At 41.9% G+C, this 230,686-nt stretch carries 210 protein-coding genes, 1 tRNA gene and 9 pseudogenes (1 of these 220 running past the window's edge); 120 read left to right on the forward strand and 100 right to left on the reverse strand.

Annotation, left to right across the window (positions count from 1 at the left end):
- A protein-coding gene (locus HC246_RS17360; protein WP_169364735.1) for a HEAT repeat domain-containing protein crosses the window boundary here: on the reverse strand, positions 1-415 show its 5' portion. Its footprint begins 2,624 nt before the window's first position; the window shows 415 of its 3,039 coding nt (coding positions 1-415); it begins with the start codon at positions 413-415; its stop codon lies beyond the left edge, outside the window.
- A gap of 24 nt (positions 416-439) precedes the next feature.
- On the opposite strand from HC246_RS17360, the gene HC246_RS17365 reads away from it, so the two are divergent.
- Positions 440-1,261: a PD-(D/E)XK nuclease family protein gene (locus HC246_RS17365; RefSeq protein WP_169364736.1), complete on the forward strand. Its 822-nt coding sequence runs from the start codon at positions 440-442 to the stop codon at positions 1,259-1,261.
- A 222-nt stretch (positions 1,262-1,483) separates the two neighbouring features.
- Here the strand turns inward: HC246_RS17365 and HC246_RS17370 are convergent, their stop codons facing one another.
- Both HC246_RS17370 and HC246_RS25985 read right to left on the reverse strand, forming a co-directional pair.
- Positions 1,484-1,918: a hypothetical protein gene (locus HC246_RS17370; protein WP_169364737.1), complete on the reverse strand. Its 435-nt coding sequence runs from the start codon at positions 1,916-1,918 to the stop codon at positions 1,484-1,486.
- A 183-nt stretch (positions 1,919-2,101) separates the two neighbouring features.
- Positions 2,102-3,393, reverse strand: a pseudogene (locus tag HC246_RS25985) (NF041680 family putative transposase).
- Between the two features lie 316 nt (positions 3,394-3,709).
- Between HC246_RS25985 and HC246_RS17380 the strand changes: the two are divergent.
- The 3 genes from HC246_RS17380 to HC246_RS25590 are packed head-to-tail and all read left to right on the forward strand — an operon-like array spanning position 3,710 to position 4,891.
- Positions 3,710-4,360: a hypothetical protein gene (locus HC246_RS17380; RefSeq protein ID WP_169364268.1), complete on the forward strand. Its 651-nt coding sequence runs from the start codon at positions 3,710-3,712 to the stop codon at positions 4,358-4,360.
- Entirely contained in the window at positions 4,357-4,662 is a 306-nt protein-coding gene (locus HC246_RS25585) for a hypothetical protein (protein ID WP_211167837.1), read from the forward strand. Before HC246_RS17380 ends, HC246_RS25585 begins: the two co-directional genes overlap by 4 nt.
- 16 nt (positions 4,663-4,678) lie before the next feature.
- Positions 4,679-4,891: a hypothetical protein gene (locus HC246_RS25590; protein ID WP_225903042.1), complete on the forward strand. Its 213-nt coding sequence runs from the start codon at positions 4,679-4,681 to the stop codon at positions 4,889-4,891.
- 11 nt (positions 4,892-4,902) lie between these two features.
- Here the strand turns inward: HC246_RS25590 and HC246_RS17390 are convergent, their stop codons facing one another.
- On the reverse strand, positions 4,903-5,091 hold the full coding sequence (locus HC246_RS17390; protein ID WP_169364738.1) for a hypothetical protein: 189 nt from the start codon (positions 5,089-5,091) through the stop codon (positions 4,903-4,905).
- A 3-nt stretch (positions 5,092-5,094) separates the two neighbouring features.
- Positions 5,095-5,241 (reverse strand): hypothetical protein, encoded by a 147-nt coding sequence (locus HC246_RS17395; protein ID WP_169363899.1) that lies wholly within the window; start codon positions 5,239-5,241, stop codon positions 5,095-5,097.
- Between the two features lie 51 nt (positions 5,242-5,292).
- Between HC246_RS17395 and HC246_RS17400 the strand changes: the two genes are divergently transcribed.
- Positions 5,293-6,435, forward strand: a complete 1,143-nt coding sequence (locus HC246_RS17400; RefSeq protein ID WP_225903043.1) for a transposase — start codon at positions 5,293-5,295, stop codon at positions 6,433-6,435.
- A 473-nt stretch (positions 6,436-6,908) separates the two neighbouring features.
- Here the strand turns inward: HC246_RS17400 and HC246_RS17405 are convergent, their stop codons facing one another.
- The 4 genes from HC246_RS17405 to HC246_RS17420 all read right to left on the reverse strand — a co-directional run bounded on the left by HC246_RS17405 (position 6,909) and on the right by HC246_RS17420 (position 11,152).
- Positions 6,909-7,970: an IS4 family transposase gene (locus HC246_RS17405; protein ID WP_169362074.1), complete on the reverse strand. Its 1,062-nt coding sequence runs from the start codon at positions 7,968-7,970 to the stop codon at positions 6,909-6,911.
- Between the two features lie 74 nt (positions 7,971-8,044).
- Positions 8,045-9,040 (reverse strand): hypothetical protein, encoded by a 996-nt coding sequence (locus tag HC246_RS17410; RefSeq protein ID WP_169364739.1) that lies wholly within the window; start codon positions 9,038-9,040, stop codon positions 8,045-8,047.
- 456 nt (positions 9,041-9,496) lie between these two features.
- Positions 9,497-10,753 carry a BaiN/RdsA family NAD(P)/FAD-dependent oxidoreductase gene (locus tag HC246_RS17415; RefSeq protein WP_169364740.1) on the reverse strand — a complete coding sequence of 419 codons (1,257 nt, stop codon included), beginning with the start codon at positions 10,751-10,753 and terminating at the stop codon, positions 9,497-9,499.
- Positions 10,754-10,837: 84 nt separating this feature from the next.
- The gene (locus HC246_RS17420) at positions 10,838-11,152 is read right to left on the reverse strand and encodes a hypothetical protein (RefSeq protein ID WP_169364741.1); all 315 of its coding nucleotides are present in this window, start codon (positions 11,150-11,152) and stop codon (positions 10,838-10,840) included.
- Positions 11,153-11,322: 170 nt separating this feature from the next.
- On the opposite strand from HC246_RS17420, the gene HC246_RS17425 reads away from it, so the two are divergent.
- Positions 11,323-12,414 carry a sensor histidine kinase gene (locus HC246_RS17425; protein WP_169364742.1) on the forward strand — a complete coding sequence of 364 codons (1,092 nt, stop codon included), beginning with the start codon at positions 11,323-11,325 and terminating at the stop codon, positions 12,412-12,414.
- 70 nt (positions 12,415-12,484) lie between these two features.
- Positions 12,485-13,051 carry a hypothetical protein gene (locus HC246_RS17430; protein ID WP_169364743.1) on the forward strand — a complete coding sequence of 189 codons (567 nt, stop codon included), beginning with the start codon at positions 12,485-12,487 and terminating at the stop codon, positions 13,049-13,051.
- A gap of 44 nt (positions 13,052-13,095) precedes the next feature.
- Here HC246_RS17430 and HC246_RS17435 read toward each other — a convergent pair whose 3' ends face one another.
- Positions 13,096-13,647, reverse strand: a complete 552-nt coding sequence (locus tag HC246_RS17435; RefSeq protein WP_169364744.1) for a hypothetical protein — start codon at positions 13,645-13,647, stop codon at positions 13,096-13,098.
- A 410-nt stretch (positions 13,648-14,057) separates the two neighbouring features.
- Here HC246_RS17435 and upp point away from each other — a divergent pair, with 410 nt between their 5' ends.
- Positions 14,058-14,708 carry a uracil phosphoribosyltransferase gene (gene upp / locus HC246_RS17440; RefSeq protein ID WP_169364745.1) on the forward strand — a complete coding sequence of 217 codons (651 nt, stop codon included), beginning with the start codon at positions 14,058-14,060 and terminating at the stop codon, positions 14,706-14,708.
- 26 nt (positions 14,709-14,734) lie between these two features.
- On the opposite strand, the gene HC246_RS17445 is transcribed toward upp, so the two are convergent.
- Together HC246_RS17445 and HC246_RS17450 are read right to left on the reverse strand one after the other, a co-directional pair.
- Positions 14,735-16,315 (reverse strand): diguanylate cyclase domain-containing protein, encoded by a 1,581-nt coding sequence (locus tag HC246_RS17445; protein WP_169364746.1) that lies wholly within the window; start codon positions 16,313-16,315, stop codon positions 14,735-14,737.
- A gap of 186 nt (positions 16,316-16,501) precedes the next feature.
- Positions 16,502-16,912, reverse strand: a complete 411-nt coding sequence (locus HC246_RS17450) for an EVE domain-containing protein (RefSeq protein WP_169364747.1) — start codon at positions 16,910-16,912, stop codon at positions 16,502-16,504.
- A 468-nt stretch (positions 16,913-17,380) separates the two neighbouring features.
- Between HC246_RS17450 and gltB the strand changes: the two genes are divergently transcribed.
- Positions 17,381-22,021 carry a glutamate synthase large subunit gene (gene gltB / locus HC246_RS17455; RefSeq protein WP_169364748.1) on the forward strand — a complete coding sequence of 1,547 codons (4,641 nt, stop codon included), beginning with the start codon at positions 17,381-17,383 and terminating at the stop codon, positions 22,019-22,021.
- Between the two features lie 56 nt (positions 22,022-22,077).
- Here the strand turns inward: gltB and HC246_RS17460 are convergent, their stop codons facing one another.
- Complete coding sequence (locus tag HC246_RS17460; RefSeq protein WP_169364749.1) at positions 22,078-23,316, reverse strand: adenylate/guanylate cyclase domain-containing protein; 1,239 nt, start codon at positions 23,314-23,316, stop codon at positions 22,078-22,080.
- A 171-nt stretch (positions 23,317-23,487) separates the two neighbouring features.
- Here HC246_RS17460 and HC246_RS17465 point away from each other — a divergent pair, with 171 nt between their 5' ends.
- The 11 genes from HC246_RS17465 to HC246_RS17515 all read left to right on the forward strand — a co-directional run bounded on the left by HC246_RS17465 (position 23,488) and on the right by HC246_RS17515 (position 32,759).
- Positions 23,488-23,973: an MEKHLA domain-containing protein gene (locus tag HC246_RS17465; RefSeq protein ID WP_169364750.1), complete on the forward strand. Its 486-nt coding sequence runs from the start codon at positions 23,488-23,490 to the stop codon at positions 23,971-23,973.
- 46 nt (positions 23,974-24,019) lie between these two features.
- A complete protein-coding gene (locus HC246_RS17470) occupies positions 24,020-24,154 on the forward strand; it encodes a DUF29 family protein (protein WP_225903044.1) in 135 nt (44 codons plus the stop codon).
- 619 nt (positions 24,155-24,773) lie between these two features.
- A complete protein-coding gene (locus tag HC246_RS17475) occupies positions 24,774-25,274 on the forward strand; it encodes a DUF2231 domain-containing protein (protein WP_169364751.1) in 501 nt (166 codons plus the stop codon).
- Complete coding sequence (locus HC246_RS17480) at positions 25,271-25,870, forward strand: DUF2231 domain-containing protein (RefSeq protein WP_169364752.1); 600 nt, start codon at positions 25,271-25,273, stop codon at positions 25,868-25,870. Before HC246_RS17475 ends, HC246_RS17480 begins: the two co-directional genes overlap by 4 nt.
- Positions 25,871-25,878: 8 nt before the next feature.
- Positions 25,879-26,787 carry a cytochrome c oxidase subunit II gene (locus HC246_RS17485; protein ID WP_169364753.1) on the forward strand — a complete coding sequence of 303 codons (909 nt, stop codon included), beginning with the start codon at positions 25,879-25,881 and terminating at the stop codon, positions 26,785-26,787.
- Positions 26,784-28,463: a cytochrome c oxidase subunit I gene (ctaD, locus tag HC246_RS17490; RefSeq protein WP_169364754.1), complete on the forward strand. Its 1,680-nt coding sequence runs from the start codon at positions 26,784-26,786 to the stop codon at positions 28,461-28,463. Before HC246_RS17485 ends, ctaD begins: the two co-directional genes overlap by 4 nt.
- Entirely contained in the window at positions 28,450-29,067 is a 618-nt protein-coding gene (locus HC246_RS17495) for a cytochrome c oxidase subunit 3 (RefSeq protein WP_169364755.1), read from the forward strand. Before ctaD ends, HC246_RS17495 begins: the two co-directional genes overlap by 14 nt.
- Positions 29,068-29,235: 168 nt before the next feature.
- Positions 29,236-30,747 carry a GMC oxidoreductase gene (locus tag HC246_RS17500; protein ID WP_169364756.1) on the forward strand — a complete coding sequence of 504 codons (1,512 nt, stop codon included), beginning with the start codon at positions 29,236-29,238 and terminating at the stop codon, positions 30,745-30,747.
- A 190-nt stretch (positions 30,748-30,937) separates the two neighbouring features.
- The gene (locus HC246_RS17505) at positions 30,938-31,909 is read left to right on the forward strand and encodes a hypothetical protein (protein ID WP_169364757.1); all 972 of its coding nucleotides are present in this window, start codon (positions 30,938-30,940) and stop codon (positions 31,907-31,909) included.
- Between the two features lie 152 nt (positions 31,910-32,061).
- Positions 32,062-32,355 (forward strand): AbrB/MazE/SpoVT family DNA-binding domain-containing protein, encoded by a 294-nt coding sequence (locus tag HC246_RS17510; RefSeq protein WP_263972526.1) that lies wholly within the window; start codon positions 32,062-32,064, stop codon positions 32,353-32,355.
- The gene (locus tag HC246_RS17515; protein ID WP_169364758.1) at positions 32,352-32,759 is read left to right on the forward strand and encodes a type II toxin-antitoxin system death-on-curing family toxin; all 408 of its coding nucleotides are present in this window, start codon (positions 32,352-32,354) and stop codon (positions 32,757-32,759) included. Before HC246_RS17510 ends, HC246_RS17515 begins: the two co-directional genes overlap by 4 nt.
- Before the next feature lie 142 nt (positions 32,760-32,901).
- Here the strand turns inward: HC246_RS17515 and HC246_RS17520 are convergent, their stop codons facing one another.
- Together HC246_RS17520 and HC246_RS17525 are read right to left on the reverse strand one after the other, a co-directional pair.
- Positions 32,902-33,231: a hypothetical protein gene (locus HC246_RS17520; RefSeq protein ID WP_169364759.1), complete on the reverse strand. Its 330-nt coding sequence runs from the start codon at positions 33,229-33,231 to the stop codon at positions 32,902-32,904.
- Positions 33,215-33,496, reverse strand: coding sequence for a hypothetical protein (locus HC246_RS17525; RefSeq protein ID WP_169364760.1), 282 nt, complete (start codon positions 33,494-33,496; stop codon positions 33,215-33,217). The genes HC246_RS17520 and HC246_RS17525 overlap by 17 nt, the downstream gene beginning before the upstream one ends.
- A 374-nt stretch (positions 33,497-33,870) precedes the next feature.
- Here HC246_RS17525 and lysS point away from each other — a divergent pair, with 374 nt between their 5' ends.
- Together lysS and HC246_RS17535 are read left to right on the forward strand one after the other, a co-directional pair.
- On the forward strand, positions 33,871-35,469 hold the full coding sequence (lysS, locus tag HC246_RS17530) for a lysine--tRNA ligase (protein ID WP_169365214.1): 1,599 nt from the start codon (positions 33,871-33,873) through the stop codon (positions 35,467-35,469).
- A gap of 227 nt (positions 35,470-35,696) precedes the next feature.
- On the forward strand, positions 35,697-36,968 hold the full coding sequence (locus HC246_RS17535; protein ID WP_169364761.1) for a serpin family protein: 1,272 nt from the start codon (positions 35,697-35,699) through the stop codon (positions 36,966-36,968).
- Positions 36,969-37,182: 214 nt separating this feature from the next.
- On the opposite strand, the gene bioU is transcribed toward HC246_RS17535, so the two are convergent.
- Complete coding sequence (gene bioU, locus HC246_RS17540) at positions 37,183-38,166, reverse strand: (S)-8-amino-7-oxononanoate synthase BioU (RefSeq protein ID WP_169364762.1); 984 nt, start codon at positions 38,164-38,166, stop codon at positions 37,183-37,185.
- Between the two features lie 216 nt (positions 38,167-38,382).
- On the opposite strand from bioU, the gene HC246_RS17545 reads away from it, so the two are divergent.
- The 6 genes from HC246_RS17545 (at position 38,383) to HC246_RS17570 (ending at position 46,626) form a co-directional block, all read left to right on the forward strand.
- A complete protein-coding gene (locus HC246_RS17545) occupies positions 38,383-39,663 on the forward strand; it encodes an ISNCY family transposase (protein WP_169365215.1) in 1,281 nt (426 codons plus the stop codon).
- Between the two features lie 1,293 nt (positions 39,664-40,956).
- Positions 40,957-42,120 (forward strand): septal ring lytic transglycosylase RlpA family protein, encoded by a 1,164-nt coding sequence (locus HC246_RS17550; RefSeq protein WP_169364763.1) that lies wholly within the window; start codon positions 40,957-40,959, stop codon positions 42,118-42,120.
- 260 nt (positions 42,121-42,380) lie between these two features.
- On the forward strand, positions 42,381-43,967 hold the full coding sequence (locus tag HC246_RS17555; RefSeq protein WP_169364764.1) for a bifunctional pantoate--beta-alanine ligase/(d)CMP kinase: 1,587 nt from the start codon (positions 42,381-42,383) through the stop codon (positions 43,965-43,967).
- Positions 43,964-44,539 (forward strand): LptA/OstA family protein, encoded by a 576-nt coding sequence (locus HC246_RS17560; protein ID WP_169364765.1) that lies wholly within the window; start codon positions 43,964-43,966, stop codon positions 44,537-44,539. Before HC246_RS17555 ends, HC246_RS17560 begins: the two co-directional genes overlap by 4 nt.
- A gap of 90 nt (positions 44,540-44,629) precedes the next feature.
- Positions 44,630-45,358, forward strand: coding sequence for an LPS export ABC transporter ATP-binding protein (lptB, locus tag HC246_RS17565; protein WP_169364766.1), 729 nt, complete (start codon positions 44,630-44,632; stop codon positions 45,356-45,358).
- Between the two features lie 80 nt (positions 45,359-45,438).
- On the forward strand, positions 45,439-46,626 hold the full coding sequence (locus tag HC246_RS17570) for an LptF/LptG family permease (RefSeq protein WP_169364767.1): 1,188 nt from the start codon (positions 45,439-45,441) through the stop codon (positions 46,624-46,626).
- 96 nt (positions 46,627-46,722) lie between these two features.
- On the opposite strand, the pseudogene HC246_RS27005 reads toward HC246_RS17570, so the two are convergent.
- Together HC246_RS27005 and HC246_RS27150 are read right to left on the reverse strand one after the other, a co-directional pair.
- Positions 46,723-46,968, reverse strand: a pseudogene (locus tag HC246_RS27005) (IS1 family transposase); the annotation flags it as partial.
- Between the two features lie 145 nt (positions 46,969-47,113).
- Positions 47,114-47,482: pseudogene (locus HC246_RS27150) on the reverse strand (transposase); the annotation flags it as partial.
- A 7-nt stretch (positions 47,483-47,489) separates the two neighbouring features.
- On the opposite strand from HC246_RS27150, the gene HC246_RS17590 reads away from it, so the two are divergent.
- Both HC246_RS17590 and HC246_RS17595 read left to right on the forward strand, forming a co-directional pair.
- Positions 47,490-48,650 (forward strand): IscS subfamily cysteine desulfurase, encoded by a 1,161-nt coding sequence (locus tag HC246_RS17590; RefSeq protein WP_169364769.1) that lies wholly within the window; start codon positions 47,490-47,492, stop codon positions 48,648-48,650.
- 231 nt (positions 48,651-48,881) lie between these two features.
- Positions 48,882-49,478: a hypothetical protein gene (locus HC246_RS17595; RefSeq protein WP_169364770.1), complete on the forward strand. Its 597-nt coding sequence runs from the start codon at positions 48,882-48,884 to the stop codon at positions 49,476-49,478.
- Positions 49,479-49,540: 62 nt separating this feature from the next.
- On the opposite strand, the gene trhO is transcribed toward HC246_RS17595, so the two are convergent.
- Positions 49,541-50,722 carry an oxygen-dependent tRNA uridine(34) hydroxylase TrhO gene (trhO, locus tag HC246_RS26000; protein WP_169364771.1) on the reverse strand — a complete coding sequence of 394 codons (1,182 nt, stop codon included), beginning with the start codon at positions 50,720-50,722 and terminating at the stop codon, positions 49,541-49,543.
- A gap of 28 nt (positions 50,723-50,750) precedes the next feature.
- On the opposite strand from trhO, the gene rlmD reads away from it, so the two are divergent.
- Positions 50,751-52,115 carry a 23S rRNA (uracil(1939)-C(5))-methyltransferase RlmD gene (gene rlmD, locus HC246_RS17605; RefSeq protein WP_169364772.1) on the forward strand — a complete coding sequence of 455 codons (1,365 nt, stop codon included), beginning with the start codon at positions 50,751-50,753 and terminating at the stop codon, positions 52,113-52,115.
- Positions 52,116-52,467: 352 nt separating this feature from the next.
- On the opposite strand, the gene HC246_RS17610 is transcribed toward rlmD, so the two are convergent.
- The 4 genes from HC246_RS17610 to HC246_RS17625 form a co-directional block, all read right to left on the reverse strand.
- Entirely contained in the window at positions 52,468-52,929 is a 462-nt protein-coding gene (locus HC246_RS17610) for a Spy/CpxP family protein refolding chaperone (RefSeq protein WP_169364773.1), read from the reverse strand.
- 111 nt (positions 52,930-53,040) lie between these two features.
- Positions 53,041-53,478: a hypothetical protein gene (locus HC246_RS17615; RefSeq protein WP_169364774.1), complete on the reverse strand. Its 438-nt coding sequence runs from the start codon at positions 53,476-53,478 to the stop codon at positions 53,041-53,043.
- A gap of 178 nt (positions 53,479-53,656) precedes the next feature.
- Positions 53,657-55,309 carry a protein kinase domain-containing protein gene (locus HC246_RS17620; RefSeq protein ID WP_169364775.1) on the reverse strand — a complete coding sequence of 551 codons (1,653 nt, stop codon included), beginning with the start codon at positions 55,307-55,309 and terminating at the stop codon, positions 53,657-53,659.
- A gap of 116 nt (positions 55,310-55,425) precedes the next feature.
- Positions 55,426-57,933 carry a GAF domain-containing protein gene (locus HC246_RS17625; RefSeq protein WP_169364776.1) on the reverse strand — a complete coding sequence of 836 codons (2,508 nt, stop codon included), beginning with the start codon at positions 57,931-57,933 and terminating at the stop codon, positions 55,426-55,428.
- A 234-nt stretch (positions 57,934-58,167) separates the two neighbouring features.
- Here HC246_RS17625 and HC246_RS17630 point away from each other — a divergent pair, with 234 nt between their 5' ends.
- Positions 58,168-58,803: a hypothetical protein gene (locus HC246_RS17630; protein WP_169364777.1), complete on the forward strand. Its 636-nt coding sequence runs from the start codon at positions 58,168-58,170 to the stop codon at positions 58,801-58,803.
- A gap of 308 nt (positions 58,804-59,111) precedes the next feature.
- Here HC246_RS17630 and HC246_RS17635 read toward each other — a convergent pair whose 3' ends face one another.
- Positions 59,112-60,548: a GTP-binding protein gene (locus HC246_RS17635; protein WP_169364778.1), complete on the reverse strand. Its 1,437-nt coding sequence runs from the start codon at positions 60,546-60,548 to the stop codon at positions 59,112-59,114.
- A gap of 238 nt (positions 60,549-60,786) precedes the next feature.
- Between HC246_RS17635 and HC246_RS17640 the strand changes: the two genes are divergently transcribed.
- Positions 60,787-61,608: a Tic22 family protein gene (locus tag HC246_RS17640; RefSeq protein WP_169364779.1), complete on the forward strand. Its 822-nt coding sequence runs from the start codon at positions 60,787-60,789 to the stop codon at positions 61,606-61,608.
- Positions 61,609-61,725: 117 nt separating this feature from the next.
- Here the strand turns inward: HC246_RS17640 and HC246_RS17645 are convergent, their stop codons facing one another.
- Positions 61,726-63,237 carry a DUF3086 domain-containing protein gene (locus HC246_RS17645; protein ID WP_225903045.1) on the reverse strand — a complete coding sequence of 504 codons (1,512 nt, stop codon included), beginning with the start codon at positions 63,235-63,237 and terminating at the stop codon, positions 61,726-61,728.
- Between the two features lie 605 nt (positions 63,238-63,842).
- On the opposite strand from HC246_RS17645, the gene HC246_RS17650 reads away from it, so the two are divergent.
- Positions 63,843-65,126: a two-component system response regulator gene (locus tag HC246_RS17650; protein ID WP_169364780.1), complete on the forward strand. Its 1,284-nt coding sequence runs from the start codon at positions 63,843-63,845 to the stop codon at positions 65,124-65,126.
- Positions 65,127-65,335: 209 nt separating this feature from the next.
- On the opposite strand, the gene HC246_RS17655 is transcribed toward HC246_RS17650, so the two are convergent.
- From HC246_RS17655 to HC246_RS17665, 3 genes are all read right to left on the reverse strand, one after another.
- On the reverse strand, positions 65,336-66,520 hold the full coding sequence (locus HC246_RS17655; protein WP_169364781.1) for a F420-0:Gamma-glutamyl ligase: 1,185 nt from the start codon (positions 66,518-66,520) through the stop codon (positions 65,336-65,338).
- Between the two features lie 131 nt (positions 66,521-66,651).
- Positions 66,652-67,446: a tryptophan synthase subunit alpha gene (trpA, locus tag HC246_RS17660; RefSeq protein ID WP_211167839.1), complete on the reverse strand. Its 795-nt coding sequence runs from the start codon at positions 67,444-67,446 to the stop codon at positions 66,652-66,654.
- Positions 67,447-67,612: 166 nt separating this feature from the next.
- The gene (locus HC246_RS17665; RefSeq protein WP_318655968.1) at positions 67,613-67,840 is read right to left on the reverse strand and encodes a DDE transposase family protein; all 228 of its coding nucleotides are present in this window, start codon (positions 67,838-67,840) and stop codon (positions 67,613-67,615) included.
- Positions 67,841-68,138: 298 nt separating this feature from the next.
- Here HC246_RS17665 and HC246_RS17670 point away from each other — a divergent pair, with 298 nt between their 5' ends.
- The gene (locus HC246_RS17670; RefSeq protein ID WP_169364782.1) at positions 68,139-68,714 is read left to right on the forward strand and encodes a slr1658 superfamily regulator; all 576 of its coding nucleotides are present in this window, start codon (positions 68,139-68,141) and stop codon (positions 68,712-68,714) included.
- 39 nt (positions 68,715-68,753) lie between these two features.
- Positions 68,754-69,098, forward strand: a complete 345-nt coding sequence (locus HC246_RS17675; RefSeq protein ID WP_169364783.1) for a slr1659 superfamily regulator — start codon at positions 68,754-68,756, stop codon at positions 69,096-69,098.
- A 49-nt stretch (positions 69,099-69,147) separates the two neighbouring features.
- Here HC246_RS17675 and HC246_RS17680 read toward each other — a convergent pair whose 3' ends face one another.
- Positions 69,148-69,633 carry an AbiTii domain-containing protein gene (locus HC246_RS17680; protein WP_169364784.1) on the reverse strand — a complete coding sequence of 162 codons (486 nt, stop codon included), beginning with the start codon at positions 69,631-69,633 and terminating at the stop codon, positions 69,148-69,150.
- Between the two features lie 156 nt (positions 69,634-69,789).
- Between HC246_RS17680 and HC246_RS17685 the strand changes: the two genes are divergently transcribed.
- A complete protein-coding gene (locus HC246_RS17685) occupies positions 69,790-70,887 on the forward strand; it encodes a CobW family GTP-binding protein (protein ID WP_169364785.1) in 1,098 nt (365 codons plus the stop codon).
- A gap of 47 nt (positions 70,888-70,934) precedes the next feature.
- On the opposite strand, the gene trxA is transcribed toward HC246_RS17685, so the two are convergent.
- A complete protein-coding gene (gene trxA, locus HC246_RS17690; protein WP_169364786.1) occupies positions 70,935-71,252 on the reverse strand; it encodes a thioredoxin in 318 nt (105 codons plus the stop codon).
- Positions 71,253-71,504: 252 nt separating this feature from the next.
- Here trxA and efp point away from each other — a divergent pair, with 252 nt between their 5' ends.
- The 4 genes from efp (at position 71,505) to HC246_RS17710 (ending at position 74,591) form a co-directional block, all read left to right on the forward strand.
- The gene (efp, locus tag HC246_RS17695; protein WP_169364787.1) at positions 71,505-72,065 is read left to right on the forward strand and encodes an elongation factor P; all 561 of its coding nucleotides are present in this window, start codon (positions 71,505-71,507) and stop codon (positions 72,063-72,065) included.
- Positions 72,066-72,551 (forward strand): acetyl-CoA carboxylase biotin carboxyl carrier protein, encoded by a 486-nt coding sequence (accB, locus tag HC246_RS17700; RefSeq protein ID WP_169364788.1) that lies wholly within the window; start codon positions 72,066-72,068, stop codon positions 72,549-72,551. It begins immediately after the preceding gene.
- A gap of 178 nt (positions 72,552-72,729) precedes the next feature.
- Positions 72,730-72,966 (forward strand): hypothetical protein, encoded by a 237-nt coding sequence (locus HC246_RS17705; protein ID WP_169364789.1) that lies wholly within the window; start codon positions 72,730-72,732, stop codon positions 72,964-72,966.
- 332 nt (positions 72,967-73,298) lie between these two features.
- Positions 73,299-74,591, forward strand: a complete 1,293-nt coding sequence (locus tag HC246_RS17710; RefSeq protein WP_169364407.1) for an NF041680 family putative transposase — start codon at positions 73,299-73,301, stop codon at positions 74,589-74,591.
- 210 nt (positions 74,592-74,801) lie between these two features.
- Here the strand turns inward: HC246_RS17710 and HC246_RS17715 are convergent, their stop codons facing one another.
- Both HC246_RS17715 and HC246_RS17720 read right to left on the reverse strand, forming a co-directional pair.
- Complete coding sequence (locus HC246_RS17715) at positions 74,802-75,338, reverse strand: cyclic nucleotide-binding domain-containing protein (RefSeq protein ID WP_169364790.1); 537 nt, start codon at positions 75,336-75,338, stop codon at positions 74,802-74,804.
- A gap of 214 nt (positions 75,339-75,552) precedes the next feature.
- Positions 75,553-77,142, reverse strand: a complete 1,590-nt coding sequence (locus HC246_RS17720) for a glucose-6-phosphate isomerase (protein ID WP_169364791.1) — start codon at positions 77,140-77,142, stop codon at positions 75,553-75,555.
- 443 nt (positions 77,143-77,585) lie between these two features.
- Between HC246_RS17720 and hpf the strand changes: the two genes are divergently transcribed.
- The 7 genes from hpf to ruvB all read left to right on the forward strand — a co-directional run bounded on the left by hpf (position 77,586) and on the right by ruvB (position 84,352).
- Positions 77,586-78,164: a ribosome hibernation-promoting factor, HPF/YfiA family gene (gene hpf, locus HC246_RS17725; protein ID WP_169364792.1), complete on the forward strand. Its 579-nt coding sequence runs from the start codon at positions 77,586-77,588 to the stop codon at positions 78,162-78,164.
- Positions 78,165-78,317: 153 nt separating this feature from the next.
- Positions 78,318-78,701, forward strand: a complete 384-nt coding sequence (queF, locus tag HC246_RS17730) for a preQ(1) synthase (protein ID WP_169364793.1) — start codon at positions 78,318-78,320, stop codon at positions 78,699-78,701.
- A 205-nt stretch (positions 78,702-78,906) separates the two neighbouring features.
- Positions 78,907-79,344 (forward strand): ExbD/TolR family protein, encoded by a 438-nt coding sequence (locus HC246_RS17735; protein WP_169364794.1) that lies wholly within the window; start codon positions 78,907-78,909, stop codon positions 79,342-79,344.
- A gap of 103 nt (positions 79,345-79,447) precedes the next feature.
- A complete protein-coding gene (locus tag HC246_RS17740; protein ID WP_169364795.1) occupies positions 79,448-80,482 on the forward strand; it encodes a hypothetical protein in 1,035 nt (344 codons plus the stop codon).
- Positions 80,483-80,666: 184 nt separating this feature from the next.
- Positions 80,667-82,295, forward strand: coding sequence for an ArnT family glycosyltransferase (locus tag HC246_RS17745; protein ID WP_169364796.1), 1,629 nt, complete (start codon positions 80,667-80,669; stop codon positions 82,293-82,295).
- A gap of 16 nt (positions 82,296-82,311) precedes the next feature.
- Positions 82,312-83,127: a creatininase family protein gene (locus HC246_RS17750; RefSeq protein ID WP_169364797.1), complete on the forward strand. Its 816-nt coding sequence runs from the start codon at positions 82,312-82,314 to the stop codon at positions 83,125-83,127.
- Complete coding sequence (gene ruvB, locus HC246_RS17755; protein WP_169364798.1) at positions 83,108-84,352, forward strand: Holliday junction branch migration DNA helicase RuvB; 1,245 nt, start codon at positions 83,108-83,110, stop codon at positions 84,350-84,352. The genes HC246_RS17750 and ruvB overlap by 20 nt, the downstream gene beginning before the upstream one ends.
- Before the next feature lie 75 nt (positions 84,353-84,427).
- Here the strand turns inward: ruvB and HC246_RS17760 are convergent, their stop codons facing one another.
- On the reverse strand, positions 84,428-86,371 hold the full coding sequence (locus tag HC246_RS17760) for a S9 family peptidase (RefSeq protein WP_169364799.1): 1,944 nt from the start codon (positions 86,369-86,371) through the stop codon (positions 84,428-84,430).
- Between the two features lie 184 nt (positions 86,372-86,555).
- Here HC246_RS17760 and HC246_RS17765 point away from each other — a divergent pair, with 184 nt between their 5' ends.
- The 5 genes from HC246_RS17765 to HC246_RS17785 all read left to right on the forward strand — a co-directional run bounded on the left by HC246_RS17765 (position 86,556) and on the right by HC246_RS17785 (position 90,843).
- Positions 86,556-87,131, forward strand: a complete 576-nt coding sequence (locus tag HC246_RS17765; protein ID WP_169364800.1) for a Uma2 family endonuclease — start codon at positions 86,556-86,558, stop codon at positions 87,129-87,131.
- 242 nt (positions 87,132-87,373) lie between these two features.
- Positions 87,374-87,796, forward strand: coding sequence for a Pepco domain-containing protein (locus tag HC246_RS17770; protein ID WP_169364801.1), 423 nt, complete (start codon positions 87,374-87,376; stop codon positions 87,794-87,796).
- A 4-nt stretch (positions 87,797-87,800) separates the two neighbouring features.
- Positions 87,801-89,393 carry a GUN4 domain-containing protein gene (locus HC246_RS17775; RefSeq protein WP_169364802.1) on the forward strand — a complete coding sequence of 531 codons (1,593 nt, stop codon included), beginning with the start codon at positions 87,801-87,803 and terminating at the stop codon, positions 89,391-89,393.
- A gap of 611 nt (positions 89,394-90,004) precedes the next feature.
- On the forward strand, positions 90,005-90,484 hold the full coding sequence (locus HC246_RS17780) for an REP-associated tyrosine transposase (protein WP_169364803.1): 480 nt from the start codon (positions 90,005-90,007) through the stop codon (positions 90,482-90,484).
- A gap of 53 nt (positions 90,485-90,537) precedes the next feature.
- On the forward strand, positions 90,538-90,843 hold the full coding sequence (locus tag HC246_RS17785; protein WP_169364804.1) for a hypothetical protein: 306 nt from the start codon (positions 90,538-90,540) through the stop codon (positions 90,841-90,843).
- 69 nt (positions 90,844-90,912) lie between these two features.
- Here HC246_RS17785 and HC246_RS17790 read toward each other — a convergent pair whose 3' ends face one another.
- Positions 90,913-92,175: a M16 family metallopeptidase gene (locus tag HC246_RS17790; RefSeq protein ID WP_211167841.1), complete on the reverse strand. Its 1,263-nt coding sequence runs from the start codon at positions 92,173-92,175 to the stop codon at positions 90,913-90,915.
- A gap of 58 nt (positions 92,176-92,233) precedes the next feature.
- On the reverse strand, positions 92,234-93,550 hold the full coding sequence (locus HC246_RS17795) for a M16 family metallopeptidase (RefSeq protein ID WP_169364805.1): 1,317 nt from the start codon (positions 93,548-93,550) through the stop codon (positions 92,234-92,236).
- A 237-nt stretch (positions 93,551-93,787) separates the two neighbouring features.
- Here HC246_RS17795 and HC246_RS17800 point away from each other — a divergent pair, with 237 nt between their 5' ends.
- Both HC246_RS17800 and HC246_RS17805 read left to right on the forward strand, forming a co-directional pair.
- Entirely contained in the window at positions 93,788-94,225 is a 438-nt protein-coding gene (locus tag HC246_RS17800; protein WP_169365219.1) for an NUDIX hydrolase, read from the forward strand.
- A 44-nt stretch (positions 94,226-94,269) separates the two neighbouring features.
- Positions 94,270-95,628, forward strand: a complete 1,359-nt coding sequence (locus tag HC246_RS17805; protein WP_169364806.1) for a hypothetical protein — start codon at positions 94,270-94,272, stop codon at positions 95,626-95,628.
- An 8-nt stretch (positions 95,629-95,636) separates the two neighbouring features.
- On the opposite strand, the gene HC246_RS17810 is transcribed toward HC246_RS17805, so the two are convergent.
- Positions 95,637-96,041 carry a (2Fe-2S) ferredoxin domain-containing protein gene (locus tag HC246_RS17810; protein WP_169364807.1) on the reverse strand — a complete coding sequence of 135 codons (405 nt, stop codon included), beginning with the start codon at positions 96,039-96,041 and terminating at the stop codon, positions 95,637-95,639.
- 107 nt (positions 96,042-96,148) lie between these two features.
- A complete protein-coding gene (locus HC246_RS17815; protein WP_169364808.1) occupies positions 96,149-96,730 on the reverse strand; it encodes a thylakoid membrane photosystem I accumulation factor in 582 nt (193 codons plus the stop codon).
- Positions 96,731-97,029: 299 nt separating this feature from the next.
- Here HC246_RS17815 and HC246_RS17820 point away from each other — a divergent pair, with 299 nt between their 5' ends.
- Both HC246_RS17820 and HC246_RS17825 read left to right on the forward strand, forming a co-directional pair.
- On the forward strand, positions 97,030-97,245 hold the full coding sequence (locus HC246_RS17820) for a hypothetical protein (RefSeq protein WP_169364809.1): 216 nt from the start codon (positions 97,030-97,032) through the stop codon (positions 97,243-97,245).
- Entirely contained in the window at positions 97,229-97,705 is a 477-nt protein-coding gene (locus tag HC246_RS17825; RefSeq protein ID WP_169364810.1) for a methyltransferase domain-containing protein, read from the forward strand. The genes HC246_RS17820 and HC246_RS17825 overlap by 17 nt, the downstream gene beginning before the upstream one ends.
- Before the next feature lie 71 nt (positions 97,706-97,776).
- Here the strand turns inward: HC246_RS17825 and folE are convergent, their stop codons facing one another.
- Complete coding sequence (folE, locus tag HC246_RS17830; protein WP_211167842.1) at positions 97,777-98,541, reverse strand: GTP cyclohydrolase I; 765 nt, start codon at positions 98,539-98,541, stop codon at positions 97,777-97,779.
- 778 nt (positions 98,542-99,319) lie between these two features.
- Positions 99,320-100,066, reverse strand: coding sequence for an SDR family oxidoreductase (locus HC246_RS17835; RefSeq protein ID WP_211167843.1), 747 nt, complete (start codon positions 100,064-100,066; stop codon positions 99,320-99,322).
- A gap of 38 nt (positions 100,067-100,104) precedes the next feature.
- Here HC246_RS17835 and HC246_RS17840 point away from each other — a divergent pair, with 38 nt between their 5' ends.
- On the forward strand, positions 100,105-100,677 hold the full coding sequence (locus HC246_RS17840; protein WP_169364811.1) for a hypothetical protein: 573 nt from the start codon (positions 100,105-100,107) through the stop codon (positions 100,675-100,677).
- A 39-nt stretch (positions 100,678-100,716) separates the two neighbouring features.
- Here HC246_RS17840 and HC246_RS17845 read toward each other — a convergent pair whose 3' ends face one another.
- Positions 100,717-101,241, reverse strand: coding sequence for a hypothetical protein (locus tag HC246_RS17845; protein WP_169364812.1), 525 nt, complete (start codon positions 101,239-101,241; stop codon positions 100,717-100,719).
- A gap of 117 nt (positions 101,242-101,358) precedes the next feature.
- On the opposite strand from HC246_RS17845, the gene HC246_RS17850 reads away from it, so the two are divergent.
- Both HC246_RS17850 and HC246_RS17855 read left to right on the forward strand, forming a co-directional pair.
- On the forward strand, positions 101,359-101,811 hold the full coding sequence (locus tag HC246_RS17850) for a peroxiredoxin (protein WP_169364813.1): 453 nt from the start codon (positions 101,359-101,361) through the stop codon (positions 101,809-101,811).
- Between the two features lie 65 nt (positions 101,812-101,876).
- The gene (locus tag HC246_RS17855) at positions 101,877-102,257 is read left to right on the forward strand and encodes an SH3 domain-containing protein (protein WP_169364814.1); all 381 of its coding nucleotides are present in this window, start codon (positions 101,877-101,879) and stop codon (positions 102,255-102,257) included.
- Between the two features lie 32 nt (positions 102,258-102,289).
- Here the strand turns inward: HC246_RS17855 and ispD are convergent, their stop codons facing one another.
- The 5 genes from ispD to HC246_RS17880 all read right to left on the reverse strand — a co-directional run bounded on the left by ispD (position 102,290) and on the right by HC246_RS17880 (position 107,455).
- Positions 102,290-102,976, reverse strand: a complete 687-nt coding sequence (gene ispD, locus HC246_RS17860; protein WP_169364815.1) for a 2-C-methyl-D-erythritol 4-phosphate cytidylyltransferase — start codon at positions 102,974-102,976, stop codon at positions 102,290-102,292.
- 3 nt (positions 102,977-102,979) lie between these two features.
- Positions 102,980-103,198, reverse strand: coding sequence for a DUF2839 domain-containing protein (locus HC246_RS17865; protein WP_169364816.1), 219 nt, complete (start codon positions 103,196-103,198; stop codon positions 102,980-102,982).
- 253 nt (positions 103,199-103,451) lie between these two features.
- On the reverse strand, positions 103,452-105,827 hold the full coding sequence (locus HC246_RS17870) for a DUF5682 family protein (RefSeq protein ID WP_169364817.1): 2,376 nt from the start codon (positions 105,825-105,827) through the stop codon (positions 103,452-103,454).
- A 2-nt stretch (positions 105,828-105,829) separates the two neighbouring features.
- The gene (locus tag HC246_RS17875; RefSeq protein WP_169364818.1) at positions 105,830-106,996 is read right to left on the reverse strand and encodes an ATP-binding protein; all 1,167 of its coding nucleotides are present in this window, start codon (positions 106,994-106,996) and stop codon (positions 105,830-105,832) included.
- A 183-nt stretch (positions 106,997-107,179) separates the two neighbouring features.
- Positions 107,180-107,455 carry a hypothetical protein gene (locus HC246_RS17880; protein ID WP_169364647.1) on the reverse strand — a complete coding sequence of 92 codons (276 nt, stop codon included), beginning with the start codon at positions 107,453-107,455 and terminating at the stop codon, positions 107,180-107,182.
- Positions 107,456-108,022: 567 nt separating this feature from the next.
- Here HC246_RS17880 and HC246_RS17885 point away from each other — a divergent pair.
- From HC246_RS17885 to HC246_RS17905, 5 genes and pseudogenes are all read left to right on the forward strand, one after another.
- A pseudogene (locus tag HC246_RS17885) lies at positions 108,023-109,301 on the forward strand (ISNCY family transposase).
- Positions 109,301-110,338: an IS4 family transposase gene (locus HC246_RS17890; protein WP_169365222.1), complete on the forward strand. Its 1,038-nt coding sequence runs from the start codon at positions 109,301-109,303 to the stop codon at positions 110,336-110,338. Before HC246_RS17885 ends, HC246_RS17890 begins: the two are co-directional and overlap by 1 nt.
- A complete protein-coding gene (locus tag HC246_RS17895) occupies positions 110,277-110,717 on the forward strand; it encodes a nuclease-related domain-containing protein (RefSeq protein ID WP_169364819.1) in 441 nt (146 codons plus the stop codon). The genes HC246_RS17890 and HC246_RS17895 overlap by 62 nt, the downstream gene beginning before the upstream one ends.
- Positions 110,718-110,816: 99 nt before the next feature.
- On the forward strand, positions 110,817-111,998 hold the full coding sequence (locus HC246_RS26005; RefSeq protein ID WP_169361634.1) for a transposase: 1,182 nt from the start codon (positions 110,817-110,819) through the stop codon (positions 111,996-111,998).
- A complete protein-coding gene (locus tag HC246_RS17905) occupies positions 111,988-113,121 on the forward strand; it encodes a DNA/RNA helicase domain-containing protein (RefSeq protein WP_169364820.1) in 1,134 nt (377 codons plus the stop codon). Before HC246_RS26005 ends, HC246_RS17905 begins: the two co-directional genes overlap by 11 nt.
- A 10-nt stretch (positions 113,122-113,131) precedes the next feature.
- Here HC246_RS17905 and HC246_RS17910 read toward each other — a convergent pair whose 3' ends face one another.
- Positions 113,132-114,856 carry an RNA-directed DNA polymerase gene (locus tag HC246_RS17910; protein ID WP_169364821.1) on the reverse strand — a complete coding sequence of 575 codons (1,725 nt, stop codon included), beginning with the start codon at positions 114,854-114,856 and terminating at the stop codon, positions 113,132-113,134.
- A gap of 64 nt (positions 114,857-114,920) precedes the next feature.
- On the opposite strand from HC246_RS17910, the gene HC246_RS17915 reads away from it, so the two are divergent.
- From HC246_RS17915 to HC246_RS17925, 3 genes are all read left to right on the forward strand, one after another.
- Complete coding sequence (locus HC246_RS17915) at positions 114,921-115,115, forward strand: hypothetical protein (RefSeq protein ID WP_169364822.1); 195 nt, start codon at positions 114,921-114,923, stop codon at positions 115,113-115,115.
- Between the two features lie 72 nt (positions 115,116-115,187).
- Positions 115,188-115,427, forward strand: a complete 240-nt coding sequence (locus tag HC246_RS17920) for a DUF2281 domain-containing protein (RefSeq protein WP_169364823.1) — start codon at positions 115,188-115,190, stop codon at positions 115,425-115,427.
- On the forward strand, positions 115,424-115,825 hold the full coding sequence (locus HC246_RS17925) for a type II toxin-antitoxin system VapC family toxin (RefSeq protein WP_211167844.1): 402 nt from the start codon (positions 115,424-115,426) through the stop codon (positions 115,823-115,825). The genes HC246_RS17920 and HC246_RS17925 overlap by 4 nt, the downstream gene beginning before the upstream one ends.
- A 47-nt stretch (positions 115,826-115,872) precedes the next feature.
- Here HC246_RS17925 and HC246_RS17930 read toward each other — a convergent pair whose 3' ends face one another.
- Positions 115,873-116,202 (reverse strand): helix-turn-helix domain-containing protein, encoded by a 330-nt coding sequence (locus HC246_RS17930; protein ID WP_142603691.1) that lies wholly within the window; start codon positions 116,200-116,202, stop codon positions 115,873-115,875.
- 13 nt (positions 116,203-116,215) lie between these two features.
- Positions 116,216-116,590 (reverse strand): type II toxin-antitoxin system RelE/ParE family toxin, encoded by a 375-nt coding sequence (locus tag HC246_RS17935; RefSeq protein ID WP_169364824.1) that lies wholly within the window; start codon positions 116,588-116,590, stop codon positions 116,216-116,218.
- A 9-nt stretch (positions 116,591-116,599) separates the two neighbouring features.
- On the opposite strand from HC246_RS17935, the gene HC246_RS17940 reads away from it, so the two are divergent.
- Complete coding sequence (locus tag HC246_RS17940) at positions 116,600-116,746, forward strand: hypothetical protein (protein WP_169364825.1); 147 nt, start codon at positions 116,600-116,602, stop codon at positions 116,744-116,746.
- A 56-nt stretch (positions 116,747-116,802) separates the two neighbouring features.
- Here HC246_RS17940 and tumA read toward each other — a convergent pair whose 3' ends face one another.
- The 3 genes and pseudogenes from tumA to HC246_RS17955 all read right to left on the reverse strand — a co-directional run.
- Positions 116,803-117,036 carry an antitoxin TumA gene (gene tumA / locus HC246_RS17945; RefSeq protein WP_169364826.1) on the reverse strand — a complete coding sequence of 78 codons (234 nt, stop codon included), beginning with the start codon at positions 117,034-117,036 and terminating at the stop codon, positions 116,803-116,805.
- A 40-nt stretch (positions 117,037-117,076) separates the two neighbouring features.
- Positions 117,077-117,325, reverse strand: coding sequence for a type II toxin-antitoxin system ParD family antitoxin (locus HC246_RS17950; protein WP_169364827.1), 249 nt, complete (start codon positions 117,323-117,325; stop codon positions 117,077-117,079).
- Positions 117,326-117,456: 131 nt separating this feature from the next.
- Positions 117,457-117,654: pseudogene (locus HC246_RS17955) on the reverse strand (helix-turn-helix domain-containing protein); the annotation flags it as partial.
- Positions 117,655-117,892: 238 nt separating this feature from the next.
- On the opposite strand from HC246_RS17955, the gene HC246_RS17960 reads away from it, so the two are divergent.
- Positions 117,893-118,183, forward strand: coding sequence for a DUF3181 family protein (locus tag HC246_RS17960; protein WP_169364829.1), 291 nt, complete (start codon positions 117,893-117,895; stop codon positions 118,181-118,183).
- A 40-nt stretch (positions 118,184-118,223) separates the two neighbouring features.
- Positions 118,224-119,507: a sensor histidine kinase gene (locus HC246_RS17965; RefSeq protein WP_169365224.1), complete on the forward strand. Its 1,284-nt coding sequence runs from the start codon at positions 118,224-118,226 to the stop codon at positions 119,505-119,507.
- Between the two features lie 36 nt (positions 119,508-119,543).
- On the opposite strand, the gene HC246_RS17970 is transcribed toward HC246_RS17965, so the two are convergent.
- Complete coding sequence (locus HC246_RS17970) at positions 119,544-120,194, reverse strand: rhomboid family intramembrane serine protease (protein ID WP_169364830.1); 651 nt, start codon at positions 120,192-120,194, stop codon at positions 119,544-119,546.
- 269 nt (positions 120,195-120,463) lie between these two features.
- On the opposite strand from HC246_RS17970, the gene HC246_RS17975 reads away from it, so the two are divergent.
- Positions 120,464-120,949: a hypothetical protein gene (locus HC246_RS17975; protein WP_169364648.1), complete on the forward strand. Its 486-nt coding sequence runs from the start codon at positions 120,464-120,466 to the stop codon at positions 120,947-120,949.
- Between the two features lie 113 nt (positions 120,950-121,062).
- Here the strand turns inward: HC246_RS17975 and HC246_RS17980 are convergent, their stop codons facing one another.
- Entirely contained in the window at positions 121,063-122,091 is a 1,029-nt protein-coding gene (locus HC246_RS17980; RefSeq protein WP_169364831.1) for an ABC transporter permease, read from the reverse strand.
- Between the two features lie 476 nt (positions 122,092-122,567).
- On the opposite strand from HC246_RS17980, the gene gloB reads away from it, so the two are divergent.
- On the forward strand, positions 122,568-123,344 hold the full coding sequence (gene gloB, locus HC246_RS17985; protein ID WP_169364832.1) for a hydroxyacylglutathione hydrolase: 777 nt from the start codon (positions 122,568-122,570) through the stop codon (positions 123,342-123,344).
- A gap of 45 nt (positions 123,345-123,389) precedes the next feature.
- Here gloB and HC246_RS17990 read toward each other — a convergent pair.
- Both HC246_RS17990 and HC246_RS17995 read right to left on the reverse strand, forming a co-directional pair.
- A tRNA-Gln gene (locus HC246_RS17990) sits at positions 123,390-123,461 on the reverse strand.
- Positions 123,462-123,669: 208 nt separating this feature from the next.
- Positions 123,670-126,228, reverse strand: a complete 2,559-nt coding sequence (locus tag HC246_RS17995) for a mannose-1-phosphate guanyltransferase (protein ID WP_169364833.1) — start codon at positions 126,226-126,228, stop codon at positions 123,670-123,672.
- Between the two features lie 66 nt (positions 126,229-126,294).
- Between HC246_RS17995 and pyrF the strand changes: the two genes are divergently transcribed.
- Together pyrF and HC246_RS18005 are read left to right on the forward strand one after the other, a co-directional pair.
- On the forward strand, positions 126,295-127,020 hold the full coding sequence (pyrF, locus tag HC246_RS18000) for an orotidine-5'-phosphate decarboxylase (RefSeq protein ID WP_169364834.1): 726 nt from the start codon (positions 126,295-126,297) through the stop codon (positions 127,018-127,020).
- 271 nt (positions 127,021-127,291) lie between these two features.
- Positions 127,292-127,729: a Spy/CpxP family protein refolding chaperone gene (locus HC246_RS18005; protein ID WP_169364835.1), complete on the forward strand. Its 438-nt coding sequence runs from the start codon at positions 127,292-127,294 to the stop codon at positions 127,727-127,729.
- A gap of 203 nt (positions 127,730-127,932) precedes the next feature.
- Here HC246_RS18005 and def read toward each other — a convergent pair whose 3' ends face one another.
- Together def and HC246_RS18015 are read right to left on the reverse strand one after the other, a co-directional pair.
- The gene (def, locus tag HC246_RS18010; protein WP_169364836.1) at positions 127,933-128,484 is read right to left on the reverse strand and encodes a peptide deformylase; all 552 of its coding nucleotides are present in this window, start codon (positions 128,482-128,484) and stop codon (positions 127,933-127,935) included.
- Positions 128,485-128,499: 15 nt separating this feature from the next.
- Complete coding sequence (locus tag HC246_RS18015) at positions 128,500-128,727, reverse strand: hypothetical protein (protein WP_169364837.1); 228 nt, start codon at positions 128,725-128,727, stop codon at positions 128,500-128,502.
- Between the two features lie 167 nt (positions 128,728-128,894).
- Between HC246_RS18015 and HC246_RS18020 the strand changes: the two genes are divergently transcribed.
- On the forward strand, positions 128,895-130,505 hold the full coding sequence (locus HC246_RS18020) for a DUF5691 domain-containing protein (protein WP_169364838.1): 1,611 nt from the start codon (positions 128,895-128,897) through the stop codon (positions 130,503-130,505).
- 218 nt (positions 130,506-130,723) lie between these two features.
- On the opposite strand, the gene HC246_RS18025 is transcribed toward HC246_RS18020, so the two are convergent.
- Positions 130,724-130,966 carry a 2TM domain-containing protein gene (locus HC246_RS18025; RefSeq protein ID WP_169364839.1) on the reverse strand — a complete coding sequence of 81 codons (243 nt, stop codon included), beginning with the start codon at positions 130,964-130,966 and terminating at the stop codon, positions 130,724-130,726.
- A 203-nt stretch (positions 130,967-131,169) separates the two neighbouring features.
- Here HC246_RS18025 and HC246_RS18030 point away from each other — a divergent pair, with 203 nt between their 5' ends.
- The 5 genes and pseudogenes from HC246_RS18030 to HC246_RS18050 all read left to right on the forward strand — a co-directional run.
- Positions 131,170-132,396, forward strand: coding sequence for an ABC transporter permease (locus tag HC246_RS18030; RefSeq protein WP_169364840.1), 1,227 nt, complete (start codon positions 131,170-131,172; stop codon positions 132,394-132,396).
- A 102-nt stretch (positions 132,397-132,498) separates the two neighbouring features.
- Positions 132,499-133,254, forward strand: a complete 756-nt coding sequence (locus HC246_RS18035) for an ABC transporter ATP-binding protein (RefSeq protein ID WP_169364841.1) — start codon at positions 132,499-132,501, stop codon at positions 133,252-133,254.
- Between the two features lie 293 nt (positions 133,255-133,547).
- Positions 133,548-134,939 (forward strand): argininosuccinate lyase, encoded by a 1,392-nt coding sequence (gene argH / locus HC246_RS18040; protein ID WP_169364842.1) that lies wholly within the window; start codon positions 133,548-133,550, stop codon positions 134,937-134,939.
- Between the two features lie 100 nt (positions 134,940-135,039).
- Positions 135,040-138,294, forward strand: a complete 3,255-nt coding sequence (locus tag HC246_RS18045) for a PAS domain S-box protein (protein ID WP_169364843.1) — start codon at positions 135,040-135,042, stop codon at positions 138,292-138,294.
- 112 nt (positions 138,295-138,406) lie between these two features.
- Positions 138,407-138,652: pseudogene (locus HC246_RS18050) on the forward strand (magnesium-protoporphyrin IX monomethyl ester anaerobic oxidative cyclase); the annotation flags it as partial.
- 21 nt (positions 138,653-138,673) lie between these two features.
- On the opposite strand, the gene HC246_RS18055 reads toward HC246_RS18050, so the two are convergent.
- From HC246_RS18055 to HC246_RS18065, 3 genes are all read right to left on the reverse strand, one after another.
- Positions 138,674-140,143, reverse strand: a complete 1,470-nt coding sequence (locus tag HC246_RS18055; RefSeq protein WP_169364844.1) for an ArnT family glycosyltransferase — start codon at positions 140,141-140,143, stop codon at positions 138,674-138,676.
- A gap of 113 nt (positions 140,144-140,256) precedes the next feature.
- The gene (locus HC246_RS18060; RefSeq protein ID WP_169364845.1) at positions 140,257-141,084 is read right to left on the reverse strand and encodes a RibD family protein; all 828 of its coding nucleotides are present in this window, start codon (positions 141,082-141,084) and stop codon (positions 140,257-140,259) included.
- Positions 141,085-141,132: 48 nt separating this feature from the next.
- Positions 141,133-141,717, reverse strand: a complete 585-nt coding sequence (locus tag HC246_RS18065; protein ID WP_169364846.1) for a hypothetical protein — start codon at positions 141,715-141,717, stop codon at positions 141,133-141,135.
- Positions 141,718-141,932: 215 nt separating this feature from the next.
- On the opposite strand from HC246_RS18065, the gene HC246_RS18070 reads away from it, so the two are divergent.
- Together HC246_RS18070 and HC246_RS18075 are read left to right on the forward strand one after the other, a co-directional pair.
- On the forward strand, positions 141,933-142,490 hold the full coding sequence (locus tag HC246_RS18070) for a photosystem I assembly protein Ycf4 (protein WP_169364847.1): 558 nt from the start codon (positions 141,933-141,935) through the stop codon (positions 142,488-142,490).
- A 163-nt stretch (positions 142,491-142,653) separates the two neighbouring features.
- Complete coding sequence (locus tag HC246_RS18075; protein WP_169364848.1) at positions 142,654-143,406, forward strand: peptidylprolyl isomerase; 753 nt, start codon at positions 142,654-142,656, stop codon at positions 143,404-143,406.
- A gap of 77 nt (positions 143,407-143,483) precedes the next feature.
- Here HC246_RS18075 and HC246_RS18080 read toward each other — a convergent pair whose 3' ends face one another.
- On the reverse strand, positions 143,484-143,846 hold the full coding sequence (locus tag HC246_RS18080; RefSeq protein ID WP_169364849.1) for a hypothetical protein: 363 nt from the start codon (positions 143,844-143,846) through the stop codon (positions 143,484-143,486).
- A gap of 168 nt (positions 143,847-144,014) precedes the next feature.
- Between HC246_RS18080 and HC246_RS18085 the strand changes: the two genes are divergently transcribed.
- On the forward strand, positions 144,015-144,536 hold the full coding sequence (locus HC246_RS18085; RefSeq protein ID WP_169364850.1) for an adenine phosphoribosyltransferase: 522 nt from the start codon (positions 144,015-144,017) through the stop codon (positions 144,534-144,536).
- Positions 144,537-144,722: 186 nt separating this feature from the next.
- On the opposite strand, the gene ureC is transcribed toward HC246_RS18085, so the two are convergent.
- From ureC to HC246_RS18110, 5 genes are all read right to left on the reverse strand, one after another.
- The gene (gene ureC / locus HC246_RS18090) at positions 144,723-146,435 is read right to left on the reverse strand and encodes an urease subunit alpha (protein ID WP_169364851.1); all 1,713 of its coding nucleotides are present in this window, start codon (positions 146,433-146,435) and stop codon (positions 144,723-144,725) included.
- Between the two features lie 4 nt (positions 146,436-146,439).
- Positions 146,440-146,751, reverse strand: coding sequence for an urease subunit beta (locus HC246_RS18095; RefSeq protein WP_169364852.1), 312 nt, complete (start codon positions 146,749-146,751; stop codon positions 146,440-146,442).
- Between the two features lie 44 nt (positions 146,752-146,795).
- Positions 146,796-147,416 carry a Uma2 family endonuclease gene (locus tag HC246_RS18100; protein WP_169364853.1) on the reverse strand — a complete coding sequence of 207 codons (621 nt, stop codon included), beginning with the start codon at positions 147,414-147,416 and terminating at the stop codon, positions 146,796-146,798.
- Between the two features lie 20 nt (positions 147,417-147,436).
- Positions 147,437-147,739 (reverse strand): urease subunit gamma, encoded by a 303-nt coding sequence (ureA, locus tag HC246_RS18105; protein ID WP_126386079.1) that lies wholly within the window; start codon positions 147,737-147,739, stop codon positions 147,437-147,439.
- A 121-nt stretch (positions 147,740-147,860) separates the two neighbouring features.
- The gene (locus HC246_RS18110; protein WP_169364854.1) at positions 147,861-148,685 is read right to left on the reverse strand and encodes an urease accessory protein UreD; all 825 of its coding nucleotides are present in this window, start codon (positions 148,683-148,685) and stop codon (positions 147,861-147,863) included.
- Between the two features lie 91 nt (positions 148,686-148,776).
- Here HC246_RS18110 and HC246_RS18115 point away from each other — a divergent pair.
- The 9 genes and pseudogenes from HC246_RS18115 to HC246_RS18155 all read left to right on the forward strand — a co-directional run.
- Positions 148,777-148,992 (forward strand): annotated as a pseudogene (locus HC246_RS18115) (transposase); the annotation flags it as partial.
- Between the two features lie 629 nt (positions 148,993-149,621).
- The gene (locus HC246_RS18120) at positions 149,622-150,608 is read left to right on the forward strand and encodes an NF038122 family metalloprotease (RefSeq protein WP_169364855.1); all 987 of its coding nucleotides are present in this window, start codon (positions 149,622-149,624) and stop codon (positions 150,606-150,608) included.
- Between the two features lie 397 nt (positions 150,609-151,005).
- Positions 151,006-151,446, forward strand: a complete 441-nt coding sequence (locus tag HC246_RS18125; protein ID WP_169364856.1) for a 2Fe-2S iron-sulfur cluster-binding protein — start codon at positions 151,006-151,008, stop codon at positions 151,444-151,446.
- A 408-nt stretch (positions 151,447-151,854) separates the two neighbouring features.
- The gene (locus HC246_RS18130; RefSeq protein ID WP_169364857.1) at positions 151,855-152,688 is read left to right on the forward strand and encodes a response regulator transcription factor; all 834 of its coding nucleotides are present in this window, start codon (positions 151,855-151,857) and stop codon (positions 152,686-152,688) included.
- A 7-nt stretch (positions 152,689-152,695) separates the two neighbouring features.
- Positions 152,696-153,202 carry a 2Fe-2S iron-sulfur cluster-binding protein gene (locus HC246_RS18135; RefSeq protein ID WP_169364858.1) on the forward strand — a complete coding sequence of 169 codons (507 nt, stop codon included), beginning with the start codon at positions 152,696-152,698 and terminating at the stop codon, positions 153,200-153,202.
- A 68-nt stretch (positions 153,203-153,270) separates the two neighbouring features.
- A complete protein-coding gene (locus HC246_RS18140) occupies positions 153,271-154,002 on the forward strand; it encodes a V4R domain-containing protein (protein WP_169364859.1) in 732 nt (243 codons plus the stop codon).
- 1 nt (position 154,003) lies between these two features.
- A complete protein-coding gene (locus HC246_RS18145) occupies positions 154,004-154,384 on the forward strand; it encodes a hypothetical protein (RefSeq protein WP_169364860.1) in 381 nt (126 codons plus the stop codon).
- A 111-nt stretch (positions 154,385-154,495) separates the two neighbouring features.
- Positions 154,496-154,966: a globin family protein gene (locus tag HC246_RS18150; protein WP_169364861.1), complete on the forward strand. Its 471-nt coding sequence runs from the start codon at positions 154,496-154,498 to the stop codon at positions 154,964-154,966.
- Positions 154,963-155,670 (forward strand): hypothetical protein, encoded by a 708-nt coding sequence (locus HC246_RS18155; RefSeq protein ID WP_169364862.1) that lies wholly within the window; start codon positions 154,963-154,965, stop codon positions 155,668-155,670. The genes HC246_RS18150 and HC246_RS18155 overlap by 4 nt, the downstream gene beginning before the upstream one ends.
- A 25-nt stretch (positions 155,671-155,695) precedes the next feature.
- Here the strand turns inward: HC246_RS18155 and HC246_RS18160 are convergent, their stop codons facing one another.
- On the reverse strand, positions 155,696-156,235 hold the full coding sequence (locus tag HC246_RS18160) for an RNA 2'-phosphotransferase (RefSeq protein WP_169365225.1): 540 nt from the start codon (positions 156,233-156,235) through the stop codon (positions 155,696-155,698).
- 231 nt (positions 156,236-156,466) lie between these two features.
- Between HC246_RS18160 and larE the strand changes: the two genes are divergently transcribed.
- Positions 156,467-157,297, forward strand: coding sequence for an ATP-dependent sacrificial sulfur transferase LarE (gene larE, locus HC246_RS18165; RefSeq protein WP_169364863.1), 831 nt, complete (start codon positions 156,467-156,469; stop codon positions 157,295-157,297).
- Between the two features lie 265 nt (positions 157,298-157,562).
- A complete protein-coding gene (locus HC246_RS18170) occupies positions 157,563-159,266 on the forward strand; it encodes an NAD(P)H-quinone oxidoreductase subunit 4 (protein WP_169364864.1) in 1,704 nt (567 codons plus the stop codon).
- Between the two features lie 89 nt (positions 159,267-159,355).
- Here the strand turns inward: HC246_RS18170 and HC246_RS18175 are convergent, their stop codons facing one another.
- Positions 159,356-160,150, reverse strand: a complete 795-nt coding sequence (locus HC246_RS18175) for a sulfite exporter TauE/SafE family protein (RefSeq protein ID WP_169364865.1) — start codon at positions 160,148-160,150, stop codon at positions 159,356-159,358.
- 58 nt (positions 160,151-160,208) lie between these two features.
- Positions 160,209-160,715 carry a hypothetical protein gene (locus tag HC246_RS18180; protein WP_225903046.1) on the reverse strand — a complete coding sequence of 169 codons (507 nt, stop codon included), beginning with the start codon at positions 160,713-160,715 and terminating at the stop codon, positions 160,209-160,211.
- A gap of 172 nt (positions 160,716-160,887) precedes the next feature.
- Here HC246_RS18180 and HC246_RS18185 point away from each other — a divergent pair, with 172 nt between their 5' ends.
- Positions 160,888-162,078 (forward strand): lipid-A-disaccharide synthase-related protein, encoded by a 1,191-nt coding sequence (locus HC246_RS18185; protein WP_169364866.1) that lies wholly within the window; start codon positions 160,888-160,890, stop codon positions 162,076-162,078.
- A gap of 57 nt (positions 162,079-162,135) precedes the next feature.
- Here the strand turns inward: HC246_RS18185 and HC246_RS18190 are convergent, their stop codons facing one another.
- The 8 genes from HC246_RS18190 to rpaB form a co-directional block, all read right to left on the reverse strand.
- Positions 162,136-162,870, reverse strand: a complete 735-nt coding sequence (locus HC246_RS18190; RefSeq protein WP_169364867.1) for an energy-coupling factor ABC transporter ATP-binding protein — start codon at positions 162,868-162,870, stop codon at positions 162,136-162,138.
- A gap of 34 nt (positions 162,871-162,904) precedes the next feature.
- Positions 162,905-163,717 (reverse strand): cobalt ECF transporter T component CbiQ, encoded by an 813-nt coding sequence (gene cbiQ, locus HC246_RS18195; RefSeq protein ID WP_169364868.1) that lies wholly within the window; start codon positions 163,715-163,717, stop codon positions 162,905-162,907.
- A gap of 43 nt (positions 163,718-163,760) precedes the next feature.
- The gene (locus tag HC246_RS18200; protein WP_169364869.1) at positions 163,761-164,090 is read right to left on the reverse strand and encodes a PDGLE domain-containing protein; all 330 of its coding nucleotides are present in this window, start codon (positions 164,088-164,090) and stop codon (positions 163,761-163,763) included.
- On the reverse strand, positions 164,091-164,798 hold the full coding sequence (locus HC246_RS18205) for an energy-coupling factor ABC transporter permease (RefSeq protein ID WP_169364870.1): 708 nt from the start codon (positions 164,796-164,798) through the stop codon (positions 164,091-164,093). It abuts the gene before it with no gap.
- A gap of 292 nt (positions 164,799-165,090) precedes the next feature.
- Positions 165,091-166,047 (reverse strand): ABC transporter ATP-binding protein, encoded by a 957-nt coding sequence (locus tag HC246_RS18210; RefSeq protein ID WP_169364871.1) that lies wholly within the window; start codon positions 166,045-166,047, stop codon positions 165,091-165,093.
- Between the two features lie 335 nt (positions 166,048-166,382).
- Positions 166,383-168,176: an aspartate--tRNA ligase gene (aspS, locus tag HC246_RS18215; RefSeq protein ID WP_169365227.1), complete on the reverse strand. Its 1,794-nt coding sequence runs from the start codon at positions 168,174-168,176 to the stop codon at positions 166,383-166,385.
- 250 nt (positions 168,177-168,426) lie between these two features.
- Positions 168,427-169,278, reverse strand: coding sequence for a pentapeptide repeat-containing protein (locus tag HC246_RS18220; protein ID WP_169364872.1), 852 nt, complete (start codon positions 169,276-169,278; stop codon positions 168,427-168,429).
- A gap of 79 nt (positions 169,279-169,357) precedes the next feature.
- The gene (gene rpaB / locus HC246_RS18225) at positions 169,358-170,095 is read right to left on the reverse strand and encodes a response regulator transcription factor RpaB (RefSeq protein ID WP_126387218.1); all 738 of its coding nucleotides are present in this window, start codon (positions 170,093-170,095) and stop codon (positions 169,358-169,360) included.
- Between the two features lie 262 nt (positions 170,096-170,357).
- Here rpaB and HC246_RS18230 point away from each other — a divergent pair, with 262 nt between their 5' ends.
- From HC246_RS18230 to HC246_RS18275, 10 genes are all read left to right on the forward strand, one after another.
- The gene (locus tag HC246_RS18230) at positions 170,358-170,531 is read left to right on the forward strand and encodes a hypothetical protein (protein WP_169364873.1); all 174 of its coding nucleotides are present in this window, start codon (positions 170,358-170,360) and stop codon (positions 170,529-170,531) included.
- Between the two features lie 74 nt (positions 170,532-170,605).
- The gene (lspA, locus tag HC246_RS18235) at positions 170,606-171,094 is read left to right on the forward strand and encodes a signal peptidase II (RefSeq protein WP_169364874.1); all 489 of its coding nucleotides are present in this window, start codon (positions 170,606-170,608) and stop codon (positions 171,092-171,094) included.
- 86 nt (positions 171,095-171,180) lie between these two features.
- On the forward strand, positions 171,181-171,834 hold the full coding sequence (locus tag HC246_RS18240) for a ParA family protein (RefSeq protein WP_169364875.1): 654 nt from the start codon (positions 171,181-171,183) through the stop codon (positions 171,832-171,834).
- A gap of 78 nt (positions 171,835-171,912) precedes the next feature.
- Entirely contained in the window at positions 171,913-172,542 is a 630-nt protein-coding gene (locus tag HC246_RS18245) for a hypothetical protein (RefSeq protein WP_169364876.1), read from the forward strand.
- 156 nt (positions 172,543-172,698) lie between these two features.
- Positions 172,699-175,434: a type I restriction endonuclease subunit R gene (locus HC246_RS18250; RefSeq protein ID WP_169364877.1), complete on the forward strand. Its 2,736-nt coding sequence runs from the start codon at positions 172,699-172,701 to the stop codon at positions 175,432-175,434.
- A gap of 20 nt (positions 175,435-175,454) precedes the next feature.
- Entirely contained in the window at positions 175,455-176,375 is a 921-nt protein-coding gene (locus HC246_RS18255) for a hypothetical protein (protein WP_169364878.1), read from the forward strand.
- Positions 176,365-178,134, forward strand: coding sequence for a type I restriction-modification system subunit M (locus tag HC246_RS18260; RefSeq protein ID WP_169364879.1), 1,770 nt, complete (start codon positions 176,365-176,367; stop codon positions 178,132-178,134). Before HC246_RS18255 ends, HC246_RS18260 begins: the two co-directional genes overlap by 11 nt.
- Positions 178,135-178,138: 4 nt before the next feature.
- Positions 178,139-178,510 (forward strand): hypothetical protein, encoded by a 372-nt coding sequence (locus HC246_RS18265; RefSeq protein WP_169364880.1) that lies wholly within the window; start codon positions 178,139-178,141, stop codon positions 178,508-178,510.
- Positions 178,511-178,535: 25 nt separating this feature from the next.
- Positions 178,536-178,808: a hypothetical protein gene (locus HC246_RS18270; RefSeq protein WP_318655979.1), complete on the forward strand. Its 273-nt coding sequence runs from the start codon at positions 178,536-178,538 to the stop codon at positions 178,806-178,808.
- Positions 178,783-179,979, forward strand: coding sequence for a restriction endonuclease subunit S (locus HC246_RS18275; protein ID WP_169364882.1), 1,197 nt, complete (start codon positions 178,783-178,785; stop codon positions 179,977-179,979). Before HC246_RS18270 ends, HC246_RS18275 begins: the two co-directional genes overlap by 26 nt.
- Before the next feature lie 21 nt (positions 179,980-180,000).
- Here HC246_RS18275 and HC246_RS18280 read toward each other — a convergent pair whose 3' ends face one another.
- The 5 genes and pseudogenes from HC246_RS18280 to HC246_RS18300 form a co-directional block, all read right to left on the reverse strand.
- Positions 180,001-181,767: a ShlB/FhaC/HecB family hemolysin secretion/activation protein gene (locus HC246_RS18280; RefSeq protein ID WP_169364883.1), complete on the reverse strand. Its 1,767-nt coding sequence runs from the start codon at positions 181,765-181,767 to the stop codon at positions 180,001-180,003.
- A 239-nt stretch (positions 181,768-182,006) separates the two neighbouring features.
- A complete protein-coding gene (locus HC246_RS18285; RefSeq protein WP_169364884.1) occupies positions 182,007-184,685 on the reverse strand; it encodes a CHAT domain-containing protein in 2,679 nt (892 codons plus the stop codon).
- A gap of 258 nt (positions 184,686-184,943) precedes the next feature.
- Positions 184,944-185,708: a hypothetical protein gene (locus HC246_RS18290; RefSeq protein WP_169364885.1), complete on the reverse strand. Its 765-nt coding sequence runs from the start codon at positions 185,706-185,708 to the stop codon at positions 184,944-184,946.
- Positions 185,709-186,184: 476 nt separating this feature from the next.
- Complete coding sequence (locus tag HC246_RS18295) at positions 186,185-189,982, reverse strand: two-partner secretion domain-containing protein (protein WP_169364886.1); 3,798 nt, start codon at positions 189,980-189,982, stop codon at positions 186,185-186,187.
- Positions 189,983-190,263: 281 nt separating this feature from the next.
- Positions 190,264-191,545 (reverse strand): annotated as a pseudogene (locus tag HC246_RS18300) (ISNCY family transposase).
- A 448-nt stretch (positions 191,546-191,993) separates the two neighbouring features.
- Between HC246_RS18300 and HC246_RS18305 the strand changes: the two are divergent.
- The 3 genes from HC246_RS18305 (at position 191,994) to HC246_RS18315 (ending at position 194,824) form a co-directional block, all read left to right on the forward strand.
- Positions 191,994-192,320: an RNA recognition motif domain-containing protein gene (locus HC246_RS18305; RefSeq protein WP_169364887.1), complete on the forward strand. Its 327-nt coding sequence runs from the start codon at positions 191,994-191,996 to the stop codon at positions 192,318-192,320.
- A 124-nt stretch (positions 192,321-192,444) separates the two neighbouring features.
- On the forward strand, positions 192,445-194,175 hold the full coding sequence (locus HC246_RS18310; RefSeq protein ID WP_169364888.1) for a helicase HerA domain-containing protein: 1,731 nt from the start codon (positions 192,445-192,447) through the stop codon (positions 194,173-194,175).
- A gap of 49 nt (positions 194,176-194,224) precedes the next feature.
- A complete protein-coding gene (locus tag HC246_RS18315) occupies positions 194,225-194,824 on the forward strand; it encodes a Uma2 family endonuclease (RefSeq protein WP_169364889.1) in 600 nt (199 codons plus the stop codon).
- On the opposite strand, the gene HC246_RS18320 is transcribed toward HC246_RS18315, so the two are convergent.
- From HC246_RS18320 to HC246_RS18335, 4 genes are all read right to left on the reverse strand, one after another.
- On the reverse strand, positions 194,821-195,960 hold the full coding sequence (locus HC246_RS18320; protein WP_211167846.1) for an esterase-like activity of phytase family protein: 1,140 nt from the start codon (positions 195,958-195,960) through the stop codon (positions 194,821-194,823). The genes HC246_RS18315 and HC246_RS18320 overlap by 4 nt on opposite strands.
- A gap of 58 nt (positions 195,961-196,018) precedes the next feature.
- Complete coding sequence (locus HC246_RS18325; protein WP_169365229.1) at positions 196,019-197,002, reverse strand: tRNA dihydrouridine synthase; 984 nt, start codon at positions 197,000-197,002, stop codon at positions 196,019-196,021.
- Between the two features lie 101 nt (positions 197,003-197,103).
- Positions 197,104-197,838 (reverse strand): RadC family protein, encoded by a 735-nt coding sequence (gene radC / locus HC246_RS18330; RefSeq protein WP_169364890.1) that lies wholly within the window; start codon positions 197,836-197,838, stop codon positions 197,104-197,106.
- A gap of 216 nt (positions 197,839-198,054) precedes the next feature.
- On the reverse strand, positions 198,055-199,695 hold the full coding sequence (locus HC246_RS18335) for a hypothetical protein (RefSeq protein WP_169364891.1): 1,641 nt from the start codon (positions 199,693-199,695) through the stop codon (positions 198,055-198,057).
- Between the two features lie 48 nt (positions 199,696-199,743).
- On the opposite strand from HC246_RS18335, the gene nblS reads away from it, so the two are divergent.
- Positions 199,744-201,720 carry a two-component system sensor histidine kinase NblS gene (gene nblS, locus HC246_RS18340; protein WP_169364892.1) on the forward strand — a complete coding sequence of 659 codons (1,977 nt, stop codon included), beginning with the start codon at positions 199,744-199,746 and terminating at the stop codon, positions 201,718-201,720.
- A 167-nt stretch (positions 201,721-201,887) separates the two neighbouring features.
- On the opposite strand, the gene HC246_RS18345 is transcribed toward nblS, so the two are convergent.
- The 3 genes from HC246_RS18345 to HC246_RS18355 form a co-directional block, all read right to left on the reverse strand.
- Positions 201,888-205,472 carry a response regulator gene (locus tag HC246_RS18345; RefSeq protein ID WP_169364893.1) on the reverse strand — a complete coding sequence of 1,195 codons (3,585 nt, stop codon included), beginning with the start codon at positions 205,470-205,472 and terminating at the stop codon, positions 201,888-201,890.
- A gap of 72 nt (positions 205,473-205,544) precedes the next feature.
- Positions 205,545-205,832 carry a DUF3288 family protein gene (locus tag HC246_RS18350; RefSeq protein WP_169364894.1) on the reverse strand — a complete coding sequence of 96 codons (288 nt, stop codon included), beginning with the start codon at positions 205,830-205,832 and terminating at the stop codon, positions 205,545-205,547.
- A gap of 119 nt (positions 205,833-205,951) precedes the next feature.
- Positions 205,952-207,139, reverse strand: coding sequence for a hypothetical protein (locus tag HC246_RS18355; RefSeq protein ID WP_169364895.1), 1,188 nt, complete (start codon positions 207,137-207,139; stop codon positions 205,952-205,954).
- Between the two features lie 469 nt (positions 207,140-207,608).
- Between HC246_RS18355 and HC246_RS18360 the strand changes: the two genes are divergently transcribed.
- Complete coding sequence (locus HC246_RS18360) at positions 207,609-208,796, forward strand: glycosyltransferase family 4 protein (RefSeq protein ID WP_169364896.1); 1,188 nt, start codon at positions 207,609-207,611, stop codon at positions 208,794-208,796.
- A gap of 85 nt (positions 208,797-208,881) precedes the next feature.
- Here HC246_RS18360 and HC246_RS18365 read toward each other — a convergent pair whose 3' ends face one another.
- From HC246_RS18365 to HC246_RS18405, 9 genes are all read right to left on the reverse strand, one after another.
- The gene (locus tag HC246_RS18365) at positions 208,882-209,088 is read right to left on the reverse strand and encodes a hypothetical protein (protein WP_169364897.1); all 207 of its coding nucleotides are present in this window, start codon (positions 209,086-209,088) and stop codon (positions 208,882-208,884) included.
- A 64-nt stretch (positions 209,089-209,152) separates the two neighbouring features.
- Positions 209,153-209,806: a GIY-YIG nuclease family protein gene (locus HC246_RS18370; protein ID WP_169364898.1), complete on the reverse strand. Its 654-nt coding sequence runs from the start codon at positions 209,804-209,806 to the stop codon at positions 209,153-209,155.
- 293 nt (positions 209,807-210,099) lie between these two features.
- Entirely contained in the window at positions 210,100-210,825 is a 726-nt protein-coding gene (locus HC246_RS27010) for a DNA alkylation repair protein (protein WP_225903061.1), read from the reverse strand.
- Between the two features lie 1,353 nt (positions 210,826-212,178).
- Positions 212,179-213,630: a WGR domain-containing protein gene (locus tag HC246_RS18380; RefSeq protein ID WP_169364900.1), complete on the reverse strand. Its 1,452-nt coding sequence runs from the start codon at positions 213,628-213,630 to the stop codon at positions 212,179-212,181.
- A gap of 171 nt (positions 213,631-213,801) precedes the next feature.
- Positions 213,802-214,437: a MotA/TolQ/ExbB proton channel family protein gene (locus HC246_RS18385; RefSeq protein WP_169364901.1), complete on the reverse strand. Its 636-nt coding sequence runs from the start codon at positions 214,435-214,437 to the stop codon at positions 213,802-213,804.
- On the reverse strand, positions 214,430-214,813 hold the full coding sequence (gene rbfA / locus HC246_RS18390; protein WP_169364902.1) for a 30S ribosome-binding factor RbfA: 384 nt from the start codon (positions 214,811-214,813) through the stop codon (positions 214,430-214,432). Before rbfA ends, HC246_RS18385 begins: the two co-directional genes overlap by 8 nt.
- A 116-nt stretch (positions 214,814-214,929) precedes the next feature.
- Positions 214,930-215,226, reverse strand: coding sequence for a DUF6464 family protein (locus tag HC246_RS18395; RefSeq protein WP_169364903.1), 297 nt, complete (start codon positions 215,224-215,226; stop codon positions 214,930-214,932).
- 129 nt (positions 215,227-215,355) lie between these two features.
- A complete protein-coding gene (locus HC246_RS18400) occupies positions 215,356-215,559 on the reverse strand; it encodes a DUF751 family protein (RefSeq protein ID WP_169364904.1) in 204 nt (67 codons plus the stop codon).
- A gap of 153 nt (positions 215,560-215,712) precedes the next feature.
- Positions 215,713-216,444, reverse strand: coding sequence for a DUF4337 domain-containing protein (locus tag HC246_RS18405; RefSeq protein WP_169364905.1), 732 nt, complete (start codon positions 216,442-216,444; stop codon positions 215,713-215,715).
- A 314-nt stretch (positions 216,445-216,758) separates the two neighbouring features.
- Here HC246_RS18405 and HC246_RS18410 point away from each other — a divergent pair, with 314 nt between their 5' ends.
- From HC246_RS18410 to HC246_RS18440, 7 genes and pseudogenes are all read left to right on the forward strand, one after another.
- Complete coding sequence (locus HC246_RS18410) at positions 216,759-220,004, forward strand: CHAT domain-containing protein (RefSeq protein ID WP_169364906.1); 3,246 nt, start codon at positions 216,759-216,761, stop codon at positions 220,002-220,004.
- A gap of 281 nt (positions 220,005-220,285) precedes the next feature.
- Positions 220,286-220,480, forward strand: a complete 195-nt coding sequence (locus HC246_RS18415) for an element excision factor XisH family protein (RefSeq protein ID WP_225903047.1) — start codon at positions 220,286-220,288, stop codon at positions 220,478-220,480.
- Positions 220,468-220,799, forward strand: a pseudogene (locus HC246_RS27020) (element excision factor XisI family protein). The gene HC246_RS18415 and the pseudogene HC246_RS27020 overlap by 13 nt, the downstream one beginning before the upstream one ends.
- A 34-nt stretch (positions 220,800-220,833) precedes the next feature.
- Positions 220,834-221,067 (forward strand): DUF433 domain-containing protein, encoded by a 234-nt coding sequence (locus tag HC246_RS18425; RefSeq protein ID WP_169364908.1) that lies wholly within the window; start codon positions 220,834-220,836, stop codon positions 221,065-221,067.
- A 39-nt stretch (positions 221,068-221,106) separates the two neighbouring features.
- Positions 221,107-221,439: a DUF433 domain-containing protein gene (locus HC246_RS18430; protein ID WP_169364909.1), complete on the forward strand. Its 333-nt coding sequence runs from the start codon at positions 221,107-221,109 to the stop codon at positions 221,437-221,439.
- Positions 221,411-221,746: a DUF5615 family PIN-like protein gene (locus HC246_RS18435; RefSeq protein ID WP_169364910.1), complete on the forward strand. Its 336-nt coding sequence runs from the start codon at positions 221,411-221,413 to the stop codon at positions 221,744-221,746. Before HC246_RS18430 ends, HC246_RS18435 begins: the two co-directional genes overlap by 29 nt.
- Before the next feature lie 97 nt (positions 221,747-221,843).
- Positions 221,844-225,563: a leucine-rich repeat domain-containing protein gene (locus HC246_RS18440; RefSeq protein ID WP_169364911.1), complete on the forward strand. Its 3,720-nt coding sequence runs from the start codon at positions 221,844-221,846 to the stop codon at positions 225,561-225,563.
- A 33-nt stretch (positions 225,564-225,596) separates the two neighbouring features.
- Here HC246_RS18440 and HC246_RS18445 read toward each other — a convergent pair whose 3' ends face one another.
- Positions 225,597-226,274 carry a DsbA family oxidoreductase gene (locus HC246_RS18445; protein WP_169364912.1) on the reverse strand — a complete coding sequence of 226 codons (678 nt, stop codon included), beginning with the start codon at positions 226,272-226,274 and terminating at the stop codon, positions 225,597-225,599.
- Between the two features lie 632 nt (positions 226,275-226,906).
- On the opposite strand from HC246_RS18445, the gene gcvP reads away from it, so the two are divergent.
- Positions 226,907-229,891 carry an aminomethyl-transferring glycine dehydrogenase gene (gene gcvP, locus HC246_RS18450; protein ID WP_169364913.1) on the forward strand — a complete coding sequence of 995 codons (2,985 nt, stop codon included), beginning with the start codon at positions 226,907-226,909 and terminating at the stop codon, positions 229,889-229,891.
- Positions 229,892-229,941: 50 nt separating this feature from the next.
- On the forward strand, positions 229,942-230,637 hold the full coding sequence (rppA, locus tag HC246_RS18455; protein ID WP_169364914.1) for a two-component system response regulator RppA: 696 nt from the start codon (positions 229,942-229,944) through the stop codon (positions 230,635-230,637).
- Positions 230,638-230,686: the final 49 nt, after the last annotated feature.

Genomic DNA, 230,686 nt, shown 5'->3' on the forward strand with positions numbered 1-230,686 from the left:
TAAGTACATAGATGCCCTCCACCCATAGGCGAATCCCAAATACAGATGCCATATATAAAAATGAGCCTTTTTGCATCAGTCCCATCCACACCAGTGGTAAGGGCAAGGCTAATAGGCAAGAGATCCCCAGCATTACCCAACGCAAGGGAAACAGTTTTTGCAGCCATGAGTAAAAAACGCCAAAGGTTGTTACCACAAATGCAGTGGCTATATATACCCAAGTCAGGTTTTCGGCTTTATAGGCTTCGAGAAATAGAGTAGAGCTAGAATACTCAAGCCATACTGCTCCGATCGATGTTGCACAATAAAATAAAAACATCAATAATGTGCGTTCAGCTTCATCTGGACGCAGATTGACGATTTTTAAAAAGCGGCGCATCGGTGAATTGGAGTCGGGAATGGCAGGTGCACTCATAGGTGATGGCGATCGTTTGACGATATGGTACTACAAGAACGCAAATCTGCAATGACAGCTATTTCTCCAATTACTTCAATTTCTCAAGGTCATCTCAATATCTGGGAAACTTGTCGGCGTAAGTATCAATATAGTTTTTTAGAGGTGCTGAGTTTACCAGAAGCCGATCTAGATCGCAAAGAAAAGTTGCAATTAGGTGCAAAGTTTCACTTGCTGATGCAGCAAAAAGAACTTGGGCTTGATGTATCGGCTTTGGCAGGCAGTGATGCTCAGTTACAAACATGGCTAAGTGCGTTTGAAAAATTGCCTCCTATGATGATTGCTGGTGATCGCCTTTGTGAGCATCGGCGGACTCTAGAGATATCTAGTGCAATATCGATGCATGATGATAGTGAGAATCGCGATCGCGATCAAGGTTATTTTGTCTTAACTGCAATTTACGACATGTTGATTCTGGGCGATCAACAAGCTCAAATCCTCGACTGGAAGACCCATCAAATAGCAATCCCTCCCCATACATTAAAAGCTAATTGGCAAACTCGCCTCTATTTATACCTATTAGCCCAAACGACAAAATACGACCCCGAGCAAATATCGATGACCTATTGGTTTGCTAATAGTGCTCAATCGGTAATTATTGAATATTCTCGATCTGAGCATGAGCGAACGGCAACCAAACTTCAACAAATTTTGCTTGAGATGTCCCAAGCACAGACATATCCCAAACTAGATTTGCATAGCCCTTCTTGTAAAAACTGTGAGTTTCGCGATCGTTGCGATCGCGGAGATTTCTTAACTGGCAATGTCCTCAATAATATTGAAGACATACCTGAGATTGCCATTTAGAATCGCTACTGTAATCACAAATTCGAAGGCAGAGAAGTCATTTTATGATTGCTTGATCTAAATACGCTTTTAGAGATAACAAGACCTAACAGGCAATCATTATTATTTGGCTTATTGGAAGTAATGGTAAAGATTCGAGATCGCCATATCAGACGATCGCTTGACTACATCTGCTTTTAAAGCTTTATGCCCTGAAGCTTGAGCGCCAATAAAAATATTGATTTAAGAACCTTGTAAATGGCTAATTATAGGTTCTAAATGACTTGGCAAATCGGGTGTAAAAATATCACTACACGGTTCTGTTACGAGTCCACTAAGATGTTCTACATCTCGAATTTTTCTTGTAAGTATCTGAATCAAAGATGCAGGCTTATCTAGTTCAAATATATCTTGTGCATCTAAGACAACTACTGTTTTACCAGTTCTGGCATGAAAAAGAGCTTGTCTTAGCCTTGCGTCACTAAGTTTTTGTTGCCTTTCTGTTTGACCTCTTTTAGGAAAACCTGTTGCACCATTCAAAGTAAAGAATATGCCTAGTCCAGTAGTGGTGAAAAGGTTAACCTCCATAAGACTACATAATCTTGCAAACTGCTGATCATTTACTTTTGCCTTAGTACACTTGGCTTCAACAACAATATCTCTTTGATTATCTTTCATATAAAGAAGTCTATAAAGCGGCTCCCATTCTTCTGTATCACCACTTACTAGAAGATCATACTGACAACTAGCCTGGAATTTAGACTAAGTTGATTAAGAGAATCAGAAAAAGAGCAGGAAAAAGTGACCCAGAAAACGGAGAACTGAGTAAAAGCAAGAGAGAGAAAAAGAGAATATTGAAAGTTAGGAATTAAGGTAGTCTTGATTGACCTTTTTCGAGCGAGAAGCTCGTTTTTTGACGACAGGAAAGCGAGAAAAAGGAGAACGCTTGCGTCCAGATTTCCAACCGAGAGACTTACCACGAGGTTGGGGAGAACAAGCAGGAGAGCCAATCCTGACCAAAAGTGCGGCAAAGCCCTGAGCGACTCGACCAAAATTAAGATTGGTTTGAGGTTTCTGCCAAGGCAAAGGAGTATCAATAACCAGTTGACGAGCCAACCACAATTGCCAAGAGAGTAAAGGCATAAGGTCACTCCAACGCAAAGCTTGCTGAGGAGTCAACAAATGGGGAAGAGTCCAATGTAATCTTTGTTTGGCAAAACGATACCAATGGTCGATGGCAAAACGACGTAAGTACAAGCGCCAAAGGGAGTCTAAAGTCGGCATCTGTTCACCCACCCAAGCTAACCACAAACCAGAGCAATGAGAATGTGTAACTCGAATAACTTGAATATGTCGTTGGGCTGCTTGCCGAAAGTGTAAGTTAGACCATTGCTGGATTTGCACCTGTCCAACCGTCTCATCTTCTAAGCTAAAAGTTGCCGATGGCTCTCCCCAACTATCAGCATTGGCAAGTTGGAATTTATCCCCATGCTTACGAGGACGACCATAACCACTGTAGGGCGCAGGGGCTTTGTATAAGCATCGGTTAGGACGTAGACGTATTAGTAAATCGGCAGGGATATCCTCAGTCAAATTCATAAAGACGGCACTGCCATATTCACTGTCGTAAGTAGCGATTGGTCTTACCGTTAAATCTCGACATACTTGACTCAGTTGGAATGCGGCTCTTTGCCCTGCTGTCTCAAAACTACTGATCCGCTCGTGACATAACGGGATTGCCCAACTCCCTGTCATCTCTGGTATCCATGCCAAGGTGCTGTAGTCATGCCCTAACACGATCGGTTTGTTCCCTTCTACCAAATTCGGTTGATGCACAAAACTCCTGTCTTTTAGCGTTTTGGCATGGGGTCTTCCCCATCCTGTATGGTCTCCTGCTAGCAAAGGGCGGATGTCTTTGGGTATTTGTTCCACACATAACCGTCTTATCTGCCTCGGTTGGGGCGACTGTCTTTTAATGATTCATACAGACTTGACCATTTTCTTCGATACACTGCGGATAACGATAATTCTACAAATGATTTCACTCTCGGACTGGTCAATACTGCATCCATCAAGTCAAATATTGCATCCCGTCCGTTCCCTAAAAATCTATATACCTGTTGACGAAAGTCTTGTAGTTTATCAATAATCATGGCTGTAGATGTCTCTTTACTTTTCATCTACTTTAGGCAGTTTGTATCTCTTTTACTCTGCCTTTTTTACCTTTTTTAGTCTAAACTCCAGAACTAGCAGAACAAAAACTTTTGATACTGGTTAAGCCTCTCAATCCACAGAATGTAAGAGCTACTATCTTCTCTAATAAATTGCCAGCATTTTTTCGTTGGGTATCTGTTGGAGCTGATTGACTGACAAAAGTGGTAAGAGAAGTTGCGAGAAAGTATACAGAGATTGAATTTGAGTAAAAAAGAGGCGTATGCTGTTTTTTGAAGAAAAAGGAGCATAGGACAAATGACCCAAAACGCCTCACGTATCTATAATGAACTAATAAAATTCGGGAGTCAATACAGCCAGTGGTCAGATGTGCGCCATTTGGGAGTAATGGCGTGGATGATGGTGGGAATGATCGCCACAGGGAGTGTGAATTTAACGAAGTGGTTAAGCCATATCAACACAAAAGCATTGATCGCCCAAAGCACGCAAAGACAACTATCAAGATGGCTGAACAATCCGCGCATAAATCCAGCTAAGCTATACAGTCCAGTAATCAAAGAGTTAATCGCTAAATGGAAAGAGCCAGAAATATATCTGAGTTTTGATACCAGTCAACTGTGGGAAGAATACAGCATGATCCGATTGTGTGTAGTTCATCAGGGAAGAGCTTTACCGTTATGTTGGCGTGTAATCAAACATCGCAGTAGTAGTGTGGAGATGAGTAGCTATCAAGACATGCTCAAACGCGCATCGAAACTGTTGCCCGTGAATGTCAAAGTAGTTTTATTAGCAGACCGAGCATTTGCTAATCCAGAACTGGTGCGCTATGTGTGGGAATTAAAATGGCAATGTCGGATTCGGATCAAGGGTAATTTCTGGATATATGCCCCAAGCATGGCTGGCAAACAGTCAAACAATTACATCTTCGTCTTGGTGAAGCTAAGTTGATCCACAATGTTAAAGTTCACAAAACTGAGTCCAAGCGTCTTACCGATGTGCATATTGCGGCGGCTTGGGAATCTGGGAGCCGAGAGTATTGGTATATTCTCAGTACTGAACCTACCACACTCCAAACTTTTTGGGAGTATGGTCTGAGATTCGATATTGAGGAGAATTTCTTGGATGATAAATCTAATGGCTTTGATTTAGAATCTTCGCGTTTACGTTCGGCTCCTGCCATTTCTCGCCTTTGTTTTGTGATAGCACTGACCACCTTGTTTTTTAACGGCTCAAGGACTGGCGGTTGCTGATTCTGGCTATCGTCGTTTGGTTGATCCTCATTGGTTTCGTGGGCTTAGTTATCTCAAGATTGGCTGGAACTGGATTCACACCGCTATCACTAAAAACTGGGCTTTCTTGCCTTTCTACTCTTTTACTTCTTATCTTGACTCTCACCCTGCTATTGCTTCTCGTCGAAAACATCTTCAGAAATTATTCCGCATTGAGTTCTATGCTTCTACTCTCGACTATGCTTCATAGACTTTTGTCAGTCAATCAGCTGTTGGAGATTTAATTAATATATAATCTTTAAGTTCTTGTAAATGTCCTGAGATCCTAGTGTCTGGTACATATAAATAAGATGCTATAGAATTTCTTGAAATTTCATCTTTTGGATTTAAAATCTTTATAGCCTTAAGTAAATTTACAATCAAGGCTCCTTGGTCTAAAGAATCTGACATATATTAAATAAATTCAATAGGTTCTTTGGCTATAGCAATTACATCAAAAGACATCTCGTCATAGTCTTCAATAGTTTCTCTACATTCAGGACAAGTCCAAGGTAAGGTAGGGAAACTGAGATCTTGCACCAATCTAAAAAAAGGTTGCAAAAAAAGTAGAGATGTGAAAAAAAGGGCGTAGTAGAAAATTCAATAACGATTATGGAAAGCATCGTTAAGTACGCCCAAGGGCTAGTGTATAGCCTAATTTGTCTGATGCCAAGTGTGTATCAAAAAGCAAGTCTGAATGCAATATTGGGACTATTCCTCGAAGCACAAGGGCATCCATATCCAGAACATACACAGATAAAATCAGCCAGTTCGTTAAGTCGATTTCTCAATCACTATAACTGGTCAACGAAAGGGTTGATTCGAGAAACAAGGCAGGCAGTTTTGGGACAAATCGCCAAGTATCGTCCATCGAAACAAGTGCCATTAAAGATACTGATAGACTTGACCACCCTAGAAAAAAGCGGCAAGTTTTTACATTTGAGTAATCCCCCTAAAGACGAACCTGACCCATGGGTGAGAATACTCAACGGCAAGCGAGGACTACATTTGGTTGTACTGTATCTGGTCTATGGAGAGTGGCGCGTACCGTGGAGTTTTAGAGTATGGCGAGGTAAAGGATACCCCAGTCCCTCTGACTTAGCCTGTAAATTATTGGGGACAGTCCCGAAGCAACTAACCCAAAACAGAACTGTGATTGTCCTTGCTGATACTGAGTTTAGTACCATCAAGTTTTTCAACTCTGTCCGAGTCAAGTCTTGGCGCATTGTTGTCGGTGTACGCAACAATCGTAAACTTCAAGATGGACGTACTGTCAAACAACTTTATCGCCATGGCAAACGTGGACAACAAGAGATGCTCGAAGGGCTAACTACGCCTTTGAGCATCTCTTGGTTCTGGCTCAAAAGAGCCGATAATAAACGTGAGTTACGCTTTGTTGTCTCTTCTCATCCTTATTCTGGTGCTTATCTGGTTATATTGGGGCGTAAGCGTTGGGCAATTGAGGGTTTCTTCAAAACCATCAAACATCGTTTTGGTTTGCATTGTTTTGGACAATCGACAAAACTTGGTGTTTACCGTTGGCTTATCCTCTCTCTCCTTGCTTATCTTTTGGCTCATTGGATTGATCAATGGTCGAGTCCTCCTATCTTGGATTGGAAAGCTACATCTGATTTAACTCTTTCAGTTTTATTCCCTTCTGTCCTTTGGTTGAAGCTTCTCCGATACATCCGAATTAATGCCGATATTGCTGCTCGTCATGGCTTTGAAATTGTTCTTAAACCTATTCCCATTTAGAATATTCAGGAATGGTGCAAGATCTGAGGAAACCTATCCCAAAGGGTATTGAACCTACAGAAGCTTCGCTGCAACTGTGATAAATAAGAAGACGATTACTGCATAGTCCCGAAGAGCCAAGGGCAATAACAACTGCATAAGCTTGAGGTAGTTTTAATCGGAGACTTATAACAAGCTCATGAGGCATTACTTTAGAATTTGGATTTCTAAACTTCTTACTCAGCTTTGTTTTTTGACTAGCGTCTAAGAAATTCAGTTTAGTCTCACAAGTAAATTGGTTCATACAAGCTACTCTAAATTGAGTTCCGCTAATAAAAACTTTAGCACTCCAGTACTACTTCCACATTCTTGATAACACTTTAGGTGCTGTAAAGAGTCTTGGTTATTAGAAAGTAGATCTAGTCCCAAATAGCAATGTACACGAAAAAGAGTTTCAACTTTTACTTTGTTTTCAACATCCTTATCAATATCAGCTAAGTACAGGACAAAAATTTAATGGAGTTAAAGAAGGCTTGAGAATTGAGATGTAAGTCAAAGATGATGTGACGAAGGAAATCAAAACCAAGGCGAAAAATGCTTTTAGGAAGACGACCGTGTTTTTTAGGCTTGAGGGGATTTAGTTGAGCCAACCAAAGCCCAGAAGAAAAAGCCCAACATAAAGCCAGAGTAAGCAAAGCAATTAGTTTGGAAAGACGTTCAGGATCTTGAAGATGAGTGGACTCCAAACAAAAGCCACGGGTTTTAAAGCACCCGAATAAAGTCTCAATAGCCCAACGCTTAGCATAGTCAGCAATAGCCGTATCAGGGTCATGAGTCGTCGCGACAATTAATAAATCGCCATCATCAAGACGCATAGCGGCTATACGAAGCCAATGGTTCCAAACCTTTCTGGGCTTGGACAATACTTTGGACTGACCAACTTGGAGGTCTTGAAAACAAATGTCGGCACGCAGTTTTTTCTGCCCGTCATTGAGCAAAGTATTTTTACGAATGCGGATACGAAAACGGTTACATGGTTCACACAACAAGTAATCTAACCAATCCTCACCGACAAACTCTCGGTCTGCACTCAAAAAGTCGATTTTGCGGTCTCCAAATATTTCCAGAAATCGATTACACAATTCACAGCGCTCACGGGTGTTTGAGTTACCTTTTTTGTCCAGCATCATCCATACCAACGGGAATGCAATACCGTAATGCACTATTCCCAATGTCAGCACATTAAACACGGTTTTACCGAATTCCCAATCGGTGCGGTCGATAGAAATTACCCAAGGTTCGGGGATTTGCATGACTTTGACGACCATGAGTGCGATCTTTTCATAGTCCACTTCAAAGTCTCGAAAAAATCTCTGTAACCTCTTATAGTGTGATTCGACTTTGGCATAACCACTAAATCCTGTGGCAATTTCAGCTAGGTTTACTGTCTTTACTCGCATTAGCGCGATCAAGAACATGGACACAAAGGCTAGTCTTGCTCTATTCCATTGCAGATGTTGCTGCAACTTTTCTCGGAATAGGTTAATCTCTTTCATAGGGGTTTTATTTACGATGTGGTTATCTTTTATAAAACCCCTCCCTGCCTACTTTTGCAACTTTTTGTCCTGTACTAAGCAATATCAGATGTATCTGCGATAGAGGTTTGTACATCTGATATCTTTTTAAGTCTAAACTCATAGGATTTAGTTCCCCATTCTCTAATAAGAGTATGTAAAATAGCTCTCTCAACTTGAAAAAGTTTTTGCGAATCATATGGAAAAGAATATTCCAATGAATCTAGAGCGGCTTCAGCCAAAGTCCGTGAAAGAGTCTTTAATCCTGAATCATCGATATCAACTTCATCATCATCCCCACTATGAGCATTTAAAGCTATACCTGATGATTTAGCTCTAACTCTTTTATGACTCCATTTGTATTGAGGTTTATCATACTTGTCCCAGAGTTTATAAAGAAGAAGATCTTCAAGTGCTGGATGCTCCCATTTAGCTCCAAGAATTGTTGCAAGATCTTTAAATAATCCTTGGATATATAGCCAAAAAGGAAATTGGCTTCTAGAATCCTTTTTCTCTTCACTTGTATTAGAGAATCCATCCCAGCTAAGTGCAACATATTTTTCGCCAACTTCAGCTATTACTGGCCAGCGTATATAAGCAATATCAAAGGTTTTAGTATTATCTTCTTCACCGCATTCTCTGGGAATGAAATGTTCTACACGACAGGTGTAGATGTACCAAACTTTAGAGCTTGCAGGCTCTCTAATTGGTCCATACCATCCTGACTCACCAAAAGAGAAAAGTAAATCTCTAGGATTTTTGAGTTGAGGTATCTCTGAATGCTTACCCTGCATAAGAGATAGCCAAACTCTTGGTTTCTGTACATATTTAATCAGCAAGTCGTTATAGTCTAGTTCTTTATGTTCGATTGCTCCAGCTATATTAATTGCATAACCTTCTTTCGTTTTTAAGTCACTTCTTCTAAAAACATTAAAGCTTTTTAGGAAGTCAACTGTAAATTCTGGACTAGATAAAAATTTTTGACAAAAAGGATAACCTTCTAAATAGCCCACATCAAGAAATGCATCTGGATTTTTTAGCTTTACAGTCATTTATTAACCACATATCTAAATTATTAGCTATATACTAGCTTCTAAGCAAATATTTGACTATAATGCAAGAGATTAATTCTTTAAAAATTTAGTTTTAATTTGCAAAATATTATTTTGGGGATTTAAACAAAATTAATCTCTCTGAGATTAAATATAATTTACTTAACCCAAATAGTTAGGAGTTACCAATAAAAGCAATTAGCAAACAATACCTTACGGAATTTGACTATTATCAAAAGATCCTTGTACGTCTAGAAGAACTAGAATAAATTTATGCCTTTGTCCTAGCCGAAGAATCACAAGATGAAGCTATCTCATTTGCTCAAGCGATCATCGCTTAGAACTTGAGGAGAGGAAGCAAAGCTCAGAAGGCGATCGCTTACGTTCTCTAATCTCTAGCAAAAAAAGAATTTGAAAGCACTTTAAGGAAATAAACAACCATTCTCAAAAGTTGTTTTACAAATCAGAAACTATACCCTGTGCTGCAATCCAAGCCGTAGTCCAAGCATTCTGAAAATTAAAACCACCCGTTACCCCATCAATATCTAAAATTTCTCCTGCAAAAAATAAACCAGAACAAATCTTACTTTCCATAGTCTGAAAATTCACATCCTGCAAGCGAATTCCGCCACAGGTGACAAACTCTTCCTTAAATACACCTTTACCCGCGATCGCATATTCACTCGCATTCAACACATTCACAATTTGCTGAAGCGCTTTATTAGAAATATCTGCCCAACGTTTTTCTAGTTCCACTTCCGCTTTATCAAGAAGATATTCCCAGAGTCGTAGGGAAATTTCAAAGGGACAGTAATTAGAAATAAATTTCTTGGGTTGATCGGCTTTCGCCGTGAGGAGGATTTGTTTAATCGCTTCTACTTTTAAAGATGGAATCCAATTGACGGCTAATTTTGCTTGATAGTTACATTCATGGAGTTCTCGCGCCGCCCATGCTGACAGCTTCAGGACTGCGGGACCACTAAGTCCCCAATGGGTGATTAATAAAGCCCCTGACTGCTCTAAGGGATTACGGCTTGATTTTTTCTTCTCAGAACTAGCAGCACTAATTAATTTAACGGTAGCAGGATTGACGCTGACTCCTGCAAGTTCATGCAGTTTAGAATCTTTGATATTAAAGGTAAATAGGGAAGGAACAGGCGGCTCAAGGTCATGACCTAGCGATCGCGCGATCGCATAGCCCGATGGACTACTACCTGTGGCAAGCAATAGGCGATCGCAGATTATATTTTCCCCATTTTTGAGGATCACATCAAACTTGCGATCGCCTAGATGTTCAATTTTTTGGACTACAACATTAGTACGAAGATTAACACCAGCCTTTTTGGCAGCAAACATCAAGGCTTCCACAATCGTTTCCGAATCATCGGTAATGGGAAACATCCTGCCATCGGCTTCTGTTTTAAGCTTCACTCCTTCATGATTAAACCAGCGCACGACATCTAAGGGTTGAAATTTGGAGAAGGCTCCTCGTAAGGCTTTACCACCTCTAGGATAGTTTTGGACTAATTGCGAAGGTTCAAAACAATGGTGGGTTACATTACAACGACCTCCTCCCGAAATCCTGACTTTTGCTAGAGGTTGCCGCCCTGCCTCCAAGAGGGTAACGCGAGTATGGGCAGCCTGCGCCGCATGGATTGCACCAAAAAATCCTGCTGCTCCACCACCGATTACTACAACTTCTGTACTTGCCATATTATTCTCTTTACAATTATCTAGAAGAAAGTGGTGCAAAGCACCACTTTCTTCTATTAATAGATGGTGCTTCGCGCCACTTTCTTAATCTTTCTTGGGACGACAGGACTGGAAAATATTGATTACTTCTTTGGGAACTTGCTTAGTTTCCCTCGCGGCAGTGTCGATTTTGAGAAATTCAGAAAAGGTATATTGCGATCGCAATTTATCTAAACTGCAAGTACAGAACTCCTTACTATTCGTAAATCCACAACCCTTCATAAAGGTTTTCACTACTTCTTGCGGATATTCATACTTTTCTTGTTTAGGAGTTTGAGTCTCTTGGGAATTTACCGCCGCCGAAATACCACCATTAATTAGTAAAAATGTGCTTAGAAAGAGAAATAGATGATGGCGCATATTTGAGTAGTAGCTTGCTTAATCCGTAGGGTCATTATATAGCCTTTGCCAATAAATCAAGGCGGCACAATGCGCCGCCTTGATCGTAATTTCTATCATCAGGATGACTGCATAGATCGCAATTTCGTGACAACATCTATATAGCCATCCTGTTTTGCCTGAGCGTTTGAATGAAATCTCCTGACCGTTTACTAATTGTTGATGATGTGCCAGACAATCTATTTCTTGTTCGCACAATTCTCGAAGAAGAGGGATACGAGATCATCGCAGCATCTAATGGTCATGAGGCATTAAAAATTATTGAATCTGAGCCAATTGACTTGGTATTGCTAGATGTGATGATGCCCCTCATGGATGGCTATGAGGTGACTCGCCGCATCAGAGCGATGAAGGACTTGCCATTCATTCCCATTTTATTAATTACGGCTTATGATCGCGCTAATGCTGTTAAGGGCTTAGACCTCGGCGCAGATGAATTTATTCGGAAACCGATTGAGGCGGATGAACTCTTGGCAAGGGTGCGATCGCTACTGCGGTTAAAACATAGTATTGCTGAACGCGATCGCATTGATCGCCAACGACAGGATTTTGTATCACGACTGACCCATGACTTGCGGACTCCACTTGTGGCGGCGGATCGGATGTTGGGACTGTTACAAGATGGTGTACTAGGGGAGATTTCGCCGCAAATTGGGGAAGCATTGACAATTATGGGGCGCAGCAATCGCAATTTGCTGGAAATGGTGAATAAGCTCCTTGATGTCTATCGCTACGAGTCAGGCAGTAAGACTATTAATTTACAGCCATTAAATTTGCAGGAATTACTTGAACAAGTGGTAGAGGAACTCAAGCCGATCGCCATTTCTAAAAACCTAGAACTCATTGCTGAGCTAAATCAAACAGCTACAGTCAAAGGCGATCGCCTCGAACTATTGCGAGTATTTAATAATTTAATTGGCAATGCCCTGAAATTTACCGAAGTGGGAAAAGTTCATGTTAGCCTAAAGCTAGCTCAAAATGAGGCGCATCAATCTGAGGCAATTATTGCGATCGCGGACACTGGTGCGGGTATTCCGATTGACGAGCAACCATTCTTGTTCCAAAGATTTCGCCAAGGCAACCATCAAAAACAAGGTAGCGGCTTAGGTCTATACCTATCGCACTATATTATTAGCGCCCATGATGGCAAAATTCTGGTCAAATCGCCCAATCTTGACACTCAGCAAGGTTCTACTTTCTTTGTGCATTTACCCATTATTTAAAAATTAAAATTTCAAAATCAAAAATTTTGGCAAAGCTGAAATTCTTTGGTTTTATATTTACCGATCAATCATGAGTACCCATCAAATTCAGTACGACACTCTCCTTAGCCATTACAGCAATCCTCTCGAATCAATTACGCTTTTACGGCAGTATCGCCCATATTTTGAGCTAATTCCTAGTCTGCGTCGTCCCATTGATAGTTTAATTTCAATTCCATTTCCAGTAGTCCAAATTACTAGTCCCAACCTGACCCAAAATCATGTTCGCTTAGAATGTGACCTAGCTTTGATTATGTGTGATCCTGACTGGAAAGTAAAAACTGGTCAAGAAATTTTTGTGTTCATCCATCGCCCTAACGAAGATTACTCATCACTTCTAAAACGTTGGCGACAAGTGGAAGTCATGCTGGGGGAAGAATATTACTGGCTTTTGCCTTGGAAACATCGCAGTATTATTAGCGATCGCGGCGAATCTCACTATCCGTTATTCGTGACCCTCGACTATTCCCCAAGTCGAATTAGTAAAGGTTTAGAAGGCGCATCTCTCCCTCATGTAAAGGTGTCCACTCCAGTTATCGAATTACCACCTGATACTGAAGAAAATCAAGAAGATCATATTTGCGATCCCACCGAATAAAAAATCAAATTAAAAAGAGGAGTGCTCTGCACTCCTCTTTTTGGCTATTTCAAGTTAATTGCAGGGGTTTTACAAACATCGATGGGATCTAACTCTGCACTCTTACCATCATCATATTCAGCTCTCACGTCAAATACACATCCTGCGTCAGCACCTTTAAAATCTGAACGCTTCCACTCAAAATCAGCTTTTTCGCGATCGGCAAGTGGTGCATCAAGCTCATTAGGTCCCCAATCTTGTTTGCTTGGTGCAGACATATAAATTGCTTTTAAGACTTTACCACTGTTGTTAACAACGGCAATCCGCACTGTATCAGGAGCCTTTTCAGTTTTAGAATCTGCATCTTTGGGACTAGCTGACGCGGAGGGACTAGCTGATGCGGAGGGACTAGCCGTAGGAGACGCAGATGCGGTTGCAGGGCTGGATGGAGAAGCAGAGGGAGATGCAGAGGGCTTGGCACTGCTACTAGGAGTGGCTGATGCCGATGGAGAAGTAGAAGTAGTAGTAGATGTGGTGGTAGTTGTAGGAGTACAAGAAACGGCAGCAACAGAGATACTTGCAGCGATCGCTAGGTTATACAACAAAAAATTTTTCATAAACATCCTCACAGCTTAAACGAAGAAACTATGTTAACAGCCGTAGATCCCATCATGGACAAGAATTAATGTTTATCCATAGATCTATGATCTTTTTCGGTTAAAAGATTATTTATAGCAAAATGAAACAAATAATGATGGGCGGTGCTTCGCGCCGCCCATCATTATTTGTTTGCACTACCGAAAAATGATCCTATTAAGAAGTACTAGAAGTAAATTAATCTATGCTCATTTCAAAACTTCTAGGCTGTAGCATTTTTGATTTTGCCGTAGGCAAAATCAAAAATGCTACAGCTGGTTTTTATCGCGATCGCCATAAACTGCAAACCAAATCATCGTAGGATGTTAAGACTAATGGTGCTTTGCACTACTTAATTTATTCAAGTTTATTCAAGTACTAGAACAAATTCATGGCTCCTCAATTGCGCGTATATGTTCCTCCCCATCCCATCATCCGCCACTGGCTCACCATTGCGCGGGAGAAACATACACCTGTTCCACTATTTCGCACAGCAATGAGCGAGCTTGGGAAATGGCTGACCTATGAGGCAATTCGTGAATTTTTGCCAGTGCAGGAAGTCGATATTGAAACTCCCATAGGAGCCGCCTCAGGACAGCTAATCGATGCTTCTATTCCTTTAGCGCTTGTGCCAATTTTACGGGCAGGATTAGCAATGCTAGAAGGAAGTCAAACCCTCTTGCCAACTGCCAATGTTTTCCATTTGGGATTAGTGCGTAATGAGGAAACCCTTGAGGCTAGCTGCTATCTCAATCGTTTGCCAGAAAGATTTGAGCCACAAACTCGTATTTTCATTGTTGAACCGATGATGGCAACGGGGGGATCGATTATCGCCACTTTGAAATTACTCACAGAGAGAGGAGCCGATCCTGCGTTCATTCGGATTATTAATGCCCTATGTGCGCCACCAGCTTTACAGCTAATCAATCAACAGTTCCCGTCAGTACAAATCTACTCTGCCTGTATTGATGAAGTTGTCAATGAGCAAGGATGGATTGTTCCCGGACTAGGCGATGCTGGCGATCGCTCTTTTGGCACATAGTTTAAAGCATCCCTAAAGGGGATGCTTTAAACCTGAAATATCCATTGACAGTTTCTGCCATTTTCTTTGGCTTGATATAGAGCTTGATCCGCTCTATCAATTAAGTCTTGGGGTAATTCGGAAGCTTGGGGAATAGTGCAGGCAATGCCAAAACTAAGGGTGACATAATCAGCTACCCTGCTATTGCCATGATGAATATTTAAATTTGTTAGCTCTTGACGGATATCTTCAACAATTTGCGAAGCACCTGCCTCATTGGTATTGGGAAGGATAATCACAAATTCCTCCCCGCCATAGCGTGCCACCATATCCGCAGGACGCTTAACCTGACACCGCAGCAACCCAGCTACCTGAAAAAGACAGCGATCGCCTGCGGGATGTCCATAGGTGTCATTGTAATTTTTGAAATAGTCAATATCGCAGAGAATCAAGGAAATGGGATTTTGCTCTCTCAACATTCTCTGCCATTCTTTATGGAAGTATTGATCAAAGCCGCGACGATTAACTATATGGGTTAGCGGATCGGTAATCGCAATTTTCTCTAACTCCTGATTTGCTTTTTGCAATTGTTGGTATAGATGGGATTGCTGAAGAGCGATCGCTACTTGATTGGCTAACTGTTGAATTAATTCAATTTCCGACTGTTGCCATTGCCGAGTTGAAAAACATTGATGAAAAACGAGTAATCCCCATAGCTCATCTTGGCTACTCAATTGGTTCTCAGAATGTCCATGAAAATTAGTCACAATGGGAACGACTAGTTTTGACTTCACGCCCAACCACTTCAAGGTATTAACTAAACAAGCTGACATATGGTCTTGCTCAATATCCACGACACTGCGAATTCGTCCTTGGAGGTATAGATCATGGTGCGATCGCGGAAAAATATCTGTGGGCAATGTATATTGCTGAAGATTTACCACATTTGGGGCATCGGATTCACTGACAATTACGCCTGCGGTGTCTGGCTCAGCCTTGTAGATAAGTGTGCGATCGCTTTGTAAAATTTGTCTCGCCTCAGTGACAGTTGTTAATAAAATTTCATCAAGATCAAGGGATTGCCGAATATGTCGAATTACTACAGCTAATAGTTTTTCCCGTTCTATTTGCTTTCTTAAAGTTAACTCTGCTTGCTGTCTACTTGCAATTTCGGCTTGGAGGATTTGATTTTGATCAATGAGTTTCTGCTTTTGTTTTTGGATCAGCAATTGATTCTTCACTCGCATCAAAACTTCCTGTTCTTGAAAGGGTTTTGTAATATAGTCAACTCCTCCTGCTTCAAAAGCTTTAACCTTGTTACCTAAGTGATCGATCGCGCTAATAAACACTACTGGAATATCACAGGTTTGAGGAGATTCTTTTAACTGTCTACATACCTGATAACCATTTAAGTCAGGCATATTAATATCTAGCAAAATGAGGTCAGGAGGCAATGCTGACACAAACTTTACAGCCATCTTGCCACTAGTAGTCTTACGCACCGAATATCCCTCATTAGTGAGCATACTTGCCAACAATTGCAAATTTTCAAGCGTATTATCAACGATCAAAATGTTGGGATAAGTCTTTATATTGGGATAATTCGTTTGGGCTATCTGTGGAGTCATATTTTTAATGATGATCTCTAGGTTTGTGTTAGTTCCCAAATAGCTTCAAATTAGTAGTTGCAGCACTTTGCGCCGCAACTCTCTTCTGGGTTTTGGTTTTGTCCTAACATAAGTGGCTACTGCTATAAAAACATAAGTGGCTACTGCTATAAAAAGACTTATAAAACGTCTTTAATCTGTATATTGCTATATTTTTTCCGCAAGTTTCAAAATTTTTTGCCAATGTATTTCTGATACAGGCACAACTGAGAGACGACTGATGCGAATGAGGTCAAAACCTTCAAAATCAGGGTCTTGTTTGATTTGGGCAAGGGTGACAGGTTGTTGTAGCGATCGCACTGCTTTGACATCAACGACAGCACGTTTAGGATCATCTAACTTTGGATCAACATAGGGAAGACTTATCACTTCAGCAATGCCCATCGCACGACGCTCATCCCCTGTGTGATAGATCAAGGCTAAATCCTTGGGTTGCATGGTGCGGATATGCTTGAGAGCCAGATTATTATTGACACCATCCCAAATAGTTTGGCGATCGCGTTCGAGATCGGCATAGGAATAGACGTGAGGTTCACTTTTGAGAAGCCAATAAGCCATGATGCCAGTGTTTGAAACTCCATCGCCATTATAAAGCCCCCAAAAACAAAAGAGAATGGTGTTGCAAAGTAACACCATTCTCTTTTGTCAGTCCCGTACGGTAAGCTGCGACATTAAAGTGTATTTAGTAAAACACAAGTAAAAGTTGTGTCGCTTATAATCAGGGATGCCCCATTTAAAATGTTTGATCTAAAACTTGGCATAAAATATTTGCTTAGCCCCTATGCACTGGTCTAAGTAACAAGTTATGCTTTAAGGTCTGCCTTCATGCAAAAAACTGAATGCAAGCTTAAATTTATGGAATGAGCAAAATTCTATCAAGCAGATATTAGCAGTTATCCCACTGTTACTAAGAAGCTTTATTTAGAATTAACAATATGCTGAAACAGTTGTGAGGCAGCGATCGCTTCATAAATCTCAAAAATCTCATAATTTCAACCTATTTTTTTGATAGCAATAAATAATCCGATGGAAGTGAGCCGCGTGAATACAAGTCAGTCTAATCAGTCTGGTCAGTCTGGAACTGCTAATCTTATCCAAGGTCCATCTTGGCTAGTGGAAGAGCGTGATGCCTGTGGAGTGGGCTTTATTGCTGACAAGGAAGGGCGGGCTAGTCATAAAATTCTCAGCAATGCGCTCAAAGCTTTGACTTGTATGGAACATCGTGGCGGCTGTAGTGCAGACCAAGATTCGGGCGACGGTGCTGGTATCATGACCGCAATTCCTTGGGCTTTGTTACAAAAGGAAATTCCCGAAATCGATCCTGCCCATACCGCAGTAGGGATGTTTTTCTTCCCGCAGGAAGGCGATCGCACCGCCACTTGTCGCGAAATTACTGAAAGAATTGCAGAGGAAGAAGGGCTGAAGCTTTTAAAATGGCGTGTTGTGCCTGTGAATCCAGAGGTATTAGGAATTCAGGCTCGCGAAAATCAGCCCCATATTGAGCAAGCTGCCTTTATTGCCGATGCCGATCATCAAAATACCGATCAACTCGAACGCGCCATCTATATCACTCGTCGTCGGATTAAGCTAGAAATTGAAAAGCTTTTCCCCACTGGCGGTAGTAACTTCTACATCGCGTCGCTATCAAATACCACGATTATCTACAAGGGCATGGTGCGATCGGCAATTCTGGATGCCTTTTATGCCGATCTCCAAAATCCTGATTATGTCTCGGCTTACGCCATCTATCACCGTCGCTTTAGCACCAATACTTTACCGAAATGGCCCCTTGCTCAGCCAATGCGGTTTCTCGGTCATAATGGCGAAATCAACACGATGCAGGGGAATACCAATTGGTTCTTAGCGCGTCAAGGCGATCTCTCCCATCCCAATTGGGTTGATGCTAAAGGCGATCGCATTAAGGATCTATTACCAGTTCTCAAGCCCAATGAGAGCGATTCCGCAACATTGGATCACGTTTTTGAGTTGCTGATTGAAACGGGTCATAGTCCCCTCGAAGCAATCATGATCCTTGTGCCAGAAGCCTATGAGAACCAACCAGATTTAAGCGATCGCCCCGAAATTATCGATTTCTATGAATATTACAGTGGCTTGCAAGAGGCTTGGGATGGTCCCGCCTTGCTCGCCTTTAGTGATGGCAAAATCGTTGGTGCAGCGCTGGATCGCAATGGCTTACGTCCTGCCCGTTATGTGATTACTAACGATGGCATGGTGATTGTTAGCTCTGAGGCAGGTACAGTTGATATTCCTGAAGCGGATATCGTCGAGAAGGGTCGTCTTGGTCCTGGACAAACGATCGCAGTTGATCTACAAAGCCATGAGATTTTACATAACTGGGATATTAAGCAACGGGTCGCGACTGCCCATCCCTACGGTGAATGGATTAAGCAGTACCGCAAGAATCTAGAAGCCAAGCCCTTTGCAGAATCCCCTGCCCTTGATGAGCAAACTGTGCTAACTCACCAAACCGCCTTCGGTTACACCCTTGAAGATGTGGAAATGGTGATCGAAGCGATGGCTCAAGACGGTAAGGAGCCAGTTTTCTGTATGGGGGATGATGTGCCACTTGCCTTTCTATCCCAACGTCCTCACCTGCTCTATGACTACTTCAAGCAGCGCTTTGCACAGGTGACGAATCCACCGATCGATCCTCTGCGTGAAGGAACGGTCATGTCCTTGTCCATGTATTTGGGCGAAAGAGCGAATTTACTGCTCGCCACTCCTGAAGCTGCCAATCAAATTAAGATCAGCAGTCCTGTCATTAATGAAACCGAGTTAGAGGAATTGCAGAACTTCGGTTTTGATAATGCCAAACTGGATATGCTCTTTCCTGTCGCTGCGGGCGCGAATGGACTCAAAGATGCGATCGCCAAGTTGACGAATAGTGCCGTTGCCGCAGTGCGTAGTGGAGCAAAGCTACTGATTTTAAGCGATCGCAACTTGAGTGCGGAAAACGCCTATATTCCGCCATTGCTAGCTGTGGGAGCCGTGCATCATCGCCTTTGCGCTGAAGGTATCCGCATGAAAGCTTCGATTGTGGTGGATACGGCTCAATGCTGGAGTACACACCACTTTGCTTGTCTGATTGGTTACGGAGCTAGTGCGATTTGTCCTTACATGGCTTTGGAAACTACACGCCAATGGTGGGGCAAAGCTAAGACCCAAACCCAGATGCAAACTGGTAAAATCAAGTCTTTGACAATTACCCAAGTTCAAGATAGCTACCGCAAGGCAGTTGAAGGTGGCTTATTGAAGATTCTCTCAAAAATGGGAATTTCGCTGCTGTCTAGCTATAGTGGCGCACAAATTTTTGAAGCGATCGGTATTGGCGCAGAAGTGATCGAAACTTCCTTTAAGGGAACGGTTTCCCGTGTCGGTGGTGTCAATTTTGCAGATATTGCTTCGGAATTGCTCAACTTCCATGCTCAAGCCTTCCCTGAATTAAAACAGAAGAAGCTAGAGAACTATGGCTTTGTGCAGTATCGCCCCACGGGTGAGTACCATATGAATAGCCCTGAAATGGCGAAGGCATTGCATAAAGCGGTGGCTGGTGATGGTTATGACCATTATGAGGTTTATCGAACTCAGCTACAGAATCGCACTCCTACAGCATTGCGTGACCTGCTCGAATTTAAGAGCGATCGCCCTAGCATTCCCCTCGACGAAGTAGAAGACGTTTCCGAAATCCTGAAACGCTTCTGTACTGGAGCTATGTCCCTTGGAGCCTTGAGCCGAGAAGCCCATGAAGTATTAGCGATCGCCATGAATCGTGTTGGTGGTAAATCGAACTGTGGTGAAGGCGGCGAAGATCCGATCCGTTATCTGCCAATTAATGATGTGGATGCTAATGGTATTTCGGCAACATTCCCCCACCTCAAGGGCTTGAAGAATGGCGATACGGCGAACTCAGCAATCAAACAGATTGCATCGGGACGCTTTGGTGTCACTCCTTCCTATTTAGTCAGTTCTGACCAATTGGAAATTAAAGTAGCTCAAGGTGCGAAACCAGGAGAAGGCGGACAGCTTCCAGGTCCTAAGGTCAGTAGCTATATTGCGATGTTGCGAAACTCCAAACCGGGGGTATCGCTAATCTCACCTCCTCCCCACCATGACATCTATTCCATCGAAGATCTTGCACAGCTAATTTACGATCTACATCAGATCAATCCCACTGCTAAGGTTTCCGTAAAGCTAGTATCGGAAATCGGCATCGGCACGATCGCAGCGGGTGTGGCTAAAGCTAATGCGGACATCATCCAAATCTCTGGTTACGATGGTGGTACAGGCGCATCACCCTTGAGTTCGATTAAGCACGCTGGCTCACCTTGGGAACTGGGTTTAGCGGAAGTACATACATCGCTAATGGTGAACAAATTGCGCGATCGCGTATTACTGCGCGTCGATGGAGGCTTTAAAACTGGTTGGGATGTGGCGATCGCGGCTCTCCTTGGTGGTGAAGAATACGGCTTTGGTACGGCGGCGATGATTGCTGAAGGTTGCATCATGGCTCGCGTTTGCCACACAAATAAATGTCCAGTCGGCGTAACTTCCCAATTAGAGCAGTTCCGCAAGCGCTTCCCCGGTACTCCTGAGCATGTGGTCAACTTCCTCTATTTCGTTGCCGAAGAAGTGCGCCAAATCCTTGCCAAACTCGGTTATAAATCCCTCAAAGAGATTATCGGACGCTCCGATCTCCTCGCTAAGCGGCAGGACTTGAAGCTAGCGAAACTTGACCTCAATCAAGTTGATCTCGGCTGTTTGATTAATCTGCCTGATACAAAGAGCGATCGCAGTTGGTTAGAGCATTCTCCAACTTCCCACAGTAACGGTGCAGTGCTTGATGACGAAATCTTGGCGGATTTAGCAGTGCAACAGGCGATCGCTAATCAAACTGACCTCAACAAAACCTACAAGATTGTCAATACCGATCGCTCTGTCGGTGCAAGAGTATCAGGAGCGATCGCCAAGAAATACGGTAATTCTGGGCTGGCAAGTCACCTCAATCTTGAATTCGTTGGCGCAGCAGGTCAGAGCTTTGGTGCATTCAACATCAATGGCGTAAATCTGTCAGTCATCGGTGAAGCCAACGACTACATCGGCAAAGGCATCAACGGCGGTACGATTAGCATCAAGCCTAGCCCTGAAAGTACCTTCAATCCTGCCGATAATTCCATCGTCGGTAACACCTGTCTCTATGGTGCAACGGGTGGCTATCTATTCGTAAATGGACGTGCTGGCGAACGCTTTGGTGTCCGTAACTCTGGAGCAAAGGCAGTTGTCGAAGGCACAGGCGATCACTGTTGCGAATATATGACTGGCGGCGTAATCGTGGTTCTCGGAACTACGGGTCGCAACGTTGGTGCAGGTATGACAGGTGGTATTGCCTACTTCCTCGATATCGACGGTAAGTTCAAAGAGCGCCTCAGCCAAGAAGTTCTCAAAGTCCAAAGAGTTAGCACTGCCGCAGGTGAAAATCAACTTAAGGAATTGATTCAATCTAGCTATGAGTATACTGGCAGTTCTAGAGCTAAGGAAATTCTCGATAACTGGTCAACCTATCTACCTAAGTTCTGGCAAGTTGTCCCTCCCTCAGAACAAAATAGCCCTGAAGCAACGGATGCAGTTCCTGTAGCCGCAACAGTTTAGTTCATGAAATTACAACCTGTGACGCAGGCTCAGCCTGCGTCACAGGTTGTAATTACTTATTTTAAAACGTAAGTAGTCATTTCCCCTTTGCCTTTGATGACGACCCGATCGCGTACTTCAAAATGATAGCGATCGCGTAAATATTGATAGGTACTTTCAGAAACTTGAATACAGCCTGCAATTCCGTGAGATTCCATGCGGCTAGCAGTATTGACGGTATCACCCCAAAGATCGTAAGTAAATTTTTTGATGCCAATTACACCAGCCACAACTGGCCCCGAACTAATACCAATGCGGATTTTGAGATTTTGGTGACATTCTTGATTGAAAAGATTTAATTCCTTTTGCATAGCGATCGCCATTTCTATAGCTGCTTGAGCATGATTATCCTGAGCAAAAGGTAGTCCTGCTACTGCCATATAGGCATCACCAATGGTTTTAATTTTTTCTAATCCATATTGCTCGGCAAGACGATCAAAGCGGGAAAATATTTGATTGAGAAAGCCTACGACTTCTTCAGGAGGTATTTGGCTCGAAAGTACTGTAAACCCAACAATATCGGCGAATAAAACGCTTACTTCTTGGAAGTTGTCAGCAATTAGATCAGATTCTAGTTTTAAACGATCGGCGATCGACTGTGGCAGAACATTGAGCAGTAAACGTTCCGAGCGTTCTTTCTGTTCTTCTAATTCCTTTTTAGCGATGAATTCACTCTGTTGTAAACGTTCGTATAAATAGACTGATAAATCCCCCATGATACAAATCCAGCCAATAAACATGAAAATCAGAGAAATGGGTAGGATCAATTTCCCTAAAGTGAGGTGATTGCTCAGTCCAAAAATATCGCTCACGCTATAGCCAAAGTAATTACTAATCAAAAAGTAGTTAACAAAGGTAAATAGCTGTATGGCTAAATGTAAATGCCAGCACACAGGTACAAGAGTGGCTTGGGCAACAAATACCAATACCCAAGGTATGAAAAATGGTGCAATAATCCCTGCTGATGACGCATTAATCTGCATCGTTAATGTAATCAGGGTCGGGACAATGAAGAAGATGGGATAAACGTAGTTATTAGCAAAGCGTGATCGCAATAGTAAGAACACTGCGATGAACACAATCTCAAGAGTTAAATCCAATGCAAGGCTAATGTCAGTTTTGAGCGGAATATCCCCTTTATTCCCTATTAGGGCAAATACCATAAAGCTCAAAATGCAAACTGCCGCGATCGCAGTGACAATCTGTAATCTCTTTCGCACAAATTGCGATCGCCACCGCAGATACTCAGCATTCATAGTTTTTAGATTATGGAATAGCAATCTATTTACACACTTTATTGCAAATTGGGAAAAGATGGGTGATGCAAAGCATCACCCATCTTTATCTCTATGAGTTGTATTACAAATTTATAATTTGCCGTAAGTGTAATTTGTCGTAAGCTTGAGAAGACTGCTTTAAGATAAATCGTGAATTTAGATAAATATCATCCTTGGTTGCAACCTGAACTAGTGCAACATATTCAGCGCCTCTGCTATAGCTTTCAGCATTGGGCTGGAACCCCATTAATCCTAACAACTAGCAATAATTCATCCTTAGAAATCGCCAATTTACTGTTTAATGCAGATTTTGTGGTAGTTTCTCACGGTACTCAAGCCGATCCAATTCTGAACTATGGAAATCAAAAGGCTCTCGAACTCTGGAAAATGGATTGGCAAACTTTCACATCTACACCATCACGCTATACGGCTGAGCCTGTCGAACGGAGTGAAAGAGAGAAACTTTTAGCACAGGCAAAGTCTCAAGGCTACATCAGCAACTATCGTGGTATTCGGATTGCTAGTAATGGCGATCGCTTTTATATTAATCAAGCAATTATCTGGAATATTGTCGATCAAGAGGGTAAACTCTGGGGACAAGCTGCAACTTTTCAAAATTGGGAAGCAATACAATAAAGATGCGATAATCGCGATAGCCCCAATAAAAAAGGAGCAAGAATAAATGACAATAGCGATCGCCCCAAAAACGACTCTATATGAGTGTGACCTTAATCTGTGGGTTGAAGATCAGATCACTAAGTTAAAAGCTGGCGATCTGCAAAATCTTGATATTGAACATTATAATAGAGGAACTTGAGGGTTTGGCTGAGAGGTTTCTTTTCCTGATACATGGCAGTTTAATCGTGACATTGACTCAATGCTAAGTGCTTATTTCTGGGAGTAGCGATTATTGTTTCTATTGAGAATAAAGTCAATAACTCATCGGTTTGTATCCTAATTGATTCTATTCTCAATTGTGATAGAACTCACTTAAGGATAACTAATTTACTGTTTTTGGGTAGATATGGCGCGGGCTTTGCCCGCGCCATATCTACTTGATGGGGAATTACTATATGAGTTGGATTTGTTTACATGATTAAGTTCCCAAAAAGATAAGTTCAGCTTGTTACAGAATGTACTTTTAACTTGTGTTTTCTATAGATATGATGATCGTTAATTGAAGCTTAGGGACTTGACAAGAAAAAAAGTACCATCGAGTTTGTATGGCTTCGACTTTGCTCAGCCAACTTTGGCTGAGCAAAGTCGAAGCCGTAGGTACTTTAATTAATCGCAAGTTCCTTATGGATTCCAGATCAACCTCATATTCTTAAATCTAGATAAATATTGAGCTAAGCTCGTTGTCATTGCTTTAGCTTAATAGAAACATTCAGAAACCCAAGACTTCGCTAAGTATCGAACAATACAGTGAAAACAATATGCTGGAATACCTTCCGCCATTAAATGAACATAACTTGCCATATCCCGACACAATTCATCCAATTGTGGTGCATTTTGTGATTGCGATGGTGTTATTTGCCGTAGTATGCGATGCGATCGGCTATTTCACGCGCAATCCTCGATTTTACGAAGTTAGCTGGTGGAATTTCTTCTTCGCTACCATTTCCATCTTTATTGCCATTGTTTTTGGACAAATTGAAGCAGGACTTGCCGAACCTTATAGTGTAGTAGAACCTACGTTAAACCTCCATACCATCATCGGTTGGTCACTTTCAGGAATCATTGCCGCGATTACAGGATGGAGATACGTCTTGCGTGTCCGTGATCCCAAGACTCTACCGATATCTTTCCTAGGTGTAGGTGTACTATTAACAGGAATAGTTCTATTTCAAGTTTATTTGGGTGATTTATTGGTTTGGGTCTATGGACTGCATACGATTCCAGTAGTGGAAGCATTTAGAGAAGGTGGTTTGAAATGATTGCAACATTAATTGATCAATTACATAGTCAATTGGGACTAAATGGCTTGCCCTATGCCATTCCGATACATCCGAATTTAGTGCATCTGACCTTGGGATTGTTTATTGTGGCGATCGGCTTCGATATTGTGGGCGTATTTTTCGTTTTGGAAAAGCCTCTATTCAAATTTATGGCAATTCCTGCGGCAAGGTCGAATTTTTTTGATGTTGGTTGGTACAACATGGTCGCGGCAGCGATCGTCACCTTCTTTACAGTTGCGGCTGGTTTTTACGAAATATTGCTTGCGTCACCTGATGAGAATGTCAAGAGCGCTTGGGGTTTACAAGCGATGGAGACAATGCTCTGGCATGGTGTTGGAGGCGTAATTTTATTAACTCTAATTGTGGGCATGACCGTTTGGCGTGGCTTTCAGCGTTTCCTCTGGCGCAAGGATATGGGTCAACAGGTGCAGTGGAGCTATTTGCTTGCAGGATTGGTGATTTTTGCGATCATGTTTGTGCATGGGACTTTGGGTGCACAGCTTGCCTCGGAGTTTGGGGTACATATCACCGCCGATCGCCTGTTACGTTTAGGTCAAGATCTGAATTCGTTATAGGGAGATCTATGAAACTACGCACGATTTTAATTTTAAGTGGGATTGCGATCGCGATCGCCCTGATTAGTCTCTGGATGGGACAGCAAGCCTACACTTGGTTTCCGCCGCAAGCTTCCGCCGAATCAATTTTAGTGGATAACCTATTTAGCTTTTTGGTGACCTTAGGTACTTTCATCTTTCTGGGGGTAATTGGCACTCTCAGCTACTCAGTTCTATTTCAACGCGCTGATAAATATGACTCTAGCGATGGCCCCCCTATCGAAGGGAATGTGAAGCTGGAAATCATCTGGACAGCGATTCCCATAGCCCTAGTGATTTGGATTGCGGGATATAGCTATCAAATCTATGACCAGATGTCAATTTTAGGACCAATGGAACATGTGCATATGATGGCGGCGGCTCAGGCAGCACCGATGGATCAAGATAAAGTTGCAACTACGGAAAATATTGATACAGAAAATATTGATGTAATTGCGCGGCAATGGTCATGGGAATTTCGCTACGGCAATGTTAATAGCACAGAATTACATTTACCCAATAATCGGCGGATTAAGCTCACCCTCCATTCCGAAGATGTCCTGCATGGCTTTTACGTTCCTGCCTTTCGGGTGAAGCAAGATGTAATTCCCGGACGGGATATTGATTTTGAATTTACGCCGATTCGGGAAGGGAAATATCGTCTGCGCGATTCTGAATATAGCGGTACTTACTTTGCATCCATGCAAACCGATGTCGTGGTGGAATCACCTGAAGCCTATCAACAATGGCTAGCAGATGCGGCAAAGCGATCGCCGATCGCTGCTTACAATCCAGCCTCTGCCGAATACAAAAAACGTAGCAACAACCAATGGAAGATAGTTGTGCCTGCGGCTCCCCCTGTAGTTAATTACTCTAATTCTCAAGCGAGTGCTTTATGACCAATATTTCTGTTGAGGCGATCGCCGATCTGCCACCACATTCTGAAAAACCTGAAGATTGGAAACGCTTTTTTGGTTTCAGTACCGATCATAAAGTGATTGGCATTCAGTATTTAGTTACTTCCTTCTTTTTCTTTTTAGTCGGTGGTTTGTTTGCGATGATCGTGCGCGGCGAACTGATTACTCCTGAAGCCGATCTACTTGATCGCGCAGTTTATAACGCCATGTTCACCATGCATGGCACGGTGATGTTGTTTCTCTGGACATTTCCCTCCCTCTTAGGACTATCCAATTATCTTGTGCCATTGATGATTGGAGCAAAGGATATGGCTTTTCCGCGTTTAAATGCGGTTGCCTTTTGGATGGTTCCTGTATTTGGGATTATTCTCATGGCAAGCTTTTTCGTGCCTGGAGGACCTTCGCAGTCAGGTTGGTGGGCTTATCCTCCCGTTAGTTTGCAAAATCCTACGGGTAATCTGATCAATGGTCAGTTTCTCTGGTTGTTAGCCGTTGCTCTTTCAGGTATCTCTTCGATTATGGGTGGGATCAACTTCGTGACCACCATTTTTAGAATGCGTGCCCCGGGCATGACTTGGTTTCGGATGCCATTGTTTGTATGGGCAGTACTGTCAGCACAGATCATTCAGCTATTTGGTTTACCTGCTCTAACCGCAGGGGCAGTCATGCTCTTATCCGATCTCACCTTTGGAACTAGCTTCTTTGATCCCGCCAAAGGTGGTGATCCCGTTCTCTTTCAACATTTTTTCTGGTTCTATTCTCACCCCGCAGTTTATGTAATCATCCTGCCCATCTTCGGCGTGTTTTCCGAAATATTCCCCGTCTATGCGCGGAAACCTCTATTTGGTTACAAAGTTGTCGCTGTTTCTTCCCTATTGATTACGGGATTAAGCGGCATCGTTTGGGTGCATCACATGTATGCAAGCGGTACGCCTAGCTGGATGAGGATGATCTTCATGGCAACGACGATGATGATTTCCGTTCCCACAGGAATTAAGGTATTCGCATGGGTGGCAACAATTTGGGGCGGCAAAATCAGGCTAAATACAGCGATGCTGTTTGGTCTAGGCGGCTTAACGATGTTCGTATTCGCAGGAATTACGGGAATCATGCTTGCTTCGGTTCCCGTTGATATTCACGTTAACAATACTTACTTCGTAGTCGGACATTTCCATTATGTAATCTATGGCGCAGTGGTCATGGGAATGTATGCCGCGATCTACCATTGGTTCCCGAAGATGACAGGAAGGATGTATTCCGAAGGTTTAGGAAAATTACATTTCATCCTCACCTTCATCGGTACGAATGCCTGTTTCTTCCCCATGCATCCCCTCGGTTTGCAGGGAATGCCCCGCCGTGTCGCTTCCTACGATCCCGAATTCGCCTTTTGGAATGTAATCGCCAGTTTAGGTGGCTTTCTCTTAGGAATTTCCACTTTGCCATTTTTGTTAAATATGATCGGCTCTTGGGTACAGGGCGAAAAGGCTCCCAAAAATCCTTGGCGGGCGATCGGTTTGGAATGGCTAGTTTCTTCGCCACCATCCCATGAGAACTTTGAAGAGTTACCGATTGTAATTTCGGAACCCTATGGCTATGGCAAAGATGAACCCTTAGTTTCTAATCCTGATGCATTGGAGGTAGCTCATGCAACCAATTAATCCTGCTGTCGATCCAGCGATCGCTAATCTAGAAGTTTCCCATAGCGCCGCGCACCAAGAACATCAAGACAATCGCCTATTCGGTTTTATTGTCTTTCTGCTCTCTGAAAGCGTCATCTTCTTGAGCTTTTTCGCTGCCTATATCGTTTACAAAACCACTTCCCTCGATTGGCTGCCAGTGGGAGTAACAGGCTTAGAAATTAAAGATCCTGCCATTAACACAGTGGTTCTAGTTTCCAGCAGTTTCACAATCTACCTCGCCGAAAAATTCCTCCATAAACAGAATCTCTGGGGCTTTCGCGCTTTTTGGTTATTAACGATCGCGATGGGTAGTTACTTCCTCTATGGTCAAGCTGTGGAGTGGAGTGGCTTAGCCTTTGGTTTTGGTGATGGCGTGTTTGGCGGTAGTTTCTATTTGCTAACTGGTTTTCACGGGCTGCACGTTTTAACGGGTGTACTGTTGCAGCTAATCATGTTAGTGCGATCGTTCCTTCCCAATGAATTTAGCAAGAGTTTGTATGGCATTGAGGCAACTTCGCTATTCTGGCATTTTGTCGATGTGATTTGGATTGCGTTGTTTACGTTGATTTATATCTGGCAATGATTATGGGCTATTGGCTGTTAGCGATTAGCTTTTAGCCTTTAGCTTTTTTAACTTGATTTAGTTCTCTCTACATTTTTTAAATAAATATCTATCTGCATTCCATAAAAAGCTAATAGCTAATAGCTAACAGCTATTAGCTATTAGCTTTTTCCAAACAAGGAGAAACCAATGATTATTGATGACCATTATTACGATGTGATTATTGTGGGAACTGGTGCAGGTGGTGGAACCCTTGCCTATAAACTCGCTTCCACAGGCAAGAAAATTCTGATTCTGGAACGTGGTGACTTTATGCCCCTCGAAGAACAGAATCGCAGTAATATCGATATTTTTCAGCGCGATCGCTACCATGCTCCTGAACAATGGTACGACCACACAGGCGAGCCATTTTCACCACAGACTAACTATGTGATCGGTGGCAATACCAAAATCTATGGTGCGGCTCTCTTGCGGCGGCGCGAAAAGGACTTTGAAGAAGTCACCCATCAAGCAGGAATTTCCCCCGCATGGTGCGTAAAGTATGACGAATTTGAGCCTTACTATACCGAAGCCGAAAATCTCTATAAGGTGCATGGCAAGGCAAATTCTGACAGCACCGAACCAACTCACAGCGCTGATTATCCCTATCCTGCGGTCAGTCATGAGCCTGAGATTCAGAAGATCTATGAGGCGATCGCTAATCAAGGTTTGCATCCATCGACAATTCCCCTCGGCTTGACCCGTCAAGAGGATGACCCCACTAGCGACTCTGAAGAAAGTTGCCTCGTCCCTTCCTTGAAATCGGCAAATGTCACCTTAAAAACCCAAGCCAAAGTAGTCAGTCTCCATACCAATCCATCAGGGCGATCGGTGAAGGGAGTAGAAGCAGAAGTGGGCGGACAGTCCTATCTCTTTTTAGGTGATATCATCGTGCTTGCCTGTGGCGCGATTAATTCGGCGGCGCTACTGTTGCGATCGGCAAATGATTCCCATCCCAAAGGGCTTGCCAATAGCTCCGATCAAGTGGGACGGAATTTGATGAAAAGCCTGTTGTCATCGGTAGTCCAACTCAGCACTAAGCCCAATAACGGCTCCTTCCAAAAGTCGATCTATGTAAATGATTTCTATTGGGGTGATGCGGATTTCCCCTATCCCATGGGGCATATTCAGAACTCTGGCGGACTACTCACCGACATCATTTTTGCAGAATCTCCGCCTGTATTCTCGATTGTGGCGAAGCTCATGCCCAACTTTGGACTGAAGCAGTTAGCCACCCATTCCATCGGCTGGTGGGTGCAAACGGAGGATTTGCCAGACTCAAATAATCGGGTGCGTTGGGAAAACAACAGAATCCATATCGATTACAATCCCAACAATATGGAAGCCCACGATCGCTTAATTTATCGCTGGACTGATGTGTTAAAAAACATCGAAAAGTCCCTAGATGGCTTCCGCACTGGCTTCCTGCATCCCCGTTCCGAATCGCCTTTGCAAGTGGTCGCCAATCAATGTGGAACCTGTCGCTTTGGTAATGATCCTGCAACTTCCGTTTTAGATCGCGATTGCCGCACCCACGATCTCGATAATCTCTATGTTGTCGATGGCAGTTTCTTTCCATCTAATGCGGCGGTGAGTCCTGCTTTGACGATTATTGCTAATGCTCTAAGAGTAGGCGATCGGTTAATCGAGCGATTGAAATAGTTAGATTGTTTATCTCAACAGGGTATTTATACAGAAAGTAAACAATCTGTCTATATACCCTAAAATCTATATAAGCAAGAAATTTAAGCCTATCTTGCGATAACGAAACTTTGCAGTTCATTCCTTGAGGTAAAAAATCAAAGTGTCATACTTGATTCCGACTATTCCTAACTTTGACTCATTAAATCTTGTGGACTTGCAAGAGAATAAACTTTCTAATAAAGACAAGAATTTATTTTATTCCTTTACACAACATTTAATAGATGTTTACAAGGAGGGAAATCTTGTGTTTATATATCGAGGTGAATCATTTAAGGGACTTCGCAAGAAACTATTCTCAAGTAATGGAGATTTCTCTAGGAGGAAATTATATGAGCGTCTATTTATTGTTGGAGATAAAGCAAGGCATTTTTTCATGGATAAATTTGAAGACTCTGATAATAGAAGATGTCTTACTAATATTAAAGATTGTTCTGATGACACATTTGACTTTATATTTGAGCGCATAGAAAAAGTTCTATCTGCTCCAAATCTAGAATCTAGAATTCATCAATCTTGTTCAACTAGATTTTTGCAGTATTTTCGTGATAGAAGTAACCATGATGAGTTTATAAAATCAATAAATTCTTGTACTAAACTTAATGCTAAAAATAGGTTGAATTTACGAGATTACTATTTGTTCTTTCTGCATATTGCAGGTTCTTCAGGGATACGTAAAGAAACAATGTTAGTTTCTTCAAGTTTATCCATTGAGGTTGCCGAAAGTTTTGCAAAAGATGACCCGATCATCATATACGGATTTATACCTCAGCCATATCATAATTTTGTAGTTTCTCCATGGTTAACTTCTGAATATCATAAGATTGCTTTAAGAAACAGCTTGCCAACATATCAAACATTTGGATTATTCCCAAAACAGATCGAAATTTCCGTTAAGGGTGCTTTATTTCCATGTTTTATACTAGGAGTCCAACAAATTGAGAATAAAAGTTTTGTTATTAATCCTCATATTCTTAATATTAAAAGTCCTAATAAAGCAAGTAAGTATGGTATTCCAGTTAAACAAAAAGATTTTATGAAAAGTATTTTAGCTTCAAAATACATGCGTTTTATTTCAACAGATATTCAAGGCAATTTTGAGCAAACCGAAATATACCGTTAAAAATTTCAAATAACTGATGGCAAATCGGATTGATTTTGGATGATTTGTTGATCTTGTTTTTGGTGAGTGGTGAGGCGATCGTGTCTTTTAGTGAGTGATTGGGCGATCTCGTTCATGATTAATGATTATTGCCAAAAAGGATTTAAAAAAAGTTGAATGTTGCAACATTTGTGGTAACATCAAGCCAAAAGATGATTAAACATAATCTACTTGAGAAAACAGCCATGCTTCTAAATGTCAAAAAAAGAGGAAACTCCCTAAGCGTTATCATTCCAAAAGAAATGGCAGTCAGCATGAATGTTGATGATGGCGATAATATTTTTGCAACTAAAACTCCCTCTGGATATGAGATTTCAGCATACGATCCTGATTTCGCAAAAAAGATGGAAGTAGCCCGACGGGGGATGGAGAAATATCACAACGCATTGATTGAGTTGGCTAAATGATCGAACCTTATTGGCTTGAAACTCATGACGTTTGCGCTATACATAATGAAATTATCGCCGAGTCGGGTGGTGCTGCGGGAATTTTGAATGAAGGCGCTTTGGAATCAACTTTATTCAAGCCCAGAAATATCTATCATTACGAAGAAGATGTAACTTTATACAAACTAGCTGCATCTTACGGCTATGGGCTAGTAAAAAATCATTGTTTTGTTGATGGTAATAAGAGAATTGCCCTGATCGCTGTTTATACATTCTTAGCAATTAATGGAATTGAACTTATAGCATCAGAGACTGATGCAGCAATCTTTTTTCTAGAATTAGCCGCAAGTTTTGGAAAACAAGAAGAAGATATGAATAGATTAGCAAATTGGCTGCAAATTAATAGCGAACCTATTAACGATTAGTGCGATTGTGTTGTTTTTAAGTGAGTGATTGGGCGATCGTGTTTTGGGTGAGGATGGTGATTTGGCGATCGCGTTTTTAGGTGGTTGGTTAGACGATCGCGTTTTTGGGGGTGGTTGTGCGATCGTGTTTATAAAATGAAACTCAACCCATCACCCTTTCTTTCGCTTTCTCATAAGCAGGATCATGAATATCAAAACTAATCATCCTTACCCTTTTCGGCGCAGGCTTCTCAAAAATCCGATAGACCAGCCTATACTCTGCTTCATCAAAAGGAATCTCTAAAGCATGATAACCACGCAAATCACCCTTTAACTTATGACAACGCAAAATCCCACCAGTATCAGGGCTTGACTGCAAAATAGGCTTGAACAAGTCCTCAAAATCAGTCCTCAAAACCATCGGCAAAATTGGCAAATCCTCTGATATTACAAGCGGATGCACCTGCAAAAAGTACTTAGCGCGTATAGCCACGCAGCTTAATCTCCCTATTCACCTGTTCCAAATCAAACTCTTCATCTAGAGTTCCCATCGTCACCCATTCATCTTCCTTAATGGGTTCAGCAATACGATCAATTGCCTTAGACTCAGCAGAAATCAAAACTAATCGATTTTCTCTTTGTAACTTCTCCGCGATCGCCTCACGCAACCAATTCATTCGCCCCTGTAAAGGCAAGCTATTAAAAATATCTGAGGGCAAAGACACTGTGATGCGCTTATTTATACTTTTTGCTTTCATTTCAGTACCTCTTCAAATCAATCCTCTTAAAAATTCTATAAACGGATACTTCAGAATGATTACCATCATTACACCTGCTTCTGTTGCTGGCGCTGCCGTGCTTTTGCCTTCACTGCCTGTATATCAAGAAGTGAAACTGATGTTCGATATTATGAAACTTTTGTGCAAGAGCAGATGTGAATAATTGATATACATCATCATAGCCCCTGATAGCCTTTGAGCGCTAATACATAAGCGGTTGCGCTAGTACTGCCTTTTTTGTTTTTGTGGTGACAGCGAGATTACTGTTAGACTAGTAAATGCGCGAAATTGTGTAACCCGTCAACTTTGCGTAACAAACTTAACTTTTGAAAGATTTTCGGATAATTACCACTATGTTCTGGGCGGATAAATTTGCAGCAGATGCAAGCGGCGATCGCATTATTGTTAACGATTCTAAAACCCCCTCTGGGCGCGTCCATGTCGGCTCATTGCGCGGGGTTGTGATTCACGATGCCATCTATCGCGCCCTTAAACACGCAGGCAAACCCGTCACCTTTACCTATGGTGTTGATGACTATGACGCTCTCGACACCGTACCCCATTATTTAGACAAGGAGAAATTTTCGCCCTATCTCGGCTATCCCCTTTGTAATGTACCTTCGCCTGAAGCGACAGCGACTGACTATGCCAAGTACTTTATGGGAGAATTTTTGGAAGTATTTGAGCATTTAGGCGTGCGTCCTGAAATCTATTACCTGCGCGATCTCTATCGTTCGGGCAAAATGAATCCCTACATTGATCTCTTCTTAAATAATGCTCATCTCGTCCGTGAAGCCTACAAAGAAGTCAGCAAAGCCGATCGCCCCTCAAATTGGTATCCTTTCCAGACCATTTGCGAAAACTGCGGCAAGATTGCGACTACCGTTGTCACTGACTACCAAGATGGCAAAGTTTTCTATACCTGCCAGCCCAATGCTATGGAATATGTCAAGGGTTGCGGTCATACAGGCTGGGTATCACCCTTTGATGGCAATGGTAAATTACCTTGGAAGGTAGAGTGGGTAGCGAAATGGGAAGTCGTCGGCGTATCGATCGAACTCGCTGGTAAGGATCACTCGCAGAAGGGTGGCTCCCGTGATGTGGCTAACTCCATCAGTCGCAAAGTCCTCAAAAAGAATCCCCCCACCCATGCTCCTTATGAGTTTATCTTGGTCAATGGAACGAAGATGAGTTCTTCTAAGGGAGTTGGTTCTAGTGCCAAGGAAATTGCGGATTTATTACCCCCTGAGCTACTGCGATTCCTGATGTTACGGACACAGCCTCGCAGTGTGATTAACTTCATGCCCAACTATGAGACCGTCACTCGACTCTTCCGTGACTATGATACTTTGATTGGCAAATATCAAGATGATGCACCAAAAGATGAAAAGGCTCAAGAAGAACTAGTTCCCCTCGTCTATTCGCAGTTGAATACAGAGGAAAAAGTGGAAGGTTATCAAGCCTTTGACTTCAGTACTTTAATTTCTTTGCTGCAAATTCCTCACCTCGATCTCGAAGCCGAAATTGCCGCTAGAAGTGACAATCCCCTTAGCGATCGCGATTGGGCGGTGGTACGCGATCGCATTCGTGTGGGCAAAAAGTGGCTACAAGACTATGCCGATGAAGAAGAGAAGTTAGTTTTGTATCTTGATTCCATTCCTGAAAAAGCCAAGACTCTTACTGCTGAGCAAATCACTTACCTTGAGGCATTGGCAGCTAACCTCGCAGGCGATGTTAGTTGGGATGGGGAAGAACTCCAAACTTTACTATTCAGTACTTCTAAGCAAGTAGAAGTTTCTCAAAAGAGTGCATTTGCGGCTGTTTACTATACCTTCTTAAATAAGGAGAGAGGACCCAAGGCAGGTAGTTTACTTTCTTATTTAGAAAAAGATTTTGTGATTCAACGCATTAAAGATGCGATCGCACTAAATCTTGTGGCAAGCAACTCTTAAAAAAATCATCTAAAAAGTAGGTGCTTTGCACCTACTTTTTTTGTTGCAGCAACCATAGCTGTCGCCAAAAGAAGAGAAAGGCGGCGCAAAGCGCCGCCTTTCTCTTCTTGGGTTTTATATTTTTTAATTGCGCCTAGCTACTTATGTAGAATGGAAAAGGGTAAAAGGCGATCGCAAACTATGTCTGCTAAAAATTTAGCAATCTTAGAGATTAGGGAATAAAGATTATGAAAACCTATTATCGTTCTACAGCCATTAGTTTGCTAACTTTTGCCATGATGAGTTTTCCATCTCTAGCTTCACCGATTAAGTCGATTCCAGCGCCTTCAAATCTTGCGGTTTCTCCTAATCCTATCCCTCCCAAGATTGCCATTAATAAAGTAGAGCTTGATTCGCGTTTAGTAAAAGCCAGCACTAAGTTTGGATTTAATTTATTCAATCAAATTTTTCAGCAAAATCCCCATAAAAATATTTTCATTTCCCCGTCAAGTGTCGCGATCGCTTTGGCAATGACCTATAACGGGGCGAATGGTCAAACTCAAAGCGCAATGGCAAGGACATTAGAACTAGAAGGAATTTCGACCAATGACATCAATAATTTTAATCAACTATTGCAAGTATCTCTGTTAGATAGTCAAAATGATACGGAGATCAGTATCGCTAACTCACTTTGGATAAATCAGAATATTGCCCTAGAACGTTCTTTTGTAGAAAAGTTAAAAACCTACTATCAAGCTACAATCAAAAACCTCAATTTTGACGATTCTAGTTCGACCCAAATTATTAATGATTGGGTAAAACAACAAACTAAAAATAAAATCCATCAGATCGTAAAGAGGGCAAGTAATGATACTGTCGTTATTTTGATTAATGCTATTTATTTCAAAGCTAATTGGGCAAATGCTTTTGATAAATCACTGACCAATCTCAAACCATTTACTTTAGAAAATGGTACGACAATTCAACATCCATCCATGTCTCGCTTAGGTGAATATCGCTATCTTGATAGACCAAAGTTTCAAGCGGTGAGGATTCCCTATCAAAATAGACGCTTTCGGATGGATATTTTCCTGCCTAAAAATACATCGAGCCTAGCAGAGTTTCAGCAGCAATTAACCTTGCAAAATTGGCAAGATTGGTCAGATAGTTTTCAAATTAATACAGGACTAGTTCAACTGCCCCGTTTTAAAGTCGAATATGAGTTGGAACTTAATCAAGTCTTGAAAAGCCTCGGTATGCAAATAGCCTTTAGTCCATCCGCAGACTTTCGCAATCTGACATCATCAGCATCTTCTATTAGTGAAGTGAGGCATAAAACCTTTGTTGACGTAAATGAAGAAGGTACTGAAGCCTCTGCCGCCACTTCAGTACGAGTATTTCGTGGTGCTAGTAGAACATTTCAGATGATCATTGATCGACCATTTTTCTTTGCAATTAGCGATCGCCAAACTGGCACAATTCTATTTATGGGCACAATTCAAAACCCAGCCTTAAAATAATACAAAAGCAGAAAATGGCTATGCCATTTTCTGCTTTTATAGCTGTCGCCATTCTTGTTAGGACATAAAACCTAAATAGTGTAAGGCGACGCGAAGCGCCGCCTTACACTATTTGGGCTTTGATTGACTATAGCTATAAAAGCAAAAAGGTAAGAATCGCTTGGGAATTCTTACCTAGATTATTTTTGACTTGCTTCGCAAGTCAAAAATGGAATTAACGAACGAAGGCAGGCATTACTTCAGCAGCGGTCATCAGACCATAAATACCGCGCTGATGAAATTGTTTCCCAGACTTGAGATAGCCAAAGGCGGGTCCACAAACATTGGCTGCCATGCTGGTTTCATCGCCAAGGGTGAAAGTATGAGTGGAGATTTTGCCTTCAAAGGTGCGTCCTGTCAGCTTCATATTTGTACTGAGAGGCTTCTTCGGATTACGAGTATCAACTACACCACCAACGGTAACGCGATCGCGATCGCAAATTCCGACACGCTCGAGCATAATGTCATCGGCATGTTCCATATTTTCCAGCGAGATTAAACCATTGGTCTTTTCTAGCAGAGCTTCTACTTCCGCATCTGTCATCGCTTGGGCAATATCAACTGTATAGCCCGACATATGGGCGATATCTTCGCGGATAGTAGCGCGGTAGGCATTCCAGTTCGCAATGCCTACCCCGAAAGTAATTTCGACCTTGTGGACTTCCGCAAAACTCTGAGCCGCGATCGCGGCAGCGGCTGTCAATAAACCGGGGGTTGCGCCACAGCCAGACATATAAGTAATGCCTGCGGCTTCTAGTTCAGGGGCAAGGGCAATCATTTGCTCAACGGCGCTAGTGCGTTTGATCGCATCAACTAGCACACCCTTCCAACCTGAAGCGATGAATTGCTTAGCCACGCTTGCCATGAAGGTATTGGGCAAGTTCGGCAATGCGAGGAAATAACCATCAACATCTTTTGCCGTAGCGATCGCCTCAGCAATACTGTCTTGAGTAAGAATACCCGATCCTTCGAGATAGCCCAGTGAGCCTTTGTTTTGGTAAGTGGCGATCGCTTTGTTAGCATCTAGCCCCTGTGGGTCATAGGCAAAGCCTTCTTTGTCGGCAGCTACGACTAGCTGCATTTCTTGCTTAGCGCTAAGCAATTTCGCCGCCGCTTGTCCTAATCCACCAAATCCTAAAATTCCAACTTTTAATGTCATTTAAGTTTAACTTCGTTTATCGCTATGGGAGTTTACAATTCTGATGCGATCCTTTAATGTGCCATATTTTCGGACGCAATGGCACATTAGAATTTAGGAGTCAGCAATTCTCATTATGAACGAAGGCTAGTCAAACCGTTGATATAGGGATATTGTAAATAACATGATGATTGATTTAGGGGAAGAGCTTTGAAAGCACAAGGCTCATTCGACAGAATTGTAGAAATTTTCCGACAACAACTAGAATCATTGCCAGACAAGCGGACAGGCAAAAATAGTCGCTATGGCATGGAAGATGCAGCCATGAGTGCATTCAGTGTATTTTTCACTCAAAGTCCATCATTCTTGTCTTACCAGCGGACAATGGAGCAGACAAAAGGGCGAAGCAACGCCCAAAGTTTATTTGGGGTGCATAAAATACCAACGGATAACCATATCCGAGACTTGCTAGACCCAGTGCAACCTAAAGAAATGTTTCCAGTGTTCGAGACAATCTTGGAGACGATAGAGCAAAAGGGGAAACTGCAAAGATTTCGAGGATTCGCCAACAATCTATTAATGGCGCTAGATGGGACAGAGTACTTTAGTTCAAAACAAATACACTGTCACCATTGTTCGAGTAGGAAAATGAAATCAGGAGAAATTCATTATTTTCATAGCGTAGTTACGCCAGTTATCGTCAGTCCACATCAATCGCAAGTGATTCCCCTAGTACCAGAATTTATTGTGCCGCAGGATGGAAATGACAAGCAAGACTGTGAGAATACAGCCGCCAAAAGATGGTTGTTACAACATGGCAGTAAGTACAGTGCATTCAAGGTAACTGTTTTGGGTGATGACCTTTATTCTCGCCAACCCCTCTGCCAAATGCTATTAGAGCAACAGTTCAACTTCATCTTAGTCTGCCGCCCCGAATCTCACCCCACTATCTATGAGCATATAGAAGGGATTGCTTTGCCAACGGTGGTTGTCAATAAGTGGACAGGGAAAGTTCAAGAGACCTATACCTACCAATATGTCAATGGGCTACCTATCAAAGATGGTGACGATGCTTTGCTGGTTAACTGGTGTGAACTAACTGTGACTAGACCTGATGGCAAGGTAGTTTACAAAAACTCTTTTGCCACCAATCACCTGATTACTGAGCAAACAGTGGTGGAAATCGTGCTGGCTGGTCGTACTCGTTGGAAAGTGGAAAATGAGAATAACAATACTCTCAAAACTAAGGGCTACAACCTAGAACACAACTTTGGACATGGCAAGGAGCATCTTGCTTCATTCCTAGCCACCCTCAATATTTTGTCCCTACTATTTCACACGTTATTGGAATTGGTCGATGACAAGTACCAGTTATTGCGCTCTCATTTGCCAACCCGCAAAACCTTTTTTAACGATTTACGCGCCTTGACTCGATATCTTGTTTTTGATAGTTGGGATCATCTTTTGACTTTTATGATTCAAGGTTTGGAGTTAGATCTCCCTCCCAACAGTAGTTAATTTTTCATAATGAGAATTGCTGTTTAGGAGTAGCTCAAAGTGATGATTCTGTAAGAGTTGCTATGATTTTTGTCGGTTGCTATTTTCAAAGCGGACAAAATTAGTAAGCAATAGTGTTCTAAGAACAAAGGATAGGGACATTAGGACGATATTCAGTCAAGTTAGCATCCAAGTCTAACAGGGAAATAAAACGCTCCTGTAAATGAAGATTTAGAGCAAGACGTTTGGAACTAGCTATAGAGAGAATAAAAAGTTTAGGGGATTGATGGAGTCGAAAACTTTTGTTGGGGTTTACTCAGTAGATTGGGTGATATTAAATTTGTGCTGCTATTTATAGCTTTTACCAGTCTAGTGAAGTAAAGGTTTATTTGCTCGCCTTCGGCGAGCAAATAAACCTTTTTACCTTGCTTGCTTGAAAAACGCTATATCTGGTGTAGTTGTTCAATAACCGTACCTTATTACGATGCAGGATTTTTCTATGTTTTTTGATTCTGCCCAAAGTATTGAGATAAGCCTGCAAAACAATTCATGTCCAAAGACTCACAAATCATCACTTTGAATATTTGTGGGGTAAGTTTCAGCGATCAGATCACAATTTCTTAGTGATTTTGGTAAGAATTTTACGATCTATGATTAGAAATTCTTATACTTTATCCGTAAATGTTTTGCTTAACTTCTTGATGATTTATATATAGATCCCAGCTTTTCTTACCAAAAAATCTAGATTCAGTTCACTACAAACATATTTAGTTGATTAATCCTAAATAGATTCTATAAATTCAATTTTTGTATCTATCTTGAGATTGATTTATCACTATTTTGGGCACTTTGTTTCCGAGATCATGTCTTCATAGGGTTTGTATACACGCAAAACTTACTTGATCTCCTTAATAAACCCGATATTTTCTTGGATATTGAATCGCTATGCACATAAAAAATTTTTGAGCGCAAAAACACCTATATCTAAAGGCATACTTTTACGGGGTGTTTTTAGTGATTTTGGGCACAAAGTTCCATTTTTATAAAGAATTCTAATGAGAAAGAAGCAAAATTTTGATTTTTAATGAGAAAGAATGGCTTAAAAACTCTTCTAGTAAGGGTTTAAGCTAAAAACTATTGCCATTCTGAATAACCATGTTAATCTGAACGACAAGAACAAAAGTATTAGTGCTTTGTTCCCAAATTACAAAACTATACGTTTCTGGTTTTGCTTGTCAGTAAGTCTGATACAAGCTCAATGAGGAAAATCTTAATTTGTAATTCAGTCGTTTATCTTCATTTTCTGCTTTACCTATGCTTAATTGGAACTGGAGCTATACTCTCTCTAACTCAGTAGTAGCTCTTGCTATCATCTCAAGTCTTGCTAGCCATAGTGCACAGGCACAAACAGGAACTCAATCAGAAGTCAAAGCTACTGATACATCTATTTCTTCTTCGCCACAATCTAATAACCTCAAGATAGGCGAAACAAGGTCGCAAGCTCTCACGAAGACTCAAGATGAAGCGATCGCTAAAATATATACTCATAAGCTAAATGGTAAGAATGCTGCAACCGTATATGTACGTGGCATCCCTGTAGTTACTTACATTGAATCTGAAAGCACCTCCTCTACATCAACAGAAGCATCTAAATCAGCTTCAGACAACACTCTTAAGGATAGTGCAAGCTCATTAAAGAATAAGAGCGAAATTAAGGGTGAAACGAAAAAGAACTCGGAGTTAGTTAAGTTACCATCTAATGACATTCAAACAACTGAAGTTCAAGCGCCAAAGGCTGAACTTAATAGTTCTAATAAGTCATCAAAGGTAACTGATAGTTCTGATTATCTGTTAGCTTCCCCTAATCCTGTAGAACGCGCCACGGCTGCTGCTGCAATGATTAATCAGCTTAATCGTGATGGACTGGATGCTAGCAAAATTGTACCTGCTTGGAATAATGGAAGCTATGTGATTAAATTTGGCGATCGCACAGTTTTAAAGTTTGATCAACATGCCATATTTACTGAATCTCAACAAGATAAATCTGAAGATGTTCTTGAATCCGCAAACTTGCTGCGACGCTTACTAGGTGATGCAAATCCCGTCTCAGAAGTTGCTAACGCTCCTAAGAAACGCATGGCTCCAACTTCTGTATTCAGTCCTACTTTGAATAGTCGGATCGTTGGCACAATGACGGGAATGGCTTCTTGGTATGGTCCAGGATTTGATGGTAACTACAGTGCTAGTGGTGAAATATTCAATGCTAGTGATTTAACGGCTGCTCATCCTAGCCTTCCATTTGGGACTCTTGTAAGGGTTGTGAATATGGATAATGGTCAGTCAGTAGTAGTACGCATTAATGATCGCGGTCCCTATGCACATGGTCGTGTGATCGATGTTTCTACTGCTGCAGCAAACATGATTGGCTTAATTTCTTCTGGGGTTGCGCCTGTAAGACTTGAAGTTTTGTCTAGATAAAAGAACGTAGGTCTGCAATTTGAGACAGGAGTTGGGTAACAACTCCTGTCTCAAATTGCAGGATTACAAATAAGTCTTTGTAATCCTGCAATTATAAAATTTGTAAGATTAGCCATAGTTTATTTACGCGCCTCAGGCGGGCAAATAAACTAATTTCATTAGATTAATAAGCGCTATAAATTGCAAATAGTACAAAAAGCATAGTCACTTCCTACAAGAGGCGGCTATGCTTTTTATAATGATTTCGTTGAGGTGATTACTTGACACAGTTATTTACCACGATCGCTTCTCTGCGTAATTATTTAAATACTCAAAGATCTAAACAAGCAATTGCACCAGCCCTTGCTAATGTCTCAGTAGGACTTGTGCCAACAATGGGGGCTTTGCACATTGGGCATTTAAGTTTGATCGATCGCGCCCGCACTGAAAATGCTTGTGTGGTGGTCAGTATTTTTGTCAATCCTTTACAATTTGGGGCAGGGGAAGATTTTGATCGATATCCACGCACGCTCGAAACGGATCTTCACGTTTGTGAAACCGCAGGCGTTGATGCAGTTTTTGCACCAAGCGCCGATGAAATGGGCGTAACCGCAGCAAAAGTGACTCAAGTAATCCCACCAGCAGAAATGACTGGTACTCTCTGTGGGCGATCACGCATCGGGCATTTTCAAGGGGTAGCCACTATCGTGACTAAGCTCTTAAACGTTGTTCAACCTGATCGCGCTTACTTTGGGAACAAAGATGGTCAGCAGGTGGCAATTATTCGCCAGTTGGTCAATGATTTGAATATCCCTGTAGAAATTATTGGTTGCCCGACATTACGTGAGCCTAGTGGATTGGCTTACAGTTCTCGAAATCAATATTTATCATCAAGCGATCGCATTTTGGCGGCGCATATTTATCAAAGTTTGCAGCAAGCCAAGCAGCAGTTTTTTTTGTGTCATGACCTTTGCTCACCCTCCCAAATCATCGAAGTTGCCCAGAATTATTTAGCCAAGCTACCTGAGATCAACCTAGAGTATATTGAATTAGTTGATGCAAAGACCTTGCAACCATGTAGCCAAATTACGTCTGAAGCAGAGTTAATGCTGGCGATCGCTGCTCGAATTGGAAATACACGCTTAATCGATAACATTTTGCTGAGTCACACTATTACCCCCCGAAAACCGATCATTGCGATCGATGGTCCCGCAGGTGCGGGCAAATCAACGGTTACGAAACAAGTTGCGAACAAACTAGGTTTATTATTTCTAGATACTGGGGCAATGTACCGTAGCATCACTCTAGCCGTACTCCAAGAAGGCATTGATTTACGCGATCAAGAAAAAGTAAAAGCGATCGCGGCTAACTCGAAAATTCAGCTATTTGCCAATCCCATCGTAGGGCAACCAATGCAAGTATTGCTCAATGGTGAGGATGTAACTACTGAGATTCGTACCCCCGAAGTCACGGCTAATGTTTCTACAATTGCGGCTCAACCCTCAGTCCGTGAAATTTTAGTCAAGCAACAGCAACTCATCGGTCAGTCAGGTGGTGTGGTCATGGAAGGTCGTGACATCGGAACCCATGTATTTCCTGATGCTGAAGTTAAGATCTTTTTAACTGCTTCGGCAAAAGAACGCGCCAAACGTCGTCATGCCGATCTCATTGCCCAAGGGCAAGTTGCCCCCGACCTCGCCACCCTTGAGCAGGAAATTGCTGAACGCGATCGCAAGGACTCTACTCGCGAATCTTCACCCTTGATTCAAGCAGAGGATGCAACTTTAGTGGATACAGATGGTCTAACTATAGAAGAAGTGGTCACTGCTATTGTAAATTTGTATGAAGCCAAGGTGCAAAATCTATGAAGACATCAATCACTTCACTTTTTCAAGGAAAAAGGAAAAAGGAAAAAGGAAAAACTAAGCGAGCATTGGCAATTAGTAAGTTATTCCTAATTGTGTTACCGCTTTTGGCGATCGCGACTAGCTCCTTGCCCCCTACTCAGGCTCAAACTACAAATACGGCGCTCACAATCCGTGCGGATATTCAAGAAGCGAATGCTAATACAGGTGTAGTGACTGCCACGGGTAACGTAAAAATGAGTTATCCCGCCCGACAGATCGATGCGATCGCTGAGCAAGCACAGTATTTTTCTAAGGAACAGCGTGTAGTTTTAACGGGAAATGTGGTTGTTACTCAAGAAGGTGTCAATAGCATCAAAGCGCAAACGATTACCTATCTCGTCAGTGAAGGTAAGTTTGTTGCCTCGCCGCCTAATAATCAACAGGTAGAAACGATTTATGTGGTTCCAGACCGCGAAGCAACCAATACCCCTGCAACCTCCGCTTCACCAGTGAATCAAATCAAGCCTGCATTTAAAAAGCAACAAGTTAGCCCACCCAGTTTAGAAAATAGTTCTGGTAAGTCTAAACCATAACTGACAAAAACAGCTTGGTGATCGCCACACTTCGTGTTAAGTTCCATACCTCTCAACACCCCAAAAACAATTGAGTAATGATATTGAGTAATGCAAATCACCCTCGACAACGTTAGTAAAAATTACAACGGTAGACAAGTTGTTCAGCAAGTGAGCCTTACCGTAAAACAGGGGGAAATTGTCGGTTTGCTAGGTCCCAATGGTGCTGGCAAGACCACCTCGTTTTATATGGCAACAGGGCTAGTCCAACCTGATAGCGGCAGTGTCTGGCTGGACAAACAAGATATTACTCGTTTACCAATTCATCAAAGGGCGCGGATGGGCATGGCATATCTAGCACAGGAAGCAACTATTTTTCGTCAGTTATCGGTACGTGACAATATTTTGCTAGTGATGCAGCAAACTAAAGTACCTCCGAAAAAGCAGATTCATCGCCTCCGTACTTTGTTAGAAGAATTTCGGTTGACGAAAATTGCGGATACGATGGGAATCCAAGTCTCAGGGGGAGAGCGTCGGCGTACTGAAATTGCGAGAGCTTTGGCTGTTGGTGAAGAGGGACCCAAATTTATTTTGCTGGATGAACCCTTTGCGGGGATCGATCCGATCGCTGTTAGCGAAATTCAGACCATTATCAGTAACCTGCGCGATCGCAATATGGGGGTTTTGATCACTGACCATAATGTTCGCGAAACACTGTCAATTACTGATCGTGCTTATATCATGCGTGATGGTGAAGTATTTGCTGATGGCTCTAGCCGAGAATTAGCTAACGATCCTGATGTTCGCAAGTACTATCTCGGCGAAAAATTTCATTTTTAGTGATTTTTTATTCCTAAATGGGATGAAAAAAAATAATCGACCCAAAAACCTGTAATCTCGAATAGAGTCATAATTCAGAAATGGCAACCTTACAAACGACGCATCCGAGGAAGAAAGCTACAAACGTGTCGCAGGGATGGCTACCGAAACTATCGATCATGGATCGCTATTTGTTCACACAAATGCTAACCCCATTTTTATTCGGGGTGGGGGCATTTTCCTCGGTGATTTTAGCGATCGGCTCACTATTTGAACTAATCCGCCTAATTACGGATTCGGGATTAAGTATTTGGACAGCATTTCAGATTTTTGGCTACCAAGTCCCCGGATTTATGGTTTACTCATTCCCGATGTCGATGTTACTCGCGACATTACTTTCCTATAGCCGTATGTCTGGGGACGGCGAAACAACAGCTTTACGCAGTTGCGGGGTGAGTGCATACCGATTAGTTTTACCTGCATTGGTACTGAGCCTCTTTGTCACGGGTATGACCTACGTGTTTAATGAGGCGATCGTCCCTGCGGCAAACTGGCAATCACGCAGTACATTACGAGCTGCTCTCAATCAAGAAAATCTCCAGTTTAAAAAGCAGGACATTGTCTATCAACAATATGGGGAAGTGCCGCAAGATGATGGCACAACTAGGCAGGGCTTAGTTCGTAGCTTTTATGCCCGTAGCTTTGATGGCAAGGAAATGCGTGGGTTAACAGTCTTAGACTTTTCACAAGGACAAATTCAGCAAATTTTGTCTGCGGAGTCAGCAGTTTGGTTACCCGATCAAAATGTTTGGAAATTTAGCAAAGGCACAACCTATCTCGTTGGCGCAGATGGCAATTATCGCAGTATTCTCCGCTTTGACGATCAAAATCTTAAATTACCTCGCGCACCCTTAGATTTGGCTCAAGAACAGCGTAGTGCTGAGGAAATGAATATCGAAGATATTCGCCGCAATATTGAACTCCTGAAACAGTCTGGCAATACTAAAGAGATCCGCAAGTTAGAGGTCAGACTAGAGCAAAAATATGCACTTCCCTTTATCTGTGTTGTATTTGCGATCGTTGGGGCATCTTTAGGAATGAGACCACAGCGAACTGGTGCAGCGATCGGGTTTGGCTTAAGCGTATTAATTATTTTTGGCTATTATTTACTACTCTTTATCTGCGGTGCGCTTGGTCAGGTCGAGTTTCTCTCACCAATTGCCGCCGCATGGATGCCAAATTTAATTGGTATTACCGCAGGTTTTATCATTCTGACCCGTGTCACATAAATCAAAAAGGATATTAGCAACTGAACAGCAATTCTCATTATGAAACATAATGAAAAAAGCTATGCAAAAAAGGGCGTTGCATAAATGAAAGATAAATCAAGAAAATGAAGGAATCAATTTGTGCTTAAGATAGTGAATTAACAAACGAATTGAATACCGCAACATTGCTTCCGATTTTGAATAACATAAAGTTTTTCTATGAAATTGGGCTAAATAATGTATCAGCCTTGTATTTTCACCCTCAATTCTAGTCATGTAGGTTTTGCTGATAATTTGATCATCCGAGTTGATAAACATTTTGTAGACGCAGTAGCCATCAGTAACCCAGAAATAGCATTACCAAACTTTAATCAATGTCTACAAGTTTTCAAAGGTTTGATGGTTACTGAGCCTGTCGAAGTACTACTCCTACTCAAGACCAAGCCGATATGCCTTGACTAAAATGATTCACCGCAGTCCATAACCAAATAAACGTCAGTTCGATTAGCTAAAAGCAATCAGGAGGAAGAGCAGGCAAGCCTTTGAAGAGAAGAGCTCTAAAGCAGGTTTAGACTCTCGATAGGTATAGGCAACTAACTCAGCAAGGAGATTAACGAGGAAATTGAAAAAACTGCGGTGTCTTGATACTTCGACAAGCTCAGTAATTATGCTCAATCTGATAAATGTTCTTGAGTTGGTCATTGATGGACGCAATAATTGCTCTCTTACGAAGTAGAATTTTGTCCATCAACTTGACCAGACAGTTTTTCATTTTTTTCTTGCGCTTGGTAATCAGTTGTAAACCTTGCTGATATAACTTCTCAAACAGCTTTTGGGAGATATAACCACGGTCACCAAATAATTGCCCAAAGAGGTCTATTTTCATGCAAAGACCGATTTATCTTGACTGTCATGCGACAACACCTGTCGATGAGAGGGTGTTAGAAGCAATGCTGCCTTATTTTCGTGAATCCTTTGGAAATCCTGCGAGTGTGGGGCACTTTTATGGATGGGAAGCAGAAGCTGCAGTTAAATTAGCGCGAGAGACGATCGCGAATTCGATCAATGCGACACCCGAAGAAATCATCTTTACCAGTGGTGCGACAGAAGCAAATAATCTTGCCATTAAAGGTGTAGCTGAGGCTTATCATCATAAGGGAAGACATATGATCACCGTACAAACTGAACATAATGCCGTTCTTGATCCCTTTGCCTATTTAGAATCCCTTGGATTTGAAGTTACCTATTTACCTGTTCAGTCCGATGGCTTAATTGATTTACAGCAATTTGAGGCAGCCATTCGTCCTGATACGATTTTAGTCTCGGTCATGGCAGCAAATAATGAGATTGGCGTGTTGCAGCCAATTACGGAAATTGGACAAATCTGTCGCGATCGCCAAATTCTATTTCATAGCGATGCAGCTCAAGCGATCGGCAAAATTCCCCTTGATGTAATGACGATGCATATTGATTTGCTCTCACTTACTGCCCATAAAATCTATGGGGCAAAGGGAATTGGTGCTTTATATGTCCGTCGTCGCAATCCACGAGTCAATCTTGCGCCCCAATTACATGGGGGAGGGCATGAGCGCGGTATGCGTTCGGGAACGCTCTATACACCGCAAATTGTGGGTTTTGCCAAGGCGATAGAAATAGCGATCGCCTCTCAAGTAGAAGAACAAAAACAAGCCCTAAATCTCCGTCAACATCTATGGCAGCGATTGCGTGAGCTAGACTACATTATCCTCAATGGACATCCGACACAAAGACTTGCTGGCAATCTCAATGTGAGTTTCTCAAATATTAACGGACAAGCTCTGATGCTAGCCTTACAGCCAATTGTTGCTATTTCCTCAGGGTCTGCTTGCACTTCTGCCAAAACTGCACCATCCCATGTGCTAATGGCTTTGGGGCATTCTAAAGAGTTAGCCTATGCTTCCATTCGTTTTGGGATCGGTAGATTTAATACTTTTGATGAGATTGAAACAGTTGCTAATCATGTTGTTATGACAGTGCGATCGCTACAGCACGACACTTTGAATTAACAACCAGAGAAATTTTTGAAAGTATCGCCTTCAAAAATTCCTTTTCACTATAGATAATTCAGATAAAAACTACAGCTTCGACTTCGCTCAGCTAGCTTACACCGATGGCTGAGCGAAGTCGAAGCCCCTCTGCAAATTATTTAAAACAACTATACTTAAAAATGCGATCGCTTGGAAACATTACTAAAAATTTAGCGTCATTTTGTTAAAAGTAATATTCTGTAGAAAAATATGCAAAATTTCACTAAATTTAAAAACAATACTCAACAAACTCCAATTACTGCCTCTTTAATCCTGATCTCAATCTTGTCTTTAGGTAGTGGCTTTATCCTCAATAGTCCTTCTGCTGCCTTTGCTGATTCAGATTCCATTCACACTGAGCACAACAGCAAAAAAAGTGAAATCCAACCCATATTAATACCTAAAAATCAGTTACCACCACCTTTAGATAGAGCAGTAATATTTCGAGAAATCTCCAGTGGTGGAATTACTGGCGCAACCTACCAAACAACTCTGCTCAATGATGGAACCCTAATTCGCGTGAAACTTAGCGATGCTAATGACTCTGAACGGAGCGTTCGCCGAGTTTCTGGAGAGCAATTGAAACAGTTTAAGAAATTGTTGCAAACCCACAATCTCACGAGATTTAATAGACTGAGTTATCCTGCGCCCAGAGGCGCTGCTGACTACATTACTTACACAATCACCAACAAAGAAGGAACCTTTCAATACAATGACATTTCTCGTGATGGACTGCCAAATAAGCTCCATAACGTAGTTTTAGCATGGAATCAACTGAAAACTAGTGCTAAACCTCTTACACAATAAGTAGAATTGGTGTGGGCAAAGCCCACACCGATTCTACTCAGAACCAAGTAAATTCGTTGTGCTTAACCCTTAGTCGCAATGCGATCATCAAAGACAAAACATTCTCCTTCCCAGAGACTTTCTTCGGGAGGAACTTCTGCTAAATATTTGAGAATACCTCCCTTGAGATGGTAAACCTCATCAAATCCTTGAGCCAACATATAAGCACTTGCTTTTTCGCAACGAATACCACCTGTGCAGAACATGGCGATTTTTTGCTGTTTGCGATCACTTAAGTTTTCCTCGACATATTTGGGGAACTCATGGAAAAAGTCTAAATTCGGATCGATCGCTCCTTTAAAAGTACCGAATTCCACTTCGTAAATATTGCGTGTATCAATAACGATTACTTCTGGGTCAGAGATTAACGCATTCCAATCCTTAGGATCGATATAGGTTCCCACCTCTTTACTAGGATCGATCCCTGATACTCCAAACTTCACCAATTCCTTTTTAAGTCTTACTCGCAGCTTGTTGTAAGGTATGACATCAGAAGTAGTTTCCTTATGTTCCAAATTTTGCAAACGCGGATCAGAACGTAAATAGCTTAATAAAGCATCAATACCTTCTCGACTACCTGCAATTGTGGAATTAATGCCCTCTTGTGCGAGTAAAATTACACCCTTGAGTTCATGGCGATTACAAAAATCCGTAATGGGCGATCTCATTTCTCGATAGTCAGTCAAATCAGCAAAGTGATAGAAAGTCGCCACCACAAATCGATCAGGGTTCTCTAGATATTTTGCTAGAGACTTCTCCATCACAAAGTTAGTGAGTTTTTCACCACGACAAGAAACTTGTTGCTCCTTGACGACATTAAAGCCACGACTTTTAAAAAATGCCCTCGCAGTAATGCTTACTTCCACAAATAGGCGATCAATTTTTAATTCCAGAGCCTTGGCTTCAATAGCACGATATAGCCGCGTTCCCACACCACAGCGCTGATAGTCCTTATGGCAAAAGAAGCAATCGATATGACCATTGGCTTCTAGTTGTGCAAAGCCAATAAGTTCGCCCTCTTCTTCCGCAACATAGGTAAAGTTGTTACTACAATCTTCTGTCCAGTTGGTGAAATACAAGTCATCAGGTGCCCAAGCCTTGACCTGCTCAGGTGAATAATCACGAATATTCACCTCGCGCACAGTATCATGGAATAGCTGTGCGATGCGATCGCTGTCTTGTTTTTGAAATAGTCGAATTAGCATAGCTATAAATCATATAATCTAGGAAACCATGCTGCAACAGGGACAAAAAATTACGCTCACCATTAATGACCTCGCTGATAGTGGCGATGGAGTGGGTCGTTATGAAAACATCGCCATCTTTGTCCCTAATACAGTCCCTGGAGATCGCATTGCTGCCAAGCTAGAGTTTGTGAAAAAGAATTTTGCCCATGCCAGCATTGAAAAAATTTTAACGCCATCAAGCGATCGCGTCCGTCCTAATTGCATTGTTGCGGATAAATGCGGTGGTTGTCAGTGGCAAGCCGTTAGCTATCCTGCCCAACTGCGAACCAAGCAAAACATCGTTCTCCAAGCATTACAAAGAATTGGCGGCTTTGACTCTGACCTTCTAGAAGAACTCATTTCTCCTATCGTTGGCGCGAAAGATAGCTTGCATTATCGCAATAAAGTTACCTATCCCCTAGCTACTGGAAAAGATGGCAATCTCAAAGCAGGCTACTACCAAAAAGGAAGCCATAAGATCGTCAATCTCAATCAATGCCCTGCTCAAGATGAACGCCTCGATCCGATGCTTGCTGAATTGAAAATGGATATCCATAATCAATGTTGGGAAATCTATGACGAGAATGCTCATACAGGCTTACTACGTCATTTAGGACTGCGTATCGGCAGACATACAGGTGAGATTCTGATTACTATTGTTGCCCGTGATTGGGATGTACCGAATTTAGGAGTATTTGCCCAGACATGGATAGAGCGCTACGACAAGGTGGTGGGTGTAATTCTCAATTGCAATCCTGATAAAACCAATGCTATTTTTGGACGTGAGAGCCGTTGCATTGCGGGTAAAGACTATCTCTTAGAAAAATTTGCGGGTCTAACCTTCCGTCTACGTGGGGATACCTTCTTTCAGGTTTACACAGAGCAAGCAGAGAAGATGTTCAACATTATCGAATCAGAATTGGAATTAGATGGAACAGAAGTTCTCTTAGATGCCTATGCTGGTATTGGCACGATCGCTTTACCCCTAGCCGAACAGGTCAAACAGGCGATCGCGATCGAAATCCAGCCACAGGCTACCGCCCAAGGCAAACTCAACGCGGAACTCAATGGCATTGATAACGTGGTTTTCCACACTGGTAAAGTCGAAGAATTGATCAGTACTCTTAATTTACAACCTGATATTGTGATCCTCGATCCTCCCCGCAAAGGTTGTGAACCTGAAGTAATTACTTTTCTCCGCGAAAATGCTCCTGAACGTATTGTCTATGTCAGTTGTAATCCCGCCACCCAATCTAGAGATCTCAAGTTGCTATGTGAAGGCGATCTCTATCAACTTACCCGCATTCAGCCGATTGACTTTTTCCCGCAAACCTCTCACGTCGAGGCGATCGCTTTTCTGACAAAGCCGTAAATGCTCTTAAGGTGCTATTGCTTACTAATATGTTTTCCGAGATATTGAGTTAAACAATACATCTCGACCTAGAGAATTGGGATACTTGTTCAACAAGCTTTCTGGCAATTGTCCTAACTATAGATAATTCAAATAAGAACTACAGCTTCGACTTCGCTCAGCTAGCTTACACCGATGGCTGAGCGGAGTCGAAGCCCCTCTGCAAATTATTTAAAACAACTATATCTCTTTCTTTGCGATACCTTATTGCTACGCTAAACCACAAAAGACTTTTTGAAAGTATTGCTTTGCAATACTTTCAAAAAGTCTTTTGTGATTAGTTTGCTAGGAGATTGCTATAAAGCGGATTTATCTAGCGATCACTGCGATTGTTATGTTGAGCTTTGCGATCTTGACGGAATTGAGCAAGTTGTTGTTTTTGTTCAGGAGTGAGAACATTGTCAACTTTAGTTTTCGTATCTTGAGAGATCGCTTTTAATTGTTGCTTTTGAGCATCAGTCAAGTTGAGTGACTTACGAACACCCTTACGCTCACCCGACTGGCGAGCTTGTTCCATAATGGCACGCTGTTCGGGCGTAAACACATTTTGGCGTTGTGTTTTGGCATTCTCATGAATTGTCTTGAGTTGAGCCTTTTGAGCATCAGTTAGGTTCAACTTTTTCCATGCACCACCATCATGAGGTTTACGTCTTTCTGGACGAGAAGTGGAATCTGGTGTAGAAGTCTGAGCGGAAACAAGATTAGGAACTGTAACTGCGCCAACTGCCATAGTTACACAAGCGATCGCCAAAACTTTTTTGATATTACGCAACATTTGATTTTCCCCTTTGTGGAAGGCTTAATTATCTGTACGAGGGTTTTGACAATCGCCAAGATCAAAAGGTTCAATAAAAAAATAATTAGGCAATATCTAATTATTTGGGGATTAGCCAGCGCAACTTCTTAAAATTACGCCGATCACTATACCAATGCCGACAAAGCGAACAACCTGCCAAAAAATTTCTCGAAAACTACTCCATGAAATTAGCCGACTTTCTAGCTCTGCTTCAATTTGCTCAAGGCGATTGTTGATTTCCTCTAACTGTTGATGTAGGGATTCTTGGAGAGGATGTACTGGCGATCGCCCATTTTGGGATTTAGGTTTACGACGAATTTTGGAATTACGCGAATTACTGCTGTTGCGGGGGGAAGCATCAGCAATTTCTTGAATCTGCGATCGCATCTGTTCCTGTTGGGCTTCCAATTCTTGCTTCTCACGCAAATCTCGACGCACTTGATGTAAGCGCTGTTCGATTTTTTCTAAGAATTCTCTAGTTTCTTGGAGTTGAATTTCGAGATCGCTCCAATCAGAAATTTCGGTCACAACGTCAATGTAGTAAATGGCAAATAAAGGTTTGGGGTAATACCTTTAATAAGTTGAATTTTACAGTGATTCGCTATCAAGAGCATAGCGACTTTCATTTTGCTGTAGGAAACAAATTTTTTGAGGCGCGGCGAAGCCGCGCCTCAAAAAATTTGTTTCTTTATGTGCATACATGTCCTTAAAGACATATCGGCTTAGTCCGATTAGCGGCGACCCAACCTGCGATCGGCTCAGAAATTTTTAACCAGCCTTGCTTTTCGCTCGTTACGGTAATTTGTGTCCCATTATAAAGAGTCCCCACAATCTCATAGTCAGTTCCTGCATCTTTGCGGACGTTAATCGGCGGATTCGGGTCAGACACTAGACGCTTGGTATAGTCACATTTAGCATCTTGCAAGTTGTTATTGCTAGATTTGGATAGGTTAGAATTTTGGACAAATCTGGCTTGAAAATCACGAATATATACAACATTCTTCATTTCCAATGGGGTTAGGAGCGCTTCAGGAAATTGATCAGGCTCAAATTTGGGTTGATACCAAGGCTGATTACGAAAATAAGCCTGCAATTCAGGATCTTGAAAGCGACGACCATACCTTGCAAAGATTTCATTACGCATGATGTCTAGCTCAAACGTACTTTTGTTTGCTAAATCACTATCAGCGATCGACCGTTCTGACAAAAACAAATATTTAGGATTTGGCGAGATAGCATTGATATTGACATCATTTTTATTGACATCATTTTTGAGGGTAGGGGCTGGACGAAGAAATAGGACAGCACTAGTTGCCGCAATCACGGCTATTACAGCGATCGCTGTCAGTCTTAGCCATTTCTTGTCCTTTTTTAAATAATCCCTTGGCGCAAATGTTGGAGAATCTTGCTCATCTAATTGGGCGATCGCCGTTAAGTCTTGAGTATTTGTCTGAGTATTAGCCTGAGCGTAATTAGGTAGCAGTGTTGGTGCAACAGGAATATATAACTGGCGTAAATCAGCTAAGGCTGCTTCGGCAGATTGATAGCGATCGCGAAAGTCATACTTCACTAACTTGTCGATTACCCTAGCCAAATCATCACTAATCTGAGTGCGATATTTGGTAGCCGCATAGGTCGGTGATTGTCGCCAATTTAGCTCTCCTGTTTCCATATTTTCAGATATTAAACTTGGAGGAACTCCTGTTAACCCTTGGATAGCGATCGCTCCAACCGCATAGAGATCGCTACAGGGGCGAGGTTTCCCGATCGCCTGCTCATTAGGCATATAACCATCAGTCCCAATCGCCACTGTCGAAGCAATGACTGTAGCTGTCTCCACCTGTTTAACTGCACCAAAATCAATCAGAACTAGCTTGCCATCGGAGCGTCGTCGCATGAGATTAGCAGGTTTGATATCACGATGAATTGTCCCCTGTGCATGGACAAACTCCAATATTTCCAAAATATCTAACAAAAAAGCGATCGCCTGTGGCTCATTCATCCGTCCCACAGGATATCCATCTTCTGATCGTTCTTTGGGTATTAGTTCGTTGGTGAGGTCATAGCCATCGATTAGCTCTTGGACTAGGTAAAACTCATGGGCTTCTTCAAAGTGAGCTAGTAAACGCGGAATGCGATCGTGATTACCTAATTTATGTAAAACCCTTGCCTCTGTTTCAAAAAGGCGACTAGCAATTTGTAATACGGACTCATCGCTAGTTGCAGGTTTTAGGCGTTTGACCACGCATTGAGGATGATCGGGCAGTTGTAAGTCCTTTGCCAAAAATGTTTGACCAAAACCGCCACTGCCAAGGTTCTGGATGATTTGATATCGCTGACTAATTACAGTGCCAATCATGCAGTTGGTGATAAGTCTGGTATAGGTCTAAAAAGGCATAATGCAACCTTACAATGCTTTGCCCTAAAGCACCAGACAGCCTACACCTAGTTGTGTTACAAAGTACCGCAACTGGATTATTCTACATAACGCGATCGCTCGATTCTTAAGGCTTCAGTAGCCCTTTGTGCCTCGATCGCTACCTGTGATAAGCAAGCATAAATCAACACGACATAATTAGCTCTCACCGCCGATTCAAGTTGACGACATTGATAAGCAAGAGCTAATGCTCCAACATATTCGCTACTTGCGCGCAATGTATTCAATGATTGCAACAATCGTGGATGATCGCTAAAGGATAAGGACTTGTCGATCGACTGTACGAGACGGGGAGTTTCTTCGAGATAGGAATCAATCACATCTAATAAGAATTTAATGCCCTTCTCGTCATTACCTGCGATCGATAAAATCGTTTCAATAAATTGTGGCTCAATGGCAGGATCGCGATCTTCATCATAAAGATTATGGTCTAACTCCTCTATGCCAGTTTGAGAATCATCTTGCTGAGTATTCGCATCCGTTGGTTCTATGAATAATTGCAGATCAGTATCTAATTGTAGATCGGTATCTTCATGGGGTTCCGAATCAGAAGGTGGTGAGACCTCATTCAGTGCAGTCGTCTCTTGTACGCTATTCTCTGTTTCCGAAGGCTGTATCTCATGATTTACAGGAACTACAGACTCAGATAATTCTAATGCAACCTCATCTTGAGTAGAATTTTCTAGCTGAGGATTTTCTATTTCTGATGAATGCGCCTCCACTATAGCTTCTGGAAATCTGATTTCTTGTTCTGCAACCTCCATAAATGGCGGCACAATAATTATTGTTTCTAGCTCTGCTGAGCTTATAGCGATCGCCTCTTGTGAAGAATTATCTGAATCAGGGTTTTCTGACTCAGATACCTGTGATGTAAATTGTGGTTCAGCTTGTGCTTCAATTAAGGAGTCTGAGCTTTTTTCTGCTTGTTCAACATTTGCTACAGCTAATGAGGATTCACTAGTTGTAACTTCAGATTGAGGATTGTCTAACTCACTATCTGTAGTTTCAGATAACTTAACTGATTCTACTTCATCTTCACTTACATCAGCAGATACTATATTTACTTCTTCTGAGATAGAAGACTCTACCTCAGCAACTATCATATTCGCATCTTCTGGAACAGAAGATTGAGAAGTCTCTACTTCAGAAATACTTTCAGTTTGCAGATTGTTGATGCTGTGCTCAATATTCCTGTCATCTATATCGGCATGTTGAATATCCGCTAAATTTTTTGAATCTGTAGTGGTTTCTTCTACTGGGTTAGGTGTAACTATTTCCTCATCTTGATCTGTGTTTTCCTCTACCACAGAAGTTGTGTTCTCTTCTATGTTCTCTGTATTAAGATTGTCATTTGTTTGATTAGAGGATTGTGAGGTGTCTGGAATTAAAAATAATCGCGGTACACCATTTTGAGATATTGATGAATAGTCAGAATCTGTCACCTCATCATCAAGATCTTCTTCGATTTCTTGTGATTCAATAACCTCTTCATCTTCTTGATCTGCAACTTCTTCTAAATCAACATCTGATGCGGTTGTTTCCTGATCTATTACCTGATCTAAATTTTCCTCTGTCTGCGCTATTTGCTCGATCGCTTCAGGATCTCTAGGCTCGCTGAGATTATCAATCGAATCATCAAGATCGCTAATCTGCTCTTGAGTATCATCTTCAGCAACATCTTGAGAAAACATCGCGATGATTGGCTCATTGTCATCTATTAATGAATTAACCTCATCAGTTAATTCATTGTCTGGAGTCTCAATTTTAGATTTAGATTCGATAATCTCGTTAACAGTTTCCTGCAAACTATTTAACTCAGTCTGGAGAGCTTGCAAGTCATCAGCCAATATCTGTGACTGTTGACGCATATTAGATAAGGATATGGCAATCCCGATCTGAGCAGCCACTAACGACAGAGAGGTGCGATCGCTTTCTGACCAAGTGTGATAGACACTGCCATGAAAAGCAACTAAGGTTCCCCAAGCTTCTTGCCCCGCATAGATTTTATTCGCGGCATAGGAGGAAATGCCAATCTGTTCTAGCAATGTGACAATATGCGAAGAAAAGCTGGAGCTACGGATACTATCTACAATTTGCGAGGATTGTTCCGATTGCATCGAATCCACCATATGCTTTGCTAGCAATAGCTGTCTTTCAGGCATATCGGCGATAGAGACGATCCCTGAGGCGATCGCATCGGTTGTAAATTCTCCTCGACCGTCACCATGACGACGAAAAATCGCGACCCGATCCACTTGGAGTAGTTTCTGAGCAACTTGGACGGCAACCTGTAAAACCAGCTCTAAGGATGGCGATCGCTGGATGGCATCCGCAAGTTGGGCGAGAGCTTTTTCCCTAGCAATGATATTGCTAAAAGTATTGGAAGCCTGAGTTTCTTCAACCTGTGCGGACATGAGCTTTTCGTACCGCTCTTGCCAGCTCAGTTGATGAACACGCTCCTGCTGTACCAAAATTGCTTTGAGGCGTTCATAGGCAGCGCGATCGCGGCATAGGTGGCGAATTTGATCTAAGAGGGTAGAATCCATGTGTGCAAATGACTATCCTCGATAGTATTCCAGTATTGTCCAGATATAGTCAGATTAGGGTTTACCTGATCTAGACAATGGATTTTAACTAACTTGATTTCGCGATCGCATGAGACACAAAGCGTAACTTTGCTAGGATTTTATTTTTGCTGTAAGGCTTGTCTAGGCAAGTTTTGACTGTAAAAACAAGTTAAGATCGTATTTTGTTTGCAAACCGACTTTAAGTTAAAAAATATGGTGCGCTATACGCTTGCCCAGAGTCCTGAAGTTGTCTTGACCGTTGCTGGCAAAGATTCGCCAAAAGCACGCGACAAGGCAATGGCAGAACTGATTGAATTAATGGACTCAGGCAAACTCGATACCGATCTTGCCGATGGCTTTAGTCCCGACCAATTTATCGAAGTGAGAGAACTTTCCATGTCTGAAGATCGTGAAGATCCCATTACCCAAGCGGTACAAATCCTCAATAATCTGGCAACCCTCAAAATTAAGGTTCAAGAATTACGCTCTGATGCGATGCAGGTGCGATCGCAAATTGACATTTTGTTTAGCGATGAAATTGTCTCTGAGGAACAAATCAATAGCATTAAAGAAGGTTTTAAAACCCTCAAAAACTTTGCTCAGCTTAATATGAAATTTCTCGATGCGCGATCGCAAGCTGAAAATGCCCGTCAAGTCCTCGATGAAGCTCTCAAGTCTCCCAACTCTGAAGCTAAAGCTCCCGAAGTTGTGGCTGAAGTTGATGCACCTTTAGAAGTTGCGGCTGATACCAATGAGTCTGATGATGCGGAAGTTACTAGTGAGCCTGTGACGGAAGTTGACAATGCCATCGTGGAAGTACCTGTAAGTAAATCCACCAAGAAAAAATAGCCTCAAAAAAGCAGCACGAAGTGCTGCTTTTTTATTACTCTAGTTGTTAGGATGGGCGGAGCTTTGCGCCGCCCATCCTAAACAAGCATAAATTATTTGTATAAACTCTAGAACTTACGCATTGATAAAAGGGAGAAAATAGGCTTTGAAATAGCCAGCAATAGCCGTTACTCACCATATGAACAATACATAATGTAGGCATAGTCTTGCATAGGAATCACCTAGTTGTTCCAGGATAGAAATTTAGCCCAGATTTTAATACTAACTTTTAGAGTGGCAGAGACTGAGAATAATTAAGTATTACAAATCTAAATTTTTCTCAGTCTTCTCAGATCGATTTTGGCGCGGAGTTCATCTTTGATTCTTGCTAATATCGAATCTTCATCAATGGTTTCCAAAATTCTTTTAACCACAGCTTTGGGGCCATCGGCTCCCCATGATGCTCCATTGGCGAGATATTCCTTCGTGACTAGTCCGAGGGCATAGGTGGAGAAACCCGCTACACCTGCTTGGGCGATCGCTACTGACACATAACCACCCATCGTGAGACCCCCCGTTACAGGGGCAGCGATACCGAGCAAACTTTTGAGAGAACTTAAGCCGAAAGTAGCTAGAAATTCACTTGCGCCGATGCCACCCATACCCAGTGCAATTTTTTGCATGAGGGAAATTGCGCCACGATTACTCATATTGATGCCATAGAGCTTTGATAGCGCCACGATCATCGATACATCGATAATTGCAGTGCTAATTACATCTATAACAGTAATCGGATTTACCGCGATCGCAACGGCTTGGGTAATTACGCAATTCCAGATGATGCGATTAGCTTGGCGATCGCGCACAAACATTTTGCGTTGGACTACCCGCTCCTGCACCATATCTGCAAACATCATTGTATTTAAAGCAATGAGAGATTTCCCTTCGCGATCAAGTACCTCAAGGATTTTCAGTTTTAAATCTTCGATCTGCGGTTTACCTGCTACCAACTCTGCTTCAAAGGAGCCATCGGGCTGACGGATCGCTTTAGCTACAAGAGGCGAAGCTGCGGTCATCACGATTTCATCTTGGGTTAATAGTTCCCGCACCCGTTCATCACGAATTTTGGCATAGATTGCCATCCGATCTTCAGGAGGATATTGGTCAATTTTGTTAAATACCAGCAAAATCGGTTTACTAGCGCCTCGCAATTCCGAAAGCGCATCATATTCAACTTTGGTAATATCTCCTGCAACGACAAACAAGATTAAATCTGCCTGTTGCGCGATTCGTTTGGCAAGTTCCGCACGACCTTCGCCGTCAACCTCATCAATTCCGGGGGTGTCGATTAATTCAATCCGTGCCTCGCCGCGTCCTTGAAATGAAGCTTTGAGAATAGTGCGATCGCCATTAGACTGCATCGCCTCACGGGAGATCTGCCATTCCGCCGCTTGCCGAGTCGTTGTCACCCCATGCAAGGGGCCAGTCTCAAAAACTTGCCCTCCCATCAAGGCATTCAGCACCGATGATTTACCACGACCGACCATCCCAAATACGGCTATTTGGAGAACTTGACGCTCTAATTTATCCAACATTTGTTGAAGTTCTTCGAGTGGCTCCTCTAGACCACGCCGTTCTCTCTCTGATAGGTCGAGCTTTGACACAATGTCTCGTAATGTCCGTTGCGCTTGACGATAATTTAGCTCCTCAAAAATCTCATCAAAGCTGAGAAAATTGTCATCTTGTGGCATAACTTCGCTAGGCATATATATTTGCAGGAACTATAATTATGTTATTCGAGTCTTAGAAAGTAGCAATTCAGTCGCAGAATTGCTATAAAACTGGTATAAAAAGGTTGTCTTTTGGAGCAAGATATTGTTAGAGTTGCGAGCGCGTAACTTCCAAGTAATTAATCTCTTTTGATTTTTACCTTTTGCCTCATTTACTTGTGTCTCACTCACTTTCCCAAACATATCCAATAAGCATATTGTAGCTAGGAGAAATATGTCCGTATTTAAGTCGTTGGTCAAGCTAGCAGCCACCGCAAGTGTCGCAGGGGCGATCGCTGTTAGTCCCATATTTACTCTCAAGGCTGAAGCTCTGACTGAGGCGCAAGTTTTAGAAAGGTTGGGGAGTATTCCTGTTTTCACGATTACCGATGATAAGGGGTCGCCACTTTTAGGGGCAATACCTCAGCAACCGAATGCTAAGACTGATGATAGTCAGCTTTTATTCTTCTTCCTTGGACCCGACGAAGCGCAGCAAATGCTAAGTCAGGTGCAGAAATCTAATCCTGAAGTTGGCAAGAAAGCGCAGATCATTGTGCGATCGATGAATGATGCTTACCAAGTGATCCGCCAAAACAAAGACAAGAAAGTTCTATTTCAGTTTATTCCTGCTAAATCTAGCATTGAATCCGCAAGAACCATATTGACAGCTCAAGGCGTTGCGGCTGATAAAATTCCTAACGTTCCTGTTTTCTTTGCGATCGGTGGACAAGCTAATAGTCAAGGCTTATTGACGATGAGCATCGATCAAAATGGTAAGAAGGAGCAAGTAGTTCCTTTCTTCCTCGACAAGTCTGATCTGCAAAACCTGCTCGATCGCGCTAGCAAGGATCAACCAGATATTACCAAAGCGACAAAAATTCAGGTTGCATCGTTGTTCCAAGTATTAGACTCGATGGTGACTAAGGATAACAAGCCCAATCCTGAAGTTGATCGCTTTCAGTTTGTGCCATCACGCACTTCGTTTGAGTATATTCTCAAAAATAGTAAGCAATCAGCTAATCCTCAGTTAGCACCTCAGACTGCTCCTAAGAAATAGCCAAAAAAGAGGGTGCAAAGCACCCTCTTTTTTGGCTCAAAAGTAAAAGCCTTGCTACGCAAGGCTTTTACTTTTGAGTTTTTAAAATTTTCCAGCTTACCCCAAACTGACGTTAGCTTACCAATCCCAATCAGAGTCTTGATTGTTACGACCACGACTGCCGCCGCCATAGCCAGCATCACGATTATCGCCATAATTACGGCTGGAATAGTCTCTTGAGCCATAGTCACGACTATCTCGTTCTCTCACTCCATAATCACGATTTGGCTCGCGATTTGCATCTCTATTGACATTACGTGAATAGTCTTGCTGTGGCTCACGATTGTAGTCACGATTATTTTGATTATCGCGGTAAACATCACGATTATTATCGCGGTTCATGTAAGCAGAAGGAGCAGCAGCCTTTACATCAGGTGCACCACCAAAAGCTATCAATAAAGGGAAGCGTAGTAAATCTACGGAAATAAGCTCTTCAGATTCATCAATCACGACTAAGGGGCTAAGTCCTTCTTTCACAAGGCGATCGCCTTTAGTAGCTAGAGGCTCAGGATCTTCAAATAGGGCAATGCCTTTGTCAGAACCAAAATGTTCTCTAGTCAATCCTAAACAATCTTGAAATCCACGTCGCCATTCACCTAGACGCTCTGGCGAGGTTGCCAAGACTAATACTCGTAATTTTTCACCATATACAGCCTTGAGGACGGAGATCGCCGCCGAGGTCACCAGAATATTCTGTAAGCGTGTTCCCATGGTACGAATTGCACCACGTCCTGACTGCTCAAAAAACCATTTAGATACGCGATCGGCATGAACTTGCTCAAAGGTACGCCGCAGTTTCCATGCGGGACCATAGTAATCAGGCAAAGTTCGATAACGCTCTAGCAACTGCTCTACCCGTTGCTTATATTCAGCAAAGGTTTGCTCTGATAGGAGTGGTGGCTCGACTTCCTTGGTGGGTTTCTTGTCATTAACCACCACGGTTTCGGCTTCAACTTTTGCAGGTGGGGCAATGAGATTGAGCTTTTCGGCGCTAGCTACTAAATCTTGCAAGCTACCTACTAAATAATCCTTAAAGCCTTGCACACGCACAGCAATATCCTGTGATACCCCCGCATAAGTACTAGTCATTTCCTTGTCGAGGCGCTCTTTACGCTTCTCCAGCACTGCGATCGCCGCTTGTAGTTCTTGTTTTTGATATTCTAATCTTGCTACATCGGCTTGAGCGAGGCGAATAATCCCTGCCTGTAGATCATCTATCTGATCTTGTAAAACCTTAGCTTTTGTAGTTTTAAGCTGATCTAACTCAGCCTTAAGAGATGCTTCTTCCTGCTTTAATTGGTCAATAACCGCCAACCTTTCTGATATTAGGGATGTTTCTTCATCATTTTCTACGCGATCAAGATTTTGTTCTGCTGTAGGCTCATTAGCCAATTCATTCTCAGAATTATCATTTTCATTAGCGATCATTGTAGCTATGGGCATACTATCATTGCTAGTATCAGCAGGCAAATTGGGAACATTGTCAGTTGTATGCTCATCTAAAATTTCGGATGAGGTGATTTCTTCGTAGGATTCTCCTTGGTCAGATGGATTTAAATTTTCTTCTACGGTCAATTGATCGGACTCCATAAAGTTCTCATCGCATCGGGTCTACCTATTTTATACTAATTTCTTAACATAGAGGTTCTGCCCCATGAAAACCTATAGCTGACAATAATCATTAGGTTGACAACTGTACTGATGCTGGTAAAAGCAGCAAGATGTTCATTTTATCGACAGTAAACTAAAAATTACTAAAAATATAGGTTCTGAATCTGGATATTGTCATCACTATGTAGTCCTTAGTAAATTCCAGATAACAAAAAATATATTTCGTTCAATAATTCATACTTTCCTGTCTCTAAATATATAGCAGTCCTAAATCATTTGTAGATTTTTGGGTTTGTGGAAGCGCACCCCGAAGGGGTGCGCTTCCACAAACCATTTAGATTGCTATATATCTTTAAAAACATAAAGAATTAATTGAGGAATCACTAAAGTTAATTCATGAAGAAAAAAATAGATAGAATATATAATAGTTTGATTATTATAGAGACTATTACAACTTTTATTTCTACTGACTATAGAACAATGGATAGATAAAAAATATCTTCATCCACCGTAACATCAGTTAATATTAGCGATTTTAGAAATGTTATATAATTTTTGATTAATATTTAAGTATCTGATTTCTGATGAGTAAAAGTAAGGCGACTATTCTTATTGTTGATGATACCCAATATAATATCCAAACTCTTTCAAATATTCTAATTAATCAAGGTTATGATGTTTTAGAAGCAACAGATGGAATTAGTGCGATTACTTGTGCAAAGACTCATATACCAAGTTTAATTTTACTTGATATCAGAATGCCAGATATGGATGGATATGAAGTTTGTCTCCATCTAAAAAATGACTCAACAACTCAGCATATTCCTATAATTTTTATTAGTGCTCTTGATAATGCCGAAGAAAAAGTTGAAGCTTTTGCAGTTGGTGGTGTTGATTTTATTAATAAACCCTTTCACTTAGTTGAAGTTTTAGCAAGGATCGAGACTCATCTTCGTATTAGTTCCTTACAAACGCAGCTTCTAGAACAAACTAAATTACTAGAGAGTCAAAATATTAGCTTAAAGACAGAGATTTCTAATCTCACTGGTTTTAATTGGGATTTATATGCTGACTTAAAAGAATCTATTGACAATCAAGAACTAAGGCTATTTTATCAGCCAATCATTAATTTAAAGACGGGGCTAATCACTGGATTTGAAGCTCTAATTCGTTGGCAGCACTCAAAGCATGGCATCCTATCGCCTATTGCTTTTGTTGATTTGATGGAGGCAACAAATTTAATATATCCCATTGGTTTATGGGTTATAGAAACTGCCTGTAAGCAGTTACAGTTTTGGCAAAAAAATTTTCATACCTATGGTAATTTAACAGTAAATGTTAATGTGTCTACGAAGCAATTAACAGAATTTAATTTGGTGGAAAACATCAGAAAAATTTTATCTGATTGCCAAATTAATCCTAATTGCCTAAAACTAGAAATAACTGAAATTACGGTGATGGGCGATCGCGATCGCACTTTACAGATTATCCACCAACTCAAAGATTTAGATATTCAATTTTGTATTGATGATTTTGGTACAGGCTACTCCTCACTAAGAAGGTTAACGGATTTTCCAATTGATGTTCTCAAAATAGATCGTTCCTTTATTCAAAATGAAGAATGGGTTATCGTCAAAGCCATTGGCTCTCTAGCATTTACTTTAGGTAAAAGCATTGTAGTTGAAGGTATAGAAACAACATCACAATTACAAATGCTGAGGGCGCTATTTTCTTCTTCCCTCGAGAAATGTTATGGACAAGGATATCTATTCTCTAAACCTCTGAATGCTGAAGATGCTTTTAAGCTTTTAGCAAATAGTCAACCATTTGTAATAGATAATGCTTCAATAGGCGATTCGGGCAGGTAAGTAAAGTAAAGAGTCCACCAGTAAATTAAATTACTTACGTCAGTTCGGTTTAAGCTGTCAAATTTGAAAAATCCAAAAGTAAAAGCTTTGCTATGCAAGACTTTTACTTTTGGATTTCGCCACAATCGGCGGATTCAGCAGTACAAAATTTTTAAGGTGATAGTGGCTCTTTGTAAGACATCATTACGTCTACATAATTTTTCTTTATACTATGCGCCTGTATTTGGACGAATCAACACAATCGGTGTTTGCTCGGCGGCATTACCCGCAGGATTCATAATCAGGGCTTGATTAAGCAATTCTTCAGAAGCTCCAGAAGTTGCTGCTAAAACCTTCACCCGACGTAAATCATTCACATCCACGATCGCCGCTTCGAGTCCCGTACCAGCCTTGATCTCATCGACTACAGCTTGCGGATTTTTGGGACCTAGCACAATGAATTGATCGTAGGGTGGCAAAGTACCAGTAACATCATCAATTAATCTCGCCTGTTCACCAGCCAACATATAGAATACTCCCGGAACACGGAAGATTGCCTTAGCAAGGGAACCGATGATAAATGCAAAAGCGACACGCCATGCTCCTGACTCATTAATTAAGGATTGCAAACCACATGCCGTGGCAAGACTGGAAGTACTCTTGAAGTAATAACAGAGACGTTTGGCTAACCATTTGGGATGAATATCGCTGGGATGATAGAAGTTACCCTGCATAATTGCGATCGGAGTTTCTGCGATCGTGACAATATCTCCTGCTTGAGCATGGCTCATCACATAGCGCTGCATCACATCTACAGGTGTATCCCCCGCCGAGAGAATGTGGGTGCGAATGGGTAATACATCTGCATCAGGAGTGGGTCGCCAACGTTCCCTTTGATTGGCATCGGGGAACTGTAGAGGAATGATGCAATGCTTGACCTTTTCTTCGCGTCCCGCAGGTCCATAGATCGTGTAATGGACTCGAACCCAAGCAGTTTTAAGTTCTTCGAGATTCTTTCCACTAATATCAATTTGAATCTCTACACCCGTACTTTTATTGGGAGTAACAATATAGGATTCCCAATAGTTATCGTTACGACTTGCCACATTGGGATGGCGCGATCGCAATTGCACTTGAGTATGAATACCATCAAGACTATCGCTAGATAGAAGTGATAGTTCAGGATTGACTTCGACGAGGAAAACATCAAGCTTACGAGTTTTGTTAGTTGCAGTTAGCAGCAGTTCCAGTCGATAATGATCTGGCTCATAGGTCAGAAACTGCCAAGCCCCATTATCAAATTCTAGTAAGTTGCCTTGTCTTGTTTTATATTGCCACTCAAATAGCAACCATAGTAGTAAAACTATGCCGCCAAGAATCGCGATCGCTATGGCCAAACCAATCAAAATATTCATGAGCCTTAATTCTTAATTCCTACTTTTTATACCAATTCACGAAAGTGTGACAACTCTTTTGTGAATTAAAAGCCAAATCCAGTGAGGTTTTTTAAAACTAAAAAATGGCACAGCCATTTTTAGTTTTGGTATTAGTCTCTACGAATAGATTGTTTGAGAGTTTTGCAAAGCTCGGCGATCGCGTGCAGCCCACCATCTGGCTCGGCTAATTTCTTCACCATCGCACTACCGACGATCGCGCCATCAGCACTCCAGTCAATTACCTGTTTTGCATGTTCAGGTTGCGAGATGCCAAAACCAACAGCGATCGGTTTGTCAGTAATCTCTCTGAGTTGTTCGATCATCGTCTTTACGCCTTTTGCGACTTCGGTACGCACACCCGTTACGCCCGTCGCACTAACCACATAGATAAAGCCCTGTGATTTCTCGGCGATCGCGGCAAAACGCTCAGGTGGGCTAGTGGGGGCAATTAATAAAATTACTTCAATACCTGCTTTTGCCGCAGGCTCTAGCAACACATGGGATTCTTCGAGGGGGAGGTCAGGTACAACTAAGCCACGTGCCCCTGCATCATAAATTTTTTGGAGAAACTTTTCGACCCCAATATTTAAAATCGGGTTGTAATAGGTGAACAGGATAATTGGCGATCGCAATTCTGGCGCAACTTCACGGACAATATCTAACACCTTGTCCAATGTCGTCCCATTTTGCAAAGCCCTTGTTGCCGCCGCCTGAATTACGGGTCCATCTGCCAAGGGATCGGAATAGGGTACACCTAACTCGATCAAATCCGCGCCGTTTTGATCTAAGACCCGCAAAGCTTTTGCTGTTGTCGCCAAGTTTGGATCGCCAGCCGTAATAAAAGGAATCAGAGCGGCTTGCCCTCTAGCTCGCAGTTCTTCAAATCGAGCGGAAACGGATATCATGACTTAAAAATTTCCAGAAAAAGTAGTCCCGTATTATAGTAGCGCTTCACGGTGACTTGTTACAGCTATAGCAATCCTAAATGGTTTGTGGAAGCGCACCCCCTTTGGGGTATGCTTCCACAAACCTAAAAATCTACAATTAAAGCTAGAGTTTTATGTCAACGCACTATAGTGGTTGACATTTGCCTGCACGGATAAGACCAACACGCTTAGCGATCGCCTCACCCTGAGAGCTAAATGCACCCCAAGTTTCTACAAAATCAGTGAGATCTTCTGGGCTATTACCTTTGACAATTTCACAGATACCCGTGTCAGCACGTTTACCTATAAACCAGCGCTCAGCAGCGATCGATTCTTGCGAATCTTTAGGACTATTCAGACTATCAGATGTCACTTACAGCACCTTACATAACTAAAAAATCCAGAGAAAGTTTTGAAAGCCCTACTTCATAGGGCTTTCAAAACTTTCTCTGGATTTTAATATAGTGCTTTTTAAGTACAAATGGTTGTTTCCTCACCGAAGGCGAGGAAACAAATCCGAGCATAAAACTCTATAAGTTCCACCCTGATGGGTAGGTTGCGTTGAGTCCCTAAACATAGTAAAAGAAATCATAGATTTGTGACTTAATTATTGCTTTATCGCAAAGTCCTGAACCATCCTCTCAACAATTAATATAAAAAATGGCGTTAATATGGCGCAAGTTTTTGGAGAATTTACAGAAAATTTTGCAGATAGAAGCGAATATTTAGTTTTAGGATTTTCGCCTTCCTCATTGCCAATTCAATTGCGTTGGAAGACTAATGGTCTTTCCGCGGATTTTCTTGGTGATTATGTCCGAAATTTCTTTCCTGGTGACACAAGTGCTAACTTAACTAAACAAGCAGAAATCGGTTCGGCAGTTAGTTTCATTGCTAATGAACTCTTAGAAAATGCAATGAAATATAGCGATGAAAGCGCAAATCAACCAGTTAACCTAGAAGTACATTTGTTTAATGATCACTTGATTTTTTTGTCTAAAAACAGTGTGTCTCCAAAAGCGATCACTAGTTTTCAATCTTATATCCAAGAAATTATTACAGGTGACATTGGTCAGATGTATATTGACCAAGTTGAAAAAAGTGTCACTAATCAAGAAGAAGAGAAATCTGGACTTGGCTATTTCACAATGATTATGGACTATGATGCAGTCTTAGGATGGAAGTTTGAAGAGTCTGAAAATGATAGCCATGTGACAATGGTAACGACAATGATACAGTTACCACTTTAGTAAATAATAGATCAAACTTTTATCAGGAGAATTGAAAGAATGGAAGTTAAAGGTGATGATTATAAAGTCTGGTATGACCCATCAGAATTCACTATTTATTGCCAAGGATCTTTGCGATTAGCAGGAACAGAGGAATACGCTCCTATAGTGCAGATTTTAGAATATGTGATTGATCAAGCACCACAAAACGTTGCTTTAAATCTCAGCCAGTTAGAGTTTTTAAATAGTTCAGGTATTAATGTCTTATCTAAATTTGTGATTAAAGTACGTCAGAAAGAGAAAATTAAAATCACTGTCAAAGGCTCTGAAATTATACCTTGGCAAGGTAAATCTCTTAAGAATTTACAGCGTTTAATGCCCGCTTTAAAATTGGAATGGAGCTAAGATTTTAGTCTTATATATTGATATGAATTGATATAAACTTGGCTAATATTTAAACAATAGATCGTAACTTTTTAGATACTAAACTTCTAATATTTTCTAATAGGTGATTAATTTCCGTAGGAGAGATATGTCCACTATCTACTTCACGTCCAGCCGCTTTCGATAGAAAAGCCAAAATTTGCTTTGGTAGCATCAAAGTTAAGCCATTTTTTAAATGTAGCTCTAACTTCCGAATCCCTGTACCTAAAGGATAGACACTGTACTGATCTAGACCTTTGACAATCTGACCACCATAATCGAAATAACGCAGTTGGACAGTACGATCGCTAGGTGGTTGACCATTGTATCCATCAAGCTCATGTTTAATAAATTGTGCCAATTCATGCAAGTGTTGTGCCTGAGCAAACAGTAAACATTTTTCTAGGGCTTGGGTTAGCGGCAATTTGGCGATCGCTTCTTCTGTTTCTAGGCGCACTTCCAATGCAGCCAACACATCATCAAGACTAAGTACAGTACAAGATTCGGAAACTGACATAATGCTCCGTACTAGGTTGTAATTTATACATTTGTAGGGTTTTGGGTTTGTGGAAGCGCACCCCTTCGGGGACACTTCTATAAACTATTCAGGATGGCTATACTAACGTGTGGTGACTGTTAAGATGAAGACTAAAGTTATTCTTGCATAAAGTCCATGCTCACTTCCGATCACAATGTTACAGAAGATCTTGACATTATTGATGTAGATGTACCCAAACGCGGGATGCCCGTGACCATCATCACAGGCTTTTTAGGCAGTGGTAAAACTACTCTGCTCAATCATATTTTACAAAACCAGCAGGATCTCAAGGTTGCGGTTTTGGTCAATGAGTTTGGTGATATTAATATCGATAGTCAGCTATTAGTTGCCGTTGATGAAAATATGATGGAACTGAGCAACGGTTGCATCTGCTGCACGATCAATGATGGCTTGGTTGACGCTGTTTACAACGTTCTCGAACGAAGCGATCGCATTGATTACATGATCGTCGAGACCACAGGTGTCGCTGATCCCCTACCCATTGCGCTTACTTTTTTAGGTACAGAGCTACAGCATTTAACGCGCCTCGACTCGATTTTGACTGTCGTTGATTCCGAAGCATTTACCTCAGATCATTTCAATAGTGATGCTGCCTATGCTCAAATCATGTATGGCGACATTATTATTCTCAACAAGACCGATCTTGTAACCGAAGAAAAACTCCAAGAGCTAGAGGCTTTCATTAATAAGACCAAAACCAAAGCGAGAATTTTGCGATCGCATTTGGGGATCGTGCCATTGCCCTTAATCCTTGATGTGAAGATCGACCAATCAGCCATCGCGTCTAGTCAAAAAGATGAAGATCATGCTCACCACGAACATGAACATCACGATCATGGCAACCCACACTCCCATGAACAATGCCACGATCCCGAATGTAACCATAAGCATCACCACCATGAGCATCATCATCATTCCGATCACCTAGAAAACGACGGATTTGTATCTATATCATTTCAAAGCGATCGCGCCTTTGATCTTGATAAATTTCAAAGCTTTTTAGACAAAAAATTGCCAATAGATGTCTTCCGAGCTAAAGGCATTTTGCACTTTGCAAATATTGATAATCGCTATGTATTCCAACTGAGTGGCAAACGTTATGAACTCAAAAATGATGATCGCGGCAAATCTTTAAATAATCAGCTAGTGATTATCGGACGCAATTTACACCGAGAAGAGTTATTTGCTGAACTTACCGATTGTCTCGTCTAATTCGTCTAATCGCTAGAGAGGCGGCGCATTGCGCCGCCTCTCTAGGTTTAAGCATGAACTGCTAAGCGATCGCATAATTGATCAGCTTGGATGACCCCCTCAACCCGATCAACAGGTGCTCCGTCCTTAAACAAAACTAAGGTTGGCAAAGCATAAACCTTATATTGCGAAGCAATTTCAGGATAATTGTCAGTATTGATCTTCACAATCTGCACCTTATCTTTCATTTTGTCGCTAACTTTGTCCAAGATCCCTGTCATTAGCTGACAAGGACCACACCAAGGGGCATAAAAATCTACAAGAACGGGCAATTCTGAACTTTCTAATAACTCGTTAAAACTACCAAATTGCTTTGTTACTGACATGGGGCGATCGCTCCTTTAAAAATTCAATTCTATAGCAATTCCCAAAAAAGTAGGAAGACGCTTCTCAGCAGTTATTGAATTTGCCTATGGACATAAAACCCAAAAGATGAGTAGCGGCGCATTGCGCCGCTACTCATCTTTTGGGTTTTGATTTGTGCTAGCTCTCTCTTGCGTTGCTATAGGTTTAAATTTTTTTGTCGCAAAGGTTACACCTCTAGGCTAGAATAAGCTCTGGCTATTACTCAATCCGCAATGATCTCTAGTAACGATTTTCGACCCGGCGTAACAATTGAACTCGATGGCGAAGTCTGGCGTGTAGTTGAATTTTTACACGTAAAGCCTGGCAAAGGTTCAGCTTTTGTACGCACCACGCTAAAAAGCGCCATGACAGGTAAAAACCTAGAAAGAACCTTCAGGGCTGGGGAAATGGTTCCTCAAGCTGTTCTTGAAAAAAGCTCCATGCAGCATACCTATAAAGACGGTGAAGATTATGTCTTTATGGACATGCAAAGCTATGAAGAAGCAACCTTGACCACTGCTCAAATCGGTAGCCGTGTCAAATACATCAAAGAAGGCATGGAAGTCAACGTTGTACGTTGGGGCGATCGGGTAATCGATGTGGAATTACCTAACACTGTCGTACTAGAAGTTATCGAAACCGATCCCGGCTTAAAAGGTGATACTGCTACGGGTGGTAGCAAGTCCGCTAAAGTGGAAACAGGCGCATCGATCAACGTTCCGCTATTTGTGAATATTGGCGATCGCATCAAAATTGATACTCGTGAAGACACGTATTTGGGGCGTGAAAATTAGGTGGAATTTAGCTTAGAGCAATTACGTGAACTAGTCACGATTCTAAACAAGACGGACATTACCGAACTCACTCTAGAATCAGGTGATTTACGTCTGAGCATCCGCAAAAGCGACACTAAGGTTGCGCCAACTGTGGTGCAAGCTGCTCCTGTTGTTTCTCCCTTGCCATCGGTAGCTGTAGTTGATAATGTACCGAGTAGTCCTGTAGCCCATACAACGATCGCTGATTCGATTCCTGCCAAAAAGCTTATCGAAATCACATCACCAATGGTTGGCACATTCTATCGCTCACCTGCACCCGATGAACCTCCATTTGTAGAGGTTGGCGATTCAATCAAGAAGGGTGGCACTGTCTGCATCATTGAGGCAATGAAGCTAATGAATGAGATTGAGTCTGATGCTGGCGGCAAAATCGTTGAGATTTTAGTGGATAATGCCCAGCCAGTCGAATATGGTCAAGTACTCATGCGAGTTGAACCTAATTAAATTTCGATCTACAACATAAAAAAAGGAGCGCTAAGCGCTCCTTTTTTTATGAGTATTACTTTAGGATTGTTTTGCGATCGCTACAAACACCACCGCAGAAAGATTGCGCTCAATTGTAAATAATTGTTAAGCTAATCACATCAAATATCAATTAGCTTCACACATTAAGGGGACAAAAATGGAAACCAAATTTGACTTTAGCGGACAAAATCTATTCATTCCAATCGTTTTTCGTGAAGATTTTAATCAATTTGCCAAATTGAGTGAAACCCAAGCTTGGTCACTATTTTTCACTGGTAGCCGCGAGGATAGTGCGCTAGGTTTTAGCAGAGCCTCAGGTAGATTCTGGACTGGTTTAGTAGTTGCTACAGTAATTGAATCTATTCTTGGTGCTTTTATATTTCACATCAACTAAACAACGTCAGTTCAGTTTAAACTGCAAATTTTATAAACTCAGAATCAAAAGCCTTGCTTGGCAAGGCTTTTGATTCTGTACTTTAAGAGATGGTCTCTCAAATCCTGTTTTATAGCAGTTTTCGCCCCAAAGAAACCTAAAGAAGCTTTTAAAGGAGATGCTTAAGCATCTCCTTTAAAAGCTTCTTTAGGTCGAGTTTGAGAGCAAAGCTCTATAAATTATCCTGCATCTCCATAAAGAACTGGAGTTTAGACTAAAAAAGGTAAAAAAGGCAGAGTAAAAGAGATACAAACTGCCTAAAGTAGATGAAAAGTAAAGAGACATCTACAGCCATGATTATTGATAAACTACAAGACTTTCGTCAACAGGTATATAGATTTTTAGGGAACGGACGGGATGCAATATTTGACTTGATGGATGCAGTATTGACCAGTCCGAGAGTGAAATCATTTGTAGAATTATCGTTATCCGCAGTGTATCGAAGAAAATGGTCAAGTCTGTATGAATCATTAAAAGACAGTCGCCCCAACCGAGGCAGGATAAGACGGTTATGTGTGGAACAAATACCCAAAGACATCCGCCCTTTGCTAGCAGGAGACCATACAGGATGGGGAAGACCCCATGCCAAAACGCTAAAAGACAGGAGTTTTGTGCATCAACCGAATTTGGTAGAAGGGAACAAACCGATCGTGTTAGGGCATGACTACAGCACCTTGGCATGGATACCAGAGATGACAGGGAGTTGGGCAATCCCGTTATGTCACGAGCGGATCAGTAGTTTTGAGACAGCAGGGCAAAGAGCCGCATTCCAACTGAGTCAAGTATGTCGAGATTTAACGGTAAGACCAATCGCTACTTACGACAGTGAATATGGCAGTGCCGTCTTTATGAATTTGACTGAGGATATCCCTGCCGATTTACTAATACGTCTACGTCCTAACCGATGCTTATACAAAGCCCCTGCGCCCTACAGTGGTTATGGTCGTCCTCGTAAGCATGGGGATAAATTCCAACTTGCCAATGCTGATAGTTGGGGAGAGCCATCGGCAACTTTTAGCTTAGAAGATGAGACGGTTGGACAGGTGCAAATCCAGCAATGGTCTAACTTACACTTTCGGCAAGCAGCCCAACGACATATTCAAGTTATTCGAGTTACACATTCTCATTGCTCTGGTTTGTGGTTAGCTTGGGTGGGTGAACAGATGCCGACTTTAGACTCCCTTTGGCGCTTGTACTTACGTCGTTTTGCCATCGACCATTGGTATCGTTTTGCCAAACAAAGATTACATTGGACTCTTCCCCATTTGTTGACTCCTCAGCAAGCTTTGCGTTGGAGTGACCTTATGCCTTTACTCTCTTGGCAATTGTGGTTGGCTCGTCAACTGGTTATTGATACTCCTTTGCCTTGGCAGAAACCTCAAACCAATCTTAATTTTGGTCGAGTCGCTCAGGGCTTTGCCGCACTTTTGGTCAGGATTGGCTCTCCTGCTTGTTCTCCCCAACCTCGTGGTAAGTCTCTCGGTTGGAAATCTGGACGCAAGCGTTCTCCTTTTTCTCGCTTTCCTGTCGTCAAAAAACGAGCTTCTCGCTCGAAAAAGGTCAATCAAGACTACCTTAATTCCTAACTTTCAATATTCTCTTTTTCTCTCTCTTGCTTTTACTCAGTTCTCCGTTTTCTGGGTCACTTTTTCCTGCTCTTTTTCTGATTCTCTTAATCAACTTAGTCTAAATTCCAGTAAATAACTAAAGGAGATGATTTGCTCACTTCATAAGCAAATCATCTCCTTTAGTTCTTAGTCATATCAAGACAAGGGGCTTAAGCCCCTTGCCAGAGACTAGGCTCCACGCACATTTTTTACTAACCAATTAAGTTTTGCTTCAGCCAGTTCTAGATTGCTAATCATGGACTGACCAAACTCTCCTAAATGAGCTTCTATATTATCAGCATCATTGCCATATCCTAGACGATTGACAGTTCCCCGGAGACGATCTGAAAGGCAAAGGCAAATAGCTCTATAAAAACGTGACGCAAAGTTAATATCCTGCTGTAGCTTAGCTAAAAGCTGCACCCTAGAAACTGATAGGACAACACTTTCTTCTAGCGATCGCACGCTAGCAAGTGGAGGACGAGTATCAATGAAGGAAACTTCTCCTACAATTTCTCCTTCCGCAATTCTGGCAAGTTCCTTGTGATCCTGTGACTCAATTGCCACACTAAATGAGCCACTCACAACAATATAAAGTGCTTCGCTTACATGACCTTCTCGGATTAAGAGTCGGTTAGGTGGAATTACTTCTTTTTTGCCTTTCTGGACAAACCAGTCAAGGTCGCTATTATTAAGTTCACTAAAGAAAAGTAAAATTTTCTTCACTTTCAACCTCTATAACTGGATTACACATAAGAAGACATATTTTTACAGATTCTCTTATGAAAACGATAATGATAATTCAAAAATTTAAGAAATTGTGATGTAAATATTTTGGTGTGATGTAAATATTGGGTTATTAAATATCAATTATAACTAGGGTGACAGGCTATTTAAAAAGCAAAGATGATAGTCCACCTCTGCTTTTTTTGAGTGAATTTTACTCAAGCAACATTATTCTTAGAGTGCTGGGTTGAGCAAGATCTCCTTCTAATAAGAGTTTACAGTTGGCATGAAGATGACGGGCAATGTGATACAAAGACTCAATTTCATCTGGAGCACCGATTTTGTCAGCAATCTCGCCTAGCGAAAGAGATATAGTAGATGACTTTAAGGCGCTCATCATTTTCTTTTGTAAGGCTAATACCTTGGCTCCTGCCTTTTTACCTGCTTCGACTCCAGGTTGGTGGTAGGCATTGATATTCACGAGCGACGCATAGAAACTGACAGCGCGTTCATACAGCGCAATTAATGCACCAATTGTGAGTTCAGAAACAATGGGTATTGTGACCGTAATCGAGTCGCGACCATTTTCGTAGAGGGCGCTCCTTGTACCTTGCAGGAAACCTAGTAAATAATCTCCTGTGACTACTCCTTCTTCTACCTCGGGGTGTGGTTTTGCCGAATCTTGCAGGACTTCGATAAAAGTAGCAAAGAAGTTCGGAACACCTTCACGGAGTTGCTGCACATAGGCATGTTGGTCGGTGGAACCTTTGTTGCCATAGACAGCAATCCCCTGATAAACCAAATTGCCGTCAAGATCTTTCTCTTTGCCGAGAGATTCCATGACTAGCTGTTGTAAATAGCGACTAAATAGCAAAAGCCGATCTTTGTAGGGCAGAATGACCATATCTTTTTCGCCTTTGCCATTGCTAGCAAAGTACCATGACATCGCGAGTAACGCCGCAGGGTTTTGGCGAAGGTTTTCTACACGAGTTGCGGCATCCATCAAGTTTGCCCCTCGTAACATTTCACGAATATTAATACCTTGCAGGGCAGCAGGCACTAAGCCCACTGCGGATAGTTCTGAAGTTCTACCACCGATCCAGTCATACATGGGGAAGGTGTCAAGCCAGCCATTGCCGATCGCATATTTTTCTAAAGCACTACCAACACCCGTAATCGCGATCGCTTGTTTCGCAAAATCTAAGCCTGCTTTTTGAAAGGCAAATTCTGCTTCTTTCATGCCATTGGCGGCTTCAGGTGTACCACCAGATTTAGAAATAACCAACACAAGAGTCGTACTGAGGCGATCGCCTAATAGATCAAGCACTAGGTCAATGCCATCGGGATCAGAGTTATCAATAAAGCTAATTTTGAGAGGGACATCAGCTTTAGCGAGAGCCTGAGCGACAAATTGGGGACCTAATGCTGATCCCCCGATACCAATCGATAAAATATCGGTAAATTTAGATGCAGTCGGTGGATGAATAGTCCCTGCATGAACTTTTTGGGTGAATTCCTCAATACGATCAAGGGTTTCGGTAATGTCTTTACGCAATTCCTCAGTGGGGGCAATTTCTGGCGATCTCAACCAATAATGCCCAACCATGCGTTGTTCGTCAGGGTTGGCGATCGCGCCAGATTCCAAAGCCTTCATATCCGCGAAAGCTTTAACAAATTTAGGTTGGATCTGTGTTACAAAGTCTGGCGTAAACCTTACCCGACTGATATCCAAGTATATACCTAGCTCTGAATGGTAATACAGCCAGTCTTGGTACCGTTGCCATAGATCCACAGCCGAATTCATACGAACCTCACATGCTTAAAACAGACGATGCACAATGCCAATCGTAAGCGATAAATAGCAACCTTGTTTGATCTTATTCATACAAAAAATAGAAGCGTCAGCAACTACCTTTTTACTTTTGCAAGTTGTAGCGACTTAGGGATGATGAGTGGCGGTGCTTCGCGCTACCCACCCTTACCTACCTTAGAGAAATAGGCTTTACTCGACTGAAAGAACGAAAAACATTGATTTACATTACCTTTCACTCGTCCTAGAGAGCTAAAGATGGCGATCGCTGTAAATCTACGTTAAGAAGTGCATCAAACCTTGCTTCATAACACCAGCAAAGTGTTATGGTGATCTCATAGCCAAATCAGCTATTCGGCGCAGTGGGGTAACAAAAACAAGATTGCGCGTTTCCTTTTTTATTAGCTGGTTTGGAGGTTAAAAGCGAGGTCATTGAGATGAAACTTGTAATTCAAGGCAAGAATATTGAAGTCACTGAAGCTATCCGCGAATATGTCGAGCAAAAGATTGACAAAGCGGTTAGCCATTTCCAATCGTTAACCACGGAGGTAGATGTACATCTATCTGTGGCTCGTAATCCTCGCATTGCGTCAAGTCAATCGGCGGAAGTAACAGTCTATGCCAATGGATCTGTAATCCGTGCCGAGGAAAAGACTGAGAATTTGTATGCCAGTATTGACCTAGTTGCTGACAAGATTTCACGCAAGTTGCGGAAATTTAAGGAGCGCAAGAATGATCGTGCTGCGGCAAAGACTAGCGTTGCCGTTATTGAGCAGCCTCCTGTACCACTTCCCAATGGTAATCGTGTGGTTGAACTGCCCAATCAGGTCGTGCGAAATAAATACTTCACAATGCCTGCCATGTCAGTGGATGAAGCACTGGAGCATTTGGAGTTGATTGATCATGATTTTTATGTTTTTCGCAATGCAGAAACAGGGGATATCAACGTTGTGTATGAACGCAATCATGGTGGCTATGGTGTAATTCAACCCCATGATGTCAACAAGAAACATTAAAAATAACCTGTAAAAAAGAAGGGGCGCTTTGCGCCCCTTCTTTTTTATGCAGTAAATCTTGCCCTTTTTGAGTCTGGATTTGTTACGCTAGAAGACTAGAACCCATCTGGCACTCAACTTTAATCAATTTTATCTTTTATCTTTAGAGCAGACATGACTGTTAAGTACGGCGAACAGGCGATCGCAGAAGCAACTCTCACAACTTTTCCAAACCCTAGAATTGGCAGAGACTATAGCGTTCAGATCACATTACCTGAATTCACTTGTAAATGCCCATTCTCAGGCTATCCCGACTTTGCCACCATTTACATTACCTATACCCCCAACCAAGTACTGGTTGAACTTAAAGCAATTAAGCTTTATATCAATAGCTATCGCGATCGCTTCATTTCCCACGAGGAATCAGTCAACCAAATTTTGGATGATTTTGTTAAAGCGGGTGATCCTCTTAGAATTAATGTCAAAGGTGACTTTAGTCCTCGTGGTAACGTGCATACAGTAGTAGAAGTCAATTACACAAAGCCAATTACTGACTAATAAATCTACAGCGATTGCCACAAATCATTAGGTAAATGCAATTAAACGTAGGATGTATTGTGGATGCGTGCCCCATTTTTTGACATCATGGGTTACGCTATTGCTAAAGCGTCCTACGGTTATTTATTAACATTGAATTGATTTGTTGATATAGGGAACCATCCTAGATATAGATACGTCACACTGATCTAGATGTAGTTAAATTATGAGAATTCGCAAGAAATATCAATCATCGGCTAGTGCAGAAATCAATCTGACAGCTTTGTTGGATGTGGTTTTCTCGATCTTGGCATTTTTTATCTTGCTATCATCAGCCCTAATCGTACCTAGCCGCATTGGCGTTGATTTGCCAGTTAGCGATCGCAATGGTAATACTGATCAAAACACATCTAATCTCAAATCTGAAGATATTTTTTTAATCACCCTTGATCCTAATGGTCAAATGCTCTCTAATGGCAAATTGATCGCTTCTCAAAAGTTAGAACAGGATATTCGGCAGTTCTTAGCAACATCTTCAAAGGGGGTCGTTGTCCTAAGTGCAGATAATGTTAATGTCTCCTACCAACTAGTAATTAATCGTCTTGCTGAGCTTAGAGGTATTGCAGGCAATCGTGTAGCGATCGCCACTTCTAAATCTTCATGATTAGTTAAGTCGTAAAATGAAAATAAATTAAAAACTTACTAATAAAACAATGTTACCGACCGAACCTGAAAGTCAACTAACTGTAAGTTCATCAAAGCAACCTATGACCTTTGTGCATAAAGCTTTGAATAAGGAAGCCATGCGTCAGGTTGCTAGCAAAGTAGGTAATTTCGTTATCAAAAATCCCTTTTGGGCATTAGTAGTTGGCTCTATTGGCTTGCATACAGCCTTTGTCCTACTTACTCCAAATCCGATTAAAAAAACAGAAAATCCCCCTGAAGTGATAGTGCCAACTGTTAAGTTGCCACCAACACAAATAACTACTCTCCCCAAAACGAATAAATCGATTTTCGATAATTTATTTGTCAAACCAGCAAATAATAAGTTCGATATATCTAATAATGCATTGCCAAATTCATCAAGCCTCTTAGACCGTGTAGACAACTTCCCGCTAGCAGACAATAATGCGACCTTTGATGATTCACTATTTTTAAATTCTCAAAACCCTACAACACCTACTGAAAATAACAAAACCCAAACTCCTACTAATAAATCTAAGACAACAACTCCATCTCGATTTACAGAATCGGGACAAATTGATAACACTACTAAAAAAACAGCCAGTAATAATATCAAGCCTGAAGTACAAGGGAATGGCTTAAAAAATGAGGCTAATCCTGACACTAAAAACAGCGAAAATTGGAAGCTATCCCCAAGTGGCAATGGGAAAACAGTATCGCCAGTGACAAATAGTTTCCCAGAGAAACAGTTTAAAGATGTTACGACTTTAATGTTTAGTGATCCTGATATTATCGAGTATAGAAGGCAAGGTAATCTGAAAGATACAGTAATTGCCCCTAGAGATAAACTAATCTCCTTTTCTGATGAGAAGAGAGAAAAAGGCGTTGAATGGATTCCCCCAAAAACAACAAAGGTTGCAGGCAAACGCGGCACTATTACCTATGCTTGGCTGTTAGAACCTGATGGCAAGATTGCAAAAACGTTTGTTGAGGCAAGTGCTGATCAAGACTTACTAAAAATTGTCAAAGAGACTGTTAAAGAATATAAATTCAAGCCTATTGATAATCCTACAAGTGGCAAACGTCGTTTTGTATATGTTCAGTATGTTTTTCAGTAGAAAATATATCTGTTATAAATAATTTATAGATCTTTTAGTTTATAGAAATTTACCCCTTCGGGTAGCACTTCTATAAATCGTTTAGGATTGATAAATATAAAATGCATTATGATACTTAACTTAATAAATTAGGAAGGTTTAATTAAATATAGGATATGTTAATGCAACTCAACGCATCAATTTTATGCAACTTAACATAAGCAAGTTAAATTTTTTATCAAATAAAAAGCCTTGGTTAGTATTTATATTTTTTACTCTGTTAGTTGTTGTTCTTCGCTGGTCTAGTTTTTATCGAACAGTTATTGATTGGGATGAAAGTTTATACCTATTGGTTGCAAAAGCTTGGGCTGATGGTAATCCTCCATACACAGCAATCTGGGATAACAAACCACCTGGGATTTATTTAATTTTTTTAGCTGCAATTACGACCTTAGGTCACTCTGTTATACCAATTAGAATTTTTGCTTGTGTGTTTATTGCAACTACAAGTTTTTTCTTAAGTAAAATAGGTAGTCTAGTAGAGAAAAATGGCAATATTATTGGATTACTAGCAGGCGTATTATATGCTATTGCAACTTTAAGTAATGGGGGGCTAGCAGCAAATACAGAAATATTTTTTACAACTTTTGTTGCGATCGCAATTTATATTTTTTTCTCTCATAACTTTTATGATGAAGAGATAACTCATACAAAATATACAACATTATTTGGAGTTGGATTTTTATTAGGGATTGCTTTTGAGATCAAGTATGTTGTTCTGTTTGACTTTATTGCACTGTCTTTGATTTTAATGTCTACACTGATCTTCAAAGTACAGTCACATAAAAAATACTGGTTAATAGTTAAAACATTTTCTGTTCTTATTTTAGGATTTACTCTACCTTTTATAGCTTTCTCTTTTTATTTCTGGGTGATTGGACATTTTGATGAATATTTTTATGCTAATTTTACGGCAAACAAACTAAGAACAATAGATATCCAATTCTCTTTCATAGAACCATTTAAAGCTATTTATCAAAAAAGCAGAATTGATATAATCATCTGGCTTTCTATGCCATTTTTAACTGTTATTTGCTTTTCGATCACTAAAAAAAACAACCATATTATATCGACAATATCAGTACGGGAGAAATGGCTATTATCTAGTTTGATGTTTTGGATGTTTACCATTTTGATGGGCATTTATATAACACTTAGAGGCTCTTTTTATGGTCATTACTTTATTCAGGTTTTACCAATTCTTTGCTTTGTGGTTGCTTATATTTTGATTAACCTGATCTTTGGTAGTAGAGAGATTGGTCAGATTACCATCAAGCAATATATGATCTTGGGATTCCTCTTAGCTTTGCTAATTGGTAATCCAGGAACATTTAGGGCTTTAGAATCTAGTGTTAAATATATATATTTTAGGAATATCCAAGGTTTTGAGGAATGGGGAGATACGGCAGCATTAATTTCTAAATATCTAAAGAACAAAGTTAATTCTAATGATTATATTTATGTTGTTAATGAAGTCCCGATAGTTTATTTCTTGACAAATACTAAAACACCTACTCGTTATGCCTTCCCACCTTTTTTGTTTATTCAATCTGACTTGCCTAATATTACAGGTGTTGAGCCTCATGAAGAACTTGATCTAATTTTGCAAAAGCGACCTTTATATATTATTAAATGGATGTCTTTTGGCGATAGTCATTATGTTGGCATAAACAAAATATTTTTAAATAAACTTGATCAAGCCCTTTCGGAGAATTACCAATTTGAGACTTCAATTGATAATCTTGGTTTATATCGATTAAAGAATCGGACTTAAAAATTAGTAGTTTGTTATGAATCACTTTCCAAATCATCGCTATTTTGCTTACCTTACTTCACCTGCGATCGCATCTATGACCAATAAAGAGAATGTAGTAATTATTCAGCCGATGGGAGCGATCGAGCAGCATGGCGCACATTTACCATTGATTGTTGATGCCGCAATTAGTATTGGGGTATTGGCAAGGGCTTTAGACAAGTTAGATCCCGCCATTCCTGCCTATGCTTTGCCACCTCTGTACTATGGCAAATCCAATGAGCATAGTACCTTTGCGGGAACGATTACGATGAGTACGCAGACCATGCTGGCGGTACTAACAGATATTGCTGAAAGTGTCTATCGGGCAGGCTTTCGGAAATTAGCTTTGATGAATTCTCATGGAGGGCAGCCGCAGATTTTGGAAATAGTCGCTCGCGATCTGCATGATAAATATTCAGATTTGATGATTTTTCCTCTCTTTACTTGGCGCGTTCCTAATGTGGCGAAGGATTTATTAACCGCAAAGGAATTGGAATTTGGAATTCATGGTGGGGATGCGGAAACTAGCTTGATGTTAGCGCTTTTGCCTGAACAGGTAGACATGGACAAAGCCGTAACAGAATATCCCTACGGATTACCTGAGCAAAGTATGCTGAGTATGGAGGGGGCAAATCCCTTTGCATGGGTGACGCGAGATTTGACTAAGAGTGGGGTTTTGGGTGATGCTAGGGTGGCAACTAGAGAAAAGGGAGAAAAGATTTTGGCTTCTTTAGTTGATGGTTGGACAGAATTGATCGAAGATATCTATAAATTTGAGCAACCTAAGGCTTATGGCAATCATCTCCTCTAAACCGAGTCCAAATCCTGATGGCGATCGTAATGGCAATCAGGTGGACGATCAAACTGCTCAAAATTCTGCGCCAATCCCTGAAAAATCTCTTGGAAAGGCTGCTACCCAAAAATCAACCCGTCGTAGTAAAAAAGCTACACCATCGCCCGAAATAGAACAGGCGTTGGATTTACTGCAAGCAGAGGCAACTCCAGAGGAGAAAATAGCAGATCAACTAGCGAAAGATGATTCGGCGGCGGCGGCTCAAGTTGGTGCGGATATCAATATCCGTCCTAAAAATCTGCAAGATTATATTGGACAAAAAGATTTAAAGGAATTGCTTCATATTGCGATCGCAGCAGCAAAGTCACGCTCATCAGCCCTCGATCATTTGTTACTCTATGGTCCCCCCGGATTAGGGAAAACTTCTCTGGCTCTGATCATTGCTCAGGAAATGGGCGTACAATGCAAAATTACTTCTGCTCCTGCCCTTGAGCGTCCCCGTGATGTCGCTGGCTTGTTGGTTTCTCTACAACAAGGCGATATTCTCTTTATTGATGAAATCCATCGTTTGCCCAATGTGACGGAAGAGATTCTCTATCCTGCGATGGAAGATTATCGCCTTGATATTACGATTGGCAAGGGGCAAGGGGCAAGGATTCGCAGTGTGCAGCTCAACAAATTTACACTGATTGGTGCGACTACTAGAATCGGTGCTTTGTCTTCCCCATTGCGCGATCGCTTTGGGTTTGTGCAACATTTCCGTTTCTATGAGCAGGATGAACTAACGCAAATTGTGTCGCGCAGTGCCAAGATTTTGTCAACACCAATTGATGATGATGGGGCTGTGGCGATCGCCGCAAGATCGAGGGGTACGCCTCGGATTGCCAATCGTCTCTTAAAACGAGTGCGGGACTATGCCGAAGTCAAGGCAAAGGGTGAACAAATTACAGGTGCGATCGCGGAATCGGCGCTGGAATTGTTTAATGTCGATCCCAAAGGATTAGATTGGATTGATCGCAAGTTGCTAACGGTATTAATCGAAAACTTTAATGGTGGTCCCGCAGGTTTGGATACCTTGGCGGCGGCGACGGGTGAGGATGCTCATACGATTGAAGAAGTGTATGAGCCATATCTATTGCAAATTGGCTATATCAATCGCACCCCACGAGGTCGAGTAGCCACAGCAGCAGCATGGAAGCATTTGGGCTATCCTGTGCAAACTGCGATCGCAGGTTTGTTATAAGTCTTACAGCGCTTGGCGCTGTAGCATTTAGAGTGATGAGCCACCCGCATAGCGGGTGGCTCATCACTCTAGATACTATTTAGCATTTTCAATTGCGATCGCCTCAATCTCATCGGCAGGGATAAATCCAAAGATCTGGGAATAGAAATAGAACTCACCATCAAGGGCGCGTTTGATATTTTCGGCTTTACGGAAGCCGTGCTGCTCACCTTCAAAGGGAACGTAGGCAACGGGCAAACCCTTTTTGCGTAAAGCCTCCACCATCATTTCCGCTTGATTGGGCGGGACAACTTTATCTTCTAAGCCTTGGAAAAAGGCGATCGCGCAGGATAGCTTATCGGTGAAATGAATGGGCGATCGCTGAATATATAAATCCTTTTGTTCGGGATATTTGCCGATCAGACTATCGAGATAGCGCGATTCAAATTTATGGGTGTCAGTGGCTAGAGCTTCCAAATCACAAATGCCGTAATGACTTGCCCCTGCTTTGAAATCATCGCGAAAAGTCAAGGCGCAAAGGGTGGTATAGCCGCCCGCACTACCGCCCGAAATTGCTAAGCGATCGCCATCGACTAAACCTTTATCCGCAAGGAATTTCGCCCCATTGGCGCAGTCATCCACATCGACAACGCCCCAATTACCCTTGAGGCGATCGCGATATTCGCGACCATAGCCTGTGCTGCCCCCATAGTTGACATCTAGTACCGCAAAGCCGCGACTTGTCCAATATTGAATACCGAGGCTCAAACTGCCTGAAGTGGATGCGGTCGGGCCTCCATGACTTTTGACTAGTAGTGGTGGTTTCTCATTAGGTTCTGCTTGGAAGTCTTTATTTTTGGGTGGATAGAATAAACCATGAGCCGTCTTTCCGTTCTCGGTAGGGAATTCCACAGGCTGAGCCGCCGAAATATAGTCGGAGTCAAGTTGCAAGTCGGAAGCAACTCGCACTTTTTGCCAAGTTCCCTTGGTAATATCTAGCAACACGATCGCTGTTGGTTCCGTTGCTGAGCCACCATGAAAGACAGCGCGATCGCCTTCGCACTGGATGCCTGAAATGGAAGTAAAGGGTAATGCAATTTCTTGTAAACCTGCTTCAAGATTCGCAGGATCGAGAATTGCTAAATGGGACTTGCCATGCTGTGTGTAAGAGCAGAGGATTTTCCCGTCGCCTGTAAAGTCATAGGTGGACATCCCGAAGACCCACTGTGGTAAGCCAAATTCGGCTTCCATTGGTGCAAGGGCTTGAATTGTCAGATCATCTGCGGCGCGATAGAGATTCCACCAACCCGTGCGATCGCTAACAAAATAGAGATTGCCATCGGGCGACCAGCGAGGCTGAAAGATCGATTCCTGTTCACTGCCAGCCACTAATTGTGCATTCTGAATGGCGATAACCCCTACTTCCGTTTCCACTAAATCGGCAACCCATAGTTCCGTTCCATCCCAAGGCATATTTGGATGATTCCAACTAATCCATGCCAGCTTGTCACCCATAGGATTCAAGCAAGGCGAAGCATAGAAATCTGCACCCGTAACTAAGACTTGAATATCTTCCCCATTGCTGGTATTTACCGCTACTAAGGTATTAATCGGTTCACCACCTGCGGTGTGGTCTTCGCGCACACAAATCAATTTGCCATAGAGCCGATTCCACACAAAATCTGCATAACGATAAGCACTCTCAGTGGTTAAAGGTTTGCAAGAGCTACCGCCAACTTTGCGATAGACACAGCGATCGCTAAAGTTCGAGAAATAGATTCTGCCATCATCTACCAAATATTCGCCGCCGCCATATTCGTGAACTAGTGATCGCACATTTAAGGTGGTAGGAGTCATCTCGCGATATTTACCTTCGCTGTCGTAGCGCATAATCACATTGCGCCCCCCTTCCGTTGGTCTGCCCTCATTCCAATAGACATAACCACCATCAATGGCGATCGCACCGAGGCGAATACTGCTCGAAACAATCAAATCAGAACTAATCGGCGATTTCCAAGAACCGTAGGGAGACATTACCATGAGTTTTACTAAAGTTTTTCTATCTATAAATGATTATATCGCGATCCGCAATTCTCATTATGTAACTGATTTTGGTGTTAACGCCAAAATTGTTTTTGAAAGCCCATCTGCGGTGGGCTTTCAAAAACATGACTCAGCGCTTGTGATAAAATCGGAATGTAGGCTCAAACCCTTACTGAGAACTATGAATGCTTTAACGATCAGCCTAGAGTCTGTAATCGATCTTACCGATGAACAGTTCTTTCAACTTTGTCGCAAAAATAGTGACCTTAGGTTCGAGCGCAATGCTCAAGGAGATATTACCGTCATGGCTCCAGAGGGTGGCGAAACAGGGATGCGTAGTGCTAGCATCACCACCGATTTAGGAATTTGGAATCGCCAAACTAAGTTAGGCGTTACTTTTGGCTCGTCCACAGGTTTTAAACTTCCTAATGGTAGCGATCGCTCTCCTGATGCCTCATGGATCTTGAAAGAGCGATGGGAAGCTTTAACGACCGAACAGCGATCACGATTTGCGCCAATTTGTCCAGACTTTGTGATTGAACTGATGTCGCCTAGTGATAACTTGAAGGTCACGCAAGCGAAGATGCAGGAATATCAAGACAATGGCGCAAGGCTAGGTTGGCTGATTAATCGCAAAGATCGCGAAGTGGAAATCTATCGTATTGGGAAGCCTAAGGACGTTTTGCAAAATCCGAGTTCTCTCTCTGGAGAAGATGTTTTACCTGAGTTTGTGTTGAGCCTTGCGGAAATTTGGTAACTGTCCCTGTCTTAAGTGATTTAGCTTCGACTTCGCTCAGCTAACGAGGCACTTAACAGTTAAAACTGTAGCTGTCCTAATTTAGCTTCGACTTCGCTCAGCTAATGAGGTGCTTAACATCAGTAACAATGTTGGCTGAGCGAAGTCGAAGCCATAATGACTTTAATCTTTAGTAAGCCCCTTAATTAAACATGAGAAAATAATGGATAATTACTAGAAATATGCAGTCTAGAGGCAAAAATATGCAAGAACAAAATTGGGGTGATGAGGAACTGTGGATTGTCACCGCTAGCTCACCAAATGTCCAAGAAAAACAAACAGGACAAAAAAGTCCAACTCGCGATTTTAATCCTTACGGTAGCTCCTCTAAAGCTACGGTATCAGGTGAGGAACTAAAAGAAAGTCGCGTCAAAGCAGAGACTTTAGCAGCACAAATGTCTCAGTTTGTGCGGGTAGTCAGTAAGGTGTTTGCAACTGTTGAGAAGCAGGTAGAGCCACAGGCGGGGCTGCAATTAGATGAGATTACCCTATCGGTGGAAATTAGTGGCGAGGGTGAATTTAAGTTACTGGGGACGGGTGGCAAGTTGGGTGGTAAAGGGGCGATCGAGTTAAAATTTAAGCGTGCTGAGTTACCCAAGGTTTCTAAGGCTTCGGAGACGGATTAAATCTATGGCGAGAAATTATGCGGTAATTGTTGGAATTAATGACTACGATGAGATTTCGCCTCTGAAGTATGCCAAAAGCGATGCTGAGAGGATGCGTGATTTTTTCATGCAGGATTTGGGCGTTAGTCCTGATGACCTGTACTTTTTTACTGATGATTCGCCGCGCAATGTTCAGGGGCGCAAGACTCAGCCGACCTATGGCACGCTTAAGTCTTTTTTAGGCGATCGCTTTGAAAACTCATTTCTATCCGCAGGGGATACGCTGTGGTTTTACTTTAGTGGTCATGGGATGCCCTGTGAGGGTCGGGATTATCTGTTGCCTAGTGATGGTAATCCGCGAACAATGCCTGCTTTGGGGATTGCGATTAGCGATGTGACGGAACGCTTGCGGCGGAGTGGGGCGGATAATGTGGTGATGTTGATTGATGCTTGTCGCAGTGATGGCGCGAAGAATGCGGGTATGGGCATCGGTGAGGAGAAGCAACAGGGTGTAATTACGTTCTTTTCTTGCAGTCCGTCGCAGGTTTCCTATGAGATTGATGAGATTGGGCAAGGGGCTTTTACGAATGTGTTGTTGGAGGCATTGAGGATTCAGGGTGAGGGGAATTGTGCGACGGTGGAGAGGTTTGCTAATTATTTGAAGGCGCGTGTGCCGCTGTTGACAAAAAGGTATAAGAATTATGTGCAGTCTCCCTATGTCAAGATTGAGCCTGAAACGAAGTTGCATTACATCCTATTGCCGAAGTTTGCGAATCTCTCGGATATTGCTTTGCTTAGAGAAAATGCACTTGAGGCTGAAAATGAGGGAGATTATGATTTAGCTTTTCAGTTATGGTTGCGGGTAAATGTTGCGGCAGGTGGGACGGATATTAAGGCTATTAAAGCTTTTCAGCGTTTGGCGAATAAGCAATCTGCTTCAAGTCCTCAGCCAAGGGACGCAGTTAGTTCTAGTGGTAGTAAAACTCCTTCATCACCGCAAGTTTCACCCCCTGCGGTTCCTAAAGAATTTCAGAGAGAAGTTATTGGCAGAAAAACTCCGCCAGTGTCACCAGTGCCAGAGGTCAAGAAAAATTCTGTGGAATTGGTGAGTGCGAAGGGGATTGACTATCGCGAGTTAGAGAAATTGCTGAAGGCAAAGGAATGGCGCAAAGCGGATGAACTGACGGCGAAACATATGCTGAAGGTGGCGAATCGAGAAAGTCAAGGTTATCTTGATGAGGCTTCAATTAATGCTTTTCCTTGCGAAGATTTGCGGACGATTGACCAATTGTGGGTGCATTACAGCAGTAGCAAATTTGGTTTTAGCATTCAGAAAAAACTCTGGCTGGAGTGCGGAGGCGAGATTGGGAAATATGACTATGAGGTATGGAAAAAATTTGCAGCAAAAGTTGGTTGGTATCATCCACAAAAAGATGACTGGAGGACGTATACTGAATTTATGAATGACACTAAGAATGCCCAAAACGCTCTCCCATCAAGCCTCCCGACGCTTGTGAGGAAAAATGTATATAGTGGTGAGTTTGTTGTTTGGGGGTGGGAGTGGGGTGCATGCGTGTTCTCTTCTCTCACATCGAGACTTGTGAAGTGTAACCCATAAGTCTTTTACACTTCTATTAAGATTTATAAACTGCCCTTTAGCTACGACATAATCAATATCCTAGAGATCCGTTACCTGTCACCAAACTCTTCTCCATTGCCACCGTCATTTTCCGAAAATTTCTGGCAAGCCACCTTGGGATCGTAACAATTTGCCATTACAAATTTTTCCGATAATTAATAATTAAGTGTAGGGGTAGAGCATTTGCGCCACTATCTCGCAACACTCCACCACAATCTTCATTCGCAAATGCTCTACCCTCTTCGCTATAAACAACAATTTATCCCTGAGGTTGAGATATGGTCAGTAAATGTTAGATATTTTGGGCAGTTCGAGATTTTTGGTAAATGGCGAAGGTTAAGGGCAGAGCATTCCCGATTTAGGCGGATCTAAGAATTCATAAATGGTTGCGGGAATGCTCTGCCCCTACGACCTACAAACAAATATTTTCCGTTCCTTGTGTCTTACCAACAATCCTCAAACCGCAGGGATAGGCGATATGTAACAGCGAAGAGGGTAGAGCATTTGCGTACAGAGATTTCCGTGATAATTTATAAATATTGGCGCAAATGCTCTACCCCTACATTTGGCATCTTTTCGGCATTTGATTTATGTCTTACAACCCCGAAATTCATCATCGGCGTTCTATCCGTTTACAAGGATATGACTATACAAACGCAGGAATCTATTTTGTAACCATCTGTTGCTATCAAAGACAGCATTTATTTGGAGAGATAGATAATGGAGAGATGAAAATAAATGCGATCGGTCAAATTGTCTCTAACCTGTGGCAAAAAATTCCTCAGCACTTTCCGAATGTAGAACTTGATGGATTTATTCTGATGCCCGATCATCTACATGGAATTATCATAATTTCCGAATCAAAGGAAAAATCCTCCTTAGCCAACATCATTCAAAACTTTAAATCTATTTCTTCTCGCAAAATCAACCGTATTAACAAAAGCTACGGCATATCAATTTGGCAACGCAACTATTACGAAAGGATTGTAAGGACTGAGCAGGAATTAAAAAACCTGCGTGAATACATTGAAAACAACCCAGCTAATTGGACAGATCGCGATACCGAATAAATCGAAATAATTCCCATAATTGCCGTAGGGGCAGAGCATTCCCACAGAAATTTATGATTTTGCAAATGTGTCTAAATTGGGAATGCTCTGCCCTAAACCTCCAACATACACCGAAAATCCCAAACCTCGTCCAAACCTTCAGCATTCACTCACAATCCCCAAACCGCAGGGATAATTTATCGATAAATGCCCAAAGGGTAGAGCATTTGCGTATTGAGATTTCGGTGGTAATTTGCGGACATTGCCGCAAATGCTCTACCCCTACGGCGATTGATTTCATAGTTCTCTCAGGGGCAGAGTATTCCTGTCACAATCTAGAAATTCTGCGATCGCCTCAAATTGGGAATGCTCTGCCCTAAGACTCCAAAATTTACTTCCCTAATGGGCTTTAAGAGAGTGTTTGATACGCAAACCCTAACTGACATGACTTACTGAATCTGTTTTAAAGCATCTTCAGAGCCAACCACAGAAATTGCGGGAGTCGTAAAATATTTTTGCGCCACATTTTGGACATCAGCCTCGGTTACTGCCTCGATCGCTTCGACAAATTTGCGATCGAATTCTAAGCCTAAGCCCATCACCTCGTACCAGCCGTATACTTGAGCAATTTGGCTATTAGTTTGCTTGCCGAGAGCATATTGTCCGAGTAACTTACTCTTGCAAGTGCTTAGTTCTTCAGTAGTAAGCGGAGTATGGGCTAAGCGTTCGCATTCATGGCGCAAACCTGCTAGAGCTGTACCTGTATTGTGAGAGGCAGTTCCCATATAGGCGACAAATTGCGAGGTTTCTAAACGGGTGGGATAAAATGCGGAAACTTCGTAGGCAAGTCCACGCTTTTCGCGCAATTCCACAAAGAGACGACTCGATAAACCATTACCTAAATAGGTGGAAATAATTTTGATAGCGGCATAGTCGGGGGAATGTACCGATGGTGCGGGATAGCCGATCATTACGATCGCCTGTTGGGTGTCCTGTTGATGGGTGACTAATAGGGGCTGAAAATTGGGGTTAGGGGTAGTAATTACAGTGGATTGGGGGGATTGCCAGTCACCAAAGGCTTCTTCGACAAGGGCGATCGCCTGTGCAGAGGAAATCTTACCAGCAATACTCACTACCATTTGATCGGGGCACAGATGCTGGTGGTGAAAGTCAACTAAATCTTCACGGGTAATGGCACTGACACTCGCCTCAGTACCTAAACTTGAAAACCCATAGGGATGATCGCCATACATCAAATGTTGCAAGCGATCGTAGGCAATTGTAAAGGGGCGCTCCTGCTGCGATCGGATTGATTGAATCGTCAAGCGCCTTTCAAGATCAAGTTCACTGCTGGGAAAACTTGGCGATCGCAAAATTTCCGAGCCTAAGAGCAACATGTCATGAAAATCTGAAGTAATGGTTTTCAATGACAGTACAAAATAATCGCTGGAAGCCTCAGTACCTAACGAAGCCCCGATAGATTCGACTTGCTCCGCAATTTCTAAGGAAGAATAGCGCTCTGTCCCGCGTGTCAGTAGTGAGGATGCTAAATGGGTAAGTCCAGATTTTGCTGGAGTTTCCACACGCTCACCACCTGCAAAAAAGCAACGCGCTGCAATAATGTCGGCAGTCGGATTTTCGGTGACTAAGACGACAATGCCATTAGATAGCACCAAGCGATCGCTAATTCGTTGTGAGACTGCTAGTGACAAAGTTCTCTCCCATAATATTAAAAGCGCTGCTTTGCAGCGCTTTTAATATTATCGATCATTAAGCAGGAACGGCACAGGTAACGATGTAATTTTCGAGGGAGAGATATTTTTTGACTAGATTTTGCAAATCCGATGGCTGTACCTTGCGAATGATGTCACAGTAGGCATTTGACCAATCCCTGCATAGCTCCTCGCAACCTAACAAGCTGTGATATCCCAAAAAATTAGCTAACTGACTTGGTGACTCCAACGCAAAGACAAATTGATTGCAGAGCGATCGCTTGGCTTTATTAAGTTCTGCCTCAGAGATCGGATGATTTTGTAAATCTTGCACCTGCTGGATAATTTTATGCTCCACCAATTCCAAATTTTCCGCATCCAGATATGCCGAAATTGTAAATAGTGCCGCCTCTTGTTGTAGAGCAAAGCTACCCGCAATGTCCTGCACCAAATCTGACTCCTCAAGCAATTCCCGCACTAAACGCGCCGATCTCCCCTCGGTCAAAATCATCGTCACCAACTCAAGCTGAATGGCATCCTCTAAATTGGCAACACTTGCGCCCATCCATGCCATATTCAGGCGGCTATGCTGCACCATCGGCAAGCTAATTGTGTCACGGCGCATAGTTGGTGTTGGCAAATTTTGAACAGGATTAGCATCATTAGAGATGTTTCTCAAAATATTTTTAGGAATATTGCGCGAAAAAGTATTCTGAGTAAAAGCTGAGTCTACAATTTTGATTACTTCCTCACGAGTTACGGCTCCCGAGATCGCCACAGTCATATTTTCAGGACGATAGTAGGTCTGATGATATTCCCGCATTTGATTAGCCGTGATCCCAGAAACTACTGCTTCAGATCCCAAGACCGAACGGCTATAAACGTGATCACCATAGGCAGTTTCCATGAGGTGCTGATAGGTAATCCAGTCGGGATCATCCATTGCTTGGCGCAATTCCTCAAGTACAACTAAACGCTCTTGCTCCAACTCCTGCTCATCGATCTTTGCCTCTAGCAACATTTGCGAGAGATAGGGCAAGGCGATCGCTAAACGATTAGCTGCCACCGTGAAGTTGTAATGGGCATAGTCGAGACTTGTCGCTGCGTTAGAAGTACCACCTTCAGACTCAATTACTAGATCAAATTCGCCCGCCGCGATCGCCTCAGTCCCCTTAAAAATCATATGCTCTAGGAAATGTGCCATCCCTAGACAGCTTGCGGGATCACTTGTTGCCCCTGCCTTTACCCACACATCAACGCTCACAACTGCGGATGCTGGCATCTCCTGATGCACGAGGGTAACTCCATTTCCCAATCTTAGAAAAGTCGCTTGAGACGATACTTTTGCTGCTAGGCGATCGCAGGTAATTGGCACAGTGATTAATTATTAAAAAATTCTTATGATTTCATTATGAAGCGTATCGATAAGTACATGGTATTCAATGCTACATAATTTCTTAAATAAAAATATCTAGCATTTTGCACCACAGCTTTTAATTATCGTCTTTAGGTGAAAAACTTGAGGATACACAAGCCAAAATGACGATATACACAATCTCCAACTTAATGAATTATGAGTAAAGAGATATCTTTACCTACTCCTGAGACAGATATGCGTTTAGTGGCGATCGCCATATTGCAATACCAAGATAAATTCTTAATGCAATTACGCGATGACATTCCTACCATCGTCCACCCTGGGGTTTGGACAATGTTTGGTGGACATCTAGAAGCAGGGGAAAATCCAGATCTAGGAATTTGCCGTGAACTACAGGAGGAAATTGGGTATATTCCCAAGCAGATTAGCTTTTTCCGAAGCTATTTAGGAGATCAGGTGCAACGTTACGTTTTTTACGGTGTTTTGGATGTAGGACTAGATCAGCTTGAACTCAATGAAGGCTGGGATATGGACTTTCTGTCGGCAGCAGAGATTGCTGGTGGTTCGCATTATTCACAACGAGCTTTACAAGAGCGTCCCCTTGCCCCCAGTCATCAACAGATCATGCTAGATTTTCTATCATCTTCAGAGAGCCGTATTAATATGTTGTAATGTGTGTGGTGCTTCGTGAAAGTTTTAAATGCGGAGAGGATTGGATGAGTATTGCAACGGATAAACAAAAATGCCTAGATTGCTTGGCAGAAGCAATCGCCGACCTGCAAGGTCAAGTTGACAAAGAGCAATTGACTAAAATCTCCAATTTGATCATTCAGACAATGACTGGTCCATGGCGATCGTTTCATACACCTAATCACATTTTTGAGGTAGGTGCTGGGGGAGATGCGATCGAAGTAATATCGGCATTATTTCACGATCTGGTTTATGTACAGGTCGATCAAGGCATCAGTGTTAATATCAGTCGTTATATTGCTCCCTACATCAAAGAAGATCGCGAGCAATTAGTAATCCTTGAGCCACCTGAACTCCAAGAAGATGCAGTTTTTCAAATGGTACTCATGCTATTTGGATTTAGTCATGGTCAGGCTTTACTCCCAATGTCTGGACAAAATGAGTTTCTCAGTGCACTCATTGCAGGAAAAGCTCTAGAAAACATTCTTCCTCTTCGCAGATTGACAGAGATTGCAGCTTGTATCGAAGCCACAATTCCATTCCGACCTCAACCAGCTTCAGGCTTAACTTCCTCTGATTTGCTTTTTGGACGATTAGTTAACGCGAATGAAGTATTTCAGTTGGGATGGGATGACGATGAAATTGCTGAAATCGTCAAACGTGCCGTGCGTCTGTCAAATCGAGATGTCGAGAACTTTGCCAGTCCTAATTCCTCGCATTTTCTCAACAATACTTGGAACCTAATTCCCGAAACCAATCACGATCTAAAAAATGTCAATTCCTATACGGTACATGGCTATCGAGTTTCCATGCAGAAAATGGAAGGATTTATGAACTTCCTTTCTCCTGAAATCGTGTTTCGCCGCTATCGCAATGAACCTGATGAGAAATCGTATTACAAGCTCCTTGCCCAAACTAAGCAAAATCTGGAAGTCTCTCGGCTGTACCTAGGCACGAAATTAACCTCGATCGCCATCTTAGAAGCCCTATCATTTCGGATTGGCGATGATATTCCCCTCTCAACAATGATGGGAGAGTTACCCCGCGAAGATAAGCCCGTGATTGGTTTAGAACAATTTCTGCCAGAGATTTCTGACCCCTATCTTCCTTCAACTCCCATCGAAGCAGAAGTGTTAGGACTATTGGAAAAAGGACGAACTGTTGATTCTAGCTACGATATCAAAAATTCCCCTGTTACTACTTTCATGGTCAAAGCGATCGGTTTTGCGGAAATGCAGCGCATGTTAGGACTTTCTAAGGAATTTTTTAAAGGTAACTTGACCCATGAGCAATTAATTGCCAATTGTGATAACTATGTGATCGAATCGATCAAGAATGCGGTAGTTCAGTTGTTTGACTCGCGTAAAGCTGCCCTTTCTCAATAGCGAATTCATCAACAGACAGGTGAATGTTCAATAAAGGCATAGTCAGTGACGACTTTGCCTTTAATTATATGCTCTTGCAATACTCGTTCTAATACCTCTGGAGTTGCAGAGTGATACCAAACACCATCGGGATAAACTAATAAAATGGGACCGCGATCGCATACTCGCAGACAATTAGCTTTAGTCCGAAAGATTTTTGTTTCTAGGTCAAGCTCTTTAAGACGACGTTTAAGATAGTCCCATGCTTGCAAACTTAATTCTTTTTGGCAGCAGATGGGTTTAGTTTGGTCTGCACAGAGAAATAAATGCTTTTCGATTTGAGGAATTGCTAAATTAGCCGCACGGATCGCGAGTTGCTGTTTGATAACCTCTAAATCTGTAATTACTTCTTCTGGATTAATATCTACATTCATGATTTCAGGCTCGCATTTACACACAATACTTGCAACAATTCTCTAACCAATGAAGATAGTCTGTGCTTTGCACAGACTATCTTCATTATTTGCATTAACGCAAATTCTTAGGGGTTTAGCTCGTTGATCACTTTGTCAGTTTTACGGAACTTCAGTTCAGGAGGAGCATCGGGTAAATCAAGCAAATCACGAATTGCTGAATCTAACTCTTCAAATCCGAAAATACCTTCGCGATCGAAGCTCACCTTACCATCACTACCAATTAAAACCGTTTGCGGAACTGTACCTCTATAGTAATAAGCCTCTTCATTTGGGCTATAGTTCTGCTTCTGCAAGTCCAAGCTATCCACAGGAATCGCAATTAAACTCAGACTTTTGCCGTAAAATCCTTGTGCGAGGTTAAGGATGGGCGAAAAACGCTTACAGTCAGCACTATCATCAACATAAAACACGACCATTGCAGGGCGACCTAGCTGAAGTGATTGGTCTAGGGTGATCCGAGGCGGCACAATTGAACCATTACCGCCATAAAGCGCAAATATATTGCCATCGTAGGTATCATCTGTGAGTTTCGCTTGGACAGGTTGAGCATTACCAAATACTGTTCCTAATAATATGCTGAGGCTTATACAACTCGCGATCGCTACACAAAGTCCTAAATAAAAAGATTTCTTCAGCCAGTTTTTCATCGTCTTTAAATATAAACTCTTTTTAAACCACTATATGAGGTTAGCGTAAAGCTCACCATAAATCACAGCTTTAGACTGATTCATAAGACAAATACTATGGACATTCATAAGCCCAAAACTATAAATTGTTGAATAATTACCATCTAATTTTTAGTTGATTATTTAGTCTAATAGTTTATTAAAGCTTAATAAGCTATTAGACTAATAACAAGGTAATTATAATATCAAGAACACTTTAATCAAGACTAGAGTTGCTTCATGATAGGATTATTTAGATTTAGTTTTTATTAGTTGAACCTATGAAATCGATTGTAGCTTTTTTAAACAAAATACTCTCTAAACTGCCCACACTAAGAGATTATGAAATTAAATTAAAATACTCTAGTTTTGACGACGAAAAATTTTATCAACAAACAAACGGGATTGAGATTCTTGACACTCACAAATTAACAAGAATTAACTATGCTTGTGGTTTAGATTACGTTAAAGGATGGCTAAATGTTGATTCAGTATGATCCACAATACAAGAGGGGAGGGGAGGATTGTCTATACCGTCAAGTCAATTTAATTGCTAAACATCCTTTTCCAGACAACTACTTTGAATTTGGTTTCGCCGAGGATTTTTTAGAACATATTCATCAAGATGATTCTATTGTTTTTTTAGCTGAATGCTATCGAACTTTAAAATTTGGAGGGGTACTACGTCTATCTTTCCCTGGTCTAGAGGGGGTTTTAGAGAAGCATTATACCGAAATTAATTATAGAAACATTTTAAAGGCAAAAAAAGAGGCATACACTATGTATGACCATCTACATTTTTATTCTAAAGATGAACTTAGATTAGTAGCTAAACATATTGGCTATCGAGAAGTAAATTTTGTAGAGTATGGAGTTTCAAAATTTTCAGATCTTAATGGGCTAGATAATAGAGATGGTCAAATTGGCTTGAACACGTACGTTGAGTTAATCAAGTAGTGTGTTTTAGTGATAGAGGAGAATTCTTGGATTCTCCTCTATCACTAATTAAGACAACCTAAGCAAACCAATTAGTTGCCAAAGCCATGGGCGCGAATGAGATCGAAAAATTCTTTTTTCATATGTGGGTCATTGCGGAATGAGCCACGGACGATTGAGTTTACCATCTGGGTTTCTGGTTCCTTGACTCCCCGCCATGTCATGCACATATGCTGAGCTTTGATTACAAAGGCTAGTCCCTTAGGCTTGATCAGTTGTTCAATTGTATCTGCAACCATGATTGCTGCTTCCTCTTGGATATGAGGACGGCTCATTACCCAATCTACGATGCGGTTAAATTTGGAAATACCAATCACGCGATCGCTAGGGACAATGCCAATCCATGCTTGTCCCACGATGGGTACAAAGTGATGTGAGCAAGCGGAACGGACAGTAATTGGACCAAGGGTATAGATTTCGTCTAGTTCTTTGGCATTGGGGAAGTCAGTGACCTTGGGCATGGGGTGATAGCGTCCTTTAAAGACCTCATCCACATACATTTTGGCAACACGTTTTGCCGTTTCTTTGGTGTTGTGATCGTTCGCAGTATCAATAATTAGAGAATCAAAAACGCCTTGCAACTTAGCCTCGATTTCCTTTTTTAGCTCTTCACGCTCGATGTCACTGATGTGATGTGAGATCGAATCATTAGCAAAATAAGGATCTCCAGCCGCTATGATGCGATCGCGAATAATTTGCGAGATAGCTTTTCTGGTGGGTAGAGGTTCGAGGACTTTTGCGCTTTTGGAATCGTTCTCAGAATTGTTGGTAATAGGGCGGGAGATACTGATCGTCATGGTGTGATACTTACTAGATATCCAGTGATTTAACTTAAAACTGAGGAAGCGAAAAAAATACCGAGGAAACAGTAATTAAACATCAAAATTTTGTGTTTGAGCTTGATTCAAATACGCCTGCATAAAAAGGTGATTGATCAGCATTTCAAACTAGAAAATTTAATATATTCTCCCATATTTGCAGATCTGTGGAGGTTATCGCTTCTCTCAATAGATTGAACTTTTTCAATCGTAATTTAACATTCCTATATAATTCTAGACTATTCTTTACTATCTTCAGGGGCTAAAAGCTAGAATCTGTGGCTAAATGCACCGATCTCTCTAGTTTGGATATTTTAATTACTGTGATAATGGAAAATTATATTTTTCAGTTGGAAGAAATTCTGGACAACTATTAAAAATGTGATCAAGAAGACTTTGTATCCTCTATCACTCATAAAAATGGAATTGTCATTAATTTATCAATAGATAGCCTTAAAACTTGCATATCTATAGACAAATAGTTATGAATATTTCTTGAATAAGTGTATTTACTAAAAAAATTAGCAATCATGTTTAAAGCGATCGCTCAACCTCAGAACACTATTATAACGGTTTGCATTTAGCCTAAGTCGCTAATAAAAATGTCCCACTCAATTTATCTAGCTTCGAGTTCGCTCAGCTAACGTTGGCTGAGCGAACTCGAAGCTACAGGTTTTAGCTATGTTTTCAAATGAGTATGCACTCAATCCAAGATGATGATTGACGGCACTTCGTGCCGTCAATCATCTCTTGGATTTTAGAAAACACCTGCATTAGGCATTAATACAAGGTCATTGATAATCGCATCTTCTGGAAGATTTACCAAAGTCATAATCGATTCTGCGACTGTGGCTGGTGTGAGCATAGCAGCACGATTAAAGCTGGGGGGGACTTTATCGCCTAGAGTATCCCATAGTCCTGTGTTGACGGAACCAGGGCAAATGGACATGACTTTGATGCCATGAGGCTGCTCTTCGGCGGCAACTGACTGTGTTAAGCCCAAGAGCGCAAATTTACTGGCGCAATAGGCTCCCCAGTTGGGAAATCCTTGTTTTGCCGCGATGGAGGCAACGTTGATGATTGTGCCGCTTTTTTGCGATCGCATTGTCGGCAAGACAGCCTGTAAGCATTGGAAGACACTGGTGAGATTCAGATCCAATAGTTTTTGCCATTCCCCAAGGGGCATATCAATCAGTTCACCAATATAGGCGCTGCCTGCATTATTGATCAAAATGTCGATACCACCCAGATCGGTGATGATTGCTTGGATTTGCGATGATACTTTGGTGGTGTCACCTAGATCAATGGCATATCCTTTAGCATTAGATTCTGGGGGTAATTCACTTAAAATGCGATCAGGATTGCGGCTAACTAAAGCTACCTGTACGCCTTCTTGAATGAGTCGTAGCGACACTTCTTTACCAATGCCACTACTGGCTCCAGTAACAATCGCTCGCTTACCCGTTAATTTTCCTGCTAATTTAACTGATACTGTATCTGACATGGTTTAACTTGTTTTCCCTTAGTCTATTGCAAAAGTCGATGTCAAAAAAAGTGGGCTGGAGCTTTTGGTGGCTATGGACAATCGCTCACGTTATTGGAAGTGCGCTTTTGCCATTGCTAGTTTGGCAAGATCCTTACGATCTGCGATCGCGTATTTTCCTCAATGAAATTCTACAGGGGATTGGGATTGCCTTTGCTCAGTCCATAGTTTTGCGCGATCGCTTTACCAAAGAGGGTTGGTGGTTACCTTTAACCTTAATTGGTTGGACAATTGGTATGACATTAATCTTTTTTGTGCCATCCCTATCAATCCATAACCATTTAGCCAACTTTCCCCCAATCACAATTTTGCTGAGTGACTTTGCAATCATTGGGGCGATTGTGGGTATTTGCCAATGGCAATTGCTCAAACCATTTCGCTCAGGTGGTTTATGGTTATTGGCAAGTACGATCGCCTTGTCAGTGAGTGTAGTGGGGCTACAACTGGGCTACATGGCAAAATCAGCCGTATTAGCAACAGCTTTGCAAGGCGCAATCTATGGTGCAATTACAGGATTAGCGGCAATAAAAGTTTTGCGATCGCCCAAAATATTACCTAAAGCTCGAAAGTAATGAAGTGCGGCGCAGGGCAACGCATTTCACTACTTTCGATTATTCAGATGCTGCCTCTACAAATCGCAGATCGCGTTTTAAGAAAGTTTTTTCGCCTGAGTCAGTCTCCACTGTTGCTCGAATGAGGCTAGTTTTAATGACTGATAGCTTTGCCATGTAGTAGGGGCTATCGGGTTCCAAAATTAAGACGCGATCGCCAACCTGCAAAGGTCGAATTGTCGGAATAGGCATAGCTCTTTTGCTATCAGATTCTTCGGCAAGATTATCTTTGGGTGAATATTCCGATGATTCAGAGGATGAAACCCGATCTTTAATCAGACTTTCTACATATTGCTTAAGCTTGCGTTCTAGATTTAGCTCTAATGCTAAAAAACGATCCTCCTCTTCATTTTGTTGAGAAATCTCCTCAAGAATGTACTGTAAGCCCTGAATTACTAGCTCTGTCTCTGTTTTACCAGTTGTGCTGACTTTTGCTAACAAAGCCGTATAAAGTTCACTAGGTATTTCTATGGTTAACGAATGATTAGTCAGAGAATTAGTTGGTGGTGGATTGAGGCTTTCCATGATAGAGACTTTTATGATGGGGATTGTTGATAAGATGATGGTTGGCTATGCAACAAATGTTATATCCAGTCTAAATCCCAAATCAAAACCACATCAAAAGGTAACGCAGGAAACTCTATGTCTGTCGAAGTCGGTCAAAAAGCTCCAGATTTTACTTTGCCTAGCGATCGCGGCGACATTACCCTCAGCCGCTATGAAGGTAAAGCCAATGTTGTACTTGCCTTTTATCCGGGGGACTTTTCTCCACTCTGCACTAGTGAGATGCAATGCTTTGCCGATGATTGGACAAAGTTTCGTGAAGCTGGGGCAGAGATTCTCGGTATTAGTACTGACCCCATTGATAAGCATATTTCTTTTTCTAAAAAGTTAGGTTTGCAGTTTCCCCTCCTCAGCGATCGCAATCAAGAGGTCTGCAAGAAATATGGTGTAGCTGGTTTATTTGGTAGTAAACGAGCCTACTGCATTATTGATATTCATGGCATCGTACGTTATAAACACATTGAATTTTTACCAGTTTTCAAGCGTGAAGATTCGGAACTCTTAGTCGTATTGAGAAGTCTTAAATCTTAAGCTGAAGCTCCAGAGCGTAAAGGATTAATCATCTTCAGCTTATAAATCAGTTGGGGATGTTACCTATGAAATCTGTGAAAATTTGCTCTCTAATACTTGCAGAGATCACCGCTTTAATTACTTTTGTGCCGCAATTTACTGCCAGTGCCAGCGCTCAATCTGTTACCGATAAAAGCTGTGTTGCCGATGTCATCGGAGAAGATATCGGTTCACAGGTGAATATTCGTTCTGGCGCAGGTACTATTTTTAGTGTGATTGGCACTGTATCGGTAGGTAATCGTGTAATTGTAGTCAATGATGATCAAGACAAAAGTGGCGTTGTATCTCCCTTTAAGCGCACCGATAGCCAAGGGGATGTTTGGTATCTCACAACGAGATTGAGACAAAGTCCTTACAAAGGATGGATAAGAGCCGATTTCTTAAAACTAAATTGTCCTTATCCTTAAAAAACAAAGGGAGCGTAAAGCGCTCCCTTTGTTTATGATTGGCGCTGTTTCAAAATAAATTCAGCGATCGCTAAATCTTGAGGAGTTGTAACCTTGAGATTAGTTTCTTCACCCATCACAATTTTCACTTCTAAACCAACCTTCTCAAATAAAGCCGCATCATCAGTGACTTCCCAACCTAAATCAACGGCTGTCAGATGGGCATTTTTGAGTAAATCCACTTGAAAACCCTGAGGAGTTTGGGCTGCCCAGAGATGATCGCGATTGGGTGTATCGACAATGGTTTGCCCATCGACAATTTTAATCGTGTCCTTAACTGGCACAGCAGCGATAAAGCCCTGCATCGTCTGCAAAGACTCATCACAGCGATCAAACAGTTCAGGAGTTGCTAGACATCTCGCTCCATCATGAATTAAGACGCGATCGCCATCAGTTGGTAAGGCTTTTAATCCATTAAATACGGAAGCTTGGCGCGTATCTCCCCCTTGGATGAGGCGAATCGGTTTGGTGGTATTGAGTCTATTAAATATTTTCTGAAACTCAGGATAGTCATGGGGTTGAGCGATGACACCAATCCAAGAAATCGCTGGAGATGCGATCGCTGCTTCGAGAGTCCATTGCAAAATTGGTTTGTCGAGTAGGGGCAATAGCAATTTATTGCGATCGGCTCCCATGCGTTTGCCACTACCCGCCGCAGGAATTAATAAATAACAGGTCATAGGTTAGTCAGCCAAGTGCCACCAGCCAAAGGCGGGACCAATAAAGCGGATCGTTACCCAAATGGCTACAGTGACACCAATGCCATACCATGCCCCCTGTGTGGAAACTTTTACAAATGCTTCGGCTTTATCTTTGGTTACAAAGGGTATCCAAGAGGCGATCGGCTCAGCTTTACCATAGTTCTCACCCAACACATCTTTGCGGCGCTTTGACTCACCCATAAGTTTTGCTCCTAAACTCACAATTCCTCTAATAATATCAGTTGATACAGCCTGTTAAAACCAGAGAAATTTTGAGAAGCATGGCTTTGCCATGCTTCTCAAAATTTCTCTGGTTTTAATATCAAACAAGTTTTAGGCTCTTGCAGATAAAAAATGTCTCACCAAAGTTATCTAGCTTCGGCTCCGCTCAGCTAACGTTCGACTTCGCTCAGCTAACGTTGGCTGAGCGGAGTCGAAGCCAGAGATACTTTAATTAATGGTAATTAATGCCCAGTAATTGCGCGATCGCAGGTAAAATTGCCTCAGCTCTTTGAATATCGAGATTGGAGAAATTAGAATCGCTACTTACGGTGATTTGATTTGATTGATTGCGTTTGACCCGTTCTCCCATCTGGCGGCGTTCTGGCGAGGGGAAAGTGGCAAAGGTGCGGCGGAGTAATGGCAAAACTAAATCAAAGGTATCCGTTGAAAGTTTTGTGACCCAGTTATCGAGAACTTGCCAGAGGCGATCGTCATGGAGCAGGACTAAACCACTACCCTTGAGTAAACCTTCTAACCATGCGGCGGCTTGGCTCGGTTCATTGGCTAGGGATAGAAATAGCCCCATGCGCATTTCTACATCGTTGGCGGTAAATACACCTGCATCGAGAAGTAAGCGACAACAGCAACCCGCTAGCAGTCCATGCAGTCCCGATTGATCGGCGAGTTGAGAGAGAACACCATGCCATGCTTCCGCATATTCAGAATTTTGTAAGAGCAGGATTGCCCGATTAACTGCGATCGCTAACTCATACATCGCGGCAGCAGCTTCATCGTTGAGGGAAGCACAAGCAACGGGCAGACCCACACAAATGCGGGTAATTAAGCCATCCATCACTTGAGCAACAATATTGGTATCGATTTGGCGGACATTGCCATAGCGGAGGAGATTGGCGAGGGATGGGACGGCTTGCATCAGGTGAGAGATATCGGCAGCGATCGCCGCTTCCGCTTGGAGACGCACCATCAAGTAACTAGCTGCATCACCAAGATTCGCTAGCAGAACTTTATCGACTAGTTTGGTGAGAGTCGGTAAATCCTTGGCTTCGTTGGCTTGATTACGGGTAAAAGCCGTAGCCGCTTCGATAAGCGTTTGTCCCCATACTCCTGCCTCAACTAATCTGACCGCAAATTCTGGTTCCCATTGCAATTGCCAAGGTTCTTTAAAGGTTCCTTTGCTAGTGCTGTACTGGGTTCTGCCCCAAGGAATATTGAGCAAGGCTAAGCGATAGAGTAAGTGCGATCGCTCTAAATCGTTGGCATTACGCAGATCTAGCTCTAGGGTTTTGGTATCGGGCTTGAGGCGGAGCCGCTTTTGCTGACGGATTAAGTCCTGTTGCAACGGAACCATCGGCGTATCGTCAGGGACTTTGCCCATGCGATCGCCCACAATCAATTCCTGATGAATGAACTGCATCGGTAAGGGATCGCCAAAACACAGCACTGATTGAATTGCTTCGTTGAGTTCGGGCAATCCTGCTAAGGGGCGATCGCGCATTGCCGATAATGCTTCTGCGAGGCGCACTGATTCGATCACACTTGCGGAAGAAGCATCAATATCTTTGGTGCGTAAAAGTCTGGCGACGCGAGTAATCCAACGAATTGCGACTTGGCTAGAACTATGATGGAAGTTATGCCAGAGATGGTCATACCAGCCGGGGGAAACTACGCCAGCACCATAACCACTAGCGATCGCTAATCTTCCATACGTCCAAGGAATCCAAGTTGCTTCTACTTTGATCTTGGGTAATCCTTTGAGAATTGCAGTATCATTCTTAGCAGGTGGCAAATTCACCAGAGCAGGGGCGTGCCAAGCACCACAGACGACAGCGATGCGTTCTTTGCCTTCAGTGATAGCAGCACGGATGGTTTGCCGCATATGCGCCTCACGCTGTTGTTCGAGTAGGCGATCGGCGGGAATTTCTGACAAATCTTCGGCAGCATCTAATTCTTCTCTTAAAGCCGTCATCGCTTCTAAAATCGCCGCAAACAGTTCATGACTATCGCGCCGATGTTCCACCATATATTCCCACCAGCGCTCACCATCGCTAAAGCCTGCCGCTTCCGCTAGCCAACCAAGGGGATCTTGGCGATAAAGTCTTAAATCAGATTCAGGAATTACTTGGGGAGCTACTTCAGGACTTGATTCAGAATTTGGTGCAACATCTTCTGAAGAACTTATTTCTGATTCTGGATTAACCTCTGTTTGTTCTTTCTCTTTAATCGCCAAACGATGGGATTGGGGTAAATCCATAAACTTGATCGGAATATCCCGCTCTAAGCCATAGCGAATCGCTTGCCATTCTGGAGAGAAGATGGCAAAGGGGTAATAGACGGAATTTTCGGGGCGATCGCTGGCATAGATGAGAATGGCAACAGGGGGCTGCATTTCCTCTCTGATCACAAAAGGCAACAGGGCTTGAGCATCGGGCGGTGCTTCAATCAGGATGGCATCAGGTTGCAATTGTTCGAGGGCTTGGCATAAACTCCGCGCCGAACCAGATCCATGATGGCGAATGCCGAAAATATGGACTTTATCGGTATTATTTTTAGAGCTAGTAGAACTAGAGGCTTGGCGATCGCTCTTCAAGTTTAATCAACCTCCCGACAAGCGCGATACAAGTCTTTCCAGTTGTCCCGTTCCTTCACCACCGTTTCTAAATATTCTTTCCAAACAAGCTGATCCTGTACGGGATCTTTGACTACTGCGCCGATCAGGCTAGAGGCAACATCTCCAGCCCGTAAGTAACCATCGCCAAAGTGAGCCGCCAGCGCTAAACCACTATTCACTACGGAAATTGCTTCGGCAGTGCTGAGAGTGCCACTGGGGGATTTGAGCTTGGTTTTGCCATCACTGGTCACACCATTTCGCAGTTCACGAAAAATGGTGACAATGCGACGTACTTCTTCGAGGGCAGGAGGTTCGGCGGGTAATTCGAGGGCACGACCGAGGCTTTCTACGCGACTCTGGACAATCTCCACTTCTTCATCGGCACTATCGGGTACTGGCAAAATCACGGTATTAAAGCGCCGCTTTAACGCACTAGATAGCTCATTCACGCCGCGATCTCGATTATTCGCAGTGGCAATCACATTAAATCCCCTTGTGGACTGCACTTCCGAATTCAGTTCAGGAATTGGTAAAGTCTTTTCCGAAAGAATCGTAATCAAAGTATCTTGGACATCGGAAGGAATGCGGGTTAGTTCTTCTACTCTGGCGATTTTGCCATCTGCCATCGCTCGCATCATCGGACTCGCCACTAGTGCCGCCATCGAGGGACCATCGGCTAGCAATCTGGCATAGTTCCAGCCATAGCGAATTACTTCTTCGCTAGTTCCTGCTGTGCCTTGAATCAATAATGTGGAATCCCCAGAAATAGCGGCGGCTAAATGTTCAGACACCCAAGATTTGGCGGTTCCCGGAACTCCAAAGAGGAGCAGGGCGCGATCGGTGGTGAGGGTAGCGATCGCAATTTCAATGATGCGCTTGTTGCCAATATATTTCGGAGAAACCTCAAAGCCGTTATCTAGCTTGCCACCAAGGAGATAGGTAGACACTGCCCAAGGCGATAGCTTCCAATTGGGAGGACGTTGTTTTGTATCGATCTTGGCTAGTTCTGCTAACTCTTCCGCAAATTGACTTTCGGCATGTTCACGCAGTAGGGTTGATACAGAGGTAGTTACTGTTGTGGCTACTTCGGTATTGTCTACTTTTGCCTTGGCAGTTTTAGCAGTTTTGGCTGGTTTTTCCGTATTCATAGAAATATACGATCAAGGGAGTTAAGTTCCCTTTAGTCTTTTGATCTGGTTCATTTTAACAAAATGTTTGGAATGATGAGCAATGATTCCAGTTATTTACAGAATTTCATATCTATGGTGATGCGTTGTAAAAACTGTGCAGGAAAGCGCTCAAAGCTCCCATTTATAAACCAGAACCAAGAATTACCATTTCAGACATTCCCAATCCTCTTCATCTATGATTGGGCTAACAATATCACCTAGAATTTCAACTTTTCCTGCTAGATGCTTTGGTGTTGTGCGCTTTGGCTTTTTGTTAGGGATATCTTGGTCGGGTACAGTCTCTTTCTGAGGTGGAATAGATATAGATTTTAGATATAAGCTAACGATCGCCTGTAGTGCTTGACGATGTTCTGGGGTTGCATTTTGGTATGCGTCTGCGATGGGTGCTTCGACTTCTAGGGTAATTTGTTTGATCATGGTTTTGTTAGGATTTGAGAGATTTTTCAAACTCTTGTTTTTTGCTAGAGATTAAAGAACGCAGGTGATCGCCTTCTAACCCTTGTTTCCTATCCTCAAGTTCTAAGCGATAAGATTAATCTCTTCAATCTAAAATTGTTGCTATTATAATCAGTATTAGAATTGAAACATAAAATATCAACCATAACTTCTAAGAGAAAAACTTTACTATGGCGAGAATGATACCTCAGACGCTTTCCGTAACAACTAAAAGCAATGCTGAGAAAAAATTATTTGCTATCCTAGAAAAAGAACTAGATAAAGACTATGTAGTTTTTCACTTAGTACAGGACAAAAAGTTGCAAAAGTAGGCAGGGAGGGGTTTTATAAAAGATAACCACATCGTAAATAAAACCCCTATGAAAGAGATTAACCTATTCCGAGAAAAGTTGCAGCAACATCTGCAATGGAATCAGCAATTCTCATTATGAACGAAGGCTAGTCAAACCGTTGATATAGGGATATTGTAAATAACATGATGATTGATTTAGGGGAAGAGCTTTGAAAGCACAAGGCTCATTCGACAGAATTGTAGAAATTTTCCGACAACAACTAGAATCATTGCCAGACAAGCGGACAGGCAAAAATAGTCGCTATGGCATGGAAGATGCAGCCATGAGTGCATTCAGTGTATTTTTCACTCAAAGTCCATCATTCTTGTCTTACCAGCGGACAATGGAGCAGACAAAAGGGCGAAGCAACGCCCAAAGTTTATTTGGGGTGCATAAAATACCAACGGATAACCATATCCGAGACTTGCTAGACCCAGTGCAACCTAAAGAAATGTTTCCAGTGTTCGAGACAATCTTGGAGACGATAGAGCAAAAGGGGAAACTGCAAGGATTTCGAGGATTCGCCAACAATCTATTAATGGCGCTAGATGGGACAGAGTACTTTAGTTCAAAACAAATACACTGTCACCATTGTTCGAGTAGGAAAATGAAATCAGGAGAAATTCATTATTTTCATAGCGTAGTTACGCCAGTTATCGTCAGTCCACATCAATCGCAAGTGATTCCCCTAGTACCAGAATTTATTGTGCCGCAGGATGGAAATGACAAGCAAGACTGTGAGAATACAGCCGCCAAAAGATGGTTGTTACAACATGGCAGTAAGTACAGTGCATTCAAGGTAACTGTTTTGGGTGATGACCTTTATTCTCGCCAACCCTCTGCCAAATGCTATTAGAGCAACAGTTCAACTTCATCTTAGTCTGCCGCCCGAATCTCACCCCACTATCTATGAGCATATAGAAGGGATTGCTTTGCCAACGGTGGTTGTCAATAAGTGGACAGGGAAAGTTCAAGAGACCTATACCTACCAATATGTCAATGGGCTACCTATCAAAGATGGTGACGATGCTTTGCTGGTTAACTGGTGTGAACTAACTGTGACTAGACCTGATGGCAAGGTAGTTTACAAAAACTCTTTTGCCACCAATCACCTGATTACTGAGCAAACAGTGGTGGAAATCGTGCTGGCTGGTCGTACTCGTTGGAAAGTGGAAAATGAGAATAACAATACTCTCAAAACTAAGGGCTACAACCTAGAACACAACTTTGGACATGGCAAGGAGCATCTTGCTTCATTCCTAGCCACCCTCAATATTTTGTCCCTACTATTTCACACGTTATTGGAATTGGTCGATGACAAGTACCAGTTATTGCGCTCTCATTTGCCAACCCGCAAAACCTTTTTTAACGATTTACGCGCCTTGACTCGATATCTTGTTTTTGATAGTTGGGATCATCTTTTGACTTTTATGATTCAAGGTTTGGAGTTAGATCTCCCTCCCAACAGTAGTTAATTTTTCATAATGAGAATTGCTGGCAATGGAATAGAGCAAGACTAGCCTTTGTGTCCATGTTCTTGATCGCGCTAATGCGAGTAAAGACAGTAAACCTAGCTGAAATTGCCACAGGATTTAGTGGTTATGCCAAAGTCGAATCACACTATAAGAGGTTACAGAGATTTTTTCGAGACTTTGAAGTGGACTATGAAAAGATCGCACTCATGGTCGTCAAAGTCATGCAAATCCCCGAACCTTGGGTAATTTCTATCGACCGCACCGATTGGGAATTCGGTAAAACCGTGTTTAATGTGCTGACATTGGGAATAGTGCATTACGGTATTGCATTCCCGTTGGTATGGATGATGCTGGACAAAAAAGGTAACTCAAACACCCGTGAGCGCTGTGAATTGTGTAATCGATTTCTGGAAATATTTGGAGACCGCAAAATCGACTTTTTGAGTGCAGACCGAGAGTTTGTCGGTGAGGATTGGTTAGATTACTTGTTGTGTGAACCATGTAACCGTTTTCGTATCCGCCGTAAAAATACTTTGCTCAATGACGGGCAGAAAAAACTGCGTGCCGACATTTGTTTTCAAGACCTCCAAGTTGGTCAGTCCAAAGTATTGTCCAAGCCCAGAAAGGTTTGGAACCATTGGCTTCGTATAGCCGCTATGCGTCTTGATGATGGCGATTTATTAATTGTCGCGACGACTCATGACCCTGATACGGCTATTGCTGACTATGCTAAGCGTTGGGCTATTGAGACTTTATTCGGGTGCTTTAAAACCCGTGGCTTTTGTTTGGAGTCCACTCATCTTCAAGATCCTGAACGTCTTTCCAAACTAATTGCTTTGCTTACTCTGGCTTTATGTTGGGCTTTTTCTTCTGGGCTTTGGTTGGCTCAACTAAATCCCCTCAAGCCTAAAAAACACGGTCGTCTTCCTAAAAGCATTTTTCGCCTTGGTTTTGATTTCCTTCGTCACATCATCTTTGACTTACATCTCAATTCTCAAGCCTTCTTTAACTCCATTAAATTTTTGTCCTGTACTTAGAGTTTTTCATAGTGCATGGTGGCAAGCTGATAAGTACTATATACAAGAACGTGAAAGTGATTTTACTATAGTTCATCCAGAGAAAGGAATCCTATTATTAGAGGTAAAAGGAGGGAAAATATCTTATGACTCTATAAATAAATCTTGGTATCAAAATCAAGATAGGATGAAAAGGTCTCCATTTGATCAAGCTAGAGAAATTAGGTATTCATTTATAAAATTTCTGAGTAGGTCTAGTAGTAACCTATCAAGAGCGTGTATTGGTCAATGCGCAGCTTTTCCTGATGTGGATGCTATAGAAAATGGATTGCCATCTGAAGCTCCTCGCAATATATTGCTATTGCGTCCTCAACTCAAAGATATTAATCTGATTGACTGACAAAAGTGGTAAGAGAAGTTGCGAGAAAGTATACAGAGATTGAATTTGAGTAAAAAAGAGGCGTATGCTGTTTTTTGAAGAAAAAGGAGCATAGGACAAATGACCCAAAACGCCTCACGTATCTATAATGAACTAATAAAATTCGGGAGTCAATACAGCCAGTGGTCAGATGTGCGCCATTTGGGAGTAATGGCGTGGATGATGGTGGGAATGATCGCCACAGGGAGTGTGAATTTAACGAAGTGGTTAAGCCATATCAACACAAAAGCATTGATCGCCCAAAGCACGCAAAGACAACTATCAAGATGGCTGAACAATCCGCGCATAAATCCAGCTAAGCTATACAGTCCAGTAATCAAAGAGTTAATCGCTAAATGGAAAGAGCCAGAAATATATCTGAGTTTTGATACCAGTCAACTGTGGGAAGAATACAGCATGATCCGATTGTGTGTAGTTCATCAGGGAAGAGCTTTACCGTTATGTTGGCGTGTAATCAAACATCGCAGTAGTAGTGTGGAGATGAGTAGCTATCAAGACATGCTCAAACGCGCATCGAAACTGTTGCCCGTGAATGTCAAAGTAGTTTTATTAGCAGACCGAGCATTTGCTAATCCAGAACTGGTGCGCTATGTGTGGGAATTAAAATGGCAATGTCGGATTCGGATCAAGGGTAATTTCTGGATATATGCCCCCAAGCATGGCTGGCAAACAGTCAAACAATTACATCTTCGTCTTGGTGAAGCTAAGTTGATCCACAATGTTAAAGTTCACAAAACTGAGTCCAAGCGTCTTACCGATGTGCATATTGCGGCGGCTTGGGAATCTGGGAGCCGAGAGTATTGGTATATTCTCAGTACTGAACCTACCACACTCCAAACTTTTTGGGAGTATGGTCTGAGATTCGATATTGAGGAGAATTTCTTGGATGATAAATCTAATGGCTTTGATTTAGAATCTTCGCGTTTACGTTCGGCTCCTGCCATTTCTCGCCTTTGTTTTGTGATAGCACTGACCACCTTGTTTTTAACGGCTCAAGGACTGGCGGTTGCTGATTCTGGCTATCGTCGTTTGGTTGATCCTCATTGGTTTCGTGGGCTTAGTTATCTCAAGATTGGCTGGAACTGGATTCACACCGCTATCACTAAAAACTGGGCTTTCTTGCCTTTCTACTCTTTTACTTCTTATCTTGACTCTCACCCTGCTATTGCTTCTCGTCGAAAACATCTTCAGAAATTATTCCGCATTGAGTTCTATGCTTCTACTCTCGACTATGCTTCATAGACTTTTGTCAGTCAATCAGGATATTAATAGACATATATCATCTATCTTTGATTACTATTCTTGCAGTGGAAATCACTTAAGGTTGGGAGAAAAGGGTGTAAATAGAATTATAGATTTGATTTCGCCGAAAACCAACTTCAAGAAGTATATTGGTAATGATCTAAGCGAGATTCATCAAGAAATTCTCCGCTTAACTGAGCAGCAATTTGCGATATTAAATAGCCTGTATTTTCAATCTCAATGCACAATTTTAGGGTGTGCTGGATCAGGTAAAACACAATTAGCAATAGAAAAGACAAGGCAACTATCTCAACAAAATTATACAACTCTTATAACTTGTAAGTCTCTTAATTTAAGTCTTTATATTGCAGCTTCATTATCACAAGAAATCGAGTCAAATCATTGCGTAGTATCACATTATAGTAAAGTAATAGAAAATTATAACAACAGAAAATTTGATGCTATTATTCTTGACGAAGGTCAAGATTTTGAGCGTAGTGAATTAGATCTTTTAAAGAAGCTCCTAACTGAAGAAGAAATATTTTACATATTTCAGGATAGCAATCAAAATATATCCAAAAAGGAAAATATTAGCAAGTATACACTTCAATTAAATCCTATGGCTTTAAACAAAAACTGTAGGAATACCAATCAAATATTTCATTATGCTAAGCCATTTGTATCTTGCTTACATCCTCTAGAAAGCTCATCAATTGATGGCAGGGATGTAGTTCAAAAAGTATATGATAGACCTTGTAATCTTCTACTAATGATTGAGAAAGATATCTCTTTTTTGGTTAATGAAGAGAAAGTAAATTCCAATCAGATTATTATATTGACTGATATACATCCACTATCGAAGTCATTTTTAGCAAGTTTATCTAAAATTGGAAATTTCTCTTTAATAGAATATTCACTAAACAATAAAGAGAAGCAAAGTATTCAATATGAAAATATAGGAAGATATAAAGGGCTTGAAAATGACATTATTTTACTTGTTCTTGAAAAGCCTAAAACATTAGTTCCAAACAACTGGGATATTGCCAATAAATACATCGGAGCTACTAGAGCAAAAAGTTATTTAATTGTCTATGAAGCTCCTGATCCAGAAATTGACTTTTAAAATATGATTTTTATTGAAACAAAAAACTTTCAGATTCAATTGTTACTTCACTTTCCTCCAATATTTCTTCAAATGAAGGTAATTTAGGTGAACCTTTATAATACAGTGTCCCAATCTGATAAACAGCATTTTGTATAGGCTCTGGTATTGGACGATTTAAATTTATCGATATCAAATCTTGTAATAAATGATAATCTTGAAGAATTAAATAATAAGCGTAAATGCAATTTAGTTGCAAAGCTATGCAATTACTTCTTATTAACTCAGTTATACATAGAAGTAACCTCTCTTTTAATTTTTGTCTTGTTGACATCCTTTGTATATAAGTCAAAGCTCCCTTTCTTGGTTTTATAAGATTATGAATTATTCTAGTCTTAATAAATGTATGTATTTCAGTGTCGTCAAGCACTTTAAATAGGTATTTAAGACTAATTTTTTGAATATCATCATTATTTTCTAAAGATACAAATCTAACAAACAACCAAGCATATAATTTGGAATGCTTAGTATATTTTTTAGATAATTGATATAGCCACTCAATATGATAAATAAATAGTTTAGGGTCTATTTTTTTACCTAGAGGTATTTTGTGTAGAAATTCACCAAATTTCTTTGCTTTTTCTTCACTGTCTATTTCTTCAAGGCTAACAAATATATCTTTATCTGATACAGAAATTGATTTGTCTGGCAGTTCTTGCTCATATTCTGTACTTGAGTTTATTTCCCTAATTAAAACACTTTTATCTATAATTTTTTCTTGCTGAGGATCAGAATCTTCCTCTTCTATGAATGGAATTGTTGATGTCCCCCCTTTTTTTGATTCTTTAATAAATTCAATAATCTTTTCTTGAGCTTCTATTATTTTTGTTTTTGAAGCATTTAGATTTACTCCAATTTTTAAAAGAAACTCTTGCAATATTATTAATCCTTTTATCGCATCACTTTTACTCTTTGTAAAAATACGAAAATCATCAACATATCTTCCAAAGTTTATTTTTTGGTTGAATAAGGCTTCATCAACTTCTTTAAGAAATAAATTAGCAATGAATCCTTCTGCTTCATTGCCAATCGGTATCCCTTGACTATTATAAGTTTCGTTTAATTTACCATCTACGAAAGAGTAGTAACAAACTTTGAATTTTAAGGTTTTAGCAAAAATCAATATGAATTGTGATTCTTTGGGTATGCTAAGTTGTTTTGAAATTGCCGAAACCAAATATTCATGAGATATAGAATCATAGAAAGATGAGATATCAGTTTTCAGTAAACAGAAGCTATGATCGACTTGTTTTGTTTGCCAATCTGTAAACTCTTCAAACCCGTAGAAGTAGTATCTATACAATCCTTCTTTAGATTTTTTGTCTTTATCTCTATTTCTCTCTAGTCTATGTGAAAAGCAGTTTTTTACTAGTGTAAAATCCAATAGATCAGCTAGAATTATTACAATAATAAATTTTATTACTAAATCTTTAAAGGGGGTATGTATCATTCGCCTAAAGAACATTTCTGATTTAGGTAGATAGAAAGAAAATGCAGTTTCTGGTTCGTATACATTAGGATTTTCAAAAATAGACTTTATTTCTTCAAACAACTTTTCCTTATCTTGTCTATAGTAATCTATCTCTATAAAATTACAGTAGGAATCTTCCTTAATCCTATAATATATTGCATATACATATGCTTTGTCGAAAGTCTCTCTCTTTTTTATTAGTTCTAGGAGAAAGTGTTGATTCATTGTGCTTATCTATTTGATTGATCTAAAATATAATAATATAAATCAGTGTAGTATAAATTGCCCAATGCAATTTGGAGCAAACTATCCCAAAATAATATGCTGCAAAATTGAGATTTTTAGTCAGTCTGAATTGTTTTCTTTACATGATCAACTGAAATTAACTGCTTTACCAGACTTACGCTCAAAGTATGAATATGAAATAGTCGAACAAGCTCAAGCTACGGGGCATAAAGCTCTGAAAGCAGCTGTAGTTAAATAATTGTATGATATGGCGATCGCTAATCTATACCACTACTTGCAATAATTTATTTGTCAAACCACTAAAAAAACTATGCAAACACTACCTAAAATCGAAGAAACATTAATTGCAGTCATCAAAGCCTTACCAATCGAAAAACAGCAAGCACTATTAGAATTTGCCGAATTTTTGCAAGCCAAAACATCACCTAAATCCCCAAGCAAAAGTATCAAAGGCTTATGGGCAAATGCAGATATTAACCTCACCGAAGAAGAACTCGCTGCAACTAGAAAAGAAATGTGGGCAACCTTCCCCAAGGACATTGAATTATGAGCGTTGTAGCTGACACCCACACAATCATTTGGTACTTGCGAAGTCCTGAAAAGTTATCAACAAATGCAGTGAACGCTGTTGATAATGCCTTGAACAATGGCGAATCAATTTTTATATCTGCGATTTCTCTTGTGGAAATAAATTATTTAGTTGAGAAAAATCGGATTCCCACCAGTTCGTTAGAGCAACTTTTACAACTCATAGACGATCCACTTGTAAAATTAGTTGTTGTTCCACTGGATACCCCAGTAGCTAAAGCTTTTACTCAAATCTCCCGTAAAATTGTCCCAGAAATGGGCGATCGCATTATCGCAGCAACTGCTCTATATCTTGGTCTGCCTCTAGTTACCAAAGACCATAAAATCAGTAACTTATCCAATATTCAGATAGTTTGGTAGATTTAAAAGCAGATGTAGTTAACCAATCGTCTGATGTGGCGATTATTTTACCTACTCACAACCTGAGTACGAGCCTGAGAACGAGATTTAGGCTTATCTTTCACCACAATCTCCACATCACGACCTAGAGAATTTAAAAACCTAAACAACCTCACAGTCGAGAAACCTGATAACTTGCCATTGATCAAAGCCGACATCTTAGGCTGATCGATCCCCAATAGTTTAGCCGCTTCAACTTGAGTAATTCCTAATTTAGTAATGATACTGCTAATTTTGTAAGCAAGTTCTGCTTTGACCAGCAACTCATCAGAATTCTCTAATCCCAAATCCGCAAAAACATTACCACTACTTTTTTGCACCTTAATCTCTTCAGTCATTTAAAACCTCCATTTACTTTTTCTTGTTGTAATGCTCAGCATAGTGTTCTTTAGCCCGTTTTAGTCTTGCTTCAATCAAATCGATATCTTGCTTTGGAGTAGCAATGCCCTGTTTCGATTTCTTTTGAAAGGAATGCAAAACATAAACAACATCAGCAAATTTGATCGTATAGACTGCCCGATAAGTGTCTCCATCAAAATCTTCTACCACTTCCACAACGCCAGCACCTTTAAAACCTTTAAGTGGCTTAGCAGAAGGATGTTTATCTCCACATTGAGCGATGTACAAAGCATAACCCACAACTTGCTGAACCTCGTCTGGGAAATCTTTTAAATCATCTAGCGAACTCCCAATCCACTCAACAGGTTTCAACGGTAAAATACTCACATTACAAATATGCCAATACTAGCATATCGCATAAAATTAATATTGTGGCATAAAGCTTTAAAGGCAGAGGTAGTTAAACAATTGTCTGATATGGCGATCGCTAATTTTTATCATTACTTGCGATTTCCTCAAGAAAAGCGATCGCATCTTGAATGACCATCACAACACTTGGTTAATCAGAAGAAATTACTTGATCAAAATAATTCCTAAAACTATTGCACGACATTTCTTAAGTTAATCTCTAATTCTTGCCGTAAAGCTAGATAATGACGGTAATTACTCGCCCAATCAAACCTCTCTTCATCATCATCCGTCTCACCTTGTTGATACTGCACAAAAAAGTCAGCCGAATCAGTTTGGTATTTAATCTCATAACCGTATAACTGCTTAGTCAAAGCTACTAAAGCATCTAGAGGCGATGTATATTCAGTAATCTGTTTACGCATGATAATAATCGAATTTATTCTTTATGTATTTGAGAAACTTCTACATACGAACCTGTTCTTTTAATCTTGCTATCACACTCTCACCATCCAGCCCTTCACCCCGATCTAGTTGAGCTAGACCATCAGCAACCTTTTGGCGAGTATCTTGCAGCCATTGCTCATAATGTTTATCTCTTTCCTCAAGCAACCGAAACGCCTCAAAAATCACCTCATCAGCAGAGCTATACTTACCACTTTTCAGCTTTTTTTGAATAAACTGCTCTTGCTCAATTTTTAAGGCAATACTCATGATTTGCATCCTAAGTCATATAATTATCAGCAATTATAGCAAAAGCTTTAAAATCAGATGTAGTAAAATGATCGTCTGACATGGCGATCGCTAATTTATACCACTACTTTCAATAAGCGAAACAAAGTAACTTATCCACTCACCACCTGAGTACGAGCCTGAGTAAGAGATTTAGGCTTATCTTTCACCACAATCTCCACATCACGACCTAGAGAATTTAAAAACCTAAATAACCTCACAGTCGAGAAGCCTGACAACTTGCCATTGATCAAAGCCGACATCTTATGCTGATCGATTCCCAATAGTTGAGCCGATTCAACTTGAGTAATTCCTAAATTGAGAGGTCGTTGTTGCATAAAAAGGTGAGTGAAGAAGGAAACTCCTATAGAATCTAAAGATTTGCCAAAATCTTGTCCTTATACATCTACGCAGATTTTGGATGTCAATTTTCCTGAAGGCATGGAGGTTTAATTTATGGCGATCGCATTAGAATCAAGTTAAAGACTTAAGATGGATGGTAGGGCGCTTTGCGCCCCACCAATCACATAGTAATTATCAGTTATCAAAATGAGTACTACAGAACGCATTGAACAGTTAGCTGCGGCGATCGCAGAAGATGTCTATATCGATATCGCGAAGTGGCATTTATATTTGAATGATGCCCATTTGCATCGCCCCCTTGCCGAGAAGTTTTATCCAATGATCGTGGCGGGGATTAAGGCTTCGGATGTGAGCCAAGTCCTAGAAGAAACTAAGATTGCTATTGGTGGCGGTAAACGCGAGATTCCTCTAAGTGATTTAATTCCCAGTTCTTGCCAAAACCGATTGTTAACTATTTTAGAAGAGTTTGACTATTAATCCTGCATCCAAACCTACCACCAATCCAGTATTTCAAGCCATGCGCCGCCGCTTGGCTCTGTGGTATGCGATCGTCACAGCGATTTTGCTGATTGTCTTTGCGACGGGATTCTATCTCTATGTGCAATCTACCTTGATCGATCGCATTGATGACACGATTGATCATGTTGCCGAAGTCATCGAGCGATCGCTAATTCGTTCTAATCTGATTGATTTAGAATCAGATTTCAGTCATAACTTTTCGGCAAATGCTCAAGAAATCGATGCCGATCACATTGATATCGACTGGTTTAGCCCTAGAGGAGAGATTCTCTGGACAACTAATGGCAATTCTGATTCTTTGCAACAAAGAGAACGCGAAATTTTACAGCCAGTTTATCGCACGGTGCATTTGTCGGAAGCGGAACCTTTGCGCCAGATGACCGAACCGATTGTGATTAATGGCAAATTGCTGGGATATTTGCGGATTAGTCATCCTTGGTTTGAAGTCACTAAGCCCGTGAAGCAGCTATTTCTCGATCTCGCGGTGGGGACAACGCTCATGGTGGGCGTAGTATTGTTATGCGGTTGGTGGTTAGCAGGAATTGCCATGGAACCTGTGCGCGAATCTTACCAACGCTTAAAACAATTTACTGCCGATGCTTCCCATGAATTGCGGAACCCGATCGCCGTAATTCAAACCAATGTCCAAGTAGCCCTCTCCGATCCCAGTCCCGATCTAGAATTTCAGAAATCCCAACTAGAAACTATTGAAAGGATTACGCGCCGCTTAGGAAGATTGATTGAAGATTTACTCTTTTTAGCGCGGCATGATGGCGGTATTACGAATCAGAAGCGTGAGACTTGCAATTTGTCACAAATCCTCTACGAGGTAGGCGAAGAACAACAGGCGATCGCCCAGCAAAAACAAATTATGCTCGAATTACCTAGCGAAGATGCAAATCTTTTGATATCTGGAGATCGTGATCGCTTAGGACGCTTATTTACAAATCTAGTTAGCAATGCGATCGCCTATACGCCCAAGGGTGGCAAAGTGGAAATTGTTACCCAACCGCTCCATTCTACAAATCAAGTACAGGTTCAGGTCAGGGATACTGGCATTGGCATTCCTGAAACAGAACTATCACAAATTTTTGAAAGGTTCTATCGCTATCAACCACAAAAGAGTAGTAAGTCTAGTTCTAAATCAGGAAATTCAGCTACGAGTGAATCAGGTTTAGGTTTAGCTATTGCCAAAGCGATCGCCGAAAGTCATCAGGGACAAATCAAAGTCGAAAGCAAAGTCGGACAAGGAACTACTTTCACGGTCAATTTGCCAATTTAATAACGAATGGTGTATGCTTCGCGCTCGCCATTCGTTCTACTTTTTAGTAAGTTTTGAGTAGATCAAAACAGCGATCGCGCCTACCACAAAACCACTGACATGAGCTAAATAAGCTACCCCTGGTAAATTTGGATTTGCCATCGCCGCATATATAGTTTGTCCAGCAATCCATAAGCCGAGAAATACGACTGCGGGAATGGGAATGGGAATAAAAGAAAATCCAATCCATAATAAGGTCACAATTCTAGCGCGAGGAAATCTGACTAAATATGCACCCATCACTCCTGATATTGCACCACTTGCCCCTACCATAGGCAATTCAGACATTGGTGCAGTTATAACCTGTGCTAAGCCTGAACAAGCTCCACAAAACAGATAAAAAAATAAAAATTTCCAATGACTGAGCTTATCTTCAATGTTATTACCAAATAGATAGAGAAACCACATATTCCCCACTAAATGGAAAATATTGCCATGAAGAAATTGTGATGATATGACAGTAACTGCTGCCTTGGTTGGCTGTGTAATAAATTCCTTCGGAATTAAAGCCCAATTTCTGATCCATTCAACAAATTGAAAATCTAGCAAACTCAACTGATATCCAAAGATCAGTACATTCACAACAATTAAGAGATAGACAACAATGGAAGTATCTTGGGTCGGATTGTCATCATATAAAGGAAACATTGCGAACCATGGGTAATAGTTGGATAGATCTTAACAAGGCTAGTGACAGCTATAGCAATAAAAGAGATAGATAAGACAAATCAAAACCCAAAATACAAGTGGCAGCGCAAAGCGCTGCCACTTGTATTAAGCAACCATTTTATTGCTATATGCAGAGTAAAAATTCGTAAATTCCAATTTTTGGGGAACTAATTCCCAACTTAAGAAGTCTATTGTGTCTGGGGTATCTAGAGGCAATCTAAAGGCTTAAATATTAAGGGAGATAAATTATGAAATATTATAAAAAAACTGTCACATTGCTATGCGCTCTAACTTTGGGTAGCAGTGTTTTAGTTCCTGTGATGGCAGAAGCCAAAAAGCCTACTAAGGTCAAACCAGTTGAAAGCAGTGAAGTGACTACCACTAGAACAACCACAACTACAACTATTTCTCAGACAACTACTTTCAGTACTTCTCAAACCACGCAAATAGTTGAAATTATTCGAGGGACAAGTTCATCCAGTTATTTAATTACTGACAGTCTGCGCGACCAAATTTATGCTCAGCAAGCTTCTTTACCCCCAGGGATTCGGAAAAATCTGTTGCGGGGCAAGGGTTTACCACCAGGAATCGTGAAGAAGGTAAAACTTCCCATAGAAGTTTGTAACTACGTCAATCTACCTGAGAATACAAATATTATTGTTGTCGGTTCTAATATAGTTTTAGTGAACTCAGTTACAAATGTAGTTCTTGATATAGTTTTCAATATTCTGTAACTTTAAACATAATGCGATTTCAAGACCAACTAAGGTTCAAAGTCCTTGCTATACAGGGGTTTTGACCCTTAGTTGGTAAAAATGAGAGATACACCGTATCGCTCATTTGAGTTTTATTCCATATCATCGAGCTTAATACGAGGATCGACGGCTTTAAGCAGTAAATCACCGATTAGATTTCCTACAACTAACATCAACGTGCCGAGCATCAGCCCCGCCATGACCAAATTAGTATCTTTTTCTTGAGTTGCTTGTAGGAGTAATTTTCCTAGCCCCGGCCAACTGAAAAAGAACTCGGTGATAAATGCTCCCCCCAGTAATCCGCCAAACTCAAAGCCTAAGAGAGTAATTAAAGGGTTGATTGCATTACGCAAGGCATGGACATAAATGACTTTACTTTCAGGTAAACCTTTGGCGCGGGCGGTTTTGATATAGTCTTGGCGCAATACATCGAGCAAACTACCACGCATGATCCTCTGTAATCCTGCAAAACTGACAATGGTAAGGGTCAAAGTTGGCAAGACCATGTGATGGGCAACGTCTAAAAATTTGCCCAAGGGTGAAAGATCCGCAAAATTGATACTGGTCATACCACCCACAGGAAACCAGCCTGTATTTTGTGCCAGCATCAGTAATAAAATCGCCAAGACAAAGCTGGGAAAGCCCTGTGTGGCATAGCTAATTACTTGAATTATGCGATCGCTCCATGTATTTTGCTTAACAGCGCTATAAATACCGAGAGGAATTGCTAAGAGCCATGTGGTAAACAATGAAGCAAGAGACATTAGTAGCGTATTACCTGCTCGTTCCACAATTAATGGCGTGACAGGAGCTAAACCTTGACAACGCACGCCCAGATTACCTTTCAGCGTATTTTGCAACCATAACAAGTATTGCTCAGCATCACTTTTATCGTAATTTAGTTGCTTCTCCAATAGCTCAATCGTCTTTTTTGGGGTACTAGGATTGTTCCGCAATTCTGAGAAGCAATTACCTGGGGATTTAGTAATTGCAAAAAAACTAAGGATCGATACTCCCAAAATAACGACAACTGCTTGCCCCAAGCGCTTGATGACAAAGCCTGTCGTATCATTGAAAATAAAACGCCAGAAAGATCGATTTCCTCTATTTGCCGTTGTCATAGCTTGAAATTGCTAACTAATCACGTTTGTGCATCTCCAGTCATATTACAGCGCTTTGCCATAACCAACTGGGAAATTGATTTGTTGGAATTAAATATAGTGGATAGATACGTCTAAAACGATGCAATAGATTTTAGGCTAAATGCTTACGGTACTGGACAGTTAAAGCACGTGATCGACGTATTTACGTCTTTCTTATCGCTATGGAGTGAGAGTTTCAGTAACCTTCTCCGATTAGCTAGCCAGTGCCTTTGGTTGAAATTTATGCTATTCATTTGAGGTGTTCAATAACCGAACCTTATTAAGATGAATGGTCTTTTTTCTCTTTTCTAAATCTATCTGAAGTGCTGATGCTCATCTGAAAACAAAAAATCAATCTCAGTAGCTTTTTTGAGTTTTCGTTTTGCAGTAGACAAAATGAAAACCACTATAAGTTTTTTAGGCTTGTACTTACTTTATTCAATTGACTAAATCTTATGCAAATCTATCGCCTACCTGTTTTAAGTGACAATTACGTTTTTGTTTTACATGATCCTGCGAGCAAGACTGCCGCAGTCGTTGATCCTGCTGTTGCTGAGCCAGTCCTAGCCAAATTAGAAGAATTAGATGTCACTTTGGTAGCGATTTTTAATACGCACCATCACGGGGATCATGTGGGTGGTAACTCGGCATTAATCAAAAAATTTCCTAATGCAGTTGTCTACGGTGGCGAAAAAGATCGCGATCGCATTCCTCATCAGCAAGTATTTCTCAAAGGTGGAGATCGCGTAACTTTTGGCGATCGCGAAGCAGAGGTATTTTTTGTCCCAGGACATACCTATGCCCATATTGCCTATTACTTTCCCTCAGTTGGCGATGAAGGCGGAGAACTATTCTGTGGTGATACAGTGTTCGCGGGTGGCTGTGGCAGATTGTTTGAAGGCACTCCTGCCCAAATGCTTGCCTCCATTGACCAACTGCGGCAACTACCCGACGATACTCGCGTTTGGTGCGCCCATGAATACACCCTAGGCAATCTCAAATTTGCGCTGACCGTTGATAGTGAAAATCCTGATTTGCAGGAACGAATGGTCACTGCTACTGCAATGCGTCAAAGGGGAGAGGCGACTGTACCTAGTACCATTGGTTTAGAAAAGCGGACTAATCCATTTCTGAGATGGGATGTCCCCGCAATTCAGCGATCAGCAGGTATAGATATTCCCGATCGCGTATTTGCCAGAATTCGCGGACAAAAAGATAATTTTGCGGGTTAGAAAATAAAAAAGCTCCTCAAAAAGGAGCTTTTTTATTTTTATTTACTGGGGTGCAAGGATTCGAACCTCGGAATGGCTGGACCAAAACCAGCTGCCTTACCGCTTGGCGACACCCCAATTTGTCAGCGCGTTTTTCAAATCTCTTTGATTGCGCGGTAATTACTATAGCAAAGGGTGGCAGTATTTTGTCAACCTATTTGCCAAAAAAGTTTAAACAATTTTTTTATTCAATTTGGAGAATGTCACCAGACGCTTATAGCACTGTTTTGTTTACCCGCCTTCGGCGGGTAAACAAAAATCTGTACCTTGATAGAGGTTTACTTGGCTAGTTATCTAACAGTACCGAATCCTTGGACAAAGCTATTTGTAGCTTACAGAATCCCTCAATGTGGCTACACACCTCTTGGAGTTGATGCTCCGCCCATGCCTGTCCATTGCTCAATGGGGTGTCAAAACCATTGGAAAATACATGGACAAGGGGATCGCCCGCATCGGGTAAAACTAATACCCAATCGCGATCGCTATAAAAAATCTTCACCCCATCAATTAGCTCCATTCTTTCGCGCCCATAGGACTCAACTAAATGGCGCATGAGTGTACCTTTGATGCTCCAAGGACAGCGCACCGTCTGCTGGCGGAAATGACAACGGGGGAGATGGGTGCGTACCTGCGATAGCGATCGCTTTTGGAGCGTGATCCATTCCATAATTTTGGCAATGCTAAACATGGCATCAAAGCCGGGGTGCAACTGCGGGAAAATAAAGCCCATGTCAGCAGCGCCACCGAGTACTACTCCCTCGGTACTATGACAAGTTGCCATCAAAGCCGTAGGATTTGCCTTGGTGCGGATCACTTTGCCCCCATGTTTTTCCGCGATTAGCTCTACCATCCCTGAAGCCGAAACTGGCACAACCACTGTCCCCCCATTTTTAGACATGAGTGCCATTTCTACCATCAGCCCCGTCAATACTTCATCACGAATTGGTTTTCCCAATTCATCAATCAAAATAAATTTTTCGCCATTGGCAAACACCTGTACGCCAAAGTTGGCTCTGACGGCTTTCACCACATCGGTTAACTGCGTCAACATTTTTTCGCGATCGACTGGTGCAGGGGCAATCTCATTGAGGCTAGCGTTTAACACCACCACATCAGTGCTAAATTTGCCGAGAATTCTTGGCAAAACTGCTCCTGAAACTGCATAGACATAATCAATGACGATTTTTTTGCAATCACTGTAGCGAATTGCTTCGACATCAAGGTTTTTCGCAAAGCCGCTATTGTAATAGTCCAAAACACGGGTCGGGTAGCTAATCTCACCAATTTCCTCAATACGGGAGCGGCGAAAATCCTCTTTAAAGAATGTCCCTTCAATCTTCTTTTCCCCCGCTTTGTTGATATTGATGCCATTAGCATCGAGAAACTCGATCATTACGCAATCATTGCGATCGGGATGGACGCGCACATGGATACCACCAACTACACCAAGACTAGGCGCAATAAATCGTGAGATCGGGATTGCCGTAGCTTCTAAGTTCTCAACATTGATCCCCACCGACATTAATCCCGAAATTAGCGATCGCGTCAGCATTCGGCAAATCGTGCGCTGATCCCGTGAGACCATTACATGGGAATTGGGACGAAGGGTTGCGCCATAGGCGGCTCCTAGTTTCACCGCAAATTCGGGCGTAATATCGACATTAGCTAAGCCCGATACGCTATGTTGCCCAAATAAATTGCGCGAAGCCATTGCGCCCCAAATCAGATTAGTGGTTAGGGTTGCGCCTGCCTCTACATGCTTACTGGGCCAAATTCGCACATTGGGGAAAACTCTCGCCTCTTCACCAATGACTGAATTTGAGCCAACGACTGCTCCCTCCATCACATGCACACGGCGACTGATGCGGGCATTGCGGGAAATGGTACAAGCCCAGAGATGACATTCCTCGCTGATCATGGCGCTATTGCCAATGATCGGGCGTTGCAAATCGCAATCAGAACCAATCGTGACGCGATCACCGATGACTGTACCTGCGGAAATCTTCGTGCGATCGCCAATCGAGCAATTGCTGCCAATCAGAACAGGCGGCTCAATCTGCACCGTGGGCGAAATCACCGTATGCTTACCAATCCATAGCCCTGTGCGTAGTTGCACATAATCTAAGTCCAGATGGACGCGCCCCCTAATCGCATCGTACTGAGCCTGCCGATAAGCCTCTAGGGAACCAATATCACACCAGTACCCACTGGCAATATAGCCAAACATTGGCACACCCTTAGCCAATAACATCGGAAAGAGCTCATTAGAAAAATCACTTGGCTCATTTGCAGGCAAAAAGCTCAGGACTTCAGGTTCGAGAATGTAAATACCTGTATTGACCGTATCGGAAAAAATTTCGCTAGTTGATGGCTTCTCTAAGAATCTTTGAATGCGATCTTCTTCATCGGTAATTACTACGCCAAAGGCAAGGGGATCACTCACTCGTCGTAAGATCAAGGTCGCTTGTGATTTTTTTGCCCGATGAAATTTGATCGCTGCGGTCAAATCGAAATCTGTAATGCTATCGCCACTGATCACAATAAAGGTGCTGTCTAACAGGCTTTCCACGTTTTTGACACAGCCTGCGGTTCCCAAGGGTTGATCTTCCTCAACCACATACATCATATTTACGCCAAAATCCGAGCCATCGCCAAAATGTTCGCGAATGACATCGGGCAGATAATGCAAGGTCGCGATTACCTCACGGATGCCGTGACGCTTTAATAAGTTGAGAATATGTTCGGTAATTGGACGATTTAGCACCGATACCATCGGTTTTGGTAAATCACAAGTAAGAGGACGTAACCGCGTTCCCGATCCGCCTGCCATTAATACCGCTCGCATAGATCCTCCGAACGACAATACGTAATAGGATTAGGCTCTAGTATCGTTTAAATTTGCGATAAAGCAATGAAAATAAACCTTAATCCTGTAGTCGATCCCCAAACCCAAATTATTGTGGCGCTAGATTTTCCTTCGGCGCGTGAAGCTATAGATTTATGCGATCGCCTGCCTCAAGTAAGTTTCTGGAAAGTAGGCCTAGAGCTATTTATCGCCGATGGTAGTACGGTTTTACGGGAACTAAAAGCACGTAATAAAAAGATTTTTCTCGATCTAAAGCTCCACGATATCCCCAATACTGTCGCCTCAGCTACTCGCGTTGCTACAAAATATGGTGCTGATTTCCTCACAATTCATGCTTCTGGGGGTAAAGCGATGATGCAAGCAGCGCAAGCTGAAGTAGCGGGATCATCAACACAACTCTTGGCAGTGTCGCTATTAACCAGTATTGCCGCCGAGGCTCTAAAGTCGGATTTACAAGTCCCCCTCGAAGTCCCTGACTATGTTTCTAAATTGGTGTTACTAGCTCAAGCAAGTGGTCTCAGTGGTGCAGTTTGTTCACCCCATGAGGTGGCAAATTTGCGATCGCTCCTGAAGTCAACGGGTGGTGATGAATTTTGTTTTGTGACTCCGGGGGTACGTCCCGCAGGCTCAACCGTTGGCGATCAAAGCCGAGTGATGACACCCAAAGAAGCGATCGCCGCAGGGGCAAATTATTTAGTAATTGGTAGACCAATTAACGCTGCACCTGATCCCGCTATAGCTTGGGAACAAATCTGTCAAGATTGCGTCTAGGAAAAACATAAGTATAAATACAGCGTGTTGCGCTGAATTAAAAACTAAGAAAATTTTTGAAAGCTTGGCTTCGCCGCTTTCAAAAATTTTTCTAGACTACTTTAAGCTTCAGCAGCATGTAAATTTTACCTAGAGCAAAATAAAAACCTCTATGGTTATGAATTGCTCGGAATTGGGGAATATTAGGAAAAGGTCAAGCTAATTTCTTAGGGATATGTTTCTTGGCTACATATCTCACAAAAAATTCAAGTCAGAACAAGCTAAATAAATCATGAAAAGATTAAATGCATTAATTCTTGCGACTTGTGTACTTCTTGGCTCAGCTTTTGCATGGAAAGCAGTACCAGCGATCGCTGAATCTTGGAGCAAGGCAGATACTAAGGGGATTGTTAAGTCTGAAGGGGATATTTCACCAGAAAAGTTAGTCCAAAAGTTAAACTTATCTGCGGATCAAAAGAAAAAGATTGCGAAAATTTTTGGAGAGACAAATCCCAAAATCTTCCAAATCCTTAATCTTGATCAACGCAAAAAACTAGAGGCAGGCATCAAGTCCAAGCAAAGCGTGGGAAATATCATTGGTTCTCTCAATTTGTCGGCTGATCAAAAGAAAAAGATTGGGGCAATCGTGGTTGAACGCCGCAAGCAGATTCTTTTAGTTTTAACTCCTGAGCAAAAGAAAAAATTGGAAGCCTTAGTTACCAGTAAATAACGTGAGTTCGGGATAATTTGAAACGGTCTTTGAGAGAGGGTTTGCGTAGCAAACCCTCTCTCAAAGACCAAAAGTAAAAGCCTTGTATAGCAAGGCTTTTACTTTTGGATTTTTAAAATTTGCTAGGTTAACCCGAACTGACGTTAAATAGAGTAAAAGCCTCGCATTGCGAGGCTTTTACTCTATTTAACGTTAAGCGATCTTCATTTGTTGAGCTTGTGATATTCCGCTTCAGTAATTAAATCCAAGTTTGTTTCCACCCGATCTAGGAAGACTTTACCTTCAAGGTGATCGTATTCATGCTGAAAGATGCGGGCAACAAAATCAGTGAGCTTAGTAACTTGGAGATCGCCTTGACGATCTAGATATTCCACCTCGATTTCTCGATAACGGGGGACAAGTCCACGAATCATCGGCACTGAGAGGCAACCTTCCCATCCTTTTTCAGTTTCTATGGAATAGGAAATAATCTTAGGATTAATCATGGCAGTTGGTTCCATTTGGGGCGCATTGGGATAGCGCTCATTGGGATGAGATGCAACGATGATTAATTGAAGCGATCGCCCAACTTGCGGAGCTGCTAAACCCACACCTTTGCTTTCCTTGAGCGTGAGCAGCATCTCATCAATTAATTTCTGAATTTCACGATCACGCACATTAGTGATCGATTGAGCAACCTCCCGCAATGCTGGATTACCAAGTTGATGAATGGTCAACTTTTTGGCAAATATTTTGTCAAGTGATGGAATTAACATATGCTTGTTTGGGAATTAAGCTTTAGGATTAGCTTCATAGGCTAAAATATCAATCAAAGCATCAGCTTCAGCAACGGCTAGACGTGCTTTTTGGTACTCATCCTCAAATTTTGCATTGGCGGCGGTATATCCTTGCATAATTAAAATTGCAAAGTATTCACGCTTGGTCATCCCTTCGACCAAACTATCAGCATCGCGGTTATAACTTACAGGAAATGCGCTATCAGTACGTCTAGTCGGCATATATTGTTTTCCTAACAAAATATCAAGGCATATTTTAGCACCAAGACAACCGAGGAAAGTGATTAGGGGCTTACAGTAAAATAAAGAACTAATTTTTTGTGTCTTGACAAAGCCAAGACACAAAAAATTAGTTCTTCATCATTATTCAGTTGCAGGATAGTGCCCATATGAGTGAGCCATCAATTTTACAAACTATCACCACTACCGCGCTCATCGGTACGCAAAGACAATCATTTATACCGATCGCAACAGATGGAAATCTCGGCAAGCTTCTCGCAAATATTGATACTAGTAATCAAGAAGCTGCTTTGCTGAGCACTGTGGCGATCGCTACGCTGTATCAGCAAGCAGGACAGTTACCAATTACGAATTACGAATTACGAATTATTGAACCTTGTGAGTTGGAGGATTTACCTAGTTGTAGCGATCGCACTAGTTACTATCTATCCTTGATGCTTAATGGTGAACATCAGCAATTACTGCCCGAACTGCTCGATCGCTTAGCTGCTCTTGGGCAAAGGGTTAATGAAACTAGTTTGCCGAGCTTACTGGACTTAGGTAAAAGACAATCGGATCTGCGTGAGGCGATCGCTAAGGTATTGGGTAAGCGGGGGCAATGGTTAGCGGCACAAAATCCTGAATGGAACTACGTGGCGAGTGAGGATGAAGCGTTATGGGAGACGGGTAGCAAGGCGGCAAGGTTAATGTGGCTGACGAAATTACGTCGTCAAGAACCTGATCAAGCAAGGCAATTGCTAGAGTCAAAATGGAAGCAGGAAAGTGCTAGCGATCGCACTAACTTTTTGGAAGTTCTGGGAACTGGTTTAAGCATGGCGGATGAGCCTTTTTTAGAATCATTGCTTGATGATCGCAGTAAGGAAGTGCGGCGAGTTACCGTTGATTTGTTGACTTGTTTGCCTGAGTCGAGATTTTGCCAAAGAGCGATCGCTAGAGTTCAGAATTTAGTCAAATTACAGCGTGAAGGGAATCAGCAATATTTTACGGTTGATTTGCCTGAAGCCCATACGCCTGAGATGCTGAGGGATGGGATTGAAGCAAAAAGTAATGATAGTCAAGTAGGCGATCGCGCTTCGTGGTTATTGAAGATGCTGACATCAACGCCGTTATTTTTCTGGAATCAGCCTTTCAGGAATGAACCTTTAGCGATGTCTGTTGAGGATTTAGTGAATACAGCTAATCATTCCCAAAGCGATCGCTTAGTCCTCCAAGGATGGATTGCGGCGGTTCAGAAAACAGGGAATTTAATGTGGTTGCAAGCCTTGGTTGAGTTTAGCCAAGAGGAGGAGGTTAATCGCATTGCTGGTCAGCCTTTAGCTGATAGCCTCATTTTGGATTCTCAACAACAAGCTGCAGCAATCCATCTGCTCAAAAATCCCGATTTAGCTTTTAGTAATCTTTTTAAGTCGCTTCTCTTTAGGAATAAAACAATCTGGAATGAAGATGTAAGTGCAATTGTTCTTGAAGTAATTATCACCACTCTGGATCGATTTATCACAACTTCTCAATTAATAAGTAATTATTGGGGCATCAGTGAATTTATTCGCGATGCTGCGAAATATATAGCGCCATCATTAATTCCTGCGGCTAAGGATCAGGCGCTTGTAGTTAGTCAAAGGTTACAGGAGTTTATTCTAGATTCTGAAAATAAAAGAGAGCATAGGGAATGGGAGTATCTGCAAACAACATTACATAAATCCATTAAACAATTTGTAGATTTATTGCAAATTAGACGGGAAATGTTGAATCCCTATTCCTAAAATTCAACGTAGTGATTTAGAATCTCAGTCGATCCTAACCTTCTAAAATTCAAAATCAATATATCCTAACGATTCTCTAGCTCTCGTCTTTCCTGTCTATACAAAGAAGCAGTCCCCTCTATTCAGTAGATTAGGAATGTGGGCAACCAAATATTTTATAAGAATTACCCATAGGGTGGGTTACGTGATCGCGTAACCCACCCTATGGGTAATCAAGCCTAGGCTTTTTGTGTTTGCCTTTCCTTAGTCAATACCCAGATGCCATGTCCGAGGATCGATATTCCCCAAATTACTGCGACCCATACTGACCAGATCCATACTTTTTCGGTGATAGATTGGATAAACCACATGCAGGTACTGCAAGCAGAATAGATGGCAAGGTGCAGGTAAAAGTTAACTCTACGTTCAAGATTTTGGTATTCAGGATCGTTAGGATCTGGCGGCTTGGATAGCTTAGGCATAGAAAATTATGAATTGAGTCAGGTTCAACTAAAACTTATGCTAACGCAAAACCTGATACAGCGCTTTGCGCCGCCTATACTTATTTTAATTTCGCTCTATGAGATGATGCTAAATCCAAGGTGTAATGGTAAGTTCCAATGAATACCTCCATGACGCTTTGCGCCTTGGCAATATCTAAAAAAATAAATCAGGAAATTTCAGGATGGATACTTGGGAAAGCTTACGCATGGCAGGGAAAACCCTTGCGGCTAATCGATTGCGTAGCACATTAACGATGCTAGGTATCATCATTGGCAATGCCTCAGTAATTTTGATGGTGGGTGTTGGTCAAGGTGCTCAGAAATATGCTTCGCAGCAGTTTCAGGCACTAGGTACGGATGTGATCTTTGTAATTACGGGGACTGATAATGCCCGTCGTAATGTGATCGCCCCGCCCAATCGTCTTGTCCTTGCCGATGCCGAAGCGATCGCTACTCAAGTACCAACTGTCCGCAGTGTCGCCCCCCAGATCAATGGTTCAGAACTCGCGATCGCAGGTAATAACACCAAACGTGCCACCCTGATTGGCACAACCGATAATTATGTAAAAGTAAGAACTGCGGAGGTTGGGTCAGGACGCTTTTTTAATGCGGAAGATATTAAGCGCAATTCAAGGGTGGTAACTCTAGGCTCCGCGATCGCCAGAGATTTATTCCCACAGGGTAACGCCCTCGGACAGACAGTCAGAATACGTGGTACTAGCTATGAAGTAATCGGCATCATGTCCGAGAAAGGTGCATTTTTGGGGACTAACCAAGATGACACAATTTTTCTGCCGATTACGACAATGACGAGTCGCCTCACAGGTAAAACCTCACCCTATGGCGTTGCCGTTGCTGTAATTAATGTATCTGCGACCAGTAATGATAATGTCAGCGCTGCCCAGTTCCAAATAGCGAATCTATTGCGATTGCGTCACCGTACTTCCGATGTCAATGCCGATGACACATTCACCATTCGTACCCAACAGGATGCTTTAGAAATTGTGGGTAACATCACGGGCGCACTAACGATCATGCTTGCCGCGATCGCAGGAATTTCGCTCCTAGTCGGCGGCATCGGTATTATGAATATCATGCTCGTCTCAGTTACCGAACGCACCAGCGAAATCGGACTGCGTAAAGCGATCGGAGCTTCTCCTAGTGATATTCTTACTCAATTCACCATCGAAGCTGTGATTTTGTCGTTACTAGGTGGTGTGATCGGCACAGGGATCGGGATTGGGGGCATCCTTTTAATCGCCGCAGTTTCCCCACTCCAAGCAGGTGTATCCATCGGTGCAATTTGCCTAGCCATTGGTGTATCTGGGGGCATCGGTCTATTTTTCGGTATTTTCCCTGCCCGTCAAGCTGCCAGACTCGATCCAATTGTGGCACTGAGAAGTATTTAAGCAAGGAAAAAGGGGAAATTCCCAAATTCCCAATCACCAATTACTAAAAGCTAATTACGAATTATCAAAAGCTAACTGCTAACCGCCAAAAGCCCAAAAAACATGCTAACCAACGACCTCATAACTCCTATTCCTGAAATATCTGAATCAAGACGCAAGATTGTGCGCCTTCATGAAGTTTGTAAATACTATGGTCAAGATGACACCTTAGTAAAAGCCTTAGATAATGTCAGCTTTGTAATTAAGCAAGGGGAATATTGTGCGATCATGGGGGCTTCAGGTTCGGGCAAATCCACCTGTATGAATATTATCGGCTGCCTCGATAGCACTACCTCTGGTCACTACTTCCTAGATGAAGAAGATGTCTCAGGCATGGAAGAGAAGGATCTCGCTAAGGTTCGCAATCTCAAAATTGGCTTTGTGTTTCAGCAATATCATCTGCTACCACAACTCTCAGCTTTAGAGAATGTGATGTTACCAATGGCTTATGCCAATGTGCGCCCCAAGGAACAAAAGGAAAGAGCGACGGCGGCGCTAGAACGGGTAGCTATGGGACATCGCCTCAATAATCGCCCTAATCAGATGTCTGGTGGTCAACAGCAGAGAGTCGCGATCGCTAGAGCGATCGTCAATAATCCCGTAATGTTACTTGCCGATGAGCCGACTGGGGCGCTTGATTCCCATACTACTGCCGAAGTCATCGAACTATTTGGCGAACTTAATGACAGTGGCATTACTGTGGTGATGGTGACCCATGAAGCAGATGTTGCGAGAAATACTCAACGGATTATCTGGTTCCGTGATGGTCAAATCATGAATGATTACCTATCTCCTTCCGATCTCAATCATGTGATTTGATAACCCAAGTTGCTGGTGAGAAGAAAAAATGAGAATTTCTGACTAGAAATTTACTCAGATTACGAGATACAAATATCGTGGTAGAAGATGATGATGAAACCGAGCCAAGAGGGGATGGACAATAAAATTTCAAATTAAAGTTTTTACGATATCAGGATGATTTGCTTACGAGGCAAGTCATCCTATTTTATTTTTGAGTGAAAATATTTCTAGAGTAATGAATTCATAACAAAAAGACACAAAAACTCCTTTCAAAAAGTAAACTAAACTCTCAAGTACCTTAGATTTTTTGTATGAGCCAGCCAACAGCCCCCCAACCTTGGAGTCAGCGTTTCGAGACCGCGCTGCATCCTGCGATCGCCAGATTTAATGCCAGCATTAGTTTTGACATCAATTTAATTGAATATGACATTACAGGATCACAGGCGCACTCGCGGATGTTGGCGAAAGTGGGGATCATTAGTGCCGAAGAAGGGGAACTACTTGTCAATGGTTTAGAGCAAGTCCGCCAAGAATATCGCTCTGGGAATTTTAATCCGGGGGTTGACGCTGAGGATGTCCATTTTGCGGTGGAGCGTCGCCTGACTGAGTTGATCGGTGATGTCGGCAAAAAAGTGCATACAGCGCGATCGCGTAATGACCAAGTTGCTACGGATGTGCGTTTATATTTGCGCGATCAGATTCGCAAGATCCAAGACGATCTGCGGACATGGCAGAAAACCCTCGTTAATAAAGCTGAACAATATATTGAGACTTTTATTCCTGGCTATACCCATCTGCAACGTGCCCAGCCGATTAGCCTCGCCCATCATCTTCTTGCCTATTTCGAGATGGCGCAGCGTGACTGGACAAGGCTAGATGAAATATACAACCGCGTCAATGTTTCGCCTCTCGGTTCAGGTGCTTTAGCAGGAACGCCCCACCCCATCGATCGCCATTACACTGCGGAGCTATTAAACTTTGGTTCTGTGGGACGCAATAGCCTTGATGGTGTGTCCGATCGCGATTTTGCTGTGGAGTTTCTCTGTGCAGCAAGTTTGATCATGGTGCATCTTAGTCGCTTGTCTGAAGAAGTGATTCTTTGGTCATCGCAGGAATTTAGCTTTGTAAAACTCAGCGATCGCGTCAGCACTGGCTCTAGCATCATGCCCCAAAAGAAAAATCCTGACGTTCCCGAATTGGTACGTGGTAAAACAGGACGGGTATTTGGACATTTGCAAGGTTTACTGACAATTATCAAGGGACTGCCTCTGGCTTATAACAAAGATATGCAAGAGGATAAGGAAGGAATCTTTGATGCTGTGGTCACAGTTCGTGCTTGTTTAGAAGCAATGACGATTCTAGTTGAGGAAGGGATCGAATTTCAGCCTCAGCGACTTGCTGAGGCAGTTGCTGAGGACTTCTCTAATGCCACTGATGTTGCCGATTATCTTGCTGCTAAGGGAGTTCCTTTCCGTGAGGCATATCAATTAGTTGGGAAATTGGTCAAAACCTGTACCAGTGAAGGAATTTTGCTTAAGGATTTATCGGTTGAGCGTTGGAAGACTTTCCATCCTCAGTTAGAAGCAGATATCGTCGAAGCGATCGCACCTGCACAGGTAGTTAAGGTTCGCAATAGTTATGGTGGAACTGGCTTCGAGCAAGTCAGAATCCAAGTGGAAGAAGCAAAGAAACTTATTGCTTAAACAAGAAAAGAACCTCGTAATACGAGGTTCTTTTCTTGCTTAAGCGAATCTCAAATACACCCGATGAATGAATTGAAGCAAGCCTGTCTATGGTGTAGTTATGGAAAAACAGTCTCCTTTAGGATCTGAGCAGATTTCTCCAGAAGATTGGGAAAACACACCAACTAATGTCAAGCGTCTTGTAGAGTCACTTGTCGCTAATGCGTCTTTGTCAGTCAGCGAAAGCCATCCGATCCAATTTTTAGATGCGACACCGATGGGAATTACTGTCCATGACGCAACTGGACAACTAATTTATATCAACAATGTAGGGCGATCGCTACTTGGTACTAATCGCTACTCAGAATCCGAAACCGATCACCTTTCAGAGTTTTTTCCAATATATCGTGCTGGCACTGAAGAACCATATCTGATTCAAGATTTGCCTAGCAGTCGCGCCTTTGCAGGAGAAACAATTCAAGTTAGCGATCTAGAGATTCATCGCCCAGATCGCATAGTGCCTTTAGAAGTAACAGCTAAGCCTATTTTCGATCGGCAGGGACAGGTTGTTTATGCGATCGCCACTTTTCAGGATATTAGCGATCGCCTAAAGAATGAAGCCAAACGCACGCAAGCTGAGATAGCCTTGCGAGAAAATGAACTTAAACTCCGCAATCTAACCGATGCGATACCAGGTGCAGTTTACCAATTTCGCCTTAGCCCAGAAGGGGAATTCAGTATGCCTTTCGCCAGTCAGGGCATTCAAGAATTAGCGGAGATTTCACCAGAACTTGCCATTAATGACATCCAAGCTGTTTGGGATTTAATTTTTCCTGAAGACTGGGAATTATTACAGCAATCCATTGCTATTTCGGCTCAGACTCTAGAACCTTGGGATTTTGAATTTCGCATTCAAACAGCTAGCGGAAAAATCAAGTGGATTTTAGGAAAGTCGATTCCCAGTTACGAAGAAAGTGGGGTAATTATTTGGAATGGAATTCTGACAGATATTAGCGATCGCAAAAAAGCTGAGGAAGATTTGCGTCTTGCTATAGCGTCAAACCACGCCTTGATCGATGCGATCCCAGATCTAATAATACGGATTAGCCGACAGGGTATTTATCTAGATGCTATTCCCTCAGACAATATAAAGTTTGCGGTTCCACCTCAACAATTTATCGGCAAATGTATCTTAGATATTCTTCCGATAGAATTCGCACAACAGAGAATGTATTACGTCGAACAAGCTTTTCAAACTAGGAAATTGCAACTTCATGAATACCAAATCTTGATCGATGGTGAAATCCATTACGAGGAGGCTCGAATAGTTATTAGTGGTAACAACGAAGCTACAATTCTGATTCGCGATATTACCGATCGCAAAAAAGCCGAAGAAGATTTACGTCTGGCTGTTGCAACAAACCAAGCCCTGATCGATGCGATCCCAGATATGATTGTTCGGATTAGCCGAGAAGGTATTTATTTAGATGCAATTGCCCCAGATAATATGAAATTTTTGGTTTCACCAGAAAAATTCATCGGCAACAGCATCTTTGATTTTCTTCCGACAGAATTCGCACAAGAGCGAATGTATTATGTCGAACAAGCTTTTCAGACTGGGAAATTGCAACTTTATGAATACCAAATTTTGATCGATAGCGAAATACATCATCAGGAGGCTCGAATTGTCGTCAGTGGCGACAATGAAGCTTTAGTCCTGATTCGTGATATTAGCGATCGCAAGAAACTAGAACAAGAACTAACCTACAGCCACGATCTACGAGAACTACTTTTTAATGAATCCACCGATGCATTGTTCCTACTTGATAGTAATACTTCACTCATGTTTGATTGCAATCAGAAAGCCATCGAACTATTTGAAGTAGATCGTAAAGAGCAATTGCTTAACATCGTGGGTAACACTCTTCACAAGCGCAAGTTCACGGCAAAGGAACTTGCTTGGATCAATCGAGAAGTTGAGACAAAAGGTTTTTGTCAATTTGAGTTAGAATATGTCACTTTCAAAGGAAGAGAATTTTGGGGAGATCTTTTGCTTAAGAGAATTAATTTTGGAGAAGGACATTTTAGTCTGGCTCGCATAGCGGATATTACTATCCGCAAACACACTGAAATGGAATTACTCAAAGCCAAAGAAGCAGCAGAAGAGGCAACTAAAGCCAAAAGTGCATTTTTAGCAAATATGAGTCATGAAATTCGCACTCCAATGAATGGGGTATTAGGAATGGCGCAACTTCTGGAAACTACGGAGCTAGATCAAGAACAAGCGGATTTTGTGAAAACAATCAAAGATAGTGGGGACGCGCTCTTAAACATAATTAACGATATTCTCGACTTCTCGAAAATTGAATCAGGGATGTTAGCCATAGAAGAATGGGAATTTAACTTAGAAGAGCTAATCAGTCGGGTTTGCCGACTCTTAAATAGTCAAGCGATCGCTAAACAAATTAACCTCCAATATGAGATCGACCCTCATGTTCCAACTACAGTTTGTAGCGATCGCCACCGCCTGCGTCAAATTTTGCTAAATCTGATCGGTAACGCGATTAAATTCACTCAAATTGGTGAGGTGACAGTTTTCGTAACTTCATCAACTACTCCGTCAAGCAACAAAACTATACTCAAGTTTGCGATCGCGGATACAGGTATTGGCATTCATGGCGATCTCATCGACCAATTATTTCAACCATTTACTCAGGCTGATGTCTCCATTAACCGTAAATATGGCGGAACTGGATTGGGTTTAGCAATTAGTAAGCGTTTTGTGGAATTATTGGGTGGCACGATTTGGATCGAAAGTTTTGGTCAAATTGGGGGCAAGCCCAGCCTAGACTGGAAGTCATCATCCTCCACTAAAGGGTCAACCCAAGGTTCGATATTTCATTTTACGATCGCTAGTTCAACTTCTGAGAACGAGAAAGAGACAATTGATCGGCAAACATCTGTAACCGCACCCCTTGAGATCGATTCCCAATTAGCCGAAAAATCCCCTTTGCAAATTTTATTGGTAGAAGACAATCCATTTAACCAACTAATTGCCACCAAAATACTTAAAACATTAGGTTATCAACCTGATTTAGCTAAAAATGGCTTAGATGCTTTACAAGCAATCCAAACTCATTCCTATGACTTAATTCTCATGGATATCCAAATGCCTGAAATGGATGGATTGACAGCAACGAAATTGATTCGTCAAAGTCCCGAAAATTCGCACTTACAGATCGTTGCCATGACCGCCAATATCCTGCCCGAAGATCGCCAAGCTTGTTTCGATGCGGGTATGAATGATTACATCAGTAAACCCATTAATATACGAGAGATTATTCACCTAGTTTCAGGTCTAAATCAACTTATATAATTCAGACGAAAGAACCACAACAAAATTTTTAAAAGCATTGCTTTGCAATGCTTTTAAAAATTTTATTAGTTCGTCTGTAAAGTGCGATCGCCCTGCATGAAGCTCAATTGTTATGTATCGCGAAGTTCTGAATGAGGCTCCTTGGGTGGATTACATCATTCGTGGTGAGGGGGAAGAAATTACGGTGAATTTACTAAGAGCGATCGCGAATGGTACGGATGAACAAGAGCGCCGCAATATTTTGGGAATTGCCTTTTTAGAAGAAGGAAAAGTTGTGGCTACGCATGCCCATCCAACAATTAAGGATCTAAATACGCTTACGCCCGATTGGAGTCTATTGGATTGGGATAAATATATTTAACGCGAGTTCGGGATAATTTTATGGTTGATAATTCTTGCCGATCGCAATTTCGTAGGTCTTTAAGTCCACACCAAATCGAGAAATTGCCACTTTACTAACCAGTTTTACTTGCTCGAAATGTGCGATCGCATCATCGGTTAATGGATACCATTGATCGGAGATTAAAATTGCACTTTTGCCTGTTTGTTGTGTCGCATTTTGTAAATTCCAAATTGTAAATTGACTAATGCGTTTAGAAAGTGCTGTGACCTGAGGATAATTCATCTCATAGGCAAGAGCCGCCGCTGATCGATAATCAGAGGTAATGAGTAACGGTTTGTCTGGTAAAGTATTTGCAATTTTTTGTACTTCTGCGGCAATTTCACTCCAGCCAAATAACATTCTGCCATCTTGATCCCCATCCTTACCCCAAAGGGCACTCACAGGAAATACAAAGGAATTCCAAACAAATAGAGCTGTGAATAATAAGCCAACCCCTTGTGCTGCATAGAAAATTTTACTCTGACCTCTAGTACCTCTGTCATTGAGAGAGGAAACGGCTAAGGGCAATAGGGCAAACAGCAATAAGTAAGCATGAATATTCCAATAATAGAGAGCTGTGGAAACTAGAGAGATGCACATCAGCAAAACTGTCGGCACGGCAAATGTCCATAGGGCAATATGTTTATAGACTGTTTTCTGCTTTGGCAATTCCTTAAAAAATCCTTTCCATAATAACCATGCGACAAAGGGAGAAAGCATTAATAGGGAGATACCAACAAAACCCAGAGGTTCTAGCAATCGCATGAGCGGCGTACCAGTATCAATACTGCGATTGGCATAAAAACGGAAGGATTGAAAATTATTGCTATAGTTCCAATAGATAACTGGGGAAAAGACGATCGCATAGATGACCGCACATAGCCAAAGCCGTAAATCCCCAAATAGCTTTCTTAACTGAGGATGCGTAGCGATCGCCATTAACAAACCCAAGGTCATAAATAGGGAATTGTATTTGGTGATTAGCGCTAGTGCCAAAGCGATCGCACTGCCATATAGTCGCCAATTTGCTCCTTTGCCATTCGCGAGATATTCATCCAGAAACCTGATACATAAATAAGCGCCTACTAAACTTAAAGTAATCGCCAGATGGTCATGCCATGCCAAGGACAACATGATGCTATATAAAGGTGAAGCGATAATAGCGAGAATGACCCACCAGATATAACGCTTAGCGCGATCACCATAGAGATATTCGAGAATGCGGTAATAGGTATAGAAAAAGATGCCATTGGTAATAACATTAAGCGATCGCAAAGTGAAGAGAGACTTACCAAAAGCCGCAGTAATCAATCCCTGTAGCCATGACTGCAAAGGCGGATGATCGTAATAGGAAAAATCTAAATGCTGTCCCCAAAGCCAATAGTAAGCTTCATCGGGATTTGGTGGCGCGAATAGCCAAAAACATATTCGCAAGCAAATAAACGCAACTAGCGCAACAGTAGTCATACTTACGGCCTGTTTCGGTTTTATACAGTCCAGAGAACATTTTGAAAAGCTTGCTAAGCAAGCTTTTCAAAATGTTCTCTGGGTTTTAAATAAAGCGCAAAGCGCTGTAACGGTCAAAGTAAACGTTCAAATTGGTATCGCAAAAATAATTCTGAATCATGATGATATAGCGATCGCAATTTGAGCTTCGGTAACTCACCACCACCCAGCCCATAATCGGCTCCCGCAATAATCGAAGTATTCTTGACTCCACCGACGATATGCGGTGATAAAGTGAGGAATAACTCATCGGCAAAACCTTGAGAGACCAGTGCGTAATTTAAAGTAGCACCCCCTTCTACTAGCAGTCTTTTAATCCCCAGTTTGGCATAGAGCATTGATAATACTTGCTTTAAATCAATTTGCTGATTTTGCACAGGAAATCGGAAGACTTGCGCTTTTTCGTATAGCCATGGTTCAAGTGATGCATTTTCACCCAGCAAGACAATTCTTAAATCCTTGCCAGCATTCCAAAAGCGATGATCTTCGGGCAAATCACCTGAACTGCTGATGACAATGCCGAGGGGTTGCGGATGCTCAAAATGCTTCTGACGTTCCTCTAATAGCTCTGGAGGTAATGTGGGAATAAAGGCATCATGTCTCAATGTGCTACCACCTGCTAAGACCGCGTCCACCTGCGATCGCAACCGCTTCATCAAATTGCGATCAGGGCGAGAACCCAAACCCGTTAGTTTCTCCGCATAGGTTGTGGCTTTCCCATCCACACTAGATACCATATTGAAAAATATGTAAGGTCGCTTTGCGATCGGATTTGTGGAGTGATCGTGATTAATTTCTGCATCTTCAACTAACTTGCTATCTAGTTCAACGCCATCAATGGGAAATGCTAATTCCTCAAAGCTATAAATGCGATCGTGGGATGAATAAAAGGCGTTATACATAATTACTTGTTGAAAGTGCCGCAAAGCGGCACTTTCAAAATTGGGGGCTTATTGCTTAACTAGTTTTACAGGCTGACCATCAGCTTGTAATTCTTTACCATCAGCCGAAAGAGTGTAGGGCTGTTCAGGAGGTGCTGTGGGTGGTTTTTCCCCATTAACAGTTTCAACCTGAGAGACAACCTTGCCATCTTTGATTGAAATCTTGCCAGCAGTCTTAATCTCTTGAACTTCATCTTTAGTAGAGACTGCTTTTAATGTCGCTTCAAAACTGCCTTCTGATTTAATTGTCCACTTACCAGTAACAGACTTAACTCCTTCTTTTTCAGCATCAGCTAAAACTTTAGGATCTAAAACAACTTTATATTCTCCAGCAACTTTATCAAGGCTAGCCACACTGGTAGCACTCTTATCGGATGCTGCTTCCGTAGTTTTTGCCGAGGCACTAGCGCTAGGAGATGCTGAAGCACTAGGAGATGTCGAAGCGGTAGCAGTCGGTTTAGCAGATGGCGCTGGAGAGGTCGCAGTTTCAGTTGGAGCGGGTGGTTGCTGGCAAGCTGATAGGACTGAAACACAGCTAACAGCGATCGCGGCTAGAACACTTTGCTTGAGGGAAGAGTTGAGAGATTTTTTCACGATTAATTGGGAAGTATTAAGTAACAATAAGTGACAGTCAATTGGGATGTCAGCCTTGAGTGGCTTGTGTATGTAAGATACTCTGCGAATTATTTCTTAGCAAACCCTTTGCATCATAGCTTAGAACTTGGCGGATATTTGGCGAGAAGCTGCAAGCCGCTATATACTGTTTTTCTAAATATAGTAATTTTTCTCACATAACATTATTTCAACCGATGGTAACTACAAAATCTCAATCCAATGTTCTGCGATATGACATTGTTGGGTCACGACGCTTTAGTAACTATGGCTTTGCGGTTATTGTTGCCATAGGTGCGTTGGGCTTCTTGCTAGCAGGTCTATCTAGTTTCTTAAAAATTAACTTGTTACCATTTACTGAGCCTTTAAGTCTCAACTTTGTACCACAAGGATTAGCCCTTTCTTTTTATGGTATTGCTGGTACTTTACTAGAAATATATTTGCTATACGTTATTGCCGTTGATTATGGTAGTGGCTATAACGAGTTCGATCGCAACAGTGGCAAAGTAACTATTTTTCGTCGTGGACGCAGCCAAAGCAAAAATATCGAGCTGACCTACAAGATTGCTGATGTTCAAGCAGTGCGTGTAGAAATTCGTGAAGGTTTAAATCCTAAGCGAGCGCTATATTTGCGGGTAAAGGGTAAAGGTGATCTGCCTCTGTCAGAAGTGGGTCAACCAATTGCCTTAAATGTACTCGAAGATCGCGCCGCCGAAATTGCTAAGTTTTTGGCAGTACCTCTAGAAGGTTTATAACGAAAAAGGCTCCTAGGAGCCTTTTTTATATCTATAACAAACAAGGGGCTTAAGCCCCTTGTTTGTTATTAAGGATGGGTGACACAGAGCGCCGCCCACCTTTACATATTTAGCACTGCCGTTTTTCAGTTTATATTGATACTGAAATTATCAAGGAATAAAAATGTTACGTTGGATTCTCAGTTCTTTTTTAGCAATTAGCCTCTTACTGACTAGTTGCAGTAACAGTAGTAATGTAGCTGCCAGTGCATCTCCTACAGCGTCAACGACCTCTGCGGCAGCCAAGCCATCACCCACTAAAGTTGCTGAAGCTACACCTAGCAATAGTCCGAATTCTCAAGAAGCTGCGCTTGCAAAGTTTGTGCAGCTAAAAGGTACAGCAACAGTGGATTTAAAACTAAAATCGGGAACTGTCAAAATCGAGCTTGATGGGAATAATGCTCCCGTGACCGCAGGTAACTTTGCCGATCTGGTGAAACGTGGTCTCTACAATGGTTTAAACTTCCATCGAGTAGTCAAAGAACCTACGCCTTTTGTTGCTCAAGGTGGCGATCCCCTTGGCAATGGGACTGGTAACTTTATTGATCCTGTGACATCTCAGCCCCGATACATTCCCCTCGAAATTTTGCCTGATGGAGCCAAGCAACCTGTCTATGGAGAAATTTTACCTCCAACCCAAAAGCCTAAGCTGCGTCATAACAAAGGTGCGATCGCGATGGCACGCTCTCAGTCTCCTAATTCTGCCTCTAGTCAGTTTTATATTGCCCTTGATGATATTTACTTCCTTGATGGTTCCTATGCCGTCTTTGGTTATGTAACCGAAGGTATGGAACTGGTCGAAAAAATTCAAGTGGGCGATCGCATTGAGTCGATCACAATTACTAAAGGCGAAGAAAATATCAAACAGCCTACTTAATCACTCAGTTTATGAAGGGTAGTGCAAAGCGCCACCCGCCATAATAAAGAAAGAGCCTGCATTTGCAGGCTCTTTCTTTATCTGGTGCGAATAAAACTTCTTTGGATAATATAGCGATCGCCATAGTTGTTGTAACGGTGCTCATAAATATTAGAGCGACGGATTACCGTGGATGGGACAATATAGTTCCAGTTGCTACCGTAGTAAGGAGAAGCGGGGTAAACCTCACGAACAATCACTGAAGAATTATTACGATGATGGTGCTCGTAATTGTTAGGGTAGTAGGGAACGCTAGGGTATGTAGACCATGCATTAGAGCGATAAGAGCTATAGGTAGGACTTGAGCCAAATCTGATACTAATGGACACATCAGCGATCGCACTTCCTGAAAAAGCACCTAATGTTCCAAGAGCTGCAATCACCGCTAATACTGTTTTCATGTTTTTACGCTCCTTAGTCATTAAAGAACACAACATAAACTTGCCTACTTATAGTCTAACTCAAGAGAAAATTTTGGAAGCATGGCAAAGCCATGCTTCCAAAATTTTAGTTATTCCATGCGATCGCGGATACAGCTAAGATTGTGAAGTTATCTAGCAATCATCCCTATGGACTTTAAAAGCATCATTCGCGATATTCCCAATTTCCCTCAACAAGGTATCATCTTTCGTGATATTACGCCCTTGTTAGCCCATCCTCACGGTTTAACCTCAATTATCCAAGGCTTTCAAACAAAATTTGTAGAACTGAATATTGGGGAAGTTGATGCTGTTATTGGTATAGAGTCAAGAGGATTTATCCTCGGAGCAGCATTAGCAATGAGTCTAGGAGCTAGTTTTGTACCTGTGCGTAAGCCCAAAAAATTACCATCAGCAGTATATCGGGTTGAATATTCCCTTGAGTATGGAACCGATACTTTAGAAATTCATCAAGACGCACTTGCTAAGGGTGAACGGGTAGTCATCATCGATGATGTAATCGCTACGGGAGGGACTGCGGCGGCAACCGCCAAACTGGTTCAGCAGACTGGTGCAGAATTGCTTGCATATGGATTTTTAATCGAGCTAGATTTTCTCAATGGTAGAAAGGCTTTACCCGAAGTTCCCATTGTTTCCTTAGTAAATTATTAATGCCTTGAATAATGTCTTAAATAACGTCAGTTTGGGTTAAGCTAGCAAATTTTTTAAAAACCCAAACAGTAAAAGCCTTGCTAAGCAAGGCTTTTACTGTTTGGGTTTGAGAGAGGGTTTGCGTAGCAAACCCTCTCTCAAAGCCCGTTTCAAATTATTCCGAACTCGTGTTATTTAAAACAGTATTTAAAACAAGAAATATCGCTGTGCCATCGGCAATACTGACGCAGGCTCGCAGGTCAATAATTCACCATCAGCACGAACTTCATAGGTTTCTGGATCTACTTCCATCACTGGCAAAGCGTCATTGAGCTTTAAGTCACGTTTACTAATATTACGAGTTCCTCTAACCGTAAGTACTTGCTTCTGTAAGCCTAGTTGGGTAGGAATACCTCGTTCCATTGCTGCTTGAGAAATAAAGGTAAATGATGTAGGTGCGATCGCACCGCCATAGCTGCCAAACATCGGACGCATATACACTGGTTGCGGGGTGGGAATACTGGCGTTGGCATCGCCCATCTGTGACCATGCGATAAAGCCGCCTTTAAGAACCATCTCAGGTTTTACGCCAAAAAAGGCAGGATGCCAGAGAACGAGGTCAGCAATTTTGCCAACTTCAATGGAACCTACATATTCGGCAATACCATGCGCGATCGCAGGATTGATTGTGTATTTTGCAACATAGCGCTGAGCGCGGAAATTGTCGGCTCTGGTAGCTTCGGGACTAGCAAGAACTCCTCGCTGTACCTTCATTTTGTGGGCAGTTTGCCAAGTTCTGATAATCACTTCGCCGACTCTTCCCATCGCTTGCGAGTCAGAGGAGAGCATACTAAATGCACCGATATCATGGAGAATATCTTCAGCAGCGATCGTTTCGCGACGGATTCTTGATTCGGCAAAGGAGACATCTTCGGGAATACTAGGATCGAGATGGTGACAAACCATCAGCATATCCAAATGTTCATCGAGCGTATTTAAAGTATAGGGACGGGTGGGATTTGTGGAAGATGGAAGTACATTTGCTTCACCGCAAATTTTGATAATGTCGGGAGCATGACCACCACCTGCGCCTTCAGTGTGATAAGTGTGGATCACGCGATTTTTAAAAGCGGCGATCGTATCTTCCACAAATCCTGCTTCGTTGAGGGTGTCGGTGTGGATAGCAACCTGTACGTCGTATTCATCGGCAACACCCAAACAAGTATCGATCGTAGCGGGAGTCGTTCCCCAATCCTCATGGAGCTTTAAACCGATCGCCCCTGCTTCCACCTGTTCGACTAAGCCTTCAGGTTTCGCACTATTACCTTTACCCAAAAAACCTAAATTCATCGGGAAGGCATCGGCAGCTTGCAGCATACGGTACATATTCCAAGGTCCGGGCGTGCAAGTGGTGGCATTTGTGCCAACGGCGGGACCCGTACCGCCACCGATCATGGTTGTTACACCAGAGGCGATCGCTACTTCGATTTGCTGTGGACAGATGAAATGAATGTGCGTATCAATGCCGCCAGCGGTGAGAATCCTTCCTTCTCCTGCGATGATTTCTGTACCCGCACCGATAATGATATTCACATTGTCCTGAATGTAAGGATTTCCTGCCTTCCCGATCGCCGCAATTTTGCCATCTTTAATCCCCACATCTGCCTTCACCACGCCCCACCAATCGAGAATTAAAGCATTGGTAATCGCGACATCAACGGCTCCATTAGCATTGGTGATTGGTGATTGTCCCATGCCATCACGGATCACCTTACCACCACCAAATTTCACTTCATCGCCATAGGTAGTGTAGTCGCGTTCTACTTCAATAAATAGTTCCGTATCAGCTAAGCGAACTTTATCACCAACGGTTGCGCCATAGGTTTCTGCGTAGGCACGGCGGGACATTCTATAACTCATTCGTTTAATTCTCCAATTTGCCTTCTACTAAAGCATTAAATCCATAGATCTCACGAGTACCCACATAGGGAACTAAATTTACTTCCTTTTCATCCCCCGGCTCAAAGCGGATGGAAGTTCCCGCAGGGATATCTAGGTGTGTGCCTTTGGCGCGATCGCGATCAAAGATCAGCGCTCGATTGGTTTCATAGAAATGGTAATGGGAACCAACTTGGATCGGGCGATCACCTGAATTAGCAACCTTAAGTGTAATCACTTCGCGCCCAGCGTTTAATTCAATATCACCTTCTTGAGTAATGATCTCACCAACAATCATAGATTTATCTCCATTGTTATTTAATTAGGATGTAACGCTACATCCTAGATGTTGAGAATTCCAGCAGCAGTTAAGTCTAATTCAGGAAAAGTCCGCGAATTTATTTTGTCATCTCCTGTAAATCTAGTTGTTTGATATTTACCATTTTCATCTAGTAAATTGACAAATACAGCAGGGATTTTGGGATTACCTAAAAATTCACGACTAGCGATCGCTAAATAATCCACAATCCAATATTCAGGAATACCAAGGCTTTGATATTCTGAAAACTTATCAATATAGTCATCATCCCAATTAGTTGATGTGACTTCTACTGCTAACTGAATCGGTTTTTGCAATGGAGAATAATCGGCTGGATTAGATTGCCAAAATTCCTTATCTATCATGCTCAAGTCTGGGACCCTACTTTGCTTGTCACTACTAGCAATAGTTCTAATACTCACATTTTGGCGCACTACGAGATCCAAATTTAACCTATCAATTTCTCGGTCAAATTTTTTATAAACAAAAGCAACAACATCTTCATGCTGTCTAGTATTTGCCACTTTAACGACTTCTCCGTTAACAAATTCATAGCGTCCGTCAGTAAGTCTCAGATTGATGAATTTTTCATAAGTCAGCTTTGATTTAGTTTGTGAATCTTGAACTTTAGCGATCTCAATCATTTCAAACCTCCTTAGCTAAATTAGCGAATAGGATTATGGACTGTCACCAGTTTAGTTCCATCGGGAAAAGTCGCTTCCACTTGCACATCATGGATCATTTCGGGAATACCTTCCATCACATCATCACGGGTAAGCAAAGTCGCGCCGTATGACATCAACTCGGCAACCGTGCGACCTTCCCTTGCTCCCTCCAAAATCTCCGCAGTGATAAAGGCGATCGCTTCAGGATAATTTAACTTCAAACCCTTAGCTTTACGACGCTCCGCTAATAACGCAGCCGTAAAAATCAATAATTTATCTTTTTCTTGAGGCGTAAGTTGCATGAATATCTACCAAACTCATTTACTTAGTTTGTGATTTTGGTTTCGCCAAAATCACAAACTCACCAAACTCTAGGTATGCATTTATTGAGTTTCTAGTTTTAGCGAAGCCAAAATTAGAAACTCACCAGACTCTAGGTACGCATATTGCTCTATCCCTATAGGATACACGTAAAAGATGCCAAATTTGTTGAAACCATTTACGTGCATCACTAGACGAGTCACCACAATAGCGGCAAACTAAACCCGATAGCGATCGCGTAACTCCTGACATTCCTTGATAATTTCCCTGCTCCCAAGTAGAACGAATCCGCGTAATTAATTCAGGTTCTACGATCGCGCCGACAAAGATAAAATTTGCGGTGATCGCATAATTATTTAACCCATTAGGACTCCCTAACATTTCCGAATTTCCATTGAGATATTGCCGATCAATCCATAACGGGCTTTGGTCGCGCCATACCTCCGTATGCGATCGCCAATTCCCATCCAGAAATTTCTCCCCTCTAGCCGTGCGCCCAAACCTGATAATTTCCCACATTGTCAAGGTGGCAGTTGGGGCGAGTTCAATTCTAGTTTGCTGACGATATTGTGCTTCTGTAAAAACAATAGTCTCCTGTGGAAACCATTCCAAGTTCGCTCCTTCATCAATGCGAATATGGAGATTTTGTAAAGATTCTGCACCTGTGCTGCGATAGATTTTGCTAGCAGCAGCAGTAGTAATCAGGGCTTGGGTTTGCGGTTGCAAATGAATTTTTGCCGATAGGCGATCGCCTCCAACTAAACCACCTGCGGTATGCAAGAGAATACAATGACAAACTTCTTCACCTTCAGGATAGAGCGATCGCTGAATTTTCCAAGGTGCGACGGTGTAATTACGGGTTAATACGGTTTGCTGATTCCGTTTCGCAAATTCTAATTCTAATTCTCCCGCCCAAGGTGAAGCCATAGGAATATCTAGTTAACTTTGTAAATTCTCTGCAATAGGAAACATAGCATCTAACGCGATCGCTACATCAGGAAAAGCTTGCATGGCGATACTATCACTATTAGTAACGATGATAAAGAGTCTGACAGCAAGGGAAGTTTTTAAGAGATGTCCTCAAGTAAAACAAAAGTTATGGGGAGGAGCGTTTTGGAGTGGTGGATATTTAGCAAGTACCGTAGGAAGACAGGGAGATGAAGATAGTTACGTAAAGAAACAAGGAAAGGAATATCTCAAGTTGCACAGGGATGAGCAACTGAGTCTTTTTTGAGTCTGATACCCCGTTTGCTTGCGGCGGGGTAGTTCATTTGGAACCGTAAAATTTTACTTTAAGTAAGTTTGAAAATCTATACCAATCCTAAATAGTTTGTGGAAGAATACCTCTTCTGGGTACGCTTCCACAAACCCAAAAATCTACAAATGATTTAGGATCGCTATATCTATAATAAATAAAAATTAAATCCATCGTAACACACTGAATTAAAACACAGAGAAAGCCTTAAGAATTCTGCTAAGTCATGTTTCTAAGAATTTCTCTGTCACTTCAATCTTCAACAGGCTGTAGGCTGCAATTAAAAAATTTAAGTTGCATTAACATATCCTACAAATAATTAAGATTGATCGATTGGCAAGAAAATATCCAAATTTAGTAATTCTAGTTTCTTCTTTGCACAAATAAACTAAATATCTATGGATAGACTTTTATATTCATTACCTAGATTCCTAAATCTTAGTAAATCTCGTCTCAATTGGTTGTAAGCAATGTAATTAATTTGTTGTTTTAAAATATATTTTTTCTGAATTCTAAAGAAAAGATAAGTTGCATTTGCTGTTAGCTAAATTTCGTGCTAGCTTTGCAAAATAATTGGTTTCCTATTTAGTTTAGTAATTGAGGCATCAATGTCATACAAAAACAAACTGTCTGTACTCACTATACTAGGTACAACTCTTGTACTTGGCTTTGCCAATAAAGCCGATGCTGTAAGCTTTAATATTACCTATGACCCCAGTCTCAGTGCCTTTGGAGCGCAAGAGAGTGAGCTAAAAGCTGCTACTCAATATGTCGCCAATGAATACTCAAGTCTTTTCAGTAATAATGTGACTGTAAACATCCAAGTTACTGCTACACCTACTGGTCTTGGAAGTAGCCTTTCCTATCTTTCGGGACTCTATGATTACAATGTTATTCGTAGCGCCTTGATTAACAATGCTTCAACCCCAGATTCCATCGCAGCAACAAGTAGTTTGCCATTATCCGATCCAACAGGTGGTGGTAAATTTTGGGTATCTACAGCACATGGTAAAGCATTGGGGCTTTTAGGAGCATCTAGCGCTCTTGATGGCATTTTCTCAATTTCTACGAGTCAGACCTATTCTTTTACCCCTGGAGCTAGTCCTGCATCTGGTAGCTACAGTTATATCAGTGTTGTAGAGCATGAATTCTCTGAAATCATGGGAAGAATCCCCGGCCTTAATGCAACTATTGGTACTACTTCAAACAGCTATCTACCGTTTGATCTATTTCGTTTTAAAGCTCCTGGAGTGAGAAGTCTGAATAGTACAGATCAGAATGTATACTTCTCAACAGATAATGGTGTCACACCTCTAAAATATTACAATTCTATCGCTGGCGCAGATCTCCAAGATTGGGCAAGTAGTGTTACTCCAGATTCCTATGATGCATTTGGAACTCCAGGAGTATTCGTCCCTTTTACTGCTAACTCTCCTATTGATATTACTGTAATGAATGCCTTGGGATGGAAAAGTAATATACCGCCATCTCCATCAGTTCCAGTTCCTGTCCCAGGTGCTTTCTTAGGAGTTATAGGTGCTGGTGTTGCAATTGCCGCTAAGAATATCAAGAAGAAAACTAAAGCAAGCGTTTAATACCTATCTAAAGATTCTCATTTGGGCATTATTTGGACATTAAGTGAGAATTTTGTCATCATTAGCATTATTACAGCGCTTTGCAATTTCTTAAAAACTATACAAATACACTAGAAGAAATTTTCTGGTGTATTTGTATGACTACACATAAACTACAACATTTGTCGATCAAACGAACCACAAGATATTTTTTGAAAGGCTTGCTTCGCAAGCCTTTCAAAAAATATCTTGGTTTGGGTTTTGAGTGCAAAGCGCTGTAAATAGGCTTTAGCAAAGCTAGTCTTATCGTTTAGTGCTTAATTAAAGCACTTTGCACTTTAAAATCAGAAAAGAAGATTTAGTATTGGGCTACCTCTTTTTTGAAAATCTCAGACTCTTTTGCTCTAATTTAAGCTCTATGCCGCGCATTAAACTCGAACCTCTAGGAATTAGTATCAACGTCTCTGCCAAAAATAGATTGTGGCGATCGCTAAAACATGCCAAGGTTGAATTAGCCGCAACCTGTGGAGGGCAGGGAACTTGTGGTACTTGTGCCTTAAGAGTGTTTGATGGTGCGAGCAGTCTGAGTCCGATGCAAAACCTTGAGCAAGTAACTCTCAAAAATATTCGTAAAGATGCATCTCTTTATCGTTTGACTTGCCAAACATCAGTAGTTGATGATGGAGTCGTTTTTTATTTAGATAATAAAGCTGACAAAAAGCTAGCTCAAATCTTTGCTAGGTTAAAAAACCGACTTGCCCCACTAAATATCTACCATCCAATTACAGGCGCACTCTTAGTACAGGAGGGCAGTTTGATCACTCAGGAGATATTAGAGAATTTACTGAGTGATGCTTGATTTAGTCAGCAAATACGAGTAGCGGTGCGGAGCGCCGTTACTCGTATTTTGGATTTTAGTACCTAGTGTTAAAAATTACATATTTTTTTTAACTTTTAGCTGCCAACCTTTTGAGAAGTTATAAGCTTATGACAAGATCATCATTATTATCATTGACTTCTATCTATAACGTTTCTGAACCAATAGCGAATTAAATAGCTCTTTTCTGATTAATTCAGGATTAAGTCCCTTCTATTTTGCTACAGCTAAAAGAAACTGTGTATTAGATGGGGGGATATTTTTATAGATTAATTCCAAATTTTAAAAATTTTTATTTTCTATTACATTAAATCAATCTAAATTTAAACGCCAAAATATCATCCAAAATTTAACAAAACATTATAAAAGCCACAAATGCAGACTTTAACAATGACTAATTCAGATTCTGTTTTTGAAGAATTGGTGGATAAGCAGCATTCAAAAAAAATGCTTATTCATTTAGCTTTAGCTGAGTCAAAGCCAAGTGTATCTCAAGTGATTCTCCAAGAAATCAGAAAAGATAATCGTTGGGTTCCTGATCTTTGTTCCAATTATCAACAGTTAGTCCAAACTGTGACTAGACAATCCTCTGACCTAATTTTATTAGGAAAACTAGAGGATCTTAATTGGCTAGAGGTATGTCGGCGCTGTCTTAAACAGTGGCAGAACTTACCAATCATTTTGATGGTTGAGCAGATGGAGGTTAGCGATTTTTTTCGGGAATGGGCGATTGAGCGTGGTGTCCATGATGTGGTAAGTATTCACCCTCAAAATGTACATCTATTCCAAAAATCATTAATGCGTAATGCTCTTAAAAGTATCGCCCAGTCTGCAAACAGGAGTCTACGCTCTATTCCAGCTATCCAAAAGGATGAAACTCTGACATGGGAAGCCACGCTTGTAGCCCTAAACCGCTTGACTAAATATAGTTCTAGTTATTTAGGTCCTTTAGCGATCGGTAACTACTGGAAACTAAGTCATGCCAGCTTGGTGACACTACACCCTTCTTTAGAATATTGGAAAGTTGATTATCAAGGTCAAATTAGTTGTCCTTTTATCTCTGAGCAAATTGCCCCGTTAACTCCTGAACAATTGCAAGATGTCCAGACATGGGTAAGAGCTTTCTTAAAGGAATGTGAACGGGTTATTATTGACTTCTCACAAATATTGCAGTCCAAAGCTTTGTCTGTGGATGTTGCTAAGCTAATTTCCCCCATTGAATGAGATTTAAGTGAAACAAATAAAACTACAACCATTAAATCAAGAGGTGGAGGTCTCAACAGACAGTACTTTACTCAGTGTTTTGCTGGAACAGGAAATGAATGTGCTTCAAGCCTGTGGTGGTCAGGGGAGATGTGCAACTTGTCACATATATGTCCAGTCTGGGAAAGAGGCTCTAAGTCCGAAGAGTGAACAGGAGATATTGACTCTCAGTTTTATCACTACATCTCAAGAAAATTCGCGTTTGGCTTGTCAAGCAAGGGTTTTGCAAGATGGTTTGGTGATTGAAGTTCCTCAAGGTATGTATATCGGCTCAATTGGGGAGTTAAAAAGCTTAATCGGAAAACGTGCTCAACAAAATCTAATTCATCCATTAACTGGTGATGTTTTAGTTGAAGAAGGCAAGTTGATTTTGCGATCGGCTTTAGAAAAAATGGCTGAAATTGATTCCACCTTTACTACTGATTTAAGTCAAATTTTATTACCTCCCGAAAAATCGAAGGTTTTACATAAGTAATCTAATTTTGGTTTTATCTAAAACGCAGGAATTAAAAATTCATATATACGCAAATGTAAGGAATTCCAATGACCAAATCAAGCACTCTGTCTACTGGGGAAGCAATTCTTCCATTAACCTCTCTCTATCAAGTTTGTCATTATAGTCGGCATACTTTCTTTAAATTTGATCAGACTAAGGGGCAAATTCGAGACTGGAATCAACATCAATATGTGTTAGCCAGTGATGATTTTATTGTGTCTTTGCTGAAAGGATTAGAGCATGAAGTAGGGGAAGCCTCTGGTTGGTTGATGTATTTGATCGGTAAAGAGTGGGGAACCGATGATGCCAAAGATTTTAAGATTTGGTTTGAGAGGGACTATCATCTCAGTATTAATAAATCGAGTCTCAAATTTGCCTTAGAAACATGGTGGTGGCCATTAACTGCTCAGGGGTGGGGAAAGTGGAATGTCGATCTCAGTTCTATTCGAGAAGGCTTTATTTTTATTGATCTCTTTGATTCGGCTGTAGCTAAGTCGATGGGGAATATTGGTAAGCCCGTATGTTTCCTCTATGCAGGGTTATTAGCAGGTTTCTTTTCCGTGATGCTAAATCGTGGATTGAGTAGTACTGAAATTCAATGCTATTCCATGGGCAATGATTTTTGTCGATTTTTGATTGGTTCTGAGACTCGGATTAAGGCTGCTGAGTTTTGGTTAAGTTCTGGGGCTACCGCTAAAGAGATTGAACAAAGGTTATTGGATCAGGATCTCTCTAGTGCCAATGGAACAAGCCAAGCTATGGAGACAGGAGGCATTTAAGATGAGAAAACGGAATCGCGCTAATATTTTTAGGGCTTTACTACATCGCTTGGGCAAGTTATGGCGATCAGTTTCGCAATCATTTAGTAACTTGTTTGCCCCTGCGCGATCGCCATCTAAGAGATCACGATCACAAAATGCTGAGCAAGAAATTTATGAGCCATCTCCTCTAAGTAGTAACGGTCGTAACGCAGTGATCGCCATTCCGCGTCCATCGCCTTTTTTACTAGGCTTGGATGATTTGACAGATTTGGAGTTTTTAACTACTAAGGAGTTTCTTCAGCAAATTGAGTGGAATGCAGAAAGTCAAGAGGATTTGCTTGTTAAGGAAGAAGACATGACTTTGTTAGAGGATTTACTTGTAAATTTCCCTGAGTCCTAATTTTCCTAAATTAAAAGCTGCTTACACTTTCAAATAGCTGATTAAACAGCTGAAACAACCCCATTCATCATTTTTAATTACTTTATTAATTACAAATTTAATCTCAAACCCATGCTTACTTTATTAGAAGATGTCTTAGATCGTGCCGATGGCTCATACATTACGCCTGAGGATTTACGCACTTTAGATCGAGCGATCGCTTCTTGGCAGCAGCGTCGTCAAACCTACGATTTAGTTCAACTTAAGGAAAATACCATTCTGGCGCAGGTGATGCAGCAGATCCAAGCTACAGCTCCCGATGTCTCTGCAAAGGTGAATTTCGACGGAGGCAATAAGTGCAATCGCGATATGGCTTTGGTACTGCGCTACTGTGCTACTGCCATGTTGTTACAAGATGAGGAACTCCTCAAGGATCGCCTGCTGTATTGGATGCAGAACATTATGGTGGCACTCAAAAATCAAAGGGTGAATGATTTTGTTTATCGCTCTTTACAAAAATCGGTGCAAGAGCATCTTCCTCCAGAAAATGCAGATTTACTATTGCCCTACATTGCGATCGCTCACCAATGGTTAAGCCAATGACGAACACTTCAATTCCCGGAAACTACTTCTCGCCTCGCTTTTATGTCAAGTCTGATCCTGCGACAGGTTTGTTGTCAACTCGCCAAGGCGATCGCTTAGTTGCTGTACCTGATTTTCTCTTGCGGAGTATCCATCGCGCTTTACAGTCTGAGGCAGGACAGGCAGGAACCTTGGCACTCTACACCTTTGGCTTTAGTTGGGGTGGCTCTTTTTACGATCATATTCGTGGTGAAATCGAGTCCTATAGAGGCACAACGATTATGGCAACTAACGCGGTTGAGTTCTTTGCGACAATGCGCCAACTCTGGACAGTGCATGGCATGGGGAATTTGACTTTGGACTTTAGCCATCGGCAACATGGTCTGATCGTAGTTACCACCGAAAATTCAGTGTTGACGATAGGTAGCGAAATTGGTTTGAAGTCGGGTAATTTACCTTGGCATCATCTGCAAGCAGGATTTATTGCCGCATGGTTTTCTCGATGGGCTGGCAAAGATATTCGGGCTTGTGCGACGGATTGGTCAGATCCTCCTGAAATAAGTTCTACTGCGGCTTTAGATAGCTCTAATTCAGATAGCTCTAGTAAGGAAAATTACACGCGCTTTATCGTAGGAGTAACCAACAAAATTCAACAGGTAGAGCCTTGGGTGAAGCAAGGATTGCGAACCACAGAAATTTTGGAAAAATTGACAGCTAATTCATAAATAAGAGGTGGGGAATGCCCACCTCTTATTGTAAATATTTAGGTGGAACGCGAGCGACTAGCCACACCTGATTAGCTGAGCAATAAAAAATATAGCCATCTTTAAACATTGCCGCCGCATTTACCTCAAATACCACAGGTTTACCATGTCGCTGTCCCACCGTTTTTGCCGTAGCCAGATCGCTTGATAAATGCACATGATGACGAGACATTTTCTGCAAACCTAAGTTACGAATAGATTCCACATTCTTTTCCGCAGTCCCGTGATACAGCAAATCTGGTGGTTGCCTTGGCTCTAGTTGTAAATCCACTTCCACGCTATGCCCTTGATTTGCCCGAATCAAAGTTTTAGTCAGATCAAAGGAAAAGCGTTGCTTAGCATTGGTAGCAACAACTTCATCCAGTTCCTCTCGACTAATTACAAAGTTATGCTTAGCACTTGCTACTAGCAAATCATCAACTTGCACCCATCCGCCAATACCTAGGCTCAAGCCCAATTGCTCTGGCTCATGGCGTAGATATTTGCTGAGAAATTTACTGATTGAGGTATTACGTGACTTGTCCATGATGTCCTGCCATAGAGTTTTTATTTTGCCCAAGGCAAAATGAAAACTCATAACTCCTACTGAGCTTGATTTTTTGTTTTCAAGTGAAGTCTGTACTCATTTAAAAACCACTATAAATAATATAGCGAGTTGCAAAGGGTTATTTCCCTGCCTTTGACAGGGAAATAACCCTCTGCATCGCGTTCAAAAAGCAGATGCCAAAATATTAAACAACAAGTATCAAGAGTTTTTATGTTAAATGCCGCATTGTCCGACAAGCTCGATCGCTTACGTCACATTTTTAATGAAGCCGCCGAAGTCCTTGTTGCTTACTCTGGCGGCATCGATAGTACCCTTGTTGCCAAAGTTGCCTTTGATGTTTTAGGCGATCGCGCCCTTGCCATTACCGCGAATTCACCGTCTTTGCTACCTGCCGATCTTACTGCCGCTAAGGTTCAAGCGGAATTTATTGGCATCAAACATCAAATCGTCCAAACCGAAGAGATGAATAACCCCAATTACACCTCTAATCCGATTAATCGCTGCTATTTCTGCAAAAGTGAACTCCATGATACGCTCAAACCTCTTGCCAAAACGATGGGTTATGGCTATGTCGTCGATGGCTTAAATGCAGATGATTTGCAGGATTATCGTCCAGGGATTCAGGCTGCAAAGGAACGTGGCGTGCGATCGCTGCTGGCGGAAGTGGGCATTAGTAAAATGGAAGTACGCATGTTATCGCAATATTTGGGAATGCCTTGGTGGGATAAGCCCTCACAGCCCTGCTTAAGTTCGCGATTTCCCTATGGCGAAGAGATTACAATTGAGAAATTACGGCGCGTTGGCAATGCAGAACAGTATTTACGCGATCGCGGATGGAAAGGAGATATTAGGGTGCGATCGATGGGAGATACTGCCAAAATCGAAGTGCCAAGCGATCGCTTGAGTGAATTTATCAACATTATCGATATGTCCCAACTCACCCAAGCTTTTCGTGACTATGGCTTTAGCTCGATCACTCTAGATTTAGAGGGCTTTCGTAGTGGCAAGCTCAATGATGCGATCGCGCAGTTAAAGAACTAAGGCTCTTGCGGATAAAAAATGTCCCACCAAAGTTATCTAGCTTCGACTTCGCTCAGCTAACGTTGGCTGAGCGAAGTCGAAGCCACAGGTACTTTAATTAATAGCAAGTCTCTAAACCTATACAAAAACAAGAGGTGAAGCACTTAGTGCTTCACCTCTTGTTTAGACTACTTGATGGTAGGTATCGAAAAGAATCATGCTTAAAACTTTGTAAAGTTTAGTACAATACTTAACATTCCCTTGGTAAGTATTTATTCTCATTGACATGACATTAGACCAATTTCCTTGGCTTACCGCGATTGTCCTGCTCCCCCTCATAGCTTCCTTACTAATCCCCATATTGCCAGACAAAGAAGGCAAAACTGTGCGTTGGTATGCATTAGGTGTAGGCATCGCTGACTTTATTTTGATGTGCTATGCCTTCTGGAAAAACTATGATCCGAGCAGTGCAACCTTCCAGCTCGCGGAAAAGTACACATGGATACCCCAGTTAGGTCTCAGTTGGGCGGTCTCGGTCGATGGCATCTCTGCACCCTTAGTACTACTTGCAGGACTTGTTACTACGCTATCAATCTTTGCTGCGTGGCAAGTTAATATCAAACCCCGCTTGTTCTACTTCCTCATGTTGGTGCTGTATTCTGCACAGATCGGCGTATTTGTTGCCCAAGATCTCCTGATGTTTTTCATCATGTGGGAAGTAGAACTAATTCCTGTGTATTTGCTCGTTTCCATCTGGGGCGGTCAAAAGCGCCAGTATGCAGCCACAAAGTTTTTGCTTTACACCGCCGCCGCTTCCATTTTTATCTTGGTGGCAGGTTTAGCAATGGCTCTCTATGGCAATAACCTCACCTTTGATATGGCAGAGCTATCACTCAAAGAATTTCCTCTGTTCCTAGAGCTTCCCCTCTATGCAGGTTTGTTAATTGCTTTTGGTGTGAAACTCGCAATTTTCCCTCTCCATACTTGGTTGCCCGACGCTCATGGCGAAGCATCTTCACCTGTGTCAATGATTTTGGCTGGTGTCCTGCTAAAAATGGGTGGATATGGTCTGATTCGTCTAAATATGGGATTACTTGAACATGCTCATGTTTACTTCGCGCCCGTATTAGCGATGTTAGGCGTAGTCAATATTGTTTACGGGGCAGTGAATTCCTTCGCTCAAACCAATATGAAGCGCCGCCTTGCGTTCTCCTCAGTTTCGCACATGGGCTTTGTCCTGATTGGCATTGCATCTTTCACTGACTTGGGAATCAGTGGAGCAATGTTGCAAATGCTTTCCCATGGACTGATTGCCTCGGTCTTGTTCTTCCTTGCTGGTGTTACCTACGATCGCACCCACACAATGTTATTGAACGAGATGGGTTACATCGGTAAGGTCATGCCTAAGGTATTCGCTCTCTTTACGGTTGGCGCATTGGCATCTTTGGCTCTGCCTGGAATGAGTGGTTTTGCTAGTGAAATTGCTGTATTTGTGGGCATGACCTCCAGCGATGTCTATAGCTCTACATTCCGCACAGTCACGGTATTCCTTGCCGCAGTGGGCGTAATTCTCACTCCGATTTATTTGCTCTCCATGTTGCGTCAGATTTTCTACGCCTGTGAGGGTAATCCTACATGTGATATCAATCCTTCCTGTGATATCTCAGACATTAGTCTTAGATCACAAGGCAACCAAGAAGTGGTTTGTTTCGGTACAAGTTGTGCCTTACCTAGTGAATCTGACTTTAGTGATGCCAGACCTCGTGAAGTATTTATTGCGGTTTGCTTCTTAGTACCAATTATTGCGATCGGTGCTTATCCCAAGATGGCAACCAATATTTACGATACGACCACGGTGATGATTAACTCGCAAATGCGTCAAGCCCATGCTGATATATCATCGCTGAAAAAGTCTCCCATCTTAGCTCAGCCATCTTCTTTTCCTACACTTTCAGAAGCTAAAGCTAGTTCAGTTGTAGCGAATAAATAATAGATAAAGAAAAGATTCGCAATGCGAGTCTTTTCTGGGTGTTGATCCAAAAAGACTCGCGTTGCGAGTCTTTTTTGTCTTTTTTGATTTTATGCAGAGTGGATTAACTTCCAGCTAACTGTTAGTAAAATTACGAAAATGAGATAACGCAAAGCTCTTTGAGGTGCTAACTTGCAGAGTTTAGACCCTAGAAGCACTCCAGGCACAGAACCAATCCAAATAGGAATCACGATATGCCAATCTACCGTACCAAGGCTGAGATGTCCCAATGAGGTAAAACCTAGCAAAATGGCGGCTTGAGTAATATCAGTGCCAACTAATTTGCGAGAATCTAATCTAAAGAAAGTCATCAGTACCAAAGCAAAGAGTGATCCAGAGGAAACACTGGTTAGCCCAACCATGCAACCAAGTATAAATCCTGTTAGGACTGCTTTGATCTTGCCGTTAGTTGTATTTAGATCAAAGGTGGGAAAGGACAGAAGAGATACATTTGGGGCAAAAGTGGCGAGAGATAATTGGCCTAAACCCGCGATCGTCACTAATAAAATCATTGTGCCGATGGAAGGTAATAGAAATGAGTCTAAACTCCATCCGTGAGATTGCATGATATGGAGAATGACAACTCCCAATAATGCTCCGGGGACACTGCCAAAGGCTAACCATTTCACTACTTGAAAATCGAGGGTTTCCTGTCGCCAATGGCTAATACTGGCGATCGCTTTCATCATTGTGGCGGCGACAATATCCGAGCCAACAGCGATCGCTGTGGGGACGTTGAACACAAAGATCAGCATTGGTGTGATTAAGGAAGCACCACCTATTCCCGTCAATCCAACGACCGTGCCAACAATAAAACTAAATCCTGTGAGTAAAAAGTAATTCATATATAAGTTTTTTATAAAAAATTTTTTTAATATTTTTAACATCTAAAAATTGAAAGATTTAGCTTTGGGGATTGAGGAACGCCAAGCTGAATTGTTCATTAATCGGTAAAATCGCGCTGAGATCGATAATGTGAAAATAAACTAACGCCACAATAACAAAGGTGTAAGCGGTCGAAGTCATTACCCCCGTCCATAACTCTTGCTTTAAACTACGCTTCTTCGCCGTACTTTTTTGGAGGATATCCGTTGCTCCCATCTGCATGAGGACAATCCCGATGAGATTTGATAACCAATAGCCCACGATCGCCGCTTGGAAGAACCATTCAGAACGCCAAAGACTAACTACATAACCAAATCCGTAGGCAATCGGCAGATTAATAATCAAGTCATTCCACCAGCAAAGTGGTGACAGCAAATAACCAACTGTCAGCAAAAAGCCACCCTTAATTTTCTGTAGGATATTTTGCTTCTGACTAGTTGAAGTAAGGGTTTGTGCTGCTTCTGGGGCTGAAGCGATCGCTTGGCTGGTCGAATTAGAAGTTTCTGAGTTTTTCAAGCAGGTCATAAATCTACGGCATTATCATGCATTTACCGTATTTTAGGGTAATTCTGTCCAGTTGTCGCGTCAAATGACCGATTAATCATAAAGTTTAGTAATGTCCTATTAAAGCTAGGCGAAGCTTTTTGCCGCCTAGCTTTGGACTACCATAGGTTTTAGGTGTAGATGTGGTTGTTTAATGAAACCAAAACGAGTTCTGTTTATTAGCAATGGTCATGGAGAGGATTTAAATGCTTGTGAAGTTTTAAAGGCTTTACGTCGCAAGTACGCGAATGTAGAAACGATCGCTTTACCACTGGTAGGAGAAGGAAATGCCTATCGTCGTGCTGGGGTAGAAATCGCGACACCGACTAAAGCTTTGCCATCCGGGGGATTTGGCTATATGAGCTTGCGTAAGCAAATTGCAGATTTTCAGTCGGGGTTGATTAGCTTAACTTGGCAACAAATTAAAGCCGCAAAGTCATGTGGTCAAACCTGTGATTTTGTATTTGCGACTGGCGATGTTCTTCCCGCAATTTTTGCTTACATAACGGGATTACCCTATGCAATATTTTTAGTATCCTCATCAGGTTTTTATGAAAATTACTTTATTCCGCGTTGGGAACTAGCACTGATTATGCGATCGCCTCGTTGTCGGCAGATTTTGACCCGTGATGCCTATAGTGCGAAACTGCTGCAACAAGGGGGATATCAAAATGCTAGTTTTGCAGGCTATCCGATCATGGATGTTTTGGAGCCAACGGGAAAGCATCTGCACTTAATCCCCAATGTGCCAATGATCGCTTTATTGTCGGGAAGTCGTTTGCCTGAAGCTGCGGAAAACTTGGCATTACAATTGCGCCTGTGTATAGCAATCTCCCAAGAATTTGCTCCTAATCTCGTTCAGTTTCGTGCGGCTCTTGTACCAAGCCTGATGCCGCAGTTGCCTGAGCTTGCCACCAAGGCAGGTTGGGAATATACCGATGGTAAGCTCTATCAAAGAGATTCTGATATTAGCGTCATTTGTTTTAGCGAGGCCTTTCCTGATATTTTGCAGCAATGTGATCTCGCGATCGGCATGGCAGGGACTGCCGTTGAGCAGGCTGTGGGATTAGGAAAACCTGTCGTCCAAATTATGGGAAATGGCCCCCAATTTTCCTATCGATTTGCCGAAGCACAGGAAAGGTTACTGGGTCTATCAGTCCAAACCATTGGCAAAAAATCCGCTACACCTGAAATTTTGCGAGATGCGGCAAAGTGTGTCAAAAGGACTTTAGGCGATCGCGATTATTTAGAACGTTGCCGACAAAATGGATTAGAGCGTGTAGGTAGCAAAGGTGGCTCTGAAGGCTTAGCCGATGCGATCGCCAGTCATCTATTCAGTTCTTAATGGTAAACACCCCACTAAGCTAACGTGGGCTTCGACTACGCTCAGCCCACGTTAGCTTTAAGCAAGACTGAGGGGCATCTCCAGTGCATGGGCTAGCAAAAATTGGCGATCGCTTAATACCTGTTTTGTATCCCCGTCATAGACAATTTTTCCTTCACTCAAAACTATCGTGCGATCGCATAACTCTAGGACTAAGTCCAAATCATGGGTCGCGATTAACTGGGTTTCGGGCAAAGTTCGCAAAAGCTGAATTAATTGACGACGCGATCGCGGATCCAGTTGAGCGGATGGTTCATCACATACTAAAACCTGTGGTTGCATTGCTAATACCCCTGCGATCGCCACTCGCTTCTTTTCGCCCCCTGACAGGTTATGGGATTGTCGCTCAGCATATTTAGTCACATCTAGACCTACGGCTACTAATGCCTCAGACACCCGAATTTTGAGAGCATCCCCTTTGATTCCCTGATTCATGGGACCAAAAGCAACATCTTCCCAAACCGTAGGCATAAATAGCTGATCGTCAGGATTCTGAAACACAAGACCGACAAAGTTGCGAATTGCTAACAAATTCTTGGGTGCAATCAGCATTTCGCCGATCACAATTTCACCCTGTTGTGGCATCAAGATGCCGTTGAGATGAAGTAATAATGTGGATTTACCTGATCCATTTGCGCCCACGATCGCCACTCGTTCCGTTGCCGCGATTTGGATATTAATCCCTTTCAAAGCCTGAATACCATCAGGATAGACATAACTGAGGTTTTCAATAGAGATTGGGTTATGGTGCATAGGTAAGTCTTGAAGGTATTGCGCCGCAAAGTCTTCAATGAATAAAAACTTGACCGCTTAAAATTACGATAATAATGCAACCAATAGCAAGGCGATCGCGCCATCCGCCCGATGTGGATTCTGTTACGACGGGAATACCTTGATAGCCTCGGGCTAGCATCGCCTGATAGATGCGATCGCCACGATCATAGGTGCGGATGAATAACACACCCAGCATATTGCCTAATACCTGTCTCTGCCATGCGCGATCACCACGCTGGTAATTATAAAGATTTTGGGGTGCAAAGTTACGTGCAGTTGCGGCGCGGTGCATGGCTTTAAACTCATTGGTCAGTACGCCAATATAGCGATACATCGATGCAAGGATACTAATTAAGAGTGGAGGCATTTTCAGCGTAACTAGAGCCTGTAATAGAAGTGGTACAGAAGTGCTGAGAGTAAGGATATTTAACAGCAATAAAGATAAAAATGCTTTTATGCCAACACTTCCTAAAACAGTCAGTCCATTGGTGGTAATTTGTAGCCAGCGCCATTGCCAGAGTATTTGCCCACCACCGCGAAACAAAGTTCCAACGAGAATAACGCTAATAAATGCGAACTCGATCGCCATGCGTTTGATGAGAATTCTTAAATCTACTTTGCTCCAATAGAGAATTGGCAAAGTTGCTATGCCATAGATTGCCCAAGTCCACCATCGACCAATGGGAGTTAAAGCGATCGCAAAAACCAAGAGAAAGATACAAAGTAAGTGCGTATGAACCGCTAAACTAGCCCAAAAATTGAAGCGATCGCGATGGTGTGGAGATAGGTGGCCGTGAGTTTCGAGCAGGGGAATATGTAAGAGCATAATGCAAATATTTAGATTGTCGCTTGGTATTTCCTCTCAGCAATTATTCTTTAGGAGCGGAATTTCGCACTGTGAGTTTACCAATTCCCCAAGCTAGACCAAATACCACTAATGTACCTGTGACACCTGCTATAGCCGTTGACAACTTTTCATTTTCCTTAGGAATTGCCTTGACCGAGTATTCATCGAAAATTTGGGAGAATGGAAGTCGCTTAGTTGGTGATTCAGATGTTGCTTTTTCTGCAAACTTTAAATCCTTAGAAACACGATCTAGTCCATCAGGCTCCTTGCTCGCAAAAGGTGACAGAAAACCTGCCATGCTTAGAGCTAAAGCTAATCCGATAAATACGAAAATAAGATTTTTATTTATCATCTATTCATCATCTTGATTGATAGTAATCTGTGCCGAATTTTGACTTGAAGTATTGTAAATTAGCTCAGGACGTGTGTTCCAGATAAAGCTGACAACTGTAAGCGTAATAAAAGCCTCACCAATACCAATCATGAAGTGCCATGAGAGCATTGCTGTCAGCCCCACTACCAAGGGAACTGTATCCGATAGAGATAGCATAAGAGCACATAGACCTGCTGCAACAACAACGCTTGTCCATGAAGCGATCGCTGTTCCGATACTCATCCCTAACCAAGTATTTCTACCGATGAGAGCTCTCAAAAATTGATAGAGATAATAACCACCAAAGGTTCCAATTAATCCCATGATTGTAATATTTGCACCTAAGGCTGTTAGTCCTCCATCTTGAAACATCACAGACTGGACGATAAATACTACGGACATAACAAGTGAGCCAGCCCAAGGACCTAGCAAAATTCCCGCAAGAGTACCACCGAGTAAATGTCCAGATGTACCACCAATGATCGGGAAATTAACCATCTGTGCCGCAAAGATGAAAGCAGCACTGACTCCCATCAAGGGCACTGTACGCTCCTTATATTCCGACTGCACTCGATTAAGTGAAAGGGCAATTAAAGCGATCGCGATGACTCCCGTAACTAAGCTCACTGGCAAGCTGAGATAGCCATCGGGAATATGCATGGCTAAGTAAATCGGCAATGAAAACATTTATAAATCCCAATCTATTTTCAAAATAATGACTCTAGCTACATAAAATGAGTTGTGAGAGGCTTCGACTTCGCTCAGCCATCGCATACCGATGGCTGAGCGAAGTCGAAGTCCTATTTTTCTCATAAATGATCTAGGACTGCTATATATATATATTCTCTAGATTTGAATAGATTCTAATTATATTAGTCATGTTTGAAGGGTTTCGCAGCGAAAACAACAAAAAGTTAAGATGTTGATTTGAGAGAGGGTTTGCATAGCAAACCCTCTCTCAAATTCTTCCGAACTCACGTTAACTAGTTTGTTTATATCCAAGTTTCAAGAAAATATTTTCTAAGGTTTCTTGAGTGCGATGGAAATTGGAAATTGGAATACCTGCATCAATTAGAGACTTTAGCAATGCTGCACATTCCTCAATACTACCGACAAATTGAACTCGGACACTGGGAACGCCTGCTATTAATTCTACCTCTTGCACTAATTGCGATCGCTTCAGGAAAGCTTGTAAATCCTCAAGACTACCCAGAGTTGAGATCAGTAACTGTTGCTGATCTTGATTGCTGCGATCATAAAGTTCTTGTAGACGAGAACTTTCTACTAATCGACCTAATTCCATAATCCCAATTGATGTGCAGATTTCGGCAAGATCGCTCAAAATATGGGATGAAATGAGAATTGTCATTCCTTGCTGCTGCAAAGATTTAATAATATTGCGAACCTGTACTCTGGCAAGGGGATCAAGTCCTGATACTGGTTCATCTAATAACAAGAGGGTCGGGTTATGGATGATGCTACGAGCAAGGCTTAGCCTCTGTTTCATGCCTCTCGATAAAGTCGCGATCACCTCATTCCTTTTTTGTTGTAATTCTACTAACTCGATCACTTCATGTAATCTTTGCGATCGCTGCGGGTCTCGTAAAAAGTATAAACGCGCAAAATAATCAAGGTAGTCCCATACGGTGAGATCGTCATACAGAGGAAAGTCATCGGGTAAATAGCCCAGTTGTCGCTTCAGTTCAGGATTGTTGTGACCACGTAAAAATCGCGCCCCATTAATATAAATTTCACCTGCTGTCGGTTCCTCAGCCGCCGCAAGCATCCGAATTAAAGTGGTTTTGCCAGCACCATTAGGTCCAATAAGACCGTAGACTTCGCCGCGATCAATCTGCAAATTGATATGGTTTACGGCAATGTGATTGTCAAACTGTTTAGTCAATCGGTGAGTGCGAACCGTCGGTACTGCTGTCATGAGATTGCCACAAAAGTTATAGCTATGTTAACCTTCACAATCCAAATTGTGAAGATATAAGTAACTGATGTTACGTGGAAAGAATTCCTGTGATGTTGAAGGATTGGGGCTGGCACGGGGGCACAGCCCCTAACAAAAATTCAAATTATTTAGGTAGGAGCAATCCCCCCGTGGTTGCCCTGCTGTGCTAGTAGCAAGAAATTCATATCCTGAGTTCCACGTAACACCAGTAAGTAACGTCAGTTCGGGCTAAGTTGGCAAATTTTAACAGCCCAAAAGAATATGGCACAAGCTAGCTTGTGCCATATTCTTTTATATAAAAAGCAGTCGCTTTTTTATGCTTTGGCTGGAGGTAATGCCACTTTAACGTGGAGTTCCTTCAGTTGTGAGTCATCAACACTAGATGGAGCATCGGTGAGTAAATCACGAGCCTGTTGTGTTTTCGGGAAAGCGATTACATCACGAATTGAATCTGCACCAGAGATTAACATCACTAGGCGATCAAGCCCAAAAGCGAGACCACCGTGAGGAGGCGTGCCATACTCAAAGGCTTCCAATAAGAAGCCAAACTTCTCTTTTGCCTGCTCATCAGTTAACCCGATCGCAGAAAATACCTTTTCTTGAACTTCGCGCTTATGGATACGAATACTACCGCCACCAATTTCTGTGCCATTAAGTACAAGGTCATAGGCGAGCGCAATGGTATTGACATCAATGGGCTGACCATCAGCAATATCTTCAGGACGAGGGGATGTGAAGGGATGGTGTAATGCTTCTAAACGCTTCTCATCGGCATTCCACTCAAACATAGGGAAGTCAGTAATCCAGACAAAATTGAGCTTATCATGGTCGATTAATCCCAATTCATGACCGAGTGCTAAGCGTAAACGATTGAGGGACTCATTGACGATCGCTTTATCACCAGCGCCAAATAGCAAGATCGTACCTGCGGTTGCACCTGTGCGTTCTAGAAGTTCTTGCTTGACTTCTTCGGTGAGACTATCCTTAAGAGCACCGATCGTATCAATTACGCCACCTTCACGCACACGGATAAAGGCTAAGCCCTTGGCTCCATACTGAGCTACTAAATTCGATAAATCGCCACCTGGTTTGATGCGCGTATTAGAAATCGCTTCATCACCACCAATCACAGGCAGGACTTTAATAATGCCACCATTAGCAACGGTGTTGGCAAATACTTTAAATCCAGAGTTGGCAAATAAATCGGTGACGTTTACCAATTCCATCTCGAAACGAGTATCAGGGCGATCGCAACCATAGCGATCCATAGACTCGGCATAGGTAAGACGAGGGAAAGAGCCAAGTTCAACGCCTTTAACGGTTTTAAAAATGTAGCGAATTAGATTCTCGTTTAGCTCGATGATTTCTTCTTGAGACATGAAACTCATTTCCATGTCAAGTTGGGTGAACTCAGGTTGGCGATCGGCGCGAAGATCCTCATCACGGAAACATCGGGCAATTTGATAGTAGCGATCGCAACCACCAACCATCAATAGTTGCTTGAATAACTGTGGCGATTGAGGTAATGCATACCATTGACCTGCATTCACACGGCTGGGGACTAGATAATCTCTTGCACCTTCAGGAGTGGAACGGCAAAGAATAGGCGTTTCTACTTCCATAAAGCCATATTCATCTTCAAGGAAGCGGCGAATGGATTTCACTACCTCAAAGCGGAGTTTGAGATTACTAGATAGACGCTCACCCCGCATATCAAGATAGCGATATTTAAAGCGTAATTCGTCCTTAATTGTGTCTGCTTCAGAAATTAAGAAAGGTAATGGTTTGCTAACAGCATTGAGTAACTCAATGGATTCGGCATAGATTTCTACTTCACCTGTGGCAAGTTTAGGGTTGAGAGACTCTTCAGGACGTTTAGAAACTTTACCAACAATTCTGACGACATATTCATTGCGTAACTCACCCGCAAGTTCATAGGAGACGGGAGTACGTTGAGGATCGCTGACGATTTGCAAGATTCCTGTGCGATCGCGCAAATCTAAAAAGATCACACCACCATGATCCCGTCTGCGATCGATCCAACCGCACAAGCTAACTGTTTGTCCGATATGTTCGGCATTGAGGTGACCGCAATAGTTGCTACGCATCATGATGTTATTGGCGAAACTTTAGAGAAAAAAGTAAAAACTGGAATTTTGACCATTTACTATCATAACTTGTAAAGTAGTCAAAACCTTAAAACTAAATGCAGTGCTTCTTACAACTTTTAGTTTTTAGGTAATGAAGTGCCCAAAAATCATTATTTCTCTTTGCGAAGATAGCGTTTCCTAGTGAATTACGGATTTGTTTCCCCGCCTTTGGCGGGGAAACAAAATACAAGTGAGTTAATTTGCGTCATCAATCATCTTTACTTTTGAGATGATAATTTTGGGTGATAAATTGGCGCAAAAAATTTTCCCAATCTCGCTCTTGAAAATTGCCAGTATGTGGATAGCGCTCTTGTTCTGGTTGCAAATATACATATTGGCATTGAGATTTTGTAAATAGCGTCTGTGAGTCTAATAGCCATCCTTCGATACAAATTCCTGTTAACAAAGCAAATGAGAAATCAGTGTGATAAATAAGCGCATGACGGAAGTTTGCCCCAGTCAAGTTTGCTTTTTTGAAAGAAGTTCCAGAGCGATTACTAATTGATTCCAATAGCCAAGTAAATATCTTAAAGGTCACAATTGCAGAAACAGCCATTGGGATTAGAAAAAGTATCGCTCCACTGCCAGCAAAACTGATAACCGCAAGCCACAATGTTAGCAAAAGCATAATTATGAAAAGAATGCCGAGACTAGCATCACCCAAAAAACGCGAAGTTTTAGGGAAGCGTTCTAAAATGTCATTTTGGAAGAAATATAACAAAGAGAGAAAAATACCTGCTAAAACACCACTAATCTTTCTGTAGATTTCTCCGAACCAACTGAAGAATAAACTGTCAATCTGAATTACGACGAAACTGATTATGGCAGTGGTCAGGAGAATCGCGATCGCGCCTAAGATGATCGCCAGAATTGCGTCATTAATTTGTTGTGGAGTTTGTCCAGTAATTACCCGTTCAAAATTTGCCCCAACCAAAGTTGCCCTTGTAAAATCACAACCACGCAAATCTGCCCCACTAAAATCTGCTCCTGTTAGATCCATTCCCACAAAGGATTGTCCCTGCAAATTTTGGTCTTGATAACTGTAGGGTTGGTCGCTCATAGTTATAATTTAGCCAAAAGCCAAGATTTAAAGACATAAGGTAACGCAAAAAAATGACCTCGCGATGGAGGTCATTTTTTTATGCTTGTTTTGCTTCTGAGCCATCGATGATGCGTTGGAACAGATAACCTGTCCCCCTTGCTGTCAAGATCAGTTCAGGATTACTGGGATCTTCTTCGAGTTTTGCTCTTAGACGGGAAATGTGAACATCGACAACGCGAGTATCCACATGACGCTCAGGTGTATATCCCCAAACCTCTTGCAAGATTTCCGCCCTTGAGAAAGCTTCACCCGATCGCCCAACTAAAAGTTCTAACAAACTAAATTCCATACCCGTTAAGCGAATCCGCTCATCGGACTTATAGACTTGACGCTTATTAGTATCAATTCTGATCGTATTAATATGAATCACACCAGAACTGGGGATGCCTGATGTGCCATTGCGATCAAAGCGGCGCAATACTGAACGAATCCGAGCTTCTAGCTCCTTAGGAGAAAATGGCTTAACAACGTAATCATCTGCGCCTAATTCAAGCCCTGTGATACGGTCGGCAACATCGCCCAGTGCTGTCAACATAATGATCGGAATATCAGATTCTTTGCGTAGCTCTTGACATACCCCGTAGCCGTCGAGCTTTGGCATCATTACATCAAGAACCACCAAGTCAGGGTTTTCTTTATGAAAAACTTCGATCGCCTCTTCGCCATCTGCGGCAGTAACGACCTCGTAACCGATCATTGACAGACGAGTCTCCAGAATCCGACGAATACTTGCTTCGTCGTCTACAACTAGAATTTTTTCCTTATGGTTTTCCAAGCCAGTTTACACTCCATTATGTTGCTAGCTGCAATTCAGTAAAATTTTATTCTTTTACATATTTATTTAGCTAAGTTTACAAGAAATCGGTCGTTACAATCCGAAAACAAAACTTAAAGTTTCAGAATAAACTTAATCTAAATTTTGAGACAGGGCGATCGCAATCAAAGCATCAGAATGTATGAATATTGCGAGACATCGTCTCGACGCTATGGGTTAGAATTATATAAAGTTTTATGTGAAATAAAGGATTTCTGCGATCATGACTGAACCAACTCAAGTACCACAGGCAACCGATCCCAAAATGGGATTTAACACCTATGCAGAGCGCTTAAATGGTCGTGCTGCGATGGTTGGTTTCATTCTTGCTGTAGTGATCGAGTTTGTCACTGGTAAAGGTTTATTGGCATGGCTCGGTCTGATTGATATTGGCTAACTAGTTAGGCTTATTCGCGTTGCGAATAAGCCTAACCCTACGAAACTTGTTTAGTTACTTCCTATTACTTATCTATGGCATCTGGCAAAATCGAGAACTCTCTCTACTGGTTTGCGGCAATTTTGGGATTAGTTCTCGATCAAGCCTCTAAATATCTAGTTGTGCAATATCTCAAAGGAGCGCGATCATTTCCTGTGATCGATGGTGTGTTTCATCTAACCTATGCCACCAATACAGGAGCAGCATTTAGCCTCTTTAGTGGTCAAATCGATTGGCTCAAATGGGTATCGATGCTAGTGAGCTTGGGTTTGGTTGCCTTTGGCATATTTGCCAGAAACTTGAACCGATGGGAACAAGCGGGCTATGGGTTCATTTTAGCGGGAGCCGCAGGTAATGGGATTGATCGCTTTGTAGCGGGTTATGTAGTGGACTTTATTGATATCAGGATTATCCGCTTTGCAATTTTCAATATTGCTGATGTTTCGATCAATGTCGGGCTTGCCTGTTTAGTGATCGCTGTTTTATTTGCCACCAAGCCTGTACGCAAAATGCCTAAGCCTTAAGTTCTAAGAAGTAAGGTAGGCGATGCAAAGCGCTGACTACTTCACTTCTTAGAAAAGAATAAAAGAATATTTATAGTTAAAGTAAAATGGCAAACTCCCCGAAAAATTCCCCCAAGATCGTAGTTGTTACTAATGGCAAAGGAGGCGTTGGCAAAACAACAACCGCGATCGCCTTAGCAGGAATTTTGGCACAGGACACTAAAGTATTAGTTGTGGATGCTGATGTGCAGGGGAGTTTATCTTGGTGGGTAGGACGTAGTGATAAAAATATGGGTTTTGATATCGCTAAGGAAGTCGATCCAACTCATTTAAAAAAATTACCGAAACTCAGCAGTTACGATCTAGTATTGGTAGATACACCACCCGCATTACATTCTCAGGCACTAGCTACGGTTGTAGCGATCGCTGACTACTTAGTCTTGCCAACTCCTCCCGCACCGATGGACTTAACTGCCCTCATTGAAACTGTCAAAAGTACTGTACGACCCGCCCAAGTCCCACACCGAGTTCTGCTTACCCGCGTTGATCCGCGCTGTCTGAATGAGGCTCTAGAAGCGCAAAACACTTTATTAGAAGTGGGAGTACCTGTCTTTCATGCCTTTGTGAGAGCTTATAAAGCCCATGAGCGAGCGGCTCTTGAGGGAAAACTGGTTACAGAATGGAAGGGGAAAAATGCTAGAGAAGCCGAAGCAGATTATCGACGTGTAGTTGATGAATTGCGCCGCGATATCCTGAAATAAATCAAAGTTTGTGGCGTGAAATACTACAAAACGCTCTTAGTTCTAATTACTACATAATTTCCAAATAACTAAAATAATATGTCAACTAAAAAGAAAGTCGGAATTGGTGATTTATTGCGCGATGAAGCTCAGAAAGCAACAGATTCACCAGTAATTGAAGTACAAGCAGAAACTGTCCCTGATAATGCTAGTAAAGTTGTCAGTCGTCCAGCCCTAAATGCCGAAAAATCTCAGAATGTAGATGATGGATCAAAGGCAAAAATATCAGCTTTAGAATTAGCCTTGGCACAGTCCCAACAAAGTGAAATGGAACTATCGCAAACGATCGCCGATTTACAAAAAGATTTGAAATTTAATCAGACTAATGTGGAGCTTTTACAGAAGTCATTGGCAGCGATCGAGCAACTCAAAAATGAACTAGATCAACAATTGGTGGAAGTAAAACGCGATAACTTACGTCTTGCTGAGGCAAATATTCAACTTTCAGAACAAATTAAAGCTTTAGAGGCATCTAGCCAACCAGTTATTGAGCCTCCTAATTCTTCGCAGCTAGTTTCGCAAAATCCTCAAAATAATCGCGCAACTCCTCGTAAGCAACCCGTTGAGCAACCATATCCCCATCGCGATCGCAATCCTTACCATCGTCCGACGGGTTCTAATGAGCAATTGCAGCGGATTAACAATCGGAATATTGGTTGGATGGATTAGTGTCGAGTTGTCGAGCAACACATTATTTGTCGTCCTTAACAAATTAATTTTATTTCACATTGTAATCATTTGCTAGAAGGGGTTTCTAAAACTAGAATTTCGCATGTTTTGTTTTCTCATCTCTTTAGAATAAGCAACCTAATATTAAGCTCATCTATGTTTTTGAACGAACAAACAACTCGAAAAAATTTAATTAATCCCAAGTTAAAGGTTGCAGGGTGGAACTTAGAAGATAAAAATCAAGTTGGTTTTGAGATTCCTGTGGATGGTTATGATGCGGAGCCTTGGAATGGGGTGACGGATTATTGTTTGTATTTGCCTAATGGGGAAGTGATTGCGGTAGTTGAGGCAAAGCGACAGAGCCGATCGCCTGAAGTCGCTGAGCAGCAGGTGCGCCACTATGTTACAGAAATTTCTAAGCATCAGAGCTTTCAGCCCTTTGCATTTATGACTAACGGCGATCGCACTTTTTTCTGGGATGTCGATCGCGAGAATAAGCGACAGGTGGCGGGATTTTTTTCGTTAAGAGATTTGCAAAATTTACTGTATTTGCGCCAGCATAAGGTTCCCTTGCAGCAAGTCCAGAAAAATGTGGCGATCGCAGGGCGACTCTATCAGCAAGAGGCAGTACAAAGGGTAAGCGAACGATTTGATGAGGGACATCGCCGTGCTTTGATGGTGATGGCGACGGGAACAGGGAAAACCCGCACGATGATGTCGTTGGTGGATTTATTCTCTAGGGCAAATCAGGCTCGGACGATTTTATTTGTTGCCGATCGTGTTGAGTTGGTTCGGCAAGCCTTAGATGATAATTTCAAGGTTTATTTGCCAAATGAACCTTGCGATCGCATTCGCACTTACAACATTGACTACAGCAAACGTTTGTATGTTGGTACTTTACACACATTAATCAAGTGTTACAAACAATTTACACCTGCCTTTTTTGATTTGCTTGCCTTTGATGAATGCCATCGCTCGATTTATAACCAGTTTCGCGAGGTGGTGGAATATTTTGATGGGCGGATTATTGGACTGACGGCAACACCTGCTAATTTTATTGACCGCAATACGCTCAAGCTATTTCATTGTTTTGAGGATGTGCCGACATTTAGCTATCCGCGCAGTCAGGCGATTGCCGAGGGGAGTTTGGTTGATTTCAGTTTGTATCAGGCACAAACAGGTTTTCAACGGAAGGGGATTCGTGGAGCAGAGTTGAGTGAGGAAGATCGTAATGCCTTGATTGAGCAAGGACGCGATCCTGATGATATTGATTATGAAGGGACGGACTTAGAGCGTAAAGTTAGCAATCGGGACACTCTGCGTAAGCAATGGGCAGAATTTATGGAGGTGTGTCATAAGGATAAGTCGGGGCTTTATCCTGCCAAAACGATTGTGTTTGGACTGACGAAAGATCATGCTTTTCGGTTGGCAAGGGTGTTTGAGGAGATGTATCCCCAATTTCCGAGCATGGTGCAGGTGATTGTGTCGGAAATGGAGCGCACCGATGAACTGATTAAGCGGTTTAAAAAGGAGGATATGCCACGCATTGCGATTTCGGTGGATCTGCTGGATACAGGGATCGATGTGCCTGAAGTGATGAATTTAGTGTTTATGAAGCCCGTACAGTCTTGGATCAAGATGGAACAGATGATTGGGCGGGGGACTCGTAACCATGAGGCTTGTAGGGTATTCGATTGGTTGCCTGATGGTCGTAAGGAAGAGTTTTTGATTATTGACTTTTGGGAAAATGACTTCAATAAAAATCCCAGTGATGAAGTTTCTACGCAAAATTTGCCTGTGACGGTCAAAATCTTTAACACGCGCCTCAAGTTGTTAGAGCTTTATCTGAAGGGGCAAGACTCTAGCGATCGCCAACAAACTATTAGCGATTTACGTCAGCAAATCGGGCAAATTCCCCTTGATGCCTATAGTGTGCAGCAGGTTTATTACGAAGTTGAGCAAGCATGGACAGATACTTTTTGGCGCTACATCACCAAGGATAAGCTAGATTTTTTGCGTACCAAGGTCGCGCCTTTGTTGCGGTTTGTAGCGGGTGTGGATGTGGCGGCGGCGACTTTTACGAATAAGGTAGAGCGTCTGAAGTATGAGGTTTTGACTAATGCGGTGCGTGATGACTCGCTGGTATCGATCGCTGAGGATGTGAGCCGATTGCCGCCTTTTGTGATGGACGATCGCAGGGTGAAACCTTCTGTAGATATTTGCTTGTCAGAAAATCTACGAACTGCAACACCCCAAGAACTAACGCAGGTGATTGTCGATTTAGCTCACCAAATGAAAAACCGCCGTGAAAAGCCTTCATCCTTTATCGAGATTGATTTGGCTGATCGGATTGCGGTGAATGGCTATATTTCGCTGGGTGAGGGTGGTGAGCAGGTGTATGTGCAGGAATATCGCGAGAGGGTCGAGCGTAAGGTGATGGAAATTTTTGAGACACATCCTGCGATCGCGGCTTTGCGTAATGGTGAGACGGTGACGGATTTGCAACTGGTGGCGCTAGAGCGAACTTTGCGGCGCGAGTTGGGTGGTAGTAATATCCAGTTGTCTGAGTCGAATATTCGCAAGGCGTTTAATTTGAAGGTGACGAGTTTGCTGGCGTTTTTACGGGAGTTGTTAGAGTTTGAGGCGTTGCCAGACTATAAGGACATCGTGGAGCGTAATTTTGAGCAATTTATCACCCAACATCAGTACAATGCTAATCAAATACGATTTTTACGCGCTGTCCAAAGTGTTTTCTTGCAAAAACGAAGGCTAGAGGTTGCTGACTTGTATGATGAGCCACTAGATCGTTTTGGTGAGGATGCGGTGGAGCGATGGTTTACTGAGGATGAGGTAAATGAGTTGATTTATTTTACTGAGCAGTTTGCAGCATAGACAATTTATATTCCATTATTATGAAATTACTTGAACAGCAATTACAGCCCAAGCGTGAATCACTAGTAGGTGATATTCAGAAATTAGCCAAAAGGAAGTTAGCTAGTTTGGATGCTCTTGAACTTTGCGACATATTTATTGAAAGAGGGGCGGAGAAGATTAAAAACGATGTGCCTCCGTTCGACTATCAGGACAAAATGTATTATGTGAAAGGGGAGCAAGAGATAATAGACTACGGCTATTTAGAAATGGCTAGTATAGGGATTTCTGATGAATTTGCTACGCTAGCATCTAACAACTGGGGACTCAATTTAGAAGAAAACAAAGTCTGTACTTATATTAGACATCAATTATTTATAGGGTTAATTGCAGAGCTTGAAGATTTTATCTCAACCTTAGTATTGTTGATCCTCAATGCATATCCAGAAAGGTTGCCAGAATTAGAGTTACCCTTAGAAAAAATCAAGTTCAAGGACTTAAAGGATAAGGAATCTCTAGAAGATATGATGAAGCTTTTAGGGTTGAATTCTGAGGAAACACTTGCGATCAAAGTAACAAATAAAGTTAGTAATCATGTAAGAGACATGCTTTATGGAAGCCAATATGACTATGCAAAGAAAATAAGAAGTTATCTTCAAGTTGATGAGAATTTTCTTGCAGAAGAGTGGCTATATTACTGTGAAATGTGTAGTAGACGCAATGCTGGTATTCATGCAGGTTGGAAAATGACTGCTGACTATAAAAAGTCAGTTGAAAATATTAATAAAAACAGCAGATTGAATCTAACTATTACTAATCAAGATTTTTTAGGATTTGATTCAGACTATTTTGGTAGTGCGTTAGAAATATCTGTACAAATAGTACGTAAAATTGAGGCGCATTGTAGTAACCATTTCAGTGCTTTAGTAGGTAATAACACTGAGGTAGCAAGTGCTGACTAATTCAGAGCTGAAATCGCAGGTTGATGATATTTGGGATCGGCTTTGGTCGGCGGGGTTGTCATTGCCGACTGACTCGATTGAGCAGTTTTCCTATTTGCTATTTTTGAAACGCCTTGATGACGAGGAAAACAAACGCGAGAAACAGGCAAAGCTGCGTAACAAACCTTTTGAGCCGAAAATTCCCAAAGAGTTGCGCTGGTCACATTGGCGGAATTTTGAAGGAGCAGCCATCCTCAAACACGTTCGCGATGAAGTTTTTCCTTGGTTGCGATCGCTAGGCAATCCAAAAGACAAAGATAAAGATACTGAAGCCGCCGATTCTAAGACTCTTGAAGGTTCGGACAACGAGCAACCCTTGAGTTCCTTTGTGCTGTATATGCAAAATGCTGAGTTTAAAATCAGCAAAGCGGCAACACTCATTGAGGTTTGCAAGATCATCGACAAGATGAATATTGCTGAGCAGAATCAAGATGTACAGGGCGATTTGTACGAGTATTTGCTCAATAAGTTGAGTTCGGCGGGACGCAATGGACAATTTCGGACACCGCGCCACATTATCCGCATGATGGTGGAGATGATTGACCCGCAACCGACAGAACGCATTGGCGATTTGGCGGCGGGAACCTGTGGCTTTTTGGTGAATGCCTATGAGTACATTCTCGAAAAGCATACGAATCCAGAGGGTTTGTATGATGCGGAGGGGAATAAACATCCTATTGGTGATTTGCTGTCCGAGGCAGAGCGTAAGTTTCTCAAGACTGAGGCGCTGACTGCCTATGATAATGATGCGGGGATGACGATGTTGCGGATTGGGTCGATGAACCTGATGCTGCATGGGATTGAACATCCGCGTTTCTTTTTGATGGATACGCTATCGAAGAATTTTGAAGCTGAGAAATTTCTGGATGTGGTACTGATGAATCCGCCTTTTACGGGCAAGATGGATTCGGATGTTAATCCTGCATTGCCTGATAAATGCAAGAAAACAGAATTGCTGTTTTTGTATCAAATCCTGCGATCGCTAGAGATGGGTGGACGTTGTGCCGTGATTGTGCCTGATGGGGTGATGTTTGGCTCTAGCAAGCAACATCAGGATATTCGTAAAAAGTTATTAGAAGAAAACCGTTTGGATGGGGTGGTGTCGATGCCTTCGGGTGTGTTCAAACCCTACGCAGGAGTGTCAACGGCGGTGTTGATGTTTACGCGAGGGGCAACTAGCGATCGCATTTGGTTTTATGACATGGATCACGATGGCTTTTCGTTGGATGATAAGCGTCAGGCGGTGTCTGAGAATGATATTCCTGATATTTTGGAATGCTGGAAACGGCGCTTTGATGATGACTTTAACGCCCAACGGGAGCGCCGCAAGTTAGAAATTAAGGAGTTGCTCAAGCCTTTAAAATCTCAGCGCTTGGAATTGGAGCGAGATATTCATCGTCTCAAGTTTGAGGAGGCGATCGCCCCTGAAGATGACGATAGCCCAAGGCTTGCCCTAGAGTCGGCGGAACAGAATCTCAAGGAACTGAGCGAAAAAATTGCGCCTTTGCAAAATGAAATCAATCGCCTCAATCGTCAGTTTTGGGTGGATCGGGCTTTGGTGAAGTCAAACAAGTACGATCTGTCTGCTAGTCGCTATCGAGTGGTGGAGCAGGATGAGGTGTTTTATGAGTTGCCAGAGATCACGACGGGACGGATGCTCAAGCTAGAATCTTTTATAGCGGCTGAGGTGCGAGAGTTAGAGCAATTATTGGAGAGTTAAATCTATGCAAGTAACTGAAAAGCCTGTTAGTGCTGAACAAACTGAACAAGTTGATGCTCTTGTTATTGAGCAAGTGATTGAGCAAGCGCCTGATCAGTCTCATGAGTCGGCTTTGTTGTCTATCAATGCTCAAGTGTCCTTTGCGAGTTTGCTGGCGCTGATTCAAACTTTGCCCAAAGAGCAGAAATGGCAGGTTTATCAAGCGTTGGGTGCGGAGCTTGCGCCCCAGTCGGCGGAGGCTAAAGCGATCGCTCGTTTAGCGGATGAGGATGACGAGTCTATGTGGATCACGGTTGTCCATGAGGATGATGAGATCGATGAAGAAGCTTTAAATGAAAGGTTGATACAGCGTGGTTACAAAAAAGCAAAAGTATAGGGTTTCATTTCATCCTTTGGTTGGTGTGGAGGATTTACCTCTGTTGCCCCAAGCTTTACGGGACGACATTGCAGATTTTCAGCTAACACTGTCAATCGATCCCTATAAAACAAATGAATTATCTAGCCATGATTTGCGGGGTGAGTTGAGGCATTATCGTGCCTTGGAGATTGACTATAACGGTGTTTGCTTTCGTTTGGTTTATCGGGTGTATGAGTCGCCTACGCCGAAACGGGTACAGGTGATTAGTTTTGCTGAGCATGATTTGGCTTATGAAAGGGCTAAAGAAAGATGCTGAGAATTTAAAAGGAGTTGATAATTTGAAAGAACTTAGAATTGCAGATATTGCAACTATCACAAATGGATATGCTTTTAAATCTGAACAATTTAACTCAGATGGAATAGGCTTGCCTATTATTCGGATCAGAGATGTGCAGGGTGGTACTTCAAAAACTTATTATCTAGGAGAATATTCAGATGAGTATTTAGTAAAAAATGGCGACATTTTAATTGGGATGGATGGAGAATTTAATATTAATACTTGGAAAAGTGGTAAAGCGCTTTTAAATCAGAGAGTCTGTAAAATAGCTGCTAAAGCTGAAATCGCAGATAATACTTTTCTCAGATATAGACTATCTCTTCTACTAAAACAAATTGAAGCTGATACTCCTTTTGTAACTGTCAAACATTTATCATCCAATGTTCTGCAAGAACAAAGAATTAATGTCCCACCGATCGCTGAACAAAAACGAATAGCTGCAATCTGTGCAAAAGCGGATAGATTGCGCCGCACTCGCCGTTATGCCCTTGAGCTTAGTGATACCTATTTGCGATCGGTCTTCCTAGAAATGTTTGGCGATCCACTGACTAATCCCAAAGGCTGGAAAACAGGAAAAATTGAAGAATTATGTATGCAAATAGTAGATTGCCCACATTCAACCCCAACTTATTCAGATGGAAAAACTCCTTATGCATGTGTAAGAAGTGCTGATATACAAAACGGCATTTTTGACTGGACTGAAACTAAATATGTTGACCTTAAAGAATACCAAGTAAGAATAGAAAGACTTATACCACAACCTCATGATGTAGTTTATTGTCGCGAGGGTGCGAGATTTGGCAATGCAGCAAGAATTCCGCCTAATCATTCAGTATGTTTAGGACAAAGAATGATGTTATTTAGAGTAAATGCAAAACTTGCAACTTCTGAATTTATTTGGTTTATTCTCAATTCTGACAGCGTTTATCAACAGGCAGTTAATTTGGTTGGGGGTACTGCTTCGCCTCATGTAAACGTACAAGATATAAAAGCTTTTAAAACTATTATTCCACCCCTTCTCCTACAAGAAAAATTTGCGGCGATCGTTCAAAAAAGCGACAGAATCCGCGCCCAACAACGAGAAGCCCTGCGGCAAGCAGAACACCTATTTCAGACCATCCTCCATCGCGCCTTTCGCGGCGAGTTGTAAAGTATAGATATAATCCTATATTTAGAAGAGATTATAGATAAGCGAAAAATATAAGCCGCTCTCTTGTAGTGTTTTGCGGCTATTTTGCACTGGGACAAGTGGAAATCCATAATCCAATCTCGTAGTTAGACGATTGCCAATAGTCCAGCGCAATCCCAAGCCTGAACCAACTAAGTAATTTTGCGATGGATTTGCTTCCCCTGAGCTAGTCCATGCTAGACCTGCGTCAATAAATGGAGTTAGTTGCAACAAACCTTCAATTTCAGGCACACGCACCACAGGTACTCTGAATTCTACGGATAGATTTGTGCCATTGTCACCAAAGAGAATATCTTGACGATAGCCACGCAAGCTATCTTGTCCTCCTAAGCCAATTTGTTCTAAAGGTAGTAATGCGCGATCGGCTAGTTGCAGATCGCCACGCAATAGTAATAGGGTGTCAGGAGCTAATAAATTCACATATTGAGCCTGACCTCGCCATGATAGAAATCTGCTGTCAGGTGATTGGCTATTGATTGTTGCACCTAATGCACCAATGCCTAGACTAACTTGTGATCGCATGGCAAAGACTGATTGGCTACTACGCTGTGTATATTCCTGAAAGAAACGTAGAGCGGTCAACTTCGTGACTCCATTGTTATCAGCACCTGCGGAGAGTGGAAATGGAATTTTCAAAATGCTGGATAAACTTTCGCGGTAGGAAGTTGTGACACCAAGACTAAATTCTTGATTGGGGGTTTGGAAAATCGGTTGGCGATAGGTTAGATCATATGCTGTGGAATTGGAATAGATATCAAGCACGTTAAAGGGTTGTTCAATGACGTTGCTATTACTATTGCTAAAGGAGAGAGAGACAGTACCGTTATAAGGATTGATTGGCAGAGTATAGTTTAAATCATAGGCATTGGAACCATCGGTATTGCTATATCCAACCGTAAGACTATCGCCTAAACCTGTTAAGTTGTTTTCGCTAAATTGCAATCTTCGGCGGAAAGTTCCCACACTAGGCGCACGGTTATTATCGAGACTTAATTGTAAATTTGATGATTTTGCTTCTGTTAGTTTAATGTCTAAAATGTTTTGACCAGGGCGATCGCCTGCTGCTAGCTCTGCGGATAAACTGGCAATAAGTGGATTAATTTGTAAAACCTGTAAGGCTTCAATTAGTCGATCGCGATTGAGTGGTTTGCCTGTCGCTATATTTAAACGCGATCGCACATAGTCTGGGCTAAGTCTTTCCTGTCCAGATATTCTTATTTCTTGAAGACTCCCTTCAACTATTTGGATTTTGACCACCCCTCCATTGAGATCCTGTGGTGGAATAAAAGCTCCTGAGGTAATGTAACCCTTATTAATATAAAAATCAGAAATTGCGGAACGAGCTTGTAAGAGTTCAGCAAAAGTAATTGGACGCTTAGTATAGGATTGAACAATTTGTGCTAATTCTTCATCGCTAAAAACTGTACTTCCCACCACATCAAATCGTTGTACAACGATCTTGCCAGCTACATTGATTTGATCCTTAGGATTGCTACTTGGTTGATTAGATGGCTTCAGCAAATCATTAGGAGATGGAAGCTGTTGTGGATTTTCAGGTAGAGATGGAGATTTTGATGGTGTGAAAATTTGGGGTTTATTAAGGAGCTGATTTGGAGAAATATTAGGAATTTGATTTTGGGCGATCGCCGATGATAAAAGCCAGCTATTGATACACAACAAACCAATTTGATATGCAATCAGCTTTAGAAAGCACAGGTAAAAGCTATTACGAGGAATTATGGTTTGCATTGTGATTAATGTGATCTTAGGGGCTTATTTTTTAGAGTGATTTGTACCATATCTATGACTGATTGGCTAAGTATTTCTTGAATTTTAAAAAAGCTTGCAAAGCAAGCTTTTTTAAAATTTATCTGTTTTTAAGAAAGTACAAAGTGTAATAAGTCGCTGGAAATAATTAAAGATCAGAGTAAAGAGCTGTGGCGCACGCGCAGCGTGCGCCACAGCTCTTTGGGTTTTGCATCTTATTTTTATAACCAATTGCCGAGTAATACAAAAGGTGCCCAAAAATAGGGATGAGTATGTTTGTTGTCTTTCAATAGGCTCAGTTGGGCTTCTCTTAAAGACTCAGACTTGGTTGTCTGAGCAGTAGATAGGCTTTTATAAAGGGAAATCATAAATAGAGAAGTTGCTTCATCATCGACTGACCATAGAGAAGCGATCGTGCTTCTTGCGCCTGCCCTAACTGCCATGCCTGCCATACCCAAAGCGGCTCTTTTATCGCCAACGGCAGTTTGGCAGGCACTCAGGATTAACAGTTCTACAGGTTCTGTATTAAAGCGATTTTTAGCTAGTAGTAATTGAGTTAAGGTCTCAATATTGAGTTTGCCGTCATAGGTAAGTAAGAAAGTATTTTCCGCTTGTGAGCTAAAATTCCCATGGGTTGCTAAATGGATGATAGGCGCGGGATATTCCACTAGAGCCTTTTCCAGATTTTTCTTGGTAAAGTTGGCATCAATTAAAACAGTACTAGAGGGAATTTGATTTTTGACTTCTTGAAGCTCTTTATTCACACTCGGTAACGCAGAAAAACCTTGCTTAGCTTCGGTGAGTCCGCCCGTCAGGGCTGCAATTTTTTGTCTAGCGATCGGTTTTGGGTCAACTAGCTGTAGCCCTGGAGTCAAAGCAATACTATATTTCTCAACTAGAAACTGTTTCCCATCATTGAGTACTGCCATTGGCACATTTCGTAATGAACCATCCAGAACAAATACAATAGTTTTAACTTGAGATTGTTCTAGTGCTTTTTCAGTTGGTCGAATCAACAAATCATATAGCATTTGAGCATGTTCTAGATAATCCTGCGATGAGGTATCCCGCAGGTCATTCCTTAGGTTAGTAACGATGCTGTCTATCTTTTGAGGAGTGATGACAGTAGCATAGTGACTAAGTGGTTGCTGCGGTAAGCTAATAATTACTTCCAGCCGATCTTCTAGCAAAATTGGGTAGATAACCGCAGCAGTACGATCAAGTTGATTGATATCAACCTGAGCCGCGTTTAGGCAATCGGAACGAAAAAAGTTAACTAACTCAGCTAGTTGCAGAGATTCGATCGCAGCCTGTGCCTTGATCAGATTTTTCTGCTTATCATCATTAGTTTGTTGATTCGCGTCATCAGGTTGTAATAGCAGGCTAACAAGCTGTCGATAAACTGGCTCTACACTCTCGCGAAAAGAAAATTGCACATTGGAATTGATAAATGCCAAATCACTGCGTAATTGCCTTAAGTTTCTAATTGCTTCGGTGTAAGAAGCGATCGCAGATTTACGATCGCCTTTTGCTTTGAGTAGCCGCCCCAGTTGCCATTGCCAACGATAACTAATATCTGGAGCATTAATGCTTTGAGCAATAGCGATCGCCTGTTGCGTGAGATCGATTGCATCAGTTAATTGCTGAGACTGCTCATAAACATTGCCCAAACTACCTAGGGAGTAAGCAAGTAAGGACTGAGAATTAATGGATTGAGCTTGTTTGACAGCTTCGGCAAGAACTTGGGCAGCATCGTTCCGTAGAGCCAACTGATCTGTTGGAGTGGCTAATTTCGTCAATTTTAGAATGCTTTCTGCATAATTAATTCGTGCCCTAATTCCACTATAACTAGCTGGCAAATTCGCAACTATAGGATTAATTTGAGAACGTAATTCTAAAGCAGATTCGAGTTTAGAGGATTCTATTTGTAGACTAAGGAGATTGAGTTTACCTTGTAATTTCGTGGTTGGCTGTATAGCAACTTCAATGGAACGATTGTAAAAATCAATTGCTGATGAGGCGTTATCGTCAGCCCTGTCCAAATTACCAAGGTTGATTAAAACAATACTTTCCTGCTCACTACGCTCAATGTCGGCAGTATTAGGAAGACGCTGGAGTATCTGTAAACTTTGTTCTAGTGTTTGCCTAGCCAGACTATTACTACCAGTCATGGATAGCATTTCCCCATAATGACTGAGTGAGATCGCCTTCAGTAATGAGTCGGGCTGTGTTTGTAAAGTTGGTAATAAATCCTCAAGCATCTGAAGCGATCGCCGATAAAATCCTTGGATCTTCAGAGCTTGTTCTTGATTCAGTGTATTCCGAATTTGATTGGCAACATCACCAAATTTGATATGTAAAATTGCGGCTTCTCGCCAAACATCTATTGCATTTTCAGGGTTGCCCACTGCTAGCCAAAAACTACCCTTAGCATCTAAGGCTCTAGCAATCTCTTTCTGACTTGCTTCCGTTTGTGGGGTAATAGATTGAGCAACTTGTAAGGCACGATTTACAGAGCTTTCAGCCAACTGCCATTGACCTAGCCCTTGATATGCCAAGGACAAGCTACTCAAAGTTGTCGCTAAAGCTAGATCATCATTTTTTTGCTGGTAGAATTGCACAGCCTGTTCCCAAACTTGGATAGCTTCGCGAAATTTACCAGTGGTATAGAGCGCTTTACCACGATCAAATAAATTTGTATTAGCAATATTGCCACTTGCATTAGTGCTAATAGGCTTTTGAGGTGGATTTAGGGAATTTGCGATCGCTGGTTGTAGACATAAAGCGATCGTAAATATAAAGAAAAGAATTATGCTTTTAGAGGGCTGGATACGATTTTTTTGAGTTGTTGCGAATATTTTTACTATTGACTTGAAACATATTCTTATCTGCTGTTCCAAGTTTTTGCTAACTATTTTTCTATATCTTGTAATGAGTAAATAATTTAACAGTTTGAATAAATTAATGATTTTAATTTTCATAAGAGTCTAGATATCCTGACATAAAGGCAATTCATTGTATAAATCACCCGTACATTAGTATAAGCTTCCTAAGAAAGCAATAAAGTCATCAGAAAATTTATCAACTACTATCCCATAACAAAAGCAAGAGAGTCAGCGCTTTGCTGACTCTCTTGCTTTTGTTATTCAATTCTTATTCTAGGCTTCAGTTGATTCTGGTGAAGCTAATTTCTTCTTTCTCTTCAGAGAAGCTGTTAACAATCCTCCAGCCACAACAATACCGAAAACTGCCCCTGGAACAGGTACTGCTCTGAATGATGTCATCCGCATCAATTTAGTATCACTTGCTTTTGCACTACATGTTGCTAATACAAAAGTCTCAACACCTGTAGGTACACAACCTGGAGGATCAAAGATATTGAAGTCTCCACCATAGTTTGCTGGATTTTTGTAAGAAGTTGAATAAGCAGTCCCTGGAGGAGTTGAAACAATAGTACCCCAAGGCAATCCCTGTGTACTTTGACCAATTAACTCCTTAGAGAAGTCCAAATTTGCACCATTGGTATTCCAAATTACGCCACCATTAGGATAATCAGCTAATGTGTAAGTCCCATCACCTAATCCTGAGCCAGTAACAGTAAGGGTTAATGACTTAATTAAAGAAGTGATTGGGGATTTAGCATTGAAAGCTGGATCAGTTGGATTGTTAATGGAAATGTTAGGAACAGAAAAGCTAGATGGCTTATTGCCTGGATTTGGCAATGCGGCTGAGTCAATAATAAATTCTCCTTCCGCAGAAGCAGTATTAAAAAAGTAACTACCACTCCAAGTAATCTTAAAAGTTATATCAGCGGCTTGGGCTGTTGATGGCATAGTCACTACAGTACTCAGCGTAGAAACACCTAAAAGCCCAATTCCATAAGTCAAACCTGACAAATAATTAGCTAACTGTTTCATTCCCATTGCCTCAATTCCTCATTATTTAATAACTAGCGATTATCAAAATTAAAAGACAAGAATCAAGAGAGGAATTACAAGAAGTAACTAAAACTATTTAGATGATTTAGAACTTTGTGATTCGATTCTATGTCTAAAGTTTTTGAGATTAACTATAAACTTAAGCATCAATTCTATTGAGTAGGATTCTCTGTGAAAACATGAATTTATACAATCCTCACAAGTTATCTAAAAGATAGATAAAAGTTAGTAGTAGGTTATGTTAAAGGTTATTTTAATGGTTATAAAAAAGTTACATAAAAGTTAGTTTTTATCTGTTTAGACTGCTTGTAAATTGTATTTTAGGACAGTCTGAAAAGAAATATTTTTGCGATTTAGATATAGCATTTCCCAGTCTCTAGTGAAGTACGGTTTATTTACCCGTCTTTGACGGGTAAATAAACCTCTGTAACTTGCTTGATTGAAAAACGCTGTTTTTCCAACTAATATCCCGCAATACATTTAGGCTGATTCGACCAAATCCAGTTAGGACTTAATGATGGCAATTCTGATATCAAAGAAACTTTGCCTGATTGATCAACGACCCATCCCTGTATTTCAACAATCCGATCAGGATAACTTTGTGTTGATGAAGTAAGTTGAGAATTTTGAATAACTGGAGAACTTTGTGCAGTTTCATTATTGCTAATTACTGAGCCAACGTTAGCTAAAATTTGCGTGGTTCTATAAACTGCATCTGATGGGCTAGGTGGCAAGCCACCACGACCTGTTATAAAAAATTTGCTATCTGCGTTATCAGCAACACAACGTTGTGCTAGTAACTTACTAGAGTCGGTGACATCTACAGGCAATTTACCAAGTCCTTTGCTAGGATCAACCCCTGGTGTATTGATCGTAACAGTACCATTTACCCCAAACTGTGAGCTTGCAGTAATATCACTCAAAGGAGTGAGTTGAGGACGATATTCTATTCCAAATATTCCTTGAGTTGTAATTTGAATATTTCCGCCTCTCCCTTTAAAGGCATTAGCAATAATGTCATTATTCTCTGTGGCAAAAGCTAGAATAAAACTTGCGTTGAGATTGATATTGCCACCATCACCATTATTGCCAGCCGTAGCACTGACAAGACTAGAGTTTCTGAGCCAGAATAGATCGCGAACTCGTAGAGTAATATTGCCTCCTCTTCCATTAGCAGTTTCTGCAATAATGGAACTATTGCTAAGGGATAACTGTCCTGCTGTCAAATCAATTACGCCACCATCACCAAACCCTAAACTACTGACTGAAATTCTCGATCCATTAGTCAAAGTTACGACTTCAGGATCGATCAAAATTGAACCACTTTTGCCCTGCGTATTGACATCTGTTGATGCAGATATCCTTGCGCCATTACTAAGCGATATACTTTTGGAAACGATGACATTAATATTTCCGCCATTACTGTCTTTATCCGCACCAGCTTTAACAGAGCCAAAGATGCCACTAGCACTATTTTTTCCTAAAAAAGTTCCACTACCATCGATCTTTAATGTGTCAGAAGTAATGGTAATTATCCCTCCATTACCTTTTCCCGCTGTTGCTGAACTAAGCTGTGCTCCATTAGTAATCGATATATCTCTAGCTGTAATGTCTAGAATGCCAGCATTACCAATTGCATTTGTGTTGACAGATGAAGAAACAAAACTGCTATCGAAGCTAGCTTGATTGGTGGTGATCTTAATATCACCAGCATTTCCTGCATAAATGGGACTAGAGGTGCTTGAGTTGATTGTAGATTCTTTGGTAAGAGAAAGTATTTTGCTATTGATAACAATATTGCCGCCTTTGCTAATTTTAAGAGAACCCCAATCTAATGTTGTACTAATTTGTGCCTTATTATTCAAAGAGAGACTATCGGTATCGATGAAGATTCTACTACCGCTACCTGTTGCAAATTTAAGAATTTGGCTATTGATTGAACTAGACTTATTACTATCAAAGGCGCTAACACCATCAATGCTAACAAGTTTTGCAAAAATCTTAATCTCTCCAGCATTACCGATCCCTTCGGTATTCGCTGTGATTTGAGCACCATTTGTAATAGACAGAGAATTTGCTGCTTTGGTGGAATCTGCACCATTAATAGTGATATTTCCACTATTGCCTTTAGCTGTAGATGTAAGTACTTGACTCCGAATTTCTGTTGTAGAACTACTTAATGAGCCATTTAAACTAATATCACCTGATATGTTCAGAGTAATATTACCTGCATTGGCATTGCCTTTAGTACTGGTAACAATTTGAGAAGCAAATGTGCTGGAGTTAGTCAAATTAAGTGAACTAGCTTTGATGTTAATATCTCCACTATTTCCACTACTTGTCGAAGATTGACTAGCGCTAGACATTTGTAAACCTTGTGCAGAAATAGCCCCATTGCTAAGAAGACTTATTTGACCTCCCAAATTAGTTCCATCTGCTTTAATTTGCACATTTTGACCCAAATTTATTTGGTTATTTGCAATCAGTGTAATTTTCCCAGCATTTGTGTTAATCCCTGTAGGTGAAGATGATGTCAGAATAGCTGTCTTATCTGCCATTATGATGTTACCGCGTGCATCAATAAATACAGAGCCTGCATTGCCTGTGATTGCCGCTAGACCTGTAGGTACTAAGCTGATACCAGCTATTGGAAGCAGAGATGAACCTAAACCTGTAATCTCAATATCACTGTTTCCTGTAAGAGTATTGTTTGGCTTGTAGTTGTTGGTTAATAGCACTAACCCATCAGGTGTTTGAATATTAATTTTCCCAATTTTAATTCCACTTTCAGTTGGCGATAATAATGATGTATTGGGAATAGCCGCTAATGCTGTTATAGCGCTATTAATAAAGCAACTAGCAGATCCCCCAGTACATCTATTTCTTGCTGTATTGAATGTAAATGCTACAGGAGATGCAGCGGGAGAACTCTTTAATTGATTAGAAAAGTTAGTAAATAAGTTTGAGTCTGTCCCAATCGTAACTACTGGAGACTGATTTGGAGTTACACCTGCGGTTCCAATATCTGCTGGATTAACTCCTGCTCTAATGTCGAGGGTTGGCTGTAAACTACCATTAATATCTACAGAATTACTATTAGATAGAATTACTCTGTCATTATTGATTGAGTTGTTAGTAGTATCAGCACCAGAAATTTGGACTACCTCTATTGTAACTTTACCTCCTGCAATGATATGTAGCGATCTTCCTACATAAGTCGCAAAAGTTACATCACCTAAAGAGCGAATTATGGGATCAATCGGGCTTTCGATATTGCCGATAGAACCATCTAATTTTTCAACACGGAAGTTGCCATTGGCGTAGTAATGGGCATCACCGATGATGGTATTAGCGGAACGAAATACCATGTCTTGACCTGAGAACAAACCACTATTGGGATTGTTTAAGATAAAAAGATCAACTAAGCGATCGCCTTGGACTGTAAGTTTCTCTCCAGCCGATGCGATGAATGGGCGATCAATGCTATCTCTAGCGATCAATGAGTCTTTGGCGAGTAGGTTCAAGTTGCCGACTGTAGCAATTTGACTGCTATTTAAGGTCAGATTGCGATTAGCACTAAAGGTAGCAGTATTAGCGATCGCATCTTTAACCTCTACATCTCCAGTAACAGACTCGACAAGCAAATTACCCTGTGCAAAGAGAGTTCCATTACTAACAACATTGCCTGATGATAGAGTTAAATCTTTATTAGAATTTAGATTGCCATCATTGATAATCATTGCACTATGATTCTTCCCATATTGCAACCCCAGAGGTGTAGTAACCATTAGCAATGGAGGTGCTTGGGGATTAGTAGCACTAAATTCTGTGCCATCAGGAAACTTGAAGCTATTAGCTGTACTTGCTGTAAAGGAACCGCCAATTTGTAACTGGGCATTTTTACCGAAAATAATGCCATTGGGATTGATTAAAAATAAATTTGCCTGTCCATTAGCTTTAATTAATCCATCAATATTGGAAATGGAGTTACCTGTAACGCGGCTAATAATATTGCTAATGTCGTTACTGTTGTTGAAATAGGCAGTACTGCCTGTCGGAACGGAAAATTGCTGAAAACTATGAAATTGGTTGCCACCAATCTGTGTGCCGCCTGTAATCGTGAAGGTTGTGCCTTGGGTATTGACGACTGTATTAATAGGTAATGTCTTATCGCCAGTTATCTGTGCTTGCATAGGCGCAACGGAAAGCCAGCCACAGGCGATCGCAACAGCGCTAAATCCGATGAAGTCTTTTTTCATAACGATTTTGAGACTATTTACTAGCGAGCCGTACTACATCAATGCGCGATAGCTTATAGCCTAATATAAGCATCGATTCTAAATCTTTAAATAATAATTCAAAAAAGAAGAATTAAAAGAGTATTTCTTCGGCAATTATGCCTATAAATTTTTAGTGATAATCTGGCAATGCAAGTTTTAAGGTCAAGAAGTGGTAGTGCGGGGCTTCGTCTTGCATTACCACTTCTTGACCAAGAAAAGAGTAACAAAAAGTAAATGCCAGCAATTCTCATTATGAAAAATTAACTACTGTTGGGAGGGAGATCTAACTCCAAACCTTGAATCATAAAAGTCAAAAGATGATCCCAACTATCAAAAACAAGATATCGAGTCAAGGCGCGTAAATCGTTAAAAAAGGTTTTGCGGGTTGGCAAATGAGAGCGCAATAACTGGTACTTGTCATCGACCAATTCCAATAACGTGTGAAATAGTAGGGACAAAATATTGAGGGTGGCTAGGAATGAAGCAAGATGCTCCTTGCCATGTCCAAAGTTGTGTTCTAGGTTGTAGCCCTTAGTTTTGAGAGTATTGTTATTCTCATTTTCCACTTTCCAACGAGTACGACCAGCCAGCACGATTTCCACCACTGTTTGCTCAGTAATCAGGTGATTGGTGGCAAAAGAGTTTTTGTAAACTACCTTGCCATCAGGTCTAGTCACAGTTAGTTCACACCAGTTAACCAGCAAAGCATCGTCACCATCTTTGATAGGTAGCCCATTGACATATTGGTAGGTATAGGTCTCTTGAACTTTCCCTGTCCACTTATTGACAACCACCGTTGGCAAAGCAATCCCTTCTATATGCTCATAGATAGTGGGGTGAGATTCGGGGCGGCAGACTAAGATGAAGTTGAACTGTTGCTCTAATAGCATTTGGCAGAGGGGTTGGCGAGAATAAAGGTCATCACCCAAAACAGTTACCTTGAATGCACTGTACTTACTGCCATGTTTGTAACAACCATCTTTTGGCGGCTGTATTCTCACAGTCTTGCTTGTCATTTCCATCCTGCGGCACAATAAATTCTGGTACTAGGGGAATCACTTGCGATTGATGTGGACTGACGATAACTGGCGTAACTACGCTATGAAAATAATGAATTTCTCCTGATTTCATTTTCCTACTCGAACAATGGTGACAGTGTATTTGTTTTGAACTAAAGTACTCTGTCCCATCTAGCGCCATTAATAGATTGTTGGCGAATCCTCGAAATCTTTGCAGTTTCCCCTTTTGCTCTATCGTCTCCAAGATTGTCTCGAACACTGGAAACATTTCTTTAGGTTGCACTGGGTCTAGCAAGTCTCGGATATGGTTATCCGTTGGTATTTTATGCACCCCAAATAAACTTTGGGCGTTGCTTCGCCCTTTTGTCTGCTCCATTGTCCGCTGGTAAGACAAGAATGATGGACTTTGAGTGAAAAATACACTGAATGCACTCATGGCTGCATCTTCCATGCCATAGCGACTATTTTTGCCTGTCCGCTTGTCTGGCAATGATTCTAGTTGTTGTCGGAAAATTTCTACAATTCTGTCGAATGAGCCTTGTGCTTTCAAAGCTCTTCCCCTAAATCAATCATCATGTTATTTACAATATCCCTATATCAACGGTTTGACTAGCCTTCGTTCATAATGAGAATTGCTGAGTAAATGCGTATATTCTCAGTGAAGGTTAGAGATAGCCTGTAAAGTACTGATGAGCTATACACAGCAATTTCTGTAAATTTAGGCAACAAATCCTTAAGTCGAAGAGGCAAACCATTGTGGTTATCAGGATAAGGTGCTGAAAAAAGAAATAAAATGTAACAATATCCCCAAACTTAATCCATATGGGTTAGACTAATTTCCGTAAGGTAAAAGTATTCATCGGTTGTAGCAATTGTTTTCTGTACTGGCAGTTTTTTTCTGTTTCATCGTGACAAGCTTCTCTCCGACATCTCTAACTCTACATACTCATTGAATTCTTGGAGAAAGCATAATGTCTATTTACGTTGGTAACTTATCCTATGAAGTTACTCAAGACCATTTAAAGCCAGTGTTTGAAGACTACGGCAAGGTCACTCGTGTTCATTTCCCTACTGATCGTGAAACTGGTCGCGCTCGCGGCTTTGCTTTCGTTGAAATGAGCCAAGACACCGAAGAAGATGCTGCAATCACAGCATTGGACGGTGCTGAGTGGATGGGTCGCGTCCTCAAAGTTAATAAGGCTAAACCTCGCGAGAATAATGACTCGTTTGGCGGTGGTAACAGAGGCGGCGGCGGCGGTCGTGGCGGCTACGGTAAGTCTAGCGGCGGTCGTTACTAAATCTAAAAAATAAGTACTGCCGAAAATCAGCAATATTTATTTCTTTAAAATAGAGGCAAAAGCTTAGCTTTTGCCTCTATTTTGCTATGCTATGCAAAAGTATGACGCTTAACGTAGGTTTAGCATGGATTTGCAACCATTAGGCATTGTTGTTCAGGGTTCCTTAAGCGACGGTTTGGAAGTAAGACTGAATGGTGAAATTTCAGTCGAAGATATGCGTGTCGGTAAGTTTTTGGTAGTACATGGTCGGCATACGCGCTTTTTCTGCATTCTCACCGATGTCACCCTTGGTACTGCTAGTCCGCGCATTCTCATGAATCCGCCTGATCCTGAGAACACTTTCTTAACTGAGATTTTGGCAGGAACAGGAACCTTTGGCACAATTAACTTAACGCCAATGTTAATGTTTGTACCGTCTAATCCTTTTGATCTGCTAACGCAAAGGGCAAGTAGCGATCGCGTTAAAAAGACAAAGCGCAAAAAATCACCAGTTTATGAAACTGTAGAAGAAATCAGTGATTTTCAACTCCTGCCAGTAAAAACAATCCCCAGCCATTTCTCGCAAGTATTTGATGCCACGGAGCGCGATTTTCGGATTGTGTTTGGATGGGAGGATGATCCACATAAGAGAAATTTTGCGATCGGGCAACCCATTGATATGCCTGTACCGATTTGTCTCGATCTCGATCGCTTTGTGGAGCGTAGTAACGGCGTATTTGGAAAATCTGGTACTGGTAAATCATTCTTAACCCGTCTATTGCTATCAGGCATCATTCGTAAGCAAGCCGCAGTGAATCTGATTTTTGATATGCACTCGGAATATGGCTGGGAAGCAGCGACTGAAGGTAAAAGATTTAGTACGGTTAAGGGTTTACGACAGCTATTTCCCGCACAGGTACAGATTTATACGCTCGATCCTGACTCGACAAGGCGGCGCGGGGTGCGTGATGCTCAGGAGCTTTACATTAGCTATGACCAAATTGATGTGGAAGACTTGATGCTAATTCGCGATGAGTTAAATCTGTCGGAAGCGAGTTTAGAGAATGCGATTATTTTACGGAATGAGTTTGGTAAGACTTGGATTTCGCGACTATTAGCGATGACTAATTCGGAAATTCAAGAATTTTGTGAGCAGAAAATGGGGAGTAAGTCCTCAATCATGGCGTTACAGAGGAAACTCACTCGCCTTGACGATCTTAAGTATTTACGTCAGACTTGCCCCGAAAATTATATTAAGCGGATTCTCGATGCGATCGCTGCGGGTAAACATATCGTGATCGAGTTCGGTTCGCAATCTAATCTGCTCTCTTATATGTTGGCGACAAATATCATTACGCGACGGATTCATCATTCCTATGTGCAGCAAGCTGAGAAGTTTTTGCAGACGAAAAATATTAGCGATCGCCCACAACAGCTAACCATCACCATCGAAGAAGCCCATCGCTTTCTAGCTCCGAATACAGCTAGACAAACAATTTTTGGGACGATCGCCCGTGAGATGCGGAAATATTTTGTAACTTTGCTCATCGTCGATCAGCGTCCTTCAGGAATTGATAACGAAGTAATGTCGCAGATTGGAACCAGAATTACGGCTTTGCTCAATGATGAGAAAGATATTGATGCAATTTTTACGGGTGTAGCTGGTAGTGGTAATTTGCGAACAATTTTGTCAAAATTAGATTCCAAGCAACAAGCGTTAGTATTAGGTCATGCCGTACCAATGCCTGTTGTCGTCCAAACTCGCCCCTATGATGAGACTTTCTATCGCGAGATCGGCGAAGTGCCTTGGGAAGAAATCTCGACTCCAGAAATTTTGCGAGTTGCCGAAGCAGCTAAAGCAGATTTAGGGTTTTAATAGAAGCATAGCGATGCTATTTCTTCACATTCAACAAGGAGATTAAAAAATGACTAGTGTTGTGATAGAAAAGTCTCAAGAACAAGCTATTCATGGCTCAGAAATATTGCAAACCCTGACCCTAGAGCAATTTTTGAATTTACCAGAAACCGATGAAAGTTATGAACTAGTTGATGGAGAGGCAATTAAGAAAGTGTCACCAAAGTTTTTTCATTCTTCTTTGACAACGGTATTTTGGGTTGATCTTTCAGCGTGGAGTGATGGAATTGGGCGCGTAAGAGTGGAATGGTCAGTAGTTTTGAAACGACGTGGTCAAGACTGGGTTCCTGTACCTGATTTACTCTATGTTTCCTACGATCGCCTTGCCTCAGATTGGCGTGAGGATGCGCCATGTCCAGTCTTGCCTGAGTTGGTGATCGAGATTGTCTCGCCTGATCAGACATTTAATCAATTAGCACAGAAAGCAACCGATTATTTAAGTGCAGGTGTGGATCGGGTGTGGGTAGTTTACCCACCCATGCGAAGTATCACCGTGTTTTTTGGCGATCGCCCACCTGAGACTTATCGAGGCGATCGCCTATTAACGGATGAGTTGTTTCCTAATTTAGCAGTCACATCGGAGCAGTTCTTTGTCAAAGCAGGTATTTAGCGGACGATACTGGAATTACGATTAAGTCGAAATACTAGAAATTGAGTGAATTGGTGATCGCTAAAATTATCATCACTTACCAGAATAAGACTTTGTGAACCATCGGCTAAACGGGGACCGATCGCCATTCCTTCTAAATTGTCTAATTTAATGCCAAGGGTTGCCAAATCTAGAACTAGACTTTTACGAATCGATCGCACGTTGGGACTAGAGCGAAAGCTTTTAATTGATGAGGTGTCATCAGCACTGCCCGTAGCAATTTGCCAGATTTTCGCACTCAGTCCTGCTGTGCCATTAGAGCGCTCAAGGGTGAGGAAATGTCCACCGCGATCGAGTGCGACCAGATCATTTACGCCGATTTGGGTAACAGGTGGAGTCATCGCTTCGACAGGATAACGATGCTCGGCAACAATTAGCGGTGCAATATTGCCAACTAGATAATGCAAAAATCGACTTTCCGATGGTTGGCTTGCATCGGATTGAGTATCCTGAGCTAGAGCATTTTCGGTAATTGTAAAAACGCGATAGGGATCGCCGATTGAGTCGCGAATTACTGTGAGGGATTCAAAGCCAAGATTATCTCTTACTCCCTGTGGCTCCGATTTAGAAATCTGATTTTGGTTGGAATTTGATTCCTTTTTTGGCTCGAACAAATAGCGCTGCGGAATTGGTAAACTGCGTAGCCATTTCCCTGTCAAGAGATCGAACTCATCAATAAATGGCGGAATGCCTTTGCTAGTTACACCTTCACTGGAAATTAACACCGTGCGATCGCCTGTTAAGGCAATTCCTTCAGGATCAACTTCGCCCTTGGGATAGGTATTGCCTGTTTTATCTTTGAGCAAGTCCACACCGATTACTTCCACATTTTCCAGATTAGGATGCTCTGGTTCAGAACTGAATTTCAACTTGAGAGCATAAAATCTTGCGGGAGCAAATTCACTGCGATCGTCAGAAATAGCGTAGAAAGTATTTTCAAAGCGATCATAAGTGAGTCCTGATAGCCCACCGACGGGAGTATTCTCAAACTTTTGTTTTGGTAATTTATACTCATTAATGAAGTCTAGCGATACATTCAGAAAGGTGCGATCGCTTGCTGCTATAGCTGGTAAATGAGCAATGCTAAAGACTGTCAAAAATATGAGGCAGCAGCCAATTAATAACTTCCAAAACTTTTTCAATGAGAACATATACTTATTCACAGGATTCACAACTAGGACGCGCTACTAGATTTTCGTATGGTTCGATCGCAAAGGGAAGTTCAGGATTTGTCAATAAATGGCGATCGCACAAATCAAAAAGCTCTTGCTTTGACTGCACTAAGCGCATTCCTGCTAAGAATTTGCCTTCGGGATCGATACCAGTACCAATAAAGTTCAAGAACTTCTTCAAACTATTTACATGGGATTTCTCTCTGAGTGTATCTTGGCAAGTAATCGCAAATAGATGCTGAATATATTTGTACACATCCGCTAGGGTAATTACTTGGACAGGATTTCCTGCAAAGCGATCGCGAATTTGCTGAAAGATCCAAGGATTGCGAATCGCTGATCGCCCGATCATCACTCCTGCCGCCCCTGTTTCTTGAATAACCTGTTCGGCTTTGAGGTAAGAAGTGACATTGCCATTGGCTAATACAGGACAATTAACAGTTTGTACTGCTTGACGGATTAAGTCATAATGCACTTCGCCACGATATAACTCCTTGACTGTGCGCCCATGCAAGCTCAGCAGATCAATTTGATATTGATTGATTAGATATAAAAGTTTTTCAAAATTATCGGTCGAGTCAAAGCCTACGCGCATTTTCACAGTAAAGAGTCCCGAAATTTGCGATCGCAAAGCATCAAAAATCCGCTCGATGGTTTCAGGTTCGCGCAATAGCCCACCCCCAACATTTTTGCGATAGACACGCGGCGCAGGACAGCCAAGGTTAAGATCAATTCCTGCGATCGGGTACTTGGTAAGCTGCTGAGCAATCCGCAACATATCAGGAATGCTTTCGCCAATTAATTGAGCAAATACGGGTCTACCCGTCGTATTACAGGTAATTGATTTGAGAATCTTTTTGTCGAGATTAGAGTTGGCATATACCCGAAAATATTCAGTCACGTAATAATCGGGACAGCCATATTCGCTAAGCATTTGCATGAAGGCAAGATCGGTTACATCCTGCATGGGGGCAAGTGCCGTGAGTGGTTGTCCAGATAAAATTGGTGATGGTAGAGGTCGGGAAGGCACAATTTTTATGTTCTATGACAGCAGTTTTTTCTGCAATCTTACTCTGATTGGGGAATCTCTTTCCATAATGTTGAAACTTCACGAATACTCGAAAAGCTTCCGTTCCCTAAAATTAAGTGATCTAAGAGAGGAATACTTAGCATTCTCGCAGCTTCTAACAATTGGCGTGTAAGCTTAATATCTTCAGGACTAGGCGTAGTATTCCCTGATGGATGATTGTGAGCCACGATCAGACGTACTGCCCCACTTTTAAGCACTTCTCGAAAAATATCACGGGGATGAGCAAGGGTTTCTGTCGCTGTGCCAATGGTGATGATCCGTTGAGCAATGATGCGATTTTTGTTATCGAGCATGACCACGGCGAGGCGTTCCTGTGGTTGCCACATCAGATCTTGACTAAGAGCCGCCGCCGCGATTGCAGGATCGGTCACTTCGGTCAAGTCAGGCGGCTTCGCATAAAGTGCCCTTTTTCCTAACTCGATCGCTGCCAAAATTGCTGTAGCCTTGGCGGGACCCACACCCTCAATTTGCATGAGCTCTTCGGCGGATACCGTTTGCAAAGCCGCGACAGGATCACCAGTGCGATCTTTGCCAATGGTCTGCAAAATTAACTGTCCCAACCCTACTGCCGATAGCTTGCCTGCTCCCTGTCCCGTGCCTAGTAGGATCGCGACTAATTCGGCATTAGAGAGACTGCGAACTCCTTGGCTGAGTAATCTTTCCCTTGGGCGATCGCTCTCAGCCATATCGACAATTCGCAGAGAATAAGTCATCTAAAGTTCCACCCAATAGTTATCAAAATTTTGGCGTAATTAGTTAATCTGCAAGGATTGGAAGCATTGCTTAGCGATAAGGGACTTGCTATTAAAGTACCTGTGGCTTCGGCTCCGCTCAGCCAACGTTAGCTGAGCGAAGTCGAAGCTAGATAACTTTGGTGAAACATTTTTTATCCGCAAGAGCCTAAATGCAAACTGATCTGGAAAACACAACTATGAATCCCAGAAATAGGCACATAGATATTCGGTTAGAGTAACTGCGGGCAATCCTACCCTTTGACTATCAAAATTAGAAATTTGCGGTTGCAAAATGACTTTGCATTGAGGTAAAAACTTCTGTTTCTCTGGAGCCTTACTCTTCAACTGCTTTAATTGATTCACGACAGTAGGATTGACATTAGCTGCCGCAGACTCAGCTCTTTGTTGAATATCTACCCATTTGCTGATTTGGACTAATTCAGCACGATAGATTTTGAGTGCTTTTTGAGCATCTGCATATAGCAAAGAATCGGTAGGAATTTCTTCCAATAATTTGATCGCCTGTTGACGCTTCTCTTGGGCGGATTTCCAAACAGTGGATTTATGGGGTGGATTTTGAACTAGTTTAGCTGCCTCAATTGTGCCATTCTTCGCAGACTCCAACTTCTTATTCGCATCCTGCTCCAAATTAATCTTGCGATCAAATTCCTCTAGCTTCGGACGCAAAGCTGTTAACTCAGCCTGAGCATCCGTATACAATGAAGCAGGGCGATCAGGAACATCTTCTAATTGCGAAATAGTCGATTGTAATTGATTGCGAGTTTCGGTCAGGGATTCTAATTTTGTAACTGTTTTGGGATTGGGGGGTTGGTTACTCAAATCACGGGCATTGGTAATATATTTTTGTTGTACCGAACGATCCCATAGGAGCCAACCACATATCCCCAAGATGCTGATCGCTACGACGACAACGACACTAGATACAAGCAATGATTTAGACTTAGGTTCGGCTGTCTTTTCTAGTTCTGGTTGTTTTTCACTCTCATCAACAGATTTTGGAGTCCGTCTCGTAGGTGGTAATGGCGGAGGTGGCGGCAATGGCATGGGCATAGCCATTGTGGTTTGATCTAAGGCAAGATCATCATCTGTCCAAGCGTCTTTATCTATAGGCGATCGATGATTTGGAGATGGATGCTTTAAATCAAAAGCATCTGCATCTAGAGGATCTGGCTCTAGGCTATCTAACTCAAAGGTATTTTGCTTGAGTTTATCTAGTTTAAATTCCCCTAAATCTAAATCCCCAAAATCAAAGTCTTCAACCCGCTCGTTTTTGTGATTACCATTGCTACTTACACGAGTATCAGTACTATTAGTACCATTCTTTAAAGCTGCCCTTCTCAGGTCATTCTCAATGCTTTGCTTAAAACCTTCAAATGTCTCAGGAATATCTGGCTTAAGCTCATTTCCCTGAATTGTGGTCTCATCACTAGTTTCGGTTGGGAAAGTTAGATTTCCTAGCTCTCCTAGCCCTTCTAATTCCTCTAGGTCATCGAGATCAAGTTCAATCAATGGTAAAGGTGGCTTGATATCACCTTTTCTTTGCCATTCGGGATGTTTGGCTCCAGCGATTCTGCCATATAGTACTAAGCTACTTGCCCATTCGATACCTAGCTTATCTACACGGCGTTTCACAATATCATAGAGAGATGCGTAGTCAATCTCATCGCCATCGGCTCTAGAGATTAGAACATGTAGCTGAGATTCCTTGCGGCGGATTTGGGTTTTTACCTTATAGTTTTGAAGGTCTGCCTGTATCGCACTGACAATGCTAGCCTCATCCATCTTGAGATCCTTACCCTTGCGTTTCGATCGCACATATTAAACGAAAAGCCATACAAAAATCTAACAAATGCCTACAAAAAGATGAACTTTTTGATTCAAATTTACAATACATCTCGACGTTGGTGGACAGAGTTTTCACTACAAACGAAGCTAATGGCTCTGATTACGCTGTTAGTGTCTTTGTTAATGAGTGCGGTCACATTTTGGGCGGTCAACGATATTCAAACCGATGCTCGCCTCAATGATACGCGCTTTGGCAAAGACTTGGGATTGTTACTTGCTGCTAATGTTGCCCCTTTAGTTGCGAAAAATGATCTAGAGGAAGTAACGCGACTATCTAAAGAATTTTACGATAGTAGCTCTAGCATCCGCTATATTCTTTACGCCGATCCCGATGGCGAAATTTTTTATGGTATCCCGTTTAATTCCAATGAGGTGCAAAATTCGCTGAGCATCAGGCGGAGGATTCAGTTACCTGAAGATCCGATGACACGCCCCGATCGCCCTTTAGTACGTCAGCATATTACACCACAGGGCGAAGTAACCGATATTTTTGTAAATCTACAACATGATGGTAAATCCCTAGGAATTATTGCGATCGGGATTAATCCCAATCCTACGGCAGTTGCTTCTTCGGGATTGACTTTAGATGTAACGACAGCCGTCTTTGTGTCGATTTGGGCAATGGTAATTTTGGGGGCTGCATCGAATGCGGTGACAATTACGCGACCACTGCGGGAACTAGTGGCAGGGGTACAAAATATTGCCAGTGGTAATTTTAAGCAGCGCATTGATCTGCCTTTTGGGGGTGAATTAGGGGAATTGATTCGTAGTTTTAATGAGATGGCTCAGAGGCTCAAAACCTATGAGGAGCAAAACATTGAGGAGTTAACAGCTCAAAAGGCAAAGCTAGAAACCTTGGTATCGACGATCGCAGATGGGGCATTATTACTGGACTCGGATATGCGAATTGTCCTTGCTAACCCTGCGGCGATTAAAATCATGGGCTGGGAGCAGGATGCAGAAAATAGTAGCTGGAAAGGTAAAAGTATCTTAAATATTTTACCAGAGCGACTCAGTGAGGAATTAGGGCGATCGCTGATGCAAATTGCTACAGGCGATCGCGAAGGTGGCGAATTTCGGATCATGGCATCGGGGGATAAGGGGGACTCGGTGTTAGCCCATGCTTTTAGGATCTGGATTACCAGCGTATTAAGTACTAGTAATGCCATTAAGGGGATTGCAATCACGATCCAAGACATCACCCGTGAGGTGGAGCTAAATGCTGCCCAGAGCCGTTTTATTAGTAATGTCAGCCATGAGTTACGCACACCATTATTTAATATCAAGTCTTTTATTGAGACTTTGCATGAATATGGCGATGAGTTAAGCGATGAACAGAAAAAAGAATTTCTCGGTACGGCAAATAATGAAACCGATCGCCTGACGCGTCTTGTCAATGATGTACTAGATCTCTCGCGCCTCGAGTCGGGTCGTCAATACCATTTCTCGGCGATCGATCTATCCGAAACCATCGAACAAACGGTACGCACCTATAAACTCAATGCTTCCTCCAAGGGGATTGAGCTAATCCATGAAATTGCGCCAAATCTAGAAAGAATTTGGGGTAACTATGATTTGATTTTGCAGGTGTTATCTAATCTCGTTGGCAATGCGCTCAAATTCACTGAAGCTGGCGGTAAAGTAACGATCCGTATTTATCCTTGGCAAGACCAAACCACCACCCAGCCCCATCGCATTGTCAATTATGTGCGGGTCGAAGTCGAAGATACAGGTTGCGGTATTCCTGCCGAAGATTGCGATCGCGTATTTGATCGTTTTTACCGCGTCGAGGATAAAGTGCATACCCTTGAAGGTACTGGCTTAGGTTTATCGATTGTCCGCAACATCATCGAAAAGCACCATAGTACAATCCATATTAAGAGTGAGGTTGGGGTGGGTACGACGTTCTGGTTTGATTTGAGCGTATATCAAGATCGATGTGAGTTGCCAGTAGCAGGAACTATCTCTGCACCAGTTCAAGCAATGACCGTTTAGTTTCGCATAGCGATAAATTTTTGTGCCGCCCGCTACGCGGGCGGCACAAAAATTTATAGTTGTTTTAAATAATTTGCAGAGGGGCTTCGACTCCGCTCAGCCATCGGTGTAAGCTAGCTGAGCGAAGTCGAAGCTGTAGTTCTTATTTAAATTATCTATATCAAATCCTAGTTTGAATTGTCCTCATGGAAAAATTGATATACTTTGTTATATTCAATTTCTAATTGTTGAATTGCTAACTCTATAATCTTTAACTTACTAGTATGATCTGAGGATTTACAGAGCGAACTTAATTCTTTACAAATTGCCATCATTCTATCAGCACCAAGAGTGCCACAACCACCCTTAAGCGAATGATTCTCAAAACTAATAGTAGAAAAATCTAGTTGTTGAAAAGCTTGTTGCATAGATGTAATCGCTCTCGCAGATTCAGCCAAATAAGAATTTATAATTTCGGATGTATGCGACTTACCTACGCATTGTTCTAATATATCCAGTGAGATTGGATTAATGATATCTAACCCATCAATAGAAGATAAAAGTTGAGCAGAGACTTGATGATTTAGCGACTCATCTTTCTGTTTAGGTTGATATTGATTTAATAATGTCTCAGGTAATTGAGTTATATGATCTATATATTGGGATGATAACTTATTGGTATATTCCTGACTAGGTGATCGCAATTTCATTAAGTCTAATGTTGGTGCATTGAAGTTAGTTTTGATTTGTAAACGCTCAGCCACCCTCTGCAAAGTAATGACGAGATCTTCGATTTTTAAAGGTTTAGTAAGATAGTCATTCATGCCCGCAGCTAAAGCTATGTCGCGAGACTCTCGAAAAGCATTTGCCGATAGTCCCACAATCCAAGGATTGCGATCGCATAATTGCCGAATATTTCGACAAGCAGTTAACCCATCCATTGTAGGCATTTGAATATCCATAAAAACTAAATCGTAGCTATGTCTTTCTAACGCATGAACAGCTTCTAATCCATTCGCAACTGCATCACATTGGTATCCTAATCGCTCTAACATCAATAAGAGAATTTGTTGATTGATCGAGTTATCTTCAACAATTAAAGTTCGTAAAGGATAGTTATCTGCAAAGTGGTTAGTTACCGTTAAGTCTTGATATGGTTGAATTATTTTTTGAGAGTTATCTTCTGTAAATAAGTTAAGAAATGAATTATATAGCTTAGATCTAGTAATTGGTTTAGTTAAATAGTCAGAAAAGAGATTAGAGCTACCAGCATGATTATTTACTACTGATGACAAGAGAATAATCGGTAACGAAGAGAAAATATCATGGATATTACTTGCTAAATCTAATACATTGATAGACTGTAAATTTTGGTCAATAACAATAGCATCAAAGTCTGATAATTCTAAATACTTGAGTGCTTCTACTTCTGAATAGGCTGAATGCACAACCATCCCCCATAATTGTCCATAGGTCAAGATGATTTGCTGAACTGTTCTATTGGTATGAATAACCAGAATCTGTTTATGTTTTAGTGCAGGCGCGATCGCTAATGGTTCCGTATTAATTGCTCTTGCACAGATGGAAAATCGAAAAGTTGCACCTTGCCCAACTTCACTCTCAACCTGAATATCTCCGCCCATGAGATGGCAAAGTTCCTTGCTAATAGCTAAGCCTAACCCAGTTCCTCCATATTGTCGAGTAATCGAACTATCGGCTTGACTAAAAGGTTTAAACAGTCGCGCGATCGCTTCAGGTGCAATTCCAATACCTGTATCTCTTACTGTAAAATTCAATTGATATGTATTTGTCGCCTGATCCAACAAAGTAGCAGTGACAGTAATCGCAACTTCTCCATTGTCAGTGAATTTAATCGCATTGCCGATTAGATTTACCAAAATCTGACGTAGACAAGTAGCGTCACTGATAATACTTTGAGGAACATCAATATCAATTAAGAGAGATAGCTCTAAGGACTTTTCCTCAGCACTAGATGCCATCAATTCAAGGATTTCTTCAATCAAGCAATGGAGATCAAAGGTATTCTCTTCAATCTCAATCTCACCTGACTCAATCTGGGAAAAGTCAAGAATTTTATTAATCACTGATAATAGTACTTCTCCACCTTGGCGAATTACTGAGACAAATTGTTGCTGCTGTTCAGAGAGAGGAGTATTGCTTAATAGTCCAGTCATGCCGATCACCGCATTCATTGGTGTGCGAATTTCATGACTCATGGCGGCTAAAAATTCACTCTTCGCTTTATTCGCCGCTTCCGCAACCTTGGCAGCCGAGAGCTTTGCCTCATTTTGTTTGCGTTCGGTGACATCTTCAACACTTACGACAAATTGAATAGGCTTGTTATCTATACCATTGACTAAACTGACATGGCTCACGGCATCAATGGCAGTGCCATTCTTATGAAGATATTGCTTTTCGATGCTGTCATTTGTAGATTCTCCAGACAATAATCGATTTAAACAAGATAGAGTTAGATGGACATAGTCAGGATGTGTAATCTCAAATGCATACTTTTGTAATAGCTCATTGGCAGAATATCCATATATTTTGCAAATTTCTTGATTCACCGTCAGAAATTTACCTTCTAAACTGAGGGTTGCCATGCCTACAGGTGCATTGTCAAAGGATGTTTTTAGAAGATCCTCACTTTGTCGTAATTTCTGCTCTCGATCTAATAGCTCAGCAGTACGTTGTTGAATTTTTTCTTCTAGAGAAGAGTTAAGCTGTTGTAGATTTTGATATAGTTCTGCTTGATGAATGGCGATCGCTAGTTGTACTGACAATTGCTGAAGCAAGCGCAAATCTAGTTCTTCCCAATTACGAATCTGGGAGCATTGATGAACGATCAGTAATCCCCATAGAGATTGCGAATTAGTTAATTGGTTCGCAGTCGTAGAGCCATTAAGATGGTTGGAAACTTGAGGCAAGAGAATGGGAACTACGAGATTGGCTCTTACTTGAAACTTTTCTAAAAGCTGAATATGGCAGTTACTAAGGTTGGCATGATAAATGTCATTGGCGACAAAAATTTTGCCCTGTCGATATTCGCCACCTAAGTTATCTCGAAAACAGGAGTCAACTATATTGCTATGCAAACTAGCTACCCAAGGTTGATCAACAGCTTCGGCAACGATATTGCCACTCATATCGGGGTTGAACTTATAAATGACCGTGCGATCGGCATTCAAAAAGCTTTTGACATCTTGGACAATGGTTTCATAAATTTTATTGAGATCTAAGAATTGCCTGACATGGAGCGCTATTGTGGAAATTAAGGTCTCTTGCTGCTGCGATCGCTGAAGCTTCCGAAGGAGAGTAAACCTTTCTAATAAGCTATGAATACTGCGACAAAATGAAGCGAAATTAATTTCATCCTTAATTAAATAGTCGGCAGCCCCTAGCTTGATTGCATTTGCCGCAGCAATTCCATCCTTATACAAAGTCACAATAATCACTGGCAATTTGGGATCGGTAGCACCTTCACCAATTACCTCCAAAAAATTCAGTCCATTCCCATCAGGCAATCTAAAGTCAAGGATCACTAAATCTATCAAATGCGATCGCCATATATTAATTGCTTCTTCTAAACTACGTGCCTCTAAAATTTGATAATTAATAGTGATGTCAGATTGTAAATATCGACGATAAATAGTCAGATGACTTTCACTATCCTCCACAATCAAAACGGTGATGCGGGAATTTAATGGCTGTGAGTAGGTGTAAGGAATCTGACTATTTGAAGAATTAGACATTGACTATTTATAAAAATTAAATACCCCACTAGTGCATTATAGACATGTTTTCTCGATTAGCTTTTATTTGGCTTAAGCCCAATCATCTTGCCCTTCGTCTTGAGCCATATAAACTTTACCGATCGCATGAATTGCTTTTGTTTTAGTAAATAACTCTTCTTCAGTAAATTGCCATTTGGTAAGCACTTTGATCAAATCTGCTTGAATATCCCGCGCTCCCATAAAACCTTTGTAACGAATAATTAAACGGGCAAGATCGGCAAAATCACGATTACTAGGTGAATTTTGCGTTAATAAATCGTTTAGGATTTGCCGATCCTTAGTGTATTGGGGATGTCTTTGATCTTTAATTTCTGCCATAGATTTGTAAACCTCCATAATGAAATATGTGGTGCGGCTTTGCCGCACCACATATTTCATTCTATTAAAATAAATTTTTGAAATCACGGTTTTGCCGCGATTTCAAACGTTGGAAAAACTTAATTTCTCAAAATGATTACTTCATTGCCAGTAACAGGACTGCGGGCAATTAAATGATTTTGGGCATCAGCAACCAATAACTTCTTGAAATTGAGCGATCGCGTTCTATTTTGTAAGTCTGTTACCAATTGCGTCTGTTTTTGAGGATCTAATTGATACCAACCGTCATTAAGAGCCACAATCAAGCGACCACGCTTAAAGTTAGTTTGCACAGAACCCAACAAAGATTCGCCATATTGATTCGCGACTTCTGATACTTGGGTTTGGATCTTGGCGATCGCAATTTGCTCAGCCGTTAATGGAGCATCACCACGCTCTGGCTTTACCAAATCATTGACTGAGGGTGCTGGCTTTGCCGCAGGAGCAGACTTGACAGCATTAGGTTGCTTTTGGGCAACAGTACTCACTGGTGCTGGAGACTTAGCAGCAGTTTTGAGGTTTTGGCTATGGGCATGGGAAGGCTTGAGGATGATCAGCAGTGAGAACAAAGTCACTAGAGCGACGGTTCCCGCCCGTTTATCGAGAATGCGTTTCACATCGTCAGACAGTGGAACCTGTGTCGCAATACCACTAATTGAGCGCCAGATAGGTGCTGTTGCCGTAACAGTTTTTTTCCAAGCATCATTTTCTTGGAGCTTTTCCCAAGACTCAACTAATGATGGGGTTGCTGCTGCCTTAGTCGAAACCTTTTGCCAAATATTTGTAGCGATCGGATCAAGCTTATCTACGGAGAATTGGAGAAATTCTAAAATCTTGGGTGTGACTTGCTCTTTGACAAATTTCCAAGCAATACCAAACTCTTGTTTAACCTGTGCAGCCAATTCTGAGGTTTCAGGTGAAGCATTGAGCAGAGCCGCAGGTTCACCCGTCGCATCAAGGGCAACCTCTTGATTTTCTAAGCTTTGTTGTAGTTTTGTTAAAGCCACAATTAAAGCAGCGATCGCCTTAGCAGAAATGCTTTTGCCAGTCTGAAGCGCTTTATCTAAGGTTGGGTTATCACTTATTTTGCTTGTGTCAGTCGCCGCATCTGATGACGTTAACTTAGTTTGCAGATTCTGCAAGGCAGGAAGCAAACTTTTAACCAGCTTCAGTAATAGTGCTTGCAACTGTGGCTGAACCTTTGTCCAAGTTTGCCCCACTTGCTGAGAAACGCGATCAATTACTTCTTTAGTTTTGTTATCAGCCACATCTGCCTCCTGTCACAATTCACACGACTGCCATGTAAAGTATCACAAATTATGCAGGGAGAATAACATATCTTGAGGAGTTTCTTAAGCATTTACAGTGCGTTGCAGTGAATTAAAAACCAGAGAAATTTTTGAAAGTGCGGCTAAGCCACGCTTTCAAAAATTTCTCTGGTTTTTAATTCTGTAAGTACCATTAACGTCAGTTCGGGTTAAGCTGGCAAATTTTAAAAATCCAAAAGTAAAAGCCTTGCTTAGCAAGGCTTTTACTTTTGGGCTTTGAGAGAGGGTTTGCATAGCAAACCCTCTCTCAAAGCCCGTTTCAAAAAAGAGCCGACATCGCTGATCCGCCGCTATTTTTGCAAAATATAAAGACTTAGTAACAAGTACAAGGTTTGGTACAACCTCTTTTGGCTTTATAGTTAACTAAGCATAGCTACTTACGTTCCTACCAAACATTACCTAAAATATCATGCGTATTCTTGCTCTAGCTTGGGAGTTCCCCCCGCGCATCATTGGAGGAATTTCTCGTCACGTAGCGGAGCTATATCCTGAAGTTGTTAAGCGCGGACATGAGGTGCATTTAATCACCGTTGCGGTTGAAAATGAGCCATTAGAAACAATTGCTGATGGGATTTATGTACACCGTATTGATGTTGAAAAAAATCATGATTTTTTTCAATGGGTGGTGCAAATGAACATCAATATGTCGAAATTTGCCAGAGATTTTTTAGCTCAAAATCCTATTGATCTCGTTCATGCCCATGATTGGCTAGTCGAAGAAACCGCGATCGCTATAACTACGGAATTGCAAATCCCCTTAGTTGCCACTATTCACGCTACGGAATATGGAAGATGTAACGGAATTCATAATGATACGCAAAGATATATCCATCAAAAAGAAATTAAGCTAACGCAATCCGCTCAGAGAGTGATTGTCTGTTCAGAATATATGCGGGGCGAACTGCAACGGGCACTCGACTGTCCTGCATCCAAGACTGACGTGGTTTACAACGGGTTGAGCGTTGAGCGGTGGAAAAATATTACTGATGCCCATCAAATCCCCTTTGATCGCCTTGCACTGCGTGAGCAATATGCGAAACCCGAAGAAGCAATTATTTACTATGTGGGGCGGATCACTTTTGAGAAAGGGATTTATGTATTGCTCAATGCTATGCCAAAGGTAATCGCTGCAATGGGCGATCGCGTTCGCCTCGTAATTATTGGTACGGGCGATGCTTATTCTATTCTATTGCAGCGACAAGCTTGGGATTTAGGGATTTACCATAAAGTGTTATTTACAGGATTTATGGCAGATGCTGATCTCTGGAAGTTTCAAACGATCGCTAGCTGTGCCGTCTTTCCGAGCCTATATGAACCCTTTGGTATTGTTGCTTTAGAGAGTTTTGCTGCCAAGATTCCCCTTGTTGTTTCTAATACAGGTGGCTTACCTGAAGTTGTGCGTCATGGGTTTACAGGAATTGTCACACTAGTTAATGATGCGAATTCTTTAGCTGATGGGATTATTCGGGTTCTGAGCGATCGCGAATATGGTCAATCCTTGGTCAATAATGCTCAAACTGACCTAAAGGAGCGCTTTGCATGGGATCGACTTGCGGCTCAGACTGAATCGGTATTCTTGAAGGTATTAAAGACTTAGATCTACTTCCGCAGGATTACGCAAGTTTAGTATTACGAGGTATTGTGAGGATTTCTCAACGCTTCTAAGCACTTTGGGAATGAACTTATACAAGTTGCCAATTAGGAGTTGGCAAGGGGTTGGCAGGCAAAAGTGAAGACTTATTTGGTGCTTGATGGCGTAATCCTGATGGTGATGGCAAAAACGATAAAATTACTGTGAGACAGGCGATCGCCACCATGCTGCCAATAAAGAACTTGGCAAACCATAATTCATTAATATCTTGATCAGAATGCAAATTTTGAGGAGCCATATTAATCTTGTTGAGAATGTGTTGAGAAGGCTATCTAGCTAGGATAGCTGGTACTAGAGACGGATCAGTTTACAAAAGGAGTTCCCCAAAAGTTCCAGTTTTCTTTGTTAAATGGCGATCGCCACTTGGCAATCAGGCTTCTTTCTAGCTGTTGTCGAGGGCGAGTGGATGAAGGGGCATCCCACCAAAAGGTCATAACAACTTGGTTTGGGAGGTTGTGGGTATTATGTAGTTCTCGGTAATTTAGAAGATATCGCTTACAGTCATGAAGCCCTTTCCATCGTTTATGAGAACGACAGGTCTCTCCTATATACAGTAGCACGGGTAATTGAGATGACGCGACTAGATCGATAACAAAGTATACACAGGCATCTCCAGCATCGGCACTGGGTAAACGATAGAACTCAGCGGGTTGAAATGGTAGGGCAAAAGGATTGATTGCATGGGGATCGCAGTGACTAGACGGGATGTCAAATAGAGAAGTTTGGGTGGCGGGGATCATTGTGGTGATGGAATCTTGATATTTAGCGATCGCTTGTTTCCATACCTGCAACGACTGACTTCCCATTTCATAACTCGCACCACTGTCATAGACTCGTGTACTCCGCTGAATCCCTTCACTAAAGAGCGATCCCTGTTCATAGCTAGATCCAGACAAGGGAGTTAAGCCCTTTGTCTCTAGGTTATTACTGTTATAGGGGGTGGGGCGATCGCTCATGACTTGAAGCTGAATATGTTAAGTGGTTTATCACTGCTAGTTTAAACCTACGCTACCAAAAAGAGAGTGGATGTAGCACGGGCGAAGCCCGCGCTACATCCACTCAAAACTCAGTAAATTCCGTTAGCATTGCGTAAGCGATGTTGAAATAGCGGGGTTGGCACTGGGGCACAGCCCTACCCAAAATTTAAATTATTCAGGTAGGGGCAGGCAATCCCCCCGTGGTTGCCCTGCTGTGCTAGCGGCAAGAAATTCATACCCTGAGTTCCATGTAACACCAGTTATAAGAGGTTTTATTTCCCTGCCGAAGTCAGGGAAATAAAACCTTTTTGCATTAAATATTCCTGTCGCTGTGGTTGCTCGAAATGCTCGATCGCATAGCGCAACATTACCCTCGGCATCTGTGGGGCATATTGATCTAGGAAGTTGACTAAAACCTGTCGATCCTGTTTGCCCACTTCTCGCAGCATCCAGCCCACTGCCTTGTGAATGAGATCATGGGGATGATTTAGTAATATTTGGGCGATCGCCAAAGTATCTTCATAGGAGTGATTTTTAATCAATTCACCTGTAGTGACGATCGCAATACGTTGTTCCCATAGATTAGAAGATTGTGCTAATTGATAGAGGATTTGGCGATCGCGTGATAAAAGATATTTGCCTAAAATGGGACGACAACTAATATCCACAAGATCCCAATTATTCACAGCCTTGGTATGGGCAAGATAAAAGTCAATGATCGCTTGTTGCTTTTCAGAATTCGCCTTAGGTAACTGATAGGTGAGGATCAATAAACCTGTGAGCCTTTCTTCATGCCATTCACCAGCTAGTAATTGGGCGATCTCACTGAACTCTAAATTACGATATTTTTTAGCAAGTTGACGCTGGACAGGCACAGTAATTCCTAAAAAGCGATCGCCTTCCCCATATTCCCCTTTACCTGTCTTGAAGTAACGCGCCAGTGCGATCGCTTTCTCAGGATTAGCAAGGGCTTGTAGCTCTGTTTGCAAGGTAGACAGAGCGAGATTTGGTTGTTCGGCTAGTTTAGGGGATTTTGTCGCAGGTGATGGTGAAGATGCAGGTGACGTGGCAATTGGTCGCTTGGTAATGGTCACTGGTTGAGCAGGATTGGCAATTGCGATCAGATCAAAACAGGCGATCGTTCCCTCCGTAGTAGTCAGATAAAGGCGATCGCCAACACAGCGCATTGCCAAAGCTACACCACAACTAAGGGGATACTTCCATAAACGTTCACCTGCGCGATTAAAGGCATAGAGATCGGCTTGATGATCGGCGACAAAAATAGTCTGTTGATCATCCGTGAGCGTACAAGCATAGGGTGCACCGTCACATAGCGCTAAGACTTTAATCTCTGTCGTTTTTGCCTTAATGTCTCCCGACTTTTGTAATTCATAGAGATGATGATCGCCCGTACCGATAATGATCGTATCTTCCGTTAAAACTCCACATAAAACGCAGGCTGTGGCATAAGTCCATAACAACTTACCAGTTGCGATCGCATAGGCGGCGACTCCCTGATGGTTTCCCCGATACAGAGCATAGTCATCGGACTGCAAGAACCAAGAATGTCCACTGGCTACCTGTTGTTGCCATTGCACTTGTAATTGATGATTAAGCTGCGTAATTCTGCCATATACATCGCTAATATGTAAGCGATCGCCATAACTATCTAGTCCATAGATCAGAAAGTCATACCAAAGAGAAACCGCTTCGGAACGACAGTTATACACAACTTGGGGCAACTTCCCAATTAGATTGTAGAGATTGCCATCATCACAGGTAGCATAGATCCCCTGTGAATTTCCCGTCAGACAGCGTGTCGTCTTGGGTAGTTGCCAACGATTATGGATCTGTCCATCGGGCGCAAAAGTCAAAATCAGACCATCACGGTTTCCTGTCCAGATCGTTTGCTCATCTGCCCATAAAGCCCATGTGCCAACTTTCCAACTTCCCTTTTCATTGGGAGGTGTATATTCCCATAATGGATTTAGAGCTTTAGGTAAGGGTGGCTTATCCCTCCTCATGTTATAGCCGATCGCTTTCCCTTCGATATAAAATAAGGGACGGATATGTAGCCAATCTGCGTCGTTAAAGCAGCGATCGTAATGGTAGCTAGAGGGACTTTCTATACAATAAAACTGTAAATAGTCCAATTCAGGAAAATCCTTGATATTCACCAATGAATCTCGACCTTCGGTCGAACCATAGTCATATTCAAAAGCTCTACGGGATTCGTTAGGATGTGGACAGAACATAACACCAGCTAATCCGCCCGTAGTCACTGATTCTAAAATTAGAGCCTTGGGAACTCGATGGATGAAATAAGACATACGCGCACCTCTCAATTGTGGTTAACTTTCATAGCGCTTAATATCACCATAGACCCGATAGAAGCCTCCTCTTGCTGCTTCTCTTAATTCCTGTACCCAATATTTCGCTCCCTCTTCACGAATGTCACGAGGAAACTGCACAAACCAGTCTGAATGATATCCTTCCGAAATAGCATGGATTTTGAGTTCACTCCCTTTCCGAATACATTCGACAATTACACCTTGCGATGATTGATGATCGGCGGTGCGAGTAGTTTCTAGAGGGGTATTCACGACCACAGCGTGGGGAAGATTACTCGTGTTCGTTTGTCGCACTTGAGGAACTTGTCCCTGTTGAGCAGAGGTGATCGCATTTTGGGAAGCATCCATACAGGCTAATACGCCATCGGTTGTCACCAGATAGAGCCGATCATCGAGAAACTGCATGGATAGGGCTGAGCCACAACCTGTGCCTAATTTCCATAGTCGCTTGCCTGAGGCGGCGAAACAGTAGATTGCGGAGGAGTTATCGCCTGCAAAGACATAGTTTCCATTGGGCGAAGTGGCACAGCAATAGACCGAGGCATCGCAGCTATAAATCTGTTGTACATTACCCTGTGTATCCATGCGATAGAGCTTCTTCGCAGAAGTGCCTGCATAGACTCCGCTATGATCTAGCCAACCAAATAAAACCATGCCCTCCGTTGATTGATGCCATAGTTGTCGTCCCGCTTGCAAGTCATAGGCAGTGACTCCGCCGCTATGTCCATGATAGATATTTTGGCGATCGCAACGTACCATCCAGCCTGCTTGCCCTTGGCTAAGGCGCGTCCATTGCTCGCCTGTAGGTTCGATTTTGACGATCGCCCCATTGGCATCAGAAACTGCTAATGTGCCATCGCAAATATCGAGCCAGTAAATATCAATCTGGGAGTCAATTTCATAGGCAAGTCGAGGAAATTTACCACTGAGATCATAGACATTGCCATCATCACAGCCTACATAAATCCACATATCATCGGCAACAATGCACTTTACCCCGTCGGGTAGTTGGTATTGGTTATTTACTTTTCCCTCATGGTCGAGGTTAAATACTTGTCCTGCTTGATTGCCTAACCAGCAGCGATCGCGATCAATAAAAATCCCAAAGGCGGCTGAGTTGGCGCGAAATGACCATAAAATCGGGGCGCGACTAGTGACGGTGGCAGGCGTACTCTCAATGGATCGCAAGGTAGGCGATCGCTTTTTACGTGCGCCCATGACCGCAGGGGCATAGCCCTTATGGATTTTCTCATTGATTTTTTTGGCGGCTTCTTTCTGCGCTTTTTCGGTAGTGGGATAGGCTTTAGTTTGCTGCTGCCCTTTATCGCCAATCCTGCCATAGCGAATCTTGACTTCTACGCCTTCAACAATAACTTCATAAAACTTATGTGCGCCCTGATCGCCTTCTGACAGTTCCAGATAGGTGATGTTGTCTGGAGTATTTGCATCCATACCGTCCCACTCTGCAATTTCACGATGTAATAGTTAGTCTGTCCTATCAACTAACCGTAAAAGTATTTGCATTACAAATCTTGAAAATACAACCGCCAAATCAGTTATTGAGCTAACTGTTCTTTTCCGTTAATCACTAAACAAAAAAGGGTTCGCAATGCGAACCCTTTTTTATGAATGAGATTTATTTTGTTGCCAATGTTGGCGATAGATTAGCTCTAGCTGATTGCCAAACTTCATAAATAGTTTGGCTTGCTGATCTTGAAAGGCTAGAAATAGACGGTGAAATGCAGAAGTGAAAATTGCAATGATTAAACCTGTCGCAGTTGTAATTAGAGCCTCACCGATACCTTGAGTTAGCGATCCCGACTTTGTATTCGCCGCAACATCACCAATTTTGAGAGAACCAAAAGAGATGATTAATCCTGTCACCGTTCCTAACAGACCTAACAAAGGTGCAAGAGTAATCGCCGCTTCTAGGAGCTTTTCACCCTTGAGCATTCCTGCTAACTCCTCATCAGCAGAGCTTTCAAGGGCTAAACGGAATAATTCAGGATCAGGATCTTCTAGGGCTAAAGGAGCATAGAGAAAGCGTCCAACGGGAACCTTAAGCGAGTTTTCAGCTAATTGAGCCGCTAATTTTAAATCTTGACGCGCGATCGCCAAAATATTTTCTCCAGTCTGTTTCTCCAGCCGCAGGATGCCAAACCAAAAAATTAGGCGTTCCATGATCCCCGCTAAGGCAAATATTGATAGAGCCACAAGTGGGTACATGACAGCCCCACCTGCCTTAAATAACTCAATCACTTAACTTAGACTCCTTCTCTTCACGTTCTCGACTTAGTTGATTAATCAGCGACAAGACCTTGACACCACGTTCAAAGGAACGATCCTCATGGAAGACTACTTCAGGAACACGACGTAATGCTAATCTTTGCCCCACTTCACGCTTAATGTAGCCTGTTGCCGAAGCTAGAGCCTCCATAGTTTGCTGACGGGCTTCCTCAGTGCCATAGATGCTGACAAAAATTTTCACATGTTGGAGATCGCCCGACAGTTCTGCATCGGTAACACTGACCATGCCCATACCTACGCGATCGTCTTTAATATCTTTCAGCAACATATTGCTGACTTCTCGTTTAATTAATTCGGCGACACGAGCAACTCGTCTTGTAGTAGCCATAGATTTACATTTACACAGTAAAGTTTGATTTTGTGTTAGGAGTGATAACACTTTGCATCACCCATCCTAACCTTGACAATTGATGATGACAGGTCAACCTTGCCAGATTGACCTCATCATAGGCTTTCGTAATAGCGACAGTCTTGACAGGGACCACTAGGATTCACAGCACAACGGATGTAAGGCGATCGCGCATTGTACTTACAGCTAACTTTGCCAATCACATAGCCATATCCCTCAATGCAAATCATATCGGCGGGAGGTAACGCTTTGAGGCTAGCGGCTGGGGGAATAATGGGAGTATTGATTTGCCGATTTGTTTGCGTGTAAGTGACTTGAGCGCGATGGAGCATCCATAACGATAGGATTGGCGGCGCTATACCGAGCAATAAAATGATTACGATGTCTAACATAGTGGTTAACATGTCCAACACGTTGATATTTCAAGATGCTGCAAATTAGCGCATTGAACTTCAAGCAGCTTTTTTAGTTTTCATTTTGCTTAAGGCAAATATGGCTTAGACAAAATGAAAACTAATTTACTAAGCTACGTCCAGTCCTAGCATAGCTCTTAATACTAGGGACACACCAATAAATCCACTAACTAGAGCCGTAAGCATTGCGATCGCTGTTACAGGTTTTTTGAACAAAGGAATAATCGGTGCAATGACGATAGACAGAACTCCGCCAGTGATGAGAGCTAAGAATTTAGGATAGCGGAGTAGATTGAGGATAAAGTTTTTCATATATTACTTAATTTATTACTTAATCAATATTTAATTACTATAGAACTTACGCAATGCTAACGAATTTACTGGGTTTTGGTTAGATGAGGCGCGGGCTTTGCCCGCGCCTCATCTAACCGATGCGTAAGTCCTATGCTACTTAGAATTTTAGGATTAATGTAGACGATAGGAAATGTCGTTATTAAGTTTGGAAGCCTGCTTATGGGGTTGGTGAATTGCATTATTTGACAAAAGCTTGGTCATCGCATCTGGATGATAATCCCAGTTAAGCAAACCTGCTAGTCCCATAAACAACCCAAAGGCAGCAGGAACCATGGCAGCACCGTAGAGCCAATTCTTTTGGGTAAGCGAGGTCATTGCTAGCATGGCGATCGAAAGGGCAAAGGCAGCCTCAGACAGGTCAAACTGGTCATCATGAACATTTAGCTGTTCATATTGCTTTTCCGCCTCTTTAGCCTGTTGTTCTAGTCCATCCTTTTCTTTTTCCTGTTTAGCCGCGATCGCTTCGTACCGAGTAATTTCTTTTGCGTAGTCAGCACGGATTTTGGGTTGTTGCTGTGCTTCAGCCTGTAATTTCAACTGAGCAACGGTGGATTTGGCGATCTCAGCTCGGACATTGCGCGCTTGATAAAAAGACCATGTGTCAATGCGATCGGCTTGAGCCTTTTGCATAGCCTGCACTACGTTGTCACTTTTGACTTTACATATACCCATGAAAGTGACAAACACAACTACAGTAATCGCTACATAGTTATTGAGTTGACTCTTTTTTGGTTTTTGCTCTTTATGGGGATCGTTAGACTTGGGGGATTTGTCATGATCTCCCGATTCTTCGTGATCATCATTATGCTCTTCAATAACTTCAGAAATATCCGATATTTCCATAACTTTTGGCTGTATTCTCCTATCGCAATGTTTGTTAAATTTAGATTATATAGTAGTCCTAAATCATTTGAGGCTTTTGGGGGGCGTGGAAGCGCACCTCGGACGTGCTTTCACAACCCATTTAGGATTGGTATACAGCGCTTTTTAAGCAAGCGCGGTATAGAGGTTTGGTTTCTCCGCCGAAGTCAGGGAAACAAAGCCGCACTTTAGACCGACAACATAATGGGTCATTTAGCAGGATGTAATGGCTTCACACTACTAATGTATAAAGTCTGATTTAGAAATTTATGCTCCAGAAAATATCTATAGGATCTATGCAAGGGAAATCTATTGGCGATCGCCTATCCGTGACTATCTTGGGGATGGGTCTACTTTTAGGGGATCTAGGTTTAAATCCTGTTCATGCGTTACCAACATTAGGCAATAGCAATCATCAGCTTGTAGCGGCAGAAACCAATACTGACAATGCTAAGCCAAGTGCTACGTCAACGGATTTGCTCCTTCAAAAAGCAGAAAAACTATTCGATCAGGGCAAGTTTCAGGAATCTTTGCAGCAATATCAACAGGTTCTCAATATCTATCGACAACAGGGCGATCGCTTAGGGGAGGCGATTGCTCTTACGGGGATTGGGATGACACAGGTGAGCTTAAGACAGGAAACCGCCGCGATCGCTAGTTTACAGAAAGCATTGATGCTCCTCCAAGCTCCTGCTTCTAATTTAAGTAATAATGACAAACAGCTTTATCGCAAAGCAGAAGGGGAAACAAAATATCAATTGGGGCGAGCCTATATCAATTTGGAACAATATGCGAAGTCTTTGCCATTGCTGGAGGAATCCTTAAAAATTCGCCAAGAAGTAGGCGATCGCTATCGAGAGGGTAAGACCCTTGCGAGTATTGGTATTATCTATGTTAAGAAGTATGAATTTCCTCGCTCAGTTGAATATTTTGAGAATGGACTCAAAATCAGCATCGCCGAAAAGAATCGGGCATCGGAAGGACAAATTCTCTTTTACTTAGCTTCTATCTATAGCTTGTTAGGACAAAAGGAGAAAGCCTTAGCCTTGGCTCGCCAGAGTGGAAGTGCCTATCAAGCCTTGGGCAGCCCTTTAGGGCAAGCCAACGCCTTAAATCTAGAAGGTAATATTTTGAGCTTGTCGTTGGAATATAAACAGGTTGCTCAACTTAATCTCCAAGCTTTAGAACTTGTCCGACAAGTAGGAGATCGCCCCCGTGAAGCCGAGATTTTGAGCGCTGTTGCCACGGCATATCGGAATCTAGGTACATATCCTCAAGCGATCGAGTTCTATGTGCAATCTCAAAAGATATATCAGGAGCTAGGCGATCGCGCTGGACAAGGCATGATTCTCAAGAATATTGCTGATGTGCGTCTTGCCCAAGGTCTGAATCGTGAAGCTTTGACAACCTACGAACAGGCAAGAGCAATTTATGAAGATCTGACTAAGGTTGCTAATGTCAAACCTAGCGATCGCCAAACTCTTGCGGGAATTTTGATTGGGCAAGGTAGTCTCTATACTTCCTTTAGCGAATATCCCAAAGCCATCACGACTTTAAAGGAAGCACAAGCTCTGTATCAATCCCTAGGAGATCGGCAGGGTAAAGTGGTCGCATCTCTTTATCTGGCACAGGTATATTTGCAATTAGAAGATCGCGAAAAAATTAGCGATATTTTAAAAGAGTTACCTGAATTAACGAAAAACTCTCCCCAACTGCGACAGATGGCAGAGTCTTTGGTGGGACTTGCCAATAACAATTCATTAAAATCCACGAATCCCCAAACACAATTAAAGTCTGTTCTGAGTCTATTGGAGTTTTTTAAACAATCAGGCGATCGCAAATCAGAAGCTGCCATGCTTTTACAAGCTAGTGGTTTATACTTTGAACTCAAGCAAATCGATAAGACAATCATATTCAATCAACAGGCTTTAGATATCTATCGTGAAATTGGCGATCGCTCTGGGGCGGCTGACGCTCTTTATCAACTCGGCTTAAGCTATGCCCTATCGAATCGTGTTGACAAGGCATTTGTATCATTTCAGGCAGCTTTGCTCTTTGCCCGTGAAGTCGGCAATCGCAACCAAGAGAGTAAACTACTGGGCAATATTGGGGCTTTAATACAAAGGCAATATCCCGAACTAGCGATCGCCTTTTACAAACAATCGGTAAATGTGACGGAAGCGATTCGCAAAGAACTGCGGGTACTGACCATTGATCAGCAAAAGTCCTATCAACGCACAGTGGCAGCTAATTATCGCGCTTTAGCTGATCTCCTATTGAAACAAGGGCGAGTTATGGAAGGATTGCAGGTTCTTGATCTACTTAAAGTCCAAGAGCTACAAGACTATTTGCAAAATGTTAAAGGCAATGAGAGAACCGCTCAGGGTATTTATGTTTTTCCTGAAGAAGCATCACAAATTAAAGCGATCTCTTCACAGCCTCTCATCTCTCTGCAACCATTAATTGATGGCAATCAGCGAATCGTTCAAGAATTAGGTCGTATTCCCCCAACAGAGTTAAATCGTGTTCCCGACTATTTGCAAAAGCTCCCTCAAGGTCATGCGCTACTTTATCCGCTCATTTTAGCTAATCGCTTAGAACTAATTCTATTCATCCCGAATAAGCTGCCAATTCATCGCTCTATTGCAATTAAAGAATCCGAAATATCTGAATTAGTGCAGGATTTTAAAGTGGGACTGCGCGATGCTACCTCACTAGATGTGATTGAACCTGCTACGAAACTCTACAACATTCTGATCAAACCAATTGAAGCGGATCTTGCCCAAACTAATACAATTCTCTATGCCCCTGACGGACAACTGCGCTATGTTCCTATTACAGCGCTTTATGATGGTCAAAAATGGCTGGTAGAGAAGTATAGTGTCAATAATCTGATTGCCTATAGCCTTAGTGATTTTACGCCCAAACCACCTAAGCCTTTGCGAACTTTGGCAGGTGCTTTCGGTGGTGCTCCCAATAGCACCAAGTTTGGACAGGTAGGGCTACCTGCTACGGTTACGGAAGTACAAGCAATTTCCTCCACCTTGCCTGACACCGTGCAGTTGGTCGCCAATGACTTTAGTCGCAAAGCCACCGAAGCCCAAATGCAAACGAGAAATGTTGTTCACTTCGCTACCCATGCTGAGTTCAATGCTGGGAAGCCCGAAAATTCATTTCTCATCTTTGGTAATGGCGATCGCCTCTTGCTCAATGAAATCAAAGATTTACCAATGTCAAATGTTGAGTTAATCGTCCTCAGTGCCTGTCAAACAGGTGTGGGTGCTCTCGGCAATGGTATTGAAATTTTGGGCTTTGGCTATCAGGTGCAAAGGGCGGGCGCAAAAGCTGCGATCGCTTCTCTCTGGCAGGTGAGTGATGAGGGTACACAATCCTTAATGCAGGAGTTTTATCAACATATCAAGCAAAGTGGTCAGTCCCGTTCTGAATCGCTGCGCCAAGCACAATTAGCAACTATTCGCTCTAAGGATTTCTCTCACCCCTATTTCTGGTCAGCTTTTATCCTAATTAGTAATGGCTTATAAGTAGGTTATTGGAATTATCGCTATAGCAATCCTAGATGGCTTGTGGAAGTGCATCTTTTCGGGGCGCACTTCCACAAACTCAAAAATCTACAAATGGAGGATATTATGGCGGTGTTGTCCTATGTGGCTCGTCGGTCTGATGATGTAGAGGTCGCTTTGGTTTCAGCTTGACAGTATAGACGATCACCTATCTAAAAAATATGGCTAGATTAAGTATGCAGGAGAATTCAGAGAATGACGGTATTAGAGAAAGTATCATTCTATAAGAATTCAATATTTGATTGATACTAAATCTCAACTATCGTCTATTAATGCAGGGACAGTATCCAGAATACACACTGTATTTGGCTATTCCATTAAGTGCTTATGATTCTTTTTTTCAATTACCTTTTGTACAAACTACAATTGAACAGTATCAGCTAAAACTAGTAGTTTATATGCCAGAGCAGCAGGAGATTATAAAATGGCAAAACTAGATGAGTATCGCCAAAAGATTCAAGATTTGCTGACAGAATTGGCAAGTTATAGTTCGGCAAATGGTGAGGTTGAGTCGCAGTTAATTTTTTAGAACGCGACCATTATCAATTAGTCCATGTTGGTTGGCGCAATCATCGTCGTATCTACGGCTGTGTAGTACATTTAGATATCAAGGATGGCAAGATCTGGGTGCAACATAATGGAACGGAATTTGATATTTCTCTTAGGCTTGCGGAGATGGGAATTCCTAAACAGAATATTGTTAATGGTTTTCATTCAAGTTATATGCGCCAGTTTACGGATTTTGCAGTTGGATAAAGTATACTAATACGCTTTCAGAGCCTGCTAAACTATGAAACATTTATCACGAATTACCTTTGATTCTCAAGTGATGGGTGGTAAGCCTTGCATTCGTGGAATGCGGGTAACTGTGGGTACATTGGTTGGACTATTGGCGGTTGGACATTCGGTTGAAGAAATTTTAAATGCTTATCCTTATTTAGAGAAAGAGGATATTATGGCGGCGTTGTCCTATGCGGCTTGGCGGTCTGAGGAGGTTGAGGTTGCTTTGGTGTTGGCACAATAAAAAAGCTTGTAAAATATTACAAAGTCAAGATAAAAAATAATGAAAGTTACACTCGATCGCTATATTGAGATTACGCCTGATATTCGTGGAGGTAAGCCGCGCATTGCTGGTAGACGTATTACGGTTGCAGATGTGGCGATCGCTTATTTACGATTAGGACAATCGCTTGAAGAGGTGGCGGCGGAGTACGATCTCACTTTGTCGGAAGTGTATGCGGCGATGTCATTTTATTATGATAACAAAGTGGCGATCGATGAGAGCATTCAAGCTTCAGAGACATTTGCAGATTCGCTACGTCCGATTTATCCTTCTCTTTTGCAAGAAAAAATCAAGGTGTTAAAGAATGTCAGAACGAATTCGTTACCATCTTGATGAAAACGTCAGCTTTGCGATCGCTCAAGGATTAAGACGTGCAGGGATTGATGTAACTATTCCACGCGAAGTAGGTTTGATTGGCAAAAGTGATATGGAGCATTTGGTATTTGCGAATGCTGAGAAGAGGGTTCTGCTTACCCATGATGATGATTTGTTAGTTTTGGCGCATCGTGGCTGTGAGCATTATGGAATTACTTATTGTCGTAAAGAGGCAAGATCTACAGGTCAGATTATCCGACTGCTGATCTTGCTTTATGAGGTTGCGTTAGCTGATGAAATGAAGGGGAAAATCGAGTATTTATAACCCTTTTGCATTTTTGAGCAATAACCACTATAAATTTAGTCAATAACATCAAAATCAAATCTTTTTCTTTTTTCCTTTTTAATTTTTCCTTGAATTTATGACTGATGCAGAGTTATTGGCAATAATCGCACAAGCAGAACGTGAGGGCTGGACGGAACTGGATCTGTCGGGGAATGACCTGTTTGAGTTGCCTGCGGAAATTGGGAAGTTGTCAAAACTGGAGAGCTTAATTTTAGGAAAGAAGATTGAAGGGCTTGAACTTGTAGGAGATCGCGTTCTGCAACAAGTTTCTGGCAACAAATTTAAAACACTTCCCATTGAACTATTGAATTTGCCTAATTTGCGAAAGTTGGACATTAGTGGCAATCCTTTAGAGCGCATTCCCGATGTAGTAACACAAATACTACGTTTAGAAGAGCTTGTTTTAATTCGAGTAGAGCTAACTGAAATTCCCGATGCGATCAGCAACTTAGCCAATCTCACTCAGCTTTACCTCAGTGACAACCAAATTACGCAGATACCAGATGCGATCAGCAACTTAGCCAATCTCACTCAGCTTTACCTCAGTTCCAACCAAATTACGCAGATACCAGATGCGATCAGCAACTTAGCCAATCTCACTCAGCTTTACCTCAGTTCCAACCAAATTACGCAGATACCAGATGCGATCAGCAACTTAGCCAATCTCACTCAGCTTTACCTCAGTTCCAACCAAATTACGCAGATACCAGATGCAATCAGCAACTTAGCCAATCTCACTCAGCTTTACCTCCGTTCCAACCAAATTACGCAGATACCAGATGCGATCAGCAACTTAGCCAATCTCACTCAGCTTGACCTCCGTTACAACCAAATTACGCAGATACCAGATGCGATCAGCAACTTAGCCAATCTCACTCAGCTTGACCTCCGTTACAACCAAATTACGCAGATACCAGATGCGATCAGCAACTTAGCCAATCTCACTCAGCTTTACCTCAGTTCCAACCAAATTACGCAGATACCAGATGCGATCAGCAACTTAGCCAATCTCACTCAGCTTTACCTCAGTTCCAACCAAATTACGCAGATACCAGATGCGATCAGCAACTTAGCCAATCTCACTCAGCTTTACCTCAGTTCCAACCAAATTACGCAGATACCAGATGCGATCAGCAACTTAGCCAATCTCACTCAGCTTTACCTCAGTTCCAACCAAATTACGCAGATACCAGATGCGATCAGCAACTTAGCCAATCTCACTCAGCTTGACCTCCGTTCCAACCAAATTACGCAGATACCAGATGCGATCAGCAACTTAGCCAATCTCACTCAGCTTGACCTCCGTTCCAACCAAATTACGCAGATACCAGATGCGATCAGCAACTTAGCCAATCTCACTCAGCTTTACCTCAGTTCCAACCAAATTACGCAGATACCAGATGCGATCAGCAACTTAGCCAATCTCACTCAGCTTTACCTCAGTTCCAACCAAATTACGCAGATACCAGATGCGATCAGCAACTTAGCCAATCTCACTCAGCTTGACCTCAGTTCCAACCCCTTACCAATCCCACCCGAAATTCTCAATGACTATGAAAACCCTGCCACAATTATTAATTATTGGCAAAAATGGAAACAGAGCGAACGGAAGCCTCTGAATGAAGCAAAAGTAATCTTAATCGGACATGGCGCAGTCGGCAAAACCTCACTGGTGCGACAATTGATCGATCGCGACTTCAAACCTGATGAAACCAAAACCGAAGGCATTGATATCAGACATTGGCAAATATCCGCCCGTGAAGAAACAGTCAAGCTCAGAGTTTGGGACTTTGGTGGACAGGAAATCATGCACGCCACCCATCAGTTCTTTTTGACCGAGCGCAGCCTCTATCTCTTAGTACTCAATGCCCGCAAAGACGAAGGCAACAACGATGTCGAATATTGGCTAAAAATTATTGAGAGCTTCGGCAAAGATGCCCCCGTCCTGATTATTGCCAACAAAAGCGACGAACATCCCCTCAAACTCAACCGCCGCCACTTGCAAGAGAAATATCCCAACATTCAAGGCTTTTTTGAAACCTCCTGCAAAACAGGGCTAGGCATTGACGATCTTCGCAAGGCGATCGCCCAACAAATCGCCGCAATGGATCATGTGTTTAATGAACTACCCCAGCAATGGTTTCGCCTCAAAGAACAAATCGAACAGGACAACCGCGACCATATCAGCTATGCCGAATACGAATGTATTTGCAACGATCAAGAAATTAGCGATCGCCAAGAACGCCGCGACCTGATTCGACTCCTGCACCTACTAGGCATCGTTCTCAACTTCGCCGACGATACCAGACTCCAAGACACCAGCGTTCTCAATCCCGAATGGGTCACAGGCGGCGTATATCGTATTCTCAATGACAATCTGCTGATCACCAAACATAAGGGAATGCTGAACTGGCAAGACCTCACCCGCATCCTCACACCCAAAAATAAAGGCGATCGCAATTGTTATCAAGAAAACCGCGATCGGCAATTCATTCTCGATATGATGCAAAAATTCGAGCTGTGTTTCCCACTCGATTCCAATTCTCAAAATCCCATTTATCTAATTCCCGAACTCCTTGACGAAGAAGAACCCGACACAGGTATATGGGAAAATACTCTCAACCTTGAATATCACTACAAAATCCTGTTTAGCAGTGTCATTTCCCGCTTCATCGTCAAAATGCATCACTGCATCTCTAAACGCACCTACTGGCGCACTGGCGTAATTCTCGCTTTCCCCGAAGGCAATCGCGCCTACATCAAAGCCGATCTCGCCGATGCGAAAATCTTTATCCGCATTGATGGCAATCCCAACACGCGCCGATCCTCCCTCGCCGCCATTCGCAACAATTTTGAATCGATCCATCACAGCATCTCGGCACTAGAAGTCGATGAGCGCGTTCCCTTACCAGATAATCCCAAGGTCAGTATCAGTTACAAACATCTGCTCAAGTTAGAATCGAGAGGCGAGATAAATTATTTCCCTGAAGGTAGCGATCGAGCTTACAACATCCGTGAATTACTTGATGGCATTAGTAGTATTGAAGAAAGGCGATCGCGAGATGAGAAAGCTGAAAGACGAGGAGATACCTATAATAATTTCTACGCACCAACAGGACAGGTAATAGCTGGCAATCTGAAAACCCAAGGGAAAAATACTGGGATACAAAACAATACCCTCAATCCAAATGTAGACCCTGAAACATCACAAAGCAGCACGGTAAAAAGTGAATCTAAACCCATGAAAACGATCCTCATGCTTGCCGCCAATCCTCAAAACTCCGTCTCTTTGAGACTGCAACAAGAAGAACGCGACATCAAAGAACGCTTGCGTCTCGCAGGTTATGGCACAGAACCCATCAAAACTGCTGTGGCTGTTCGTCCTAGAGATATCCAGCAAGCCATGCTAGACTTCAAACCCCAAATCATTCATTTCTCTGGGCATGGAGCCAATGAAGATGGATTAGTATTTGAAGACATCGATGGAAAATTCAAATTAATTGAAGGAGAAGACTTAGCCGAACTCTTCGATCTATTTAGCGATCGCATTGAATGCGTTGTCCTCAATGCCTGCTACAGCGAAACCCAAGCCGAAGCAATCCGCCAAAACATCAAATATGTAATTGGCATGAATCAAGCTATTGGCGATCGGGCAGCTATTGAGTTTGCCGTTAGATTTTATGCCGCGATCGGAGCAGGAGAACCTTATGAATTTGCCTTTAAACTAGGTTGCAACGCGATTCGCTTAGCAGGAATTAAGGAATATGCGACTCCACAATTTTTGAAGAAAGGGTAAAAGAGCATAAATGTAGGATGGTTTAGCGATCGCCTAACACCAAGACTGCTCATCAGGAGGATTGTGTAACAACTCGCGAATATTTGCCTCAATCACCCGATAGCCGACATTCCCATTTAGCCTTTGTCTGCCCTCATTAAAAATTAACGTCGGACTGACATTAATCGTATGCTCCTTCACCAAATCAAAATCTTTAGATAGTAACGCATACGCTTCACCACTATCGATTTGCGCTTGAATCATTTTCTTTTTTAGTCCTAGTTGTTTGGCGATCGCAAACTGTACCTTGCGATCGCTAATATCCTCTAGCTTAGTAAAAAATGCCTCGCGAAATGCTCTAATAGCCCTTTCAAAAATGCGATCAGATTGCGGAATGATGCCCTTAAGTTCGAGAAGTTGAATCGCATGGAGAAATAAGTGACAAGATGTTGAAGAAGCAGGCGTTACGGCTGTCCAGATTTCGGGATGTAGATGGATATGATCAAACTTTTTCACAACCTCCTTCACATGATTGCTATAGCCCTGTAAACCACCCTTATCTCGCCAGCGATTTTCCAGCTTTTCACGGGCATTCCCAAATATGGAAATAAAGTGATAGTCGATAGAAATCTTGTCTGTAAAATTAGCTTCTAGTTCATCAATACGAATTTGGGCGATATATGCCCAAATACAAAGTACATCAGAGAAATAAGAGATACGAATTGGTTCCATCGAGTTGTAGTGAGTTAGGAATTTTTTATATAGTAGCTCTAAGAAATCATTTAAGAATTACTTTCTGCGGTCAAAACCTCTAAGAGATCCCCCTCAATCCCCCTTAAAAAGGAGGAAGAAGGAAATTCTCCCCCTTAAAAAGGGGGATCTAGACAATGTTTAGTTGATTCATCTTAAGCCATGAAAAAATTTATCTTGATTTCAACTATTCTGCTTGTTTCGTTAACTATAGTTCTCTACGTTGATCAGAACGAGCAGAATAATAAGATAAAACTTCTGACAGTTCAAGCGAGGAAACTTGAGATGGAGTTCTCTCAAATCGAAAGTATTCCATCTCGATCATTTTGTAAATATGGTGGGTATATGCGGTTTCAAGATAATTACTTAAATCTGAGTCGCGATTTAGGAAAGCTCGATGATCGCTGGATTTATGCCAAAAAAGTTACCCTTCAAAACCTCGTTAACAGAATTAAAGGATTCACTCAGGAACTGTCAATTAAATGTGCAAGGTACTAGATGTGAGTAACTTGAGGGGCAAGCTTAATGTTAAGCATCTCTAAAAAATAGAGATGCTTAACACTTTGTAATATTTTTGTAATAGCATAGAAATATCTACACAAGTTACAAAATCTATGTTGGAACCTTCGCTTACCGTGACAACCCAAGATTCTTCGATCGCAGAAACCACAGAAACCAAAGAATTGAGGGTTCCAGCCTTTTCAAGCAATGCTAAGCATAATGACTATCTAGCAGATTGCCTCATTAATGATGCACTTGCACCCACTGATAGCTTTGTTCGTCGTCATATTGGCGCAACATCCACAGAAATTCAGCAGATGCTCACGGCGATCGGTTGTGACTCCCTTGATGAAATGATTGATAAGACCGTGCCTGCGGCGATCAGAATCAAGCAACCATCACAACTAGGGGAAGCACGCGGGGAATATGAACTGTTACAAGAATTGAAGGCGATCGCATCGAAAAATCAAGTTTGGCGATCGTATATCGGTACTGGCTATTACAACTGCATCACGCCACCGATTATTCAACGCAATATTTTGGAAAATCCGGGGTGGTATACGCAATATACGCCTTACCAAGCGGAGATTGCTCAAGGTCGCTTGGAAGCTTTGCTCAATTTCCAAACCATGATTATCGACTTGACGGGTTTAGAAATTGCCAATGCTTCGCTTTTAGATGAAGGAACGGCGGCGGCGGAAGCGATGACAATGGCGGCGGGAATTGCTAAGAACAAGGGGAACAGGTTCTTTGTATCCAGTGATTGCCATCCACAGACGATCGCAGTCGTCAAAACCCGTGCAATTCCCTTGGGGATTGAAGTAGTGATTGCCAAGCATGACGAATTTGAATTTGACAAGAATTACTTTGGAGCTTTATTTCAATATCCTGCTAGTGATGGCGCAATCTATGACTACACAGAGGTTATTTCACAAATCCATACTCAAGGCGGTTTAGCGATTATTGCTGCTGATTTATTAGCGCTCACATTGATTAAATCTCCTGCGGAATTGGGGGCGGATATTGCGATCGGTAGCGCTCAGAGATTTGGCGTTCCCTTTGGTTATGGAGGTCCTCACGCTGCTTACATGGCAACTAAGGAAGCCTACAAGAGACAAATGCCCGGACGCTTAGTAGGAGTTTCTAAGGATGTGCATGGTCGTCCTGCACTGCGCCTAGCCTTGCAAACCCGCGAGCAACATATCCGCCGTGATAAGGCAACTAGCAATATTTGTACGGCGCAAGTATTGCTGGCAATCATGGCTAGTATGTATGCAGTTTATCACGGTGCAGAGGGATTAAAACGGATTGCGAAGCGTGTCAATCTTTTAGCTGTATGTCTTGCCCAAGAGATCGCCGATCTCGGTCACACAGTTACACATCAAGCTTTCTTCGATACAATTCGCATTGAGCTAAAGGGAATCTCTAGCGATGAGATTAAAGCTAGCGCCGCCGCTAAACAAATTAATTTACGGTATTTAGCAGACAATGCGATCGCCATCAGTCTCGATGAAACCGTCTCTAAACAAGATTTAGCCGACCTCATCGAAATTTTTGCCAACAAAAAAATAACCAATCCCCAATTCCCAATCCCCAATTCCCAATCCCCAATTCCCAATCCCCTAGTTCGTACTTCCTCCTACCTCACTCATCCCACATTCAATTCCTACCATTCCGAATCAGAACTACTGCGATATATCTATCGTCTGCAATCGAAGGATTTATCGCTGACTACATCGATGATTCCCCTGGGTTCCTGTACGATGAAGCTCAATGCGACTTCGGAGATGCTTCCTGTGACATGGGCAGAATTTGGCAATATTCATCCCTTCGTGCCATTGGAGCAAACCCAAGGCTATCAGATTCTATTTCAACAATTGGAAACTTGGCTTGAGGAAATCACAGGCTTTGCGGGTGTGTCACTTCAACCTAACGCTGGATCTCAGGGTGAGTATGCAGGTTTACTCACAATTCGTGCCTACCATCAACATTGTGGACAACTCAATCGCCATATTTGCCTAATTCCGACTTCGGCACATGGGACTAATCCTGCGAGTGCAGTCATGGCAGGAATGAAGGTTGTGACTGTCAATTGCGATCGCGACGGCAATATTGATGTCGATGACCTCAAGGCAAAAGCAGAGAAACATCAGCATGAACTCGCAGCCCTGATGGTGACTTATCCTTCCACTCATGGCGTATTTGAGGAATCGATTAAGGATATTTGCCATATCGTTCATTATTACGGTGGACAGGTATATATGGATGGCGCGAATATGAATGCTCAAGTCGGTCTCTGTCGTCCGGGAGATATCGGTGCGGATGTGTGCCATTTGAATCTGCACAAGACTTTCTGCATTCCTCATGGTGGTGGTGGTCCCGGAATGGGCCCCATTTGTGTGGCTTCGCAGTTAGTTCCATTTTTACCAAAGCATCCTTTGGAAGAAATGGCAGAACCCAATACGATCGCGGCGGCTCCTTGGGGTAGTGCGAGTATTCTCACAATTTCATGGGTATATATCGCTTTGATGGGTGCAAAAGGCTTAAAACTGGCGACCGAAGTGGCGATTCTCAATGCCAACTATATGGCTCAACGCCTTGCGCCCCACTATCCGATTCTCTATACAGGCAAAAATGGTTTAGTTGCCCATGAATGTATTATTGACCTCCATGATTGCAAGAATATTGCAGGAATCGAGGTGGATGATATTGCCAAACGGTTGATGGACTATGGCTTCCATGCGCCGACGGTTTCTTGGCCAGTGGCAGGAACGATGATGATCGAACCTACGGAAAGTGAATCTAAAGCGGAACTCGATCGCTTCTGTGATGCGATGATCGCCATTAAGCAAGAGGTAAATGCGATCGCTTCTGGTGATCTCGACAAGCTAGATAATCCTCTTAAAAATGCACCGCATACTGCCGAAAGTTTACTAGCCAATGACTGGTCACATACCTATAGTCGCCATCAAGCTGCCTATCCTGCCCCTTGGCTGAAGGAACATAAGTTCTGGGCAAGCGTGGGACGCATTGATAATGCCTTTGGCGATCGCAATTTCGTTTGCTCTTGCCTACCCATAGAAGCCTACGAAGCTTAGATATAAAATAAAGTCCTGCCAAAGGCAGGACTTTATTTTAAAAGAAACCTATGCGGATCTTATTGGTGGATGATGAGGAAGAATTGGCGGAACCTTTGCAGAGGGTTTTGACTAATCAGGGCTATGTGGTGGATAGTGCTAATAGTGGCGATCGCGGTTGGGAATTGGCACAGGTTGGCGAATACGATCTGCTGATTTTAGACTGGATGATGCCAGAAAAATCAGGTATTGAAATATGTAGAGATTTGCGCCAAAAAGGGGATAGCACGCCAGTTCTGATGCTCACCGCCAAGGATACCCTTGATGATCGCGTGACTGGTTTAGATAGCGGAGCCGATGACTATTTGGTAAAGCCCTTTGAATTGCGAGAATTATTAGCTAGAGTCCGAGCCTTATTGCGCCGCGCCCCAACTGCTATCGCAGCAACCAGTGAAACTACAAATGAAATTACTAAATTAAGCTATGGGGATTTAGAACTTGATCGCGAAAATCAATTGGTCTATCGCGATCAGGTGGCGATCGCTTTAACCGAAAGAGAATATCAACTTTTAGAATATTTCCTGCTCCATCCCAATCAGTTGCTAAGTCATGAGCAGATTTCACAATATATCTGGAAAGAAGGCGAAGATTTGCCCACTAGTAATGCCCTCGCCGCCCAAATAAAGTTACTACGCCGCAAAATTGATCGTGATCGGCAGATCTCTTTGATCAACACAGTATATGGTAAGGGATATCGTTTTGGTTAAATATTAGACCGCTTGCAGAAATGAAATTAAGCCTATGGAGAGCAAGTTT

It is taken from the genome of Pseudanabaena yagii GIHE-NHR1 (genome assembly GCF_012863495.1).
GTDB lineage: Bacteria > Cyanobacteriota > Cyanobacteriia > Pseudanabaenales > Pseudanabaenaceae > Pseudanabaena > Pseudanabaena yagii.

Excerpts from the sequence above, each read along its gene's own strand:
- HC246_RS18290 (WP_169364885.1), bottom strand. The coding sequence starts at position 185,708 with ATGGGAATGAAACAGTTAGCTAATTATTTGTCAGGTTTGACTTATGGA.
- HC246_RS18350 (WP_169364894.1), bottom strand. The coding sequence starts at position 205,832 with ATGGCAGAAATTAAAGATCAAAGACATCCCCAATACACTAAGGATCGG.
- HC246_RS18130 (WP_169364857.1), top strand. The coding sequence starts at position 151,855 with ATGACTAATTCAGATTCTGTTTTTGAAGAATTGGTGGATAAGCAGCAT.
- HC246_RS18280 (WP_169364883.1), bottom strand. The coding sequence starts at position 181,767 with ATGCAAACCATAATTCCTCGTAATAGCTTTTACCTGTGCTTTCTAAAG.
- HC246_RS17515 (WP_169364758.1), top strand. The coding sequence starts at position 32,352 with ATGATCGAACCTTATTGGCTTGAAACTCATGACGTTTGCGCTATACAT.
- HC246_RS18250 (WP_169364877.1), top strand. The coding sequence starts at position 172,699 with ATGTTTTTGAACGAACAAACAACTCGAAAAAATTTAATTAATCCCAAG.
- HC246_RS17495 (WP_169364755.1), top strand. The coding sequence starts at position 28,450 with ATGCAACCAATTAATCCTGCTGTCGATCCAGCGATCGCTAATCTAGAA.
- HC246_RS18070 (WP_169364847.1), top strand. The coding sequence starts at position 141,933 with ATGGTAACTACAAAATCTCAATCCAATGTTCTGCGATATGACATTGTT.
- HC246_RS17905 (WP_169364820.1), top strand. The coding sequence starts at position 111,988 with ATGCTTCATAGACTTTTGTCAGTCAATCAGGATATTAATAGACATATA.
- HC246_RS18230 (WP_169364873.1), top strand. The coding sequence starts at position 170,358 with ATGACTGAACCAACTCAAGTACCACAGGCAACCGATCCCAAAATGGGA.
- HC246_RS17610 (WP_169364773.1), bottom strand. The coding sequence starts at position 52,929 with ATGTTGCGTAATATCAAAAAAGTTTTGGCGATCGCTTGTGTAACTATG.
- HC246_RS18345 (WP_169364893.1), bottom strand. The coding sequence starts at position 205,472 with ATGTCTAATTCTTCAAATAGTCAGATTCCTTACACCTACTCACAGCCA.
- HC246_RS18365 (WP_169364897.1), bottom strand. The coding sequence starts at position 209,088 with ATGGCTCCTCAAAATTTGCATTCTGATCAAGATATTAATGAATTATGG.
- folE (WP_211167842.1), bottom strand. The coding sequence starts at position 98,541 with ATGACGATCAGTATCTCCCGCCCTATTACCAACAATTCTGAGAACGAT.
- HC246_RS18245 (WP_169364876.1), top strand. The coding sequence starts at position 171,913 with ATGTCAACTAAAAAGAAAGTCGGAATTGGTGATTTATTGCGCGATGAA.
- trhO (WP_169364771.1), bottom strand. The coding sequence starts at position 50,722 with ATGCTAATTCGACTATTTCAAAAACAAGACAGCGATCGCATCGCACAG.
- HC246_RS18150 (WP_169364861.1), top strand. The coding sequence starts at position 154,496 with ATGCTTACTTTATTAGAAGATGTCTTAGATCGTGCCGATGGCTCATAC.
- HC246_RS17940 (WP_169364825.1), top strand. The coding sequence starts at position 116,600 with ATGCCAATACTAGCATATCGCATAAAATTAATATTGTGGCATAAAGCT.
- HC246_RS17370 (WP_169364737.1), bottom strand. The coding sequence starts at position 1,918 with ATGAAAGATAATCAAAGAGATATTGTTGTTGAAGCCAAGTGTACTAAG.
- lspA (WP_169364874.1), top strand. The coding sequence starts at position 170,606 with ATGGCATCTGGCAAAATCGAGAACTCTCTCTACTGGTTTGCGGCAATT.
- aspS (WP_169365227.1), bottom strand. The coding sequence starts at position 168,176 with ATGCGTAGCAACTATTGCGGTCACCTCAATGCCGAACATATCGGACAA.
- HC246_RS18440 (WP_169364911.1), top strand. The coding sequence starts at position 221,844 with ATGACTGATGCAGAGTTATTGGCAATAATCGCACAAGCAGAACGTGAG.
- HC246_RS17365 (WP_169364736.1), top strand. The coding sequence starts at position 440 with ATGGTACTACAAGAACGCAAATCTGCAATGACAGCTATTTCTCCAATT.
- HC246_RS18125 (WP_169364856.1), top strand. The coding sequence starts at position 151,006 with ATGCCGCGCATTAAACTCGAACCTCTAGGAATTAGTATCAACGTCTCT.
- HC246_RS17845 (WP_169364812.1), bottom strand. The coding sequence starts at position 101,241 with ATGGAAAGCCTCAATCCACCACCAACTAATTCTCTGACTAATCATTCG.
- HC246_RS17765 (WP_169364800.1), top strand. The coding sequence starts at position 86,556 with ATGAATGCTTTAACGATCAGCCTAGAGTCTGTAATCGATCTTACCGAT.
- HC246_RS18185 (WP_169364866.1), top strand. The coding sequence starts at position 160,888 with ATGAAACCAAAACGAGTTCTGTTTATTAGCAATGGTCATGGAGAGGAT.
- HC246_RS18120 (WP_169364855.1), top strand. The coding sequence starts at position 149,622 with ATGTCATACAAAAACAAACTGTCTGTACTCACTATACTAGGTACAACT.
- HC246_RS17415 (WP_169364740.1), bottom strand. The coding sequence starts at position 10,753 with ATGGCAAGTACAGAAGTTGTAGTAATCGGTGGTGGAGCAGCAGGATTT.
- HC246_RS17965 (WP_169365224.1), top strand. The coding sequence starts at position 118,224 with ATGCGCCGCCGCTTGGCTCTGTGGTATGCGATCGTCACAGCGATTTTG.
- HC246_RS18445 (WP_169364912.1), bottom strand. The coding sequence starts at position 226,274 with ATGGAACCAATTCGTATCTCTTATTTCTCTGATGTACTTTGTATTTGG.
- HC246_RS17975 (WP_169364648.1), top strand. The coding sequence starts at position 120,464 with ATGAAATATTATAAAAAAACTGTCACATTGCTATGCGCTCTAACTTTG.
- HC246_RS17675 (WP_169364783.1), top strand. The coding sequence starts at position 68,754 with ATGGAAGTTAAAGGTGATGATTATAAAGTCTGGTATGACCCATCAGAA.
- pyrF (WP_169364834.1), top strand. The coding sequence starts at position 126,295 with ATGAAAATAAACCTTAATCCTGTAGTCGATCCCCAAACCCAAATTATT.
- HC246_RS17745 (WP_169364796.1), top strand. The coding sequence starts at position 80,667 with ATGCAACTTAACATAAGCAAGTTAAATTTTTTATCAAATAAAAAGCCT.
- HC246_RS17835 (WP_211167843.1), bottom strand. The coding sequence starts at position 100,066 with ATGTCAGATACAGTATCAGTTAAATTAGCAGGAAAATTAACGGGTAAG.
- bioU (WP_169364762.1), bottom strand. The coding sequence starts at position 38,166 with ATGACATTAAAAGTTGGAATTTTAGGATTTGGTGGATTAGGACAAGCG.
- ureA (WP_126386079.1), bottom strand. The coding sequence starts at position 147,739 with ATGCAACTTACGCCTCAAGAAAAAGATAAATTATTGATTTTTACGGCT.
- gcvP (WP_169364913.1), top strand. The coding sequence starts at position 226,907 with ATGTTGGAACCTTCGCTTACCGTGACAACCCAAGATTCTTCGATCGCA.
- HC246_RS18370 (WP_169364898.1), bottom strand. The coding sequence starts at position 209,806 with ATGAGCGATCGCCCCACCCCCTATAACAGTAATAACCTAGAGACAAAG.
- queF (WP_169364793.1), top strand. The coding sequence starts at position 78,318 with ATGACTGTTAAGTACGGCGAACAGGCGATCGCAGAAGCAACTCTCACA.
- HC246_RS18405 (WP_169364905.1), bottom strand. The coding sequence starts at position 216,444 with ATGGAAATATCGGATATTTCTGAAGTTATTGAAGAGCATAATGATGAT.
- HC246_RS18085 (WP_169364850.1), top strand. The coding sequence starts at position 144,015 with ATGGACTTTAAAAGCATCATTCGCGATATTCCCAATTTCCCTCAACAA.
- HC246_RS17840 (WP_169364811.1), top strand. The coding sequence starts at position 100,105 with ATGTCAAAAAAAGTGGGCTGGAGCTTTTGGTGGCTATGGACAATCGCT.
- HC246_RS18145 (WP_169364860.1), top strand. The coding sequence starts at position 154,004 with ATGAGAAAACGGAATCGCGCTAATATTTTTAGGGCTTTACTACATCGC.
- HC246_RS17925 (WP_211167844.1), top strand. The coding sequence starts at position 115,424 with ATGAGCGTTGTAGCTGACACCCACACAATCATTTGGTACTTGCGAAGT.
- ctaD (WP_169364754.1), top strand. The coding sequence starts at position 26,784 with ATGACCAATATTTCTGTTGAGGCGATCGCCGATCTGCCACCACATTCT.
- HC246_RS17720 (WP_169364791.1), bottom strand. The coding sequence starts at position 77,142 with ATGAATTCGGCTGTGGATCTATGGCAACGGTACCAAGACTGGCTGTAT.
- HC246_RS18190 (WP_169364867.1), bottom strand. The coding sequence starts at position 162,870 with ATGCACCATAACCCAATCTCTATTGAAAACCTCAGTTATGTCTATCCT.
- nblS (WP_169364892.1), top strand. The coding sequence starts at position 199,744 with ATGAACTTTTTGATTCAAATTTACAATACATCTCGACGTTGGTGGACA.
- HC246_RS18155 (WP_169364862.1), top strand. The coding sequence starts at position 154,963 with ATGACGAACACTTCAATTCCCGGAAACTACTTCTCGCCTCGCTTTTAT.
- HC246_RS17810 (WP_169364807.1), bottom strand. The coding sequence starts at position 96,041 with ATGAATGTAGATATTAATCCAGAAGAAGTAATTACAGATTTAGAGGTT.
- ruvB (WP_169364798.1), top strand. The coding sequence starts at position 83,108 with ATGGCAATCATCTCCTCTAAACCGAGTCCAAATCCTGATGGCGATCGT.
- HC246_RS18055 (WP_169364844.1), bottom strand. The coding sequence starts at position 140,143 with ATGACTACTGTTGCGCTAGTTGCGTTTATTTGCTTGCGAATATGTTTT.
- HC246_RS17820 (WP_169364809.1), top strand. The coding sequence starts at position 97,030 with ATGAAATCGATTGTAGCTTTTTTAAACAAAATACTCTCTAAACTGCCC.
- HC246_RS17710 (WP_169364407.1), top strand. The coding sequence starts at position 73,299 with ATGATTATTGATAAACTACAAGACTTTCGTCAACAGGTATATAGATTT.
- ureC (WP_169364851.1), bottom strand. The coding sequence starts at position 146,435 with ATGAGTTATAGAATGTCCCGCCGTGCCTACGCAGAAACCTATGGCGCA.
- HC246_RS17485 (WP_169364753.1), top strand. The coding sequence starts at position 25,879 with ATGAAACTACGCACGATTTTAATTTTAAGTGGGATTGCGATCGCGATC.
- rppA (WP_169364914.1), top strand. The coding sequence starts at position 229,942 with ATGCGGATCTTATTGGTGGATGATGAGGAAGAATTGGCGGAACCTTTG.
- HC246_RS18275 (WP_169364882.1), top strand. The coding sequence starts at position 178,783 with ATGAAAGGGCTAAAGAAAGATGCTGAGAATTTAAAAGGAGTTGATAAT.
- HC246_RS17470 (WP_225903044.1), top strand. The coding sequence starts at position 24,020 with ATGACAATAGCGATCGCCCCAAAAACGACTCTATATGAGTGTGACCTT.
- HC246_RS17920 (WP_169364823.1), top strand. The coding sequence starts at position 115,188 with ATGCAAACACTACCTAAAATCGAAGAAACATTAATTGCAGTCATCAAA.
- HC246_RS18060 (WP_169364845.1), bottom strand. The coding sequence starts at position 141,084 with ATGTATAACGCCTTTTATTCATCCCACGATCGCATTTATAGCTTTGAG.
- HC246_RS17850 (WP_169364813.1), top strand. The coding sequence starts at position 101,359 with ATGTCTGTCGAAGTCGGTCAAAAAGCTCCAGATTTTACTTTGCCTAGC.
- HC246_RS17535 (WP_169364761.1), top strand. The coding sequence starts at position 35,697 with ATGAAAACCTATTATCGTTCTACAGCCATTAGTTTGCTAACTTTTGCC.
- HC246_RS17590 (WP_169364769.1), top strand. The coding sequence starts at position 47,490 with ATGCAAAGACCGATTTATCTTGACTGTCATGCGACAACACCTGTCGAT.
- HC246_RS17560 (WP_169364765.1), top strand. The coding sequence starts at position 43,964 with ATGAAGACATCAATCACTTCACTTTTTCAAGGAAAAAGGAAAAAGGAA.
- HC246_RS17500 (WP_169364756.1), top strand. The coding sequence starts at position 29,236 with ATGATTATTGATGACCATTATTACGATGTGATTATTGTGGGAACTGGT.
- HC246_RS18240 (WP_169364875.1), top strand. The coding sequence starts at position 171,181 with ATGGCAAACTCCCCGAAAAATTCCCCCAAGATCGTAGTTGTTACTAAT.
- HC246_RS17980 (WP_169364831.1), bottom strand. The coding sequence starts at position 122,091 with ATGACAACGGCAAATAGAGGAAATCGATCTTTCTGGCGTTTTATTTTC.
- rlmD (WP_169364772.1), top strand. The coding sequence starts at position 50,751 with ATGCTGCAACAGGGACAAAAAATTACGCTCACCATTAATGACCTCGCT.
- HC246_RS17735 (WP_169364794.1), top strand. The coding sequence starts at position 78,907 with ATGAGAATTCGCAAGAAATATCAATCATCGGCTAGTGCAGAAATCAAT.
- HC246_RS18310 (WP_169364888.1), top strand. The coding sequence starts at position 192,445 with ATGGATTTGCAACCATTAGGCATTGTTGTTCAGGGTTCCTTAAGCGAC.
- HC246_RS18425 (WP_169364908.1), top strand. The coding sequence starts at position 220,834 with ATGAAACATTTATCACGAATTACCTTTGATTCTCAAGTGATGGGTGGT.
- HC246_RS17805 (WP_169364806.1), top strand. The coding sequence starts at position 94,270 with ATGAGTATTGCAACGGATAAACAAAAATGCCTAGATTGCTTGGCAGAA.
- HC246_RS18140 (WP_169364859.1), top strand. The coding sequence starts at position 153,271 with ATGACCAAATCAAGCACTCTGTCTACTGGGGAAGCAATTCTTCCATTA.
- tumA (WP_169364826.1), bottom strand. The coding sequence starts at position 117,036 with ATGCGTAAACAGATTACTGAATATACATCGCCTCTAGATGCTTTAGTA.
- HC246_RS18080 (WP_169364849.1), bottom strand. The coding sequence starts at position 143,846 with ATGAAAACAGTATTAGCGGTGATTGCAGCTCTTGGAACATTAGGTGCT.
- HC246_RS17825 (WP_169364810.1), top strand. The coding sequence starts at position 97,229 with ATGTTGATTCAGTATGATCCACAATACAAGAGGGGAGGGGAGGATTGT.
- HC246_RS17910 (WP_169364821.1), bottom strand. The coding sequence starts at position 114,856 with ATGAATCAACACTTTCTCCTAGAACTAATAAAAAAGAGAGAGACTTTC.
- HC246_RS17995 (WP_169364833.1), bottom strand. The coding sequence starts at position 126,228 with ATGCGAGCGGTATTAATGGCAGGCGGATCGGGAACGCGGTTACGTCCT.
- cbiQ (WP_169364868.1), bottom strand. The coding sequence starts at position 163,717 with ATGCTCTTACATATTCCCCTGCTCGAAACTCACGGCCACCTATCTCCA.
- HC246_RS18030 (WP_169364840.1), top strand. The coding sequence starts at position 131,170 with ATGGATACTTGGGAAAGCTTACGCATGGCAGGGAAAACCCTTGCGGCT.
- HC246_RS17420 (WP_169364741.1), bottom strand. The coding sequence starts at position 11,152 with ATGCGCCATCATCTATTTCTCTTTCTAAGCACATTTTTACTAATTAAT.
- gloB (WP_169364832.1), top strand. The coding sequence starts at position 122,568 with ATGCAAATCTATCGCCTACCTGTTTTAAGTGACAATTACGTTTTTGTT.
- HC246_RS18380 (WP_169364900.1), bottom strand. The coding sequence starts at position 213,630 with ATGGATGCAAATACTCCAGACAACATCACCTATCTGGAACTGTCAGAA.
- HC246_RS18305 (WP_169364887.1), top strand. The coding sequence starts at position 191,994 with ATGTCTATTTACGTTGGTAACTTATCCTATGAAGTTACTCAAGACCAT.
- HC246_RS17760 (WP_169364799.1), bottom strand. The coding sequence starts at position 86,371 with ATGGTAATGTCTCCCTACGGTTCTTGGAAATCGCCGATTAGTTCTGAT.
- HC246_RS18095 (WP_169364852.1), bottom strand. The coding sequence starts at position 146,751 with ATGATTGTTGGTGAGATCATTACTCAAGAAGGTGATATTGAATTAAAC.
- HC246_RS26005 (WP_169361634.1), top strand. The coding sequence starts at position 110,817 with ATGACCCAAAACGCCTCACGTATCTATAATGAACTAATAAAATTCGGG.
- rbfA (WP_169364902.1), bottom strand. The coding sequence starts at position 214,813 with ATGGCTACTACAAGACGAGTTGCTCGTGTCGCCGAATTAATTAAACGA.
- HC246_RS17960 (WP_169364829.1), top strand. The coding sequence starts at position 117,893 with ATGAGTACTACAGAACGCATTGAACAGTTAGCTGCGGCGATCGCAGAA.
- larE (WP_169364863.1), top strand. The coding sequence starts at position 156,467 with ATGTTAAATGCCGCATTGTCCGACAAGCTCGATCGCTTACGTCACATT.
- HC246_RS17635 (WP_169364778.1), bottom strand. The coding sequence starts at position 60,548 with ATGCCTAGCGAAGTTATGCCACAAGATGACAATTTTCTCAGCTTTGAT.
- HC246_RS17550 (WP_169364763.1), top strand. The coding sequence starts at position 40,957 with ATGCTTAATTGGAACTGGAGCTATACTCTCTCTAACTCAGTAGTAGCT.
- HC246_RS17525 (WP_169364760.1), bottom strand. The coding sequence starts at position 33,496 with ATGAAAGCAAAAAGTATAAATAAGCGCATCACAGTGTCTTTGCCCTCA.
- argH (WP_169364842.1), top strand. The coding sequence starts at position 133,548 with ATGAGCCAGCCAACAGCCCCCCAACCTTGGAGTCAGCGTTTCGAGACC.
- HC246_RS17640 (WP_169364779.1), top strand. The coding sequence starts at position 60,787 with ATGTCCGTATTTAAGTCGTTGGTCAAGCTAGCAGCCACCGCAAGTGTC.
- HC246_RS18100 (WP_169364853.1), bottom strand. The coding sequence starts at position 147,416 with ATGATTGAGATCGCTAAAGTTCAAGATTCACAAACTAAATCAAAGCTG.
- HC246_RS18075 (WP_169364848.1), top strand. The coding sequence starts at position 142,654 with ATGTTACGTTGGATTCTCAGTTCTTTTTTAGCAATTAGCCTCTTACTG.
- upp (WP_169364745.1), top strand. The coding sequence starts at position 14,058 with ATGGCTCCTCAATTGCGCGTATATGTTCCTCCCCATCCCATCATCCGC.
- lysS (WP_169365214.1), top strand. The coding sequence starts at position 33,871 with ATGTTCTGGGCGGATAAATTTGCAGCAGATGCAAGCGGCGATCGCATT.
- HC246_RS17380 (WP_169364268.1), top strand. The coding sequence starts at position 3,710 with ATGACCCAAAACGCCTCACGTATCTATAATGAACTAATAAAATTCGGG.
- HC246_RS18020 (WP_169364838.1), top strand. The coding sequence starts at position 128,895 with ATGAGTGAGCCATCAATTTTACAAACTATCACCACTACCGCGCTCATC.
- HC246_RS17650 (WP_169364780.1), top strand. The coding sequence starts at position 63,843 with ATGAGTAAAAGTAAGGCGACTATTCTTATTGTTGATGATACCCAATAT.
- HC246_RS17405 (WP_169362074.1), bottom strand. The coding sequence starts at position 7,970 with ATGAAAGAGATTAACCTATTCCGAGAAAAGTTGCAGCAACATCTGCAA.
- HC246_RS17865 (WP_169364816.1), bottom strand. The coding sequence starts at position 103,198 with ATGGGTGAGTCAAAGCGCCGCAAAGATGTGTTGGGTGAGAACTATGGT.
- HC246_RS17780 (WP_169364803.1), top strand. The coding sequence starts at position 90,005 with ATGTCTTACAACCCCGAAATTCATCATCGGCGTTCTATCCGTTTACAA.
- HC246_RS17425 (WP_169364742.1), top strand. The coding sequence starts at position 11,323 with ATGAAATCTCCTGACCGTTTACTAATTGTTGATGATGTGCCAGACAAT.
- HC246_RS17680 (WP_169364784.1), bottom strand. The coding sequence starts at position 69,633 with ATGTCAGTTTCCGAATCTTGTACTGTACTTAGTCTTGATGATGTGTTG.
- HC246_RS17460 (WP_169364749.1), bottom strand. The coding sequence starts at position 23,316 with ATGAATGCTGAGTATCTGCGGTGGCGATCGCAATTTGTGCGAAAGAGA.
- radC (WP_169364890.1), bottom strand. The coding sequence starts at position 197,838 with ATGACTTATTCTCTGCGAATTGTCGATATGGCTGAGAGCGATCGCCCA.
- HC246_RS18435 (WP_169364910.1), top strand. The coding sequence starts at position 221,411 with ATGTCAGAACGAATTCGTTACCATCTTGATGAAAACGTCAGCTTTGCG.
- HC246_RS17630 (WP_169364777.1), top strand. The coding sequence starts at position 58,168 with ATGGTGCGCTATACGCTTGCCCAGAGTCCTGAAGTTGTCTTGACCGTT.
- HC246_RS17705 (WP_169364789.1), top strand. The coding sequence starts at position 72,730 with ATGGAAACCAAATTTGACTTTAGCGGACAAAATCTATTCATTCCAATC.
- def (WP_169364836.1), bottom strand. The coding sequence starts at position 128,484 with ATGTTAATTCCATCACTTGACAAAATATTTGCCAAAAAGTTGACCATT.
- HC246_RS18325 (WP_169365229.1), bottom strand. The coding sequence starts at position 197,002 with ATGCAGGATGTAACCGATCTTGCCTTCATGCAAATGCTTAGCGAATAT.
- ispD (WP_169364815.1), bottom strand. The coding sequence starts at position 102,976 with ATGACCTGTTATTTATTAATTCCTGCGGCGGGTAGTGGCAAACGCATG.
- HC246_RS17620 (WP_169364775.1), bottom strand. The coding sequence starts at position 55,309 with ATGATTGGCACTGTAATTAGTCAGCGATATCAAATCATCCAGAACCTT.
- HC246_RS17450 (WP_169364747.1), bottom strand. The coding sequence starts at position 16,912 with ATGGCTTATTGGCTTCTCAAAAGTGAACCTCACGTCTATTCCTATGCC.
- HC246_RS17400 (WP_225903043.1), top strand. The coding sequence starts at position 5,293 with ATGGAAAGCATCGTTAAGTACGCCCAAGGGCTAGTGTATAGCCTAATT.
- hpf (WP_169364792.1), top strand. The coding sequence starts at position 77,586 with ATGAAACTTGTAATTCAAGGCAAGAATATTGAAGTCACTGAAGCTATC.
- HC246_RS18110 (WP_169364854.1), bottom strand. The coding sequence starts at position 148,685 with ATGGCTTCACCTTGGGCGGGAGAATTAGAATTAGAATTTGCGAAACGG.
- HC246_RS18220 (WP_169364872.1), bottom strand. The coding sequence starts at position 169,278 with ATGAGCGACCAACCCTACAGTTATCAAGACCAAAATTTGCAGGGACAA.
- HC246_RS17750 (WP_169364797.1), top strand. The coding sequence starts at position 82,312 with ATGAATCACTTTCCAAATCATCGCTATTTTGCTTACCTTACTTCACCT.
- HC246_RS18175 (WP_169364865.1), bottom strand. The coding sequence starts at position 160,150 with ATGAATTACTTTTTACTCACAGGATTTAGTTTTATTGTTGGCACGGTC.
- efp (WP_169364787.1), top strand. The coding sequence starts at position 71,505 with ATGATCTCTAGTAACGATTTTCGACCCGGCGTAACAATTGAACTCGAT.
- HC246_RS17410 (WP_169364739.1), bottom strand. The coding sequence starts at position 9,040 with ATGACTGTAAAGCTAAAAAATCCAGATGCATTTCTTGATGTGGGCTAT.
- HC246_RS18015 (WP_169364837.1), bottom strand. The coding sequence starts at position 128,727 with ATGCCGACTAGACGTACTGATAGCGCATTTCCTGTAAGTTATAACCGC.
- HC246_RS17655 (WP_169364781.1), bottom strand. The coding sequence starts at position 66,520 with ATGAATATTTTGATTGGTTTGGCCATAGCGATCGCGATTCTTGGCGGC.
- HC246_RS17740 (WP_169364795.1), top strand. The coding sequence starts at position 79,448 with ATGACCTTTGTGCATAAAGCTTTGAATAAGGAAGCCATGCGTCAGGTT.
- gltB (WP_169364748.1), top strand. The coding sequence starts at position 17,381 with ATGGAAGTGAGCCGCGTGAATACAAGTCAGTCTAATCAGTCTGGTCAG.
- trxA (WP_169364786.1), bottom strand. The coding sequence starts at position 71,252 with ATGTCAGTAACAAAGCAATTTGGTAGTTTTAACGAGTTATTAGAAAGT.
- HC246_RS17775 (WP_169364802.1), top strand. The coding sequence starts at position 87,801 with ATGGCGAGAAATTATGCGGTAATTGTTGGAATTAATGACTACGATGAG.
- HC246_RS17930 (WP_142603691.1), bottom strand. The coding sequence starts at position 116,202 with ATGACTGAAGAGATTAAGGTGCAAAAAAGTAGTGGTAATGTTTTTGCG.
- HC246_RS17855 (WP_169364814.1), top strand. The coding sequence starts at position 101,877 with ATGAAATCTGTGAAAATTTGCTCTCTAATACTTGCAGAGATCACCGCT.
- HC246_RS17480 (WP_169364752.1), top strand. The coding sequence starts at position 25,271 with ATGATTGCAACATTAATTGATCAATTACATAGTCAATTGGGACTAAAT.
- HC246_RS18045 (WP_169364843.1), top strand. The coding sequence starts at position 135,040 with ATGGAAAAACAGTCTCCTTTAGGATCTGAGCAGATTTCTCCAGAAGAT.
- HC246_RS17430 (WP_169364743.1), top strand. The coding sequence starts at position 12,485 with ATGAGTACCCATCAAATTCAGTACGACACTCTCCTTAGCCATTACAGC.
- HC246_RS17625 (WP_169364776.1), bottom strand. The coding sequence starts at position 57,933 with ATGGATTCTACCCTCTTAGATCAAATTCGCCACCTATGCCGCGATCGC.
- HC246_RS18265 (WP_169364880.1), top strand. The coding sequence starts at position 178,139 with ATGCAAGTAACTGAAAAGCCTGTTAGTGCTGAACAAACTGAACAAGTT.
- HC246_RS18160 (WP_169365225.1), bottom strand. The coding sequence starts at position 156,235 with ATGGACAAGTCACGTAATACCTCAATCAGTAAATTTCTCAGCAAATAT.
- HC246_RS18200 (WP_169364869.1), bottom strand. The coding sequence starts at position 164,090 with ATGATAAATAAAAATCTTATTTTCGTATTTATCGGATTAGCTTTAGCT.
- HC246_RS18025 (WP_169364839.1), bottom strand. The coding sequence starts at position 130,966 with ATGCCTAAGCTATCCAAGCCGCCAGATCCTAACGATCCTGAATACCAA.
- HC246_RS17815 (WP_169364808.1), bottom strand. The coding sequence starts at position 96,730 with ATGAAAAACTGGCTGAAGAAATCTTTTTATTTAGGACTTTGTGTAGCG.
- HC246_RS17880 (WP_169364647.1), bottom strand. The coding sequence starts at position 107,455 with ATGATCAAACAAATTACCCTAGAAGTCGAAGCACCCATCGCAGACGCA.
- HC246_RS17875 (WP_169364818.1), bottom strand. The coding sequence starts at position 106,996 with ATGAATACGGAAAAACCAGCCAAAACTGCTAAAACTGCCAAGGCAAAA.
- HC246_RS18400 (WP_169364904.1), bottom strand. The coding sequence starts at position 215,559 with ATGAAAAACTTTATCCTCAATCTACTCCGCTATCCTAAATTCTTAGCT.
- HC246_RS17595 (WP_169364770.1), top strand. The coding sequence starts at position 48,882 with ATGCAAAATTTCACTAAATTTAAAAACAATACTCAACAAACTCCAATT.
- HC246_RS17670 (WP_169364782.1), top strand. The coding sequence starts at position 68,139 with ATGGCGCAAGTTTTTGGAGAATTTACAGAAAATTTTGCAGATAGAAGC.
- HC246_RS17475 (WP_169364751.1), top strand. The coding sequence starts at position 24,774 with ATGCTGGAATACCTTCCGCCATTAAATGAACATAACTTGCCATATCCC.
- HC246_RS18410 (WP_169364906.1), top strand. The coding sequence starts at position 216,759 with ATGCAAGGGAAATCTATTGGCGATCGCCTATCCGTGACTATCTTGGGG.
- HC246_RS18170 (WP_169364864.1), top strand. The coding sequence starts at position 157,563 with ATGACATTAGACCAATTTCCTTGGCTTACCGCGATTGTCCTGCTCCCC.
- HC246_RS17435 (WP_169364744.1), bottom strand. The coding sequence starts at position 13,647 with ATGAAAAATTTTTTGTTGTATAACCTAGCGATCGCTGCAAGTATCTCT.
- HC246_RS17570 (WP_169364767.1), top strand. The coding sequence starts at position 45,439 with ATGGCAACCTTACAAACGACGCATCCGAGGAAGAAAGCTACAAACGTG.
- HC246_RS17970 (WP_169364830.1), bottom strand. The coding sequence starts at position 120,194 with ATGTTTCCTTTATATGATGACAATCCGACCCAAGATACTTCCATTGTT.
- HC246_RS18315 (WP_169364889.1), top strand. The coding sequence starts at position 194,225 with ATGACTAGTGTTGTGATAGAAAAGTCTCAAGAACAAGCTATTCATGGC.
- HC246_RS18430 (WP_169364909.1), top strand. The coding sequence starts at position 221,107 with ATGAAAGTTACACTCGATCGCTATATTGAGATTACGCCTGATATTCGT.
- HC246_RS17770 (WP_169364801.1), top strand. The coding sequence starts at position 87,374 with ATGCAAGAACAAAATTGGGGTGATGAGGAACTGTGGATTGTCACCGCT.
- HC246_RS18395 (WP_169364903.1), bottom strand. The coding sequence starts at position 215,226 with ATGTTAGACATCGTAATCATTTTATTGCTCGGTATAGCGCCGCCAATC.
- HC246_RS17800 (WP_169365219.1), top strand. The coding sequence starts at position 93,788 with ATGCGTTTAGTGGCGATCGCCATATTGCAATACCAAGATAAATTCTTA.
- HC246_RS18295 (WP_169364886.1), bottom strand. The coding sequence starts at position 189,982 with ATGAAAAAAGACTTCATCGGATTTAGCGCTGTTGCGATCGCCTGTGGC.
- HC246_RS17915 (WP_169364822.1), top strand. The coding sequence starts at position 114,921 with ATGCAATTTGGAGCAAACTATCCCAAAATAATATGCTGCAAAATTGAG.
- HC246_RS17950 (WP_169364827.1), bottom strand. The coding sequence starts at position 117,325 with ATGAGTATTGCCTTAAAAATTGAGCAAGAGCAGTTTATTCAAAAAAAG.
- HC246_RS18205 (WP_169364870.1), bottom strand. The coding sequence starts at position 164,798 with ATGTTTTCATTGCCGATTTACTTAGCCATGCATATTCCCGATGGCTAT.
- HC246_RS18210 (WP_169364871.1), bottom strand. The coding sequence starts at position 166,047 with ATGACAGCAGTACCGACGGTTCGCACTCACCGATTGACTAAACAGTTT.
- trpA (WP_211167839.1), bottom strand. The coding sequence starts at position 67,446 with ATGATATCCGTTTCCGCTCGATTTGAAGAACTGCGAGCTAGAGGGCAA.
- HC246_RS17645 (WP_225903045.1), bottom strand. The coding sequence starts at position 63,237 with ATGGAGTCCGATCAATTGACCGTAGAAGAAAATTTAAATCCATCTGAC.
- HC246_RS17685 (WP_169364785.1), top strand. The coding sequence starts at position 69,790 with ATGCTCACTTCCGATCACAATGTTACAGAAGATCTTGACATTATTGAT.
- HC246_RS18005 (WP_169364835.1), top strand. The coding sequence starts at position 127,292 with ATGAAAAGATTAAATGCATTAATTCTTGCGACTTGTGTACTTCTTGGC.
- lptB (WP_169364766.1), top strand. The coding sequence starts at position 44,630 with ATGCAAATCACCCTCGACAACGTTAGTAAAAATTACAACGGTAGACAA.
- HC246_RS17445 (WP_169364746.1), bottom strand. The coding sequence starts at position 16,315 with ATGACTCCACAGATAGCCCAAACGAATTATCCCAATATAAAGACTTAT.
- HC246_RS18035 (WP_169364841.1), top strand. The coding sequence starts at position 132,499 with ATGCTAACCAACGACCTCATAACTCCTATTCCTGAAATATCTGAATCA.
- HC246_RS18255 (WP_169364878.1), top strand. The coding sequence starts at position 175,455 with ATGAAATTACTTGAACAGCAATTACAGCCCAAGCGTGAATCACTAGTA.
- HC246_RS18360 (WP_169364896.1), top strand. The coding sequence starts at position 207,609 with ATGCGTATTCTTGCTCTAGCTTGGGAGTTCCCCCCGCGCATCATTGGA.
- HC246_RS17785 (WP_169364804.1), top strand. The coding sequence starts at position 90,538 with ATGATTTTGCAAATGTGTCTAAATTGGGAATGCTCTGCCCTAAACCTC.
- HC246_RS18180 (WP_225903046.1), bottom strand. The coding sequence starts at position 160,715 with ATGACCTGCTTGAAAAACTCAGAAACTTCTAATTCGACCAGCCAAGCG.
- HC246_RS17390 (WP_169364738.1), bottom strand. The coding sequence starts at position 5,091 with ATGTCAGATTCTTTAGACCAAGGAGCCTTGATTGTAAATTTACTTAAG.